We start from the raw sequence: 227,003 nt of genomic DNA, 5'->3' as shown, positions 1-227,003 counted from the left end.
CCGGCGAGCACCAGCATGGCCGCTGCCAGAACCGCGACACATACGGCCGGGCTCTTCCTCCGCATCACCGGTACTCCCGTCACTGATACTCCCGCAGTCGAGGCCAGAATCCGATGAAGATTCCGGCAACTCCGAGAACTGCCAATACAGACATGCCCGGTGCGGAGGCAGCCAACACCCGGGAGGCGTACGAGACGTCGGACCGAAGATTCGTGCGCGAATCCACGATTCCCTGCCAGAGTTCGTGATCGAGCTTTCCGTACTCCGCGGCCGAATCCTGTTCTCCGGCGCCGATGGTGATGGCTGCGGCGGACGTGAAGTCGCCGTTTCCGAGACGGTCGTACATGCGCGTGTGCGCAGCCACCCACTGCTGGCGCGAGTCGAGTGCGGCGGTCAGCACTTCGCTGTTCACTCGGGCGCGTTCGTCGCTTTGCAGGCCCTCGAGGATGTCCCGCAGAGCATCGACCTTGCGGGTGAACGTCACGTTGTCCTCGGCGGTCGAATCCCGCCTCGCCAGCGTGAGGGTTTCCACGGTGCGTGCTTGCTGCGCCATGATTCGTGCCTCGGTCAGTTCGTGCAGTGGCTCGGCCCCGGCGTCGAGCGCGCGCCCGGTGGCCAGTGCGGAGACCAGTCCGACCGTGAGCAGCCACAGCAGAGCTGCAGCGACCGCCAGCGAGGCAAGGATCAACCCGAGATTGAAGCGTCGGCGACTCTTGCGGGAGAAGTACATCTGTGTCGCCACCAGCGCGCACAGCACGAAGACGAACGCCACGATCGGCCACCACGGTGGAGTCTCGAAATCGCGCTGTACTTGTGAGACCAGCGTCTCCTGCGAGGCGTGCAGTTGCTGGGCCATCGGCAGCAGCGAGGTCTGCATCAACTGGGAGGCCTCGCTCAAATATGCTGCCCCGACCGGGTTTCCGACGCGATTGTTCGCCCGTGCAGTTTCGACCAGCCCGGTGTAGACGGAGAGGTCGGTCGAGATAGTGGTCAACGCGCTGTGACCGGCAAGATCAGTCGAGTCGAGACCGGCCGACGCCTGGACGATCTCCGCAGAGGCCTCACCGATCGACTGCGTGTATCGGTCGCGGACTTCGGCGGGTTCGAGGCCGCCGGAGATGAAGGCGGTGGCCGCGGCGGCGTCTGCCAAGGACAACGCACTGTAGAGATTCTGGGCCGAGTTGGCGAGAGGCTCGGTTTCGACGAGGAGGAGGTCGAGGTTCGCCTGGCGATTCTCGATCGCTGCGGTGGCGAGGAGTCCGGCGATCAAAGTGATCGCGATCAGGATCAGTCCGACGACGGTCAACCGGCCAGGCGTCGAGGACATGAAGGCCTGCAGTTCGCGCCGCAGAAGTGCCTGCTCGTCCTCCGCCGACACTGATGTGGCCTCGGAGGGCGGCAGCGACCGGGGTTCGATGGACGGGACGACACGGTCGACCATCGAGCACCTCACTTCGCTGTAGGCGGGCTACCGAGAAATGATGCCGCCGAGAAATGATTCAGGGCATCTTCGCGAGCATATAAGCATCACCTACACCTGGAGCAGTTTGAAACGGTTAGTGTGGGACAACGGCGAGAGCAGGCGGAGCGAGGTAGTCGATGCGTGGTGACGGTGACGGTTGGTCCATCGGATCGGACGGTACTCGGCATTGGGGTAAACACGGAGCTGCAGGACTGCTTCTTCGTGCCCCCGATTCGGACGGATCACCCATGGTCTTGCTGCAGCATCGTGCGGCGTGGAGCCATCAGGGCGGAACGTGGGCACTGCCCGGCGGTGCGCGGGACTCACACGAGAGCACGACGCACGCTGCCGTCCGGGAAGCACACGAAGAAGCAGGTATCGCCGAGGACGCCGTCCGTGTCCGCGGGGAAGTAGTGACGATGCGCGCCGAGAGCGGGTGGACTTACACCACCGTCGTGGCTGACGCGGCGCATCCACTGTCGACGGTTGCCAATGGTGAGAGCACCGAGTTGCGGTGGGTACGCGAAGCCGACGTCGACTCACTGCCGCTGCATCCGGGCTTCGGTTCCTCATGGCCCGACCTCCGGACCGAGCCTGTTGTGGCCGTGGACGGCGATCCGCACACCGTCGTGCTCGAGGACGGCGGATTCGGATGGTTGTCGGGTAGTTCCCACCAAGGCAGTGAGCAGTCAGGCAGTGACCAGAACCTGTCCGAGGCGTCGAGTACGCAGTCGTAGCACTCGAGTCTTCACAGTTCATACACAGCAGAAGGGCCGGACTCCGCGGGAGTCCGGCCCTTCGGTGTTTCGGTCGTCGACCGAAACGAGGCTCAGCTGAGCGAGTTCAGCGCCGTGATGAAGCTGACCGCGGTGATACCGAGCTTGAGCAGCTCGCTGATCTTGCCGAGGTTCAGGTCTTCGAGCGATTCGGTGCTGAGCGAGCCGGTGTCGAGGGATCCCATTTAGTGCTCCTAGGTTCAGTTAGTAACTGGAGGTAAACTACAACAAACCGAATGGGATGTGACACGCAATCGAAGCAACTGTGAGCAAGATCACTTAATCCGACTTTTCGGACATCCAATCGCACCTAGGAACTGGGAGTTTGTTGTCTGATCGGACAACTTCCGTTCATAATTCGAGTCAGGCGTGCTGACCCGTAACTGTGCGGAAATCGCCCGGCAAACACTTGACGAACGCCAGTTACCGGCTTTCAGCGCCCAGCGACGGCTGCGGCGAGGCGTTGCGCGGCCGCCTGGGGATCCGATGCTTGCGTGATTGCACGCACGACGACGATGCGCGTGGCGCCGGCGTCGAGCAGCTCTGGCAGACGTTCCTCGTCGATGCCGCCGATCGCGAACCAGGGCCGCGGCGGTGCGGCGTCGGCGGTCGATCGAACCAGTTCCAAACCGGACGCACTTCGATTCGGTTTGGTCGGTGTCGCCCAGACCGGCCCGGTACAGAAGTAGTCGACGCCCTCTTCGATGGCGGCCAGACTCGCCTGCGCGCGACTGCTCGTCGAACGGCCGATGACTACGTCTTCACCGACAACGGTTCGCGCGTAGGGGACGGGAATGTCGTTCTGGCCGAGGTGGAGGATGTCGGCGCCGGAAGCCATCGCGAGATCCGCGCGATCGTTGACGGCCAACAATGCGCCGTGGCGTCGCGCTGCGGTCGCGAGAATGCCCAGCGCCACCAGTTCGTCCTTGGCCTCGAGCGGGCCGAACTCGCGCTCACCGGCAGAGCCTTTGTCACGCAATTGGATGATGTCGACTCCGCCGGACAATGCTGCCTCGGCGAACTGCGCGAGGTCGCCTTTCTCGCGGCGCGCGTCGGTGCACAGGTACAGCCGTGCTGCTGCCAGGCGCTCGCGCCGGTCGATGTCGTTACTGGGATGTGTGGGGTGCACGGAGCAAACGGTAGCCTCTAGGGAGCAAGGTTCGACACGGGAGTCCTGAAACGTCGTCGTCACTTTTTGTCGTGACTGCGAGGTTCGTAGGGCTGAGAGGGGATCGCGACCAGATCCCGACCGTCAGACCTGACCCGGATCATGCCGGCGCAGGAAGTGGAGGTGGAGTTTCGTGAGTACACACGCTCGTACGGTGTCGGTTGTCGGCGGCGGTGTCATCGGTCTCGCTATCGCGTGGCGAGCAGCCCGCGACGGGTGGGCCGTTCGGTTGTACGACCCGTCCATTGGATCAGGTGCTTCGTGGGTGGCGGGCGGAATGCTTGCCCCGCTTTCCGAAGGCTGGCCGGGTGAAGAAACCGCGTTGACAATCGGTGCAGCGTCCCTGGAACGGTGGCCGACGTTCGGCGAGGAGCTCGGAAAATTCGGGCAATCGGTCTTCACCGCGGACAGCTCGCTGACGGTTGCACTCGACGCTGCCGACGCGCAGGACCTGCAGACCATCGCCGAGTGGGTGAGCTCGCAGGGGCACGAACTCGAAGTTCTCGGTCGCGCGCGCATCCGTGAACTCGAACCGATGCTGGGCCGGGGCATCCGGTCGGGGTTGATGGCTGTCGGTGAGTCCGCCGTCGACAACAGACTTCTGCTGGCGGCGTTGCAGAAGGCCTGTGCGGAATCCGGCGTCGAATTGATCGCGCGGGCCGTCGACGACCTCGCCGAACTCGATACCGATCAGACAGTGCTCACCGCCGGTATCGCGTCACCCAAGCTGTGGCCCGGGCTACCGGTACGCCCGGTCAAGGGCGAAATCCTTCGCTTGCGCAGTAGGCCTGGAGTCACCCCGGCGCCCAGCCGCACCATCCGCGGAAGCGTCCACGGGCGGCCCGCCTACCTCGTCCCGCGCGGTGACGGAATCGTCGTCGGCGCAACACAATACGAGTCTGGTGAGGACACACAGGTCACGATGGCCGGAGTACGGGACCTGATCAACGACGCCGAGGCACTGATGCCGGCGATCGGCGAATACGAACTGTACGAGTGCGCGGCAGGTCTGCGTCCCATGACGCCGGACAACCTGCCGTTGATCGGGCGCGTGTCCGATCGTGTTGTCGTCTCCACCGGGCACGGCCGCAACGGAGTCCTGCTGACGCCCGTCACCGCCGATGCGACGGTCGCGTTGCTGAACGGCACATCTTTGGTCGAGGTAAAAGGAACCGAACCCGAGCGGTTCGCAGTAGCTAAGGAAAATTCATGAGTGAGCAGGTCCCGATCGGGATCACCGTCAACGGCGAAGATCTCGAGTTCGATCGAGCAGTCACGGTGACCGAACTTCTGACGCACCTCGAGTTGCCGAGCAAAGGCATCGCCGTCGCCGTCGACGGTGCGCTCTTTCCTCGCGGGCGTTGGGACGAATCCGTCGGACGTGGTTGGGAAATCGAGATCCTCACGGCGGTGCAGGGTGGCTGAGCAGGACCTTCTCACTATCGCGGGCCGCAGTTTCGGTTCCCGGCTCATCACGGGGACAGGCGGCGCCGCCAACCTTGCGGTCCTCGAGGAAGCGCTTGTCGCCTCCGGTACCGAACTGACCACCGTCGCGATGCGGCGAGTCGACGCGGCCGGCGGCACCGGCGTTCTGGACCTGCTTCGTCGCCTCGGAATCGAACCGTTGCCGAACACCGCCGGGTGTCGGGGCGCCGCCGAAGCGGTCCTGACGGCGCAGTTGGCACGCGAAGCGCTCGAGACGAACTGGGTCAAACTCGAAGTCATCGCCGACGAGCGGACTCTGCTGCCCGACGCAATCGAACTCGTCTCCGCCGCAGAACAATTGGTGGACGACGGATTCACCGTCCTGCCGTACACGACGGACGATCCGGTGCTGGCGCTTCGCCTCGAAGAGGTCGGCTGCGCGGCAGTCATGCCGCTCGGTTCACCCATCGGGACAGGGCTGGGTATCGCGAATCCGCACAATATCGAGATGATCGTCGAGCGCGCCGGCGTGCCCGTCATCCTCGACGCCGGAATCGGAACGGCCAGCGACGCCACCCTTGCCATGGAGTTGGGCTGCGACGCCGTCCTACTTGCGACAGCGGTGACGCGGGCCAAGAATCCCGCGTTGATGGCGTCGGCGATGCGGCACGCAGTGGTAGCAGGTTTCGAAGCGCGTCACGCCGGCCGGATTCCCAAGCGGTTCTGGGCCCAAGCATCGTCCTGACGGACCATTTCCGGGTGTTTTCTCAGGGTTATGCCCAGATTGTCCGGCTTCGTGTCCTACCTGAGTACCACTCGGAACTAGACCTGTGGCCGATGTGCTGGTCATTGCCGGTAGGGCAAAGTTCTCCTCATGATTGAACTGAGGGGATTGACCAAGGTTTACGGACCGACGAAAGCGGTGGACGATTTGTCGTTCACGGTCAAGCCGGGCATCGTGACGGGCTTCCTGGGCCCGAACGGTGCAGGTAAGTCGACGACGATGCGGATGATCCTGGGTCTGGATCAGCCGACGTCGGGTGCGGCGTTGATCGAGGGCAAGCCGTACCGCGAGCTCAAGACGCCGTTGCGGACTGTCGGCGCGTTGCTGGATGCGAAGTGGGTGCACCCCAATCGCAGTGCGCGTGCACATCTGCAGTGGATGGCTGCTTCGAACGGGATCCCGAAGTCCCGCGTCGACGAGGTGCTCGGGTTGGTCGGGTTGTCCGAGGTGGCGGGCAAGAAGGCGGGCGGGTTCTCGCTCGGTATGTCGCAGCGTCTGGGGTTGGCGGGTGCGTTGTTGGGGGATCCGAAGGTGTTGTTGTTCGACGAGCCGGTCAACGGTCTCGATCCGGAGGGCATCGTCTGGATTCGTAAGTTCATGCAGCGGTTGGCGGCCGAGGGCCGCACGGTGTTGGTGTCGAGTCACCTTCTGTCGGAGATGGCGCTCACGGCGGAGCAGTTGGTGGTGATCGGTCGGGGTCGGTTGATTTCGGATTCGACGGTGGCGGAGTTCGTGGATCGTTCGTCGGAGTCGACGGTGCGGGTGCGTAGTCCTCAGCTCGATGCGTTGCGCAGTGTGTTGCTCTCGCAGGGGCTGACGGTGCGTGAGGACGGTTCCGGTGTTGCCCCGGCTTTGGTGGTGGTGGATTCGACCACTGATGTGATCGGTGGGTTGGCTGGTTCGCAGGGGATCGTGTTGTACGAGTTGGCTTCTCAGCAGGGGTCGCTCGAGGATGCGTTCATGAAGTTGACCGGGGACGATGTCCAGTACCACGCATCCGGTATCGATCCGGGTGTCGGTGCCCACCACGCAAATACACAGCAGGCTATGGGAGGTGCACTGTAATGGCTGTTCTCAGTGCTGAACGTATCAAGATCACCACGACCAAGTCGCCGCTGTGGTGCTCGGTCATCATCGTCGTGCTCGCGCTCGGCTTCGCGGCCATCATGGGCGCGGTTGCCAAGTCGGCTCTGACGTCCTCCGACGTCCAGGGAGCACCGGACCTCGACACCGCCGTTGCCACGGCCGGCATCTCGGGTTTCGGAATCATGGTTCTCATGATCATGGCGGCCCTCGCGGTCACCAGTGAGTACCGCTTCGGGACCATCCGCACCACCTTCCAGGCCGTTCCGAACCGTGCCTCGGTTCTGATCGCCAAAGCCGGCCTCATCGGTGCTTTCGGTGCTGTACTGACATTTGTTCTCGCCTTCGGCGCGTACGCCATGGCCAAGGCCATCGCCGGTACCGAGGCGAGTGCCGGATTGACCCTGTCGAGCGGCAGTGACTGGCGCGCGATCTACGGCATCCCGATCTACGCCTTCCTGTGCGTGATTCTCGCTGTCGGCGTCGGATCGATCATTCGCCAGTCGGCCGGCGCAATTGCGTTGCTCCTGCTCTGGCCGCTGCTCATCGAGAGCCTGTTCGGACTGTTCGGCAGCTTCGGCGAGAAGATCACCCCGTTCCTGCCGTTCGCGAATGCAAACCACTTCCTCAGTGCGAGCAGCGGTGGCGTCGACTTCCACTGGGGACCCTGGGGCAGCCTGATCTACTTCGCGGCCTTCGTTCTGGTGATTTTCGGAGCAAGTATCGTCATCGTGAATCGTCGCGACGCCTGATCTTGTCGCTCCCTCGGTAGGTGTTGTCGGGAGACCTACCGAGAACCAGGAGTGACAGCAGAGTAGGGACCCAGTACGAAAAACCATTCGTACTGGGTCCCTTTCCTGTGCTTCGGCCGATATCCTCCGAAGATGAGACTCTTCGGTGTGGTTGTGGTCGCAATGGCTGGAGCACTCGTGGTGAGTGGATGCTCGTCGGGAAGTGAAGCGGCCGTCCCGACAGACCCGGTTGCATTCTCCGAGACCGTCACGGTCGACGCCGTGACCGGGCATCTGGAGCAACTCGAGAAGATCGCCGCCAACAACGAGGGCAATCGATCGGCCGGTACCCCCGGCTACGACGCCAGTGTCGACTACGTGGCAAACCTGCTCGAAGACAAGGGTTTCGAGGTCAGCACCCCGGAATTCGACTTCAGCTCCTTCGATCCCGGCACCGAATCCCTGAAAGCCGCTGACGGCTCCGATGTTCCGGTGCGGGCGCTGACATATTCCACCTCCACGGGACCGACCGGAATCACGGCGCGTCTGGTGGCGATTCCCGCCGACGAGACCCCCGGTTGCGAGGCCACCGACTACGACGGCCGCGACGTGAACGGTGCAATCGTGCTGGTCACCCGCGGAGTGTGCCCGTTCGGCGACAAGCAGAAGATCGCCGCTGATCGCGGCGCGGCGGCGTTGCTGGTTGCCAACAACGAGGACGCAATGCTGGGCGGGGCTACCTTGGGTGAACCCGAAGACGCCCGCATTCCGACCGGCGGGGTGAGTAAGGCGTCGGGCGAGGCTCTTGCCGCAGCGCCCGGAGACCTCACGCTGATTCTCGACACGTCGACGGAAACGACGAAGTCGCGCAACGTGATTGCGCAGACCAAGACCGGCGCGACCGACAACGTGGTTGTCGTGGGCGCCCACCTGGACAGTGTGCCGGAAGGTCCCGGAATCAACGACAACGGAAGCGGTACCGCAGCCGTACTGGAAACCGCGCTGCAGATGGGAAGCTCACCGAGCATCGAGAATGCCGTGCGTTTCGCTTTCTGGGGAGCGGAAGAAGTGGGATTGGTCGGCTCCACCCGCTACGTCGAGGGTCTGAGCGATCAGGAACGGGCCGACATCGCCCTGTACCTGAATTTCGACATGCTCGGTTCGCCCAACGCCGGATACCTGGCTTACGACGGCGACAACTCGGATGCCGTCGGGGAGGGGCCCGGGCCCGAGGGGTCGGCGGGCATCGAGCGCACCTTCGTCGATTTTCTCGCCGGGCGAGGGATTGCGGCGGACGGAACGGACTTCGACGGGCGCTCCGACTACGGCCCGTTCATCGAGATCGGGATCCCGGCGGGCGGAGTGTTCAGCGGCGCGGACGAGCGCAAGACGCCGGCACAGGCCGAGAAGTGGGGCGGAGAGGCGGAGGAGACTTTCGACCCGAACTACCACAGTGCCCAGGACAACCTCGCGAACATCGATCGCGAAGCGCTCGCTGCCAACGCTTCTGCAGTAGCCTTCGGAGTTGCGACGTATGCCCAGGATTTGAGCGGACCGAACGGAGTTCCCGTCGGCGATGCCCGGACACAGGCCAGAACCGAATGATCGACTGACCGAATGATCGACTGACCGAATGATCGACTGTGCGAGCGACCAGGAGGCCACTGTGCGAGAACGGCGGCAGCACACTGTCTGTAACTCTGAGTTACGCTTGAGTTATGGCTGATCTGTCCCCGGAGAACACCGACACGGCAGGTGCTTCTTCCTCCTCGGTTCGAGGCGTCGTCGACGTCGTCTTGAACTCTGCGGCAGAACTGAACCGTCGGCAGCAGCTCATCGACGCGCTACGGCGGCTCAGGCGGGCACTACCCGGTGATCCCGGGTTTGGGGATCCACTCTCGCTTGCCGGCCCCGGCGGTGCGCGCGCCGTGGCGCGCGTCGCTGACAGATTGCTCGATCAGAAGCCGGCAGCCACTCGCGAAGTGAGCCTCGGAGCACTGCAGGTGTGGCAGGCAGCGCTGGAAAAGATGGGCCGCGGACGTGGCGATCAAGAACTGACCATCGTCTTCACCGATCTGGTGGGCTTCTCCACCTGGTCGCTCGCAGCCGGTGACGGCGCGACGCTGACCCTTCTGCGTGCGGTGGCGCAGGCCGTGGAAACTCCGATCACCGACAACGGCGGACACGTCGTCAAACGGATGGGCGACGGTCTGATGGCAGTGTTCATTCGCCCGGATGCGGCTTTGAAGGCGGTGTTCACCGCGCAGGACGCGCTCGCGGAAGTCGATCTCGACGGATACACCCCGCGCATGCGCGTCGGCCTACACACGGGTACCCCGCGTCAGATCGGTGACGACTGGCTCGGCGTCGACGTGACCATCGCCGCCCGGATGATGGGCTTGGGCGGCGACGGCAACGTCATGATGTCGGCGACAACTCTCGAGGAACTCGAAGCCGGCACCCTGGAGGATCTCGATCTCACGATCCGGCCATGGCGGCGAGGGTTTTTCGCGACCACGCCCAACGGAGTTCCGGTCGACCTGGGAATCTGGCGCGTGCGCCGGAACTAGCGCACTAAACCTGGAGCCGCCAGAGCGGGGACACCGGACCATGTCCCGCGCCGAGGTCGTACGACGCCTCGAGACACTTGGTCACCCACTCTTTGCCGAACGCCACCGCGTCCGGAACGGAATAGCCGTGTGCGAGAGCGCAAGTGATCGCAGCAGCCAGCGTGTCTCCGCCGCCGTGATCGTTGCCGGTGTCGATCCGGGCACTGCTGAATTCGAGGAAACGGTCGCCGTCGAACAACAGGTCGGTGGACAACTCCGAAGTACGAAGGTGGCCACCCTTGACGATGGACCATTGAGCGCCGAGCGCATGCAGCGCTTCTGCCGCTTGGCGGGCGCTCTTGTCGTCGACGACCTCGATACCGGTGATCAACCGAACCTCGTCGAGGTTCGGAGTGACCACCGTGGCTGCCGGAATCAAGGTGTTGCGGACCGCGTCGAGAGCTTCTTCGTGCAACAGCGGATCGCCGTGCATCGACGCGCACACCGGGTCGACCACGAGCGGAATCGGACGGTCGCGGCCGATCCCAACCTCGGCGGCAACCGCGGCCACCGCTTCAATGATTGTCGTCGACGCGAGCATTCCCGTCTTCGCCGCACCGACGCCGATGTCCGAGACCACGACGCGCACCTGGTCGGCGACGATCTCCGGCGGAATCTCGTGGAATCCGCTGACTCCCACCGAATTCTGGACCGTCACTGCGGCGACGGCCACGCAGGCGTGCACTCCGCACATCGCCATCGTGCGGGAATCGGCTTGAATGCCGGCTCCGCCACCGGAGTCGGTTCCGGCGATGGTCAATGCCCGAATCGGGGTCTGTCCGGCGGGGGTTAGGGGCAGCAGCTTCACGACGACGAGCCTACCGATCGGACCTGGGGAAACGGCAGCTCGGTCCCACCTCTCGCGGGAACGACGGCGCGAACTGCGATTGCGATCCGGTCGTTCCCGGTGCAAAAATTGGTCGAACCCGGGACAGCGTCGTCGGTAGCTGATTCTATGAGTGGCATGGATCACAGTTATGGAGAGCGTGCGAACGCAGCTGTCGCCGATCGCGCAGGTGCACATCGTGCCGTGGAGGTCGCCGCAATGAACGACATCGAAAATTCGAAAACCGGAACCTCACCGGAAGTCACGCTCGTGGACAATCCGTCGCACGAACGATTCGAACTGCTCTCCGACGACGAGTTGGTCGGCATCCTCGGATACCGCGACGAAGACGAGATTTCGGGGAGCGGAGCCGAAGCGGGCGACGTGGTTGCGTACATGCATACCGTTGTCAAAGAGGAGTACGGCGGGCAGGGACTGGCAGCCGTACTCGTGCAGTTCGCAATGGACTGCGCCCGTGAACGTGAATGGTCGGTACGGCCCGTGTGTACCTATGTTCAGCGGTACCTCGGCGAGCATCCCGAGTATCTGGAACTGCTCGTCGAGGACTAGAAGCCCGAGGGTGCAAACAGACGATCAGGCTCCGAGATTCACGATCACCCGAGATTCACGATCACCGGAGCGTGATCGCTGGCGCCCTTGCCTTTTCGCTCGTTTCGATCGATCTCGGCCGCCTCGACGCGAGCTGTGAATGCCGGTGAGCCGAGGATGAAGTCGATTCGCATGCCCTGCTTCTTCGGGAAGCGAAGCTGCGTGTAATCCCAGTACGTGTACACGCCGGGACCGGGTGTGTACGGGCGAACTACGTCCGCGAACCCGGACTCGGTGAAGGCGGTGAACGCAGCTCGTTCCGGCTCCGACGTGTGGGTCTTGCCCTCGAAGAAAGCGGGATCCCACACGTCGTCGTCCGTGGGAGCGACGTTCCAGTCGCCGACCAGGGCGATCTGCGCGTCGGGATCCTGCTTGAGCCAGCCCTCCGCGTCGTCGCGCAGCTTGGCCAGCCAATCCAGCTTGTAGGCGTAATGCGGGTCTTCCAGCTCACGGCCGTTGGGGACGTACAGGCTCCACACCCGCACACCGCCACAGGTGGCACCGATCGCACGTGCCTCGCGGACCGGGTCTGCCTCGGGATCCTTGTCGAACCCGGGCTGATCCTCGAATCCGATCTGCACGTCGTCCAAGCCGATGCGGGAAGCGATGGCGACACCGTTCCACTGGCTCAACCCGACGTGGGCGACCTCGTAGCCGATTTCCTTGAAGCGTTCGTACGGAAACTGCTCGTCCTTGCACTTGGTTTCCTGCATTGCCAGGACGTCGACGTCGGATCGACCGAGCCAGTCGATGATCCTGTCGGTACGGGCACGGACGGAGTTGACGTTCCAGGTAGCGATGCGCACGAGGGCAAGCCTAGCGTCAGCCGCCGACAGGATCGGTGGCGTATCGGTAGCGGTGGTGTTCGACGAATCCGAGCCGCTCGTACAGCGCGATCGCCGCGAAGTTGTCCGTCGAAACCTGGAGGTACGCGTGCGTCGCACCGTTCTCACGACCCCAGGAGAGTAGATCTCCGCAGATCAGCGACCCGATTCCGTGACGACGGTGTTCAGGGGCGACGTGAATGCCGGTCAGCCCTACCCAGCGTTTGTGGTCGGGTGCCTCGGTGAGCGCAGCGCGCCCGATGGCAAGCGTCGTGTCGGTGTTTCCGATCGCGCCGAAAGTTGCAGTGCCCACGACAGCCGTGAGGACCGCCTCGACGTACGCCGGATCGCCGTGGGCGTCGTACATCGACAGCCAGTTGTGGTCGGGGTGGTCGGCGAACGAGGTGACCGGAGGACCGAGCGGCAGCGTGACATTGCCCAGATCGGCGGCCATCACGATGGTTTCCTTCTTGCTGGTCCACCCGTCCGGAGCGGTGCCGAGTCGATCGGGGAGGAGCAGCAGGGTCGGCAGGCCGCGGTCACCGAACCACTGGCGTATCCGCTCGATGGTGCTCGCGTCGAAGCCGGCAACCGCCCCCGCACCACCGAGCGGCAAAGCCGAATTGGCGCGGCCGGTGACACCGTGACCGGCGCGCAGCAACCAACCGTCGATCCACGCCTGCTCGACACCCGGCCACGCCGCCGCAGCAGCCGTTTCGAGGTTTCGAATCTCGCCGATGCGAATCGGGCGGGCCGAGAGACTCTTGAGCGCGATCACCTGATCGGCGGAGACCTGGACCAGCCGACCGTCGCCGGCGCGGACGGCGATGGGATCGGCGCCCTCGAGGATGCCGATGACGTCGGTCATGGGATGCGAATAGCCGGGTGGGAGCTTGTATCGCAAAACCACCCGGCTACCGATCGAAATGTTGCCGTTCAGAGCAGAATTCTCAGTCTTCGTAATCGTCGTCGTCGTGACCGAACGGATCGTCGACGGTCCCCGGCGTCCAGGTCAGACCGGGCTTGCCCCAACCGGAACGCTTGATGATCTTCTTGGCAGCACGCGCGTTGCGGCCGATGAGTACGTCCGTGTAGAGGAAACCGTCGAGATGCCCGGTCTCGTGCTGGAGCATCCGTGCGAAGAATCCGGTGCCCTCGACCTCGATCGGGTTGCCGTCGGCGTCGGTGCCGGTGACCTTCGCCCAATCGGCGCGACCCGTCGGGAACTGCTCGCCGGGAACGGACAGGCAACCCTCGAAGTCTTCGTCCGGGTCGGGCATCGTCTGGGGGATTTCGGACGTCTCGAGTACCGGGTTCACGACGACGCCGCGTCGACGCTCGCTGCTGCGGTCGTCACCGGGGCAGTCGTAGACGAAGACTCGCAGTGGAACACCGACCTGATTGGCCGCCAGACCGACGCCGTTGGCAGCGTCCATCGTCTCGTACATGTCTGCGATCAGTTCGGCGATCTCGGCCGGGGACTGAGTGACCGGCTCTGTCGCCTTGTGCAGTACCGGGTCGCCGACGATTCGGATGGGGAGGATAGCCATGCGGACAAGGATAGTGCGGCGCGCCCGCGTAGTTATCACGGCCCGCACACTCGATCATGGTTCAATGGTTGCTGAAGAACAGCGATGTAATTCGTTGCTCGGTCGGAACGTGGGCCGCGGGGGAAATTGTGAGTTACCTTCGGGCCAGGGGACCGGGAAACTCACGGCCGCGAGAATTCGGTCGGAAAAAGAACACCGGGCATACGAGTCTCGCTGACGCCGAGCACAGCAGTCGAGGAGTGACATGGACGGCGCAACCGCGCGTAGTCGGAACCAGTCCGAAGGCACTGGCGCCGACGATTCGGTAGTAGATACAGCAGGCATGCACGAGGTCGGCGAAGACGGCCTCACCCGCCGGGAGCACGACATCCTCTCTTTCGAGCGTCAGTGGTGGAAGTACGCCGGTGCGAAGGAAGAAGCCATCAAGGAGTTGTTCGACATGTCGGCAACCCGCTACTACCAGGTTCTCAACGCCTTGGTCGATCGCCCCGAATCCTTGGCGGCTGATCCCATGCTGGTCAAGCGCCTGCGTCGTCTGCGTGCCAGCCGTCAGAAGGCCAGGGCCGCGCGTCGCCTCGGCTTCGAGGTCACCTGAATCACGCGTACATATGATCGGGCTGTCCACGCACTGGCGATAAGGTCGACATCGTGAGTACCCCGAAAGAGCAGCCGTCCGGACCTCCGCTTCGCGCAATCGCCATGGTGTTGATCGCGTTGGCGATCGTGTTCATCGGTCTCGGAGCAGCCTCACTGGGTGGATCGAGCGACGGTGGATCGGGCGACGAGAACACCGCAGCACAGCAGACCGAATCCTCGGCGTCTGCCACGACGAGCGCCCCCGCGCCTGCCACCACCAAGCCTGCAGCGACGACGCAACCCGCTTCGGGCGATACCACCACCACGTCGCGTCCCTCGGGAACTGCGACGACCACGACTTCCAGCTCCGCGAGCGGCGCCGACACGTCGAATGTCAGCGTTCGAGTTCTCAACAACAGCACCGTCTCCGGTCTGGCAGCAGGCACCGCCGAGGAATTGACGGCAGCAGGTTGGAACGTCGAGGAGACGGGTAACTACAGCGAGGGCACCGTCAGTACGACGACGGTGTATTACGGATCGTCCGCGGCGGAGAAGGCAGCGGCGCAGAAGATCGCGGCTGAACTCGGAGTCTCCGCAGAGCCTCGATTCGCCGGCATCGCGAACGCGTCACCTGGCGTGATCGTGATCGTGACCTCCAACTGACCGGTCGTGAAGGTGGAACTGACCCGTCGGTTCCAGCTACTACACGCGCCGTTATGATCAGAAGCACTTTCTCGCCACCTCAAAGGAGCGGTTCGATGGCCCCCAGCAGCACCCGGCGTATGTCCTGGCGCGTCGTTGCCCCTGTAGTCGCGATTGCCGCTTTCGGCTTGACCGCTTGCAGTAACAGCGAAGAGCCCAGCAGCGTCCCCGGCACGACTCCTCCGGTGTGGACCGGTGCAGCCGATCCCAGCGCGCACGAAAGCGCGGGCGGCCACGGTTCCGAGACGGCTCACGCCGGCGCTTCTGCCGAAACGGTCACCGCAACGCTGAACGGCACCGACGGCGCTAAGGTCGGAACGGTCACGTTCGCGCAGGAAGGTAGCGACGTCAAGGTCACCCTCGACGCCAAGGGCCTCACCCCCGGCTTCCACGGATTCCACGTCCACCAGGTCGCCAAGTGCGAGACCAATTCCGTTGCCCCCAGCGGCGGAGAGCCGGGTAACTTCCTCTCGGCAGGCGGACACTTCCAGGCCGAGGGTCACACGGGCCACCCGGCGAGCGGCGACCTCACTTCGGTTCAGGTCCTCGAAGACGGCACCGCCACGCTGGTCACCACGACCGATGCATTCACCGTCGACGAACTGGTCGCAAACGGTGGAACATCCGTCATGATCCACGCCGGAGCGGACAACTTCGGCAACATCCCGACGCGTTACGCGCCGGCACCGGACCAGCAGACTCTCGACACCGGTGACGCAGGCGGACGCGTTGCTTGCGGTGTCATCACCAAGAGCTGACAAACTCACCTGAGTTTTGCATCACTTCCGGCGACTACCACGCAGTAGCCAGCACGGTGTTTTTACCGACACTGTGATTGGATTCTCTGCGTGGTAGTTCCATTTCCAGGTTCGCCGCGCCCGACGCTGGGCGTGGAGTGGGAGATCGCGCTGGTCGATCGCAAGACCAGAGATCTCTCCAACACAGCAGCCGAGGTGTTTTCGGCGGTCGAAGAGCTTGCCGGCTCCGAAACCCCGCACATCACCAAGGAACTACTGCGAAATACCGTCGAACTCGTCACGGGTATTCACTCGACGGTCGGCGAGGCGATGAGTGATCTCGACAGGTCACTGGATCTGCTTCGCCGCGCTGCGAATCCGCTCGGCGTCGACCTCATCAGCGCGGGCACGCACCCGTTCGCGCAATGGTCGACGCAGCTGGTCACCCGGACACCCGACTACGACGAACTCATCGAACGCACACAGTGGTGGGGTCGGCAGATGCTGATCTGGGGCGTGCACGTTCATGTGGGTGTCTCGTCCGCGGATCGCGTTTTCCCGATCATCAACGCACTGCTGCAGCGCTATCCGCACCTGTTGGCGCTGTCGGCGTCCTCGCCGATGTGGGCCGGTGTGGACACCGGCTATGCGTCCAATCGCGCGTTGATGTTCCAGCAGCTCCCCACCGCGGGCCTTCCGTACCAGTTCGAGAACTGGGCCGAATACGAGTCGTTCATCGACGACCAGATGAAGACCGGTGTGATCACCAAGATCGGTGGCATGCACTGGGACATCCGTCCCGCGCCGAAGTGGGGAACCATCGAGGTCCGGGTGTTCGACGGCGTCTCGACACGCGCTGAACTGGGTGCTCTCGTTGCTCTGGTCCACTGCCTCATCGTCGATCTGGACCGCAGACTGAGTGCCGGTGAGACTCTGCCGAACATGCAGCCGTGGCACGTCAAGGAAAACAAGTGGCGCGCAGCGAGATACGGACTGGACGCCGAGATCATCCTCGACTCCGACGCAAACGAGTGCCTCGTCACTGACGATCTGGATCGCCTACTCGACGACTTGGCGCCGATCGCGGTCTCGCTCGGCTGCGCGGACGAGTTGGCGTCGGTGGCGGACATTCCCCGTCGCGGCGCGTCCTACCAGCGGCAACGTCGTGTCGCGGAAGCGACGGGCGGCGATCTGGTTGCGGTCGTCGACGCCTTGGTCGCAGAGTTGGGCACCTAGCAGGTTCACAGTGCGAAGGGCTGTTTCGCGGACTGGAAATCCGGGCATACCAACCGTTTGTCCAGTGGGTGTCCATATTCAGTTCACACGCCGTTTACTATTGTCCGGTGTTGATAGACAGTTGGTCCCAACGAGGGGGCGCACCCGGACAGTCGGACCGTTCGTGGTCGAGTTCTCACCGACTCCTTCTGATCGGCACAGCAGCATTGACCCTGCTGGTCCTGGGTGTGCAGGCGTTCGCGTCGTACAAGGGCTATCTCGGTCCGGTGGAAAGCCTGTTCGGTGACTACTTCCTCGTTCCCCGCTCCGCGACCATGCCTTGGGTGGGCCTCGCTCTCGCGCTCGTCGGACTGAACAACAAAGAACGCATCTACGCGGTATTCGCGGCCGTCGTGATCGACGTGGTCGTCGGCGCGATCCGCTGGTTCTCGGGTGGACCGCTGACGATGGGCACCGGCGGCACCTGGGTGCTGACGGCCATCGCGGTGTACGCGGTGTGGAAGTTGTCCGGCGAGCGTCGACTCAGCGTTCTGCACGGCGTCGCGCTGGGCGCGTTGCTCATCATCGCGGCCAAGGTTGCCGAGACGTGGCTGGAGATCACCATTCTCGTCGGCACCGACGTGTGGGACGAGTACGTGTTCCTCGCCGACCAGGCTCTCGGGAATCCGTCGTGGGTGATGGGCCAGATCGTCGACGCCACGGGCCCCGTCGGTGCAGCAGCCCTCGACTGGATCTACGTCGAACTGCCGGTCGCGGTGATCGTGGTTGCTCTCTATCAAGTACGTAAGGGATGGCCGTCGCATCACCTGCTGCGCACGTTCCTGCTCATCGGGCTGATCGGCCCGATCTTCTACGTCCTGTTCCCGGTGGTCGGCCCGGTGTTCGCCTTCGGTCCGCGTGGTTTCGGATTCCAGATCGGTGACTACTGGCCGAACATCGTGCCCAGTTTCGACTTCGCATCACCGTCGTCGCTGCCGTTCGACGACGCCGCGCCACGAAACTGCATGCCGAGCCTGCACACCGCGTGGGCAGTCGCGCTGTTCATCCACTCGCGCAGCGGACCGTGGTGGATTCGCAGCCTGGGATCGTTCTGGCTCGTTGCGACCCTGACCGCGACGCTCGGCTTCGGATTCCACTACGGCGTCGACCTCATTGCCGGTGCCGTCCTGTGCTTGACCCTCGATGCGGCGCTACGGGATCCGGAGCGCGGCTGGGGTTGGTTCCGAGTGCGTCTGTTGATCGGTGGCTCGGCACTACTCGCGGGATTGTTGCTCTCGTACCGGTTCGCTGCGGTGCAGATGGCCGAGTACCCGGCGATCTTCGGGCCGCTGCTGATGGCTGTCCTGGTTCTCATGTCGGTGGCGTACTTCGCCACCTTCTTCGCCCGCCCCGGCACTGCTCTTGCGGTGTGGGGCGAGCGCGACGGCGAGTGGGATGCCGTTACAGGAGAGAGTCCGGGTCTTCCAGCTCGTTGATCTTCATGAGGTCGTCCTCTTCGCGCTGTTCGCGGTAGGCGACTCGGCCGACGCTGTGCGCGATCACGGGCGCCGTCAGCAGCGTGAAGATGCCCACCAGGACCAACATCCAGATGTCGACGCTCCCACGAAGCAGGAACACGGCGCCCATCAGGACCAGGATCAGTCCGACCACCTGAGGTTTCGTGGCCGCGTGCATACGACGCAGAGTGTCGGGGAAGCGAACGATTCCCACCGCGGCGGTCAGCGCGAGCAGCGCGCCGAGGAAGATGGAGATGGCCCCGATCGTGTCGAGGATGTTGCCGATCACTGGTCACTCACCCGGAAGCGCGCGACGGACACCGAACCGATGAAGCCGACCAGCGCCAGCGCGACGATCGCGGGAACGATGGTCGTGTCTTTGCTGTACGCGGCCCAGACCGCGAGTCCACACATCGAGACCGCGATGATCGTGTCCAGGGCTACGAGGCGGTCGAGTGAGCTCGGACCGTCGAGCAATCGGAACGTGGTCAGTACGGCGGCGATCAGCAGAATCACTCCGGAAATGATCAAGATCGTGGTGATGAACCCGTTCATGGTTGGTCCTCCTGCCGGGGTGCATCGAATTCGTAGTCGCGCTGGTGCCATGGGCTGGGTTGCCAGTCCGAATCACGTTCGAACGACGCGATGAACAACCGCTCGAGGTCCTCCACCGAGCGGTAGAACGCGCTGACGGCTTTCTGCGAGCCGACGTCGAGCACGTGGACGTAGACGATGCGTCGGTTCTGGTCGATCTCGAGAACCATCGTGCCGGGGATCAGGTTGAGAACGTCGATGCACAGCGTGAGAACCAGGTCGGACTTGATCCCGAGTTGGTACCGCAGAACTCCGGTGACCGGGGGCGGCGACGGGCGGATCGCCAGCCACGCGACCTGGATACTCGACTGGATCGCGTAGTACACGATCATCCACAACAGACGCAGAATCGACAGCAGATGTACCCGACCCTCGACCGGTACGCGGGGGAGGGGAAGCAGGACCATGATGATCAGGCCGACGGCGAGTCCGCCGAAGATGTTGCCGAAACTGATGTTGCCCCACAACAGGATCCATACGACCATCAGCCACAGCAGGATCCCGACGCGGAGTACCTGTTCGCGTTTCATCGCGGAGCCTCCTCGGTATTCGGGACGTCGGTGTTCGGGGCCTCGGTATTCGGAACGGCTGCGGGGTCGTCTGCAGCGACGGGAGCTTCGTCGACCGGCACGGGCCGGTGGTTGCCGAGAACCGCGTCGATGTAGATGGACCGGTCCTGCAGATCCTTCGCCGCTCTGTCGCTGATGTCGATGATCCGGCCCGCGAACACCGTCAGTGCCAGACCGACGATGACAAGTCCGACCGTCGGAATCAGCATGAAGAGCGGAATCTTGCCGACATCCTCGCGGTCGACGAACGCGATGTCCTCTTCGGACTCGTCGATCAACGCTGACGGGCTGACGTCGGCGAGGTCACCTTCGGGCGCGTCGGCCCGGGCTCGCCAGAAAGCCTTGGTCCACACGCGGGCGACGGCGTAGAGCGTCAGCAAGCTGGTGATCGTGCCGCCGGCAACGAGGATCCAAGCCAACGCGCTGGCGTCGGCCGCACCGGCCTGAAGGAGCGCGACCTTGCCGATGAAGCCCGAGAACGGCGGGATACCACCGAGATTCAGCGCCGGGATCAGGAAGACGATCGCGAGGATCGGGCTGGCCGCCGCCAGACCGCCGAGACGGCGCAGCGACGACGACCCGGCTTGTCGTTCGATCAGGCCCACGACGAGGAAGAGCGTCGTCTGCACGATGATGTGGTGGGCGACGTAGTAGATCGCGCCGGACAGCCCGGACGTCGTGGACAGTGCGATACCGAAGATCATGTAACCGATATGGCTGACCAGTGTGAACGAGAGCAGACGTTTGATGTCGCTCTGCGCGATGGCACCCATGATGCCGACCACCATCGTGAGCAGGCCGCACACCATCAGTACGTTGTCGAGTTCCCCTTGCGGGAACAGCAGTGAATGCGCGCGGATGATCGCGTACACACCGACCTTGGTGAGCAACCCGGCGAAGACGGCGGTGATCGGTGCGGGCGCGGTCGGATACGAGTCCGGTAGCCACGCAGACAGCGGGAAGACCGCAGCCTTGATGCCGAACGCCACGAGCAGGACAGCGAAGATGGCGGTTCGTGTGCCCGGCGGAATGTTGTCGAAGCGCAGGGCCATGTCGGCCATGTTGAGGGTGCCGGTCGCCGCGTAGGCGAAAGCGATGCCCGCCAGGAAGATCAGCGAGGACACCATCGAGACCATCACGTACGAGACACCGGCCCGGACGCGGTCGGCGCTGGCACCGAGCGTCAGGAGCACGAAACTCGCGGCGAGCAGAACCTCGAATCCGACGTACAGGTTGAAGAGGTCACCGGCGAGGAACGCGTTGGAGATACCGGCGGTCAATGCGAGATAGGTCGGCAGGAAGATCGAGACCGGCTGGGCCTCGCTGCCGTCGCGAATACCCTGACCGATCGCGTAGATCATGACGGCGAGCAACACCACCGACGAGACCACGAGCATCATCGCCGAGAGACGGTCGACCACGAGTGTGATGCCGATGGGGGAGTCCCAGCCGCCGACCTGAACGGCCGTCGTACCGTCGCGGTCGGCGAGGTAGAGCAGCAAGCCCGACACCGCGACGACGCCGACGAGCGCGATCAGTGTGATCACGCGCTGAAAACGAGGACGTCGGCCGACGACCAGCGTCGCAGCTGCGGCCAGCATCGGGATCAAGACGGGCAGGGGCGCAAGGGCTCCCATCAGGTTGTCCGAGATGGTCATGCGCCTCCACCTCCCTCGATCTTGGTCTGGCGAGCGTCTTTGCGCCGCTTCTCGGATTCCTTCTTACGAGCAAGGTCGGTGGCCCAGTCGGGTACCGGTTCGTCCTCGAAGTCGCCGTCGTGGAGGTCGTCGTAGCATTCGATGTCCTCGAGGTTGACCAGTTGTTCGAGGGGAATAGGGTTGCCGTCCTTGTCGAATGCGTCGCCGCCGATGCTCGGGGCACCGGTGACCGGGTCGTCGGAGCGGTCGTGGTCGGGAGCGTCGGCAGGCAGGCGACGCTTGAGAACCTTGGTGTCCTCGGGATCGTCCTCGACGGCGTCGGCGGTGTTGATCTTGTAAGACCGGTACGCCAGTGCCAGAACGAAGCCGGCGATACCCATCGTGATCACGATCGCCGTCAGGATCATGCCCTGGGCGAGCGGATCCGCTATTTCCTCGTGGACCGAATCTCGGCCGACGATGGGCGGATTCCCATCCGATCCACCGACGGTCAGGATCAAGAGGTTGATGGCGTTGCCGAATAGAAGTAGACCGAGCAGCATCCGAGTGATGCTTCGTTCGATCAGCAGGTAGACACCGGCCGACGTGAGGACGCCGATCAGGATCAGCATTCCGATGTTTGCGCTCATGGTGCTTTCACCTCGATTTCTGCGTCGAGGCGGGCGCCGAGACTTCGGAGTACGTCCAGGACCAGGCCGACCACGATGAGGTAGACGCCCAGGTCGAAGAACAGTGCGGTGACCAGTTTGACGTGGCCGATGAGCGGGAGTGTGAACTCGAAGACGGCGGACGAGAGCGCCGGGGCGCCGAGGAACAGCGACACCAGGGCGGTGCCCGCGGCCAGCGCCAAACCGAGGCCGAGAATCTTGCCCGCGTCGATGGGTACGGCTTCACCGAGTTCGTAGCGTCCGCCGGCGAGGTACCGAAGTACCAGCGCCAGGCCCGCCGTCAGGCCTCCGGCGAAACCGCCACCGGGGGCATTGTGACCGGAGAAGAAGAAGTAGATCGACAACACCATGATGGTCGGGAAGATCAACCTCGTGGTGACCTCGAGAACCAGCGAACGGTGTCGAGGATCGATGAGGTCTCCGCCGCGCAACCACGTCGTGTCCGAGTTGGCAGCTGCCTTGTCGACGATGACGGAGGGGGCGTCCGCGACGCGCGGCGCGATACCGAACCGGCGGTTGCGGAAGACGAGGCTGGCGACGCCAGTTGCCGCGACCAGCAGCACCGAGATCTCACCGAGGGTGTCCCATGCGCGGATGTCGACGAGTAGGACATTGACGACGTTCTTGCCGTTGCCCAGGTCGTAGGCCGCGTCGGGAAGCAGTTCGTAGATCGGACGAGTGTTTCGGGCATTGGTCGCGAAGGCCGCGATGGTGGTGACGGTGATACCGACGGCGACGGCGAGTGCGGCACGCGGCCACTTGAAGCCGATCGCCTTGCTCTCGTCGACTTCGGCGGGGAACTTCCGGAGCACGAGCACGAAGATCACCAGTGTCAGTGTCTCGACGAGGAACTGGGTCAGCGCGAGGTCGGGTGCGCCGTGCAGCGCGAACAACACGCCGCAGCCGTAGCCGGTGAGTCCGACGAGGATGACGCTGGCGAGTCGGTTGCGCATCAGCGTCGCGGCGATGGCGGCCGAGATCATCATCAGCGCGATCGTGAACTGGATGGGTGAATCCCACATCCGAAGGTCGACTCCGCCGCCATCGGTGTCGATGATCAGCAGGAACAGTGGCACAACGACCAGCGTCGCGAGAATCGTCGACTGTGTGCGGGGGAGCGAACCACGCTGTGTGGCCCCGGTCAGGCGCATCGAGATGGTGTCCATGCCGCGCAGGGTCGCGTCGTAGATACGGTCGGCGTTGCCGAGCGGCGGGTGCTCGAAGTGCAGTCGGCTGATCTGACGCTGCGCGATGTAGAGCGCGATGCCGCCGGCGATGACGATGCAGGTGAGCAGCAGCGGAGTGTTGAATCCGTGCCACAGCGCGAGGTGGTAGTCGGCGTGCGGTCCGGGGGCCAGTGTGGTGGAGTACGGCGTCAGCAGCTTCTCGAGCTGGGGCGAGAGAATGCCGGCGGCCAGACCGAGAACAGCGAGCAGGCCGGGCGCGAACAGGAACAGCCAACCCGGCTTGTGCATCTTGCTCACGGCTGGGCTGGGCTTGCTCAGGGTCTTACGTCCGAAGGCGCCCCAGATGAAGCGGACGCTGTAGCCGACGGTGAGGATCGAGCCCAACACGATCACCGTGACGACGGCGATGGACGACCAGTGGCCGAGCGCGTTCGTTTCGAGCACCGATTCGAGTGCGGCTTCCTTGCCGACGAATCCGAGTAGCGGTGGCAGACCGGCCATGCTGGCGGCAGCGAGGCTCGCGATGATCGCGAGAGCGGGTGCCGCTTTACCCAGGTGAGCAAGTTTGCGCAGGTCACGGGTACCGGTCGTGTGATCGATGATGCCAACGACCATGAAGAGTGCGGCCTTGAACATCGCGTGCGCCACGACCATCGTCATGCCGGCCAGGGCGGCGTCACGCGTGCCGATGCCGACCAGGACCATCATGAAGCCGAGTTGGCTGACCGTTCCGAAGGCGAGGACGAGTTTGAGGTCGTACGCGCGCATGGCTCGCCAACCGGCGAGGATCATCGACAGCAGACCCAAACTGATGATGGTGATGCGCCACGGCGGCGAATCGGCGTACCCGGGAGCCAGGCGCGCGACGAGGTAGATACCGGCCTTGACCATTGCAGCAGCGTGAAGATAACCGCTGACAGGGGTTGGCGCGGCCATTGCACCGGGAAGCCAGAAGTGCAGGGGCACGATTGCCGATTTGGAGAGTGCACCGATCAGGATCAGGACGATCGCGACGGACGGGAGCCACCCCGTCGGCGGGTTCGCGACCAGTTCGGACAGGTTGTAGCTGCCGCCGACCTGGCCGAGGATGATCATGCCGACCAACATCGCCAGACCACCCGCGGTGGTGACCAGCAGTGCCTGGGTCGCGGCGCGGCGGCTGGTGGCGCGTTCGGCGTAGTGACCCACGAGTAGGAACGACAGGACCGTCGTCAGTTCCCAGAACACGTAGAGAAGCAGCATGTTGTCGCTGGTCACTAGTCCGAACATGGCACCCGCGAAGGCGACCATCTCGGCGGCGAAGATACCGAGTCGAGGTTCGTCGTCGGTGAAGTAGCGGGCGCAGTAGACCAGGATGAGCGTGCCGACACCCAGGACGAGCACGGCCATGATGGCCGAAAGCGCGTCGAACCTGAAGTCGATGTCCATCGACAGCCCTGGAACCCAGGTGATGTGCAGCGTCTCGACGGTGCCCCATTTGTCGATGACCCAGCCGAGGCCGGCGAGGGGGACTATCGCGAGGGGGAAGAAGCCGTTTCGCCCTAACCTGCGCACCACAAGCGGAGCCAAGAGGGCGGCAACGGCATGGGCAAGCAAGATAGCGAGCAAAAGGCACTCCGTCGTGTTGTCAGCGGGCGGCGGGGTGTCCGAACAAAATCGAACCTATCGGATTAACGAGACAATTCACCTTGTCGGAGAGGTTGTCTTTGCGTACATATTACCGGGCGTGGCAGTTTCGATGTGCAGCGAGTCGATTCGGACATCATCGGCACTCGCTGATACACGTAGGTTGGACGACGTGAATTCGTCGACACCCACCACGATCATCCGTACCGCTGCCCTTGCACACATTCGTGACCGCAAGCTGATCCAGACCCGCTCCGTGGGCAAGACGGCGTTCTACATGGCCGGCGGAAAGATCGACCCGGGGGAGACGCCCGAGCAGGCACTGCACCGCGAAATTCGGGAGGAACTCGACGTCGATCTGGTCGACGGGACGGTCACGTTCCTCGACGTCTTCGAGGCTCACGCTTTCGGACATTCCGCGGACACGGGCCTGCACATGAGTTGTTATCTGGCGGAGATGGCCGGAGACCCGCACCCGACCAGCGAGATCGCCGAGTTCCGCTACTTCACGCTCGCCGAGTACGCAGCGATGGACGAGGTGGCGCCCGGATCGCTCAAAGTGTTCCATCGCCTGGCGTCGATGGATCTGATCGACTGATCGGCGGAGGAACGGATCGATTGATCCGCCCCAATCGGAGACTCACGTAGGCGCAGACGGCCACGATGATCAGCGCCACGGCGTCGAGTATCAGAATGTCGGTCGAGATTTCGAACGGGCCGACCGTCGTGATGCCGTTGAAGGGCTTGTTCTCGTCGAGCGGCGTGTACGCCGTCCATCCGTAGTCGAACTGCGGATAGACGAGCAGGGCCAGCGCCGTCGGGCCGAAGATGACACCGAGTCCGACGAGTGCTCGCGACGCTCCGGTCCGCGGTGGCTCTCGGTACATCGCGCTGGCGATCGCGTATGTGACGACCGCAGCGGTGAAGGCGACAAGAAGATCGCTGATCGTGAGAACGTCACCGATCTTCGGCGACGGCGACGTGGCGTAGCTGACGATCCCGGCGACCGTGACCGTCAGGAGCAATCCGTAGCCGACGACTCGCGAGGGAGCGATCGCGCCGATCGCTGCCGCGGCGACGATGACGAGTCCGATCACGACGGCGGTGGAGGCGGGGGTTTTCGACCATTCCATAGCTTCGGTTGCGGGACGGTTCGCCGAGACCGCCGCCAGAGTTGCGACGGCAGCGGTACACATCAGCAGGATTCGACTGCCGTCGCCCAGCACCCGCGCGCAGATCACCGTGATCACCAGCGCGACGAGTAGTAGAGGCACCGCCGCCGTGACGGTGGTGATCTCGAACCACCAATTCGCAGCGACCCCGAAGAGAGTGAGCACCGCCGCGATAGTCACCGGTCGAACGGCCATCCGTTCCTTGGGGTGGTCCTTGTCGAAGTCGTGGAACCAGAACGCGGCGACGCAGGCGGCGGCCAATGCCAGCGCGAGCAGTGTTGCCCCCAACACTGGTGGTTGAAACTGGTTGGTGTTGTCGGCGATGTAGTCTGCGTACCGCCGAGGAATAGCGTCTTCGTCGAGGAGTGAATCCGAGACATGCACGGCAACAATCGTTCCCGCGACGGAAGCGGCTCGGACCCGGGGAGCGGCAGCAACCGTGACCGCGCCGACAGCGACTCCCGCACCGACGGGTGAGAGTGCCTCGAAGTTGTGATCGTAGAGCCCGGGCAGTTCGAGTAGGAGTCCACCGAAGACCGTCATGGCCGCGGTCCGCAACCGGCAGCGGGCCATCATCGCGGCTGTCCCGACCGCGACGACAGCCAGAACGCCGGCGCCGATGGTCGAGATGGACCAGAATCGGTCGCCCGTCGAAATCGACGTCGACTGGCTGTTCACGAACGGTGCCAAGGCGACGACGGTGACGACGAATGCCGTCACGCCACTCAGCGCGACGAGCAGCGTCCTGCGGGCGATGGGCACTGCTCCAAAATAGTCAATCCGGTACCAGTTGCACCGCAATAGCAGGTCTCAGTCCGGTGACGGTGTGTCAGTCGACTGGCTCCGGTTCGATCCGAGATTCCGTGGTGTCGACGGGTGGATGGGACCGTCGGAGGATCGCTGCACCGCAGAAGCCGATGATCAAGGCGAAGAGGATTGCAGTGCCGACGGTCTGAGGGGTGACGTAGTCGACGGTGATTCCGACGCCGCGTCCGAATAATCCTCCGTCGCGGTGGGGAGAGACCGCATCGATATCGAGCTGCCCTTGGATGTATATCGACGTCATCATCGGTGGGAAAGCGAGCTGATCGGTGAGAACAGCGATCGACGAGAAGGTCATTGCGGCAAAGGGAATGGCGAGTCCGAGTGTGGCGTCGACCAGGCTGCCGGGAGCCAGGGCACCGAACAGCAATCCGGCGGCGAGACCCAGCGAGGCGATCTTCAGTGCGATTGACCAGACACCGTGCGCGGAGTCGAAGGGCAGTAGTTCTGACAGCGGTACCGCAACGAGAACGGCGATGGGAACGAGGTTTGGCACGTGCTTGTGCAGTCGCAATCCGACGGCGACCGGCAGGGCTGCGAAAAGCACCAGTACCCAGGGGGACTTCAGGTCTCCCCAGTGGCCGGAACCCTTCGCGATGTCGACGAACAGCGGAGCCGACGCAGCGGCCAGAGCGGTTGCGGCCCAGAGGAACTTGCCACCAGCACCGGAGGTGTCGCCGAGACGGTAGGCGGCGATCCATGTCAACGCGAGCGCAGCGCCCGCTGCCAAGACCATGACGATCCAGGCAGTTGCCTCGGACGCGTACTGCTGGCGATCGATCACGGCGCCGAGCACTCGATGCCCGATCGCCAGCGCGGCGATCACCACGAGCGCTATGCGGATTTCGCCCGCGTCGGGCTTGCGGATCCGGAAGCCGGATTGCGCGGTCACTGCACAGGCGATTGCTGCTGCGGCCGTGGCGCCGATCAGCCACCACGACGGCTCACCTACCGAAGACGTACTCATCCGGCCCGTCCCGCCGGCGAACGTGCGAACCGCGAGGAAGGCGGCAAGCACGCCGAGGAGGGTGGCGTTCTTCGTGGCGGTGCGATCCCAACTGACGGCAACCACACAACCCAGAATCGCACCGGCTGCAACACTTTTGACGATGATCAAGGCGATCAGCAGGTCCAGTGACGCAACCTCGGGCACGACTGCCCGAATGATCGCGATGACGGCGACCCCGACGGTGATCGCGATCCAGGCTGCCCGACGGGAGCCGCGACGCTGTGAGAGTGCGCAGGCAAGCACGGCAACCACGGCGCCGAGCCCGACAGCGGTGGGTCCACTGCTGATCCAGCGATCTACTTCCGACGGAGAGGCCACGATGGCCCAGTCACGGAGAACCGGATTGGTCAGGGCCAGCGCCGCGAGTATCCCGGACAGGAGCGCAGCGACGGTGGTGAGGATCGCTCGAAGATCGAGTGGCATCGGGCCAACCTATCGCGGCGCCGCAACATCGGTCGTGGGCGGCGTGAGTGCCGGAAACCAGATGTCGGTGAGAACGTCTGCTGCGACGTCCGCACCCGCGGTGATCGCGCCCTGTTCCGCCCAGCGAATGAAGAAGCGCTCGACTTGTGTCAGCAGGAGCTCGACCCGGAGTTTCGCCTCGTCGTGTCGGCTCTGCGGCCAGCGTGCCAGGTACGACGGCATAGCGTTGGGCAGTGCTGAGATGCCTTCGCGGGCCAGTGTGCGGAACTCGGGTTCGAGGACCATGGCCTCGTCCCACGCCCGCATCATGTGGTGGTGATCGCGGCACCAGTCGAGAGCGCGGTTGATCCAGCCGGCGAATTCTTCGCGCGAACCGGAATCGAGTACGTGGTCGAGATCCTGGAATATGGCGAGGGTGCTGGATACGACGGTGTTCGAGCCGAGCGCCTTGAGGATGTCGATCTTTCCGGGAAAGTGCAGGTAGAAGGTGGCTCGGCTGCAACCGACCCGGCCGGCGATGTCCTCGACGGTGACAGCCGCGTATCCGCGTTCGGTGAAGAGCGCGCCGGCGGCATCCACGAGGTCTGCGCGGGTTCGCTGCTTCTGCTTCTCTCGCAGCGTCAGTCTGCCGGAGGTATCTGTCATTACCAGGATCCTAGTGCCGCGGGGGCTCTCACGGGTCAGTTGCACGAGACTCTCCGTCTTTCACTTGACAGTCCGTTAGTGAAAGCTACTCTGTGGTGTAGCGCACATTCGACCGATCAGAGGACGCCATGACCATCTCGGACACAACACGCACGCCTGACCTGCCGGCCGGATTCGACGTCACCGATCCTGCTGTCCTCGGGGAGCGGATCCCTTTCGAGGAATTCGCCGAACTGCGTCGCAACGCACCCGTGTGGTGGTGTGAGCAGCCGCCGACGGTCGGTGGATTCCAGGACGAGGGCTACTGGGTGGTCTCGCGTCACGCTGACGTCAAAGAGGTCAGCCAGCGCAGCGATGTGTTCTCGAGCTGGGAGAACACCGCGATCGCGCGTTTCGCCGACGACATGCCACGTGAGGCCGTCGAGATGCTCCGGCATCTTCTGCTCAACAAGGATGCACCGGAGCACACCAAGCTCCGCAAGCTGATTTCGAAGCTGTTCACGCCTCGCGCGATCAACGGCATGCGCGACGAATTGGACCGTCGTGCACGGAGCATCGTCGACACCGCTGTGAGCGAAGGCCCGGGCGACTTCGTGAAGCAGGTTGCCAGCGAGCTGCCGCTCCAAGCGATCGCGGATCTGATCGGTGTACCGCAGGACGATCGAGACAAGCTGTTCAAGTGGTCCAACGAGATGATGGGCTACGACGACCCGGAATACCAGGGTGATCCGGCAGTCGCGTCCACCGAGGTCCTCGGATACGCGTACCAAATGGCAGACGCACGTCGTACCTGCCCGGCAGACGACATCGTCACCACTCTGGTCCAGGCCGACATCGACGGCGACTCCTTGAGCCCGGAGGAGTTCGGGTTCTTCGTGCTCATCCTGGCGGTCGCAGGGAACGAGACCACTCGCAACGCCATCACGCACGGAATGATCGCGTTCCTGGACAACCCCGAGCAGTGGGAGCTGTACAAGAAGGAACGTCCCAAGACGACGGCCGACGAGATCGTCCGTTGGGCGACACCCGTCACCGCCTTCCAGCGCACCGCGCTCGAGGACACGGAATTGGCAGGAGTGTCGATCAAGAAGGGGCAGCGCGTGGTGATGCTGTACAGCTCCGCGAACTTCGACGAGGACGTGTTCGAGAACCCGATGACGTTCGACATCACTCGTAACCCCAATCCGCACTTGGGCTTCGGCGGAACGGGCGCGCACTTCTGCATCGGTGCCAACCTCGCTCGTATGGAGATCGACTTGATGTTCAACGCGATCGCCGACAACGTCCCGGACATCACCAAGATCGGTGATCCGCGCCGTCTGCGCTCGGGTTGGATCAACGGCATCAAGGAGTTCCAGGTCGATTACAAGAGCACAGGCTGCCCGGTCGCTCACTAGAGTCGGTAGGTGAGAGGTACACCCCACGATCTCGAGGAGCCACCGCATGACTTCGATCAACGACAAGGCAACTGCTCTACTGGCGTTGCACCAGCCAGGTAATCCGGTCATTCTCCCGACGGTGTGGGACGCGTGGTCGGCGAATCTTGCGGTGGCTGCCGGTTTTGCAGCCCTGACGGTAGGCAGTCATCCGGTTTCCGATTCCATCGGCAAGCCGGACAACGAGGGCATCACCTTCGACGAACTTCTGCACCGGATCAAGCAGATCACCGGTGCGGTCGACGCCCCGATCTCGGTGGACATCGAGGGTGGTTACGGGCTCGAGCCGGCAGTTCTCATCGACGGGTTGATCGATGCCGGCGCTGTCGGACTCAACATCGAGGACACCGTTCACAGTGAAGGCGGACGCTTGCGCGAGGCGCAGGAGCACGCCGACTTCGTGGGTGGGCTTCGTCAGGCCGCCGACGCAGCCGGAGTTCACGTTGTCGTCAACGCGCGCACCGACCTGTTCGTGAAGCAGGTCGGTGACGAGTCCGATCGCGTCGATCGCGCCATCGCACGCCTCAAGCTGGCGGCCGACGCCGGCGCCGACGTTCTCTACCCCGTCGGGCGCCATGACGACGCGACCCAGCGCCGCCTGACGTCCGAGCTCCCACTTCCGATCAATGCGATCGGAATCCCGGATCAGGACGACCCGGCAAGTTTCGGTCCGCTCGGAGTGGCACGTGTGAGCTTCGGTCCGTTCTTCCAGATGGCATTGGCCAACCGTGCGAACGAGATCTTGGGACGCTGGAAGTAAGAATGCAGACACTGATGTCGCCCGGCCCGCTTCTCGACGATCGCGGACATTTGGTCGAGACGGGTTGGGCCCCATCGGAGATTCGCAAGTATCGACGCTCTGCGATCACCGCTCCCAAGTTCCGGATCAAGGAGTGGGACTACTACTGCGTTCTCACTGCGGATTACGGCATTGCGTTGACCGTCGCCGACAACGGGTACATGGGCTTGCTCGGAGTCTCCTGGCTCGATTTCCGAACACCACACGAGATCACCGAAAACGTGATGCTGCCGTTCCCGATGGGAAGGCTCGGTCTGCCCGAAAGCGCGGACGACGGTGATGTGGTGGTGTCGAAAGGTAAAGCTCGCTTCGAGTTTCGCCATGTGGACGGTGGGCGCCACCTGATTGTCGACTACCCGGCTTTCGACGGTGGGCGAGGCCTTCATGCCGATTTGTTCCTGGCGAGTCCTGCCGATGACCGGATGGTGATCGCCACACCGTTTCCGAAGGCGTCCCGTTCGTTTTACTACAACCAGAAGATCAACTGCCTGCCCGCTGCCGGGACCGTGCGAATCGGGATCGACGACTTCACATTTCGCTCGGAAGACTCGTTCGGCGTTCTCGATTGGGGCAGGGGAGTCTGGACTTACGACAACACCTGGTACTGGGGTTCTGCATCCGGACTGGTGAACGGCGAGCGGTTCGGATTCAACATCGGTTACGGCTTCGGTGACACTACGGCGGCCAGCGAGAACATCGTGTTTGTCGGAGGGCGGGCCCACAAACTGGACAGGATCGACTTCGGCATCCCGCAGGGAACGTACGACGGCGCTCCGTGGAACTTCTCGAGCAACGATGGTCGCTTCGAGATGACTTTCGAGCCGATCATCGACCGTGCCGCGACTTTCGACGTCGGGGTGCTGCGTTCGATTCAGCATCAGGTGTTCGGAAAGTTCTCCGGCACAGTGATCCTCGACGACGGTACCTCCGTGGTGGTTCGAGATCTCCTCGGATTTGCCGAGGAGGTTCGGAACCGCTGGTAGGCCGTACGTCTCCGCGAAGATGACGGAACGCAGCATGAGCACCGGGGCATGATCGTGCCCCGGTGCTCGCGTCTCGAGTTGTTTCACTTCAGGCGGCTGTTGGTGGGCTGTTCCCGCCGATCGGCTGCTGATACGGATCGATCGACATCGGTGGATAGAACACCGATTTGCGATCCGGCCCGATCTCGACCCGCCATTCGGTGTGGTGCAGTGTCCGATGATGATGACCGCACAACAAGATCAGATTGTCGAGATCTGTTGGGCCACCATCGTTCCAGTGAACAATATGATGAGCATCGCACCACCCCGACGGCGTCCCGCACCCCGGAAACGCACACCCGCCATCCCGAACCGCCAACGCCCGCCGCTGCGGAACCGTCGCCGTTCTCGCTTCCTTACCGCAGTCGAGCGGAACACCATTCGCATCCAACAAAATCCGCGTCACGGTGCAGTCGCACGCCAACATCCGCGCAGTATCGATACTGATCGGGCCCACCCAATCCGCCCACGCGAACCCCAACTCCTCAGTGGACGGCAGGAGGTCTTTCAGAACTTTAAGGTCCGTCATATCTTTTGCCGACGCAGTCACCGTGATGTGCGGTTTCACCCCGCCCTCGATCGGACCCAACCCCGCCCGCTCGTACCGCCGCAACAATTCGCAAAACCCATCCGCCCGCCGCAGCGCCGGCGTACGGGTGTCCTTGACCCCGTCCTTCTCCGGCGTCGGAGCCGACAGGCTCGACAACAACGTGATCAGACGCGCCCCGTTCACAGCATCCAAGTCACCCTTCACCGACACGCGCCCGTACAAACCTTTCGACGCGTAGAACTCGTTACGCTCCGAATCTTCCCCGACCGGAACGCCGTCCTCACGGTTTCCGTACTGCTTCTCGATCCGCCGAATCGCCGCCCGCACCGCATCACAATCAGCAATGTTCTGCGACGCCAGGCCAAGCAGGATCCCGCGAGCCTTGTCCACATCCGCCAGGGTCATGTTCTTCGGCGGATGCTGACAGAACGACGCCACCTGACGGGCTTTCAACGCATCCACGTCACCACGATGAAACGCATCGCCCACCACGGGTTCGAGCATCAACAACCGCGCCAACCCGACCAGCAGACTGCACTCACCGATCTCCAGATTCGTCGAACCATGCAACCACTGTGCGATCGCCCGAAAACCCTTCCCGCCGAGAACGTCCCGGGAAAACATCTCCACGATCAGCAACACCATCCGCGACTGCAACTCGTGCCGGGCGCGCACCAGATCCAGAACCTCACTCTTGAGGCCCTCACCATCCAGCTGCCACGCTTCCCGACTGTCCATGCTCAAAGTCTAATCGAACAAAGTTTCGAACACAAGACTTGAATCTCGAAAACTGTTCCTATGCAATAATTTTCGACAATTCTGATTTCTGGGACTTTTCGGATCTTCATTCGATTTGCGGCAGGCAATCTCGACTGCCTCATTGCATGGACTCTGCTGACGCCGAGCACTCGGCATACATTCCGGCTTCATGTTGACGTGGACGAGGGCACTTGGACGCGTGGCCGCGCATGGGCTCTGTCGATTGCATTGGTTGCCTTGCCGTGCTACCGCGACACGAACGAGCAGATCACGGCCTGGGCGAAACATGCGATTGCTCAGGTCGTTGACGACATCCGCACTGAACCCTGAGACCACCTGCGCCGTCTCCGGTTTCGCAACGATCCTTGGAACTCGAGCAGGGAGGGCAACAGTCTTGTCCGCGGCGACCGATCAGCCGATCTCGCTCAGGTCTCCGTACACCGTCCGACCCTCCAGGATGGTGGCGAGCACCGTGATGTCGGCCAGCTCGGCCGGCTCGACGTCGAGGGGATTTGCCGACAGCACAACCAAATCCGCGTAGGCGCCGGGAAAGATGGACCCGATGTGATCTTCGCTGAACAGCTGCCAAGCGGCGTTGACCGTATGGGCGCGCACGGCGGCGTCCACGGGGATCCGTTCCTGGGGTGCGACGACGCGACCGCTGGGCGAAAGCCTGGTGACGGCGTCCTGCATGTTTCGTAGCGGATTGGCGGGGGTGACGGGACCGTCGTTGTGGAAGGTGAACCGTTGCCCGGCCGCGAGTGCAGATCCTGCTGCGGCCCAGACGGATCCGTATTCGGGGCCGAACAGGTCATCCACCAGAACGTCACCCCAGTAGTGCAGGTGGTCGATGAAGATGCTGACCGTGACGCCCAGTTCCGCCGCGCGGACGAACTGATCCGGACGCATCGCGCCGACGTGTTCGAGACGCAACCGGTGATCGGGCCGGGGGTGCTCCTTCAGAAGTTGCTCCCACGCATCGAGAACCATGGTGATCGCGTCGTCACCGTGGGCGTGGCACGCCATCTGCCACCCTTTGGCGAAGTAGGCGGAACTGATGTCGTGGATCTGTTCGCCGGTGTAGTTGGCGTGCCCGTGCGTGCAGGCGATCCCGAGCGCGCGGGTGGCTTCGGTATCGAGATACGGGAAGCTGGTGGCGATGTTACCGACCCACGGCGAACCGTCGGACCAGACCTTGATGCCGATCTGGCGCACCAGGTCGTTTCCGTCGCCCGGTGACGCCTCGGTAGTGCGCGCGTCGTTGGACATCTCGTAGAGCCGCAGGCGGGTGGTGAGGAGTCCGGCGTCGGCTATCGCTGCCAGGGCGGGCCGCATCTTGGGGTCGAACGACAATTCGGCGATGGTGGTGATTCCCGCGGCGTTCAGCCGGGCGCATTCGGCCGCCACCAGTGCGGGGAAGTCGTCACCGATGGTGACTGCGTGGCCCGCGACTGCGAACACCGCAGGCATTTCGTACGCGGCTCCGTCGAGTGCGCCCGTCGCGTCGTGGCCGTACGATCCGCCGATCGGATCGGGGGTATCGCGGGTGATGCCGGCCTGCACTGCTGCCGCCGTGTTGAAATACGCGACGTGTCCCGAGTTGTGCATGATCACGAGGGGGTACTCCGGCGCTATGGAGTCCAGCCAGTCGATGGTCGGATCGGGTAGGCCCTTCTGCAGCAACGGGTCCCAACCGTTCAGAGAAGCGCCGGCAGCACCTCGCGAACGAACAGTGTCGACGACGGCAGCAACTACGGCATCCGCCTCGGCGATCGTGACAGGCCGGATGTCGACGACGTCAGGCCCGAGAACGATGGCTTCTTCCAGGGGGTGACCGTGCGGTTCGATGAACCCCGGCAGAACAGCGGCACCTCCGACGTCGACGACGCGGGTATCCGGCCCCACCAGTTTCTCGACGTCCGTGCGCGCGCCGACGGCTGTGATCCGGCCGCCCGTCACGGCGAGCGCCTGGGCGCGTGGTGATTCCTCGTGCATGGTCACGATGTCGCCGTACAGAACCAGATCAGCAGCCATGGTCAGTCCTTATCGGTTGTCCGCGTACGCCTGTAGGTGTGCCACCTGCTCGGGATCGAGTGAGGGACGTACCTTCTCACGGGCGGTTGCCACGTCCGCGGCCGTCACGTCGGCCGCGTCCATGCTCCGACGCATGGCGGCGAGTGCAGCCTCACGCAGGAGAGCCGAGCAGTCTGCTGCCGAGTATCCCTCGAGATCGACGGCCAGAATGTCCAAATCGACATCTTCGGCGAGCGGTACCGACTTGCCGGAAGCACGCAGAATCGCTTTGCGGGCCTCCGCATCCGGCGGCGGTACGAATACGAGACGTTCGAGTCTGCCGGGGCGCAGAAGAGCCGGGTCGATCAGATCCGGTCGGTTGGTGGCGCCCAACACCACGACGTCGCGTAGCGGTTCGACGCCGTCGAGTTCGGTCAGCAACGCGGCTACGACGCGATCCGACACCCCGGAGTCGGAACTTTGACCACGACGCGGGGCAAGGGCGTCGATTTCGTCGAGGAAGATCAACGACGGCGCCGAATCGCGTGCGCGCTGGAACAACTCTCTTACGGCCTTTTCGGAGGCGCCGACCCACTTGTCCATCAGCTCTGCGCCTTTCACGGCATGAACGCTGAGGTGCCCCGAGCTGGCAAGGGCACGAACGAGATACGTCTTGCCGCAGCCAGGAGGGCCGTAGAGGAGCACGCCGCGGGGTGGGTCGACACCGAGGCGCGCGAAGGAGTCGGGGTGCTGCAGCGGCCACAACACCGCCTCGGTGAGCGCCTGTTTGGTTTCGACCATGTCGCCGACGTCGTCGAGGGTGACGCTGCCGATCGACAGTTCTTCGGTACTCGAACGAGACAGTGGCCGAATCACTTCGAGGGCACCGACAAGATCTTCCTGCGTGATCTCCGGAGAATCACCGGATTTGGAGGCCCGCGTCGCCGCTCGCAAGGCAGCTTCACGGCAGAGCGCCGCGAGGTCGGCGACCACGAATCCCGGTGCGCGCGAGGCGATGGCGTCGAGTTCGAGGGTTCCGGTGGGCACGCGGCGGAGCAGGAGTTCGAGCAACGCCTTGCGGGTTGCGCCGTCCGGCAGGGTAAGTGCGAGTTCTCGATCGCAGAGATCCTGGCCGCGAAGGCGCGCGTCGACGGTCTCCGGATGGGCGGAGGTCGCGACGAATGCCACGCCCGGGGTTGCGACGGCGCTGCGCAGTTGTTCGAGGATCAGTGCGGACACCGGTTCGGCGGTGGCCGGAAGCAGAGCGTCGATGTCACTGATCAGCAGTACACCACCGCCGCGCACGGCAGCAACGGCGTCGACGATTCGCTGCAGGCGGGTATTCGCCTCGGTGGCACCGACTCCCGGACCGTCGAGTTCGACCAGTTTGCGCGAGGACAGGACCGAGCGGGCCAACGTGGCTTTGCCCACGCCGGCGGGGCCCGTGATGAGGACGCCGAGGTGCGGGGAGGCGCCGAGCGTACGGAGCAGTTCTGGTTCGTCGAGTGCCAGGCCGAGCCACTCGGTCAGCTTGGCTGCCTGCGCTTGCGCGCCGACGAGGTGATCCAGCGGAACCGACGGTGCAGGCTCGATCGCGACGGCGGCCGGACTGGAAACAAGCGCACTCGGTGTCAGTGTGCCCGCCGAGCCGGAACCCCAGTTGACTGCCGAATTCGGCTGGACGCTGACCGGACCACCGGCAGGTTCGACGGCCGTGACGGTGAGCAGTTCGGATGTCCACGCGACGCCGAAGGTACGGGAAAGCGCTTGGGTGGCTTCGGAAGTGCTCGTACCCGGACCGAGATCGCGGGGGAGGAGCGAGACCGTGTCGCCGACGCTGACGACCTTGCCCAGAAGGGCTTGTCGCAGAACCGTCGAGCTGATCGAATTTGTCGCCATGGACGAGCCGGTGACGGAGACGGATCGCGCTCCGTACACCGTCACCGGACCGACCACGACGGAAGAGTTCTCGGTCAAGCCGACGTTCGACATGGTGACGTCGTCGAGAAGGATCGTGCCTGCCGGGGTTCCGGTGGGCGCACGGCCCGCGACGGTCGCGGTGCCGCGGGCTCCCATGAGTGCGATGGCATCCCATTCGCGGATGCCCAACGCCGCCAACGCTTCGGGGTGCAAGCGCACGACCCCGCGGCGTAGGTCGGCGGCAGAGGTGTTGAGTCGAACGGTGAGGGCGAGTTCCGGCGAAGTCACCTCTCGAGAGTACGTCGTGGACTAGCGGGGTCGCCGCAATCCGAGACGAGCGGCCGAGCGGCGGCCACCGACGTTGGGTTGGCGTCGGATCGCGCGGCGTTCGGAAGGCTTGATGTCCCAGGTTTCGGGACGTGCTGCCACCCACCGCTTCGAGTGCACGGCAAACGGGATGTGCACCAGGTAGATCGCGATGAGAACGATCAGCAGGATGTACGGGTAGGTGATGAGTGCGGCTGCAGCCAACGTCACCAGGACGAGCAGGCCGGCCGCCATGTGCGGCGGCACGGATACCGACTTCATCGCCAGCGTCGGGATGCGGCTGACGATCAGTGCAGCCGAGAAGAGCGTCCACACGATGACGACGAAGTGCGAAGACCACCAGCCGTCACCCCACTGAGCCGTCGCGGCCAGGGGAGTGAGGGCGATGAGTGCGCCGGCCGGAGCCGGAACGCCGACGAAGTACTCACGTGCATACGCGGGGACGTCGTCGTCGTCGAGCAGGGTGTTGAAACGTGCGAGTCGCAACACGATGCTGACCGCGTAGATCAACGCGATGATCCAGCCGATGCTGGTGCCGTCCAGCAAGGTCACGTACAGGACCAGGGCCGGGGCGACGCCGAAGGAGATGGAGTCGGCCAGTGAGTCGAGTTCGGCGCCGATCTTGCTGGTGGCGTCGAGCAGTCGCGCGATGCGGCCGTCGAGTGAATCGAGGACGGCAGCTGCGCCGATCATCGCGAGCGAGGTACCGGGTTGTCCGTCGAGAGCGAATTTGACGGCGGACAGCCCGGCGCACAGCGCCAGGATGGTGATGACGGACGGCAGCAACCGCACCGCCTGGGTGCGTTTGGGCATCTTCGCGCCGGGTTGGGCTGCTCCCGGCTTCTTCACGGCTGACTTCATCTTCGGCGTCTTCACGGCAGTTGCGCGATAACTGTTTCAGCACCGATCGTGCGTTGTCCCGGCTCGACCAGGAGTGTGGTTCCGGCGGGGAAATAGGTGTCGACGCGTGAGCCGAAACGGATCAGTCCGTACGTGTCGCCGATCGGCAGGACGTCACCGACACCGGCGTAGCAGACGATGCGGCGTGCAAGCAGTCCCGCGATCTGGACAACCGCAACGTCGTGACCATCGGCGGTTTCGATCAGCATGCTGTTGCGCTCGTTGACCTCGCTGGCGTCGGCGAGATCTGCGGAGAGGAACTTGCCTGCCTGGTGAACGACCTCTTTGACCGTTCCACCGACAGGGCTGCGCTGGACATGCACGTCGAGAACCGACAGGAAGATGCTGACGCGCGGGCGCGGCTCGCTTCCGAGATTGAGCTCGGCGGGCGGAACGGCGTTGTCGACCAACGCCACCTCGCCGTCGGCGGGTGCGACGACGACGCCGATGCGGTTGGGCGGCACCCGGTGCGGGTGACGGAAGAACGTGGCGCATGCGGCGGCGGTGGTCAGACCGGCTCGGCGCACCCACTTACGGTTGCGGCCCAGAGCTGCAACTCCCAGCGGGGCCAGCACGAACGGCAGGCCGGCGGGATGAAGTGGCGGAATCGCATGGCGAACCAGATCGACGATATGTCCGATCCCGGTGGGTTGCGGGGTTCCGGGGGGTGTGGGTCGGCGTGCCACAGGCTCCTCTAACTACTCGGTAGGTCTTCTGCTGGTCGCACTGACAGTACGGGGTGGTAGAGCATCCATAGATTACGTGAACGCCTTCTCTCCTACAGGCTGTAGTGGCATCAAGTACGAGTAGTACCCGACACAGTCGCCGGTGCGTATCGCCAGCGGGAGCGTCGCACCGCTTACTCGGATCACCAGTTGCCGCCCCGGTTGGGCTGCGGCGGCGTCGCGCAGTCGCTGCCGGTCGACCAGTACTCGGAACTTCTCACGGGGATCCGTTCCGCCCGGATCCACCCGGGCACCACCGTCTTCGCCGACGCTGACGACGGCACTGTCCTCGGTGCCGTTGAGCAGGGCGGCAAGGTGGTCGCCGCTCAGTTCGACGGCGTTGTGGTGCTCGCGCAGGATTCGGTGATCGGGGAACTCTCCGTCCTCGATCAGGGGGCTGGACACCTCACCTCCCGGATACGACGCAGTCACCGTGCGCGCGGAGAAAGTCAGCGTCACGACGCCGGCGACGTCGCGCAACAATCGCGCGAAGGTGACGGGAACGACAGCGGACACCGTCAGAGCGGAGTGAACTGTCACCTCGGCGACCGCGAGCCGGAACTGATCAGTGGTGACAAACGCAGCGACGCCGTCGTGAATGTCGAGGTGGACGCCGCGAAGTATCGGGAACTCCGATTCCTCGTTCACGGCGAACAGCACGGCGTCGAGTGCGCGTCGTAGATCCCACGAGTCGATGTCCACGCCGCCGGAGATAGGTAGCGCGTCGATCAGGCGGTGGATTCGTCCCAGTTCGGCCCGGGCGTCGGCGAGACCGTCCTCGAGGTTGCGCAGATGGGCGTCGAGGCACGAATGGGGTTCCGGTCCGGTCAGGACGGCCATCATGTCGCGGATCGGAACACCGACGCGCCGCATACCGGCGATCACGCGTGCGTCGCGGAGTTGGTCGTCGGTGTACCAGCGGTAACCGGTGTGCGGATCGACGGAATGCGGGACGAGCACGCCTTCCTTGTCATAGAACCGCAGCGCGCTGATCGGGAGCGCCGACGCCCTGGACATCTCGCCGATCGTCAAGAGGGCGGAACTAGTGGTCACGGATCAATTCTGCCCGCAGTCGCTCGATGGCGCCCCTGATCATCCGGCCGTAACCGTCGTCGGCGAGTGTGCCGACCGACGCCTCGGCCTTCGTCAGATGCTCGACGGCCTCGGTGTCGCGTCCGAGTTTGCGGTAGTCGGCAGCCAGGTTGAGGTGCAGCGATGGATAGAAACCGGCGACCTGCAGCGATGCGTGGTGTTCCTGGGCTCGCGCGTCGGTCAACGAATCGGCAGCGTCGAGGGCGCGCAGGTCCCAGCAGAGCTCTTGAGCCGGATCGTCTTGAACGTCGGCCATGTAGTGCGCGAGGGAGACGATGTGGAGCGCATCGGGGGCGGCGCTGATCTCTTCCCACACCTTCTCGAACGCAGAGCGAGCCCCGGCTCGATCGCCGGAGCTCGCCAATTCTTGTGCCTGCGCTATCTGTGTCATCACGGGATCCATGGAACGGATCCTGATGCCTCGACCAGGTCGAGGGTCAAGCAGAGGTGCGTGCAGCCGCCTCGGCCTCGCTCTTCACACGCTTCAATGTGGCATTCATGCCTTCGACGAGTTCGACCTCGAAGTCGGCGTTTCCGCCCAGGACGGTCTTGACGAGGAACTGCGAGACCTTCGACGTTCCGGTGGGAGCCTCGCGACGCTCGGTCACTTTGGTGCCGGTAGCGGTCGGCTCGAGTTCGTAGGACCAGATCGTGCGGTTCTCCGCGATGCGGAACGCCACCGACTTGTTGGGCTCGAAGCGAACGACCTTCGACGACGTCGGCCAGACCAGCAGGCCCTTGCGGTTGACGTTGATCGTCTTGGCACCCTCACGCACGGTCCCGCCGATCACCTTCATGACCTTGCACTGGGGGCTCCATTCGCCCATGCGCTGCAGGTCGGCGACGATTGCCCACACATCCTGCGGTGATGCGTCGATGTCGATGCTTGCTTCGAGGGTGTTGGACACAGTCTCTCCAGTCGAGTTGATGCTACGTAAAGTTACAAACACTTTTGTCGATCGTAAGCGATCCGTCAATGGACCATGTGTGTCAGGTCACTGTACGGCCGTCCAACAGGGTCGTGCGGGAACACGCGCGGTGGTAGCGGACAATGGTTCGCGCACGTATGACGATCCATCCGACTGGAGTACCGAGAAGTGAACAGCGACGCCGCGACGCAGGATGGCCTCAAGCGAGGGCTGACAGCGCGCCATATCCGCTTCATCGCCCTCGGATCAGCCATCGGAACCGGACTGTTCTACGGCAGCGCCGAGGCCATCAAACGAGCCGGCCCGTCGGTGCTCCTGGCCTACCTGATCGGCGGTATCGCGGTCTACCTGGTGTTGCGAGCGCTCGGCGAGATGGCGGTCCGTAACCCGGTTTCCGGTTCGTTCAGCGAGTACGCGAACAAGCACCTCGGACCACTCGCCGGTTTCATGACCGGGTGGACGTACACGTTCGAGATGGTGATCGTGTGCCTCGCCGACGTCACCGCCTTCGGCCTGTACATGCAGTTCTGGTTCCCGGACGTACCGAGATGGATCTGGGTTCTGGCTGTCGTCTTCTTCATCGGCGCGATAAACCTGTTGAGCGTCAAGGTGTTCGGCGAACTGGAATTCTGGTTCACGCTCGTGAAGATCACCGCCATCATCGCGATGATCGCCGGCGGCATCGCGATCATCGTGTTCGGATTCGGCGTTCACGACACCGATGCCGGAATCAGCCACCTCTGGTCGGACGGCGGGTTCTTCGCGACGGGCTTCGGCGGATTCGTCGCGTGCTTTGCGATCGTGATGTTCGCGTTCGGTGGCACCGAGATCATCGGTATCACCGCGGGCGAAGCCGAGGATCCGGCGCAGACCATCAGGAAAGCCGTCAACACTGTCCCGGTGCGCATCATTCTCTTCTACATCTGCACCCTGGCTGTCATCATGGCGATCATTCCGTGGCAGACCATCAACTCCGACAACAGCCCGTTCGTCCAGATCTTCGAGAATCTCGGATTGGGAACGGCCGCTTCGATCCTCAACATCGTCGTCATCACCGCGGCCCTGTCGGCCATCAACAGCGACGTCTTCGGTGCCGGTCGCATGATGTTCGGAATGTCGCATGCCGGTCAGGCCCCGCAGGTGATGAAGAGAGTCTCCGCCAACGGTGTTCCGTGGATGACCGTTGTCATCATGACCGGTGCCCTGTTGGTGGGAGTACTGCTCAACTACCTGATCCCGGACCAGGTGTTCCTCGTCATCGCCTCGCTGGCCACCTTCGCCACGATTTTCGTCTGGATCATGATCCTGCTCTCGCAGTTCCGTTCCCGCGCTCAGATGAGTGCAGACGAAACAGCGGCACTGAAGTTTCCAGTGCCGCTGTGGCCGTACGGTCAAATCTTCGCGATCGTGTTCCTGGCTTTTGTCATCGTGTTGCTCGGCGTCATCGCCGATACCCGAGTTGCGCTGCTCGTCGGTGCCGGATGGCTGGTTCTGCTGACGGGCGCGTACTACAAGTGGGTGAAACCGGCTGTCAGCGCAGCGGATCGAAGTGGCGCATGACGGTCGGCGTCTGAGCGCCGGTCATCGAGTCGGCCACCATCTTTCCGGTCAACGGACCCAGGGCGATTCCCCACATCCCGTGACCACCGGCGACGTGCACCCGCGGCGACTTCGTGGCTCCGATCAACGGCAAGCCGTCGGTAGTGCACGGTCGTGATCCCACCCACTCCTCTTCCCGCGCAGTCCAGTCGATGCCGCTGAGCATCGGCTTGGCCGCATCGATGATCGCCTGCACGCGGCGCGGATCCAGCGGCGCGTCAGGGCTGCGGAATTCCATCATTCCGGCCACTCGGAAGCGATCGTGCAACGGAGTGCATGCGACGCGCTGGGTGGGGAAATACACAGGGTTCTTGGGGAGGTGCTCGGGCTTGACACTGAAGCTGTATCCGCGTCCGGCCTGCACCAGTTTGCGCACACCGAACGGTGCTGCGAGCTTGTTCAAGCGGGCACCGCTCGAGATGACCACGGCGTCGCCGTCGCGTGAATCACCGTGTGCACTGCGAACAGTGACTCCGCCGACCCGATCGTCGATCTGCGTGACGTCGAAACCGCTGACGATTTCTCCACCGCGTTCACGAACCGCGTCCGCCAACGAGTTCACGAACAACGGGGGATCGATGAAACGCTGATTACGCAGACGCAAACCGGCTTTCACACCCTGGCCGAGTGAAGGCTCGAGCGAGTGAATCGCGTCGTAGTCGAGGAGGTCGAAGTCGACTTCTCCGCCGGCAGCTTCGACGTGATGGAACTCGTCCACCAAGGTCTGTCGGTCCTTCTCGGACGCAAACGCGGCGAGGAAAGGATCGGCCAGGCGGGTCAGCTCTTTGACGCCACCGTCGGCGAGTTCGTCGTACGCGCCCAAGGCTGTTCGGTTGACCTCGGTGTAGACCGACATCGCTTCCTGCCACTTCGACGGCGTGCAGTGGCGCGCGAACCCGACCAGGAACCGAATCAGCTTCAGATCGGTGGTGAGTGGCACGTACACCGGGGACGACGGGCTGAGCATCGCGCGCAAGCCGTATTGGAGCACTGCGGGTTCGGGCAGCGGAAGCGTCAATGCGGGGGCCAGCCAACCGGCGTTGCCCCAGCTCGCGTCGGCTGCGACGCCGTCGCGATCGACGACGGTGACCTCGACTCCACGTTCCTGCAAGAACCAGGCCGTCGACAATCCGACAACACCCGCACCGACCACGACCACACGATCGGGGCTTTGACGAGTTCCCATGACGCACTCCTTCTACAGACTCTGCTCGAACCGAGACGCCGGTCACATCCGGCTCTTCTCCCAAGCATGAATCGCGGGGGCGGCAAAAGGACTGGCCGTTCGGCCACAGCTTCGGGGAATGCGTTGTGCGAGTGCACAGCCCTCGCTTGGGAAGCGAATCACAGTGAGTCGGTTCGTAAATGCGCTGGAACTTTTGAATTAATACTAAAGTATTAACCATCTCTCGAATGAGCTGCGTTGTTAATACTTTAGTATTAATGTTTCGCTGAATGTTAGTTCCTTGGTATTAGTCGCGTGCAAATCCTGGATGTAAGTGGGGGCGCCATTTCAAGTTGTCGAGAGATTTCTTTCAAAAACTGTTACAAGTTCTAGTAATTGAGGTATGGTGACGGTCATCACATAAACGGCAAATCGTGAATGGCCTTCAATCGTCGATCAGCTGTTCCAACTTACCGCTCGGTGTGAGCATCCAGTGGAATGGGTGCTACCAAACCAGCTGATTGGAGGTGGTTTCTCACGGTCGGACGTCATCTTTTTCGGAATCGAGACATGATTCCCGGGTGATGTCGTATCGCTAATCTCCGTTGTCAAGATTTCGGTCGTGCATCGGTAGTGAACAAATCCTATCGTGCTGCGCACGGCCTCAAAGACTTCCCCTTCGCCGCGAAAATTCCGGTGATGCGGAGGCTGTCAATGCAGTAGTTCAACTTTACTCGAACTGCGTTTTGGCAGGAAGTGCTATCAACGCTAAAAACCGATCCCGAAAGGGAATGAGGAGTAGAAGATATGCATGTTTCAACGGCAAAACGTACGGGGGCCGCTCTAGCAGTAGCAACTGCTTCGGCGGGCATGGTATTCGCAGCAGTTGCACCGGCGTCGGCAACTGCAGGTACGACGGTGACGAGCTATAACCAGGCGTGCCGCGCTGTAAGTGTTGGGCAGACCGTGGATCAGGTAGTTCCAACCTCGGTCACGGCTAACCACGTCACTGTGAATGCCACGCCCGGGGTAAATTCATACACCCTTCAGCCCGGTTCAGCGACGACGCCCAGCAGTTCTGGCGTCTCGGGTGTCACATTCCTCGGCATTGATGACGTCAGGCTTGTCTACCGCTATGACCCAGCGACGTTCGTCGCAGGATCGGCCGCACTGGTGGCCGGTTCCGGTTCGGGCTACACAGGCACGGTCACTCTCACCGATACCGGATCGCAACTGATCGTGGACGGTGCGGATGTCGGCGTAGGCGTGACATACCAGCTTCCGAAGATTAGTTTCCAAACTCGGAACAGTGCGTTGGACGTGAAGTTCGACACTCAGGGCACCGCGGCCCAGATGTATAACTTCTCGGCGAATTACTTCCGTTTCACATCGAAGGCGTCAGTGCCTATCTTCGGGACAGTCAGTGCGCCGACCTCATGCATTCCCGCCAATGCGGTGGGTGCGACCGGTAGTTACCCGGCACTGAATTCGGGTGCGGGCGTTCTGCATCCATAGTCAATCCGGACCCCGGTGATTAGCAGCGCTGCCTGACACCCCACTCAGGCAGCGCTGTTTTGCGTAGTCTTGTGCGTGAGTGCCAGAAGTGTGTGCCGGGAGGCGCTTCCAGACCATGTGGATGCGAGTTACGTGCAGAATTACCCGCTCGACAAGAATCCCGACCTACCGCAGTGGTAGGCCGGGCTCGTAATGTCTTGGTGAATAAGGGATCAGGATGCGATGACGGTCGAGTTGCTCTCGAGCTCACGCGTCTTTGCGGCTTCCTTCAGTTCCTCGAAACTCGCGCGAAGCAACTCCAGGTAGTGGCCTAGATCTGGCATCGTTGCGGCGTCTGCAATCACGTTGAGCGTTAGGTTGCCGCCACTCGCAGCTACCATGAAGTGCCGCAGCCCGTCACCGTCGACCGGTGCTTGATTAGCGAGTACGGCAGTGCCAGATGCCCCGTTCAGGGTCAGTCCGTTGACCGAGAGCGGAATGTTACTCACCATCGTGTGCTGATACCGCGGCCCATCCGGCTTGTAGTCGTCATGGTGACGTGAATATGCCATCAACCGCGCTATCGGAGCGGGTAGGGTCTCCAACACTGTGCTCATCCGCCGGACCGCTGTGTGGGACGTACGGGCCTTCTCCGAGCGTGCAGACTCTGCGATGAGAGCGAGTCTCTTCAGCGGATCCGTGATCGTGGTGTGCATGTTCACGGACAGATTCACCAATTGGTTTGCGGACTCCCACTCCTCTTGCTTGCGCATGGACCGCGGAACCATCGCGAACAGAGAACCTCGAGGCGCTTCGCTCTTCTCGGTAAGGTATCGCGCCATCGCGCAACCGACCACAGCCAGAAGGACGTCGTTGACAGTCGCTCCGGGGACTGCGTTCTTCACATGCCGAACCTCGTTGCCTGCGAGGATGATCGGCTCCACCAATGCCGACCCGCTTACCTTGCAGTTGAAGCGGGTGCTAGTACTTTCGTAGATGCACTCGTCCCATTCTCCAGCACTCTTCGCCTCGACTACCGCACGGGCAGCAGCCCGATTGCCCGGAATGCTCTTGGCGAACTGGATAAGTTGGCCGGGGAAACTCAGCACTGATCGCGTGAAGAGACGTCCCCGTAGGAACCGTATTGCAGGTGCTGATTTCCTCGGCCGTTGCGCATCCGAAAATATGGCTTCACCCAGCATTCGGATCGCGATTCCGTCGGCCGCGCTGTGATGAGACTTGAGCACAACCGCCGTCAGCCTGCCGGGTAGAGCGTCAAGCCCCTCGATCCCCGTGAAAAAGTGCAGTTCCCACGGTGGGCGGCTGAGATCCATTCTCGAGGTCAGCAGGGCGCTGAGCATTTCTTGAAATGGTGCCCAACCCGGCTCGGAAATCGCGTTGACCCGCACGTGGTCGCCCACATCCAGGTTGGGGTCTGGAACCCAGTACGGATGGCCGAGTCCCAGTGGCGTGTGCTGGATTCGGTGGGTGAACATGCGATTGTGTCCGAGCCTGGCGGTGACCCAATCGACGGCTTGCGCCTGCGTGAATTCTGCGGCTGGGTGCTGAGATGTTTCGAAGAAGTACACGCCGACCAGATGCTTCAGGTGGCCGGCGGACTCGTTGTAGACGAAGTCCGCGTCTCGCGGATTCACCTGTGTGACAGCCGCATCCAGCAGGTTGGGCAGTCTCATGTCGAACTCCTCACGTGGCGGGTGCCGGATCAAAGTGTCCGTGCCCCGGAACTCTCGTGGCCCGGAACTCTCGTGCCTGGAAAACTCTCGTGCTTGGAACGCGAAATGACCCCCGAGGCGAATTGGAGCCTCGGGGATCATCGAAGTTCAGAGTAGAGAAGTTGCACCAGAGAATTTACTTCTGCAGAATGGTACTTCCCAGGCCGGTCAACTCTATGGTCCCAGTAGCCCAGGCGATCAAACTGGTGATATATCTTTGCAGCATTGTAAATCACCTTTCCTTAGAGCGGCGTCGGCGTGTACGCGGACAGGGTGTTGAGATACTTCGCGAACGTACCTACTAGGTCGATTGAGCCAAATCCCACCAGATCCGACAGATAGCTCATTGAAAGATCGAACATTATTGTCTCCTCTCCCGACTACGGGGCAACGGTCGAGCCGAGGGCGGTCTGAATGCTTCCACCAATACCTGCAGAACCGCTAGCCATTAGGTTGATGGCTGCGGAGATAGACTTGAAGATGCCGTCGACTATTGCCTGCACATAAACGAACGGGGGAAGCAATGATTGCGAATCAATGCTCGTGACTGCGTCGATGATACTTGCTGTATCCACTATGCTAACGCTCCTTGCGGTAGATTTTTATCACGGTAGGAAATTCTGTTGAAGTCAGCCGAGTGGGGGTTGCCAGTCGAAGTCGACTGACGCCATGGAGCCTCTGTATACGAGCAATGAAATGATCTGCAAAATTATCGGTTCCTTGAGGTAAGGCACCATCGATCCTAGATCCATCGTTTACTCCTGTCGTTGGGTGATGTTCTGAAATGGATCAGGGTTGCGATGAGCCGGTCTCGATTAATCCGGCTAGCGAGCCGGTGGCGCCCTCGATGCCGGGCACTAGGGATCCGCTCCATACATTGTCCAGTAATCCGGTGAACAACGCAGCCGTTGCTTGAAGGAACATTGCGATCATATGAAGTTCCATCCTTTCGATAGATCTGGAAGACTTTTTGTACATCGGCGCATGCTTGTTGCATTCCACAAAGAGCAGGTTCGACTAGTGCACGGACCCTTGCGATCGTTCTGCTAAGAGATCCGTGTGGCGTTCGGGGTCTTATGTGGCGTGACGAGAATGAGGTTAGCTCGAGCAAGTCCACTTTGACTAGGAATTTGTAGAACCAAACTGAAACGTGTTTCATTTATGCTGGTCAGGCAACCAAAATGGCCTATTTGGGCCGTGAGAGGAAGATCTTGCGGAACGCTAACCAGATTGCAAGATTGATGATTGCCGAATTGCTGGGTTTTGGGAATCGTGGCCGGTAATTATGACTTTTGGCGGACTGGTCGTTAATACTTTTGGGTGATATTTTGTCGAATACCTCCCAAAGTGGAGCGGCACGGGAGATGCTCCGATACCTTCTTCGCCGGCTCAGGAACTTCGTAGTTTGAACTGAAGCATCAGGATCAGTCGAGTGTCCGCGTCGCTCAGGTCAACCCCGCACATCTCCTTGCAGCGGCGTAATCGATTGCGGAGAGTGTTGGGGTGAACATGCAATGCTGCGGAAGAACTCGCGACATCACCGCCCTTGTCGAGGAAGGTGTGGGCCGTTGCGACGAGTTCGCTTCCATGTCGACGGTCGTACCCTTCCAGGGCGTGCATAGGTGTGGCGGTGCTCAGTCCGTCGAAGATGTCGGCAACATGTAAGGCCAGTACCGACGCCAAGGTGTCGTTCATACCCGCGACAATCCCGCCGGACCGGTTGTGTCGCAGCGCGCCCAGAACATGGTCGGCGTCGGCGCGTGACAAATGGCATTCGCTGGCTGATTTCACGGTGCGGCCCACCGCAACGGCAAGTTGTGCTCGTGTGCGGGCGCGGCTGAGGAAGTCCTCCAACAGTCGGCGGGCGTTCGCTTCGTCAGCGGCGACAACAAGGTACGTCGAGTCGATCAACTGTGCGATCACGGCGTCGACGGCCAGAGTGTCCAGGTACAAGCTCAAGGAGGCGACCAACCCCGCCGGCAGTGGTCCCGCGACGGTTCCGACGGCGACGACGGTGAGCGGGCCTGCCAACCGCAAGTCGTCTGCGGCGCGGAATGCGGGTTCGCCACCGCCGATCAATGCTTGGACGCGCTGGGATTGGCGACGGCGTGTGCTGTCGACCCGGTCACGCTCCGAGGCGATTCTCCCGGCCACGACAGATACCGCGGAACGAAGTATCGATTCCTGTGTGGGCGTCGGTGATCCGGCCAGTGCGACCCAGATCGAGCCGACGGGGTGATCGTTCTCGCGAACTGCGATAACCAGTCGCGGCGTGATCGAGGGGTCTTCGAGGTCGACGTAGATGGGATCGCTCTCTCGGTGAAGCCGATCGAATACTCCTGCATCGGAGAGTAATTGGCGGAATCGGCTGGGTACCTGCCGACCGAGGATCGTGCCGATGCGAGCTTCGTCCACGGCCTGCTCGCCGCCGGAGTACGCGAGAACCGTCGAGTTCTCGTCCTCGATCGTGACGGGAGCGCCGAGCAATTCGGCCAGAGAACCGGCGACGGAGAAGAGGTCGTCGTCGCGCAGGTCCATGGGTGGGAGCCTACTGAGCGATCGACGGATTTCGGGTTTCGACGCCTCGGCAGGACCTCGATGGCGAATATAGGCTGGTGCAATGGCCGACATCGAAGGTGTTCTGTTCGATATCGACGGAGTCCTGCTCACGTCCTGGCAGCCGATCGAGGGAGCAGGGGAAGCAGTACGCGAAGTTCGGCGGCGCGGATTGGCCTGTGGGTTTCTGACCAACACCACCTCGCGCAGTTCGACACTCATCGCGCAGGGGTTGTGCGACGCCGGTATCGAGGTGGAGGCGAGCCAGATAGTTACTGCCGCCAGGCTCACGGGGGAGTACGTGCGGGCGACGTACCCGGACGCGAGGGCGTGGGTACTCAATCACGGTGACGTGTCCGCCGATCTCGAGGGAATCGAATTCGACGACGCCGATCCCGAGGTCGTGATTCTCGGCGGCGCCGGCCCGGAGTTCACCCACGAGGCGCTGAGCAGAGTGCTCGAACTACTGCTCGCCGGAGTGCCCGTCGTCGCGATGCACCGCGGGATGATGTGGGAGACGTCAGGTGGCCTTCGAATCGACACCGGAACGTACTTGCCCGGCTTCGAGGAAGTGGCGGGTGTAAATATCGCCGCGGTGGGTAAACCGTCTCTCACGGGGTTCCTTACAGCCACGGAGCTGATGCATGTCGAACCTGAGGCGACGGTGATGGTCGGCGACGATCTGATCGGGGACGTCCTCTCCTCACAGCGGGTCGGCCTGACCGGAGTTCTGGTGCGCACAGGCAAGTTTCGGCAAACAGTGCTCGACCTCTCGGTTCAGAAGCCCGACCACGTCATCGATTCGGTCGCGGATCTTCCGGCCCTTCTCGGGGTCGTCCTCGAGGCTTGACCAGGCGGGGGTGACGGACTTCACTCGAGCGGGTACTCTCGCGCCCGAATCCAATGAACTTGTTCCACGAAGGAGTTTCTATGCCCTTGATCTCGTCAGTCTGGTTCCGCCGCTCATCCTCTCGAGTCAGCGGAATTTCCAGTAGTCGGTTGGGGGGCCGCCTGGCGAGAACAGGTGCTGTGATGACTGTAGGTATGGGGCTCGCCGCCGGGCTGGCGCTGACCGGTGCGGGAGCTGCTTCGGCAGCCCCCGTCACGTGTGTCTCGCCGCCGTCGGCCAATGACATCCAGGTCTCCGAGACCGCGAGCTGCGGCGCGCAGTCCGTCGGAGCCGGCCGTTCGCAGGCCGGTGCCGCCGAGAGCGGTACCGCTGTGAGCGTCGCCGCCGACAACGGCTACTCAAATTCATATGCCAACGGCTTCGGAACCGCGCTGGGGGCTTCTCGCGGTAACGGTCAGGCGCAGGCATTTGCACTCGGCGGCGGTATCGCGCGGGCCGGGGCGGCTGACGGAAATGTCACCTTCGCCATCGCTGGTTACGGAGCGGGCGCTACAGCCGATGCCAATGGCGTCGACTGCGTCGGAGTGCTCTCGTTTGCGGTCAATTTGAGTAACGGACAGTTCTGCATCGCGGGCTGAGGCTCAACCTTGCACTCGGCACGCTCGAGTGCTAAAAATGCAGTTGGCACTCGCGAACCGTGAGTGCCAGGTCGAGGCAGTGAGACCGGGAACCATAGACACCCCCGGTCGTCCGTCGCGGGCACTGACTAGACCACAGGCGTAGATGGGTGACCAGGCAAATCGGTCGCCCGTGTAATGAGGTGACCGGTCAAACGGTCGCCTTGTGCCGATGAGGTGACCCGACGAGCGGTCACCTTGTGTGTCACCCCCTATCCGGAGGATCACTTCGCAATGGCAAAGATCATCGCGTTCGACGAAGAGGCACGTCGTGGCCTCGAGCGAGGCCTCAACGCCCTCGCCGACGCTGTCAAGGTGACGTTGGGCCCCAAGGGTCGCAACGTCGTTCTCGAAAAGAAGTGGGGCGCCCCCACGATCACCAACGATGGTGTTTCCATCGCCAAGGAGATCGAACTCGACGACCCGTACGAGAAGATCGGCGCCGAGCTCGTCAAGGAGGTCGCCAAGAAGACTGACGACGTCGCTGGCGACGGCACCACCACCGCTACCGTTCTCGCACAGGCTCTGGTCCGTGAAGGTCTGCGCAACGTCGCAGCCGGCGCGAACCCGCTCGGCCTCAAGCGCGGCATCGAGAAGGCTGTCGAGGCTGTCACAGCTCGCCTGCTCGAGACCGCCAAGGAGATCGACACCAAGGAGCAGATCGCTGCTACCGCCGGTATTTCCGCCGGCGACCCGTCCATCGGTGAGCTCATCGCCGAGGCTATGGACAAGGTCGGCAAGGAAGGCGTCATCACGGTCGAGGAGTCCAACACCTTCGGCCTGCAGCTCGAGCTCACCGAGGGCATGCGCTTCGACAAGGGCTACATCTCGGCGTACTTCGCCACCGATGCAGAGCGTCAGGAAGCCGTCCTCGAAGACGCGTACATCCTGCTCGTCAGCTCCAAGATCTCCACGGTCAAGGATCTGCTGCCCCTGCTGGAGAAGGTCATCCAGTCCGGCAAGCCGCTCCTGATCATCGCCGAGGACGTCGAGGGCGAAGCTCTCTCCACCCTCGTGGTCAACAAGATCCGTGGCACCTTCAAGTCTGTTGCCGTCAAGGCTCCCGGCTTCGGTGACCGTCGTAAGGCTCAGCTCGCCGACATCGCCATCCTCACCGGTGGCGAGGTCATCAGCGAAGAGGTCGGACTCTCCTTGGAGACCGCAGGCCTCGAGCTCCTCGGCCAGGCACGCAAGGTCGTCATCACCAAGGACGAGACCACCATCGTCGAGGGTGCCGGCGACGCCGACGCAATCGCCGGTCGTGTCAGCCAGATCCGCGCCGAGATCGAGAACAGCGACTCGGATTACGACCGTGAGAAGCTGCAGGAACGTCTGGCCAAGCTGGCCGGCGGCGTTGCAGTCATCAAGGCCGGCGCTGCTACCGAGGTCGAGCTCAAGGAGCGCAAGCACCGCATCGAAGATGCAGTGCGTAACGCAAAGGCAGCCGTCGAAGAGGGCATCGTCGCCGGTGGTGGCGTTGCACTTCTCCAGGCAGCTCCCGCACTGGACGACCTCAAGCTCGAAGGTGACGAGGCAACCGGCGCGAACATCGTTCGCGTTGCACTGTCCGCTCCGCTCAAGCAGATCGCATTCAACGCAGGCCTCGAGCCCGGCGTTGTTGCGGACAAGGTCTCCAACCTGCCCGCAGGTCACGGCCTCAACGCTGCGACCAACGAGTACGGCGACCTGCTCGCTGCAGGCATCAACGACCCGGTCAAGGTCACCCGCTCGGCACTGCAGAACGCAGCGTCCATCGCGGCTCTGTTCCTGACGACCGAAGCCGTTGTCGCTGACAAGCCCGAGAAGGCCGGAGCGCCTGCAGGCGATCCGACCGGCGGCATGGGCGGCATGGACTTCTGAGTCCATCTCCACCTAGCTCCTAGAGCCCGGCCCACCATTCGGTGGGCCGGGCTTTTGCTCGTGCGGGGGAGGCAAGTTTCCATGACTTGGCAGCGGCAGCCGCGATGCAGATTGCGGATTCACCTAACCAAGAGGTTGCCTCCTGATCGCTCGGAATCACAGGCACCTTTTCCGATTGCTGGATCCGGTGATACCCAACGATTCCGAGCAGAACCCAGAGGATCGGCATGTCAGCTCGCTACAATTCGGACATTCGTTCAGCGTCGGAGTTGAGGGGCATGCATGATCTTTCGGAACTCGTTGCCAGCCGCGGTATCTCAGATGGGGCCGCGAGACGCGGAGTTCGTCTACAACGAGTCCGGCGGACATCTGAGCCACATGGTCTGCGCCTACTTCTTCGACACGACGGGCCATCCGCTCGCAGAGATGACGCACGACGACGCGGTTCGGTGGATCACCGAAAGATTCGGATACTGGCCACTGTTCACGAGTCGACTCCAGCGAGTTCCGCTGGATCTGGACTATCCCTATTGGGTCCCGGCCGATTTCGACGTCGATGATCACGTGCACGTCCATCGTGCCCCGGTTGCCGGGTGGGCGCCGATTCGTGAATTGCTCGGGCGCTCGCTCGGTGAGCCGATGGACTTGTCCCGGCCGCCCTGGGAGTTGCACGTCATGACCGGAGTGCACGGGATCGACGAGCTACCGGGCAATCTGACGCTGATCATGCTCAAGACCCACCACGGGGCCGGTGACGGTCTGGCGATCCGCGATCTGACCAACCTTCTGTTCTCCGGTCCGCCGAAGCCGGAGACGAAGCGTGCCGGTTCGGGGCTTTCGTCGCTGGATTTGATCGGGCGCACGGTCGTGGGTTTGCCCGGCCAGGCGATCCGTTTCGGCCGGGGTCTGTCCGTGACAAAGGTTGCGGCCGAGACGGTTCGGGAGGCGGAAGAGGCCGGAGAGCTGCCTACGTACTCGGCCGACCGCCTGCCGACCCGATTCAACGGCATGCTGGGCGGAGACATCACGATCGATTTCCTGACGCTGGACGGCGCAGACATCAAAGCGATCCGAGCGGCCATTTCGGACGTGACGGTCAACGACATCTTCCTGACCGTCGTCGCCGGCGCTCTCGACGCATACCTGTCGGAGAAGGGCGAGAAATCAGGCAGTGGGTTGGCGGCGATGGTTCCCCGATCGATGCGGCAGATCGCCGAATGGGAATCGGCCAACCAACTGGCGCTGTTGACGGTCGATCTGCACACGGACGTCGAAGATCCGGTCGAGCGGCTGACACGAATCAGGGATTCGGCGCTGATGGCAAAGGGGCGGAGTTTGCACCCAGCCGTCCGTCGATACGGCACACGCATCGAAACGTCGCCCGCGGCTCTGCTCAGACTCACCGGTCTCTCGCGTCGGATCAACAAGCTTGACCCTTCGCACAAGGTCATTCAGAACACGACGATCAGCAATGTCCCGGTATCGGTCGACGGCAATGTCTTCGAAGGTGCGCCGGCGGTGGCAGTTCTCGGCGGGCAGGCGCCGGTCGACGGAGACATTCTGCGCCACTTCCTCATTGCTGCGCGTGGAGGTTCTCTGACGCTCAATGTCATCGTCTCGCGAGAGACGATGCCGGATATCGAGCACTACATCGAATTATTGCGGGTGGGGTTCACGACGCTTCTGCAGGCAGTTTCCGACCAAAATCGTGAGTTGGTCGAACGATAATCTCTCGGCACCCCCGGCTTTACGCCGCCTGTCATTCCCTGAGTTTTCGGATTGGCGTCATTTCCTCGTCCCAAGCGAACCACTGAACATCTTGGTTGGGCAGCGTCAGTGGCCTGGCCGTCAAGGGTCTCGAGGCCCTCGCTGCGCTCAGCGGTGGAGAGTTGAAGGCCGCCAAGTGGATTGTTGATTTCGGGGCCTGCTCGTGTTGGCGCGTAGGCCCCGAAATACCTTTTGTCGGCGCGTAATTCTCGCCATGTGAATTGCCGGAATTCTCACCCTAATGGCATGAGCATCCAGGCGGCGAGATATACCAATGCCGCGGTTCCACCCGTGCAAATAGCGGCGATAACGGCGAGTAGACGGACAAGATTGACGTCGGCGCCGAAGTAATCTGCAATTCCGCCGCACACTCCGGCGAACATTTTCTTGTCGTTGGAACGGGTGAAGGGGCGAGGTGTGTTGCTTTCGAATGTCATGCTTCAATTCTGAAGCGAGATCGCATCAGGCACCATCGGGGACGACCCCCATCTGCACCCTGATCTTTTGAGCCCGTCGTGTCATACCCCGGTAGTTCATCCCAGCTTCACCGAACGGTTGCTGCGGGAGACTAACTTGTCGGCGGTGACCGATTTAGCAGAACGCCGACCGTTCCTCAGCGCCTTCGCGGACCTCTCGACCGCCGTCGATCTGGCCGACACCGCCGCCTTCACCGTCGACGACAATGACGACGACGATCCGGTGCTGCTGACGTCGCCGGACGGTTTCGAGGTCGACACCTGGCGGGAGGGATACCCGTACGACGCACGGATGCCTCGGGACGAGTACGAAATGTCCAAGCGTCTGCTGCAGATCGAACTCCTCAAGCTGCAGAACTGGTCGAAAGAAACCGGCGCACGGCACGCCATTGTGTTCGAAGGACGCGACGCTGCCGGCAAGGGCGGAACGATCAAACGATTCATGGAGCACCTCAATCCTCGTGGCGCTCGCGTCGTCGCGCTGGAGAAGCCGTCGGCTCGCGAGTCGACGCAGTGGTACTTCCAGCGCTACGTGCAGCACCTTCCCGCCGCCGGGGAACTGGTGATGTTCGATCGATCTTGGTACAACCGGGCCGGGGTCGAGCGGGTCATGGGTTTCTGCACCGACGAGGAGCACGAGCGATTTCTGCGCCAGGTGCCGTTGTTCGAGCAGATGCTCGTCGACGACGGCATCAGCTTGATCAAGTTCTGGTTCTCGGTTTCACCGCTGGAGCAGCGCACGCGGTTCGCGATCAGACAGGTCGATCCCGTGCGGCAGTGGAAGCTTTCGCCGATGGACATCGCTTCTCTGGACAAGTGGGATGCGTACACGGCGGCGAAGGAAGAGATGATCCGGTTCACCGATACCGCCACCGCTCCGTGGACCGTCATCAAGAGCAACGACAAGAAACGCGCGCGGATAAACGCGATGCGTCACGTGCTCAGTCAGTTCGATTACGACAACAAGGATTACGAGATCGTGGGTACTCCGGATCCGCTGATCGTGGGAAGCCTCGAATAGTCGGCGCGTGGGCTCTGCCCATCCGCGGCGTGGGTGGTTAGTGTGAGTTGAATGGAGACCGTACCGATCCAACTCCCCGACGGCACCGTGACCCCGATCCGTCTGTTTCCCGGACCGAACGACGACGCACCCGTGGTGGTGATGTTGCCAGGGCTCGGAGTTCCCGCCGGGTTCTACGATCCGGTGGCGCAGGCCCTGGTCGAAGCCGGCTTCAATGCGGCCATCGGTGAACTGCGCGGCCAAGGTGACAGCAAACCGCGCCCGAGCGCGTCGAGTGCTTTCGGATATCAGGAACTGGTCTCGATCGATTGTCCGGCGACGTTCGAGGTGGTGCGCGAGCGGTTTCCGGCCAGCACACCATTTCTGATGGGGCACAGCATGGGCGGCCAGATCGGGGTCATGTACGCGTCGAGGATTCGGGGCCGGCTCGGCGGACTGATCCTGGTTGCCTCCGGATCGCCGTATCACCGCGGATTCCCCGGAATCCGTGCGCCCGGACTCTATCTGGGTTCGTCCGCGATGTCGGTGACAGCCAACATTGCCGGCTTCTGGCCGGGAGACCGGGTCAACGTCGGCGGCTTCGGTCGACAGTCGAAAGTACTGATCACCGATTGGGCACGGTTCGCCAGGACCGGTCGCATGGAACCCATCGGTGCGGATATCGACTACGAGGAGCGGATCGCTCGCCTGACCTTGCCGGTTCTGTCGATCACGATCGAAGGGGACGATCTCGCTCCACGCCGGTCGGCAAAGAACCTGGTGGACAAGCTCTCCGGGGCCCAAGTGACGATGACGCACATCGACGAACCACTCGGTCACAACGGTTGGATACGCAATCCCACCGCTGTGAGCGAGCGCGTCGTCGCGTGGTTGCGCGACCGCTGAAAGATCAGGCGAGCTTCTGCCAGAGGAACTCGTAGGTCAGCGCGGTCTTGAATGCCAGCTGAGCATTGTCCGCGGCGCCGCCGTGGCCACCCTCGATGTTCTCGAAATACAGCACCTGCTTGCCCAGCTCTTCCAGCCGTGCGGCCATCTTGCGGGCATGCGCGGGGTGGACGCGGTCGTCGCGGGTGGATGTCGCGATCAGGATCGGTGGGTACGACGCGGCGGCGTCGATGTTCTGATACGGCGAATACTCCGAGATGAATGCCCACTCCTCCGGGACATCGGGGTCACCGTATTCGGCCATCCAGGACGCGCCGGCCAGCAGGAGATGGAATCGACGCATGTCCAGCAGCGGGACCTGGCAGACGATGGCGCCGAAGAGTTCGGGGTACTTGGTCAGCATGATGCCCATCAGCAGGCCGCCGTTGCTTCCGCCCTGAGCTGCCAGAAGATCCGGGGTCGTGATTCCGCGATCGACGAGGTCTCTCGCGACGGCAGCAAAGTCTTCGTGCACCTTGTGGCGCCCAGCCTTGAGAACCTGTGTGTGCCAACCGGGTCCGTACTCGCCGCCACCACGAATGTTCGCAACCACATAGGTTCCGCCCTGCGTCAACCAGGCACGGCCCAGAGAACCGCTGTACGACGGCGTCAGCGAGATCTCGAATCCGCCGTACCCGTAGAGCAGGGTGGGGCCGGGCTCGCTACGCGGATTGCGGACCACGAAATAGGGGATGAGGGTGCCGTCGGCGGAGGTGGCGAAGAACTGCTCCGTGGTGATGTCCTCGGCGTCGAAGAACGCGGGAGCCTGCTTGAGGGCAGTGGGTTCGGTTTCGCCGATCACGCCGTGCAAAAGAGTTGCAGGGGAGGTGTATCCACTCGAATTGACGAAGTACTCGTTGCTGACATCAGGGTCGGTGTCGAGAATTTCGATACTGGTCAGTTCTGGAAGCCCTTCGAAAGGTCGATCCTCCCAGCCGTTTTCGCCCGGCGTCAGGATTCGCAGCGTCGTGCGCACGTCGGTCAGGACCACCAGAATCAGATGATCGCGTGTCCAGGTGTAGTGCTCGAGCGAGGAATGTGCGTCGGGTTCGAAGATCGATGTCAGTGCTCGTGAGCCGGCAAGGAAATCGTCGTAACGGATGGCAAGCAGTGCGCCGGTCGGATATTCGGTGTCCTCGACGGCCCACACGGACTTGGTGCGGATCAACAACCACTCGTGGTGAATCGAGATCCCGGCGTCCTCGGGGACGTCCACGAGCACCAGTTCACCGTCGGGGCGAACTTCGAAATGCTGAGAGTTGTAGAAATCGACCGAGCGAGTGACGAAGTCCCGTTCGAACCCGGGCGTCGGATCGTGCGAAGCCGAGATGGCCACGTCCGTGGCCTGGCCCTCGTAGACGGTCTCGGCGCTGGAGAGGGGAGTGCCGCGCTTCCACCGCTGGGCCAGACGGGGATATCCGGAATCGGTGAGCGACCCCGGTCCGATATCCGTTCCGACGTAGACGGTATCGATGTCGATCCAGTCGATGTCGGTCTTGGCCTCGGGAAGGTAGAAGCCGGGATTCTCGCCCTCGGGAGCGAGGAACTCGCGCTTGTCGATGTCGAACTCGCGAACGACCGCCGCGTCTGCCCCGCCGCGGGAGAGGCTGATCAATGCACGGTTGCGGTGTGGCCGTAGAAGTTGCGTGCCCTTCCAGACCCAGTTCTCGCCCTCGGCCTCGGCCAGGGCGTCGAGGTCGACCAGGACGTCCCATTCCGGGTCGTCGGTGACGTACTGATCGAACGTCGTGCGTCGCCACAATCCGCGAACGTGGGTGCTGTCGCGCCAGAAGTTGTAGAGGAACTCACCTCGACGGCGGACGTAGGGGATTCGCGCGTCGGTATCGAGGATCTCGCGCACGTCGCTCTGTAGTCGATCGAAGCGCTCGTTGTCGGTGAGCTGCTCCTCGGTCACGGCATTGTGCTGACGGACCCAATCGAGTGCAGACTCACCGGTCACGTCTTCGAGCCAGAGGTAGGGGTCGTCGCCGGTGGTGGGCTGCTGATCGGAAGTCATACGTCCATTCTTACTGCTCGCTCCCGACAGCACTCGACCCCGCTCCCGAAACACTGGAGCGGGGTCGAGTGAGAACGAATCGGGTCAGACGCCCAGGGAGTGAGCGAGCATCGGCCAGGAGTTGTGGAGATCGTCCTGCCAGTAGCCCCACGAGTGGGTGCCGGTCGGCTTGAAGTCGAAGGTGGCCGGGATCTTCAGATCGCTCAGGCGGTAGGCGAGGTTGTGGGTGCAGTAGTTGACCGCTGCCTCGATGACGCCGCCGACGATCGCCTGGTTGGCGAGCGCACCGACCTGACCGTTGATCGCGGGATTGGCGAGAGTGTCGTGTGGGCCGGGGAGTCCGGAGCCGGTGGAGACGTAGAGTTCGGTGCCGCGGAGCTTCTCGGCGTTGAGGACCGGATCGTTGTCCTTCCAGCCCTGACCGTCGAGCGGGCCCCACATGTTGGTGATGTCAGCTCCGCCGCGGGTACCTGTGACAAGTTCGATCGCACTCTGACCGACGGGGGTGCTGGTCTCAGCGCATCCGCTGTACGCCCCGACGCCCTTGTAGAGGCCGGGAGCCGCGATGGCGAGGTTGAGGACCGAGGTCGCGGTCATGGAGATCGCGGAGATCGACTGGACCTTGTTGGTGTTGAACTCGGCGTCGATGACGGGCGGGAGTTCCTTGGTGAGGAACGTCTGCCACTTCTGGCGACCGAGAACCGGATCGTCGTTCACCCAGTCGGTGTAATAGCTGAACGCGCCTTCGAGTGGAGTGACGACGTTGACGTTCTTGTCCTGGAAGAAGTTCATGACGTCGGTCTTGCGTTGCCAGGTCGCCGAGTCTTCGCCGCCGCCTGCACCGTTGAGCAGGTAGAGCGTCGGGCGGGGTTCGCTGCCATCTGCGGGGAGGATGACCTCGAGCGGGATGTTGCGATCCATCGCCGGGGAGAAGACCGAGATGGTGACCTTGCGGTCGCCGGTCTTGGTGTTGCTCACGACGTGCGATCCGGACGTGTCACCGCCCGCAGAAGCTGTCGCCGGACTGATCAGCATCGGCAGCACCGTGGCCACTGCGAGAGCTGCGATCACACTGCCACGCTTGAAAATTCGAGCACGCATACGTTCGGATCCTCCACCTGAATGTCTTCGGATCCGGAACGGATCGAAGTGCCTGTGAGCCCTTACTGGAACAGGTTCACTTTTTGTTATGTGTCAGTAAAGCAGAGCGGGCGCAGAAAGTGACGCGATTCGATTGCCTGACAATTGAATTGGCCCCGGAATTAACCCCCGAACTAACCCCCGAATCGGCCCAGACAAGCACTCGACCCCGCTCCCGGAAGTGCAGGGAGCGGGGTCGAGTCGGAACGATTTCGGTCAGATGCCCATCGAACGAGCGAGCATCGGCCAGGAGTTGTGGAGATCGTCTTCCCAGTAGCCCCACGAGTGGGTGCCGGTCGGCTTGAAGTCGAAGGTGGCCGGGATCTTGAGATCGTTGAGGCGGTAGGCGAGGTTGTGGGTGCAGTAGTTGACTGCTGCCTCGATGACGCCGCCGACGATCACCTGGTTGGCGAGTGTGCCGACCTGTCCGTTGATCGCCTCGTTGTTCAGGGTGTCGTGCGGGCCGGGGAGTCCGGAGCCGGTGGAGATGAAGAGCTCGGTGCCGCGGAGCTTCTCGGCGTTGACGACGGGGTCGTTGTCGATCCAGCCCTGGCCGTCGAGGGGGCCCCACATGTTGGTCACGTCAGCGTCGCCGCGCATGCCCACAACCAGTTCGATGGAGGACTGGCCGACCGGTGTGCTGGTCTCGGCGCATCCGCTGTATGCACCGACGCCCTTGTAGAGGCCCGGAGCTGCGATGGCGAGGTTGAGGACCGAGGTCGCGGTCATCGAGATCGCGGAGATCGACTGGACGCCGTTGGTGTTGAACTCGGCGTCGATGACGGGCGGGAGTTCCTGGGTCAGGAACGTCTGCCACTTCTGACGGCCGAGGGACGGGTCGTCGTTCACCCAGTCGGTGTAGTAGCTGAATGCACCTTCGAGCGGGGTGACGACGTTGACGTTCTTGTCAGCGAAGAACTCGTTGACGTCGGTCTGACGCTGCCACGTCGCCCGGTCTTCGCCGCCGCCTGCACCGTTGAGCAGGTAGAGGGTCGGGCGGGGTTCGCTGCCGTCTGCCGGGAGGATGACCTCGAGCGGAATATCGCGTTCCATGGAAGGGGAGTACACCTTGATGGTGGCGATGCGCCCGTTGTCCGTGCGGCTCGAGAGCTTGGAACCCGTTGTGTTTGCCTTGGCAACAGTTGCCGTGGTGGTCGACGGATCTCCGCCTGCGGACGACACTGCAGGGCTGATCAGCATCGGCAGCACGGATACTGCGGCTACAGCGGCGACCAGACGGCCACGCTTGAAAGTGCGAGCACGCATACGTTCAGAAACCTCCACCTAAAATTCCTTCGAATCCGCCCAGGAGTGAACGGTCCTTTGTTGCTGTTCCCGTACGGGAATTCATGCTGGGTACATGCTCTGTCGATAGGTACAGGGCGTGTGAGTCTTGTAAGTTCTACCGCATCGGTGCGTTATCCGCCAGTGAACCAGAGATTTGCTGAACGTACGACCAGTTTCAGGTGAATTTCCCTGATCATCGACGGGATTAGTGAGTGAACCGGACATATCCACTATGGGAACAACATTGTTGCCTACCTCTGCAGTCGAACGCGTCTGTCGAAGATCTTCTCCGATATCAGCGCCCAGCGGGGAGTTACGTTTCGGTGAACGTCGGTTACTCGCCGCAGACTCGCGCGGACTCGACGGCAATCGCCAAGAGTTTCGCGTGGCAGGCGCGGGTCGAGTTCCCGGAGATCACCCCTGTCTTCAGCGTCGACGGCGTCGTGGAGATTCAGGAGTCCGGCGGAATCGCCCTGGCCTTCGACCTGGAAGACTCGAATCCGCTGGAGGGAGACCTGGCCAACGTCTCGTACTTCTGCGACCTCGGAGTCCGCTCGATGTTGCCGACGTACAACTACATGAATGCTGCCGGCTGTGGCTGCTTGGACCTGGCGGACACGGGGTTGAGTGGATACGGCCGTGACCTGGTTGCCGAGATGAATCGCGTCGGAATGACGGTCGACGGCTCACATTGTTCGGTACAGACGGGGTTGGACATCTCAGCTATCACCCAGCGAGCAATGATCTACAGCCACTCGAATCTCCGAAGGTTGTGGGAGCATCCGCGCAACATCACCGACGATCAGGCCAGGGCGTGTGCGGAGACCGGCGGCGTCATCGGGATCAACGGCGTCGGCATATTCCTCGGCGTCAACGGACCGGATGACGACCAGGCTCGGCTGTCCGCGATGGCCGACCACATCGAAGAGGCTGTGGGACTCGTCGGCATCGATCATGTCGGGATCGGCTCCGACTTCTCCTTCGACGCCGACGACTTCCGCGAAGAGATCGAGCAGAACCCGTCGTCGTTCTCCGAGGCGTACACCGCGTGGGGGCCACTGCAGTGGACTCCTCCGGAGGAGGTGCTGACACTTGATCAGGTATTGCGTGAGCGGGGCTTCGACGAGCCGTCGATCGAGGCCGTGTACGGCGGAAATTTCGCCCGAGTTGCCCGAGAAGTGTGGGCTACCGACGGGTAATACGACCATCTGGGGACAGCGAAACGATGCAGGACTACCCTGGTGAATCGTGACCTCACACTATGACGTCGTTGTCCTCGGAGCCGGCCCCGGTGGGTACGTCGCTGCTATCCGCGCGGCACAACTGGGCCTGAGCACCGCCATCATCGAGCAGAAGTACTGGGGCGGTGTATGCCTGAATGTCGGCTGCATTCCGTCCAAGGCGCTTCTCCGTAACGCCGAACTCGCGCACATCTTCACGAAAGAAGCGAAGACGTTCGGCATGTCCGGAGACGTGTCCTTCGATTTCGGCTCCGCTTTCGATCGCAGCCGCAAGGTCGCGGACGGGCGAGTCAAGGGCATTCACTTCTTGATGAAGAAGAACAAGATCCCGGAGTACGACGGCAAGGGCACGTTCGTCGACGCCAACACCATCAGCGTGGAGCTGAGCAAGGGTGGCACCGAGACGATCACGTTCGACAACGCCATCATCGCGACCGGTTCGTACACCAAGCTGCTGCCCGGCACCTCGCTGAGCGAGAACGTCGTGACCTACGAAGAGCAGATCCTCACCCGTGACCTTCCGGGTTCGATCCTCATCGTCGGTGCCGGCGCGATCGGCATGGAGTTCGGTTACGTCCTCAAGAACTACGGCGTCGACGTCACGATCGTCGAGTTCCTCGATCGGGCACTGCCCAACGAGGACGCCGACGTCTCGAAGGAAATCGCCAAGCAGTACAAGAAGCTCGGCGTCACCATCAAGACCGGTGCCGCTGTGCAGTCCATCAGCGACGACGGCAGCAAGGTCACCGTCTCGATCAAGGACAACAAGTCCGGCGAGATCGAGACCGTGGTCGTCGACAAGGTTCTGCAGTCCGTCGGCTTCGCACCGCGCGTGGAGGGCTTCGGTCTCGAGAACACCGGTGTCGCGTTGACCGATCGCGGCGCCATCGCGATCGACGACTACATGCGCACCAACGTCCCGCACATCTTCGCCATCGGTGACGTCACCGCCAAGCTGCAGCTCGCGCACGTCGCAGAAGCTCAGGCTGTCGTCGCTGCCGAGACCATCGGCGGCGCGGAGACGCAGACACTCGGTGACTACCGGATGATGCCGCGTGCGACGTTCTGCCAGCCGCAGGTCGCCTCGTTCGGTTTGACCGAGGAGCAGGCCAAGGCCGAGGGCTACGACGTCAAGGTCGCGAACTTCCCGTTCGCTGCCAACGGCAAGGCACACGGTCTCGGTGACCCGACCGGTTTCGTCAAGCTGATCGCCGACAAGAAGTACGGCGAACTGCTCGGCGGGCACCTCATCGGACCGGACGTTTCGGAACTGCTGCCCGAGCTGACCTTGGCCCAGAAGTGGGACCTCACGGTCAACGAGTTGGCACGCAACGTCCACACCCACCCCACGCTCAGTGAGGCACTGCAGGAAGCGATCCACGGCCTCGCCGGCCACATGATCAACTTCTGACGGCAGGGCCTTCGGCCCCGTGCGCCTTTTTGGTAGTTCGCTCTACCGGAAAGGCACACGGGGTTTTTCGTCTTTTGTGTCGAGTTGTGTTGCGAAACCGCCAACTGAGGCCTTCGAGTCGGGGTGTAGGCGCGCAACGCATTAGCGTCCCGAGTCGACCATCCGGCTTTCGAAGGACCACTCATGAAAACTCGTTCCGTACTGCTCGCGGCTTGCGTCGCGCTGACGCTCTCCGCCTGTGGAACCTCAGGTGACGCCGGATCGGACACCGAAGCTTCGGGTGCCGCCGAGGCGGGGGCGTTCCCCGTGACCGTCGACCACGCTTACGGCTCGACCACGATCGACGCGGAGCCTATGCGCATCGTGACCATCGGATGGAGTGGCCAGGATTCGGTGATTGCACTGAACAAGGTCCCGGTCGCCATGGAGAGCTTCTCCGGCGACGGCATCGAGAACAACATTCTGCCTTGGGACGCTTCGCGTCTGAACGGTGCGAAGCCCGTTCTCATGACGACCAATCCCGATATCCCGTTCGAGCAGATCCTCGGGCTCGATCCCGACGTGATCCTCGCCGTCTACTCCGGTATCGACGAGGGCGAGTACAAGCGCCTCAGTGACATCGCGCCGACCGTCGCCTTCCCCGACCAGCCGTGGGATACCGCGTGGGACAAGCAGATGAGCATGATCGGCGCGGCGCTCGGACAGCCGGCGCAGGCGCAGACGCTGATCGACGAGACCGGGGCGTACTTCGAGAAGCAGGCCGCTGATCACCCGCAGTTCCAGGGCAAAACCTCGACGTATGCGATGCGCACCGATGAGGGCTTGATCGTCTTCTGCGGCACCGACCCGCGGATCCGTCTTCTCGGCCAGCTCGGGGTGAAGACCTCGCCCGGTGTCGACGCAGTGTGCACTTCCGGCGACAGTTCGGTGTCCGTGGGCATGGAATCCATCGACACACTCGACGCCGACGTCTTCATTCTCGTCGACGCCGACGGCACCAACCTGGACAAGCTCATGTCCTTCGGTCCGTTCGCGAACATGACCTCGGTGTCGAACGGCCGTCTGGTTCGTCTGGTCGGAATGGACTACGCGATGGCTACGTCCGCTCCGACGGTGCTGAGCGTTCCCTACGCATTCGACGAGTTCATCGCTCAGCTCTCGGACAAGTTGAGCTGATTCCGGGCGTCGTACGACGCTTGTGACGCAACGATTTTCGGCACCTGCGATTCGAGTAGTTCGATCAGGGCCGTGATCTTTGCGGCGACGTCGGCGCCGAGTTCGGTCAGGCTGTATTCAACTTTGGGCGGGATGGTTTCGAGTACCTCACGGTGCACGAGGCCATCCCGCTCGAGTGTTTGCAGGGTCTGCGAGAGCATGCGCTCGCTGACTCCGTCGACGCGTCGGCGCAGGGCACTGAACCGGTACGGGCCCTCGTTCAATGCCGCCAGCGCGAGTGCGCCCCAGCGTCCGGTTGCATTCTGCAATGCCGCCCGAGAGTTGCACCCGCGAGCGAAGACGTCAGCCTCGAGTGTTGGGTCCACGACGTCGGCATTCGGATCAGGGGTCTGGGCAGCACGTGAAGGTGAGTCGGTGCTGGTCATGAACCCAGGCTACTACTGCACGATCCCATAGCGCTAACTCGACATGTTGCACTTACGAAAAATAAGTGCATGATGGTTGCAGAACGCATTTACGCTTCAACCTGGATCGGGAGTTCGCATGAGCATTGCAGTCACCGGCGCAACCGGAAACCTCGGACAACTGGTAGTCGAGTCGTTGATCGAGCGGGGAACCGCCGCGTCCGACATCGTCGCAGTGGTCCGCAATCCGCAGAAGGCGCAAAGCCTCGCCGCCCGCGGAGTAGTTGTACGTCGGGCGGACTACGCCGATGCCTCGGCGTTGGAAATCGCATTGGCGGGAGTCGACAAGCTGGTGCTGATCTCGGGAAGTGAAGTGGGGTCACGGCTCGCGCAACACACCAACATCATCGACGCGGCGAAGGCTGCCGGTGTCGGATTCATCGCGTACACGAGCATCTTGAATGCTCGAGACACTCCGATGAAGCTTGCTGCCGAGCACAAGGCGACCGAGGACGTGCTCACCCGAAGCGGTATTCCGTTCGCACTGTTGCGCAACGGTTGGTACTGGGAGAACTTCACCAACGACCTGGCCGGTGTGATCGAACGCGGCGCACTCGTCGGTGCGGGAGCGGACGGAAAGATCGCGGCTGCGGCGCGTGTGGACTACGCCGACGCCGCAGCAGTAGTCGCGACCACCGATGGTCACGAAGGTGCAGTGTACGAGTTGGGCGGTGACGAGAGGCTCACCTACGCCGAATTGGCCGAGAAGATCAGCGAATTCGCGGGCAAGCCGATCGCGTATCAGTTCGTGGATGAGCAGGCCTACGAAGGCATTCTCGAAAGTGTCGGACTGCCTGCACCGGTTGCGCAGATCCTCGCCGATTCCGATGCTGCAATTGCCAAGGGGGCGCTGGACACCGAGTCGGGTGACCTGCAGAAGTTGATCGGCCGCAGCAGCACTCCGGTGGCTGAGGTGTTGAGGAAGGCCTGACCTGCTGTGCGCCTTTATTAACCGCGGGCGGTGAAGAAAGGCGCACAGGGGGCTACCCCATGTGGACTGCACCCTCGGCGGGCAGATCACCCTTCTTGGCGCGGACCAGCACCAGCACTACCGGTGCGATGATCGCCAACAGGATTGCCGCCCAACCGAATGCGGCCGAGTATCCGGATACCTCGGCGCCGAAGAAGTAGTCCGTCATCGAGGCGACGAAGTCCTGCACCGGCTGGGGGAGTAGCGCCAATTGGTCACCAGTCGGGATGGTCGCGTTCGACATGTCGACAGGAATGCCTTCCGGCGGGATCGGCGCCGCGTTGTCGGCGGTGAAGGCCGACTTTGCCGAAGCGTAGATCGTGGTGAACAGTGCGGTTCCGAGTGCGCCGCCGATCTGCAGGGTGGCGTTGACCAGGGCACTGGCAGCGCCGGCGTCGTGGTCGGGGACACCGATCAGTGCGAGGTTCTGCATCGGCACCATCAGCAGACCGAGTCCGAAGCCGAAGATGGCGAGGCCGGGGAACACGTGCGTCCAGTAGGAGCTGTGTACCTCGATCTGGGTCAGCATGAGCAGTCCTACGGCTGCCACCAGCGGGCCGGCGACCATGAGCGGCTTGGGGCCGATCTTGGTGGACAACTGCGCTGCGATGGTCGACGCCAAGACGATGAAAAATGCCATCGGCAGCGATCCGACGCCGGCCATGACCGGGCTGAATCCGAGCACGATCTGCAGGTAGAACGTCAGGTACAACGTGCCGCCGAGCAGGGCGGCGCCCACCAGCATGGAGCCGATCAGAGCAGCGCCGCGATCACGATGCCACGGAACGCTCAGCGGTAGAAGCGGATTCTTGCTGCGGCTCTCGACGACCACGAAGATCGCGAGGAAGACCAGACCCAGTGCGATGAACAGCAAAGTGTCCGCCTGACCCCAGCCGTGCTCGGCGCGTGTGAATCCGTAGACCAGTGAGCCGAGCCCCAGGGCGATGAGGACAGCGCCGGGAAGGTCGTAGCTCGTGTCGCCGTGCGCTTTGGTTTCCTTGACGATCGGGACGGCTGCAGCGATGGCGATCAGCGCGATCGGGATGTTGACGAGCAGGCACCAACGCCAGTCGACGTACTGCGTCAGCACTCCACCGAGGAGCAGGCCGATGGCAGCGCCACCGCCGGAGATCGCGCCGTAGACGGCAAAAGCCTTGGCGCGCTCCTTCTCTCCGATGAAGGTGGTGGTGAGCATCGACAGCGCAGCGGGCGCGAGCAATGCTGCGAAGACGCCCTGGCCGGCGCGAGCGATGAACAGTTCGATACCGCTCTGCGCGATGCCGCCGATGCCGGAGGCAACCGCGAAGCCCGCCATGCCGACGATGAAGGATCGCTTTCGGCCCCAGTAGTCGGCGATACGTCCGCCGAGGAGCAGCAGCGCACCGAACGCCAAGGCGTACGACGTGACCACCCACGCGCGGTCAAGGTCGCTGATGCCCAGTTCCTCCTGGGCTGCCGGTAGGGCGATGGAGACGATGGTGCCGTCGAGCACCACCATGAGTTGAGCGAACGCGACGATGCAGAGCACCAGCCAGCGACGTTGATGATTCGGATTCTCGGAGACAGCCGGGATCGGTGGCAGAGTGCCGCCGTCGACGTGGGACGTGGTGGTCATTGGAAAAAGGTATTCCAGCCTTCTCGGGTGAGTCAAACGAAATAGTTCGTTCGGTTACCATCATCACTATGGCTCCCACTGACGTGACCGCGACGAAACAGCGAATCCTCGACGCTGCGCAAGAAGAATTCGGCACCTACGGGCTTGCCGGTGCGCGCATCGATCGGATTGCGAAGAACGGAAACGCCAGTAAGGAGCGCCTCTACGCCTATTTCGGTGACAAGGTCGCGTTGTTCCACGCGGTGCTCGACGTCGACTTCGAGCAGGCGATGGAATCCGTCGAGTTCACCGGTGAAGACATGCCCGCGCATGCTGTCGAACTGTTCGACGCAATGCTCGGCAAACCACAGATTCAACGGATGATGATCTGGGGTCAATTGCAGGGTGAGGCACCACGGATGAAGAAGTTGGCCGAGGAACATTCCAGCTGGGTTCCGCGAATGGCCACGATCCGCAAGGCTCAAGAAGACGGCCTCATCTCGAAGCACTGGGACCCCCAGGACCTGATCACGATGCTGTTCGGCCTCGTGTTCGGCTGGGTGGTGGCCCCCGGTGTGGCCGACAACCAGAACGTCGACGCCGACGAGATCGCGCGCCGCCGTGAAGTGGTGCGCGAGGCCGTCACTCGAATCTGCAAGCCGTGACTGTCAGCGAGAGAGGTACGCGGCCCAACCGCCGTAGTCGGTGATGTCAGCTGCGCCGTTTACGGCGTCATGAGTGCAGCTGAAACCGACTGTCGTTCTGCCGTCGGATAACTCGACGCTGGTGAGCGCCATCGGTGCAGGCAAGGCGGCGAGGAACGTTCCCAGCCCGGCCGGTGAGATTCGGAAGATCTCGCCGACGACCGGTGCGCCGAGTCCAGGGCCACGGCGTACCAGGCCGGGCTTCGGTGGCGTCGTGTCGAGAGCGAAGAGCCGGTAGGCATCCGAGGTCGTGACGGTTTCGACGTACCGCGCGCCGAGGTCGACCAACTGTGTGTTGAGGGGTTGCCCGCGCAGGTGAGCGCCGAATACTGCGAGGTCGATTCCGGTATCGACGAGGGTGGGTGAAGGCGCACCGCCGAGTCGCGCAGCGAGGTCGATGGCGATCTGGTCGTCGAAAGCGGGTACGACGAACATGACGCCGAACGGGTGATCTTCGGCAGTGCGGTGTCCGGGCGCCGCGACGGCCGCCATGTCGAGCAGGTTGCAGAAGTTGGTGAAAGTTCCCATCCGGCGGTTGATTCCGAACGGATCCTCGGTCACGGCGGCAATCGTCGGGTGTTCGGTGGTGGTGGGAAGCAGTAGGGCGTCGAACCCGGCGAGGAGTTCCCGGGCGGCAGCCTTGGCGCGGGTGAGAGCATCGAGATCGTCGACCAGCTGGTATCCGGTGGGGTGCTTCGCACCGAGCACGATGTCGGACACCGCGGGATCTGCTCCGGCAGGACGAGTTTCGAGGAACTCGCCGGCAGCGGCGTACCGCTGCGCCACCACGGCGCCGTCGTAGAGCAATCGGGCCGCGTCGAGCAGTCCGGATATGTCGACGGTCTCGGTCTCGGCGCCGCCGGCTACCAGAGCTGTCACAGTGTCCTGAAATGCTGCTGTATACGACGGGCTCAGTTGAGCGAGATCCTCGATTCGGGGGACGGCGACGCGGGGATTCGGCGCCGCCGCGAGACGAACGTCGGAAGGCCAGACGCGGCTGCGGGGATCCCGAGGTTCGTGGCCGATCATGATTGCCGCTGCCGCGGTTGCCGATTCGAGGTCGTCGGCAAATACCGTCAGAGCGTCGTAGTCGACGCAGGCGGGCACTACTCCGTGGGCGGGGATGACGCCGAGCGAGAGCTTGAGTCCGTAGATCCCGTGGAACGCTGCCGGCACCCGGCCCGAACCGGCAGTGTCGGTGCCGATTCCGATGTCTGCAATTCCCAGCGCGACAGCGACGGCGGATCCGGAGCTACTACCGCCCGAGATCAACTCTTCGTCCCAGGCGCAGCGAACGGCTCCGTACGGACTGCGCGTTCCGACCAGTCCGGTGGCGAACTGGTCCAGATTGGTCTTCCCCAGAACAACAGCCCCGTGCTCGATCAACCGCGCAACGGCACTGGCGGTTTCGTCCGGCGAATACGCGAATTCGGGGCACGCCGCTGTGGTCGGCAGACCGGCGACGTCGACGTTGTCCTTGACGGCGACCAGACGCCCAGCCAGAGGAAGATGCTCGCCCGTGGCGATTCTGGCTTCGACCGAAGCGGCATCGGCAAGCACATCTTCCTTGCGGCGCAACGTGATCCAGACTTCGGGGCGATCTACTTCCTCGATCCGCTGGAATGCCTGCTCGACCCGGGCTGTCGGGGTGAAAACTTCTGCTGCGATGGTCATGGTGTGTACTGCTCCGATCAGTCCGTGATGTTGGCGAGTGAGAGCGCGGTGATCGCGCGGGTCACCCGGTCGAGGACGACGTCGAGAGACTCGCCGATGTGCTGGTGCAAAAGCGTGCGGGCCTCGGGCAGATTGCCGGCACGTAGTTCTTCGAGGATTTGAATGTGCTCCGCGATCGAGGTGTCGATGCGGCCGTTGACCATGAAGTCGTACATCCGAACGTGCCGGATACGGGAATTCACCGACAGCAGCGACGCGACCAGTTCATTGTTTCCCGACGCCCTCAGTACGGCGACGTGGAATTCCTCGTCCAGTTCGACGAACCCCGGTTCCTGAGCGGGCGGATCGAGAGCCAGGGCACGCCACCGCACCAATTCGTCGTCGAGGATTGTTCGGTCGTGCCGGATCGTCGGATCTGCGATCGCCCGGGTAATTCCTTGTAGTTCCAGAGTGATTCGGAGTTCATACAGATCTCGGATCCGCGGGATACTCGGGCGCACGGCGGAGAACCCGTACTCTTCCCGGCGCAGGAGTCCATCGGCGCACAGCATCGTCAACGCTTCCCGTACTGGTGTGCGAGAAATGCCGAAACGCGTGGAGAGTTTCGGTTCCGTCAGGCGCTGATCGAACCCGATAGTCCCGTTGACCAGTTCGGTGCGTAGTTCCCGGTAGACCACCTCACGCAGTGGCTCCGGCGCCGTATTCATCCCTGTCGACATACCTGTATACGCTATTGATCAGGTGTTTCGTCCAGATGTCTTCGGGTTAGAGCTGAGTTACGGCCGCCGCGGAACTTCAGGAGAAGTCGCGCTGAACCCGCAAGGTTCCGATCGTGGTGGCCAGGCCGTCGTACTGAGTGACCAACAAGGTGAATTCGATCAACCGACGATCGTCGAGATGCTGCGAGAGCGTTCCCCACGTGTCGTCGGTGACGTCCTTGGTGGTGACCAACTCGTCGACCGCAGTCAAGATCGCACGGTGACGCGGACTCAACTCGGAAGCGCCAGGGCCCTCGATGATTCGGGCCAGTTCTTCTGCGTCGATTCCGGCTTTGCGGCCGAGCCTGATGTGGTGATCCATCTCGTAACCGCAGTCCCGCAGGTGCGCGACCCGCAGGATGATCAGTTCGGTGTCGTGGCGAGAGATCTTGCCGCCGGGCATGAGTGAGCCGGAGTAGTGCAGCCAACCGCGGAAGAGTCCACCCGTGCGCCCCAAGGTGCTGAACAGATGCGCATCGGGTGCTCCGGCAGCCTTCGACAGGACACGCCAGATTCCCCAGTTGATCGGACCGAGGTCCTTGAATCGGCCGGGGGGGATGCGGGGGTTCATGCGACTCCACGGATGTGAGAGGGACGGAGGTCTATAGCTCGTTGCGCGATGTGGCGAACCGCGGCGCTGCGGCGGGGCGCGTGTACGCGTGACTTCCGGCCGACGATACCGCGCTCGAACGCGTCGACGGCGTCAGCGACGGTCGTGGTGCCGGCGCTGGCGAGGGTTCCGCGTGCTCCGTCGAACGACAGTGCGGTGGTATCGGTGTCGATGTCGCCGATATACGCGACGCCCACCTTGGTGCCGAGGTGTTTCATTTCCAAGCGCAACGCGTCACCCAAGGCTTCGACGCCGGCGCGCGAAGCACCGAACGGTCCGCGAAACGGATGCTTGGCGGCGCCGTGAGCCGAGGCGACCACCAGGGCGTAACCGTTTTCGTGACTGATGTGCGGACCGGCTGCGCGCAGGGTGTAGTACGTGCCCATGAGGTTGACTTCGACGGCGCGGCGCATGTCCGCAGGGTCGCCGCCGAGGATCGACGAGTTCGCCTCGACCCCGGCATTGGCGACGACGACGTCGATGCCTCCCAGCTTCTCAGCGATGTAGTCGACGCCGCGAGATACCTGCTCGAGGTCGGCGACATCGCACAACTGCCAGGGCGCGCGGCCGCAGGAAGTAGCGACTTGCTCGAGAAGTTCCGGCTCGAGGCCGAGCAGTCCCACGGACGCACCACGGTCGTACAGGCGTCTGGCCAGCGAAGAACCGATATTGCGGGCAGCGCCGGTGATCAGGATGCGCCGACCCGTCAGGTCGTCCGCACTACTCTTGGCCGATTCGGCCTTGCCCGCCTCGCTCTTGCCCATTGCTGTGTCCCTACGCAGTGACCTTCTGGTCCTCCGACGCTAACACCGCCGGGTAGCTGCGACTGCAAGTACCGCCAACTCCGTCCGAACGGGTGTTCAGACCGATGCGGCTTCGAGACGCGGATGTGACGAGGAAGCCTGGGTCGACCGCAATCGACGGAATCGGACCACGGCAACGACGGCGGCAACAGCGGCGAGGATCACCAACGGCAGCGACGGACCCATCGTGGGTTCGATGACAACCAGTAGCACCGGCAGTCCGAATCCGAGATAGGTGCCGACGTAGAAGATCCCGGTCAGGGCGCCCCGCGAGGCGGGGGGAGCCAGCGACTCGAGGTCGAGCAGTCCCTCGCGTAGACACAGTCCGTAGGCCGTACCGAGGACGAGCGCGCAGACGATGAACAACCCGAGCGCGGGGTGCGCGCCGCCGACGGCGACCAGGCAGTATCCGAGCGCCGCCAGTGCGGCGCCGACCGTGCCGGCCTGAGGACCCCAATTGCGATGGCGCGCAGCGGTTTGAACCAGGATTCCAGCACCCAGAGTCAGCGCCGCCGCGAAACCCGGAAGGAGAGGACCTGAGTAGCGGTCCCCGAGCCTGGCCGTCATGGTCACGAAAGAGACTGTTGCGCTGGCGAACACCCACGGCGCCAACGGAAGTGCCCAGAGCAGCGCATTTGCGACGGAGCGCTCCGCGCCGTCTGGCGCATTTGCGACGGAGCGCTCCGCGCCGTCTGGCGCATTTGCGACGGAGCGCTCCGCGCCGTCTGGGACGGGTGTGATGGTCGCGGCTTCTACGGAAACAGGTGTACGACTCCACACAGCTGCCGCGGTAACCGAACCCACCGACAAGAAGGCCGAGACGACAAAGGGCGTAGCGAGTGGGAAGGCGACAAATTGTGCCAACAGACCCGAAAACAGTGGTCCCAGTGCGAAACCCGAGGTGAGTACTACGCCCGCCATCACGGTTCCGGACTTGCCGCGAAGGTCAGCCGCCCACGCGGTACCGGCGCCGATTGCCAGACCGGCACCGATACCGACAACGAGGCGCCCGACCATGAGCCCGGGCGCGTCGTGCCAGAGAAGAAGAATCAAGGTTCCGAGCGAGGCTATGAGCGCTCCGGGCAGGACGACTACAGCTCGGCCGACGCGATCCGACAGTGCTCCACCGGTCAACAGGCCGGGTAGAAGTCCGAGCGCGTAGATACCGAAAACACCGTCGAGCACGGTATGCGAAAGGCCCTCGTCCACCCGGAGAACCGGGATGAGCGCAGCAAAGTGGTTGGCGGCCCAACCCGTCGAAAGTAGAACTGCCAGTACCGAGATGAACCCGCGACGGGATGGATCGCCCATACCGGCAGCTTAGGCGGGTACCAGATCGCTCACGTCGGCGAGGAGTTCGAACGTGCGCAACCAAGCCTCGCGGTTGGTGCCGGTCGACACCGTGATCAGCTCGTCGGCCTGTGCATGCTCGGTGAACTCGTCGAGGTAGGCGCGGACCTCCGTGGGCGTGCCGATGGCGCTGTACTTGGTCATCTGCAGAACCTGCTGACCCGCGGGGGAGTCGAGCAGCATGTCCGCTTCGTCGTCCGTGAACTTGCGTCCGCGTCCGAGAAGAAGGCTGACGCGCGAACGCTTGGCCGCGAGGAAGTCCTGCTGAGCCTGCTCATGGGTGTCGGCGGCGATGACGTTGACGCCCGCGATGACGTACGGCTCCGCCAACTGCTCCGACGGCTTGAACTCGCGTCGATAGATCGCGACGGCGTCGCGCAGGGCGTTGGGGGCGAAGTGCGAGGCAAATGCATACGGCAGGCCGAGCATCGCGGCGAGCTTGGCTCCGAACAATGACGATCCGAGAATGTAGAGCGGAACGTGAGTGCCCTTACCGGGAACGGCATTGATTCCGGGGACGCGCGAAGTGTCGCCGAGGTAGCCCTGAAGCTCGAGTACGTCCTGCGGGAAGCTGTCCGAAGAACTCGGGTCGCGTCGCAAAGCCTGCATCGTCTTCTGATCACTACCGGGCGCGCGACCGAGACCGAGATCGATGCGACCCGGGTGCAGAGTCTCGAGGGTGCCGAACTGCTCGGCGATCGTCAGCGGCGCGTGGTTGGGCAGCATGATTCCACCGGCGCCGAGGCGGATTTTGCTGGTGTGCGCGGCGACGTGGCTGATCAGAACGCTGGTGGCCGAAGACGCGATGGAACCCATGTTGTGGTGCTCGGCATACCAGATTCGCTTGTAACCCCACTCCTCGGCACGCTGCGCCAAGGTCACGCTGGCGTCGAAGCTGTCTTTGGCGGTTTCGTTGTCGCCGATGTGGGCGAGATCGAGGATGGAAAGTGGGACGGCCATGAATGTGGTGCCTTTCTCAGCGAATAGAACGCAAACGTCGTTGGAAGGTGCAACCATCTGGCCGGCTTTCCTATTTCCGCCTGGTCAGCGCCCACGGATGGTGGCGAGGCGGACAAGGCGTGAAGTTCTTGTCTCGATTTCGGTCATTTCGGATATTTCGGATGAAATTGGGGGCTAGATTTCCCGAATCGGAGGTTCTTTCGCATTCCAAGTGAATCGAGACCAGCATGGCCACTGATCGGAAGGCTGTAAACAAGCGCAAAGTACGTGCATTACTTGCCGGAGGACTTGTCCTCGGTATCGGCGCCGCTGTCACCTTGGCGGCGTGGACAGACAACGTTTTCGGCGACGCGCAGTTCAAGACGGGAAGTTGGAATCTCCAGGGCAGCTTCGACGGACTGACGACCTGGGGTGAGTATCAAGTGGACGCTTCCGCCGGCCACTTCCAATTCAGCACGGGATTCGACGCACTCTCACCCGGAACGACGGTATACGCGCCGGTAGCGCTTCGGATCGGTCCCACGGCCAGCACTTCCGGCGCGACGGTACAACTACTCGGTGCAACGGGCGGTGATACCGACCTCAAACCCGCCCTGCGGTACTCGGTGTATCGAGGTGTCCCCTCCACGACCTGCACGGCAGCGGGAATTGGAGCAGGAACAGCATGGGTAGGCACGACAGCCAGTCCGGTGGCCTTGACGGCAGGTTCGGGTTCGGATGTCACCTTGCTAGGCACGGGCGTGCCGGTGGAACTGTGCTTCGCGGTCACGCTGCCTGCCGGAGTCGACCCTTCGATCGTGTCGGGCAAGAACACCGGGCGCTTGCTCTGGCAGTTCACCGGCCAGTCCACCCCCTGACGCCTGCGTGGTCACACGGCGAATGCGTCAGGTGTACGCACTGGCGGCCTCGGGACTCGTCCTGGGTATCGGTGCAACCACCGTGGCGGCCAGTTGGGTGGACAGCACGATGGGCGATGCATCGTTTCGCACCGGAACATTCGGAATCGAGTCGAACGTCGGCGGCGGATGGTCGTCGCATTCATCCAGTGCCCCTGGCGTTTTCACGTACACGCCCTCGGCGCTCCTGATTCGCCCCGGTGCGTTCTCGTACGGCCCGATATCTCTTCGAACAGTGCCGGTCTCGCCGGCAGCATCCGTCACTCTGCAGGCGGCCACGGTTGCCGGCGACTCCACTCTGGCGTCGGCGCTGCGGTATCGGGTGGTCAAGTCGACGACCTGTGATGCGTCGGCCTTCTCCACGGGAACACCACAATTCGTGGTGGGAAGTGCGACGGTGTTTCCGTCGCTCTCAACTGGTTCCGCAGTCGGGGCCATCGCGCTACCCACCGGTGGAGCGTCCCCGGGCGCCGCGGTGGCGCTGTGCTTCGAGATTTCGCTGCCCGCAACCTCGGCTAATTGGAGCAACTCGGCGCTGACCGGTAAAACGGCAACTCCCACTTGGCAGTTCAGTGCAACACCCTGAAGGAGCTGCAATGCCAACACATGCCCGGGCAACACATGCCCGGACGAAGAAGCGTTCGGTCCCCACGATCATCGGGGACTGCATCCTTCAGGTTCTTGCAGTCGGTGGGGTCATCTGTATCGCTTTGGTGATCTGTGCCTTCGTTTTCGACATCACACTGATCATGTTCAAGACCGGATCGATGTCGCCGACCATTCCGACCGGATCTCTGGCAGTTGTGCGGGAAGTACCGGCAGATTCCGTCGAGGTGGGCGACGTCGTCACCGTCGATCGGGGAGTGTCCGAACTGCCGGTGACCCACCGGGTCGTCTCCGCTCGTACCCAGGACAACGGCATCACGATTCTCGATCTCAAGGGTGATGCCAACGCTTCGGCTGATCCCGCGGTATACGAGGTCACCACGGTCCGAAAGGTGCTCTGGCACGTTCCGGGATTGGCGCGGGTGATCGTCTACTTCTCGAATCCTCTTGTTCTGGGGGCGATCACGCTGACCATGGCCGCTTTGGTGGTCGCGGTATTCTGGCCGCGCAATACCGATGACGACGATGATGCCGACTCGGCCGACCCGAAAACCGAACCCATTCAGGTTCTTCTACCGCCAGACGGCGGTAGACAATGAAGCGTCGCCACCTGTTTTCAGTCATCGTATTGGCAGTTGCGGTTGTTCTGGGCTCTGGTTTCTCGTCTCACCCACTCCTCGGAGAGACAGAAGCGGCGTGGACAGACTCCGAGTACGTTACCGGCCCGATTTCCACCGGTTCATGGACGACGAGTGGGTACGGCAGATCGACGTCGGGCATAGGAACAGCGACCGGCGGATTGATAACTCTCGGAGGAAATCTCGGCGGTTCGCTGGTTGAACATCCGACCGTGCAAACTCAGCTGGCACCGGGCAAGGCCACGGGGACGGTTTCGTTGGCGGACAATTCCGGTGTGCTGCTGGGGCTGCCCGCGCTCAGCCGCACGGGTAGTGCCGTTCAGTGCGCCGCGTATCTCGTAGGAGCATCGGCATCGTCCCCATGTGGGGCGGCTGGGTCGGATGCGGACGCGGAAACTACATCTACATTGGGTTTGCAATTGAATCTGGTTTCGGTACTGGGGATCACGTTGATACCGGCGGACGCCATCACGAGCACGAGCGTCAAGACAAACGCCCGCTGTGCGAGTACTTCTGCTGCTACAGATCAGCCGACGGGAACCGTGAAAGTCGGCGGCGCCACAGTTGCCATCCCGGCAGTGGGCGCAAACGGTTCGGCCACGTCGACGTCGCCGACTAGTGCAACATTCGTGATGGCGAATGTCCCACTGCTCGCGCGGGTAGAAGCGCGCTTCTCGAACATCAAGGTCACCAGTACCCGAGTGGCGTCCAGTTCTGCGCCTTTTGTCGCGTCCTCCACTGTTTCAGTGAGCTTCACAGTTGAGGCCGTAACCATCGCGTTGTCGGTCTTGGGCGAAGGGCTGGTCACAGTGATCCTGGGATCGACGAACATATCCGTCAATCTGTCGGCCGCTCAGTGCGGACTTGATTCTTCACCCCCGGCGACGCCGCTGAGTCTTGCCGCCGGCGGACAGTTGGCTCGAGCCGCGGGGCCGACACAGACAGCACCGGCAACACCGACAGCTGTTCCCGTGACGACCACGCCGACTACGGCAACGACGACTCCTGAACCTACGACTCCTGAACCTACGACTCCTGAACCTACGACGGGTGAACCCACCAAAACATCTGCCCCTGAGGCCACAACGACCAGCGCGGCTGTAACTACCAGTGTGGCTGCAATCACCCCGACAACGACAGCCACACCAATTACGAGCACACCGGCTCCGGCAGATCCAATCGGGACAGCGATCCACGGCCCTGCCGATTCGAGCATCTCCGCCTTCACCACGGATACCGGGCTCTCCTGCGAGGTTGCTCCTGACGCGGACTACACGAGCGAAGTTGCAGTCGAATGCTCGGACGGCACAACGGGTACGGTCCCCGGTTCTGAACTCGGCCCGAAGCCAACCGTACCGGGGGAGTACCTCAGGATCCCCCTGACGAGAGACCACGTCACCGAAGTCTTCACCCTGAAGTCAGCGACACGACGCTGATCAGTTACGCACGGCATTGGCCATGGCGGCCAACGAGAGGGCCTGACGAGCACGGTCGAGGACAACCGCACGAGAGATGTCGATGTGCGACACCAGTGCCTCGTGCGCTTGCGGAATCTTGCCGTCCAGAACCAGCTCGACGACGGCGATATGTTCCTCCACGGTGGCCTTCATACGGTCGGGAGTCAGGTAGTCGAACATCCGCACGGGGCGCAGCTTCGAGTTGACGGCCTGCAAGGCGTCGACCAACGCATGGTTTCCGGACGAGGCGAGGAGCGCGATGTGGAACTCCTCGTCGAGCGTCACGAAACCGGCGTCCGGTACCGGCATCTGTTTGAGAAATGCGTACCACTTGTCGAGTTCGGAACCGAGCGCGTCTCGATCATGAGCGGGGGCCTCACCGTCGAGTACCCGCCGAAGTCCGTGTACCTCGAGGAGTATGCGCAGCTCGTAGAGGCCACCCAACTCGTCGAGGTGCGGTCGGTACGGAAAGAGGCCGTGTTCGTCGCGCTCGACCAGCCCGTCGGATTCCAACTTCGCGAGCGCTTCGCGCACCGGTGTTCGCGAGACACCGTAGAGATGAGCCAACCGTTCTTCGCCGAGTCGTTCGGATGGCGCGATCTGACCCGACATCAGATCGTTTCGGATCGACCGGTAAACCTGTTCGCGCAGCGGCGGCCGCACACTCATGTCAGATTGCCATCGCTCGACGAACCGCCTCGGTGGACGTGGTGCCGCCCTCACCGGTCGAGGTCACATGTCCGGCCGCGAGAATGCTGTAATGCTGAGCAGATTGGAGCGCGAAACCGATGTGCTGCTCGACGAGGAGGACACCGAGATCGCCGCGTTCGGTGAGTTCCATGACTGTTCTTTCGATTTCGGCGACCACGTTGGGCTGAATGCCCTCGGTCGGTTCGTCGAGGATGAGGATCTTGGGCTCGGTGATCAGGGCGCGAGCGATGGCAAGCTGTTGTCGCTGCCCACCGGAGAGAAGTCCCGCGCGACGGTCGAGGAGCGTGGTGAGTGCGGGAAACAGATCCAATGCCTCTGCGATGAGTGCCTTTCCGCGTTTGCGCCCGTCGGCGACCACCCGAAGATTCTCGGCAGTTGTCAGTTGTCCGAACGACTGCTGGCCCTGGGGTACGTAGGCAAGTCCGCGAGCGACGCGGGCGCTCGGCCGTAGACCGGTGATGTCCTCACCGTTCAGAAGTACCTTTCCCCGTGTAGGTTTGATCAGACCGACGGCGGCGCGCAGCAAGGTGGTTTTACCCGCACCGTTGTGACCCATGACTGCCGCAACTCCGTCGCTGGGAACCAGCAGGGATACGCCGTGGATCACTTCGGTGCGTCCGTAGCCGGCGCGGATGTCGACGAGCTCGAGCATGATTCAGTCCTCCGGGGTCGGTTCGGTGTCGGCGCCGAGATCGGTTCCGGCAGCGGCTGTGCCGAGGTAGACCTCTTGCACCTTGGGGTCGGCTTGGACCTCCGCCACAGTTCCTTCGGCAAGCACTTTCCCAGCGGCGAGCACTGTGACGGACGTGGCGAAGGATCGCATGAAGTCCATGTCGTGCTCGACTACGACGACGGTTCGCGCACCGCCGATGCGCCGCAGAAGGTTCCCGGTCTCCTCGCGCTCCTCGAGGCTCATGCCTGCGACGGGCTCGTCGAGCAGGAGCACGGAACAGTTCTGTACCAACAACATTCCGATTTCGAGCCACTGCTTCTGTCCGTGCGCCAGAATGCCTGCGGCGGTGTCCCTGAGGTGCTCCAACCCGGTTGTCTCCAGCGCCTCTTCGATCTCGGGAAGCACACCTTTGCGTTTTCTGAGCAGGTTCCACGGTGATCGGCCGGCTCCGGCCGCGATGTCGAGATTCTGCAGCACCGAGAGCTCTTCGAAGACGCTTGCCGTCTGGAAGGTTCGCCCGACGCCGAGGCGGGCGATCTTGTGAACCTTCTTGCCGAGCAGTTGCTCGCCGGACTTCGTGATGGAACCCGTCGCGGGAACGAGTCCGGTGATGGCGTCGACCAACGTTGTCTTTCCAGCCCCGTTCGGGCCGATGAGAAACCTCAGGTCGCCCTGCATGAGGGTCAAGTCGACGCCGTCGACGGCCTTGAAACCGTCGAAGCTGACCGAAAGATTTCGTACTTCGAGGTACTCGGACGACATTCCGGCGTTGCCACCCAGTGCCGGTGTGGGTTCGCTGGTGGCGGTTGTGTTGGTCATGACGACACCTCCACTGGTTCGGGTTGGGAGACCTTGACCGGTGGGTCGGCCGGGGTCTCACGCTTCTTGCGGTGGCGCATCAGGGCGAACAATCCGGCCACACCTGCCGGGAAGAATCCGACCACGACGATGAACATCAGCCCTTGCGCGTAGATCCATCCCGAAGGGAGTTTCTCCGAGAATGTCGACTGTGCCCATGCGACGCCGATCGCACCGAGTACCGGACCGAGAAGCGTTGCGCGGCCGCCGATCGCGACCCCGATGAGGAAAGCGATGGACGGGACGATCCCGACGTCGGCGGGGGAAATGATGCCCACGATCGGAACGAACAGCGCGCCGGCGATACCGGCGAGGAACGCCGCGGTCACGTAGGCGACCAGTTTGATGTTCGCCGGATCGTATCCGAGGAAACGTACGCGCTCCTCTTGATCGCGGACGGCGACGAGGAGTTCGCCGTATCGGGAGTTCATCAGCTGGCGAATCAGAGCGACCGATGCGAGAAGAACTCCGGCGGCGATGAAGAACAACATCTGCTTGTTCGCCGGATCGTTGAGGTTGAAACCGAAGAACGTGCGAAAGCGGTTGAGGCCGTTGCTGCCACCGATCGACTGCTGGCCGATCAAGAGGATCGCGAAAGCCGCGGCGAGTGCTTGCGAGAGGATCGCGAAGTACGCGCCCTTGACTCTCCGCTTGAACACACCGAGTCCGAGGAGAAAGGCAACAGCGGCCGGCAGGAAAAGTATGGCGAAGATCGCCACGAATGGCGAGGCGAACGGTTGCCAGTATCCCGGCAGTTCGGTCTTGCCGGCGATGGACATGAAGTCCGGGACCGCGTCGCCCTTGAGTTCTGCATCGGCGATCTTGAGGTGCATCGCCATCACGTATGCGCCGATTCCGAAGAAGACGCCCTGGCCGAGCGTGAGCATTCCGCCTCTGCCCCAAGCCAAACCGATACCGACAGCGACTATGGCGAAGCACAGGAATTTGGCCAACAGTGACAGCCTGAAGTCCGAGAGCACAGCCGGAGCGACGGCGAACAGCACGATCGCGGCAAGTGCAAAACCGCCCCACACCCGAATTCGGGAATTGTTCAGGATGCTCATACGAGGCTCCTCGTCTTGACTGCGAACAGGCCCTGCGGCCGAACTTGAAGGAAGACGACGATGATGACGAACACGATCACCTTCGCGATCGACGCCGTCGTCGAGTACTCGATGAACGAGTTCAAGATGCCGAGGGCGAAGGCTGCGATCACGGCTCCCTTCATCTGACCGAGACCGCCGACGACAACAACCAGGAAGGCGTCGATCAGATAGGACTGGCCGATGGTCGGGCTGGTGGAACCGATGAGCGTCAACGCGACACCCGCGACGCCGGCGAGCCCGGAACCGAGGAAGAAGGTCGTGATGTCCGTACGACGAGAGGAGATTCCGCTCGTCTCGGCCAGATCGCGATTCTGGACGACGGCCCGGATGCGTCTACCCATCGACGACTGCTTCAGTGCGACCGAAAGTGCGATCACCGCTGCGATCGCCAACACCAGAATGAAGATGCGGGTTTTCGGCACCACGGCGCCGAAAATATCGACCCCGCCCGAAAGCCAGCTCGGCGCCGAAACATTGACTGCCGGCGCGCCGAAGATGTCGCGCGCCAACTGCTGAAGGATCAATCCGACGCCGAATGTCACCAACAGGGTGTCGAGGGGTCGGTGGTACATCCGCGATACCAGGACCACTTCGAGCACAACACCCATCAGTCCGCCGACGACGAAACCGACGAGCAGAGAAATGATCAACGATCCCGTTGCATTCGAGATCACTTGCTGCACTACGTATGCGGTGTACGAGCCGGCCATGATGAACTCGCCGTGTGCCATGTTGATGACACCCATCTGCCCGAACGTGAGAGACAACCCCAACGCTGCCAACAGGAGAATCGATCCGATACTCAAACCCGTGAACAACTGCCCGATCACAACATCCATGACAGACGCTCCACCTCTCTACTCGTCGATTCCGTCAATTCCGCCTTTTGTCGATCAGCTACCGAGCCCCTCAGCCCAGGGGTAGTTCTTCAGGTACGGATCCGGCTCGATCGGCTGTCCCGAATCCCAGACCGTGTAGATCAGTCCGTCGGAACGGATTTCGCCGATCCGGGCAGTCTTGGTGATGTGGTGGTTGTCGCCGTCGATGGTGACGAGTCCTTCGGGCGCCTGGAAGGTCACACCGTCGGCGTTGTCCTGAATATCCTTGACCGCAAACGAGTTGGCCTTCTCGACGGTGTTCTTCCAGAGGTAGACGGAGGTGTATGCCGCTTCCATCGGATCGGACGTGGGCTTGTCCTGGCCGAACTTCGCCTTGTACGCCGCGACGAACTTCTTGTTCTCGGGGGAGTCGATGGTCTGGTAGTAGTTCCACGCCGTCAGCTGGCCTTCGACGTTCTGGACTCCGATACCACCGACCTCTTCCTCCGCAATGGAGACGGAGACGACGGGCATGTCGGCGGGCTTCAGGCCGACATTCGAGTATTCACGGAAGAACGCAACGTTGGAATCGCCGTTGAGTGTGTTGAACACGGCATCGGCGTCGGCTGTGCGGACCTTGTTCACGATGGTGGAGAAGTCGGTCGAACCCAGAGGCGTGTAATCCTCGCCCTTGATCTCGATGCCGTTCGCTGCCGCGTACGCCTTGATGATGCGGTTGGCGGTCTGCGGGAACACGTAGTCGCTGCCGACCAGATACAGCGACTTGACGCCCTTCTCCTTCAGGTAATCCAGCGCCGGGATGATCTGCTGGTTGGTCGTTGCGCCCGTGTAGAAGATGTTCTTCGAATCTTCCAGTCCCTCGTACTGGACCGGGTAGTAGAGCAAAGAGTTGTTGTCCTCGAACACGGGCAGCATGGCCTTGCGGCTCGAGGAGGTCCAGCCACCGAAAACTGCTGCGACGCAATCGCTGCTGATCAGTTTCTCGGCCTTCTCGGCGAACACTGTCGGCTCCGACGCACCGTCCTCTGCGACGATCTGGATCTTCTTACCCAGTACACCGCCGGAATCGTTGATCTCCTGCACCGCCAACGAGATGGAGTCGCGGACCGTCACTTCACTGATGGCCATGGTGCCCGAGAGTGAATTCAGGGAACCGACCTTGATCGTGTCCCCCGAGGTGTCGACGCACGACGTAGCCGTCGAATCTCCCGATGCGGTGTCTGTTGCCTTGCTTCCGCAGCCGGTGAGAACCAAGCCCAGCGCGGCGAGAGCGGCCGGCGCGGCAAGGGTGCGCTTCGAGAAGGTTCGCATGTACGGGCCTTTCGTGTCGATGGCTCTGGCAGACAATGGCTCTGACAGATCTGTATCCGGAGTGCGTATACAACGCTGTATTCGTCGAGTGCACAGAGTAGGTGGAAGTTGTTGCGGTGGAATGACTGTCGGTGACAAGTGTGTGTCCGGTGTTTCGATTGGGTGTCCAGGACCTCACACCGCAGGTCAGCGAGGGTGCGGTGTTAGCATCGACGAGAAATTGATCAAGCACTCGCTTGACGATCGGAACGTCGGAAGGATCTTCTCGTGCGCTCGACCCGACGGGACGAAATACTCGCTCATGCGGCCAAGCTGTTCAGTGAGCGGGGAATCGCCGCGACGACGGTGCGAGACATCGCCGACGAAGTCGGGATCCTCTCCGGCAGCCTCTATCACTACTTCGACTCCAAGGATGCGATAGCCAACGAGATCGTCGTCCGGTTCCTCGAAGATCTCAACGTCCGGTACGAGGACTCGATCGAACCGGAAGGTTCGGCTCGAAATCGCCTGGCCACGATGGTGTCGGTCTCTTTTGCCTCGGCGGTGGATCACCCGTATGCCACGGAGGTCTATCAGGGAGAAGCCATACTTTCGTCGCAACCGGCGGACGCGCCCATCACCATCCTGGTTCAGAAGGCACACAGCTACTGGCGATCGGCTATCGCTCGCGGAATTGCCGACGCGGAGTTTCGGGAAGACATCGATCCCGAACAGTTTCACCGTCTCCTGCGTGAATCCGTCTGGTCCACCGTCGCGCAGTATCGCCCGCAGCTTTCCGAATTGGCCGAAGATCTGCAGCGCAATCTGATTTCGGTTTTCCTGGACGGCTTTGCCGCACGTTCCGTCGACGGCGAGCCGGTGGCACGCATTGCGCGGCGCACGGCGAAGAAGGAAGCGCAGACCGAATCTCCCGACTCGGACCTTGCCGAACTCCGCTCTGATGTCGACGAATTGAAGTCCGTCATTCGCGAACTCAGCTCGTCGATCCGGCAGCTGCAGAAGCCGTAACACCGCAGTTCCTGCGCGTGTAGTTCGGATTTTGACTATCAGTGTGACCCAGTGCATACTTCTGTCCACACTCGTAAATCAAGCGCTTGTTTGATTTACCAAGCACAGTTTGGACGGGAGTTCGATGTGAGACTCGGAAAGGCGATCGCCGTCTGCGCGGCAGTGGTCCTCGGGGCGAGCGCGTGCGCATCTGCCGGTGTCATTCCCGAAGACACCATCGTCATCGGTTTGGACGAGGACTCCACCGGGCCCGGTGCGTCGTACAGCACGATCGCCGGCAAGACGGTGCGGATGACCGTCGACCTGATCAACCAGGCGGGCGGAATCAACGGTAAGCAAGTCGAATTGGTTGTCGAGAACGACGAGAGCAGTCCCACCAAGACCCCGTCGATCATTCGGAAGTTGGTCGATCACGGGTCCAGTGCGGTCATCCTCGCCACGGGCAGCGGGTCGGTGCTGCAGGCCAAGTCGATTCTCCAGCAGTCGAAGATTCCTGCGATAGCTCCGGTCGTTCTCAGCGACGCCTTTGCCTCGGCGCCCGACAACGACTACTCGTTCATGATTCCGAACTCGTTGAAGCAGTACGCCCAGGTGTACTGCGGGGCTTTCGAGAAGATGGGGTACAAGTCCCTGGGAATTCTCGGTGACGCGAGTGCGTCCATCGACGGAATCATCAAGACCCTGCGGCCGGCGCTCGAGAAGTGCGCGAGAGTGACGGGCGTCGAAAAGGCGCCGGTCGATGCCGCGGACATCACCGCACAGGTCTCACGTCTCGCGGAAACCGAACCGGACGCGATTCTGGTCGCCAGTATCGGCGGGCACTTCGAAATCCTCGCGCACAACACCTTGTCGAAGGTCACCCCGCAGACGCAACGCTTCTCACTCGCTTCCATCGGAAACCAGCCCGCATCTTGGGCTTTGGCGGACCCGAAGGCGTTGAGCGGCATGGTGTACATGGGCTCGCTCAGTGAGAACAACCCGAGAACCGCCGAACTGCGTCGCAAGGTGCAGGCGGTGAAGGGGCCTGATTATCAACTGACCGCCTACGACGCACAGGCGTACGACGCCGTCATGATGTTGGCCGAGGCAATCGAAATTGCCGGCGACCACCGAGATCGGACGGCCGTTCGTGATGCTCTTCAACAGGTTTCGGCACTTCCCGCCAGCTTCGGCCAGGACGGATTGACACTGTCGTTCTCCTCGCAGGATCACCTGGCTCCGGACAGCCTCTGCGGACTGGTGCTCGTCGAATTCGGTGAGGACAACAAGCCGGCCCATCCGTGGGATTCCTACCAACCCCCGTGCGGATAACCGAGGAGCCTTGACATGACAGACGCACAACTGTGGCTCGCAGCCATCGAGATCGGTGCATTCTTCTCACTGATAGCCCTCGGAATGTATCTCGTGGTGGTCGGCGCCGATTTCTTCAACTTTGCGATGGGCCCGTACGCGATGGCTGCGGCCATGGCGTCGAGTTGGGTCGCGATCAATTACGGGCTCGCTCTCTGGATTGCCATGCCGCTGGGGATCGCGATGGCAGTAGCGTTATCGATTCTGACGGAAAAGCTTGTGGTCAAACAGGTTCAGAAGCGCTCGGGTCGTGGGGAACTACCGGCGTTGGTGGCGGTGACCGCAGTACTGTTCGGGATCCAGCAGCTCGCCGGCACGGTCTTCGGCCGAACACCACTTCCCGGACAGAAGATCTTCGACTTCGATCCGATATCGGTGCTCGGTGCCACCGTCGACAGTTCGACCGTTGTACTCGTCGTCGGAACTGCCGTGATCTTCGTCGGTATCGGACTGTGGCTGAACCGGTCCACCTCGGGCCGTCTGCTACGCGCCGTCGGCGACAGTCCGGATGCCGCCCGCGTCCTGGGCTTGCCGGTGGATCGGGTACGCCTCATCGCGTTCACCCTCGCGGGTGTGATTGCCGCCGTCGCCGGACTTCTGTTCGCTCCCAAGGCCGGTGTTCAGTTCACGAGCGGTCTGTCATCGACGCTGACGGCATTCATCGCACTCGTCATCGGTGGTACCGGCCGGAGTTGGGCTCCGCTGATCGGCGGAATGGTGTTGGGCGTCGTCCAGGTATTCGCCCCGTACTACTTCGGTGCGAGTGCTGCTCAAACCGCGATTCTGTTGATTGCCCTGGTGTTCTTCGCTTTCCGTCCGGAAGGCTTGCTCTCGAGGAAGGTTCGCGTCTGATGGCCTCGCTTTCTACCAGTCCGCTGACGTCAAATCCGCCCACTACATCCGGCCGTTCCCGGACGAGGATGCTCGCCCTGTCACGAGAAGCGCTGATCACCGTGGTCGTGGTTGCTGCCGTGCTGCTGTGGATGGGGCCGAGTCTGTACCGGCAGGATCTGGTGTTCCTCGCTGCGACGTATTCGCTGATCGCACTCGGCATGTACGTGCCATTCGTGCTCGCGGGATCACTGTCGATGGCGTACAGCGCGTATGCGGCGATCGGCGCGTATGCCGTTGCGCTGATCTCGGTTCGGACCGGGTTGTCGATGTGGTGGGGATGGATTCTCGGCGCCCTCGCCGCTGCAGCGGTTGCAGTACTCCTCAGCTTGGCAACACAGAAACTCTCCGGCTTCTACCTTGCCGCGGTGACCTTGTTGTTCGGTATCGCTTTCGAGCACTGGTTGATCGACGGGCCGAGTTTCACCGGCGGGTCGGCCGGGATCTCGGGCGTCGAGACTGTGACGATGTTCGGCTGGGAGCCACCGCGCTACGCATTGGTCGTGTTCGCGATCTTGTTCGTGTGTCTGATCGCGGTCACTGTCGATCGACTTCGGAAATCGGTGTGGGGGCTGATGTTGCAAGCTGCCCGCGACAATCGTAATGTCGCACGGTCTTCCGGCGTCAATCCTGCGCACCTGACCGTTGTGGCGCTGGCGATCGGTGCCGCGATCGCGTCGACCGGCGGATCGCTGTTCACCGTGTCGGTGCAAGCTGTCACTCCTGAAACCTTCACTCTCAGTATTGTTTTCCTTGCGATCTTCATGCCGATCATCGGCGGTCGCAGTTCGGCGTGGGGTGCTCCGCTCGGTGCATTGATCGTGGTGATCGTGACGCTGAACATGCCCGGGTACCAGGGAAGTGGCGAACTCCTGCTTGCCGGAGCCGTCCTGGTGATCCTCATCGTCGCGCCTGGTGGGGTGATCGGGTGGAGTCAGAACGTTCTGGGTCGAATGAACCGTCTGTACAAGGAGCGTGGCAATCGATGACTCGGCTACTCGAAGTGAGCGGGCTCCACAAGTCCTACGGCGGCGTCCGCGCTGTCGACGATGTCTCGTTCAGCGTCGGACCGGGAGAGGTGATCGGCCTTGTCGGCCCGAACGGGGCAGGCAAGACCACACTGGTGGACTGCATCTTCGGCACACAGCAAGCAGACTCCGGAACCGTCGCGCTCGCCGGTGCTCCCTTGACCGGGCCGTCGGAGCGCCTTGCACGGCAAGGGCTCTCGCGCACGTTTCAACATCCGCAGCTCGCGGCGGAACTCGACGCCGTCGACAACATCATCCCGGGACTGTACGGGCACAAGATCACCTCACCGCTGCACTCGCTGTGGTGGGCGATCAAAGGACCTTTCGAGAACTGGGACCGGACAGCACAGCGGGCCCGGGAGATTGCTGCGCGATACTCGGTCACCGACGTCGAGAGTGCTTGCGGGGATCTCAGTTTGGGCGCGCAGCGTCTGGTCGAGGTGGCGCGGGCGATGGCGACCGAACCCGAAGTCCTCCTGTTGGACGAACCGTTTGCCGGTGCGGATCACGACGGCATCGCTGCCATCTCCGGTGCCGTGCGATCGATTGCCGCGCAGGGCAAGGGAGTAGTCCTGGTCGATCACAACGTCGATCTCATCGCGGCGCTCGCCACCAAGATCGTGCTGCTCAATTTCGGATCAGTGGCGTTCTACGGACCACCGCAGGAGTGCTTGGCCAGCGACGCGATGCGAGAAGTCTATTTCGGTTCCGAATACGAGGAAGGCGCCTGACATGCTCGAACTCGACAGAGTCACAGTTCGATACGGATCCGCTGTCGCCGTCCGGGAAGTCTCCCTTGTCGCCCCCGCCGGTGAAGTGACAGCGATCGTCGGGCCGAACGGTGCGGGCAAGACCAGCTTGGCGGGATCCATCTACGGCTCGGTTCCCGCCACCGGGACAATCAAATTCGATGGTCGAGAGATCCAGAAATTATCGGCACTGGATCGTGTCCGCAGCGGATTTGCCTACGTTCCCCAAGGCAGGCAACTGTTCATGCGAATGTCCGTTCGCGAGAACCTACGCGTCGGCGCAGACCTGCTGGGATTGAAAGCCGAAGCCGTGGAAACAGCTTTCGAGAGGTTCCCGATCCTGCGTGAACGCTCGGAGAGTTATGCCGGGGTCCTCAGCGGTGGTGAGCAGCAGATGTTGGTTCTGGGGCGGGCCCTTCTGGAAACCCCGAAGGTGTTGCTCCTCGACGAGATGATGACAGGACTGGCACCGAAAATCGTCGCGGAGCTGCGAGCATTGGTCGGGGGTCTGGCCGCCGAGGGTGTGACCGTCATCGTGACGGAACCGGCACTTACTGCACTGAAATCGGTTGTCGACCGCGGATATGTCATGCAGCGCGGCGAACTCGTCCGCGAATGCGATTCCGCAGCGACACTGGACAACGCGTACAAACAATCGATGGGCGTCCTCAGCGCCGACGGGAGATGATCGACGATCATGCTTGAAACGAAGACACTCGACTTCACCGTCGGTGAATTCGCCACGAATCCGGACCGCTTCGCCGGCGTCAGCATCAGCGAAATGGTCAGGCATTGGTCTGAGACCATCCCGGACGAAACCGCCTTTGTCACTCCGGAATCGAGGGTGTCGTGGAAGCAGTACGACGCGGCTGCCGATGCGATCGCGTCGGCGCTGGATCTAGCTGGTGAGGGATACGGACATGTAGCCGTGTTGCTCCCCGACACCGCTGTATTTCATGCGGCTCTCTGCGCAGCATTTCGTACCGGCCGCGTCGCCGTCGGAATCGGTTCGCGCTCGGGCATTCGCGAGATCTCTCATCTGATCGCCCGCTCGGAAGCCTCCGTACTCGTCACCACTCGCACGCTGCGCGGCGTCGATACCGCCGAACTCGTGGCGAGTCTGCGGGCAGAGCATCCCGGACTGGACGTCGTCTTCGCCGACGAACGCGCCGACGTGAGTTTCGAACGCGTGAGCGCAAACGGCGAACTCACCTCGTTGCCGGTCGAGCTAAAGCAGTTCCCCGCAACCAGTCCGTGTTTTGTCACGTCAGCCGTTTCGATGCTGAACTCGACCTCCGGCACAACGGGCCTACCCAAACTGGTCACACAAACCGAGGATCGTTGGGTTGGTTTCTCCGAGATTGCCGCCGAGGCGGCGGCGATCGGTTCGGATGAGGTGTTCCTCGGCGCGGTTCCAGCACCTTTCGGATTCGGCCTCTGGACTTCGCATTTCCTGCCGGCACTACTCGGTGCTCGCAATGTCGTCATGGAACGCTTCGACGTTTCGGTGATGATCGAGTTGATCGAGCGCGAACGGGTGACTGCTTTGAATTGTGTGAGTACACAATTCAAGATGCTGTTGCGTTCGGAGGCCGCGGAATCGGCCGATCTCTCGTCACTTCGTTTCATGTTCACCGGTGGTGAAGCCGTGCCCTATTCGGAGGCGCTGGCATTCGAACAACGTACCGGAGCGGCTGTCCTGCAGTTCTACGGATCGAACGAAACCGGCGCCGTCTCGGTGACGACGGTTTCGGACGATTCCGACACCCGACTGAAGACGTGCGGCCACGTCATCGATCGCATGCAAGTTCGTGTATTCGACGATGCGGCAAAGGAAATGACCGGCTCCGTCCGCCGCGGTCAACCTGGGGTGAACGGACCGCTGATGTGTCAGGGCTATTGGGGGGACACCGATGCGAACGACGAGTTGTACACCGATGACGGTTGGATGCTTCTCGGCGACATCGTCGAGATCGACGAGACAGGACGGGTGCGTGTGGTCGGGCGCAAAGCCGACATCATCATTCGTGGCGGCAAGAACATCTCCGCGGTCGAAGTCGAGGAGTACGTGCGCGCGCACCCTTCGGTGGAGTTGGTCGCCGTGGTCGGGGTCGACGATCCGCTGTTCGGTGAGAAGGTCTGTGCGGTCGTCGTGTCCGCCGATGACGATCTGAGTTCGGAGGATCTGACCGCCTGGCTGCAGAGCCGAGGAGTGACCCGCGAGTACATACCCGAGTACGTGATGACGGTCGCCGAATTGCCGATGGCGGCAGGCGGCAAAGTAGCCAAGGGTGAAGTCAAGGCACTCGCGCAGAGGCGGATCGCTGAACTCGGCTGATCGCACTTGGCGGTACCGGCTTCGCGTTACGCTGATCCGGACATTGTGCCGAGAGTGAAGGAAACCCGATGACGAACCCTTCACCGCATCGGTGGCGCAGGCGCTTGCTGTGGGCTCTGGCAATTGTGTTCGTTCTGGTCGGAGCCGTGGTTCTGGCCTTCGTTCTGAGCCCGAGACCTGGCGCACTCACCGTGCGATGGGTCTTCGATCGTGATGCGGTGAAAGTCACCGAGGCGCTCGAGAAGCACGCGCCCGGAGGCGTCGACTCGATCAAGGACCAGCAGTACCGCGCCGATGACGACGACGCATACCTGGATGTCTACTTTCCCGCAGCGACGACGACCGCATTGCCTACGGTGATCTGGACTCATGGCGGTGCCTGGATCTCGGGAAGCAAGTCCAACTACGCGCCGTACTACGAGTTGCTGGCCTCGCGTGGCTACACAGTTGTGTCCCTGGACTACTCACTCGGACCTGAGCACCACTATCCGACGGCAGTGCGGCAGCTCAACGACGCTCACGCGTACGTCGTCGCGAATGCGGAACGGCTGCATGTTGATCCGACGACGGTCGTTCTGGCGGGTGATTCTGCGGGAGCGCAACTCTCGAGTCAGCTCGCCACTCTCATCACTGATCCCGCCTATGCGAACCGTGTGGGCGTGGTCCCGTCGCTGCGGCCGGATCAGTTACGTGGAGTAATCCTGAACTGTGGAATCTACGACGTCGGGAACATGGTCGGCGGACCCGGCATCATCGGTTGGGGAGTTGATCGGTCCCTCTGGGCGTATACCGGCGTGCGTGACTTCATGAGTACCGACGCAGCGGATCAGATGTCGACCTTGAACTACGTCACCGATCGATTTCCGCCTGCCTACATCAGCGGCGGCAACGCGGATCCTTTGACAGATTCTCAGTCGAAACCGATGGCTGACAAATTGACCGGGTTGAGAGTTGCGGTCGACACACTGTTCTATCCGGCCGATCACGTTCCGGCGCTCGGTCACGAGTATCAGTTCGATCTGGACAATGCCGACGGTCTCACTGCGCTCGATCGCACGGTTCAGTTTCTCGAGGCTCATACCGGCTAAATGTCGGATTGTGGTGAACCACTGCGAAAATGGTCATTTTGGACAAAGCTCCGCGGGTGCGTTGCCAGGGAATTCTCAACTAGTCCTTTTGGTCTAGCCTGGGTGAATCCGATCCGACCCCAGGAGTTGTTGTGCGCGCGTCTTCCCCCGACAGACGGCGAAGGCGCATTGTCGGAATCGCGGCGGTATTCGTCGTCATTCTGCTGTCCGGGGTAACCGCGGCACTCGTCAGTCCGTGGCCAGGAGTTCTCCTCGTACGGTGGATGTCAGCGGGTGGCTCCGAAGCGACTCACGCACAACTCGACAGGCATGCACCGTCAGGAATCGTCTCGATTCTCGATCAGTCGTACCGCGAAGGCGACGACGATGCACAACTGGACGCGTACTACCCGTCGGAGTCCACTTCGGCGCTACCCACGGTGGTCTGGGTGCACGGCGGTGGCTGGATATCAGGATCGAGAACTGATGCCGACGGTTACTACAAACTGTTGGCAAATCAAGGCTTCACTGTGATTTCGGTGGACTACTCACTGGGGCCGGATGCGTATTACCCCACCGCAGTGAATCAGCTGAACGACGCGTATCGATTTATCGTGAGCAATGCGGACAGGTTGCATGTCGATTCGACCAATCTCTTTCTTGCGGGAGATTCGGCAGGCGCGCAGTTGTCCAGTCAGTTGGCGACCGTCATGACCAGCCCTGACTACGCGTCGGAAATGGGTGTGGAGCCGGCATTACGTCCCGAGCAGACACGCGGAGTTGTCCTCGACTGTGGGGTCTTCGATCTGAAACCGCTGCTGTCACAGGGGAAGTACTTCGGTTGGGGCGTCGACAAGCAATCGCTGTGGGGGTACCTCGGAACGAGGGACTTCGACGGGTCGACTGCAGTGGGTCAGATGTCGACACTGGGTCATGTGACCTCGGACTTTCCAGCGACGTTCATCACCGGCGGAAATGTCGACCCACTGACCGCCAGCCAGTCGAAACCCATGGCAGAACGGCTCGCCGATCTGGGCGTCGAGGTCGATGCACTGTTCTACCCGGACGATCACGAGCCTGCACTCGACCACGAATATCAGTTCGACCTCGACACCGTGGACGGGATGGTCGCGTTCGATCGCACAGTCGCGTTCCTACGCGACCACGTGCTTTAGCGCGGTCAGCGAATCACGTACGGCGAAATCGAACTCCGGTGCTCGCTGATGTCGAGGTCTTTACCCAACGGAGGGAAGGCACGCTGCGGACAATTGAGGCGTTCGCAGACACGGCAGCCCGAGCCGATCGGCGTTCCCGGATTCGACTCGTCCAGATCCAGACCGTCGCTGTAGACGAGTCGGTGGGCGTGTCGAATCTCGCATCCCAATCCGATGGCGAAGATCTTTGCGGGCTGTCCGTATCGAGCCGCTCGACGTTCGACCGTGCGAGCAACCCAGAGGTATCGGCGGCCGTCGGGCATCTGTGCGATCTGAGGCATGATCTTGCCCGGATACGAGAACGTCTCGTAGACGTTCCACAGCGGACACGTACCGCCGCTGGTGGAGAAGTGGAATCCGGTGGCGGACTGACGCTTCGACATGTTTCCGGCACGATCGACACGCACGAACATGAACGGAACCCCGCGAAGTTTGGGGCGCTGCAGGGTCGAGAGGCGGTGGCAGATCGTCTCGTAGCTCGCGGAATAGAAGGCAGACATACGCTCGATGTCGTACCGGAAGTCCTCGGCAACCTCGTGAAACTGGCTGTAGGGCAGCACGGTGGCCGCGGCGAAATAGTTGGCCAAACCAAGCTTCGCCAGGGAAACCGACGCTTCGCTGGTGAAGTTGCCCTCGGCCACCAACGAGTCGAGCAGGTCGCCATGCTCGAGGTATGCGAGTTCTGTCGCGAACTTGAAGACCTGTTGCCCGCCGGAGAGTCGTGCGGAAATTTCCAGGACCCTGGTGTCCGGGTCGTAGCGATGAAGTATGTTCTCGCCCAAGTCGACTCGTCGAACGATCTGCACGTCATGGACGGACTCGAGGCGTCTGGCGATCTCGCCGGCGACGTCGCCACGGTGAAAGCGCATCCGGGCAGTGAGTTCTTCGGCCGCGGTGTCGAGATCGTGGATGTAGTTCTGTCGCTGATAGAAGTAGTCGCGCACTTCCTCGTGCGGCATGGTGATCGAACCGCTGCCGCTGCCGTCCGAGAAACGGTCCTCCGTGGCTGCGGCGAGCTGCGCCGTCGTGTTCCGGAAGCGGCGATGCATGTTCACCATCGCCTTGGCCAGGCCCGGGTGGGTGGAGACCATCTCCGCGATTTCGTGGGCGTCGGCGTCGATACCCATCTCTTGATCGAGGGCAACTTCACGCATTTCCGCGATCAGGCGTGTGTCGTCCTGCGGGGAGAAGAAGGTGGTGTCGACACCGAAGACTTCACTGATTCGCAGGAGCACCGGCACGGTGAGTGGCCGGACGTCGTGCTCGATCTGATTGAGATAGCTTGCCGAGATCTCGAGCGTCTTGGCCAGCGAAGCCTGACTCAACCCGCGCTCGGTCCGCAGTTGGCGGAGCCGGACACCGACAAAGGTTTTCGACATTTTCCCAGGATACGAGTGACAGTCCGGCTTCGCAAAGGTGGGTTCGCAGTCTTCGCACAGGGGCTCCGCCCCCGTGAGTGGTTGAGGAGCCTCGGCACTCCCTAACCACTCACGGGGCCGAAGGCCTAGACCCTGTTCTCCGAACGAGGGGCGCCGATTCCGGGATCGATCTGGAACGGCCCGCTCGACGAGGGTGCAAGGGGGAAGTCGAAGATCGCAGTCGGGAGATAGACCGTCGAACACGAGTTGGGGATATCCACGACACCCGACAGGCGGCCCTCGATCGGCGCCGCGCCGAGTAGCAGGTACGCCTGCTCTGGCGCGTACCCGAACTTGGTCAGATACTCGATCGCATGCAGGCACGCACGCTGGTAGGACAGATGTGAATCCAGGTACTTCTGTTCGCCGTCCAACGTGACGGAAGTGCCCGAGAACGCAAGCCACTCGGAATACTGCGGATCCGTGTTGCCCGGCATGAAGATGGCGTTCTCGGAAACACCGTAGGTATCCATTCCGCCCTTGATGATGTCCACACGAAGATCGATGAAGCCGCCCATCTCGATGGCACCGCAGAAAGTGATCTCTCCGTCGCCCTGGGAGAAGTGAAGATCGCCGACCGACAGATTCGCACCGTCCACGAATACCGGATAGAAGATTCGGCTGCCCTTGGTGAGGTTCTTGATGTCCTGGTTTCCACCGTTCTCGCGAGGGGGAGCGGTGCGCGCCGCCTCGCCGGCCACGCGTGTGTACTCGTCACCGGTCAAGGTTCCCAGTACTGCATCGCGGGGCTCGGGCGGAAGTGCAAGCGGGGGAACCCGATTGGGATCGGTGGCAATGAGGGCGCCCTCGCGGGCATTCCACTTGGCGAGCAAGGCTGCAGACGGAGCCGTGCCCATGAGTCCCGGGTGGACGATGCCCGTGAACGAGACGTGCGGAATGTGACGCGACGTCGCCGTTTGGCCGGAGAAATCCCAGACGGCTTTGTACGCATCGGGGAACTGTTCGGTGAGGAAGCCGCCGCCGTTGTTCCGAGGGAAGATGCCCGTGTACCCCCAGCCTTGGCCGGCCAACGGACCCGAATCTTCTTGGGGGATAGGCCCGATATCCAAGATGTCGACGATCAAGAGGTCGCCGGGCTTCGCGCCTTCGACGGCAAAGGGGCCGGACAGCGTGTGGACCGTGGTCAGTGGTGCATTGAGAATGTCGTCGGCTGAGTCGTCGTTGTGTATTGCGCCGTCGAACCATTCGCGGCAATGGACACGAAACGCATCACCGGGTTTCACTGTCACCGCCGCTGGGATGTCCGGGTGCCACCGATTGTGGCCGACGATTGCCTGGTCGGTGAATTTCTTGGCGGAATCGAGTGGAAACAGCAGTTCAGGCATATGCACTCCTCATTCTCGAAGAAACGGAAAACTCGTGGCGGCAGGACTTTCGTGTCGGATCGGGACTCACGGCGAGGGCGCGCGGTGAGGACGCTCAGGGGCGAGGTAGCTTGCGGTGCAACGGATTGGACGTCGTCGGGGCAGATTGCCGGCCGCGGCCGGGTAGCGACCCACTGACCACGGCAGGCTCGTGAGCCGATCGAGCAGTGCTGTCCAGTAGACCCATCGCGGCCGACGACGCGTGACTCAACCGGGGAGACGAGACCACCCGCTTGGACTCGAGACTGCACTGGGGGCAAGTAATCGACTGGGGCACTTCGGCCATCGCGAACGACCGCTCGAGCGGGCCGCAGCCGGTACAGCGAAACTCGTACAGAGGCATGCGGTCACGCTATCGGAGGATCCGTAAGTGCGACACTGGAACGACACGCACCGGGTTGCCGATGCCGCAATTGCGCCCGTCAGCGCAAGTACACAACCGCGTTGTCTCCGCCGGTACAGGTGACGATGCCGGAGGTCACCTTGCATGCCATCGTGTACTCCTTGCCGGTCACCGGACTACGTGCGGACACGGTGCTGGATGCACCGGTTGCACCGGAGTTCCCGTAGGCGATCCGAACCGCCTCGGCAAACTCACATGAAGTTTTGCCCCCACTTGTCGCGGACTCCTTGTAACTTCCGGCCGGCTGCCCGCCGGGGCAGGCGGACGCACCGGCCGGGAAGTTCGCGGCGCGTGTGGTCGTCGGGGATGTCGTGCTGGGAGCGGTTGTCGTGGTGCCGGGTGTGTTCGCGGCGCCGATGGTGGTGTGGGCGGCGCCACCGGCGGCCGAGTTGGGGACGTCCTTCGGCCAGAGGACCCAGGCAAGCCCGCCGAAGAGAGCCAACACAGTGATGACTCCGATTACGGATACCGGAATCACCCAGCCGGGCCGACGCGGCGGCGGATTTCCACGTGGCGGTGCAGGCGGGAATCCCTGGGGCGGGGGATACGACTGCGGCGCGGCTCGGTAGCCCAACTGCGGCGGCTGTGGACCGGATTGCGACCATGCCTGGTTGTTCGGTGGCCGCTGATAGTTGTCCGGCACCGCTTTATCGCCCGGTCGGGGGCGTCGAACGACAAGTCATGGTTCGACAGCATATGGCCGGCGAACGGGTTGTCTGTGGCTTTCTGGCGGGTAGATCCCTGGAATTGCCCGAGCGAAGCCTGTTGCCGGGGAGTGATTGCGGTCACTCGCAGGTAGCGAAGTTGGCTCCGAAGTAGCGGAAGGGCCTGTTCCGAGTTCCATGCGAACTGCCGGAATTCGCAAGCGGCGGAGTTGAGTGCATTTCGTTCACAGCCTGCGGTTTCTTTCCTACTCGCCAGTACGGAACCTGTCCGATTGGGTAGTACCAGTCGCGTAGGAATCTTCACAGACTTAGCAAAGTGTGTTGAAAAGGTAGCGAAGATTGGCATTAGCAACAGGTAGACGGCACTTTTTCGATGTGCCATCCTCGGTAAGTACACAAGAAGGGCCTGGCAAGTATGTGAAGTAGTACGCACGTACTGCTCACAACAGGCCGGACCAGCAGATCAAAGAGATGGAGTCTTGATGTCGACCACCGGCACCCCGAAGACCGCAGCTGAGCTCCAGCAGGATTGGGACACCAACCCTCGCTGGAAGGGCGTTACTCGTAACTACACGGCCGATCAGGTCGTCAAGCTCCAGGGCACCGTCGTCGAGGAGCAGACCCTCGCTCGTCGCGGATCCGAGATCCTGTGGGATCTCGTGAACAACGAGGACTACATCAACTCCCTCGGTGCACTTACCGGCAACATGGCTGTGCAGCAGGTTCGCGCCGGCCTGAAGGCCATCTACCTCTCCGGTTGGCAGGTTGCCGGCGATGCGAACCTCTCGGGCCACACGTACCCGGACCAGAGCCTCTACCCGGCCAACTCGGTTCCGACCGTCGTCCGTCGCATCAACAACGCACTGCTGCGCGCCGACGAGATCGCCAAGACCGAGGGTGACACCTCCGTCAGCAACTGGCTCGCTCCGATCGTTGCCGACGCCGAAGCCGGCTTCGGTGGCGCTCTCAACGCTTACGAGCTGCAGAAGGCCATGATCGGCGCCGGCGCTGCCGGTGTCCACTGGGAGGATCAGCTCGCTTCGGAGAAGAAGTGCGGCCACCTCGGCGGCAAGGTGCTCATCCCCACGCAGCAGCACATCCGCACCCTGACCTCGGCTCGCCTGGCTTCCGACGTCGCGGACGTTCCGTCCGTCATCATCGCCCGCACCGACGCTGAGGCCGCAACCCTCATCACCTCCGACGTAGACGAGCGTGACCGCCCGTTCCTCGACGGAACCCGCACGGCTGAAGGCTTCTACGGCGTCAAGAACGGCATCGAGCCCTGCATCGCTCGCGCCAAGGCTTACGCACCGTACGCAGACCTCATCTGGATGGAGACCGGCGTGCCGGATCTCGAGGTTGCAAAGAAGTTCGCCGAGTCCGTTCGCAGCGAATTCCCGGACCAGCTCCTGGCCTACAACTGCTCCCCTTCCTTCAACTGGAAGGCGCACCTGGACGACGCGACCATCGCGAAGTTCCAGAAGGAGCTCGGCGCAATGGGCTTCAAGTTCCAGTTCATCACGCTGGCCGGCTTCCACTCGCTCAACTACGGCATGTTCGACCTTGCCTACGGCTACGCCCGCGAAGGCATGACGGCATTCGTCGACCTGCAGGAGCGCGAGTTCAAGGCTGCCGAAGAGCGTGGCTTCACCGCCATCAAGCACCAGCGTGAGGTTGGCGCCGGCTACTTCGACACCATCGCCACCACCGTTGACCCCAACACCTCGACGGCAGCTCTCAAGGGCTCCACCGAAGAGGGACAGTTCCACTAAGAACTGACTTCGGGTGGGGGAGAGGCTCGGCTTCGGGTCTCTCCCCTGCTTGTATCACCGCACTACTTTCTCTCGTCTTCAAGGCAGTTCCGATTGCGTCGGCCACCAGCGTCGACGCAGTTCGAAGTGCTTGTTTTGCAACACCTTCACCAGACAAACTCCACGAGACAAACAAGGAGCTGACGTGACCAGCGAAAAAATTCAGCGCGTCGGCGTTATCGGCGCCGGAATCATGGGTGCCGGAATCGCCGAGGTGTGCGCCCGCGCACATGTCGATGTTCTGGTCTTCGAGCAGACTCGCGAGCTTGCAGCAGCCGGGCGTTCACGCATCCTGCGTTCGCTCGACCGCGGCGTGAGCAGCGGAAAGATCACAGAACGTGAGCGTGAGCAGGCCGCATGGCGTCTGCGTTTCACCTCCGATCTGGGAGATTTCGCGGACCGCCAGCTCGTCGTGGAGGCCGTCGTCGAAGACGAGAAGATCAAGAGCGAAATCTTCGCCGAGCTCGACGCGGTCGTGACGGACCCGGATGCGGTTCTCGCGTCCAACACGTCGTCGATCCCGATCATGAAGCTCGGCATCTCGACCAAGCGTCCCGAGCGAGTCATCGGCATGCACTTCTTCAACCCGGTTCCGGTTCTGCCGCTCGTCGAATTGGTGACGACGCTCAAGACCAGTGCCTCCGTCTCGCAGCGCGCCGAGGCTTTTGCCAGCGACATCCTCGGCAAGCAGGTCGTCCGCAGTGCCGACCGCTCCGGCTTCGTCGTCAACGCACTCCTGGTGCCGTACCTGCTCTCGGCGATCCGCATGGTCGAGTCGGGCTTCGCGACCAAGGAAGACATCGACAAGGCGACGGTTCTCGGCCTCGCGCACCCCATGGGTCCGCTGGCTCTGACGGACCTGGTCGGACTCGACACCGTCAAGTCCATCGCCGACTCCATGTACGAAGAGTTCAAGGAGCCGCTGTACTCCGCTCCGCCGCTGCTCCTGCGTATGGTCGAAGCCGGCTTGACCGGCAAGAAGTCCGGCGCGGGCTTCTACGAGTACGCCGACAACGGTCGCTCCACCAAGCAGGCAAGCTAAGGCCCAACGCCCCTGTGCGCCTTTCTGGTAGTTCCGGCTACCACAAAGGCGCACAGGGCGCTCGCGCCCCTCGGTTAGAAAGGTCGACCGCATGTCCAGCAGCACTGCAGCATTCGGCTCCAGCGTCCTGGGGTATCCGCGCATCGGGCCGCGCCGTGAGCTCAAGCGCGCCCTCGAGTCCTACTGGCACGGCACTTCGGACAAGGACGCACTTCTCGCGGTCGCCAAGGAACTCCAGGAATCGACCTGGAGCGAATTGGCTGCGACGGGATTGAGCCAGGTTCCCGGCAACACCTTCTCCTTCTACGATCACGTGCTCGACAATGCGCTGCTCTTCGGCGCAGTGCCGGAGCGGTTCAAGCCGCTCGAGGGCGCCCTCGAGCCGCTCGATTTCTACTTCACGATGGCCCGCGGCCGCCCGGACTTCCCGCCTCTCGAGCTGGTGCGCTTCTTCGGTACGAACTACTACTACCGTCAGCCCGAGATCGACGCGAACACAGTGTTCTCGCTCAACTCGGATGCACTTCTCGACGAGTTCGAACGTGCGAAGGCGCGCGGCATCGAATTGCGCCCCGTCATCATGGGGCCCGTCTCGCTGCTTCTGCTTTCGAAGGTCGGACCTGCCACCGAGAAGTCCGATCCGAACTTCACCCCGCTCGACCTGTTGGACGCGCTCCTGCCCGAGTACGAGAAGCTCTTCGAGCAGCTCGCCAAGGCCGGTGCGACCTGTGTTCAGTTGGACGAGCCTTCGGTCACCGAGGACCGCACCCCCGAGGAGCTAGCCGCTCTGGGACGTGCGTACGAGAAGCTTTCGACGGCCCCGCTGCGCCCGCGCCTGTTGGTGACGGGTCCGTACGGCAAGTTCGGCGAAGCCCTCAACATCTTGGCGCCCACCAAGATCGAAGCCTTCGGACTGGACCTGGTGCACGGCAAGATCACGGCCGAGGAACTGGCCGCGGTGCCGAACATCAAGCGCAAGCGCATCTACGCGGGCGTCGTCGACGGTCGCAACGTCTGGCGCGTCGACCGGTTCAACACCTTGACGTACCTGAACGAACTCAAAGACGTTGTGCCTGACCTCGTCGTCTCCACGTCGTCGTCGCTGCTGCACGTGCCGTACGACGTGCTCTCCGAGTACGACATTCCGGGAGACGTCGCAGACCGTCTGGCTTTTGCGAAGCAGAAGGTCGGCGAAGTCGTCTCACTGGCGAAGGCGCTCACCGAAGGTCCTTCGGACAAGTGGCGTAAGCGTCCGACGAAGGTGCACTTCAAGCTCAAGCACGCTGTCCGTGCTCGGGTGAACGCGATCAAGCCCGAAGATCGTGTGCGTGCACCGTACGAGGAGCGTCGTAAGGCTCAGCAGGAACGGTTGAATCTGCCCTTGGTGCCGGCCCAGACACTGGGTTCGTTCCCGCAGACCGACGCGATTCGCCAGGCTCGTTACGAACTCGGCCAGGGGCGTTTGGAGTGGGACGACTACTACAAGCGCATCCAGGAAGAGATCGAGCGCACAATCCGTCTGCAAGAGGACATCGGTCTCGATGTTTTCGTGCACGGCGAGCACGAGCGCAACGACATGGTCCAGTACTTCGCCGAACTGCTCGAGGGCTATGCCTTCACGCACAACGGTTGGGTTCAGGCCTACGGATCTCGTTGCACGCGTCCGCCGATCCTCTACGGCGACATCGCACGTCCGAAGCCGATGACGGTCGAGTGGATTGCGTACGCGCAGTCGCTGACCGACAAGCCGGTCAAGGGCATGCTGACGGGTCCGGTCACCATGATCGCCCGTTCGTTCGTTCGCCAGGATCAGCCGCTCTACGAAACGGCAGAGCAACTGGCACTTGTCATTCGAGACGAAATCGCGGATCTCGAAGCTGCCGGAATCGCCATCATCCAGGTGGACGAACCGGCAATTCGTGAACTGCTGCCACTGCGTGAGGACGGCCGGGAGGCCTACCTGGAGTGGGCCGTCGACGCGTTCCGTCTGGCAACAGGTGGAGCGAAGCCGGAAACACAGATCCACACACATCTGACGTACTCCGCTCGGTCGTCGGTGGTCGACGCCATCGAACGGTTGGACGCCGATGTGACGGCTATCGTCGCGACCCGCTCCATCACGTGGGTTCTCGAAGCACTCAAGGAAGGCGCGCTCACGCACGGCGTCGGTCCCGGTGTCTACGAATCTCGCTCGGCTCGGATTCCCGACATCGACGAACTCGACGAATTGCTCACTGAGGCAAGCGAATCGATCTCTCTCGATCGCTTGTGGGCAAACCCGGACGGCGGCCTCAAGACCCGCCATCCGTGGCAACTCGAGCCTTCGCTGCGCAATATGGTTGCGGCCGCGAGGCGCCTGCGTCGTCGGGCCGAGCAAGCCGAGCGCGACGCCGGGTAAGTCACGTAAAGAACAAGTCATGGAGGGGCCTGCGAGTTGCAGGTCCCTCCATGCACGGGTAGGCATGTGTGCATGGTTACTGCTGCTGCTTATGCCGCGACGTCCGCTGACGGTCTCCTCGAGAAGACCACTGTCGAACGCCGCGAGCTCGGTCCACTGGACATTCTCATCGACATCAAATTTGCCGGCATCTGCCATTCCGACATCCACACCGCTCGCAACGAGTGGGGCGGAGCCAAGTACCCGATCGTCCCCGGACACGAAATCGCCGGCGTCGTCGCCGCCGTGGGTTCCGATGTCACCAAGCACAAGGTCGGCGACCGAGTGGGCGTCGGCTGCTTCGTCGACTCGTGCGGGGAGTGCGACGCCTGCACCGCCGGTGAAGAGCAGTACTGCCGCAAGGGTGTGACGGGTACGTACAACGCCACCGGCCGCGACGGCGAGCGCACTCAGGGTGGCTACTCGACGCACATCGTCGTCACCGAGCACTTCGTGCTCTCGATCCCGGAGGGCATCGAACTCGACGTTGCAGCGCCGCTCCTGTGCGCGGGCATCACCTTGTACTCACCGCTGCGGCACTGGAACGCCGGCCCCGGCAAGAAGGTCGCCATCATCGGTTTCGGCGGCCTCGGGCACGTCGGCGTGAAGATCGCCAAGGCGCTCGGAGCGGAAGTCACCGTCCTGAGCCAGACGCTCGGCAAGAAAGACGACGGGCTTCGCCTCGGCGCCGATCACTACTACGCGACCAACGACCGTGAGACGTTCAAGGCTCTTCGCGGCGAGTTCGACCTGATCCTCAACACGGTCTCGGTCAACCTCGACATCGACGCCTACATGTCCTTGCTTGCCATCAACGGCACTCTCGTCGAACTCGGCCTGCCCGAGAAGCCGATCGAAGTTCGAGCATTCTCGCTCGCCGCAAACCGTCGTAGCCTCGCCGGTTCCATGGTCGGAGGTATCCCGCAGACACAGGAGATGCTCGACTTCTGCGCCGAGCACGGCATCGGCGCAGAAATCGAACTGATCCCGGCGAGCGACATCAACGACGCTTACGAGCGCGTGATCAAGAGCGACGTCCGATACCGATTCGTGATCGACACCGCAACGATCTGACCCGCCCGGTCCTGCTCAGTCGAATTGTTCGCGGAGCTCAGTCGAGTTGCTCGCGAAGATTACTCAATGTCTTCGCGAGCAACCTCGACACGTGCATCTGGGACACACCGACTTTCTCGGCGATCTGTGTCTGCGTCAGGTTTCCGAAGAATCTGAGCATCAACACCGTCCGCTCTCGCTCGGGAAGCTTGTCGAGAAGCGGACGCAACGCCTCGTGATTCTCGACGTTCTCGAGTGCTGCGTCGTAGTCACCGAGTGTTTCCACGAGCGGGAGATCGTCGGTGTGATTGGACGCGGCACCGTCGACCGAGACCGTCTGATACGCGTTGCCGGCGATCAAGGCCTGGGCAACTTCTTCGCGTTCGATCCCCAACGTCTCGGCCAACTCGTCGACGGTCGGCGCGTGCCCGAGCTGTTGTGACAGCTCGCTGATGGCCTGCCCGAGTTGGAAGTGCAACTCCTTCATCCGGCGGGGAACCCGCAATGCCCAACCGGTGTCGCGGAAGTGTCGTCGAACCTCGCCCATCACGGTGGGAACTGCGAAGGAGACGAAATCGGATCCGCGCGTGGAATCGAAACGGTCGACGGCGTTGACCAGACCGAGACGCGCCACCTGAACCAGATCGTCGTGTGCCTCGCCACGACCGTCGAATCGTCTGGCGATGTGCTCGGCCAACGGTAGGCATCTGGTGATGAGTGCAGTGCGCACTCGTTCGTACTCCGGGCTGTGGGGCTCGAGGGTCCGCAGTTCCTCGAAAACTGGTATTACGTCCCGATATTCGTCGGTGGACCGCCGACGCGGGCGTGACGGGCCGTCTGCGGAAGCGGTCACAGGCGCCCGCTGAGGGCCCTGGTGAACTTCATGGTGGTGATGTAGCCGACGCCGCCGAGGTTCTCTTCCTGGTCGAGCGAAATCGAATCGGTGAGTTCGGTGAGGATGTGCCACCCGAACGAACGCTGACTGCTGTCCTCGTACTCCGTGATCGTCGTGGACACGGACACGTGCAATTGCGGCGGCGTGAAGACGAACCGACACACCAGAACCGAATCAGGCGCAGCGCGAACGATCAGATGCGTACAGATTTCGTCCATGGCCAGTTTGATGTCGGCGATGGCGTCGAGGTCGAAGTTTTCCTGAATGGCAACGGTGGCGGCCAGTGCACGCAAAATCGACAGCTGATCGAGAGTCGCTTGAATCCTCAACTCCACAACTGGCTGAGTCTGATCCTGATCGGGCTCGAGTGCGCTGAGGTGTGCCATAAGTTCTCCGGATCGTCGTACCAGGGGTCGCGGTGAAGTCTGGTGCCGAGAACGATACCCATCCCGACCTTCACAGTGACCCCCGAACACGAAATTTGGTCGATGGTGGTGCCGGGGTAAACGACACGATTCTGCTCACGACCGTTGGCGATCGCAACATCGGATTACCTCGCGGAACCGCAGACCAAACCACATTTTTGTTCGGAACACCGAAACGAATGGTCGCAACGCACTTGTGACGTCCGTCATGCTGGCGTACTGTTTCAAACCGAGGTTGAGCACACAGCCGATGAGGGATTTATCCGTATTTCTGGAGACCCGTTCATCGTGCGTCTCCTTCGGAGGTCCCTTCTCTTTTGCAGAGTGTAAACCGTTGCGGGATGGGAGAACCATGACTGTTGTTCCAGGATCATCTATTTCAGGCTTTACGAACGCGGCGAAGGGATCGGTAGACTACGGACCTCCCGCGACCGGGACAGCGACCGCATCGTTTCACGCGCACCGCATCAGTGCACACACCGCTGTGATCAAAGTTCGTGGTGAGATCGATCTGATGAGCGCCAATGCTTTTCGTGACTTCTTGACGTACCACGTGGCCGCGGACCGGACGCTGGTCGTCGATCTATCCGAACTCGAATTCATGGGGACGTGCGGCTTGTCCGTACTGTCGGTCCTGTCGACGCGATCACGCGACGTGGGCGGCACACTCGCGCTCGTCTGCGCCCGCCCGGTGCAAAGGTTGCTCAAAGCAGCTGGTCAGGAGTCGATGTTTGCCTGCTACGAGTCGCTCGATCATGCAATCGGACTCGAAGAGACCCGACGTTTCCCCGCTTGATCACGCAGTTTCAGTCCACGCTACGTGAAATCACCTTCGTGAATTCAGTTTCGTAGAGCCCGTCAGCGTCAGTGCACTTCACTTCGGTGAGTGCCCTTGTGTTGGCGGGCTCTCGGCGGTGCTGTGACGCAGCGGCCGTAGGTGCGGACCACTTCGGTGGCGACGTGATCCCACGAATACGATTCGCACGCTCGGGCCCGGCTCTGCCGTGCAAACGCCGCGCCTTCGTCCTCGTCGTCGAGAAGATGGCGGACTGCGCGCGCGGTTTCCACCGGGTTGTTGACCGGGACCCGACGCCCGGTGAGTCCGTCGATCACCGTATCCCGCAGTCCGCCAACAGGAGTCGCGACTACGGGAACTCCGCACGCCATTGCTTCCAGTGCCGCGATTCCGAACGGTTCGTATCGAGGGGTGCACACGAGGGCGTCGGCCGATCGCATCAGTTTCGGTAGTTGGCGGTGCGGAACCCGTCCCAACAATTGGACGCGATCTGCGACGCCGAGGCGCTCGGCGAGCTTGACCAAGCGGATCGCCACTTCGTCGGTGCTCAGTTGCGCCACGGGTGGCCCGCCGATCACCACCAACTCCGTATCCGGCAGCGAAGCCAGCGCGGCGACGGCAACATCGAAGCCCTTCTGCTCCACCAGTCTTCCGACGCAGATCAATCGATGCGGTGCGGTTTTCTTCGCGGCGGGTCCCTCCGGGGTGAATGCTTCGGTGTCCACGCCCGAGGGCACCATCGTGGTCCGTGATCGCGGTGATCCCTGCCGGACCAGATCGAAGATTTCGTCCGAACTGGTCGCGATGACATGGGTTGCGCCCCTGGCGATCAACGGTTCCAGGTGAGTCCGCTCCGAGGGGCTGTCGTCGGCTGCTCCGAGGTGGCGGTGCGCCGCAGATCCCAGGGAATGGAATGTCTGAAGTACGGGGATGCCGAGCGATCGGGTCGCGAGTTCCGTTGCCACACCGGACATCCAGAAGTGCGAATGCACCACATCGGGTCGGTCGGTACTCCACTGAGCGCGCAGAATGCTGGCAAAGGTTCCCAGGTGAGGGAGGATGTCGGCATCCGGAAGAGCCTGCGTCGGGCCGGCCGCGAGATAGTCGACGGAGTACCCGGCGCGGGCGCGAACGCGGTCCGGCCCACCGACGTGGGCACGCCTGGTGAAGACGGTGACGTCGTGTCCGGCACGAACCAAGGCGGCAGACAGTTCGTCGACGTGCAGGTTCTGTGCACCGGCTGCCGAGCAGCCCACCGGTGCGAGTGGATCGGCGTTCACCGACACCATGGAGATCTTCAGCATTCGTCCGGGAGCCATAGCGGGCGAGTACTTCATCGGGTCCCCTCTCCACTTGATCGGTTCGTCTGGGGATACCCGGAGTCCGTGATCTGAACCGGGTTTCGACGCGGTCAGCGCTGGGCACATTCCAAACACGATGGCGAGGAGTGAGGTTCGATGACAGAACAAATGCTGGTCGACGCAACCGTCGGACTCGGGTTCGAGCGGTACGTACAACGGGTGGCGGTCGGTGTGGGGGCCGGCATCGAGCAGTGGTGTTGCAGGCGCGAGCACCCTCTGGAGGCTTACATCGCATTGGACCGAACTGTGCCGCGTTTCCCCGGGCGCGAGGTGGCATTGCTGTGGGAGGAGACGTGCGGTTGGGCCCTGGCCGTGGAGACCAGATCAGGGGAGGACCTCATCGTTCTCGGATATCTGGGCGAACACGCAGTGCCGACCCCGGACGCCGTCGCCGATTTTGCCGCGACACTGGGTACGCGCAGCCCACACTGGGTCATGAACAGACCATTGGCGGATTCGGACGAGACCGCGCGAGAACTGCGGAGCTACTCCGGAAGTGCTTACGCCTGAACAGTATCGAGGTCCGATCGGCTCAGTTGACTACATCCAGGATGGGATCGAGAACCGGAGTCGCTGCAGCCTCGACGGCCGGATCGTCCATGAGCTTGAAAACGATGTGACCACCGAGCGCGCCACCGACACCGACCGCGGTGAGCCCCAGCACCGACAGCACTCGCGCCAGTGCGAGTGAGTCCTTTCCGCGTAGCCTGTACGACGCCGCAAAAGACCAGATCCCCACTGCATTCGACGCCGCGTGCACCAGCCCCACTCGGCGTGCGACGTCGCCACGTTCGGACCAGTCCAGCCATCCCGTCAGCAAAGCCGGCGGAGTCGAAACCAATCCGAGCCCGATCAGCCGTCGTGCAGTCTGCGGATCGCCTAGAACATCGAAGACCAACGAAGCCGTCCACGCGCCCGCGGGAATGGTCACGAGGGCAGGATGGATGGGATGCCCGACGGCGGCGCCGCGCAGAAGTGCGGCGACAGTGCGCGATCGGTCCGATCGCTCCGTGATCTCGAGGATTCTGCGCCTGAGGCCAGTGGACGGACCGTCCAGTCCGCGAGCGGATTCGATTCCGCGATAAAGAGTTCCGATGTCCATGTAATTCGGCTACCCGGCGTAGACGTCGGGAAACCTCGAGGCGGCAGTGTCTTGTCGACCGTCATGCTCCGGCGTACGGTCGAAACGAAAGAGATCCGACCGGAGGAGCGAACGATGAAGCTCAATCTCTTTGCAGCGTGGGCGTCGTATTTCCTGGTGCTGGCCACAGTGGTCTGCCTCGGCAGTTTTCTGGTGGCGGCAGGTTCAGGCCAGGGTGGTTGGGCATTGATCGCCGGCCTCGCCGGCGTCGCGTGCATCGGCCTCGCGGTAGCCCTGTACGCCAGTACTGTGCGTCACGACCACAAAGTGCACCGCGAATCCCCACACCTGTTCTGATCGGGCCTGCTTCTGATCAAGACTGTGCGAGTCGTGCCTTCTCCGCCTCGATGTCGAAGTCGGCAGGGGGCCAGTCGAGATCGAGCTTTTCCAGAGCGTCGATCAGTAGCTCCGTGACCGCAATGCGGCTGTACCACTTCCGATCACACGGCACGACGTACCACGGCGCGTGCTCGGTCGACGTCTTGTCGAGCATTGCCTGATACGCCTGTTGATATGCAGGCCACAAACCGCGTTCGGTCACGTCGCCGGGGTTGTACTTCCAATACTTGTCCGGGCGGTCGAGACGTTCTTCGAGTCGCTTCTTCTGCTCGTCGAGCGAGACGAACATCGCGACTTTCACGATAGTGGTTCCGGCGTCGACGAGTTCCTTTTCGAACTGGTTGATCTCGTCGTAGCGCTTGCTCCAGACATCCTCCGGGACAAGATCGTGGACGCGCACTACCAGGACGTCCTCGTAGTGGGAGCGATCGAACACACCGAGATAGCCGCCGCGGGGGAGTTCCTTCTTGATCCGCCAAAGGTAGTGATGTTGCTTTTCCTCTTCGGTCGGGACGCCGAAGGCCGCGTGCTGAACTCCCGAAGGATCCACGTGACCGATCACGTGTCGGACCATGCCGCCCTTGCCTGCGGTGTCCATTCCTTGCAGAACCAGCAGGACTGAACGACTGTCCCCTGACCGGCCGTTGGCGTACAGCAACTCCTGCAGGTCGGACAGAACCGCGCCGCGCTCCTCGAGCAGACGTTCGCCGTCAGCTTTGTTTCCGGTGAATCCCGGAGTGCTGTTGCGATCGAGTTGATCGAGTTCGAACCCGGGCTCCGCCCGCAGGGTCTTGGCGGCCGGTGTTTCCCACAGCGAGTCTTGTGCCATGCCGAAAGAGTGCCACAGGATCGCGCCCGGCGGCTCGAAAGTTCGGTCTCGGGCGAGTCAGTCCTCGGCAGGCTTGACGAGGGGATGCGGAACCGACTTGAACTTGGCCGGTGATCCGTTGACCGCCGCTATGCCGGTGATGCCGCCCCACGTCATCATCGTGAGGTAGTCGATCAGCGATTCCGCGGACATCGACTTGTTGGAGATCCACCAGTGCGTCGCGAGCTGAATTCCGCCCACGATCCCGAACGCCCACGGCAGCGAACCGCCGGAATCCATCTCCATCTCGCGAAGACGATTGCCCAACACCGTGGAGAGCAATTCGGCGATCATGCGCTCGGAATCGGCAACGACGTCGCGGTTGGCGCCGGCGCCGTTGGCCATGACGTAGAGGTAGATGTCGGGGTCGGATGCCACCGTCTCGACGTATGCGGTGATGCTCGCCTGGGTGAGTTCGAAATCGTCGAGATCGCCACTGATCGCTTCGTAGATACGCGGCGACAGGATGGTCTCGACGTACCGCATCATCGTGGCGGTGGTGAGGTCGCTCTTGTCGGCGAAGTATCGGTAGAGCACGGTCTTGGAGACACCGATCTCGGACGCGATCTCGTCCATGCCGATCTCACGGCCGCGCGCGCGGATGGCGGCGATGGTGCCGTCGACGAGTTCCTCGCGGCGAGCGATCTTGTGCTCACGCCAACGACGCTTCCGACCGTCGGATTTCTCGGGCTTCGCATCAGCAACGACTGGGCCGTCTACCTGCTCGTTGTCCTGCACGGCATTCTTGGCCACGAGTCATCTCATATCTGTGGTGCGAGCCACGTCCGATCGGTCTACTTTCCGGTCCAGCTTAATGTCCGCGCCTTTATCTCGGGCACTCACATCCGCAGTTCGGGGGATTAGGTCCTGCAGAATCGGACTTCGTGTCGCTCGCGCTACGCCGCGTCACACCTTTCGGCACAATGGCGAGGGTGCAGCAACTGAGCCTCTCCGCCTTCGACGACGCCGCCAAGCGTCGGGACCTTCGCAAGATGAAGGTCTTCGCTACTGGCCTTCTGGGCTTCGCGACGGTGGTCTACATCTTCTGCCGGTGGCAGGAATCCCGCGGCGCCGGAGAGTGGGTCGGGTACGTCCGGGCCGCGTCCGAGGCAGGCATGGTCGGCGCGCTTGCCGACTGGTTTGCCGTCACCGCGCTCTTCCGTCATCCGATGGGCCTTCCCATCCCGCACACTGCCATCATCAAGCGTAAGAAAGACCAGCTCGGAGCCAGCCTGAGCTCATTCGTCGGTCAAAACTTCCTGGCTCCCGAGGTTGTGTCGGCCAAGGTGCAGCAGGCGCAGATTCCGCTGCGGCTCGGCACGTGGATGGCCGAACCTGCCAACGCCGCTCGCGTCGCCGCCGAGACGTCGACGGTCTTGCGCGGCATGGTCGAGGTTCTTCGCGACGAGGACATCGCCCAGATCATCGACAACACGATCGTGAAGCGTCTGGCCGAGCCCATGTGGGGACCGCCGATCGGCCGAGTGCTCGGTGAACTTCTCAAGGACAACAAGCAACTGCCGATCATCGAATTGCTTGCCGAGCGGGCACATCAGTGGGCTCTCGGCAGCCAGGAGACGATCGATCGTGTGATCGTTCGCGATTCGCCCGCGTGGTCGCCGAAGTTCGTCGACGCCATGCTGGGGGAGAAGATATACAAGGAACTCGTCGAGTTCACCTGGAAGGTCCGTTCCAACCCCGAACACGAGGTACGCCTCGCCGCCAACCGCTTCCTGATCGACTTCGCCGATGATCTGCAGAACGACCCGGAGACCATCAAAAAGGCCGAGGGGATCAAGGCCGAGATCATGGGTCGCGAGGAAGTGACGGGTCTGGCGTCGTCGACATGGCAGGTTGCCAAGCGGCTCATCATGGAGTCCGTCGACGATCCGAACAGCACCCTGCGGACCAAGGTCGCCGAGAACGTGGCCGGCTTCGGAGTCAGGCTGCGTGACGACGAGTCCATGCGTGAGAAGGTCGACGGCTGGCTGGTGCAGGGCACCAAGTACATCGCGGAGAACTACACCGACGAGATCACTGGAGTCATCAGTGACACCGTCGAGCGGTGGGACGCCGACGAGGCGAGCCAGAAGATCGAGTTGCAGGTCGGTCGAGATCTTCAGTTCATCCGTATCAACGGCACCGTTGTCGGCTCGATCGCCGGGCTGCTGATCTACACGATTTCGACGCTCATCTTCGGCTGAGCTGTCCGATATGTGACGTCCACCACGAGTGCTAGCAGTAGTGCTTGCAATAGTTAGCACCCTCTCCTATCCTGGGAAATGTCCACTGGAAAGGGAGGACGCAATGCCAGCGAAGTCGACGAACTCCGATGACGGAGATCGTGAATCATCCGGTGCCGCAGCCGGAGCAAGCGACTTGGCAGCTCGCGTCGTCAGCTCTGCGGCACACGACATCGGGGGGTTCATTCGTGCACAGCGGGAAGCCGCCCAAGTTTCGATGCGCCAACTCGCTCAACTCGCCGGCGTCAGCAATCCGTATCTGAGTCAGATCGAACGCGGATTGCGCAAACCGTCGGCGGACGTACTGGCGCAAATCGCCAAGGGCCTTCGAGTCTCATCAGAAGTGCTGTACGTCCAAGCGGGATATCTCGAGCAACGCCCGCACAGTCCCATCAGGGACGCGGTGTTGGCCGAGACGGCCATCAACGAACGGCAGAAGCAAGTACTGCTCGAAATCTACGACTCGTTCTGTCGCGAGAACGAGTCGTCAAGACCAGCCGCAGCGCCCGATTTCGCTGAATCGGCCGCAATTCCAGACACCGAGACTTCACTAGGAGAACAAGATGACTGACAAGAACGCCATCGACAGCGTCAAGACCTCGCTCTACGCCGCCGTCGGCGCAGGCGACCTGGTTGTCCAGGCCGTGGCCGATGTAGTTGCTCAGGTTCGTGAGCGCGCCGAGAACACCCAGGGCGATGTCAACGGCCGTGTCGACGGTGCTCGCGAGAAGCTCGCTTCCGTCCAGGGTGACGTTGCCGAGAGCGTCGATGCGCTGCGCGAGCGTCTCGCCGGCCTGCCGTCCGAGCTGCCCGAAGAGCTTGCCGAGCTGCGCGAGAAGTTCTCACCCGAGGAACTCCGCAAGGTCGCCGAGGCATACCTCAAGGTTGCCGGAGATCTGTACAACTCCCTCGCAGAACGTGGCGAAGACGCAGTCGAGCGCATCCGCAAGCAGCCCGCAGTCGAAGAAGGCATCGCTGCTGCAGAGTCGGCACTCGGCGACGCCGTCGAGCTGACCGAAGACGCACTCGGAACCGTTGCTCGTCAGACGCGCGCCGTGGGCGAGCAGGCTGCCAAGCTGGCCGGCCGCGCTGCCGGACGCATCTCCGACACCGCAGAAGAGGTCGGCGAGAAGATCTCTGACGCCGGTGAGAAGATCGCCGACGCAGGCGACGAGGCTGCACTGAAGGTCCTCGACCTCGGTGACCAGGCTGACGAGGCTTCCAAGGAAGCTGCCGCTCGCGTGACCGCTGCTGCTTCCGACGTCCAGGAGCGCGCGACCACCGCCGCGAAGAAGGCCGCTCCGGCCAAGGCTGCACCCGCCAAGGCTGCTCCGGCCAAGGCCACCGCACCGGCTCCGGCCAAGAAGGCTGCTCCGGCCAAGAAGGCCTGATTTGCCCAGCTCCACCTGACGAAGGCTCCCTCACTCAGCCGAGTGTGGGAGCCTTCGTGTTCGTCGGGAACCGGATGAGAACTTAGGATGTAGTTGTGACTCAAGTCGATGGGCTAGTCGGTCTGATCTTTCTCGCACTCAAAGTGCTCGCATTGGTGGGTGCTGTCTACGCGATCGTTCATGCCGTCAGGCAGCGTCCTGACGCTTTCACCGCGGTCAACAAATTGACCAAGCCGATCTGGCTGGGAATTCTGATCGTCGCGGCGTTGATCCTCTTGGCGACGTCCCCTGTCGGGCTCCTGGGCATCATCGCGGTCGTTGCAGTGTGCGTGTATCTCGTCGACGTTCGCCCGCGGGTGGACGACATTCAGCACGGCGGTTCTCGCTGGTAGTTTGCCGCACTCCCGCTCATTCCGAGCCGTGGTTCCCGGCTCATGGTGTGCTGCCCCACTCTTCTCTCCAACGCTGACAACGGGCGTTGTTCGAGTGATAGTGTCGGTTAACGGCAGTCACACATAGATTGCATCCGTCTGTCGTCAGCAGCAGTCAGGGGTAAATGCATGTCCAGTCGTTCGCGCACCACAGAGCTTCGAGTACTGGCAGGCGCCGTCGGAGTGGGAGCACTCGTCGCGGCCGTCGCTGGGATCCGTCATCGGCGATCCACGCGTGGGTTGACTCTGTCGAGCGACGTCGAGCCCAATGCACTCCTGAAGACTCCGACTCTCAAAGCTGACATCAGCGAACTGACCACCGACGACGGTGCGATCATCAATGTCCGGGCTTACGGTCCCGTCGACGGCGATCCGATCGTTCTCAGTCACGGCTGGACGTGCTCCACCGAATTCTGGTACCCGCAGGTCAATGCGCTTGCCGGCGAATATCGCGTCATCACCTACGATCAGCGCGGTCATGGCCGCAGCACCGTCGGCAATCTTCCGCTCGGCCCGGACGTCCTTGCCGACGATCTCTCTGCAGTGCTGGCGGCCACGGTTCGCGAGGACAAGAAGGCCGTCATCGTCGGTCACAGCATGGGCGGGATGAGTATCATCGCCTGGGCGGGTCGTCACCCCGACGAGGTCAAGAAGTACGCGTCGGCGGTCATGCTCGCGAGCACCGCGAGCGAAAGGTTGATCGCCGAGACCACGGTCATCCCACTGCCCAATCGTTTCCCTCGCGTGCCGGTCCCCGTGGGCCGCGCCATCCTCAGTTCGCCCGTTCCGTTCGTCTCCTCGGGCGCCATGACGAAGGCGATCCAGTACGTCTCGATGTCACCGAACGCGACCAAGGCCGAGATTCAGTTCTGCGAGAACATCGTTCGTGAGTGCAAGCCCCGCATCCGTGGAGGTTGGGGAGCAGCGCTGAGCACCCTCGACATTCACGAGGGACTCGACAATCTCGAAGTGCCGACCACCGTGCTCGTCGGTTCGCTCGATCGGCTCACTCCGCCGGTCCATGCGCGCAAGCTTGCGCAAGTCCTCGACGACGCCGGCAACCTCGAACGGTTGATCGTGTTGCCGGGCGTCGGTCACATGTCGTCGATCGAGAACATCGACGAGTTCGACAAGGAAATCGTGCGACTGCGCAATCTCTAGCGCAACGCAGCTCTAGCTGAAGACGACCGTCTTGCGCCCGTGGACCAGCACACGATCCTCGAGGTGCCAGCGCAGTCCGCGGGAGAGTACGAGCTTTTCGATGTCTCGACCCTGACGGACCATGTCGGCGACATCGTCGGCGTGGTCCACACGGATCACGTCCTGCTCGATGATCGGACCGGCATCGAGTTCGGCGGTCACGTAGTGGCAGGTGGCGCCGATCAACTTCACGCCGCGGGCGAACGCCTGGTGATAGGGGCGGGCACCGATGAACGACGGCAAGAAGCTGTGGTGGATGTTGATCGCGCGCCCGGCCCAGTGCTCGCACAGTGATTCGGGCAGCACCTGCATGAATCGGGCAAGCACCACGGCGTCGGGATTGTGAGCGTCGACCAGGGCGCGGACCTTCTCGAAGGACGGTCCCCGTTCTGCCGGGTCCTTGGCGAACGGAACATGGTGGAAGTCGATCCCGTGGCGCTCGGTGACACTGCGCAGATCTTCGTGGTTTCCGATGACGGCGCTGATTTCTGCCGGGAGTTCCCCGCCCGCGGCTCGGCCAAGGAGGTCATGCAAGCAGTGACCTTCCTTGCTCACGAGCAACACGATCTTCTTGGGTGCGCCGGAGTCGTGAAGAGTCCACTCGGTTTCCGGACCGATCTCGGCCGCAACAGCTTTGAACCGTTCACGAAGCTCGTCGATGCTCATGCTCACCGACGATGCACGGACCGCCTGACGCGTGAAGAACCATCCGGTGTCGGCATCGGCGTGGTATGCAGCCTCCACGATCCATCCACCGACGTCGGTGAGAAAGGTCGAGATGCGTGCGACGATGCCCGTGGTGTCGGGGCAGCCGAGGGACAGAACATAGCGACGATCATCGATCGATGGTGCAGCGGTCATGCGGCCTAGTCTCTCAGGTGCGGCTGCAGCGACGGTCGCGTGGTGGTGTGCCAAGCTTTCCAACATGTCTGAAGCTGCACTCACTCGTTCCCAGGTTGCCGCGATGGTGGACCACACTCTCCTCAAACCCGAAGCCACCGCGGCCGATGTGACCGCCCTGATCGACGAAGCACGCAGCCTCGGTGTGCTGGCTGTCTGTGTCTCGCCGTCGATGTTGCCGATTCGCGCCGAGGGACTTGTGACGGCGGCCGTCGTCGGATTCCCGTCGGGGAAGCATCATTCGCTGGTCAAGGGTGCTGAAGCGCGACTGGCCGTCGATCAAGGCGCAGCCGAGATCGACATGGTCATCGACGTAGGAGCGGCGGTCGCCGGCGACTACAGCGCGGTGTTGGCCGATATCCTCACCGTCCGCGAGGCGATGGGGGAGAGTGCGATCCTCAAAGTGATCCTCGAAACCGCAGCGCTGTCCGACGAGGCCATCGTCGAATGTTGCCGCGCAGCTGTGCGTGCCGGAGCGAACTTCGTCAAGACCTCCACCGGCTTCCACCCCGCGGGTGGAGCGACGGTCGAGGCCGTCGCACTGATGGCGCAGACGGTCGGCCCGGGCGTGGGAGTCAAGGCCAGTGGCGGAATACGTACGACGCAGGCAGCGCTCGACATGATCGCGGCCGGCGCCACCCGCCTCGGACTATCCGGAAGTCGAGCAGTATTGGACGGTCTGGCCGACTAGGTCAGCAGGCCGCAGCTGTCCGGAACCGCCGAGGTGTTCTGGTTGTTCGCGTCGGCGACGGGCATGGCGTAAGCGCCGCCCTCCAACGAGATCTGGATAGCGTCGTCGGTGACGGTCAGCTTCGTGGGCTTCATGTCCAGCGGGTAGGTCTGCAGGCTGTCGGTGAGTGTCTGGACGATGCCGTCGACCAGATCGGTCGGCAGACCCAATCCGAGAATCTCGGCGCCGACGGTCTGGACGTCGACCACACCGTTGGTGACGGTGGGCTTGACCGTGAGCTTCGCGAGCCCGACCGGACCGACGTCGAACGCGAGTGTTCCGGCGCTCGAGTCGGCGGTGACGCCGGAGACGAGCCCGCCGAAGGTCTGTTCCTGCAAGGTGGCGAGAATGCCTGCGGTAGACCAGGTGACGTCGGCGCTGGAGCTGCCGATGGTGCCGCTGTTGCCCGCCGAGGGCTGCAAGTTGATGTCGTTCACCTTCGCGTGAACCTGCATTCCCGTTGCGGGGCCGAACGAAGAGTCGTCACTGTCGATGCTGATGTACGGCACCTTCTTGTCGACTGCCTGCAGGAGTACGGGCTTCCAGCTCAACCCGACGTCGACCTGGGATCCCAGTTCGCTCTGGAACTGATCGGCCATGCAGGTCTTCACCTGGTTGCGTACGTACAGTTCTCCACCGACGAGCGCCGCGACGAGCACGGCGATCACCACGAGAAGGATGATGAGCACTCGGTTGCGCGGACGAGGGTTGTTCGCTGCGACAGTCATTCGCCAGATTCTTCCCGACGAGTCTGAACGAACTCTGTGAATACGCACTTCCTCATTCCTGTGATGCGCGACACACTCGCCCGTAGTCTGTTCGAAACGGCGTTTTCGACGGTCACCGGAGGTGGTCATGGCTTCGGACTACGAATCACTCGAGTTGCTGGCGCTGCGACAGTGCGGATTTGTCACGGCTCTCCAGGCATCCGAACTGGGTTTCGGTCTGGCGTTGATGGAAGAAATGACGGAATCCGGAACATGGACATGTGAGTGCCGCGGGCTTTTTCGCCTCGAACGCGTCAGACATACCGCCTTGGACGAGTTCGCGAAGTGGTGCACGTGGTTCGCCGGTAGCGCCACCGTCTCGCACTACAGTGCCGCAGATCTGCATGGCCTCGGGCACCTGCAACCTCGCTTCATTCACCTCTCCGTTGCGCACCCTCTCGCGGCGCCGACCCGCCAGGTAGCGCTGCACCGACTGCCGCTCGCGGACGACGAGTGTGAACAGATCGGGCCCATCCGCATCACCACGCCTTTGCGTACCGTGCACGACCTCGCTTCCGGTGGAATTTCTCAAGTCCTGCTCAACGAAGTAGTCGCCGATGCGGTCGCGATAGGCCGACTGGACGCGCACGAGCTGTATCTCTCGTGTGAGAACGCGAGCGTCGACGTTGCTGTTCGGGTCGAGTTGGCTCTGGCCGCAAGCCTGTAGCCGAGAGAGATCTTCGAGGCTCCTGCGACCTTCTGGCATCACTCCCGAAATCGAATATGACGCCGATATCAGAGATTTGTAAATCGCTATTTTCGGGCGACTGTTTTGTCTTTAGCGCAGGTAAGAACGCATCCAGATGTGCGGTGCGGGACGTACAGCCCACTGTTACTGCAGTTCGGCGATGTCGCCGATGAACTAAATCTGCGAAAAGCGTAGTTACTTTACAGTCAATGGGATAACGTCACGGCATCGAAAGCAGACGGACGCTTGTCCTGGACGCCTGTCTGCCCGTTGTCGAGAGGGATCTGGATGTCCGTGAGTGGTGTTCGTCGTTTTGTCGGTGGGTTGAGTGTTTTTGCTGTTTCTGCGGGCTTCGCGGTGGTTGCGGGTGTCGGGGTTGCTGGTGCGGCTCCGGTGACGGCGGAGTTCAATTCCGACGGGTACAAGGTGACTCGGACGATCAGTAACGGGACGCCGTCCGAGGGTGATGTGATCACGTCGAAGACGGTGTTCAAGCGAACTGCCGCGGTTCACAATCTGTATGCGGTGCGCGATTTTCATCCGGCGTGTATGACGTATGTCGATGGTTCGGCGACGGTGAACGGTAGTGCGTTCCGTGTCAACGAGGTGGCTACTGATTCTGTTCGTTTGAGTGCGGGTGCTACGGAATGGCCGATGTGGGGTGGTGACGTCAAGACGTTCGAATTCCAGTATCGCGTCGGTGCGGATTGTGCTCGTGGTACTGATTTGTCGACGACGGTGCATTTCGACGGGACGGTGTTCGTTGACGACACGACGAATGGTCGTGGTCCGTCGATCAACGTTCAGAAGAACGTGTCGACGACCACCGTGTCACCGGTCAGTGGCGCTCAGGTGGGGCAGCCGGTGACGTTGAGTGCGACGGTGACCGGTGGTGCCGACGGTGATTCGGTGGAGTTCTTCGACGCCGGTTCCAAGATCGGTGCGGGCGCGCTCGCCAATGGTGTTGCAACACTTGCCTGGACACCGACCACCCGTGGAGACCACTCGATCACAGCGAAGTTCGCCGACACGGCGCGTGCCGTCGGTTCCCCTTCGGCAGCGCTGATCGTGAACGTTTCGCAGGCCGATGCTCAGTCCAGTACGACGCTGGCGCCGATCTCGGGCGCGCAGGTCGGCAAGTCGACCAATCTCAAAGCGACTGTGTCCGCGTCGGGCACCGGTGGAACGGTCACGTTCAAGGTCGGCGGAACGGTGCTCGCTTCGGTACCGGTGGCAGGCAACGGTGAAGCGACCTATGCCTGGGTTCCGACGGTCGCCGGTGCACAGACGGTGGAAGCCGTATTCGCCGGTCGATCCGGTGTCACCGGGTCGAGTACCACCGCGAATGTGACAGTCGCCGAACAGCCCGCCGGAACAACAAGCTCCACAACAGATCTCAGCGTAGTAGCGGGCCAGGTCGGCGTTGCCCAGACGATCTCCGCTCAAATCAGCCCCGCCAATGCGGGTGGCACAGTCACCTTCAAGGACGGCGAGACCGTCATCGGCACGGCTACGGTCGATTCATCCGGAAAGGCCAGCCTTTCGTGGAAGCCCGCAACTCAAGGGCAGCGAGTTGTCGCGGCGGAGTACTCGGGCGCCGGCACGGTGACGGCATCGTCCGATCAGGTCTCCGTCCAGATCGCCGCACCCGTCGACGGTGAAGAACCAGGCAACGGCACCGGTTCGCTCGGCAGCCTCGGCAACATCTTCGGCTCCTAGCCGCCGACACCTGGTGATGCCCCGCCCGCGTTCGGCGGTGGGGCATCACCCATTTCGCTCACTTCTCGAGAAGGAAAAGCTATGTCTGTAGGTTCTGCACGCCGTGCAGTTGCAGGTTTGAGTGTGTTTGCTGTTGCTGCGGGTTTCGCGGTGGTTGCGGGTGTCGGGGTTGCTGGTGCGGCCCCGGTGACGGCGGAGTTCAATTCCGACGGGTACAAGGTGACTCGGACGATCAGTAACGGGACGCCGTCCGAGGGTGATGTGATCACGTCGAAGACGGTGTTCAAGCGAACTGCCGCGGTTCACAATCTGTATGCGGTGCGCGATTTTCATCCGGCGTGTATGACGTATGTCGATGGTTCGGCGACGGTGAACGGTAGTGCGTTCCGTGTCAACGAGGTGGCTACTGATTCTGTTCGTTTGAGTGCGGGTGCTACGGAATGGCCGATGTGGGGTGGTGACGTCAAGACGTTCGAATTCCAGTATCGCGTCGGTGCGGATTGTGCTCGTGGTACTGATTTGTCGACGACGGTGCATTTCGACGGGACGGTGTTCGTTGACGACACGACGAATGGTCGTGGTCCGTCGATCAACGTTCAGAAGAACGTGTCGACGACGACGCTGTCACCGACCAGTGGCGTGAAGTTGGGACAACTTGTTCCGCTGAGCGCGACGGTGACCGGTGGTGCCGACGGTGATTCGGTGGAGTTCTTCGACGGTGCCACCAAGATCGGTGCGGGCGCGCTCGCCAATGGTGTTGCAACGCTTGCCTGGACACCGGCTGACGTCCGAACCCACAGCGTGACGGCCAAGTATCTCGGTAATGCAAAGGTGGCGTCTTCCACGTCGTCAGCTGTCGACGTCGTAGTGTCCGAAGCGGACAAGAGCACTGCAACCGCGATCACCGGTCCCGCAAGTGCAGTTGCAGGTGAGTCCGTGACCGTCGAGGCTACGGTGTCGCCCACTCCGGCGGGTGGCACGGTGCAGTTCAAAGACGGTGCAACCGACCTCGGCGGCGCCGTTCCCGTCGATGCCAACGGCAAGGCTTCGCTGACGAATTCCTATGTAGTCGGAGCGCATTCGATCGTGGCGGTGTACTCCGGTTCCGGTGTCTACCAGACTTCGACGTCGGCGCCACATGCGCTGACAGTCGCTCCGGTGGTGGTCGAGGAGAACACAACGACTACCCTCGTCGGCCCGTCGACAGGTTCGACAGGGGAGGCCTTGTCGTTCACTGCCTCCGTCTCGACCGGTGCTGCAGGCGGAACCGTGCAGTTCAAGGAAGGTGGCAGGGATCTGGGATCCCCGGTTCCCGTGGATGCCTCAGGTAAGGCAACAACCACGCCGACCTTCAACGTGGCGGGCGAGTACAGCATCACCGCAGTGTTCTCGGGCTCGGGCAACTACTTGGGTTCGACATCGAACGCCCAGACCGTGAACGTCAAGGCGCCGGCTCCCACCGACCAGCAGACCCAGACGGTCTTGACCGTTCCGGCGGATGCAAAAACCGGTACGGCAGTTGGTCTGTCCGTAACCGTCACGCCGACGCCGGTGGGCGGCACAGTGCAGTTCAAGGACGGCTCGGGCAATCTCGGCTCGCCGGTGCCGGTCGTCGAGGGCAAGGCGTCGATCATGCACGAGTTCGCGAGCGTCGGTACGCACGACATCACGGCCGTCTACTCGGGTGCAACAGGATTCCTCACCTCTACCTCGGCCGCTCAGTCGGTTTCGGTCACGGCTCCGGCCGCGGAGGATCAGGAAACGTCCATCACCGTGAGCGCTCCGGCGTCAGCGGTCAAGGGCGCGAAGGTTGATCTCGTTGCGGCAGTGGTACCTACGCTCAGCGCAGGAACGGTTCAGTTCATGGACGGAACCACCCCGATCGGTGGACCAGTTGCGGTGGTGAACGGTAAGGCCACGCTCTCGCACACCTTCACCGAACTCGGAGATCGCCGAATCACCGCGGTGTTCAGCGGAACTGACGGCTATCTCGGTTCCGAGACCCAGGCCGCAGTCACCGTCAAGGTAACGGCAGCGTCCGACGGCGGCGATCCCGGCAACGGCGGCAGTTCGACCGGTTCACTGGGAAGCCTGGAAAACATCTTCGGGTCCTAGCCCGACGCCTGCACACAGACGCCTCGCCGCGGAGAACACCTCCGCGGCGGGGCGTTTCCCGTCTATGAGTTCAGGGATTCGGCGCTACGACGTGCCAGGGCACGGTCAGGATGCAGTCACGAAGACGTCGCCGCGCGGGCTGCACGGGAATTCCTTGCGCCCGAAGAATTTCCAATGCGGCAGCCCAACGATGGCGAGGTCCGAACGAGGCGTGCGGCGCGGCGGTGGCCCAGGCTCGATCGGCCGCGCTGAGCAACGCGTGGATCGGCTCACCGGGAACGTTGCGGTGGATGAGAGCCTTCGGGAGACGTTCCGCGATGTCGGAAGGGCGCTCGATGTCGAAGGGATCCCAGGCCAGTGTCAGGGTCAATGGACGATCAGCGTCGAGAAGCACCCAGGCGCAACGTCTCCCGAGTTCGTCGCAGGTTCCGTCGAGTAGCAGCCCGCCCGGTGCGAGACCGGACTGAATGTGTGCCCACGCAGAGTCCACAGCCTCCTCCGGATACTGCCGGAGCACGTTGAAGGCGCGTACGAAGACGGGTGTGAGACCGGCAAGTTCGAATCCACCACGGGCGAAGCTGACACCGTCACGACTCTCGACCACGCGGGCGGGGTCGATCTCGAGCCCGATGACGCGTCGATCCCGCCGGACAGCGGTGAGGCGGCTTGCCATCTCGAAGGTGGTGTCCGGCCTCGCCCCGTACCCGAGGTCGACGATCAACGGATCGGTCGCGTTGTTCAGGGCGTGCGCGATAGTGCGGTTGTGCACGATCCACCGGTCACTACGTCGCAGTCTGTTGATTCCCGTCGTGCCACGGGTGATGACCCCCTCGATCTTCGGGGGTGGAGCTTTCTTCACGCCGGGTTCAGCGTGCGGCGAGCCAGGTCGCGGTGACCTGGGCTTCGGTGCGGAACAGATCTACGAGGTTGATGAGCATCAGTTGCTCCAACTTCGCGCCGATGAACGGTATGAAGACCTTGGCCTCGGACGTGGTTCGCAGCGTGGACCCGGTATCGGTCGCGAACAACTCCATGGTGCCGGACAAACTCCCCGGCCCGGCCGGGATGGACGCTTCGTACGTTCCGGTCACGGTGTCACCGAAGGCGCCGTACGACTCCTTACGAGTGATGACAAGATCCTTCTTCATCACCGTCTGAGCGATGTCAGGCAAATCCGTGCGCGGAAGAATGTGGTGGAGCACGAGATCGATTCCGGAATCGGTGACCTCGAAATGTTCCACATGGTTCTCGGAATGCTTGCGCATCTCCTCGACACGGGCCTCCCAGTACGAGCGGTCCGCCAGCGCCGCATAGACCTGCTCGGGGGAGTGCTGATAGCGGGCGGAGTAGTCGATGCGGCGAGCCATGATCGTAAAGAATACCGGTTACACGCTGTGACAAGCCAAATCGGCTGTATCCACAACTGCCGCCGCTCGCAGGGTTTTACTTCGTGATCCACTCCCGGGTGAAGTCCTGTTCGGCCTGGATGAGCCGGACAACCTCGTCGACAATCGCACTTTCGATCTTTCCGCCGAGGAACGGGATCTTGACCTCGACCTCACCGTCGATCTCGAGAGTGGCGGAGTTCTCGTCACCTGTCAGCACCTGCGTGCCCTCGACACGGGCGGGAACGCCGTCGACGTGGGCGGAAAAGGTGCCGGTGGCCTTGCCGTCCTTGAAAGGCGCCATCGTTTCACTGCGCTTGATGACGATGTCGCCGTTGACGACTTTCGACACCATGCTGGGGAGATGCTCTGCGGCAATGATCTGCGACATCGTGACCGCGACGGTCTCGTCGCGAACGGTCAGCTCTTCGATCGTTGCGCCGGGACCACCGACAGCGACGATTCGGTCGCGCCAGTACTGCTCGGAGGTCACCGCCTCATGGACCTTCTCGGCGGGGACTGTGTACTTCGACGAATGCTCGATGCGACGGCTCACGATTGTGGAGGCTACCGTTTATCGATGTGTGGGACGTAACCATTGGCAGACGCGTCGTGGAATCAGGCGCTTTCGTGTCCGAGAACGTTGACTTGTCGGGATTGACGACGCTCCGAATCGGGGGACCGGCGCGGCTGCTCGCCGAATGTCCGACGACGCAGTCGTTGATCGACGTCGTGACGCTGCTCGATCGCGAGCAGATCCCGACGCTGATTCTCGCCGGCGGATCCAATCTCGTGATCTCCGACTCGGGATTCGACGGAGTTGTCGTTCGTGTGGCCAACACCACCGTGAGCCTCGACACGGGCCGCGTCGTCGCCGAAGCGGGCGCGGTGTGGGACGAAGTAGTCGGTCAATCCGTCGCCGCGGAGTTGGGTGGCCTCGAGTGTCTCTCCGGGATTCCGGGCTCCACTGGTGCGACGCCGGTGCAGAACGTCGGCGCGTACGGCGTCGAGGTGGGCTCGCGGCTCCGGCGGGTTCAATTGCTCGACCGACGCAGTGGCGAAGTGTCGTGGGTCGAACCGTCGAAACTCGAATTGGGTTACCGTTCGAGCGTTCTCAAGCATTCCGATGCAGCAGTGGTTCTCGCCGTCGAATTCGATGCGTCGACCGACGGACTGAGTGCCCCGCTCGCGTACCGCGAACTGTTCACCGCGCTGGGGGCAGAAGAAGGCGCGCGGTTGCCTGCGTCGCAGGTCCGTGAGGCAGTTCTGGGACTTCGGACAGGCAAGGCGATGGTCCTCGATCCGTACGATCACGACACCTGGAGCGCGGGTTCCTTCTTCACCAACCCCGTGGTGCCCGACGACAAGCTGCCTGCCGTGCTCGAAGCAATCGCCGAACAGCTCGGCGACGTCACCGTGCCGCAGTTCCCCGGCAGTGGTGGAACCAAGCTCTCGGCCGGATGGTTGATCGAACGGGCCGGATTCTCGAAGGGTTATCCCGGCGAAGATGCACCGGCCAGGCTGTCGACCAAACACACCTTGGCGTTGACCAACAGAGGGTCGGCAACGAGCGCGGATGTGGTCTCGCTCGCGCGGACAGTGCGCGACGGCGTCGAAGCCGCGTTCGGTGTCCACCTGGAACCGGAACCGGTAACTGTGGGCTGCACCGTCTGATTCTTGACAGAGCCCGCAGGTAGCCTGTTGAAGTGCATGAGCTGGGTGGTAGGAGAAGTCGTTCGCGTCTTGTTGCGTTGGTAGCTGTATTGCTCGCTGTGATGGTGGCCGTCGTCGGCTGCACGATCGGCGGCAAGGACGGACAGGGCGGCGCGGCGGCCGCCGAACCAGCACCGGTGGCGACTGTGGTGTCGACGCCGGCGCCCGGCACCAAAGATGTCAGCCCGGTCGCTCCCGTCTCGGTGGCGGTGACCCAGGGAACGCTGTCCGACGTCAGCCTCAGCAACGCAGCCGGTAAAGCCGTTGCAGGACAATTGTCGCCTGACAAGACATCGTTCACCGTCAGTGAGGCACTCGGCTACGGCACCACGTATTCGTGGTCGGGCTCGGCAACCGGGACCGACGGTAAATCCGTGCCAGTCCAAGGGAGCTTTACGACGGTTGCCCCGGAGTCGACCACCGGCGCCACCCTCAACATCGCCGACGGCCAAGAAGTTGGTATCGCGGCACCGATCACGTTGCAGTTCGACAACTCCGTCGTCGACAAGGCGGCCGTCGAGAAGGCGCTTGTCGTGACCACCGTGCCGCCCACCGCCGGATCGTGGGCTTGGCTGGCCGACGACAACGGCGGATCGCGGGCCCATTGGCGTCCGGCCGATTACTGGGTGCCGGGCACGACTGTCCATCTGGACGCCAAGCTCTACGGCTTGAACTACGGCGGTGGCGCCTTCGGCGACCAGGATCTCACGCTCGACTTCACGATCGGTCGTAGCCAGATCGTGAAGGCGAATGCGCCCAGCCACCGCATGCAGGTGGTGCGCGACGGTCAGACGATCATGGACATTCCCGTCAGCTACGGCGAGGGAAACGAACCTCGCAACGTCACGCGCAGCGGCATTCACATGGTGACGGAGAAGTACGAAGACTTCATGATGTCCAATCCGCCGTTCTACGAGAACGTGCGTGAGCGTTGGGCGGTGCGCATCTCCAACAACGGCGAATTCATCCACGCCAATCCTGAGACCACCGGGGTGCAGGGCTCGTCGAACGTCACGAACGGTTGCATCAACCTGTCGACATCCGACGCGCAGGAATACTTCGGAACCGCCCTCTACGGTGACCCCGTAGAGGTGACCGGCACGTCGATCGACCTGTCTCCTGCGGACGGCGACATCTACGACTGGGCAATCGATCTGCCGACCTGGAAGTCGATGTCGGCACTGCCGTAACTCTGTACTGCGGTAAATCCGTGGATGAGGGAACCGTCCGGGCTCTGCTTGCGTCTGTACAGGTAAGTGCTGTCGGCTCGGGGGAGTCCGACGGGGGTTTTCGACTTCAGGGGGACAGCGGTGGGCATTCCATTTCTGGAAGACGTGCTGGGAAGAATCTCCGAAGCGACGCAGGCCGTGCCTCCTGGCGTGGCGGCATTGCCAGTTGTCGGCACTCCCATCGCGAGCGCAATCGCTACATCTGCTCTGGTGCAATCCATAACCGACGACCGCGGCGCGTTCGACGACGAGATGGCTGCTGCGACCGTCGACGCCGATGTGGAGCGCGCACGAGCCTGGGGTGAGCGCGATGCCCTCACCGCCCAGACGTCGTCGCTCGAGTACAGCGAACACGCAATCGTGGACGACGATCCGTTCGATGCGATGTCGCACTCCGAAATCTTCGACCACGTCAACGAGATGAATCCGGCAACCCTGAGTGCGATCGGTGAGGCTTGGAAGGCCATTGCAGGCCGGGTCGAAGCCGGCATCGGGAAGTTCCAGAACGACGTGAACGGTGCGATCACCGAAGGCTGGCAGGGGCGCGGCGGCTCGGCTGCGCTGGAAGCAGTGCTGGCCTACTCGGCTGATGCGGGTGAGCTGAAGGTGCGGGTCGATCTGATCTCGAACAAGATCGAGGAGGCGAAGATCGCACTCGACGAGGCCAAACGCTCGATTCCGGCCCCCGACGGCGCCTCGACGGTCGAGAGGTTTCTCAGCATGGTTCCCGGGGCTACATGGAAGCAGGCCCAATACGAAGCGGAAGAAGCCGAACGTCAAGCGCGCCAGGTGATGAAGGACGTGTATCTGCCGTCCATGAAGCGTGCGGACGATCAGGTGCCGATCCTCCCGGCCGCATTCAATCCGGTCACCGGCGGTGGAGGGGCTGGAAGTGGCGGGGCTGGAAGTGGCGGCGCATTCGGTGGTGGTGGTGCCGACGGCGGGAACTTTTCGGGTCCAGGAAACGGGCTCGGCACGCCATCTACATCGGGTGGCGGAATTGGCGGGGGAGCGGACGGTGGAAACTCCGGCGGGGCAAACCCGCCCGGACACGGTTCCGGTCAGAATCCATCCGGCACCGATTCCGGAAATGGTGACAACCGTAGCGGCGTTGATGCCCAAGGGAATCCGAACGTCGATGCAGTTCGATCCGGAACCGATTCCGACCCGGCCGGGACCACGGCGGCACATGCCGGTCCACTGTCCGCCGGTGCAGCGCCAGATGGCCTAGCTCGTGCAACTCCGAATGGTGCTCAGCTCGGTTCCGGAGTGCCTTCAGGCCTCATGGGTAGCGGTTCGGGTGGTGGTTCCGCAGGTGGAATCGGTACCGGAGGCTTCGGGCCAGGTGGAACCGGAGGTGGCGCTCTCGGCCCTGGCGGCGTGGGCGGCCTCGCCAATGGCGGGCGTGGGGGCGTCAACGGAACTGGCGGTACCTCGGCGACGGGCGCGCAGAGCGGTCGGGGCGCGATGGGTGGCGTCGGCGGCATGGCACCGGGACGAGGGCAAGGGCAAGACGAAGACAACGTTCACGACACCCCCGGCTACCTCGTCACAGTCGAGAACGGCAATGCCCTGGTCGGCGACCTACCGATGGTCTCCCCGGCGGTGCTGGGCGAATGACCACCATGCAGTGGCAGTTCACCGGCCTCGAATTCCAGATTCTCTGGGAAGCGGTCGGACGTGACCGACTCCCGTACCCGCTGCGGTTTCGTCCGACGGCCGAAACCATGAACGAGCTGACAGAAGAGCGACGTCGAGCGGGAGCACACCTGGCTTGGTTGCTCGACGATCGGCTGCATCACGTTCTCGGTGCTCTTGCGAATCCTGATGCTCGCGTTGAGGTTTCCGGTTTTCACGGGCAGAACATGAGTACGGTGACGCGATTGCACGGCGTTGTTGCCGGCGACCTGGGGGTGCTCCTGACTCAACTGCCCGGCAGGACTGTCGACTGTGGCTCCGACGTGGTTTTCACCGTGGTACGCCCATCGGCAATTCCACGGATGCTCGTCGATCACCTGCCGACCTGCCCCGCTGGATCGGAGCGTGGTGTGAGCATCGAAAGGCCGAAAACTTCCGGTAGAGCGAGCTTTCTGAGCAGTGCTGCCGGTGCGCGCGGGAGCGAGGAAGTGAGCAGATTCTTCGGCCGAGAGCGGACCTCGATAGGTGAAGTCACCACATACCCGGGAGGAGCGCTGGACAGCAGACCGACAGACGACGGAATAACGTTCCACTGGTACGACTATGCCGGAGATGGTCGGTACATCGTCACCGCTGGTGAAACCGTAAGTGCCCGTAGCGCTTCCACGGAAATGACGGAGGCCGAGATTGCACGCAATCTCGGCCTCGTCCTGCACCGGGTGATTCGCACTGGTTAGTCAGAACGATTCGAACTAGCTGGTGGTGCGGTGGAACCGACCGGGGCTTGCCTGATCCCTCGGCTTGACGATGATCTGATCGAGGTTCACATGTGACGGCCGCGACGCGACAAAACCGATGATCTCGGCGATGTCCTGCGCCACCAACGGTGTGATTCCCTCGTACACCTTGTCGGCCTTGTCCTGATCGCCCTCGAACCGGACGAGTGAGAACTCCGTCTCGACGGCTCCCGGCGCGATTTCGGTCAGTCGAACGGGCTTGCCCAACAGTTCACCACGCAATGTCCGATGAAGGACGGCTTGAGCGTGCTTGGCGGTGGTGTAGCCCGAGCCGTTGTCGTATGCCTCCAGCGCGGCCACCGAGGTGATGGTCACGACCAGACCGTCACCCGAATCGATCAGCTTGGGCAGCAGTGCCTTCGTCACACGCAACGTGCCCAGAACATTGGTCTCCCACATCCACCGCCAGTCGTCCAGATCCGCGTCCAGGACTGTTGCCAGACCCTTTGCACCACCCGCGTTGTTGACCAACACGTCGACACGTGGGACCACGGCCGCAAACGCGTCGACGGAATCCTCGTCGGTGACGTCGAGTTCGAGAGCGGTACCACCGATTTCCTCGGCGATCTTCTCGAGACGATCGACGCGGCGAGCACCGATCACGACGTGGAATCCCTGAGCTGCCAGGGTGCGGGCGGTGGCCTCACCGATTCCGGAGCTGGCTCCGGTGACTACGGCGATGCGGGCATCGGAAGAAATGGTCATGATGCAATCGTAGGGCTAGTCGGCGGCATACTCTGCTTCCCGTTCGATGGATTCGATGTGACGACGCGGTACTTGTATCCGGCCGGGTGTGTAGGTGACGGCGCGCAGCGCGCCGCTGTACCGGAAGGGACCATGGCGTCGTCGTACCTCCCACGACACAGGTCCCCTGGCGTCGACACCGACCGAGATACCGGTCCACGGCGCCATTCCCACCAGTTGTACTTGCCCGAGCAGCTGGCCCGCGTGAATGCCGTCGACGCTGACGTGGAGATCCCAACGCAACCGCGGTACCACCGTCACCGACAGCTCGATGCGTTCGGTGCCGAGCGCCAGCGGTCCGGCGTCGACAACGGAGTAGGAACCGAACGCGTTGTACCCGAGATGCAGGTGCCCGTCCTCGACGTAGAGAAGGTACCCACCCTGCGGATCGCCATGGGCGACAAGGACACCGGCGTCACCTTCGCGGTAACCGTCGAGTTCGACCGTGATGTCGAAGTCGCGGAACCCGATCAGCTTGGATGAGCGGTAGCGCTCCAGCGGGGGCGTTCCGGCAAGTAGTCGCACCGGGCGTGAGAGTGCTCCTTCCTCCGGACGGCGAACCGCGCCGACGGTATTGCCGAGTAGAGGAAACACGGTGTTCGCCCACGCCGAGTGGTCCCAGGCCTCGGCGAGTTCGCGAACCTTGTCGGGAAACCGTGATGCCAGGTCGTCGAGCTCGGTCGGGTCGGTGCGGACGTCGAACAACTGCCAGTGCGGTTTGTCGATGTCCGCCGGGGTGAGAGCCAGCAGTTTCCAGCCGTCCTTGTAGTAGCCACGGTTGCCGGTCATCTCGGTGTACTGCTCGGTGTGAGTGCTCGGAGCGGCAGACGAACGCAGAACGGACGCGGAAGACACCCCGTCGAACTCTTTCACCGGGAGCCCGTTTCGCACACTGGGTGCGTCGATTCCGGCCAGTTCGAGCAGCGTAGGGGTCAGGTCGGTGACGTACGCGAACTGGTCGCGAATCCCGTTGTCGTCTGCTCCGGGTTTCAATCCAGCGGGCCAGGACAGGAGAAAAGGAACACGGATCCCGCCGGCAAAGGATTGCCCTTTGTAGAACCGGAACGGGGTGTTGGACGTCTGTCCCCATCCACGTGGATAGTGGACGCCCAATTCAGGTCCGCCGATGAGGGATTCGTCGTGGGGGACATCGCCCACCCAGTCCGGATCCTGAATATGCGCGAACTGTGCGAAGTAGCTTCGGGTCCCGTCCGAACCGCCCTCGGCGGTGCCGCCGTTGTCGGAGGTGAAGACGATGATCGTGTTGTCGAGCTCGCCGAGTTCGTCCAGGGTGTCGACGATGCGTCCGACGCTCTGATCGATCGAGTCGACCATCGCCGCGTACACCTCCATGTAGCGGGCGAACCTGGACTGCACTTCCGGCGTGAGTGATTCCCATTCGGGGACGTCGAAGCCGGGTTCGGAGTTTCGCGGTGCTTGTTGCGTACCTTCCGGAAAGAGGCCTTGCACGAGCTGAGAGGCGAACCGCGACTCGCGGATTCGATCCCACCCTTCGTCGTAGCGGCCGCGGTACTTTTCCTGGTCGGCAGGCTTGGCCTGCAACGGTCCGTGCATGGCGACGTGTGCGAAGTAGAGGAAGAACGGCTTGTCCTGATCGTGGGCGCGGAGGTCCTTGATGTACCCGACCGCTTTGTCGGTCAGATCGTCGGTGAGGTAGTACCCCTCGGGGTACTCGTCCACGTCGACCACAGAATTGTCGGAGATCAGTTGATTGGGATAGTAGAAGGAGTTGAGGCCTTCGAGTGAGCCGTAGTAGCGATCGAAACCGCGCTGCGTCGGCCAGGAGTCACGACTTCGTCCCGGGGCTAGGTTGGCGTCGCGTACGAGGTGCCACTTGCCGACGGCATAGGTCGCATAGCCCGCGCCGCGGAGGATTTCGGGGAGTGTCTGGACGTCGTCGGCCAATTCCAGACGCAGTCCGGGGTAGCCCGGATCGGCGTTGGCGACAAAACCGTACCCGGCGCGGTGCGGATTCAGGCCGGTGAGAAGAGCTGCGCGCGACGGCGAGCAGAGGGGCGTCGTGTGATAGTTGGTCATCCGAATGCCCTGCGCGGCAAGGCGGTCGAGGGTGGGAGTCTCGATCTCGGAGCCGAACGGCCCGATGTCGCTGTACCCCATGTCGTCGATCAGAACCAAGACGATGTTGGGTGATCCGGGAATCGGGGTCGTGGAGGTGGGCCACGACGGGGTCGAATCGGCTGCGGTGCGGCCGATTCGACCCTCGAAGCCTTCGTATCCGCGGGCGTGCGGAGGAGGGGCGGAATCCGATGAAGTCATGGGAGAGTCGAGGCGCCTTCGATGATCGAGTATTCGGAAGCGTCGCCGGCGATGCTGCGGCTTCGTTCCCCGTGGATGTTGACCGGGATGTCGCCGGCAAGGGTGATGCGCTCCAGCCGCCGGTACTGATCGTCGTAGTCGGCGATCGCGTAGTGCTGGGTGGCGCGGTTGTCCCAGATCGCGACGTCACCCGCTTCCCAGTTCCACCGCGTCGTGTACTCGAGCTTGATGGCGTGATCCTGCAAGAGCTTGAATACACCGTTCGACTGTTCGGTGCTCAACCCGACGAAGTTCTTGACAAAATGTCCGAGGACGAGCGTGCGTTCTCCGGTTTCGGGGTGGACCCGCACCACCGGGTGTTCCGTCTCGAAGTACGTGGACTGGAACTCCTCGCGGTAGGCGGCCGTGCGATCTTCGGTGAGCCGCTCGGCGCTGGTTGCCGCATAGTCGTAGACGTTCGTGTGGCGAGCCCAGAGGTTCTCCGCGAGCGCCTTGAGCGGATCCGGCAGTCCGTTGTAGGCGGCTACCCCTGACGCCCACGTCGTGGAACCGCCGTATTCGGGTAGCTGCACCGCGCGCAGGATCGAAGCCTTGGGGATGCGGTCGACGAAGGTGACGTCGGTGTGCCAGCTGTTGGCCTTGCCCAGGTCCGAGTCGATGGGCAGAACTTTTGCGCCGTGCGACTTCACGGTGGGGTGGGCAGTGGTCGGGGTACCCAGCAGTTGGGCGAACTCGTACTGCGAATCGTTGTCGAGGTGGTCTTGCCCGCGAAAGAAGATCACCTTGTGTTCGAGAAGTGCTTGCCGGATGAGGGAAATCGTCGCCGGGTCGAGATGCCCGCCGAGAGTGATTCCGTCGATTCGGGCGCCGATATGCGCGCCGAGGGTGGTGACAGTGCCGCGAGCGGCGTCAACGGCCGCTCCGTTCGTTGATGCCGAATTCGTGAGGGTCGGCTTGGCGAAAGCTGTAGACATGGTGCACCTTTCGTGGGGAGTGTGCCCACCCAAACACGCGAGATTTCGCCCCGACAGGGTTGCGTTCAGTGTGATCGTTACCGCACCTGATTTGTGAATCTCGGTGAAGCTGCTACTTTTGGAGCCATGTCGACCGACCAGCCTGCCGCTTTGCGGGTCACCTATGTGACCGCTGCGCTTGGTTCGCGTCTGCCTCTGGCGCGAGAGCTGTGTTGTCGCCGCCGTTCTTTCTGCAGCTAATTTCTGCGCCTTTTCTGTCTATTTCTTCGTGTGAACAGTGGAAACGCTGATTTCTCGGTCGACAGAGATATGCGCCTTCTCCTCCTTCTGCAAGGGACAGCCATGTCGACACCCACAATCTCCGCCATTCCGAACATCCGATCGCGAACCGCGCTCTCGGGAACCCGGACCCGTACCCAGATAGTTGCGCCCGAACTACGCATCGCCGACGGTCCGTCCGCGACTGTGTTGCGCATTGCTCGATCCCGTGGGCCGCTCTCACGTGACACTGCGGCAAAGGCATCAGGGCTGAGCATCGCCACCGTGAACCGGCAGGTCACGAGCCTGCTGGACCTCGGGATCCTGCGCGAACGCGCGGACCTGACGGCCTCCGGAGCAATCGGGCGTCCGCGAGTTCCGTTCGAGGTCAACCACGAGCCTTATCTGACAGTCGGCATCCACATCGGTGCCGTCGTCACCAGCATCATTGCCAGCGACATTCGAGGAAAGGTGCTCGGCGCCGTCGAGATTCCGACGCCTGCCACCAATTCTGCTGTCGCGCTTGCCACGATTGCGCGCTCGGCCAAATCCTTTGCCTCGCGGTGGCACAAGCGTCGTCCGCTCGCCGTCGGCGTGGCCATCGGCGGTCGCGTCGATTCAGCGACCGGAGTCGTCGATCACCCGCGTCTGGGATGGAAGGGCGCCAAGGTCGGGTCCATCATCGGAGCCGGCTTGGATCTCCCTGTATCGGTAGCCGCCCACGTCGAGGCGATGGCTGCGTCGGAACTTCTGCTCAGCACCGATCGTGCCGAAGCCCCGACGCCGGGCACTACCGGCTTGTACTTCTACGCTCGTGAAACTGCCGGCATCGCAATCACTTTCGAAGGGCGAGTACACACGCCGTCCAGCGGACCCGGTTCGATCGCGCACCTCCCCACCGGTTCGTCCGCACGGTGCACCTGCGGAGCCGTGGGTTGCCTTGAAGCGACGATCAGTGACCGCGCCGTAGTCGCGCAGGCTTTGTCTTCGGGCGCCGTGATCCAGGGCAGCGAGCGTGTCACGATCGCGGACGTCTACCGGGCAGCGTCGTCGGGTTCCATTCCGGCACACGAGCTTCTGGTTGATCGAGCACGCGTCCTCGGCCGGACAGTGGCGATGCTGCGTGACCTGTTCAACCCGGATCGGGTGATTCTGGGTGGTCAGGCATTCACCGACTATCCGGCCGGGGTGCCCCATGTCGCCGAGGCCTTCTCGACGGCATCCTCCTTGGAGCGTAAGGACATTCGAATTACCGGTTTCGGCAATCGGGTTCAGGAATACGCTTCCACGGTCGTGTCACTGAGCTCGCTGTTCGCCGATCCGGCGGCGGCCATGCGGCGTGCGTCGGCCGTCTGACTGCGAAGAGGGCAGTCAGAGTTCTGGTCGATCGAGCACCCGCAACCACGAACCGTCGGGCTGGCGGCGCGCCACCTGTGTGCGTCCGCCGGTTCCGTCGGAAGGTTTGGTCGAGGTCATGGCGAGGTCGTCGCTGATCACCGTTGGTAGGGCTTCCTCGACGGTGAATCTCGGTGCAGCTGCCAGCATCTGAGAGATCACCTCGCGGATGGCTTGGCGGCCCACGGTGAGTGATCCGGGCGGGAAGGCCATCACCGCATCCTCCTCGTAGAGTGCGGCGACGGCGTCTGCGTCACCAGCGTTGGCGAACTGCACAAAAAGCTTCGCGATGTCTTCCGGGGTTCCGGCCTTCTGAACGTCATCTGTTGTTGTCATGCTTCCATCGTTCTACCGCACAGGTGATAAGTCCAAGATCTAGTTTGTCTCGCAGCTAGAATCAACAGTTATGGAACTTCGGCAGCTCGAATATTTTGTCACGGTAGTGGAGGAAGCCAACTTCACTCGCGCCGCCGAGCGGCTTCACGTAGCCCAACCGGGTGTGAGTGCGCAGGTCAAACGGCTGGAACGTGAGTTGGGGCAGGAATTGCTCGATCGTAGTGGTCGAACCGTTTGTCTGACCGACGCCGGGCGAGCTGTCCTCCCGCACGCCTACGCTGCACTCGCTTCCGTTCAGAGCACCCGCGACGCTGTCGATGCCTTGAACGGACTGGTTCGGGGTTCCGTTTCGGTCGGGATGGTTACCGCCTGCGCTTCCGCCGACCTCACAGATCTGCTCAGTCGGTTGCACAACAAACACCCCGGACTGGACATTTCGCTGGCCGAGGACGATTCGCGCAGTTTGCTTGCCGGAGTGTCGGACGGAACCTTCGACATAGCCGTCATCGGGGTGGCGGGCAAGCTGCCGGAAGGGCTCGAATCGAGGGTGATCACCGACGAACGACTGGTGGCCGGAGTGGCGGCGGATCATCCGCTGGCCGAGGTGTCGTCTCTGCCGTTTGCCGAACTCGCGACGCAATCGGTCATCTGTCTGCCGGAGGGAACCGGCATCAGAACGTGTCTGGACTTCGCGTGCGCCGCAGCCGGCACCAAGCCGACGGTTGCGCTCGAGGCAAGCAACCTCGGCATCATCGTTTCATTGGCAGCGCAGGGGCTGGGAATGGCCGTGCTTCCGGAGTCGACAGTGGGGGAGTTGCATCGGATCGATCTCGAACCGGAAGCACGATCTCGGCTGGAATTGGTCTGGCGTTCGTCGGGCGGCAAGAATCCGGCGGCCTCTGCTCTCATCGATCTTGCGAGAGCTGTTCCCGCCGAGTGAGTTCGGCCTGCGCCCGATCCAATCCGCCGTGCTCGAGAGCGGCCAACCGTGACCTGTCCTTCCAGACTATGGTGCCGCGCCGGCGGACGATGACCGACATGGTTCCACCGAGATGCTCGAGCGCTCCTGGCACGTTTCGACGCTCGGCAGGTATCGGAACAGGAAGAATATGTGCGTCGGCGATGGGCGCGGTCCCGTCGATGTCGACGCTCCACTTCCGGCTGTAGCCGCGAAGAGTCCAGCGATCGTCGGACACCGTCGTCTCCACCTGTGACGTCAGCGGATTACCCAGCCGCAATACCGTTCCGTCCGGTAGCGCGGCAACGACGGCGGTGACTTCGGTGCGCAGAGGTCCGGCGCTGACCTGGCCGCCGGCAAACGCCACGCAGGCTCGAGGATCGGTGAACCCCTGTGCCTGTCCCCACCACCAGGATTCCGGGAATCCTCCCTTTCCCCAGTTCTTCTCGCCGTACACCTGTGCCCCGGTGAGATCCCAGCTCTGTCCGTCGATGACGGCGCTTCCCTCGACCCGGCCGCCGAGCAGCCACGGATGCCAGTATTGATTGAGTGCGGGAACTGATTGGAAGTAACTCGACCCCCCGAAGCGGCGGTGCGGCCAGAATCGCTGATTGCTGATCCGCACGTCGAGATGGCTGTCGCCGAAATCGACCTGCAGTCGATCGGCATTGCCGCGGAAAGCGTTGTCGGCGTAGGCCCCCAGGATGCGGGGATCGGCCGATCCGCTCGGGTGCTCAGCAGTACGGAGGAATCCGCCTGGATGTGCCGCGAGACCGAGCGTCGACCAGTTGCCGCCGTCGGACTTGTTGATTCCGGCGAGCGCAATCACCACCCGCCCGCTCTCTGGCATCGTGAATCGCCAGAAGTAACCCTCCATCGCAACGTCATGGGAGGCAAGCAGATTGCCGTACGGCAGGGTGCCACCCGAGGCGCGGTACGCGGGACGCTTCACGGTCCCAATACTGCCTGTGATGCGGTGACCTGAGCGACGAGGCGGCCCTCGTCGTCACGAATCTCGGTCACGACCGCGATGGTGCTGCGTCCCGCGTGCAATGGACGGGCAGTTGCGGTGACCGTGCCCTTGCGCACGCCGCGAGTGAAGACGGTCGACGAACTGGTGGTGGACGTACTTGCGCCGGGCGGCAGATTGAGGAATGCACAGACGGCGCCGACGCTGTCTGCCAGCGTCATCAAGGCGCCGCCGTGCATTCCGTTGCCGGCGGTGGTGCGGTGGCTGTCCCAATCCAGATGGCCGACAACCTGTTCGGGTGCCGCGCTGTCCAACTGAATTCCGGTGTGAACTGCAAAAGGCATGCTCGCGACAAGTTGTTCGAGGTCCATGCCTACCGATGTTAACGAGCCGCCGAAACCTCCGTCGGGACTTCGGTTTATCGAGGGCGGTGACTCACAGGGGCAGGGCGGTTTCCGACAGCCCTTCCGGCGCGTTGCGACGACGGAACCACTCGGTGCCGAATGCCGCGGCGAGCTGCTCCGTCGGCATTTCGAGGAACGGGCCGAAATCGCCGACCTGCGTTGCGTGCGCGTACATGGCCGCGCGCTTGGACGAGATCACCGAACTGACGTCGACCGCGGTGGTGAGTTGGTCAGCCGGAAGCCCGAACGATTCGATGTCCGGCGGCTGCGCCTCCTCGGTCCACTCGGGGTTGGCCTGCATCAGCATCTTCATGTGATCGCGGTTGGTGGACGCCTCGTAGACGAACGGCGTGCCCGCGAGTTCTGCAGCACGAACGCCGACGTGGTGGACCTGGATGTGATCCGGGTGGCCGTATCCGCCGTTGGGGTCGTAGATGGTCAGGACATCGGCGTTCTCTTCACGAAGAACCTCGGCCAGACGCTCGGCGGCCTTCTCGACGTCGACGTTGCAGAACGCTTCCGGATTCTCGTTCTCGGGCGTACCCACCATCCCCGAATCCGGGTAGTGCAGGGACACGACGCGACTGGCACCCAACGCGTCGGTGGACGCCTCGAGCTCACGGCTGCGGCGCTGAGCCAACGTCTCGTATTCGTCCAACAGTCCGTCGGGGAATTCACCGAGAGCACCGTCGGTAGCGGTGACGACTACGACGCGGTGACCTGCGTCGGCGGCCATTCTCATCACGCCGCCCGTAGTGAAAACTTCGTCATCGGGATGGGCGTGGAAACACACCAGGACACTCATTCGCGCAATCGTAAGGCAAGTTACCGACAGGTCAACCCGAGCGCACAGTGAAAACGATTTGTCGAGTCGGCCTCGGCTCTGTGAACCTTGTTCAGTGCACGAGAAGCTGACATGAGCGAATCCACCAACAAAGGCCTGCTGAGCGCCTACCGCGAGATCTTTGCCGCCCCCGGATCGGTCGCCTTCTCGGCCGCCGGATTTGTCGCAAGGCTGCCGATCGCCATGATCGGTATCGGAATCGTGACGATGATCTCGCAACTTCGTGGTGACTACGCGCTCGCCGGCGCGCTCGCCGCGGTTTTTGCGCTCTCGTCGGCGATCATCGCGCCCGCGGTCTCGCGTGCGGTCGACCGCTTCGGACAGCGAGCGGTCCTGCCGATTGCCGCAGCCGTGAGCGTCACCGCGATCGGGGCGCTCCTGCTCGCAGTCCGGATGGAAGCTCCCGACTGGCTGCTGTTCGTTCTGGTCGTCCCCGGCGGCGCCACTCCGACGATCGGCGCGATGATTCGCGCCAGGTGGGTGGCGATCTATGTCGGAAAACCTCAGCTGCGCACCGCCTTCGCCTTCGAATCGGTGGTGGACGAGCTCTGCTTCGTGGCGGGCCCGGTCATATCGGTAGGTCTGAGCATCGGGCTCTTCCCCGAGGCTGGACCACTGGCAGGGTTGATCCTGCTGGTCACCGGAACCCTGCTGCTGGTCATACAGCGCGGAACCGAACCGAAGGTGCATCCGCGTCGACCCGGCCGCGGACGATCGGTTCTCGGTAACCACGTGATGTGGATCGTCATCGTGATCATGGTGATGCTCGGAACGATCTTCGGCGTCATCGACGTCGGCGCCATCGCGTTCACCAAGGAACAGAATTCGCCGGGGTCGGCGACGCTGGTCCTCGCGCTGTTCGCCGGCGGTTCGGGAATCGCGGGACTGATCTTCGGGTCGATGCACCCGGCGCGATCGCTGCGCGGGCAGTTGATGATCGCGTCCTCGGCGGTCGCCGTTCTCAGCGTCCCGCTTCTGTTGGTCGGAAACGTGGCCGCACTTGCGGGTGCCTACGTGCTGGCGGGCGCGACCATCGCACCGACGCTCATCATCGCGACAGCCCTGGTCGAACAGATCGTCCCACCGGAAAAGCTCACCGAGGGAATGACCCTGACGGTTACCGGCCTCGGCGTCGGCGTGGCGCTCGGGTCTGCGCTGGCCGGACAGCTGATCGATCGCTACGGCGTCCCGTCGGCCTACATGCTCGCCGTCGGCGCCGCAGTCGCAGCCTCTATCGTGACGGCATGTCTATTCGTGAAGCCGTCAGCGTCGACGGCACGTCCATCGTCTATCGAGTAACCGGAAATTCGGCGGGGACCCCGCTGGTGTTGCTGCACGGCTGGGCTCAGTCCTCGCAGTGCTGGGGCGAGCAGGTCCTCGCGGACCTGGCCGCGGACTATCGGCTGATCGCCGTCGATCTGCGCGGCCACGGTTACTCCGATGCGCCCGAATCCGGATACGACGATTCCGCGAACTGGGCCGGCGACGTCGCGGCTGTTCTTGCGGCCGAAGGCGTCACCGAGAACGCGATCCTGCTCGGCTGGTCGTACGGCGGTCTGGTGATCTGCGATTACCTGGCAGCGCACGGCACCGGCGCGGTGGCGGGTGCGGTTCTGGTCGGGGCGATCACCAGCATCGGGCGCGGCGAAAAAGGTGGCAAGGTCGGCTCCGCGATGCGTAGCGCAGTTCCCGGCGCGATGTCCGAAGATCCCCGCGAGGCGATCCGTGCACTCGGCGCCTTCGGCAATGCTCTCACCGGCCCACCCGAGGGCAAGGGTGCAGCCTCGCAGGCCTTGTTCGGGTACAGCCTCTCGACGCGTCCGCGGGTGCGCGCAGCACTGTTCAACCGTGCTGTCGGTCACGACGAGTTGCTTCGCAACCTGGATATCCCCGTTCTCGTTCTGCACGGAACCGACGACTCCGTCGTCGACGTGAGCGCAGGTAAGCACGCCGAGGAACTGATTCCCAAGTCCCAGGCGTCGTACTGGGAAGGCTGCAATCACGGCCCGTTCGTGGAGGATCCGACACGATTCGTGTCCGAAGTGCGAACGTTCATCTCGAGCCTCGGTTAGAGTTCGCGCCCGGTGAGGGGGCAGTATGGAGTCGTGACGCCCATGCACATTTCGCGCCCTCGCCGGGTGGCCGTTCTCTCGGTCCACACCTCGCCATTGGCGCAACCCGGCACCGGTGACGCGGGTGGGATGAACGTCTACGTTCTGCAATCCGCCATTCAGCTCGCCAAACGTGGCGTCGAGGTGGAGATATTCACCCGCGCGACGTCCTCGGCCGACGCACCCGTGGTGGACGCCGCTCCCGGAGTGCGGGTTCGGAACATTGCTGCTGGTCCCTTCGAAGGGCTGGACAAGGCGGATCTGCCGACTCAACTGTGTGCCTTCGTCGCAGGAGTTCTGCGGGAGGAAGCGCGCCACGAGCCCGGGTACTACAGCCTGATTCACTCGCACTACTGGTTGTCCGGTCAGGTCGGCTGGCTGGCCCGCGACCGCTGGGGCGTGCCCCTCGTACACACCGCCCACACCCTGGCGGCGGTGAAGAATCTTTCGCTTGCCGAGGGAGACACCCCGGAGCCGGCAGCACGTCAGATCGGCGAGCAGCAAGTAGTCGCCGAGTCCGATCGCCTGGTCGCCAACACCACCGACGAAGCCAAGGCGCTGCACGAGTTGTACGGCGCAGACCCCACGCGTATCGACGTCGTGGCTCCCGGCGCCGATCTCACCCGCTACCGACCGGGCGATCGCGATTCCGCCCGCGCGTCGTTGGGGTTGGACCCGGGCGAGGTCGTCGTGACTTTCGTCGGCCGCATCCAACCTCTGAAAGCACCCGACGTTCTGCTGCGTGCTGCCGCCGAAGTGATCAGCCGTCGCCCCGAGTTGCCGTTGCGCATCCTCGTCGTCGGCGGGCCGTCCGGAACTGGCCTCGCGCGGCCGGACGTGCTGATCGAACTTGCACGCTCACTCGGCATCACCGCGCAGGTGACGTTCTTGCCGCCGCAGGCTCCTGAGCGTCTCGCCGATGTCTACCGTGCCTCGGATCTGGTTGCGGTGCCGAGCTATTCGGAGTCCTTCGGATTGGTCGCCATCGAAGCTCAAGCCTGCGGAACTCCCGTGATCGCCGCCGACGTCGGCGGACTGGGAGTAGCCGTACGCAACGGGGAGACAGGCCTGCTGGTTCAAGGACACCGCACCGAAGACTGGGCCGGCGCCCTCGAATCCTTGGTGACAGCACCGACGCGCTTGGCCGAACTCGCCGCGCAGGCACCGCGTCACGCCGAGAATTTCTCGTGGGAACACACCGCGGACGGTTTGCTCGAGAGCTATCGCAAAGCCGCAGTCAACTACAACAACGGAACCGGTCCCAGCGACTTCTCGCCCCGCCGTGCGCGGGGTCTGTGGCGTCTGCGCCGGACCGGGGGAGTGCGTACATGAGCAGCATTTCGGACACCATCGAGCAGGCTCTCACCGAGCGCGAACTCGACTTCACCAGAAAAGACGACGCGCATTTCATCGTCGAACTTCCCGGTGAACACAAACTCAAGACGTCGACACTGCTCACCGTCGGCAATCACGGTGTGCGGGTCGAGGCCTTCGTGTGCCGCAAGGTGGACGAGAACTTCGAAGGCGTCTACAAGTTCCTGCTCAAGCGCAACCGTCGTCTGTACGGGGTGGCGTACACACTCGACAAGGTCGGGGACATCTACCTCGTCGGCAAGATCGCGGGGCATGCGGTGACCGGCGATGAACTCGACCGAGTGCTCGGTCAGGTTCTCGAAGCCGCCGACGGCGATTTCAACGTCATCCTCGAACTCGGCTTCTCCTCGTCCATCAAGCGTGAGTGGGCGTGGCGGGTGTCGCGAGGCGAGTCGCTGGCGAATCTCGAACCGTTCAAGCACCTCATCGAGGAGGAGCCCGCGCAGAGCTGATCGAGCGGGGTGAGACACATCGCGGATGTGTCACGTAAAGTGACCTTTACTTGTGACTGTCGTCACGGAATAATACTGTTCCCGTGAGTCACAGTAAGTTGGTCACACCACCCCGCCGCGCAACTTTTCGAGGAGCACAGTGAGCTTCAAGAGTCCGTTCCCCGACGTTGAAATCCCCAACCTCAGCGTCTACGACTTCCTGTTCGGAAACACCGACCCCGCAGACCTCGACAAGACGGCATTCGTCGAGGGCAGTTCGGGCGCAGTCACCACATACGCTTCGCTGATCGCACAGATCAACGGCGTTGCAGGCGCTCTCGCAGCGCGCGGACTCAGCGTCGGCGACGTGGTCGGGCTGCATTCGCCCAACGTCCCGGCCTTCGGTTCCGTCTTCCACGGCATCCTTCGTGCCGGTGGCGTCGCGACCACGATCAACGCGCTCTACACCGCCGAGGACATCGCCAAGCAGCTCACCGATTCCAAGGCCAAGTTCCTCTTCACCGTCTCGCCGCTCCTGCCGCAGGCAAAGGCCGCTGCTGACCTGGTCGGTATCCCGGCTGAGAACGTCTTCGTGCTCGACGGGGCCGAAGGCCACCTCTCGCTGCGTGATCTGCTCGGCGAGGGCGCAGCGGCGCCCGAGGTCTCCTTCGATCCGGCCACCCAGCTCGCGGTGCTGCCGTACTCCTCGGGTACCACCGGCCGACCCAAGGGGGTCATGCTCACCCATCGGAACCTCGTGGCCAACGTCTGCCAGATCATTCCGCGGATGGGCATCGAGACCGACGACAAGATTCTCGCGGTCCTGCCGTTCTTCCACATCTACGGCATGACTGTCCTGCTCAACGCTGCGCTCTATCGCCGCGCGAGCCTCATCACGATGCCGAAGTTCGATCTCGTCGAGTTTCTGCGGATCGTCGCCGAGCAGAAGTCGACGTACATCTTCGTCGCACCGCCCGTTGCCGTCGCGCTGGCCAAGCACCCGCTCGTCGATCAGTACGACCTCTCGAGCGTGCACACCATCTTCTCCGGTGCGGCCCCGCTCGACGCGGCGCTCGGCAAGGCCGTCGCCGACCGGTTGAACTGCCACGTCCGCCAGGGCTACGGCATGTCCGAGATGAGCCCGGTCTCGCACGCGATCCCTTTCGATCGTGACGACATCGCCCTCGACACGTGCGGTCCGACCATCGCCAACATGGAATGCAAGCTCGTCGACCCCGGAACGGGCGAAGAGGTCGCGTACCCGGCTCTCGGCTCGGACGGCGTCAGCGAGCCCGGCGAACTGTGGTGCAAGGGCCCGAACATCATGCTCGGCTACCTCGGCAACGACCAGGCCACCAAGGACACCCTCGACGACGACGGTTACCTGCACACCGGTGACATCGCGACCGTCGACGGCGACGGCGTCGTCAAGATCGTCGACCGCCTCAAGGAACTGATCAAGTACAAGGGCTACCAGGTTCCCCCGGCGGAACTCGAGGCCTTGCTGCTGACCCACCCGCAGATCGCCGACGCCGCAGTGATCGGCGTGCTCGACGCCGAGGGCGAAGAGGTTCCGAAGGCATTCGTCGTGCTCCAGGACGGCGCCGAGTTGACCGAAGACGACGTGATCTCGTTCGTCGCCGAGCGCGTCTCGCCGCACAAGAAGGTTCGCCAGGTTTCGTTCATCAGCACCGTGCCGAAATCCGCGGCCGGAAAGATCCTCCGCAAGGATCTGCGAACTGCGGAAGTAGCCCCGAGCTGATTTCCGGACAGGGTTGATCAAGAAGGGTTCCGGTACTCGTGCCAGGATGAACGCCATGAGTATCGGAACCCTGGTCCTGCTCCGCCACGGCGAGAGCGAATGGAATGCACTCAATCTGTTCACCGGCTGGGTGGACGTACACCTGACAGACAAGGGCATGGCCGAGGGCAAGCGCGCCGGCGAACTGCTCGCCGAGCACAACCTGTTGCCCGACGTTCTCTACACGTCTCTGCTGCGCCGCGCGATCAGCACCGCAAACCTCGCGCTCGATGCCGCCGATCGCCACTGGATCCCCGTGGTCCGCGACTGGCGCCTCAACGAGCGTCACTACGGCGCTCTGCAGGGCAAGAACAAGGCGCAGACCAAGGAGGAGTACGGAAACGAGCAGTTCATGCTCTGGCGTCGTAGCTACGACACCCCGCCGCCCGCCATCGAAGCCGGCAGCGAGTACAGCCAGGACACCGATCCCCGGTACGCGAACCTCGACGAGGTTCCCTTGACCGAGTGCCTGCTCGACGTCGTCAAGCGTCTGATCCCGTACTGGGAGGACACCATCTCCCAGGAGCTGCTCGCCGGTCGGAACGTGCTGGTCACCGCGCACGGCAACTCGCTGCGTGCGTTGGTCAAGCACCTCGACGGCATCTCGGACGAGGACATCGCGGGCCTGAACATCCCGACCGGAATCCCGCTGCGTTACGACCTCGACGAGAACCTGAAGCCGCTCAATCCCGGCGGCACCTACCTGGATCCGGAGGCCGCAGCTGCCGGCGCCGCCGCGGTGGCGAATCAGGGCGGAAAGTAGCAACCCGATGATGTGCGTCGAGGCCCCCCGAACAGTGATTTCGGGGGGCCTCGGCCAACAGCAGATGAACGACGAACCAACGCCGTCCACCTGGCGGATTACACGGGTGGGAACGTCCGAACCCGCCGTAACCGACTCTTCGCGCGAACGTACGATTGCGCCGTGAGTGTCGTGATTGCAGTGCTGCTGGTCGTGGTCGCCGGCTTGGTCGGCTACCTCGTCGGCGGGGTGCTGGTACCCAGGCTGTCGTCGCGCCAGAGTCAGCGCTCGGACGAACAGACCGGGCTCACGATGTCCCAGGTTCTCGACCTCATCGTGTTGGCTTCGGAAAGCGGTATCGCCGTCGTCGACGGTTTTCACGACGTCGTGCTCTTCAATCCTCGCGCCGAGGAACTCGGTCTCGTCAAGAATCGTCTGGTCGACGAGCGAGCTTGGCGGGCTGCTCAGGAAGTTCTGCGGACGGGTCAACCTGTCGAGGTCGATCTGACGGCGCAGACCGCTCAGCGGGGCCGCGACAAGATCGCGGTACGTGGCACGGCCCGGTTGCTCAGCAAGGACGATCGCAACTTCGTGGTCCTGTTCGCCGACGACGATTCCGAGCAGGTCCGCATGGAGGCGACCCGACGCGATTTCGTCGCGAACGTCAGCCACGAACTCAAGACGCCGGTCGGTGCGATGAGTTTGCTTGCCGAGGCACTGCTCGAGTCCGCTGACGACCCGGAATCGGTGCGCCACTTCGGCGAACGGGTGCTCGGTGAGTCGATTCGTCTGGGCAAGATGGTCACCGAGTTGATCGCACTCTCGCGTCTGCAAGGTGCCGAGAAGCTGCCGGATCTCGACGTGGTCGACGTCGACACCGTGGTGTCCGAAGCACTGTCGAGGTCGAATCTGTCGGCCGAGGCCGCCGGGATCACGGTCACCACCGACCATCCGAGTGGGCTGGAAGTACTCGGGGATCAGACTCTCCTCGTCACGGCATTGTCCAACCTCATCGAGAACGCTATTGCGTACTCGCCCAAGGGTTCTCCGGTTTCCGTCAGTCGGTCGGTACGCGGCGACAATGTCGCGATCGCAGTCACCGACCGAGGAGAAGGCATCGCGAAAGCGGACCAGGAGCGAGTGTTCGAGAGATTCTTCCGCGTGGACAAGGCGCGGTCACGGCAGACCGGTGGAACCGGTCTGGGGCTGGCGATCGTCAAACACGTCGCGGCCAATCACAACGGCTCCATCGAACTGTGGAGCAAACCGGGTACAGGGTCTACCTTCACGTTGCAGATACCGGCACACGTGGAGTCGGACGACGACATCGACTCTGACGACGCGGGAACCGCCGGTTCCACGCGGATCGGCAGACGAGAACAAGGCAGTAGAGAAAACGGCATGGAGGCCAAACGATGACGAGTGTGCTGATCGTGGAGGACGAGGAGTCCTTGGCGGACCCGCTGGCGTTCCTGCTCCGCAAGGAAGGCTTCGAGACCACCATCGTCAACGACGGACCGTCGGCGTTGGCGGAATTCGATCGCTCCGGAGCGGACATCGTCCTGCTCGACCTCATGCTGCCCGGCATGAGTGGCACGGACGTCTGCAAGGCGCTGCGGTCGCGCTCCGGCGTCCCCGTCATCATGGTGACGGCGCGTGACAGTGAGGTCGACAAGGTCGTCGGACTGGAACTCGGTGCGGACGACTATGTGACCAAACCGTATTCGGCGCGTGAGCTGATCGCTCGCATCCGTGCGGTGCTGCGCCGCGGGGTGGAGAACGAGGCGGACCTCGCCTCCGACAACGGGGTGCTCGAGGCCGGACCGGTACGGATGGACGTCGAGCGCCACGTCGTGCAGGTCGCGGGTAACCCGGTGACGTTGCCGCTCAAGGAGTTCGATCTCCTCGAGTACCTGCTCCGCAACTCCGGTCGGGTGCTGACCCGCGGACAGTTGATCGACCGCGTCTGGGGCGCCGACTACGTCGGTGACACCAAAACCCTTGACGTACACGTGAAGCGGTTGCGTTCGAAGATCGAATCGGATCCGGCCAAGCCGGAACATCTGGTCACGGTCCGTGGATTGGGTTACAAGCTCGAAGCGTGATCGAACCTCGTCGAGAAGAAATGTCGAGAAGAAATGTCGAGAAGAATTCAGCCGCTCACACGATCGTGTGAGCGGCTGAATTCTTTTTGTTCAGGCGGAGTCAGCCCTGAGCTTTGTTCTGAGCGATCGTGGTCGCCGGATGGACTGCGATGAGGCCGAGGCCCGCGCGACGCCTGCAGAGGCGAGCCAGCTCGTCGTACGCGCGCTTTCCGAGAAGTTCCGTCAACTCGGGCCCGTAGGACTGCCAGACCTGCCGCTCCCCGACATGAGCGTCGGGGGAGCCGGAGCAGTACCAGGCGAGGTCGTCGCCGCCCTCACCCCAGCCGCGGCGGTCGTACTCGGTGATCGTGGTCTTGAGGATCTGGACGCCGTCCGGCCGGTCGACCCAGTCCTGGGTGCGGCGGATCGGTAGCTGCCAGCACACGTCCGGTTTCACCTCGAGCGGCTCGATGCCTTTCTTGAGCGCCATGGAATGCAGAGCGCAGCCCTCGCCTCCGGCAAAACCCGGCCGGTTGAGGAAGATGCACGCTCCTTTGTAGCGGCGGGTGCGCAGCGCGGGCTCGTCCTCGAGGTCGTCTTCTTCGACGTAGCCCTTCTTGCCGAGACCCTTTTCCATGAACTGCCAGTCTTCGGCTGTGAGCATTTTCACTGACGCATCGAGCTTGTCCTGATCTTCCTGATCGGAGAGGAAAGCGCCGTGCGAGCAGCAACCGTCGTCCGGGCGGTCTCCGATGATGCCCTGACACGCCGGCGTGCCGAACACGCAGGTCCAATGCGAGAGCAACCACGTCATATCAGCGGAAATGAGGTGTTCGGAGTTATCCGGATCGACAAATTCGACCCATTCGCGCGGGAAATCGAGATCGACCTCGGGGCTCGGAGTCATCTTGTGGGACCGGTCTGGGTTACCTGCTGTCACAAGGGCCGACCGTAGACCCAGTAACGTGGCGATGTGCGACTAGGGGTACTCGACGTCGGAAGCAATACCGTCCATCTATTGGTTGTGGACGCCCATCGGGGCGGCCACCCAACACCTATGAGCTCGACCAAGTCCACGTTGAGGCTGGCAGAAAACACTGACGACCGCGGCGATATCACCACGTCAGGAGCCGATCGGTTGGTGTCGACGGTTTCCGAATTCGCCGGTATCGCCAAGACGTCCGGGTGCGAGGAAATGATGGCTTTTGCCACTTCCGCGGTCCGTGACGCCAACAATTCCGAAGCCGTACTCGCCCGCGTCCGCGCCGAGACCGGAGTCAACCTCGAGGTTCTGTCCGGGGTCGACGAAGCCCGCTTGACCTTTCTGGCCGTGCGCCGCTGGTACGGCTGGAGCGCCGGACGCATCCTGAACCTGGACATCGGCGGCGGCTCGCTCGAACTCACAGCAGGTGGTGACGAGGATCCGGACGTCGCCTTCTCACTGCAACTCGGTGCCGGACGGTTGACGCGCGACTGGCTACAGGCCGATCCGCCGGGCAAGCGCCGGGTCGCTGTGTTGCGCGACTGGCTGGACGCGGAGTTGGTCGGACCAGCCAAGGAACTGCGCGCCGCCGGCGACTGGGACCGCACGGTCGGGACTTCGAAGACCTTCCGATCGTTGGCTCGGCTCACCGGCGCGGCCCCTTCTGCCGCAGGCCCCCGGGCAAAACGGACCCTGACTTCCAGCGGACTCAGGCAACTCATAGCCTTCATATCCAGGATGACGGCGGCGGACCGTGCAGAATTGGAAGGAGTGAGCTCGGATCGGTCACAGCAGATTGTGGCCGGCGCGCTCATCGCAGAGGCAACCATGCGGGCGCTCGGAGTGGACGAACTGGAAATTTGTCCCTGGGCACTGCGTGAGGGTCTGATTCTGCGAAAGCTCGACACAGAAATGGGCGGTGAATTGGTGGTGAGTGCTTGATGACCGAGGACAGTCAGCAGATTTCCGTAGCGGAACTGCTCAAGCGGAACGGTCAGAGCGTCGAATCCCGAGGTGGACGACGCCGGCGCGGCGTAGCCGGTGGCATCTCCGTCGCCGAACTGACGGGTGAGATCCCGATCGTTCGCCAGTCGGGATCGCGCGCGGCCGCCGAGCCCGAGTCCGACGAACCAGCAGCCCAGCCCGAAGCCGCTGCGCCGGAAAACTCTGCACCTTCAGCGCCGGCCGAGGCTGTCGCGGAAACCGCCAAGTCAGTCGAACCGGCACCGAAGGTTCCCGCCGATCGCACCGCAGCCTTCGCCGTCTCGTTCGACGACGACGATGACGATGACGAGCCGCAGGCACCCAAGGGCGAGTCGAAGCCGGTTGCTGCGCCGCCGGTCACCACTCCGAAGCCGACTTCCACACCTTCGCCGGGACAGACCTCGAAGTCCTCGCCCGGGCAGTGGGTGAGCCGGGCACCGCTCAACTCCTCGTCACCGACGCAGGTAACGCAGGAACCAGCCCTGCTGTCGGGTCAGACCCTGGCGGGCGACCTGATGCGTCAGGAGCGCGCCGCAACGCAGTCGCCGTCGTTGCGTCCGCCGATCCTGCCGCCGCGTGTCCCCACTCCCGTCGCCAAGGCACCTGCACAGACCGCTCCCGCTCCGGCCGCGCCGGAAGAGAGCACCGAACTGATCGACAAGATCGCAGACGCGGATGTCGGCGAGGCCGAATCCACCGCTGTTGTCGATCTGGTCAAGGCACCGGCAGTCGATGACGGTGCAAAAAAGTCCAGTGCCGTCGCGGAGTCCGATGTCGAAGCCGAATCGGCAGCGGAAGAGACAGGCGAGCGTAACTCGATCCGTGAATGGGCAGTGCTTGCCGGTCAGGTGGTTGTTGCACTGATCGTCGGCGGCGCGATGTTCAAGGGCTTCGAGAAGCTGTGGGACATGCTGCCGTGGGTGGCGTTGGTGCTCGCGCTGATCGTGATCGTCGGCCTGGTTGCTGTCGTGCGGGTTCTGCGGAAGACGGACGACATCACGAGTTTCGTGATCGCGGTGGTCGTCGGCATGATCGTGACGCTCGGTCCACTGGCGTTCTTGTTGACCTCGGGTTGATCGGACGATGATCGGGGGATCGCAGCGCATGGTTCGTCGGCCGATAGCCGTCGGCCTGTCGACGGCTTCGGTATATCCGGAGAACACGGAAGCAGCATTTCGCTACGCCGCTGATCTCGGATACGACGGTGTCGAACTGATGGTGTGGGCCGAATCCGTGAGTCAGGACATCGGTGCTGTTGCCGCCCTCGTTCGCAAGTACGCCATTCCGGTGCAGGCGGTGCATGCGCCGTGTCTGCTGATTTCGCAGCGCGTGTGGGGTTCCGATCCGGTCGAGAAGCTCGAGCGTTCGGTGCGCACCGCCGAAACCTTGGGAGCGACGACGGTGGTCGTCCACCCGCCGTTCCGGTGGCAGCGCAAGTACGCCGAAGGCTTCGCGGAACAGGTTGTCGAACTCGAATCGAAGAGCAGCGTCGTTGTGGCGGTGGAGAACATGTTCCCCATGCGCGCCGACAGCTTCTTCGGCGGCAAGGACAAGTCCGCGGAGCGTCTGCGTAAACGTGGCGGTCCAGGGGCAGCGTTGTCCGCGTTCAGTCCGTCGTACGACCCGACCGATTCCGATCACGCTCACTACACACTCGACCTGTCGCACACCGCGACGGCGGGCATGGATGCCCTGGAGTTGGCCTCCCGTATGGGCAAGGGGCTCGAGCACCTGCACCTGGCCGACGGTCGCGGGGCGTCGATGGACGAGCACCTGATTCCGGGGCATGGCTCACAGCCGTGCGCGGAGTTGTGTCAGCAATTGGCTGCGAGCGAATTCAGCGGCCAGGCAGTCATCGAGATCAACACGCAGAACGCGCGCACCCGGCGGGAGCGGTCGTCGATGCTGGCGCAGGCGCTCGCGTTTGCACGCGAGCACCTGGCACGCTCAGCGGTGGCCGGCAAGTAGCGCAGCTTCGAACTGCGCGCGCACCTTCTCGACGTGTGCGTCGAGGTCTTTGGTCTCCCAGCCTTCGGTCGAGATGGGATCGAGCACCGAGACATAGACCGGGCCTGGATGGGCGACAAGCGAATTGCGCCACATCCGTTCACCCGCGTTGTGAATCACCACGGGCACGATCGGCACACCGGCTTGGATCGCCAAGTGGAATCCACCCTTCTTGAAGGGGCCCAGACGTGGCGTCGGAGAACGGGTGCCCTCCGGAGCTATGACTATCGAGACACCATTCTTCAGCTTGTCGACTGCCGGTTGCAGTGCAGCCTTCGCCTTCGTGGTGTCGGTGCGGTCGATGTAGGCGACGTCGAGCAGTGCACCGACGGGCATGAACCGCGGATCGCTTGCCGCTTCCTTCTTCGCGACGCCGGTCACGTCACGCTTGATCACGGTGCCCAGGACCAACATGTCCAGGGAACTCTGATGGTTGAACATGAACACCGCCGGGCGGTGATCCCACACGTTGTGCTCGCCGTCGATCTCGACGTCGATGCCCAGCAGTGAGAGCGAGATGTCGGGGCCGTACGTGCCGACCAGGTTCGCACCCAGTTGACGGTTCCCGGTGACAATGCCTGCCGACGCACCGAGGGCGGCGGTGGCAGCAAGCGCGCCCATGGCCGTCGCCGTTCGGATCGTGGAGATCGGTGTTGCGCCTCGTTGCGGTTTACGCAGGCTGACCGAAGGCCAGTGATTGCGCAACGCGATCTTGGCCAGACCACGATCGGGATTCAACGCGACAGGTCGCCCGACGGCCTCGAGCATGAAGACGTCTTCGACACCGTTGGAGTACGCAAACGCGTTCTTCAGATCGGCGCCCATCTTCTCGGCATAGCCTGCAAGGGCATTGGCCTTGGCCGGCCCCCACAGTGCGGGCGAAGACAGTTCGCCGGTGAGCATGCCGTCGACGACTTCGGGTTCGGTGCACAGCACGTCTTCGATGTCGAGATCTTCGGCGACGTACTTGGCCTGGAACGGAGTCGCCGACGTAGCCATCACGATCGTGTGGCCGGCTCGCCGGTGTGCTGCCAGTAGCCCGCGGGCTTCCGGGTAGATCATCGCGGCGATTTCCTGCTTGAACAGCCGTCGGCCCCAGTCGTTCAGTTCCTCGACGGTACGGCCGCCCAAGGCTCGAACGCCGATGTCCATGAGTGCTCCGACGTCAGCACCGCGGAATTGGGTGTCGATCGCGGCACCGGTGGTGCGCAAGAGTTCGCCGACGCTGATATCCAAGCGTCGCAGGCGGTCTCGGTACACAACGCTGGCCGAGTACCCGCTGATCAAGGTGCCGTCGAGGTCGAAGGCGGCGATCGTTCCGGGCCCGGGCGGGGCGGCTTCGATGGCGGAGTGCAGACGCTCGAGTCCGGTCACAGTCCTACTTCCTCGTTCGCGGCGGGCGCTCGGTTTGCTTCTGGAATGGTCACTACCGCGGCGGCGTCCGGTACCGGCATCGCCACCTGATCGAGTCGTGCATGCGCGAGTGCGCGAAGGTGACGCAGGCGCTCGACCTGAACCTTGATCTCGGCAGCGAATGCCAGGCGCCTGGCCCGGACTCCGTCGTCGTCGACTTCGATCAAGTTACGGTTGCGCGCCAAATTCAGTGCGGTGGCGAATAATTCGCCGGAGACGGATTCGTTGCTGGCGATCTGCTGCCGCAGTCGACGCTGATGTGCGACGTCGATGCAGTTGCTGATGAACGACTTTTCGTCGAACGATGTCGAAATCGGCGCGAGCACAAGCTGATCGGCGACAACCTGGTACGCCTCGAGGAACGGTTGGAGCACGCGGTGCGCGAGGTACGGGCGAACCGTCTCGATCATGTGCTCGGTTCGTTTGTCGTCGGCCATGACGGTTTCCCACTCGGGGTCGATCAGCGTCAGCTCGGTCCGCATCTCCTGCTCGAACGTGTCCCGGTCACTGAAGAAGAACTCGAATTTCAACAAATCTCGGATGCGCTTGGCCTCTGCCCACCCGTCCCCGATGGGGTCCTCGAACCGCTCTTCGACGGCTGCCTGAAGTACGAGTTCGGTGATGGCACGCACGACAAGAAAGTGAATCGTGTTGTTGCGGTAGAAGGCAGCGACAAGATGCTGGTCCTTGCCGAGGTAGAAGACCTGCTCGCCGCCCCGATCGAAGCGCTCGAGCACCCCGGAATCGACGTGTGTCTGCAATGCCTTCTCGATGACACGCGGATCGGACAGTTCGACGTCTCCGGCGATCGGAAGATTTCGCGCGGTGATGTAGCCGAACAGCGGCGTGAGAATCGCGGTGAGTTCACGAACTGTCAACGCCCGGTCTTCGATTCCGAGGAACGCCAACATAGCCAGTGAAGACACGGTCACCGGGGTGACCTCGTTGATGCGGTGACACACCTCGATGCCGGCCTTCTGAATGGCGAGGCGCTGATCGGTTTCCTGGCTGAGTGCGTCCGCGAGTGAGAGCGGCCGGCCGATGGTCACGTGCGCGACGCCGTTGCGTTTTCCCTGGGCGCGTACGTAACCCACCATCCAGCGCAGGCCTTCCGGTGTCTTCTCGGCGCCGAGTGCCTCGGCAGCCATTGCCCCGACCTCGTAGAGCTGGTCGTAGCTCAGCGCGACGGGGACGAGGTACACGTCGGATGCGCCGCTGACCTGAAAGGCCTTGGTCAGGTAGGTCAGGAGACCGAAGCGCGGTGGGCGTAGTTTCCCGGTACGCCCGCGTCCACCTTCGATGTACCACTCCAGATTGAAGCGTTTGGTGAGCAGGTAGCGCATGTACTCGTGCATCGACCACTTGTAGACCTCGTCGTTGCCGATGCTTCGACGAATGAAGACGGTGCCGCTGCGCTTGAGGATCGAGCCCATGGGCCAGAAGCTGATGTTGAGGCCGCCCATGACGTGATTGAGCGGCAAGCCGTTCGCGATCAACGCCGGACGCAGGACGAGGGGATCGAGGTACGAACGGTGACTCGGGAGGAAGACCAGTGAGTGTTCCTTGTTCAGCTCACGGAGTTCCTCGAAGCGGCTCGTGTCCACGTCCAGCTTGTAGGCGCGAGCGAAGTAGCGGCCCAGGCGATCCCACACCGCGATGGCTTGGCGACTCTGGGTGGCAACCATTTCTTCGAGAGCTTCACGTGCGCGGCGATCGACTTCGGCGACGGCGATGTTCAACCGGTCGGCCAAAGCCATGACCTCGGTGGCGAATCGGCGGGTGTCGGTGATCTCGTCGACGACGAACCGTGACACCTTGTACTGGCCACCCAGAAGGCCCAATTCGGCGCGTTCGAGTGCCAGAGCGGCCTGCCGTCGGATGAACTCCGGTAGCGAACCGCCACCGCTCTTTTCGAGGCGACGCTCGAGATCGCTCAGTGGTGCGGGTTCACCTTCGATGACCTGGCACCGTGAGGGGTCGGTGCGCAGGGTTCTGCGTTGTGCACCGCGTCCGGGGTGGAGAGGATCGCGTGGTGCCAGCGCATCACGTAGTCGCACCGCGACGTTGTGCTTGGTGTGGGTGTCCGGAATCCACACCACGCGAAGCGGTGCGAGCATCGGGTCGTCGGTCCGTGCCGCCAGTTCTGCCAGGGTCTTGTCGGTGATGTTGACGGTGACCGGCCGAGTTTCGGATGAGCTTGCCTTGTCGGCAAGCCACTTTCGCAGCACGCCGGCTTCGGCCTCTGTCATGGTTTCGGTGAGGTACACGCGCGGGTTGGTCGTGTTCTCGCTCATGACTCACGCACCTTCCGTTGTGACTCCGAGAGCGACGATCTCGTCCAGGCTCTCCTGCAAGCACTGCATCAGCAGCGCGGGTTTTGTGATCGCAGCGGTGTCGAGATTGATTCCGATACAGCACACCCCGACGTGGGAGACCAGTGTCGCCATTGCCGCGCAACCGGGCGCCGGGCCGAACGGGAACATCCGCTCGATCTTCGCTCCGGCGAGATAGACCGGTACCGGTACGCCGGCGACGTTGCTCGCCTGCAGGTCCAGTCCTGTCGACTGGGACAGATACCAGTTCGCGAGTAGATAGTTCGGCAGGCGAGCGAGGATCGGGGCGGCGACGTCGATAGCGTCCAACGCCGGTTCCTCACGCAGACTCAGAACGATCTCTCGCACCTGCCTGATGCGTTTGGCCGGATCCGTTTCGGAGACCGGGCCGTTGAAGCGAACGGCTGCAAACCGGTTGCCGCCGTTGGCGTCTGCGCCCGTACGCATGCTGATCGGCATACCCATCGGAATGCTGTCGACGGACTGTCCGAAGGCTTCGTGGTAGCGATGGAAGCCGCCGAGCAAGGCAGCGACGTACGCGTCGTTGAGTGAGCCGCCGGCAGCTTTTGCTCCGGCCTTGAGCTCGGGAACACTTACTTCGAGAGTTCCGAACCACCGTCCGAGACCACGATCGTGGAGCAGAGGGGAACCGGAACGAGCTGGGGGAGTGACGATCTTGCGGAGTGAATTGGCGTAACCGAGGACCTCGGAAGCTGTCGTGATCGGACTCGAGATCGCCGTGGTCGCAACATTGGTGGCACCGCGGACCAGCTTGGCGATACGCGAGGGCGCACGCCGGATCTCGCTGACGACCTCCTCGCCGAAGGCGCCCACCGATGACAGATGCTCAGGAGCAGGCGGTGTGCGGTCGGGCTTGTTCGGAGTGGGGTCCGGGCGTCTGCTGTGCAGGAGCGTCATCATCTGGATGCCGCCCATGCCGTCGGTGATGGAGTGGTGAGTCTTGACCACGAACACGGCGCGACCGTCGTCGAGACCTTCGATGAGCAGCGCGCTCCACGGCGGTCGAGCCTTGTCGAAAGGTTCCGTCGCAAGGTGACGACACATGCGCAGTGCGTGATCGAAGTCCGCCGGTGCAGGTAAGCGGACGCGTCGTAGGTGGTAGCCGATGTCGAACTCGGGATCGACGGACCACACCGGATTGCCCAGCTGCATTGCCGGTTCCACTGCTCGCATACGAATACGCGGAACCACGTGCGATGCCCACTCGACTGCGTCGAGAAGTCGATCCCAGTCCGGGGCACGATCGAGTACCTCTACCGCAACGATCGGTGAGCGCAGTTGCGGCTGCGCCTCTTCCATCCGCCACATTCCAGTCTCGAAGTCGGACATCGTGCGGTTCGCCCCCCAGGCGACCGAGGAAAGGTCGACGTCGACCGCGCTAGGAGGAACAAATGGATTGCTGTTGGCCATACGTCAAGAACTCCCTCGGTCTGCGGATCCACCCCGCGCATCTCTGCTTCTAAGTGTGGACCCGCGACCGTGGGCGCGTCCCGGTTTCGGTGTCAGCCGACAGGTGTGACGTTCGTCAGTTAAGGGCTAATCGGACATGCCGGGAAGTTCAGTGCTCAAGAAGTGACGCCGACGGCTTTCAGGGCTATCTCGCGGTAGAGAACACTGACTTCGCGCGGAGTCTGCGGTCCGTCGATTCGATACCAGAGGACGACGGACTGACACATTCCCAGTAGTGCACGGCCCGTTCCGGTGATGTCCGGGACCGTGAACTCACCGCTCTCGACGCCTGCCGTCAGTACGTCGACGAGTAGGTTCTCGAGCTTCTTTCGCTTGGCGGCGTAGCTCTTTCGTTCCGCGTCCTCGAGGTACCGCAGTTCGGAATCGAGGAAGGCTATGTCGGAGCGACTGGTCATGTGCAGAACACACGCCTCGACGAGATTGCCGAACTGTGCCGTCGGCGACGGTCCGGCAGCGTCGACCGCAGCGCTCGCGCGTGCGGTGACGTTCTCGATGCCCGGTTCCATCAGCGCGACGAGGATGCCCTGTTTGTTGCCGTGGTGGTAATACAGCGTCGGCACGGTGACACCGGCACGTTTTGCGATGTCACGAACCGACGCTCCGTGGTAACCGAGTTCGTGGAACACCTCGAGTGCGGCGGTGAGCAGGGGAGTCAGCGTCAGTGGTTCCACGATGCGCCACTGTTCGTCGGGCTGAGCCTCCGACTGCAAATCCGTCATTCCGCCTGTTCGCTCCGTTCGGAAATTTCTGGTGATGTGCGCAAAGAAGGTTCAACCCTAGCGCAAGGCGTGTCCTCCTTACCGATGCTCGGCCATCATTGGATAGCATCACTATCCAGTAATGGGTCGAGCGAGTTGGACGGAGGAGCGGTGAAGGTTTCCGAACTGGCCGCACAGTCCGGCGTTGCACTGGCCACTATCAAGTACTACCTCCGTGAAGGTCTGCTGATGCCTGGTGAGCCGACCAGCGCAACGGGAGCGAGGTACGGCGAACAGCACGTCCGGCGACTCGCGTTGATCAGGGCCCTGGCCGGGGCGGGACTCGCGATTCCACGGATTCGCGCGGTGCTCGAACTGGTGGACAGTGACGAGCGATCCGAATTCGAGACTTTCGGCCGCGCAATCGCGCAACTACCCCCGTACGTCGAACCTGAACCGGATCCAGAGTTCCCCAGAGCTCGCAAGGTTCTGGAGTTTCTCGGTCAGGTCTTCGAGCCGAGGTACGTGGCGGTCGCGCACCTCGAGCGGGCACTGATCGGCCTCGAGGATGCAGGACTGAGTCTCTCGGACGAGCGCCTGCGCGCCTACGGCGACCACATCCGAGGGATTGCCGAAGTGGAAATCGAGCTGATGCCTACCAGTTCGACCGAGGACGGCATTCGCTATGCGGTCCTCGGAACCGCCATGTACGAACCCGTCCTGACAGCTTTGCGACGCCTGGCGCACCAAGACTTGGCCGCACGACATTTCCCGCAACACCGAGAAAGCACCGAACAGGAAAATCGATGAGCACCAGTCCCTTTCAAGATCTCAATCGCCTCACCTCGCTCGGCGACGGGCGATACACCGCAACGATCGATTCGATCTGGACCATCGGGCCGAAAGTGCACGGCGGTTCCATGATGGCTGTGTGCGCCGCTGCCGCGCGTCGATGTCTGCGAGACGGCGCAGGTGAGAACGACTCGCTTCTGAAGATGCAGCCACTCGCGGTGAGCGCCAACTATCTGTCGGCCCCAGATCCGGGTGAAGTCGAACTGGAGGTGATCGTCCGAAAGCAGGGACGCCAGGTCGCGTTGTTCGACGTCGAGTTGAGCCAGGCGGGCCGCAGCGCTGTTCGCGCGGCGGTCACGCTCGGATTCCCCGATGACGGCGACCCCACCTTCGTCACGGCCTCGTCGATCGACGACATGTCACCGGAACCGCCGGAGAGTGCGGTGGCAGTCATCGGCGATCACCCGATGGCGCAGGTCGTGCATGTCGGTCAGGGTTGCGACATGCGAATCGACACCACCTCGGCGCACTTCCTGACCGGCAGCCAAGGCGAGGCCGAGGTCAGGATGTGGGTCCGTCCTCGACCCGAGGACGAAAACGACCTCGACACCGCCGTGCTGTTCGCGATCATGGCGGGTGACATCAGCGCGCCGGTGACGATGAACCGCGGCCTGTTCGGGTGGGCGCCGACCGTGCAGTTGACGACGTACCTGCGCCGACTGCCGACGCCGGGATGGCTTCGCGTGCGGGCGAGCTCGGATGTTCTGGGCAGCACGTGGTTCGAAGAGGATCATGCTGTTCTCGATTCGACGGGCGCAGTCGTCGTCCAGAGTCGTCAATTGGCGATGATGCCCCGCTAGGGTCGATCGCTGCGGTCGTGGCAGGCTGTTCGCCATGACAAGAATTGCGATTATCGGTGGCGGCAAGATCGGCGAGGCGCTGATCTCCGGGCTGTTGCAGGCCGGCCACGCCATCAAGGATCTGGTCGTCGCCGAGCAATATCAGCCTCGCGCAGACGAATTGATCGCCGAATACTCCATCCGCGTCAGCACGGTCGCCGATGCCGCCGAGGGTGCGGACGTCATCGTCATCGCGGTGAAGCCGAACGACGTCGAGTCAGCGCTCACGGCGTTGACGAAGGTCGATCTGGACGGCGACCTCGAACAATTGATCGTTTCCCTTGCGGCGGGAATCCCCACGGGATTCTTCGAAACGCGTCTGCCCGCAGGGTTCCCGGTCATCCGCGTCATGCCGAACACCCCCATGTTGGTCGGGGAGGGCGTGAGCGTGCTCTCGCCCGGACGGCACGTCAAGGCCGAGCATCTCGAGCTCGTACGCGGCATCCTCGGCAGCGTCGGCAAGGTGGTCACGGTTCCCGAATCGCAGATCGACGCGGTCACTGCTGTCTCCGGTTCCGGCCCGGCCTACTTCTTTCTGGTCGCCGAAGCGATGATCGACGCGGGAGTCGGTCTCGGCCTGACGCGCCCGGTCGCTACCGAATTGGTGGTGCAGACGATGGTCGGTTCCGCAGCGATGCTCGATCGCACCGGCGACAGCGCGACGGATCTTCGCGCCGCGGTGACGTCACCGGGCGGAACGACGGCTGCGGCACTGCGTCAGCTCGAAGCGGGCGGCCTGCGGACGGCGTTCTTCGATGCCTTGGATGCCGCCAAGTCGCGCTCGGCCGCGATGGGTGCAGCTGCGGATTAGTCGTCCGTTTAGCCACACCCGTCGCTTTAACCCCACCAGTACAGCTAAGCTCGACTTAGTACGTACGTGTCTGTTCCGCCGGAGGGGAAGCCGGCGGCGCGAGTCGTGCTGGAGGTATGTGGATTAATGGTGTCTGCAAACAAGCCGTCCATGGGTTCGTCCCACGACGGAAAGCCGGCAGTGGCCGGCACGCAATTCCTCACTGTTGCTGAGGTAGCAACTTTGATGAGGGTGTCGAAAATGACTGTGTACCGGTTGGTACACAGTGGCGAATTGCCCGCTGTACGAGTGGGCCGTTCGTTCCGTGTACATGCGAAGGCAGTACACGATTACCTCGAAACCTCGTACTTCGATGCCGGCTGACCAGCCGGTTCGAAGAGGATGACCTCGGCGTGAGCCGAGTCGCGGGCACAGCGGTTGCTGTGCCGGAGGCTCGGTTTATGCCGAGTGACTCCACACCGGTACGATGAGTCACTGTCGTACCAGCAAGCTGGTGTCGTAAGGCGCTGAGCTAGTTAAAACGAGGGCCAGGCGCCAATTGCTTGGCGCAGGCGTACGTGACCGGCGTGCGCAGGAACGCTAGAGAAGAACGTGAGGGACACCCGCTATGGGTTCAGTGATCAAGAAGCGTCGCAAGCGCATGTCGAAGAAGAAGCACCGCAAGCTGCTTCGTCGTACCCGAGTACAGCGCAGGAAACTCGGTAAATAGGCAGTACCTGTTGATGCCCGCCACCCCTTCCGGGGTGGCGGGCATCAGCATATTCGGGGGGAAGCGATGTGTGCCACGTCTCATTGGCTGGGCGGTTTGTCTTGAATGGCCAAAATTTGGGTAGTCAGCGCGGGACCCCCTCTGCCCGTAAAGTGGGGGAAAATCGCGGGAGGGACGCTTCGGCAGAGCGCGTTTCTACTGGATATGGGGGTACTTGGTGGTTGAAGGTGACAACACTTCAGGGGGCACGACGCCTCGCGTCGTACTGGTGACCGGGGCGAGCAGATTTCTCGGCGGCTACCTGGTGACCAGGCTTGCGCAGAATCCGTCGATCGAGCGTGTCATCGCCGTCGACGCCGTCAGTCCGAGCAAGGACATGATGCGCAGAATGGGCCGCGCGGAATTCGTGCGAGCAGACATCCGCAATCCGCTGATCGGCAAAGTGATCCGAAACGCCGAGGTCGACACCGTCGTGCACGCGTCGACGCTTCAGAAAGCCCCCAAAGCCGGCAGCCGCGCCGCGATGAAGGACATGAACGTCATCGGCGCCATGCAACTCTTCGCGGTCTGTCAGAAAGCTCCGACGGTTCGCAAGGTGGTCCTGCGCTCGGCTTCGGTCGTCTACGGGTGCAGTGCCAAGGATCCCGCTCAGTTCACCGAAGAAATGAGTGCGCGCCGCCGGCCGCCGGGCGGATATGCCCGCGACAGCCTCGAGATCGAGGGATACCTCCGCGGGATGGGGCGTCGGCGCCCGGACATCTCGGTCGGGATTCTGCGGTTGGCGCCGTTGATCGGACCTCAGCTGACTGCAACCGTCGGGCACTACGTCACCGCCCCACTCGTGCCCACCATCGTCGGGCGCAACGCGCGCCTGCAATTGCTCCACGTCGAGGATGCCCTCGCGGCGCTGGAGAAGGCGACCATCGGACACGCTTCGGGTACGTACAACATCGCCGGCGACGGAGTGGTCATGATGTCGCAGGCGATCCGCCGGGCAGGCAGGGTGGAAGTTCCGATGCCGCTCGCTCTGTTCCGCAGCGTCGGGAGCGCGTTGGTGGGGTCGTCCATGAGGCTGTACACCGACGAGCAACTCGAGTACTTCCGGTTCGGCTGCGGACTCGACACCACTCGCATGCGCAGCGAGCTGGGGTTCGAGCCGCGATGGACCACCATGCAAGCACTCGACGATTTCATGCGTGCGATGCAGACGCGCCGGATCATCAAGTCCGAGTGGATCGATCGGGCGGAGAATGCGTTGACCACCATTCTCGGCGGTGATACCGCCGCGGCGGCAACAAGTGCAGATGTGATGCACATGCCGCTGTCGGGACGAAGTGCGGTGAAGGGGTGACTGACGTGGCGAAGGTAATTCCCCTGCGGCCCAGCGCAACTCACACCGGAAAGTCGGCAACTTCCCGTTCGCGTGAGTCCGTCACCGGTGCAGAGCGTGACATCCGTGAACAAAGTGAGCGCCGGCATCCGTCCGGAGTGTCCTCGGCGGCCGACCACGGCGGTGAGAGCACGTTCGTCGATTCGGCCAGGTCGGCGATCGTCGATCAGATCGCCTCGGCAGCAGAATTCCTCCGACGTCGGGTGTCCGGCGACTACGAGGTCGACGAGTTCGGGTTCGACCCGCATTTCGCGGACAACGTCGTCATGCCGATGTTGCGCCCGTTGTTCGAGAAGTGGTTTCGCGTCGAGGTCAGTGGGATCGAGAACATTCCCCTCACCGGGGGAGCGCTTGTGGTCGCCAACCACGCCGGTGTGATCCCGATCGACGGACTGATGACGTCGGTTGCCGTGCACGATCACCATCCAGCGCATCGTCCACTGCGAATGTTGGCTGCGGACATGGCATTCGAGATGCCGGTGGTGGGTGGACTGGCGCGCAAAGCCGGTCATACGTTGGCCTGCAACCCCGACGCCGAGCGTCTGCTCAACGACGGTGAAGTCGCGGCCGTGTTCCCGGAGGGATTCAAGGGCATCGGGAAACCGTTCAGTGAGCGGTACAAGTTGCAGCGGTTCGGGCGCGGTGGCTTCGTGTCGGCCGCAATGCGAACCGGTGTTCCGATCATTCCGTGCTCGATCGTGGGTTCGGAGGAGATCTATCCCAAAATCGGTGATCTCACCACACTCGCACGCGTTCTCGGTCTTCCGTATTTCCCGGTGACACCGCTGTTTCCGCACTTCGGGCCGCTCGGCCTGGTTCCGTTGCCGTCGAAGTGGTACATCGAGTTCGGAAAGCCCATCGTCACCGATACCTTCGAGAGCGGTGCCGCCGACGATCCGATGGTCCTGTTCGAGGTCACGGACCATGTCCGGGAAACGATTCAGCAGACGCTGTATCGACTGTTGGCCAAGCGTCGCAACGTCTTTCTCGGCTGAGTTCGGTCCGGATCGCTGCTCGATCCGGACCGAACCCGCTCAGGCGTTCTGTTCTTTGCGCCTGGCGAGAATTGCCGCGAGCGCCCCGCCGACCGCTCCGAGCACCAGCGCCGTCGGTACGCCGATCTTGGCGGCCTTTCGTCCGGTGCGGAAATCGCGAACTTCCCACCCGCGGTTCTTCGCGAGTTCACGAAGATCTGCGTCGGGATTGATCGCCACCGGTGTCCCCACCAACGAGAGCATCGGAACGTCGTTGTGGCTGTCGGAGTAGGCGGAACAGCGCTTGAGATTGAGTCCTTCACGCACCGCCAACGTCCGTACGGCGTGCGCCTTGCCCATGCCGTGCAGGATGTCGCCGACGAGTCGGCCGGTGAAGACGCCGTCCTCACTCTCGGCGACAGTGCCCAAGGCGCCGGTCAATCCCAGTTTCTCGGCGATGACCTGAGCCAGTTCGACCGGAGTTGCCGTCACCAACCACACCTGTTGTCCGGCGTCGAGGTGCATCTGGGCCAACGCCCTCGTGCCTGGCCAGATCTTGTCGGCGATGACCTCGTCGTAGATCTCCTCGCCGAGGCGGGCGAGTTCGGCGGTGGATCGACCGGCCACGAAGGACAGTGCTTTCTCGCGGCCTTCGGCGACGTCGTCGCTACTTTCTCGGCCGGTGACTCGGAACTTGATCTGCTTCCACGCGAAATCCACCAGATCCGAGGTCTTGAGATACTTTCGTGCAGCGAGACCACGGGCGAAGTGGATGATCGACGCACCCTGCACCATGGTGTTGTCGACGTCGAAGAATGCGGCGGCCGTGAGGTCGCGCGGAACGGCCGGGGGCTCTTCGCCGGTTTCCGGTTCTGTGGGGTTGGCAGCTTCGTGCAATGCCAGAGCTGCGTCAGCGCTCGCCTCGCCGGCGAGATTGGCTCGAACTTCCGACTCACTCGGGCCCAGCGGATTCTTCACATGGCGACGTCCGGGGAGAATGACCCCGGCAAGCCCTGATCCGAATCCGGAGCCGTTCGGTAGTGATCGCGCAGGCACCCGCACCTCCCGTGTTGCATTCTCGAGCAGAGAACTCTTCGAGTCAGCCTATCCTCCGCGATGAGGCCCGATGGGTTGGATGGTGACCTTCCCTGTGGTGTGTGACGTTCCTCTCCGCCGATTTGGTACCGAGTGGGGCTCCGGAGGCACACTCGACCGATCAAGTAGATGGCGTCCCCGTAGAAGAAAGGTATGCGTCGATGACTGCAGCTACGCATGAAGTGACCCTGTTGACACGCGCAGGATGCGCGTCCTGCGTCGGCGCGGCGGGGGTCCTGCGACGGGTCTGTTCCGAGTTCGAGCTGGAATTGACGTGCATCGACGTGGACGAAGCTGCCGCGACAGATCCAGAGCTGAGAGCGGAGTACGGAGACAGATTGCCCGTCATTCTTCTCGACGGACGCGAGCACGGTTACTGGGAAGTCGACGAGGAGCGCCTTCGTGACGATTTACGCAAGTAAGGCAACCCTCAAAGTTGTCCGCGGAGCCGCTTTGCAGGTGAACGGCACATCGAACCCGTCTCGAGCAACTTTGTGCATGGGTTCACAAGCGGTTACCGTGGTGTGAACATTCCCCCGGAGCATCGTGGAGGTCGACAGTCGTGTCGACCGGACGAGGAGCCAGCGACGTGACCGAACCGCACCAGACGCATGAGCCTGTGGCTCAGCGCGTCACCGGCGCTGCGGGCTCTTCCGTCACCGACGCTTCCAGCGCCTCGGTTACCGACCCGATCGCTCAGGATCGCGTCATCCCCCAGGCTACGGTGACGCGCTTGGCCGCATACCTGCGGGTCCTCGGAGTGATGTCCGACCGGGGTACCTCCATCGTCTCGAGCGAGGAACTCGCGCAGGCGTCAGGTGTCGGATCAGCGAAGTTGCGTAAGGATCTGTCGTTCCTCGGACCCAACGGTGTCCGCGGCGTCGGGTACGACGTCAACAGGCTCCGCATCCGCATCGAGCGTGCACTCGGACTCGATCGTGGGCACAAGGTCGTTCTCGTCGGAGTCGGAAACCTCGGCAAGGCGCTGGTCGGCTACGGCGGATTCAGCCGCCGCGGTTTCGAGATGGTCGGACTCTTCGACAGTGATGCAGATCGAATCGGAAGCAGAGTCGGGGATCTCGTCGTGCGCAGCACCGAGGAACTGACCGTCGCCTGCCGTGAACTGAATGCGACCATCGGCGTCATCTCCACACCGGACGAGGCAGCTCAGGGCGTGTGCGACCAGTTCGTCAGCGCCGGGCTGCGCTGCATCATGAGTTTTTCGCCGATCGCCCTCGACGTTCCCGATCACGTGGAACTGCGACGTGTAGATCTAGCCGTCGAGATGCAGGTTCTCTCCTTCAACAGTGCGCGCAATGCCGATCAGGCATCCAGCGCGCCGCGAGTACGAGTGGCTCACGCCGCATCCGCTTCGTCAGTCCCATCCACCAGTTCACCCGCTCCGGTCGGAGCAGGTTCGACAAGAAACGGATCAGTGATCGCGCCGTGAGTGTTCTGCTTGTCGGGGTCTCGCATCGAACCGCGCCCGTCCCGGTGCTCGAGCGAGTAGCTGTCACCGACACCGATCGTCCGAAGCTGATCGACAAGCTTCTGGCGTCTTCGCACATCTCCGAAGCGATGATCGTCTCCACCTGTAACCGGGTGGAGGTCTACGCGGTGGTGGACGCGTTCCACGGTGCACTCACCGAGGTCGGTGAAATCCTGGCCGACCATTCGGGTCTCGACCTGACAGCGCTGCACGCTCACGCGTACGTCCGCTACAGCGAAGCAGCCGTCGAGCACCTCTTCGCGGTGGCCAGCGGCCTCGATTCCATGGTGATCGGCGAACAGCAGATCCTCGGCCAGATCCGTTCGGCCTACGCATCTTCGGATGCGCAGCAGGCCGCCGGACGCGTCGTCCACGAACTGGCTCAGCAGGCACTGCGCGTCGGCAAGCGAGTGCATTCCGAAACCGGAATCGACTCCGCCGGAGCATCAGTCGTGTCGGTGGCTCTCGATCGTGCAGCGGGCATCATCGGTGAGGGCGGCCTGGTCGGCCGCACTGCCGTGGTTGTCGGTGCAGGCTCGATGGGCGGTCTGTCGGTTGCGCATCTCACCCGCGCCGGAATCGCACGCATCGTCGTCGTCAACCGGACACAGGAACGCGCCGAGCACCTGGCAGAGACGGCACGCTCCAACGGCGTCGACGCCGACGGTGTTGCCTTCGATCAGCTTTCGGCCGCGATGGCGCAGGCAGATGTCATGGTCACCTGTACCGGCGCGGTCGGGGCAGTGGTCACCCTGGCGGATGTGCACCGCGCACTCGCCGAGCCCGATCGCGACAACACCAAGCACCTCGTCATCTGCGACCTCGGGCTGCCGCGCGACATCGATCCCGCCGTCGCCGGCCTGCCGGGTGTGACCGTTCTCGACATGGAGACGCTGCAGCGTGATCCAGCGGCAGGCGCCGCCGCCTCTGACGCAGATGCCGCACGCACCATCGTCGCCGGCGAGCTTGCGACCTACCTTGCCGGACAGCGCCTCGCGGAGGTCACTCCGACCGTGACGGCTTTGCGTCAGCGCGCCGCCGACGTCGTCGAAGCCGAACTGATGCGACTCGATTCGCGTCTGCCCGGCCTGGACGATCCGCAGCGCGACGAGGTTGCACGCACCGTGCGACGCGTCGTGGACAAGCTGCTCCACGCCCCGACCGTGCGCGTCAAGCAACTGGCGTCGGCCCCCGGCGGCGACTCCTACGCAGCAGCGCTGCGCGAACTCTTCGAACTCAGCCCCGGATCTCCCGCGGCCGTGGCCACACCCACCGATCTGGTGGACGGCGACCGCACTGGAAGGGACCTGCAGGCATGAGCGTCACCACCCCTCGATCGGGGAGCCCGCTGCGGATCGGCACTCGCGGAAGTCTTCTCGCGACCACGCAAGCCGGTACCGTGCGCGATGCCCTCATTGCGGCCGGACATCCCGCCGAGTTGGTCATCATCAAGACCAAGGGCGACCAGTCCACCGATCCCGTCCAGAAGATCGGCGTCGGAGTGTTCACGGCAGAGCTTCGAGAAGCCTTGCTGGACAACCGCGTCGACGTTGCGGTGCATTCCTACAAGGACTTACCGACCGCGCAGGACCCGCGTTTCGTCATCGCGGCGATTCCGCCACGCGAAGATCCGCGTGACGCGCTGGTCGCCCGTGACGGTCTGGTCCTCGGGGAGCTTCCGGCCGGTTCCAAGGTGGGAACCTCGGCGCCGCGCCGTGTTTCGCAGCTGAAGGCACTCGGTCTCGGCCTCGACATCGTGCCGTTGCGGGGCAACCTGCAGCGCCGTCTCGGCAAGGTCGAATCCGGTGAACTCGACGCCGTGATCCTCGCTCGCGCCGGCCTGTCTCGTATCGGTCTGCTCGATCTCATCACCGAGAACATCGAGCCCGTGCAGATGCTCCCCGCTCCGGCGCAGGGTGCTCTGGCCGTCGAATGCCTTTCTGCCAATGTGGAATTGGCGGCGATCCTCGCCGAGCACGACGACGCGGGTACCCGGGCGGCAGTTACTGCCGAGCGCGCCCTGCTCGCCGAGTTGGAAGCCGGCTGCACCGCTCCGGTGGGAGCGATCGCGGAGATCGTCGAATCCCTCGACGACGACGGCAGAATCTTCGACGAACTGTCGGTACGCGGCTGCGCAGCCGCCATCGACGGTTCGGACGTCATCCGTACCGGCGCCGTGGGTGCGCCGGACAATGCCGAGGAACTCGGCCGAGCGGTAGCGCGCGAGTTACTCGAACTCGGCGCCCGAGAGTTGATGAACGTGACTACAGGCGAGGCAGCCGATGTTTGACGCCCCACTTTGCACTTGCACCAAGTTCCCATTTCGATACAGCGCACTGGAGAATCACCGATGACCCGAGTCCGAAAGAACACTCCCGGACGGATCCTGTTCGTGGGATCGGGACCGGGCGACCCCGCCCTGCTCACCGTTCGCGCACGTGACGTCCTCACCGGCGCCGCAATGGCATTCACCGATCCGGATGTCGACAAGGGCGTCGTCGCACTCGTCGGCATCGACATGGGCCGCGACGAGGAGACCGGCGAGCTGATCGCGGACGTGCGTCCGGCACTCGGCGAGCCTGCCGAGGTTGCAAAGACATTGGTGCACGAGGCCAAGAACGGCCACGACGTCGTGCGTCTGGTCTCCGGCGACCCGCTGACCACGGATTCCGTGATCGCAGAGGTCACCGCAGTCGCCCGTACGCAGGTTCAGTTCGAGGTTCTCCCGGGTCTGCCTTCCGGTTCGGCTGTGCCGAGCTACGCCGGCATGGCGCTCGGCTCGGGTCACACCGAGGCCGACGTTCGCGGTGAAGTCGACTGGGCTGCTCTGGCCGCTGCACCGGGACCGCTTGTCCTGCACGCGACGTCCGGACATCTCGCCGAGACCGCCAGCGCGCTGGTCGAGAACGGCTTGGCCCCGCAGACGCCTGCTGCGATCACCGTCCGCGGTACCACTCGTCAGCAGCGAACCGTCGAGGCAACTCTCGCGACGCTCAACGAAGCCGGATCCGAACTGGTGGGCTCGCTCATCGTCACCGTCGGCAAGGTTGTCGCGCAGCGCAACAAGATGTCGTGGTGGGAATCGCGCGCTCTGTACGGCTGGACCGTCCTCGTGCCGCGCACCAAGGATCAGGCCGGCGAGATGAGCGACCGTCTGGTCACTCACGGAGCGATCCCGATCGAGGTTCCGACCATCGCCGTCGAGCCGCCTCGCAGCCCGGCTCAGATGGAGCGTTCGGTCAAGGGACTCGTCGACGGTCGCTACCAGTGGGTCGTCTTCACTTCCACCAATGCTGTTCGCGCAGTGTGGGAGAAGTTCGAAGAGTTCGGCCTCGACGCTCGCGCCTTCTCCGGTGTGAAGATCGCCTGCATCGGTGAAGCAACCGCAGCCAAGGTGCGCTCGTTCGGCATCAACCCCGAGCTGATCCCGACCGGTGAGCAGTCCAGCGAAGGCCTGTTGGCCGAATTCGCCCCGTACGACGACGTTTTCGATCCGGTCAACCGGGTTCTGTTGCCGCGGGCGGACATTGCGACCGAAACCCTCGCAGAGGGCCTGCGCGAACGCGGTTGGGAGATCGACGACGTCACCGCCTACCGCACCGTCCGGGCAGCGCCGCCGCCGGCCGAGACCCGCGAGATGATCAAGACCGGTGGATTCGACGCCGTCTGCTTCACCTCGTCCTCGACCGTGCGCAACCTCGTCGGCATCGCCGGCAAGCCGCACGCCCGCACGTTGGTCGCGTGCATCGGCCCGAAGACGGCCGAAACCGCTATCGAGTTCGGTCTGCGCGTCGACGTGCAGCCCGAGACCTCGCAGGTGGGACCGCTGGTGGAGGCTCTCGCCGAGCATGCTGCTCGTCTGCGCGCCGAAGGTGCTTTGCCGCCCCCGCGCAAGAAGTCTCGAAGGCGCTAGCGCACCCGTGAGTGGTTGAGGAGTCTGTGGACTCCTCAACCACTCACAGGTTCCGACGAAGGAGGGCTACTTCTCGTGTTTCCCACTCATCGCCCTCGCCGGCTCCGGCGCACTCCTGCGCTCCGGCGACTCGTGGCAGAGACCTCGCTCGAACCCCGGCACCTCGTTTTGCCGATGTTCGTCGCCGACGGCATCGACGCACCGCGTGAGATCAGTTCCATGCCAGGCGTTTTCCAGCACACTCTCGATTCGCTGCGGTCCGCAGCGGTGGAAGCGGTGGAAGCCGGCGTCGGTGGCCTGATGCTGTTCGGTGTCCCGAAGGCGGAGGACAAGGATCCCCAGGGGTCCGGTGCCTCCGATCCCGACGGCATCCTCAACGTCGGATTGCGCGCTCTGGCAGACGAACTCGGCGATTCGACGGTCATCATGGCCGATACCTGCCTCGACGAGTTCACCGATCACGGCCACTGCGGCGTGTTGACTGCCGGCGGCGCTGTCGACAACGACGCGACCTTGATCCGATACGTAGAAATGGCTCTCGCGCAAGCTGAATCGGGTGCGCACCTGCTCGGCCCCAGCGGCATGATGGACGGTCAGGTGGCTGCGATCCGTGGTGCACTCGATGCTTCGGGGTATGTCGATGTCGGCCAGCTCGCCTATGCCGCGAAATATGCGTCAGCGTTCTACGGGCCGTTCCGTGAAGCCGTCGGATCCTCACTGCAAGGCGACCGTCGTACGTATCAGCAGGACGGCGCCAATCGCCGCGAGTCGATGCGCGAGGTAGACCTCGACGTCGCCGAGGGCGCCGACATGGTGATGGTCAAGCCTGCAATGTCCTACCTGGACATTCTGCGTGAGACCGCCGACCGGTCCCCGGTTCCGGTCGCTGCGTACCAGATCTCGGGGGAGTACTCGATGATCACTGCGGCCGCGCAGAACGGGTGGATCGATCGGGACGCGGCGATTCTCGAATCGCTCATCAGCATTCGCCGCGCCGGTGCCGACGTGGTCCTCACGTACTGGGCGTCGGAAGTTGCCGGATGGCTGTGACGGAGTCACGCATGGTGGCTGCGCCGGTATCGACCGATACGCTGGTGTCATGACCGAGCAGTGGCCGCCGTCGCGCCAGGAACCGCCCCGCCGGGAACCTCCCTACGAGAACCAGCCGTTCGAGAATCAGCCGTACCGCGAACTCGGACCGATGCCGACGGGTCAGATCCCGGGATACGGCCCCGGTTACAACGGATACCCGGGACCTGCGCCGAAACCCGAGCCGCCGACGGACGTCGTGACTGCGATTCAGTTGTGGTGGGCTGTGACGGCGCTGGGGTTGGTCCAGGGCGGCGCGATGATCTGGATGCTGCTCGGGCAGAAGTCGATGTTCGTCGACGAGATGCTCAGAAATCAGGCAGCTGTCGACGCCGGTCTGACGCGTTCCGACGTGGAGGGCATGTTCCCACTGGTCATCGTGTTCTCTGCGGTTTTGGTCGTGATCGTCACCGCGGTGTTCCTTCTGTTCGTGCGCGCGATGAGTCGCGGCAGGAACTGGGCTCGAATGTTGCTGACGTTCTGTGGCGTCTTCATGCTGGTCTCCGCGATCCCGGTGATCTTCGGGCTCGGCGGAGACGGCGGCGCGGCCACTCTGCTGTTCGGCGGAGCGGAAATCCTGCAGGCAGTTGCTGCTGTCGGGGCGATCGTGATGATGCACCGAAAAGAGTCCAATCCGTACTTTCTTCGTTTCCCCCCGGCGGGGAACCGGTAGGTAGCTCGGGGTACTGTGAAACGGGTCACTGAAGTAGTAGGGGAGAGGTCGGACGCGATGAGTTCTCAGGAAGCCCTGCGTACGGAAAGCACCCACGACGCGCCACTGCGCCAACGTGGTTCACGCACCGAAGTGATCTTGTTCGCGATCCTCGGAGCCTCTGTTCTGGTGACACTCCTGATGCTCATGATTCCGGGCATCGTCAGCGGATAGCGCACACTTGAACCCGTGAGTATCTCTACGAAGGTCAGGCGCCCGACGGCTGTCGAGGCAGCATTCTGGCTGTGGATCGCCAGCGCGTTCCTGCTCATACTCTTCGGCCTGATCAATGTCACCAGCGCTTCGTATTCGTTGCGTGAGCAGTTCACCGATCAAGGCGTTTCGGCCGGAAACATCGACATCTACGTCACCTTCGTGCGGGTGTCCGGGCTGGTTCTGCTGTTGACCGGCCTCGCGATCGGCGGCCTCGCCGGTCCCACTCGCGCCGGACGGGCGTTGTGCCGACGGATCCTGGTGATCGTGTCCGGAGTGTTCGCGGTGCTGCAGATCGCGCTGGTCGTCGCCGGGATCAGTACCGTGCTCGCGCTGGTTGTTCCCGTCATGCTGATCTGTGCCTGCGTCGCGATCTACCGCGACACCACCCGAAGTTGGTTTGCCCGTGGCTGATCGCGCGCCGGAAATCGGCCCGGACGTTCTGTACTACGAACCGGGTTCTCGGTGGTGGGCCATCGCGTTCGGTCCGATCTTCTGCCTGATCGCCTTGGTCATCGAACTGTTCACGGGCCCGGTGGTGCATTGGTTCGGTCTGGCGATGTTCGCCGTGATCCTCACCGGATTGGTCTACGTGCAGGTGATCGCAGCACGGCGGCACGCGAGCGTACTTCTGACCGCGACCACGTTGCGTCAGGGAACCGAAGAGGTGCCGATCACCGAGATCGCCGAGGTGTTCCCGGAGTCCGACGACGCTGCCTACGAGGACGAAATGGAACCGTGGGAAACGGCACGCGCGCTCGGTGAGCTGTCCGGAGTGCCCAGGCGTCGGCACGGTATCGGCTTACGTTTGACCACCGGGGGATTGGTGCGGGCGTGGGCAAAGGACGATCAGGCACTGCGCGAGGCGTTGAGTCAGGTCGTTGTGGTTGGTGTCGAACCGGACGGGTCTGCCGATGACTGAGCCACAGCCATCCCCGCGTGTCGACGTGAAGACGTGGATCGGTGTACTCGGTATCGTCGCCGCAACGATTCTGGCGGTCGTGTGCTGGCGAGCGGGTACGACGACGTCCGACTTCGGACCGATACTGGAGGGCGCTCCACCGTTCGAGAGCACGCACTACGACGGTCTCTGGATCTCGGGCGCCGGGTTGTCGATTCTGGTTGCGGGGCTGATGGCCATCGATGTCGTGCGCCGCGTCCGGGTGGGCTTCGTCGCATCGCAGTAGCCCTCATACGGGTAGGGGGTATAGTTGCGGTATGAGTAGTTACAGCCCCGAGCAGGACGATCTGCTCAAGCGCCTTCGTCGTATCGAAGGTCAGGTAGCCGGAATTTCACGCATGGTCGCAGACGACCGGTACTGCATCGACGTGCTCACCCAGGTATCCGCCGCGACGAGCGCGTTGCAGTCCGTGTCCCTGAAGCTTCTCGACGCCCACCTTGCGGGTTGCGTCGTTGAAGCTGCCAAGCAGGGTGGTCCGGAAGCGGACGTCAAGATCAAGGAAGCTCAGGCGGCCATCGCTCGCCTCGTTCGTTCGTAAGGTGTCGGTCCGTCACTCCGTGATGGACCGCGCGAGCGCCCGGGCGGAGAAGCTCACGAAGTACTCGGGTGTGACTTCTTTGGCGATGTTGATGACGATGGTGTCCGACAGGCCTTTGAGTCCGGAGAGCACGAGATGGATCAACGCGGGGTCGTCGATCAACCGGCTCCCTTCGGCTGCAGCAGATTCGGTGAGCGCGCGAATCAATGCCGAGTTGTAGACCGCTACGGATGCGTGAAGTTCCCGCATGCTTTCTCGGTCGGACCCGGCCATGCCTTCGATGTCGCGCCAAGTGGTGGTGAGTCGACCCACCCGTGCCCAGTGCCGAGCAAACTCGGAAATCATGGACTCGAGTAAGGCGCTCAGTCCCTGCTCGCGGGGGAGCGAGTTCACGAAGTCCGCCATTTCCAGCTGACTTTCGCTGAGGAGGGCGGCGAAGATGTCCTGCTTGTCGACGAAGTACTGGTAGATCAGGCCAGTACTGGTGCCGGCTCGTTTGGCGACAGCGCGGATCGTGAGCGCGGAGTAGCCTCCTTCGTCCAGAAGCGAGATCGCCGCGTCGAGAGTTCGGCGTCGACGCACTTCGGCGTCGCCGTAGATCGACTTGCTGCTGGTACTGCTCATTTGATCACCGTAGTCGCGGTGGTCGGCATCCTCAATTCACATCGAACACTGTTCGTTGTCGAACGCCGCCCAGAATTCGATGTGACTCAGATCATAGAATGAACATTGTTCGAAATAGAATGAACATCGTTCATTCTGGTGTTACGGTATGGCGCAGACCACATCGAGGCCAGTGCAAAGCGCTGGACACTCTGCGGTCTGCCTGACCTTTCTTCCCGTATCGATCGGGAGGTCTACACAGTTGTGGAGTACCTATGACACGCACTAACGATGAACGCGCGGCGATCGACATCGCCGCTGCGGCTGGAGAACTTCTGCTCGACCATCGGAAATCCCTCGGCGAAAACGACGGTGATGTCGCGACTTTCAAGAACGCGGCCGATCGGCTCAGTCATGAATTCATCGTCGCCGAACTTGCCCGACGCTTTCCTGCGGATGCAGTGCTGTCGGAGGAAGGGGCTGACGAACTCGCGAGGCTGGCTGCGGATCGGGTGTGGATCGTCGACCCTCTCGACGGCACCCGTGAGTACGGCGAGGCCGGACGATCGGACTGGGCCGTTCATGTTGCGCTGACCGAAAACGGTGTCCTCACAACCGGTGCGGTCGCAATGCCTGCCCTTGGCGTCACCTATTCGAGCAGCGATGATCGGACCGAACGGGATGCCGCAACGCCGGTTCGAGTCGTCGTATCGCGGACGCGTCGTCCGGAACCGGTCATGCGCATGGCCGACTCGATGGGCGCGGAGTTGATCGAAATGGGATCCGCCGGAGCCAAAGCAATGGCGGTCGTCTCGGGTGAGGCAGACATCTACGCACATGCGGGCGGACAGTACGAATGGGATTCGGCGGCGCCCGCTGCTGTCGCACGTGCTGCGGGACTGCATGTTTCGCGTATCGATGGCAGCGAACTGCGCTACAACCAGGAAAACCCGTGGTTGCCGGATCTGCTGATCTGCCGACCCGAACTCGCCCCGAAAGCACTGGAGGAACTGGGCCGATGACCGCGACACTGACGCACCTCGAACGACTCGAAGCCGAGAGCATTCACATCATGCGTGAAGCTGTTGCCCAGAGCGAGAACCCGGTGATGTTGTACTCGGTGGGCAAGGACTCCGCCGTGATGCTGCATCTGGCGCGCAAGGCCTTCTATCCGTCGAAGCTGCCGTTTCCGCTTCTGCACGTCGATACCACGTGGAAGTTCCGTGAAATGTACAAACTTCGTGACAGTACCGCTGCTGCAGGCGATCTCGATCTGATCGTCCACACCAACCCGGACTGCGTGAAGCAGGGGATCAACCCGTTCACTCACGGCAGCGCTGTCCATACCGACATGTGGAAAACCGAAGGCCTCAAACAAGCCCTCGATCACTACAAGTTCGACGCTGCATTCGGCGGCGCCCGCCGTGACGAAGAAAAATCCCGCGCCAAGGAACGCATCTTCTCGATCCGATCAGCTGCGCACCGTTGGGATCCCAAGCAGCAGCGACCGGAACTGTGGCGGATGTACAACGTCCGCAAAGCGCCGGGCGAGAGCCTGCGCGTCTTCCCTCTCTCGAACTGGACCGAGCTGGATGTGTGGGAATACATACGCCAGGAGGAGATTCCGATCGTTCCGCTGTATTTTGCCGACAAGCGGCCCGTCGTCGAGCGGGACGGTGCGCTGATCATGGTCGACGACGACCGGATGCCGTTACTGCCGGGAGAGACCCCGGAACTCAAGAGCGTTCGTTTCCGCACCCTCGGCTGCTACCCGCTGACCGGAGCCGTCGAATCGACCGCAACGAGCCTGACCGAGATCATCTCGGAAATGTTGCTCACCACCACTTCCGAACGCCAGGGACGGGTCATCGACCACGACTCCAGCGCGTCGATGGAAAAGAAGAAGCAAGAGGGGTACTTCTGATGACTGTTTCCTCGGATCTGATCGCTGACGACATCGAGGCGTACCTCGAACGTCATGCGAACAAGAGCATGCTGCGATTCATCACGTGCGGCAGCGTCGACGACGGCAAGAGCACCTTGATCGGCCGTCTGCTCTACGAATCGAAACTCGTCTTCGACGACCAGTTGACGGCGCTCGAAGCCGATTCGCGCAAGAGCGGAACCCAGGGGGAGGGGCTCGATTTCGCGCTCCTGGTCGACGGTCTCGCCGCCGAACGTGAGCAGGGCATCACGATCGACGTCGCCTATCGCTACTTCACGACCGAGCGACGCAAGTTCGTCGTCGCCGATACTCCGGGGCACGAGCAGTACACCCGAAACATGGTGACGGGCGCGTCGACCGCCGATCTTGCTGTGATCCTTGTCGATTCCCGCAAGGGGATACTGACCCAGACCCGCCGGCACTCGTATCTGGTGTCGTTGCTGGGGATCAAGCACGTGGTGCTTGCCGTGAACAAACTCGACCTCGTCGACTACTCGCAAGAGGTCTTCGATGCCATTACCGCGGATTATGCAGAGTTCGCTCACGAGATCGGTCTGGACGGGTTCGTCGCCATCCCGATGTCGGCATACATGGGTGACAATCTCACCGAGCGCAGTGCGAATACCCCGTGGTACTCCGGACCAAGCCTGATCGAGCATCTCGAAAGCGTGGACATCGACGATGCTGCCGCCGCGGCTCCGTTCCGGATGCCGGTGCAGTGGGTCAACCGGCCGGACCTCGACTTCCGCGGATTCTCCGGCCAGATCGTTTCCGGCACCGTATCTCCCGGAGATCCCATCCGCGTGCTCCCCAGTGGAAAGACGTCCACAGTCGAGCGCATCGTGACCATGGGTGGCGACCTCGACGTTGCCGGTGCGGGCCGCTCGGTCACCATCACGCTCGCCGACGAGATCGACATCAGTCGCGGTGATGTGCTGTCCATCGGCGACAATCCGCCGGCCGTAGCCGATCAGTTCGAGGCCTGCATCGTCTGGATGGGTGAGGCTCCCATGCTGCCCGAACGGCCGTTCCTGTGCCAGATCGGTACCGTCACAGTCACTGCGCGCATCACCAAACCGAAACACAAGATCAACGTCAACACTCTCGAGAAGACCGCAACGACTACTCTCGCGCTCAACGAAATCGGTGTCTGCAACCTCAGTTTCGATCGACCGGTCCCGTTCGACCCGTACGTCGGCAACCGTGACACCGGTAGCTTCATCCTCATCGACCGCCTTACCAACGGCACTGTCGGTGCGGGCATGATCACGCACTCGCTGCGTCGATCGGACAACATTCACTGGCAATCCGTCGACGTCGACGAGGCCGCGCACACCAGGCTCAAGGGACACCAACCCGCAGTTCTGTGGTTCACCGGTCTCTCCGGTTCGGGAAAGTCGACCATCGCGAACGATGTCGAGCGTCAACTGCACGCACTCGGCGCGCACACCTACCTCGTCGACGGAGACAACGTCCGTCACGGGCTGAATCGAGACCTCGGATTCACCGAAGCCGACCGCGTCGAGAACATCCGTCGCGTCACCGAGGTCACCCGACTGATGGCGGACGCCGGTCTGATCGTGCTCGCGTCCTTTATTTCACCGTTCGAGGCCGAGCGTCATGCCGCCCGTGAATTGATCGGCGACGAACAGTTCGTCGAAATCTTCGTCGACACCGCTCTTGCCGTCGCAGAGGAGCGAGATCCCAAGGGTCTGTACAAGAAGGCTCGACGGGGCGAGTTGGTGAACTTCACCGGAATCGATTCGCCGTACGAACCGCCGCAGAACCCTGACATTCACATCGACACCAGTGTCACGACGACCGAGGACGCTGCGATCGCGATCGTCGACCATCTCCGCGCTCGCGGAACCATTTCTTGATCCGCCTGAACACGAGGAGCATCCATGCCTGACAGGGCTGAAATAGTTTCTGCCGTAGAAGATTACGTCAAGTATCTCGGAAGTCACGACGTCGACGGACTGGTTGCGCTGTTTGCGCCCGACGCAGTTCAACACGAACCGCTGGGGGTCCAGACCTACCGCGGCATCGACGAGATTCGCGAATTCGATACCGCGAACGCGCAGGTCGATTTCACAGTCAGCCTGCTCGGTCCGATTTCGGTGACGGGAAAGTACGCAGCGATGCAGCTTCGGGTGCAGCGCGCCGGTATCCCTGACTTCGCTGCCACCGACGTGTTCGAGTTCGACGAGAACGGCAAGATCATCTCCCTGAGTGTTGTTCTCGATCCGCAGGCGCTGTGCTGACCCATCAGGGCCTGCTGGCAGGCAAGGTTGTCGTCGTCTCGGGAGTGGGCCCGGCGCTGGGTCGTTCGATTGCGCTGCAGAGTGCGGCGGCCGGAGCGAAGGTTGTTCTGGCTGCCCGCACACCCGAGCGCTTGGAATCGGTGGCAAGGGAGATTCGAGACCGCGGCGGAATCGCGTTGGCCGTACCGACGAACCTCACCGACGTCGATTCGATCGCTTCGTTGGCGGAGACAACTGTCGCTGAGTTCGGTGCGGCGCATTGCTTGGTGAACAACGCATTTGTTCAACCCGCGCAGGTCCCGCTCCTGGACGCCGACGTGGCGTCCATCCAGTCGGGCATCGACATCAACTTGCTCGCGGCGTTGAACGTCACCAGAGAATTTGCTCCGGCATTGATCGAGTCGCACGGGTCCGTCGTGATGGTCACGTCCATGGTGTTGCGCAACCAGCTTCCCGGGTTCGGGGCCTACCGCATCATGAAATCCGGGCTCCTGGCAATGGCACGCAGTTTGTCGATCGATCTCGGTCCCAAGGGCGTTCGAGTCAATTCGGTTGCTCCCGGCTATATCTGGGCGGACTCGGTCAAGAACATGTTCGAGAAGAAGGCGGCGGAGGCAGGAGTCGACCCCAAGGTGATCTACGACGAGATCGCAGCGGGCGCCGATCTGCGCCGATTGCCGGAGCCAGATGACATCGCAAACGCTGTCGTCTTCCTCCTGTCCGATTCAGCCAGGGCCATCACAGGGCAATGTCTCGACGTCAACTGCGGTCACACGCACCACTGATCAACTCATACAAGGACTAGCCATGACACAGGATTACGACGGCATCGGTTCCATCGATCACCTGCACCAGGCTGCGTGCGAGGCGGCCGGGTACGAAAACTTCGGCAGCGAAGGCTATCTCGAAGGACTTCGAGTTCTCCTCGAGTCGTTCCAGAACGAGGCCGACCTCACTCCTCACGGCAAGGTGATCGCTCGCAAGATGATCGTCGGAGCGCTCGCGGGTCGCCTGACCAGTGAGGCCGGATTCGCGAAATATCCAGAGCACGTAGATGTTCCGATCGAACGCCCGATCTTCGTGGTCGGGTTGACCCGCACCGGCAGCACCGCGCTGCACCGCTTGCTCGGTGCCGACCCAGCGCATCAGGGCGCCGAGATGTGGCTCGCCGAGACGCCGCAGCCGCGCCCCGAGCGCGACACGTGGTCGGAGAACGAAGATTACGTTCGCTCCGACGCCTTCTACCGTGCTCGCCAGCGTAACGAGGCAGACCTGATGAAGGTTCATTTCATGGGGGCGGAGGAGGTCGAGGAATGCTGGCGGCTGCTGCAGCAGACGATGCTCTCGACCGCGTTCGAGACGGTGGCGTACGTGCCGAGTTACACCCGGTGGCTGGCGGAGCAGGACTGGACCGAAACATATGCGCGGCACAAGAAGAACCTGCAGTTGATCGGGCTGCACGACCAGGACAGACGGTGGGTGCTCAAAAGCCCGAGCCATGTCTTCGCGATCGACGAGATCATGTCGGTCTATCCGGATGCACTGTTCGTTCGGACCTTCCGGGACCCGTTGACATCGATGGCGTCCACCTTCAGCCTCGTCGAGCAGGGCGGACACGACATGTCGAGGGCCTTCGATCGTCCGGCCATCGGGCGCACGCAACTGGAGTTGTGGGCGCGAGGGAATGCGAACTTCAACAATGCCCGTAGCCGTTACAACCCCGATCAGTTCATCGACGTCGACTACAAGGACTTCATCGCCGATGCGGTCGGCACCGTCGAGAAGATCTATGCACAGTTCGCCCTGCCCTTCACAGACGACGCCCGCGCCGCGGTGGAGGCGTCGCATCAGGCCAGCCTTGCCGAGCACCGTCGTCCGTCGCATCGCTATTCGCTCGAGGATTTCGGCGTGAGCGCTGCCGACGTCGAAGCGAAGTTCGCCACCACATCCTGAAGGCCTCCGGCCCTGTGCGCCTTTTTGGTAGTGCCGACTACCAAAAAGGCGCACAGGGCGAAGCCCCAACCGAAACAAGGAGATTCACATGAATGCTGTTTGGGAAAAGTTCTGCGCAGATCTGCTCGAGGTCGGAAAGGTCCTAGAAGACGAGATCGTCCCTCAGGATCCGCTGACTCAAGCCGAGGGCGTCCGCTACCTGAGTCGGTTGCTGCGGTACGGCACGATCAACTGTGTCGAGTACACCGATCCGCGGTGGCCGCAGTTCTCGTCGGCTCCGAACCCGAACATGATGACGAAGATCGGTGCCGACAACCCGGACAACGTCTACATGCGCGCCAACATTTCCGGTAAGTACAACTACCGGATCATCGGCACCCGAGGCACCGTCCCGCTGATCACCTTCGGCTCGCGCGTAAATCGGTACCACATCGACGGCACCATGCTGCAGACCGGCGATCTGCATATCCACGACCTCGAGGTCGACGAGAACGGCCGTTTCGAGTTCATCGCGAGCGTCGACAAGCCCGATGAGGGCGCTTGGCTGCCTTTGGCGCCCGACAGCAACCTCATCTCCGTTCGGCAAACTCACCAGGATCGACGCAACGAGGTTGTCGGTGATCTGACCATCGAATGCCTGAACCCGGACGGGGAGTTCGTCCCGTTGACTCCGGAAGAGATCGGCGAGCGCCTCACCAAGTCCGTCGGGATCGTGAAGGGGATGGCGGAGACCTTCCTGGAATGGTCGCGCAAATTCCAGCCGCACACCAACGAGATCTTCGACTGGGGACAGGACTACTTCCAGGATGCCGGCGGCGATCCGACGATCTTCTACTTCCACGGTTACTGGAAGCTCGCCGAGGACGAGGCGTGGGTCATCGAGACCGAGGTTCCGAACTGCGAGTACTTCAACTTCGTGCTGCAGAACTTCTGGGTCGAGTCCCTCGACTACAACCGCACGAACATCTACATCAACAATCACACCGCGAAGCTCAACGACGACGGCACCATGACAATCGTCGTGGCGGCGAAGGATCCGGGTTATGGCAACTGGATCGACACCGATTCGCATGCCGAGGGGACATGGGCGCTGCGCTGGATCAAGGCGGACTCGCACCCGATCCCGACGTCGAAGGTAGTCAAGATCTGACACGCTGACGGAGATTGGGAACGTATGTACACCAGGAAGATTAGGTTCGGCCCTCGCTTTGTCGCGCTCGGGCTTGCCGGTGCATTGATGTTGGCCGGCTGCGCGTCGAGCAGTGGGGACAACTCGGGATCGGCTTCACCGAGCAGTAGTGGCGCAGCTGGTTTTGTGGGCGCCCCAGATGTGGGGGAGCGGATCGACGGCGGTGTTCTCACCTTCGGGTCCTATTCGTTCCCTTCCTCGTTGGACCCCACGAGAACGCAAGCCGCCGGTTCGACCGGCGGAACCGAAATGGCCGCGATTTACGACACGCTGGTACGCAGCGACTCCACAAACGGGAGCTTCGTGCCACAACTCGCGAAGACACTGTCGAACAACAGCGACTTCACTTCGTACACCGTCACTTTGGCTGATGGCCTCACCTTCAGCGACGGAAGTCCGCTCGACGCGGAAGCGGTGAAGTGGAGTATCGATCGATTCGTGGCAGGCAAGGGTGATGTATCGCAGACCTGGCTCAACATCGTGGATCGGATCGAGACGCCCGACGCCACCACAGTCGAATTCGTGCTCGAGCGGCCCTGGCGTCAATTCCCGGCGCTGTTGTCGCTCGGGCCCGGAATGATCGTTGCGCGAAGTTCAGGGGGAGAGGCAGGGTCGGTTTCAGGAACCGGGGAGAGAGCGTTCACACCGATCGGGGCGGGTCCGTTCACCTTGGCCAAGTTCGCCCCGCACGAAGAACTGGTACTCGCCGCACGCACGGATTATCAGGGCGGTAAACCTCCACTGGACACAGTGCGGTTTGTTCCCACGTCGGGTGCGCAGTCTCAGTACGAATCGTTGAAGAGCGGCCAGATCGACATGACGTACATCCTCCGCGACGAGGCCGTGATCGAACAAGCTCTCGACGACGGATACTCGGGTTACCTCAGTCCGACCGGACAGAACGGGATTGGCACGATCAACAACCGTGAGGGCAAGCCCGGGGCCGATGTTCGCGTCCGTCAGGCGATCGCCTACGGGGTGGATCCGGCGGCGGTCAATACCCGGGCGAACAACGGATTGGGCACCGCCAGTTCCGAACTGGTCCCGCAGACGTCACGTTGGTACAACAACACAGCAGGCATTCCGTTCGATCAGGTGAAGGCAAAGGCGCTGCTCGATCAAGCGAAGTCCGACGGGTACGACGGGAAACTCCGCTACCTCACCACCTCGGAGCCGAGCCAACAGGCGACGGCACTGACGGTTCAGGCTTCGCTGAACGCGATCGGTTTCGACGTCACCATCGACTACGCGACCGATGTGACCGATCTGGTTCGACGGGTATACAAGGACCACGATTTCGACATGACCAGAGGTGGCGCTCCGGTCGGAGAAGAAGCGCCGTACCTCAATTTGTACAACAGTATGGCCAGTGATTCGAAGAACAACCCGTCCGGCTTCGCGGACCCGGAGATGGACGCGATGATCACAGCTGTGCAGACGGCATCGACGGACGATGCTGTCCGTGAGGCGATCAGCAAGGTGCAGGAGTACGCCAACGCGACTGTGCCTTACGTGATCTGGGGGCCGGCGTCGGTGTTGACCGCATGGGACGGCAACGTCCACGGCGTCGTACGCAACATCACCGACATCATGTTCTTGGGCGGCGCTTGGATCTCGCCCAACGGCGAAACGGTGGAACGATGAAGTGGTCCTTGGCGGGTGCGATGATCGACGCCCTGGAACTGTGCGAGTTGGCGCAGGTCGCCGAAGAGGTGGGGTTCGACGGAATCGCGATGCCGGATTCCGTGTTCTATCCGGAGCAGGTGTCGGCGCCGTACCCGTACACTGCTGACGGGAAGCGGATGTGGGCGCCCGAGACGCCGATGCCTGATCCGTTCATTGCCATGACGGCGATGGCGGCCGTCACATCGCGAATTCAGTTCTACACCAACGTGTTCAAACTTCCACTGCGCGATCCGCTGTTGACGGCCAAGCAGGTCGCGACCATGGCCGTGATGTCGAGGAACCGCGTCGCTCTCGGCGTCGGTTTGTCCTGGATTCCCGAGGAATTCACCTTCACCGGTACCGAGATGCGCACCCGCGGTGCGCGTACCGACGAAGCCATCGAGATCATCAAGGCGGTGTGTGCGGGACGTGGGCCGGAATGGGTCGAATACCACGGCAAGCACTACGATTTCGACGCTCTGATGATCAGTCCTGCTCCGGAGATTCCGGTTCCGATCTACATCGGTGGGCACAGCGAACCGGGGTTGCGTCGTGCAGCCAGGCTGGCTGACGGTTGGATGTCGGTGAACACGACCAAAGCCGAATTAGCCTGCGCCATCGATCGTCTCACGGAATTGCGGGTCGAGTACGGTCGTGCCGATGTTCCTTTCGGCGTCAACGTCTCGCCGACGGATGTTCGTGATCTGGACGGATATCGCGAACTCGAGACTCTCGGAGTCACGGAAATCAGAGTGTTGCCCTGGTATCACTACGGAGTTGACTCCGGTGATCGTCAGGGACGACTCGACTCCATTCGGCGGTTTGCCGAGGAGGTCATCGCTCAGTACTGATCGATCAGCGTCTGCATCGCCCGGCCGTAGAGTTTTGCCAACTCGTCGCGATCTGCGGACTGGGGGATACTCTCGTCGCTGAGGACGCTCAACAGCCCGGACACCTGGGCGGAGACCAGGAGTGCGCGGGTGTACGCGTCTTCGCCGTCTAGACGAGCGGCGAGATTGGTGGCAAATACTCCGGTCATGTCTCGGAGTCGCTCCCGGATGCGTGGACTGTCCGACGCTCGCATGAGCGCTGTGTACACCGACAGCATCCGGGCGTCGGCCTTGCCCAGGACGAAGGCGGCGATTCGCTCACCGAGGGTGTCGAGTGGGCCGTCGAACTGGCCTTCGAAGTAGTCCGCAACCGGCGTGGTTTCCAGGAACAGTGCTTCTTTGGACCCGAAATGCCGGATGACCAGGGCCGGATCGATTCCGGCAACTTTGGCGATGGCGCGAACTGACGTGCCGCCGAACCCGTGCTCGCCGAACAGTTGGAACGCCGCCGCGCGAATCGCCTCGGATGTCGAGGGGTGCTCCTGCTCTGGCGTGTGCCTCGTGGGTGTCACGACATCGACCTCTGTGCTCGCTCGCCGACCGCGTTGTCAACGGCGTTGACTATAACGTGTCAACGGTGTTGACTGTTGAGTCTGTCAACGGTGTTGACAGCTAGATGCGGTTAGTGAAGAGAGCGTGGAATATGACAGATACCGACGTCCGAGTACCCAGCGAAGAAGTTGTCGATCCGCCGACCAATTGGAAGATGGTGGGCAGTGGACTCGCATTTCCGTTGTTCTTCGTCATCATGTTCTGCTTGTGCTACGTCAGCGCCTTCCATTCGCCGACGCCGAATCAGGCACCGATCGTGGTGGTCGGGTCGCCGTCCGTCACGGCCCCGCTGATCGACGGAATCCAGGCTTCGTCGGGTGACAAGTTCGACATCGTTGCCACAGCCAACGCCGCCGACGCACTCTCTCGGATCGACAACCGCGATGCGATCGGCGCCATCGAGATCGGTGACGCCGTGACCGCACATATCGCCACCGGCGCGGGCGCCTCGACGGTTTCCGTGGTGAGCAGCTTGGCGCATTCGGTTGCGGAGCAGACGGGGCAGCAGGTCACGGTGATCGACTCGGCGCCTGTCACGGCGCGCGACTCCTCGACTGTCGGACTCTTCTACTTCCTGATCGTCTGCACCCTCGGTGGCTACCTGACCATCACGGTGCTCAGTCAGGTTGCGCCGAGAATGCGGTTGCGAGAGCAGTATTCGATGCTGGCCGGTGCGGCGATACTCACCCCGCTCATAGCCTTCGGCATCACCAGCATCTTCATGCACGCCTTCGGGGCGTCATTCGGCCAGATCCTGCAACTGCTGGGAATCTCGATGGTTTACACGTTCACCGTCGGTGCGGTGAGCATTCTGCTCAATCGACTGCTCGGCCAAGCCGCGATCTTCGCGGTGCTGACGGTGCTCGTTTTCATCAACTTCCCGAGTTCGGGTGGTGCCATTCCGGTGTCGTTCCTGCCGGGATTTTGGCAGCACATCCATTCGTTCTGGCTCGGATCGGCAGCCATGGAGCCCATCCGCTCCGTCATCTACTTCAGTGGCAACGGCGCCGGACCGCACCTGCTCGTTCTGGGGATCTGGCTGGTCGCGGCACTCGGCCTGACCGGACTGCTCGCCTCTCGCCAGTCGAAAAAGGCAGCAGCGCACTGAGTGTGGTGGGGCCGGCGATTGCCGACCCCACCCTAACCCTTTACTTCAGCCGTACCGCGTCGGTGCCCGGTCCGTCGAGCATCGCGGACCCCAGCAGGATGTCCGGAATGCCGAACCCGTCGATCAGTGTCTCGACGTGGGGGCGCAGGGTGCGGCAACGCTCGTTGATTCCGCGCGTCACGGCCTTCGAACGCTCCACCGACAGATGCCGGTGCTCCATGAACCAGGCCTTGTCCTCTTCGATCACGGACAGTGCGTAGAGATCGCACACCTCGCCGAAGAGTTCCTTTGCGGTCTCGTCCTCACACGAGTCGATGCCGGCGACGAATGCTTCCAGGATGACGCGCTCGATGTGCGCCTGAGCGGCTTTGAGCACGTGGTCCTGCACGAAGTTGAACGCGTCGAACGGGTTCTCCTCGCGCTTCTGCGCTGCCTGCAATCGCCTTGCCGCAGTGGCGAGTAGGTACTCTTCGCGGTCTTCGAACATCTTCATCTGGGTGCCGCGATTGAAGAGGCTGCCGTCCTCTTCGTTGTCCTGGCGAGTGTCGACGATCGTCTGCAGGATCTGCTGCGCTGCCGTGCGTTTCTTGACCACGTCGGAGACCGTCGTAGCGGCGAAGCGCATCCAGTCGACCGGGCTCATGCCGCGGACTTCGTCGGCGTAGGAGGTGAGGAGTTCTTTTGCGACCAACTGCGTCAGAACGTGGTTGTCACCCTCGAACGTGGTGAAGACGTCGGTGTCCGCCTTGAGTGCGGTGAGGCGGTTCTCGGCGAGATAGCCTGCGCCGCCGCAGGCTTCGCGTGCCTCCTGGATGGCCCGAGTGGCATGCCAGGTGTTGGCGGCCTTGAGTCCGGCGGCGCGACCTTCGAGTTCGCGCTGCTCCTGCGGATCCGGGTCGTCGCTGCTCTGGATGTCGTGCATCGCGGCTACGAGTTCGTTCTGTGCGAACTGCAGAGCGTACGAGCGGGCGATCAACGGCAGCAGACGCTTCTGGTGGACGAGGTAGTCCATGATCAGGACTTCGTCGTCACTCTTCGGAGCACTGAACTGCCTGCGCTGCAGGGCGTATCGACCGGCGATGGCCAATCCGACGCGGGCGGCCGCTGCCGCGGAACCACCGACGGTGACACGTCCACGAACCAGTGTGCCGACCATCGTGAAGAAACGACGGTTCGGGTTCTCGATCGCCGAGCTGTACGTGCCGTCCTCGGCGACGTCGGCGTAACGGTTGAGTAGATTCTCGCGCGGGATGCGGACCTGGTCGAAGACGATGCGGCCGTTGTCGACTCCGGGCAGTCCACCCTTGAGCCCGCAGTCGGACGTCGTGACGCCGGGGAGGTCGTTGCCGGCGTCGTCACGAATCGGCACGACAAAGCAGTGGACGCCCTGACTTTCGCCTCCGGTGATCAGCTGTGCGAACACCGCTGCGACGGTGGCGTGCTGGGCAGCGCCGCCGATGTAGTCCTTGCGAGAGGACGGAGTGGGGGAGTTGACGACGAACTCGCCCGTCTCGACGTCGTAGGTCGCCGTGGTTTCGAGTTCCTGGACGTCGCTGCCGTGACCGGTCTCGGTCATCGCAAAGCAACCGAGCAGGTCCAGATCGATCAGCGGCTTGACGTACGCCTGGTGGTGACGCTCGGTGCCGAGGTTTTCGATGGCGCCGCCGAACAGACCCCACTGGACGCCGGCCTTGACCATCAGTGAGAGGTCGGACATCGCGAGCATCTCGATGCTGGTGACGGCGCCACCCGCGTCGCCCGTTCCGCCGTGAGAGACCGCGAAACCGTTTGCGGCGTACCCGAGATCGGCGAGGACCCGCATCTGTTCGAGAGCCTTGGAGCGCGCAATGGCGGTGTTGGGTGTGTAGTGCGGAGCAAAACGTTCGTCGTTCAATTCGCCGCGAACGCGCTCACGCACCTCCCGCCAGCGTCCGTCGAGTGTTGTCCTGAGGTGGTCCGCTGTGGTGGCCATGGAACCGACGATAGCGCGTAGCGCACCGCGGGCAACCCGGTTCGATCCCAACCTCACATTCAGCAGGAGCCTGTGGCACCCGCTTCGATTCCTTGGCGGAAGAGTTCCTTCTCGCTCTCGGACATAGCCTGGTACGAAGGGTCGTTCTCGACGATCTTCAGGAAGTCGGCGCCTGCCGTCTGGGTCGACGTGTCGCCGCTCTGAACACGCTGCTGAACGTAGACGGACACCGCCGAACACCCGCCGAGAAACGCGGGGTCGGTGCTCGTCGCCGCGGTGGTTCGAGCCGAGTCGGTGGCGCTCGGCGGCGACGAAACTGTCGCCTTGTCGTCGTTCGAAGCGTCCGAACCACACGATGTGAGAAGAATCGCAGCCGAGACCATCAGCGTCGTCAACAGTCGCTTCATGTCCGGAATCGTCTCACGCGGGGCCCGGTTCGACCGGAAAACTCGCCTCGAGCACCGAAGTCCTACACCCTGTCGTTGTCAGATTCGACAGAACTGGGACACTGGAAGCCGTGACTGTGTCTTCCGGTGATCCCGACGTGCATGCAACGAACTCCGCTCGGCTCTTCGAACGTGCCGGCAACGTGATTCCGGGTGGCGTCAACTCGCCCGTCCGCGCGTTCGGTTCGGTCGGCGGAACACCGCGATTCATTCGCGAAGCATCCGGCTACACCCTCACCGACGTCGACGGAAACAATTACGTCGACCTGGTGTCGTCCTGGGGTCCGATGATTCTCGGGCACGCTCACCCGGCAGTCGTCGAAGCCGTTCGCGAAGCAGCCCTCGGAGGTCTCTCCTTCGGTGCGCCGACCGAAGGCGAAGTTGCCCTCGCCGAGGAAATCGTCGCCCGCGTCGCGCCCGTGGAAAAGGTTCGCCTGGTCAACTCCGGAACCGAAGCCACGATGAGCGCAGTCCGCCTCGCCCGCGGATTCACCGGACGCACCAAGATCGTCAAGTTCTCCGGTTGCTATCACGGCCACGTCGACGCCCTTCTCGCCGACGCCGGATCCGGCCTCGCGACGTTCGGGCTGCCGACCTCTCCCGGCGTGACCGGCGCTCAAGCAGAAGACACCATCGTCGTGCGCTACAACGATCTCGACGCGGTGGCCGCGGCCTTCGCGGCCAATCCCGGCGCCATCGCGTGCGTCATCACCGAAGCTGCCGCCGGAAACATGGGCGCCGTCGCACCGCTTCCCGGTTTCAACGAGGGTCTGCGTCGTCTCACCCGTGAGCACGGCGCACTCCTGATCATGGACGAGGTGATGACCGGATTCCGCGTCAGTGCCTCGGGTTGGTACGGCATCGACAACGTCGCAGGCGACCTCTACACCTTCGGCAAGGTCATGAGCGGCGGACTGCCCGCCGCAGCATTCGGCGGCCGCGCCGACATCATGGGCCACCTCGCACCGGACGGTCCCGTCTACCAGGCAGGCACCCTCTCGGGTAACCCCGTAGCCGTCGCCGCCGGACTCGCGAGCCTGCGCGCCGCCGACGCCGAGGTGTACGCCAAGCTCGGCCGGAACGCGACCGCCCTCGGCGACCTCATGACCCAAGCACTCACCGCCGAAGGCGTCGAACACCGAGTGCAGTACGCAGGCACCTTGGTGAGCGTGTTCTTCACCGAGAACACGGTGACCAACTACGACGAAGCCAAAGCCGCGCAGACCTGGCGATTCCCCGCCTTCTTCCACGCACTGCTCTCCCGCGGCGTGTACCCGCCGCCGAGCGCGTTCGAAGCGTGGTTCGTCTCCGCAGCCCTCGACGATCGAGCCTTCTCGATCATCGCCGACGCCATGCCTCACGCAGCCAAGGCCGCAGCTGCTGCCGTCAAGCCCTGACCAGTTCCCATTCCAGAACACCCGCACGCTTCCGACATCCATCATCTTCAGCGAGGACCCTCGACTGTGACCGACGCCGATCACCCCGACCACACGTCCACCCGCACCATCGTCCACGTCCTGCGCCACGGCGAAGTACACAACCCGCGCGGGATCCTCTACGGACGGCTCCCGGGCTTCCGGTTGTCGGTGGCGGGCGAAGCTCAGGCTCGTGCGGTCGCGTCGGTGCTCGCCGATCACGACATCACCCACGTGGTCGCGTCGCCGCTGCAGCGGGCGCAAGAGACCGCGACTCCGATCGCCGAGGCACACAAGCTCGACATCGTCACGGACGAAAACCTGATCGAGGCAGGCAACGAGTTCGAGGGTCTCAAGGTTGCCGTCGGGGACGGTGCGCTCTCGCGTCCGCGTCACTGGTGGAAACTGCGTGACCCGTTCACCCCGTCCTGGGGCGAGCCCTACCTGCAGATCGCGCATCGCATGCTCGCAGCCGTCAATGCCGCACGCGTCGCGGCAGTCGGACACGAAGCCGTCGTCGTCAGCCATCAGCTTCCGGTCTGGACTCTGCGTCGATTCCTGCAGGGTGAGCGTCTGTGGCACGATCCCCGTCACCGTCAGTGTGGACTGGCGTCGTTGACGTCACTGGTCTACGAAGGCGACACCCTGGTCGACATCGTCTACTCCGAACCTGCCGGCGCCTCCGACCCGAGAGTGACAGGAGCATGATTTCGCGCCGCATCGCCGCAGCATTCGCAGCCGCTGCGTCGGCGATGCTTCTTCTCTCGTCCTGCGCGACCGGCGACGACGCCGTCGCACAGGGCGGAACTTTCGACTTCGTCTCACCGGGCGGACAAACCAAGATCTTCTACGATCCGCCGTCCGACCGAGGCACCATCGGCAAGCTCTCCGGGCCCGATCTGATGAACGAAGGTCAGAAGGTCGGTGTCGAGGACTTCGAGGGCAAGGTCGTCGTTCTCAACGTCTGGGGTCAGTGGTGCGGACCGTGCCGCGCCGAAGCCGACGACCTGGAACAGGTCTACGAGCAGACCAAGGATTCGGGCGTGCAGTTCCTCGGCATCAACGTCCGCGACGACACCAAGAACAAAGCGCAGGACTTCGTGGTCGACAACAAGGTCTCGTACCCGTCGATCTACGACCCGTCGATGCGTTCGCTGATCGCCCTCGGTGACGGCTACCCCACGTCGGTCATTCCGACGACGATCGTCCTGGACCGCCAGCATCGCGTCGCCGCGGTGTTCCTCCAAGAACTTCTCGCCGAGGATTTGCTGCCCGTCGTCCAGCGAGTAGCTCAGGAAGACGCGCAGTAAAGATGACAACCACGACCACTACGCTGCTGGCCGGCAGCGACACATTGAGTGCCGGTGTGGGCGAAGCGTTTCAGAACGCGGCGTCGTCCGGTCCGCTTCTGCTCGCCCTCGGCGCCTGTGTGCTCGCCGGTCTGGTGTCGTTCGCTTCACCGTGCGTCGTGCCGCTCGTTCCCGGCTACCTGTCCTACCTGGCCGGCGTCGTCGGTGCCGACGCTCCCGCGATCACCGCCGAAGAGGCGAAGACGCGGACGATCACCCGGAGCAGTCGACTGAGGGTGGCCGGTGCGGCCGGACTGTTCGTCGCGGGCTTCACCGTTGTGTTCGTCCTCGCGACCGCGTCGGTATTCGGCGTGATCTCCACGCTGCTCGTCAACCGCGAGGTCCTGATGCGAGTGGGCGGTGTCGTCACCATCGCAATGGGTCTCGTCTTCATCGGGCTGATTCCGGCGCTGCAGAAGGACGTTCGTTTCGAACCGCGTCGCGTGTCGTCACTGGTGGGTGCGCCGCTGCTCGGGGGAGTGTTCGCTCTGGGCTGGACGCCGTGCCTCGGTCCGACATTGGCAGGCGTGATGTCCGTAGCGGCGGGAACCGACGGGATGACCGCCGCGCGTGGTGTCACGTTGATCGTCGCGTACTGCATCGGACTCGGCCTGCCGTTCATCATCTTGGCGCTGGGATCGGCGCGCGCGCTGACCGGCGTCGGCTGGTTGCGTCGTAATGCACGCACCATTCAAATTTTCGGCGGAATCATGTTGGTGGCAGTGGGAATCGCCCTCGTCACCGGCGCGTGGGACCAGTTCGTCGGCTGGGTTCGCGACGCATTTATCTCGGAGGTGACGCTGCCGATATGACAGCTGACGACAATAACGACCACCCGAAACCCGTGCTGCCGAAGCAGTCGGTGATCGGTCGAGTCGTTGCACTCGGGCGCAACACCTGGCGCGGGCTCACCTCGATGCGGACCGCGCTGGTACTGCTGTTCCTCCTCGCGCTCGCTGCGATCCCCGGCGCCCTGCTGCCACAGCGAACCCTCAACGAGGGCAAGGTCACCGACTACATCGCCGCGCGTCCGACGCTCGGTCCGTGGATGGACCGCCTCGAATTGTTCGACGTGTTCAGCAGTTTCTGGTTCACCGCGATCTACGCATTGCTCTTCATCTCGCTGGTCGGCTGCATCCTGCCGCGTTGCGTGGAGCACGCGAAGGCGCTGCGCACCCGTCCGGTGAATGCGCCGCGCAATCTTGCTCGCCTGCCGCACCACACCACGAGCGTCGTGGACGGCGAGACTCCTGACGAACTTGCTGCCCGGGTGTCGAAAGAACTGCGCGGGTGGCGCGTCGAAACGCGTCGCGGCGATTCGAAATCACGACGCGAAGGCGAAATCACCATCTCGGCGGAGAAGGGATACCTCCGCGAGTTCGGCAACCTCGTGTTCCACCTCTCGCTGGTCGGATTGTTGATCGCGATCGCCGCGGGCAAGTTGTTCGGCTACGAGGGCAATCGCATCGTCATCGCCAACGACGGCCCCGGGTTCTGCACGACCTCGCCGGCAGTGTTCGACTCCTTCGTCGCCGGTCTGAGCCTCGACGGCACCGGCATGACCCCGCTGTGTGTACGTGTGAAGAATTTCCAGGCCGACTACCTCGAGACCGGTCAGGCCGAGATGTTCACCTCGGACATCTCGTACCAGGCAGGCGACGACCTCGAGTCCGATACCTGGCGGGACACGACCATCCAGGTGAACCACCCACTGCGGATCGCCGGCGATCGTGTGTACCTGCAGGGACACGGATACGCGCCGACATTTACCGTCACGTTCCCGAACGGTGAGACCCGCACCGAGACGCTCCAGTGGCGTCCGGACGACGCCACGACGTTCCTGAGCAGTGGCGCGATGCGCTTCGACCCGCCGGGCGGCATGTATCCCGATGCGGACGAGCGTCGGAAGAATCAGATTGCCATCGAAGGATTGTTCGCGCCCACCGCGCTGTTCCACGGCAACCTGCTGTCGTCGAGTTACCCGGCGATGAACGATCCGGCAGTCGCCATCGACATCTACAAGGGCGACACCGGACTCGATACCGGTAACCCGCAATCGCTGTTCGAACTCAACACCGAACTGATCAATCAGGGCCGACTGGTCAAGCAGGATCGAGTCAATCTGTTTCCGGGGGAGAGCGCGACGCTTGCCGACGGAACCCAGGTGCGATTCGATGGTGCCGTCGACTTCGTGAACCTGCAGGTCTCCCACGATCCCGCTCAGGTGTGGGTGTTGGTTTCGGCGTTGACCATGATGGCGGGCCTACTCGTCTCGCTCGTGATCAAGCGTCGCCGCGTCTGGGCACGTATCTATCCAGATGACGAACGACGTACTGTAGTAGAACTTGGTGGGCTTGCCCGCACCGACCACGCAGGCTGGGGCGACGAGTTCGACCGCCTCGCCGACCGCTTGCTGAAAAGCAATCCGACCACCGCGGTGAACCAACCGCACGCGCAGGAGAACGCCCGATGACAACGAACGAGACACTCGCGCAGTACAGCGACTGGGCCTTCAAGTCCGCCTTCACCGTGCTCGTGCTGGCGTTTGTGCTGCTCATCGTGCAGTACGCGTCGGCCAGAGCAAAGGCGGTTCAGGACAAGGAACTGGTCTCCGCCGGCGGTGTCGACGCATCCGTGCCTGGCAGGGTCGCGGAGACTCCGAGCAAGTCGCTCTCGGAACGATTCGGCGGAATGGGCCGAGCTGTCCTGGTCGTCGGAACGGTGCTGATCATCGCGTCGATCGTGCTGCGCGGATTTGCGACGGAACGATTCCCGCTCGGCAACATGTACGAATTCGTGGCGATGGCGTGTGCGGCGTCGTTGCTGGTCGGGCACGTCCTGTTGATCAAGCCGGCGTACCGTCCGATGTGGGTCTTCTTGCTGGTGCCGGTTCTGATCTTGATGTTCCTCGCCGGCACGGTCCTTTACGCCGACGCGGCTCCCGTGGTTCCGGCGCTGCGCTCGTACTGGCTTCCGATTCACGTGACGATCGTCAGCGTCGGTTCCGGAATCTTCATGATCGGCGGTATCGCGAGCCTTCTGTTCCTGCTGCGACTGAAGTTCCCGCCCGGTGACGAAGGCACGAGTATCGGTGGCCGGATCGCAGAGCGACTGCCGGATGCCCAGACTCTCGACCGCTTGGCGTACAAGAGCACGATCATCGCGTTTCCGCTGTTCGGCGCCGGCGTCATCCTCGGTGCCATCTGGGCGGAAGCTGCGTGGGGACGCTTCTGGGGTTGGGATCCGAAGGAGACGATGTCCTTCATCGCCTGGGTGATCTACGCGGCCTACCTGCATGCGAGGGCAACGTCCGGGTGGCGGGAGACGAAGGCCGCCTGGATCAACATCGCCGGTTTTGTTGCGATGCTGTTCAATCTCTTCATCATCAACATGGTCGTCTCCGGCTTGCACTCCTACGCGGGACTCACCTGATCCTCTCGAGGTACCGTGGGTGGCTGCCGACCGGTCTGTAGGTATTACCGGTAGGTACGTCAGGGGCGGGCAACAGTTACGATGCAGCTTGGCGAATTACTAGCTGTCTGGTAGCTGTGGGATCGACGAGGGGGAGCGGCGAGATGGCCGACAAGATTGAAGACGCCGGAGCAGGATTGTGGGAGCCGGTGCGCCCTGCCGAGCCGACGCGGCGCGAGCCGCGCGCATCCGCGCCCGAGCCGTCATCGGACTCGGTTCCCAGCGACGTTCGTAGTCTCTTCGTGGCCCCGGTCGACTCCGGGCCGCTCCAGCAAGTCGCCGGCCAGGCGCCCGGTGCACCCGCCGCTCCGCCGCCGACGACGACCCCAGCGGCTCCGGTACCAGGTCCCAAGACTCCGGTCATCCAGTATCCGGCAGCGCAGCCAGGCCCGATCAACGGCCAGTTCTCGACCTCGCCTGCGATGCCGATGCAGACCTACGAACCTACGAATCGTGGAGGGTCGCTTCCGGATTCACGAACTGGCGTTCCGCAGCCTGTTCAGAACCTGCATCCTGTTCAGAATTCGCAGCCCGGCCCGACGGCGCATTCATCCGCGAGACCGCTCCAGCAACCGCAGGCACCTTTTTCGCCCGGCGTCCATCCGCCCAATCCCGCGATTCGGCAGTTCGGTCATCCCGGCGCTGCGCCGGTGCAGAACGGCCACACCCTCCAGAATGGTCAGGCCGTGCCGATGGCCCCGCCGACGGCGCCACCTACTCGCGCTCCGATGCCGCAGACCGGACTCACTTCGGCTCCGGACAGTCGCTTCGAGTCCGCTCTCCCGATGACTGCGCAAGATCTCTCGGCTGCGCTCCTCGTCAAGCGGCCTGTCCGGCCTGCCCCGGTGGGTGGCTGGCGCAAGGCGCTGTACACGTTGTCCGGCCGATCGGTGAACCTCGGAAACGGTGCAAAAGAGCAGCACCTCGTCGAGTTGACGCGCCAGATCAACCAGCCGCTGCAGGGCTGCTACAAGGTTGCGGTGCTCAGTCTCAAAGGCGGCGTCGGAAAGACCACGACCACAGCGACACTGGGGTCGATGTTCGGCTCGATCCGCGGCGATCGCGTCGTCGCTGTCGATGCAAACCCCGACCGGGGAACGCTGAGCCAGAAGATCCCGCTCGAAACTCCGGCAACAGTGCGAAACCTGCTGCGCGACGAGAACAGCATCGAGAAGTACAGCGACGTCCGTGGCTACACATCGCAAAATCGACACCGGCTCGAAGTGCTTGCCTCCGACAGCGATCCAGCAGTTTCAGAGGCCTTCAGCGGTGGGGACTACACGCGCACGGTCGACATGCTCGAGAAGTTCTACAGCATAGTTCTGACCGATTGCGGCACCGGATTGATGCACTCGGCGATGCAGGCCATTCTCGAAGGTGCAGATTCGTTGATCGTCGTCAGTTCCGGTTCCGTCGACGGTGCACGTAGCGCCTCCGCAACACTTGACTGGCTCGACGCTCACGGTTACAGCAGGCTGGTCGCCACGTCCGTAGCTGTCATCAACGCGGTACGGCCTCGCTCGGGCAAGGTTGATCTGCCGCGGGTCGTCGAGCACTTCGAGCAGCGCTGTCGAGCGGTGAAACTGATTCCGTTCGATCCGCATTTGGAAGAGGGCGCCGAAATCGATCTGGACCGGCTGCGTCCAGGTACTCGGGAAGCGGTGCTGGAGTTGGCTGCGGTGGTTGCGCAGGACTTTCCGGCCTCCCCGTTCGCGTTGACGGGGCGGTAATCGGATAGCCGGGCGAGCCCGGACGCTACGTCGACGCGTCAGTCGGCGGTACGTCCGGGCCTTCCGTGCGCTTGCGTCGTGTTTGCTGGTTCACATTCCACAGGAATTCGGGATCGTCATCCGGCCCGCGTACACCGCTCACCGGGGTGCGCGTCGACGGATCGGGCCCGAATGCCTTCCACATCAGAACGATCAATGTCACCAAACCCACCAACGCCAACAGATACAACACGGCGCACCTCCTCAGGGAACTGAAGTCGAGCCTACTCAGTCTCCGCCCCGCTTCACCAGAAGTGGTGCGGACAAGCGTTTCGGCTCAGTGCGCTAGTGCTGTATCTGTCGGGTACTGCAAGATCTGTCGGGTACCGCAAAGTGCTTCGAAGTGAGCTGAAGTTGCTCAGTTGTTGTCTGCTTCGGTGGTCAGCGAGCGCAGAAGCTGCATGACCTCGGTCTCACGGAATCGACGATGTCCTCCTGGCGTGCGAAGCGAGCCCAGTCGTCCTGCGTGTGCCCAGCGGGTCACGGTTTTGGGATCGACATGAAACAATGCCGCTACCTGTCCGGGCGTCATGAGTGCGTCTGCGGCGGTATTGAAGGTTGGTGCGCTCATTGTGAGGTCCTCCATGTTGATGTCGAACGTTTGACGAACAGTGATTCCGAACCGAGCAGTGATTCCGAACTTTGGTTCCGAACCGGTGTGTCGACCAGTTGCCAAAAACCTGCGTCGAGTTTGTTTCGAAGTCCTTCGCTCACATTCGACCGTTTTCTGAGTGGTAGCGCAATGTTTGCACAGATATAGCCGGGTAGTCGATCTTTCAAGAAAAAGTAATGTTTAAGTAAAGGACAAAATGGATATAGCGGGCTCGGTCCCACCCGTATTCGGAATGGGTAACCTGAGAGGGTGAGTCAGTTGTCTGAAAACCCCGAAAATGTTCCTTCTGAGCCGGTCAAGGCCAGTAAACCTTCCGCAAACTCTGGGCAAGCAAAGTCAGCTTCCGGGCCGGTGACCAAGGGTCAACTAGCCCGCGACGTGGTGCTGTACTCGGTCGCTCGGCTGCTGCTTGTCGTCGTGATCGGTGCCGTCATCATCGGTGGCGGAAAGCTCGCCGGCACGGACGTTCCCTTGATCGTCGCGGCGCTGTTCGCAGTTCTGATCGCGCTGCCGCTGTCGTTGCTGCTCTTCGCGAAACTGCGCAAGCGTGTCAATGCGGGCATTGCGGCGGTCGACGCCCAGCGTCGGTCCGATCGTGACGATCTTCGCTCCAAGCTGCGCGGAGACGGGCGGTGACCACGGGGTCGCTCGACGTCGACCGTCGGACCTCACGCCAGTGGGTCGACAACGCGGTGCGGTTGATCGAAGCCGACGCGCAACGCAGCGCGGACACTCACCTGCTGCGCTATCCGCTGCCGAGTAACTGGACCGTCCAGCTTTATCTGAAGGACGAGTCGACCCACATCACGGGGAGTCTCAAGCATCGACTCGCACGGTCGCTTTTCCTCTACGCGATCTGCAACGGCTGGGTTACCGAAGAGACCACTGTCATCGAAGCGTCGTCCGGATCGACGGCTGTCAGCGAGGCGTATTTCGCGAAGTTGCTGGGCCTGGATTTTGTCGCGGTGATGCCCGCGAGCACGAGTCCCGCCAAGATCGCGTTGATCGAGGCGCAGGGGGGACGTTGTCATTTCGTGAGCGATCCGTCGTCGATCTACTCGGAATCGCATCGGCTCGCGAGTGAGTTGAACGGTCACTACATGGACCAGTTCACCCACGCCGAGCGCGCGACGGATTGGCGCGGAAACAACAACATCGCCGAATCGATCTTCACTCAGCTCGAACACGAGGAACATCCGATTCCCGATTGGGTGGTCGTCGGAGCCGGGACGGGCGGAACCGGTGCCACGATCGGCCGCTTTCTTCGTTACCGGAAATTCGACACGGGGCTGTGCGTGGTGGACCCGGAGCACTCCGTGTTTTTCGACGCGTGGCGAGCGAGCGATCCGTCGATCGTCGGTACTCGAGGTTCCCGGATCGAGGGCATCGGCCGTCCGCGCGTCGAACCGTCTTTTGTCGGTCAGGTGGTCGACCGAATGATCAAGGTGCCGGACGCAGGCTCGATCGCGGCTGCCCGGCATGCCAGCGCAGCCCTGGGGCGCAAAGTGGGCGGCTCGACGGGGACGAACCTGTGGGGAGCTTTCGCGTTGATTGCCGAAATGATGGCGGCCGGGCGCAGCGGCAGCGTCGTCACCCTCCTGTGCGACGGCGGAGAGCGTTACTCAGGCACGTATTACAACGACGAATGGGTGGCTTCGGAAGGGATCGACCTGCTCGGCCCGACGACAGTGCTGGACGAGTTCGTCCGTTCGGGTGCGTGGACGGCCAGTTCCTGAATCGCCGGCGCTGGACCGTGTGACGGGCGGCTCATCGTCACGCGCGGCCAGGCGTCCAACCCGGACGACTGCTCGTCCGTTCTGATGCGTATCAGGCCGGGGGAGAGCGTGTTCTCGGCCAGGCGCACGAACCCGAGGCGCTCGTAGTACGGCGCGTTCCACGGAACATCGACGAACGTCGTCAGAGTCACGAGATCGTGGTGATGGTCCGCCGCCCATTCGGTGACGGCGTCGATCAGCTGGGCTCCGAGGCCTTTCCGGGCATGATCGGGGTGAACGGAGACCTGTTCGATATGCGCGCCGCCGTCCACGATCTCGACGAGTGCGTACGCAACGGGCACGTCGTTCGCGTCGGTCTGAACCCAGATGTGCTCGGCTGCGAGAAAATCGTTCAACTCGTCGAGCGTCGGCGGTGGATCGTCTGCGATGGCGTCCATCCCGATGTCTCGGAACGGTTCGCCCGCGGCGATCTCGATCTGTTGCAGTGCGGGTAGGTCGGTGGATATGGCCGAGCGGATCACAGAAACCGTTTTACCTCGAGAAGTGCGTTTCTCCCAGCGCTACGTCATGTGAAACACAAACCTACGCAACCGTAGGTTGTGTATCGTTTGTCCAAGGGGCACTTCTCCAGCGAGGGCGGATCATGGGCAATCCTGAAGTTTCACTCGACAACTACGAGGCTGTGTACGAGTACTACCGCAGTCATCAGCAGAACCGATTCGTGGCGAAGCTCGCCTATGCCGCGTTGGCACTGAAGTACCGCCCGCGGGTGAGGTACGCGCCGGGTGCGGAAGCTGCGCTGAAGACTCTGCTGGAACGTAAGACGCAGTTGGTCGTGGCAGTCAATCATCTGACCGAGAGCGACCAGTTCACGCTCGCCGCGACCGCGTGGCGTACTCCGTTGCGTCGAGTGATCGGACGGACCCGGGTCCTCGCCAAAGACGAACTCTTCGTTGATCCTTCACAGCGCAAGAAGGTCGACATGATGGGCAGCATCCCGGTTTTTCGCAGCAAGAACTACGGCCTCCGTGCAGTTTCGGATGCCGGCCGAGTGATGATGGACGTCGCGGCCGAGCGGCTGGGCAACGGGGACTGTCTGGCGATTTTCCCGGAAGGGACGTGCAACACCGAAGATCCGACGCGGCTGCAGCACGTCAACAGCGGAATCGGCCACATCGTCGCGCGCGCCGAGAAGTTGGGATGCTCACCGGCTCTGGTGTCGATCGGCATCAATTACGGTCCGGTGGCCGGCGACGTCAAGGCTGCGAGTGTCTTTGTCGGAATGCCGGTGACCGAACTTCCGGACAAGCCGATGGATATCGCCCGAACTGTGCAGGCCGATTTGCAGGTGGCAGTGAACGGGGCCGTCGCCGGATACTAGGCGCGCCTGTCAATTTTGGTTGACAGATTCCGGTTGTCAACCTAAATTGACATCATGACCGAAGCAACCTCTCTCGCTGCTGCCGCCGGTAGCCCGGATCCCACCGAGGGATTGCGTGCTGTTCGAGCGCTGCGTCGTCTACTCGAAAAACTCGAGGCCATTCAGGTCGCCAATGCGCGCCGTCACGGATGGTCCTGGCAGGCGATCGCGGAAGCTCTCGAGGTCAGCCGTCAAGCCGTCCACAAGAAATACGCGTCCGCGCAGTCGGAATCGATGCTGCGTTCACTGCGCGAGAAGGGCAGGTAATTGCCATGTTCGAAAGGTTCTCCGCACAGGCTCGAGGCGTCGTTGTCGATGCTGTCGCCGGCTCCGGTCCTGTCACGCCGATGGAACTTCTGACCGCGCTGCTCACCTCTGATCGGGGCATCGCCACCGAGGTGCTCACCGAGTCTGGTGTCACGCTCGACGTGATCCGCCACGCCGGCGCCGGATCGAACGAAGGTAGCTCCAACAATTTCGACGACGCCGAGATACTCAAGTCGATCGGCATCGATCTCGATGCGGTTCGGGAGAGTCTCGAGCAGTCCTTCGGCGAAGGTGTGCTGGACGAGACTCCTGTGCCGGACGGCGTCGACACTTCTCGCAAGAGCCGATTCAGGTTCCCTCGTTCACGATTCGAGAAGGACTCCAAGAAGGTGTTGGAACTCTCGCTCCGTGAAGCGCTCGCGCACAAGGACAATCGCATCGGCGCCGAACACATCCTGCTCGGCATCCTGCGTGTCGCCGACGGGCCTACCCGTCAGGCCCTCGAAACGCAGGTCACGATGTCGGTGATCCGTGAGCGCTTGGAAGCGAAGATGAATCGCGCCGCCTAGATTCGGCACGGCTCCGCATGCACGGGGCGGGATGTGCCAGCATTCAGACATGACATTTCTGGCACGTCTCATCATCAACGGCATAGCCATCTGGCTGGCGTCGGCGTGGGTCACCGGCATCACGATCGCCAACCACGACAACGGCACCTGGGGCACGGTTCTCGTGATCGCGGTGATCGCTTTGATCTTCACGGTGGTCAACGCGTTCATCAAGCCGGTAGTGCAGCTTCTCTCGCTACCGCTGCTCATCCTGACTCTCGGATTGTTCACGCTCGTGATCAACGCCCTCATGCTGATGCTGACGGCGTGGATCTCGTCCGGAACGTCCTACGGCTTGACGGTCGACGGCTTCTGGACGGCAGTCTGGGGCGCGCTGATCATCTCGATCGTGAACTTCCTGCTCAGCGCGTTCGTCCCGGACAACCGTTGACTCCGTCGACTTTCAGGCGAGACTGAGCGCAACTGCGGTCGCGGCACCCCAGACGAGCATGGCGAGTCCGGTGTCGCGCAACGCGGGGATCAGGGCCATACCCTGCCCGCCCGAACGCAGTGGGGCGTTGGCTCGGATTGCCAGTGGCAACGCCAGCAATCCGAGCAATGCCCACGGAGTACGCAGGATCAGCAGCAGGGTCGCGACGAACGGGACGGCCAGCAGGATCACGTGCAGCGTGCGGGTCTTCGCGTCGCCGAGCCGGACTGCGAGAGTGATCTTTCCGGACTCGGTGTCGGTCGGGATGTCTCGAAGATTGTTGGCAACGAGCACCGCACTCGAGAACGAACCGATGGCGATCGCGCCGGCCAGCCCGGCCAGATCCACCCGCTCGGCCTGTACGAACTGAGTTCCCAGCACTGCAATCAGTCCGAAGAAGATGAACACGGCGATCTCGCCGAACCCGCTGTATCCGTACGGCTTCTTGCCGCCGGTGTAGAACCAGGCACCGATGATGCAGAACACGCCGACCGCAACCAGCCACCAGGCTGTGGTCGCCGCCAGAACGAACCCGGCTACCGCGGCAACGGTGAAGCAGCTGATCGCCGCGGCCTTCACGGCTCCGGGACTGACCAACTTCGATCCGACCAAGCGCAGTGGCCCGACGCGGTCGTCGTCCGTTCCGCGGATTCCGTCGGAGTAGTCGTTCGCGAAATTCACCCCGACGATCAAGGCCAAGGAGACGATCAGTGCCAGGAGCGCCTTCCACCACACTGCGAGGTCCAGAGACGCCGCGGCTCCGGTGCCGACCAGCACGGGCGCAATCGCGTTCGGGAGTGTGCGCGGCCTCGCGCCTTCGATCCATTGAGCAGCTGTTGCCATACAACGATCTTTGCACTGTGCAATACGATCGAACGCGGTGGATCAGCACATGACTCGAGACGTGAGTGAGCGCGCCAGGTACGCGCAGTCGGGCGAAGACCTGGCAGACATTGCCTTGCTCGGACCCGTTTCGACCAAAGTGGGCGATCGTCTGGTTCCGTTGCCGGGTCCGCGAGCTCGAACTCTGCTGGTTGCGCTGGCTCGCAATCCGGGTGAGCCACGTACCGCGCAGAGCCTGATCGACGACGTCTGGGGGCTGGAGCCGCCGCGCTCACCGATGAACGCCCTCCACACTCAGGTCTCGCGCCTGCGATCTGCACTCCCGGACGGGGCCCTCGAAGTCACGGCGGCCGGATACCGGCTCACTCTCGCTCGGGAGCGTGTCGACCTGGCCAGGGCAGCGGACGCCGCCCGTGGTCTGCGCACCGTCGGCGCCGACGCGTCCGAAGCGCTCGCAGTCACGACCGCGTCATTGCGCCTGTGGCGCGGTACCCCCGGGAGTGACGTCGTCGGCGACGTTGCAGATCGTCTGGCGCTCGACGCAGGCCGGGTGTACGACGAACTGGAGACGGCGCAGATCGACGCGTTGCTCACATTGGGGGAGTACGCGGCAGCCATTCCCCTGGTGCGCGGACGCCATCTGGCGAGCCCATTCGACGACACAGCGGCCGAGGCGTTGATGCGTGCGCTCGCCGGAGCAGGCCGAGTCAACGAGGCACTCGAAGTGTTCGCGGAGTTCCGCAACCACCTCGCCAATCGCCTGGGCGCTGATCCGTCACCCGCACTGGTGACTCTCAATGCGGAACTTCTCGGGGCACCTGCGGCTACACCGCGGGCCGCGCGTGCGATCGGTCTCCGCGCTGCCCCCAACACCTTGCTCGGTCGCGACAACGACATCGACCAGATCGAATCCTTGCTCGCCCGCTCGCGCGTCGTCACCATTCTCGGACCTGGTGGCGCCGGAAAGACCCGTCTCGCACACGAATTGGGCCTGCGCGGATCCGTGAACCAGCCGGGCGTCTCGGTGGTCCTCGTGGAGTTGGCGTCGTTGCGCAGCAGCGAAGATGTCATCGCGGCCATCGGAGGCACCCTCGGAATCAGCGAATCCGATCTGGCGCCAGGCAAATTGACCGTCGGCCGAACGCATTCGGCGAGAGAGCGACTCAAAGAGGCGCTGTCTGCCGGTCCGATGTTGCTCATCCTCGACAATTGTGAGCACGTGATCGGCGCGTGTTCGGAGATCGTGGCCGAGATGATCGCGGCCGGTCGTCAGCTGACGGTTCTGACCACCAGTCGTTCTCCGCTCATGATCAGTGCCGAGGCGGTGTACCCGTTGCCGCCGTTGGCGATCGACGACGGAAGCGGCTCGGCAGTCGAACTCTTCTCGGCGAGAGCCCGTGCGGTGCGGCCGTCTGTTCATCTGGACGTCGACGCGGTAGTCAAGCTGTGTACGACGCTCGACGGACTCCCGCTGGCGATCGAGCTCGCTGCCGCGCGGGTCCGCACCATGAGCGTCGACGAAATCGGTTCGAGACTGCGAGACAGGTTCGCGTTGTTGCGCTCCGATGATCCGACGTCTCCGGATCGGCATCGCACCCTGCACGCGGTGATCGACTGGAGCTGGAATCTGTTGGGCAGCGGGGATCAGATTGCGCTGCGTCGATTGTGCCGATTCCCGGCCGGCTTCACCCTTTCTTCGGCGCAGGCCGTTGCCGGGTGGGGCGAGTTGACCGATGTGGCAAGCGCCGTCGAAGCGCTGGTGAATCAGTCACTTCTATCCGTCAGCGACGGGCAGGGAGATCTTCGGTACTACATGCTCGAGACTGTCCGTGAATACGGCGAGGAGCAACTCGCCGCGTCCGGGGAGGGACCGGAAGTGATTCGGCGCCTCGACGACTGGGCGATTGCGATCGCCGAGGATGCCGTCGTGCGTGCACGGACGGATCAGCTCCGTCTGATTGCCGACCTCGATGCCGAGCACGACAACCTTCTGGCTGTACTTCGCTGGGCCGTGGAACGCGGCGACGCGGTGACCGTAGCCAACGTCTTCCCCGTCCTTGCGATTCTGTGGGCCGTACGAGGATCGAACTCGGAAATCTCGAACTGGGCGTCGAAGATCGTCGGGGCGACCGCGGACAACGATCTGCGCGACGTGAATGCAGAACTGGTGGGCGCTACGTTCATCCTGGTGGCGATGCATCTCTTCTTCGGAGAGGCCGATCGAAACCATGCCCGTGCGCGGATCCGACTTCGAAAGCTGTTGCGTGAGCGCGATGATCTCGGTCCGTTGTTCGCATTTCTGATCAAGCTGACCACGAGTGGGATCGCCAACCACAAACTTGCGCGGTTGGTGGCCGAAGGCGTTCGCAGTTCCGATCCCGAGACCCGCATGGCGGCGTTGTCCGCGCGTTCGAACATGCGGGAGAACATCGGAGATCTGCGCGGTGCATTGCTGGACGGGGAGACTCTGTTCGACTACGCCACCAGCATCGGTGACGAGTGGGGTCTGGCGATGGCGGCCCAACATGTCGGGTCGGTTCACAGCCAATCCGCCCGCTATGGCGAGGCCATCGAGTTCTACGCGATCGCGGCGGCGTCGATGGAACGCCTCGGTGCGCGTGACGAGGCGATGCAGCTCATCTGCTTTCAAGCCGGAGCAATGATCGCGGCCGGTGACACCGCTGGTGGTCGGGTGCTTCTCGATCGTGCACGTCCGGCATTGGCGCATTCGGGTGGGACCGGGGCCATCGAAACCGATCAACGGCGTGCGGCGCTCATAGCGAGTATCGCCGAGGCGGATCTCGCGGACGGCCGTATCGACGAGGGCTTGACTCGGTATCGAGAAGCGCTGGAGCTGTTGGGTTCTGCGATCGAGAACATCTTCGGTGATCCCTTCGTCGTTCTGCTCGGTGCCGCGGCTGTGTGCGCTCACGCAGTTCACGGCAGGCACGAACTGGTGGCGGGCCGCGTTCTGCAGATGAAGGAGTCGAGTGCTCTCAAGCTCGATCCCAACGGTTACGCGGACCTGCCACTCGCCGGTTCGTTGGCGTCGGCGATCGGGTCGTTCGATCTTGTCACGGGCAACATCGAACGCGGAGTCGAACTGATGGCGTTGTCGTTGAAAATGCCGGGGAGACAAGACTTCGTCTCGCTCCATCACGCGCGCCTCTCCGACTTCGCGGTTGGTCTGGTCGGAGCCGACAGGTGGTCTGTGGAAACCGAGAAGGTATCGGGTTACTCACGCAGAGCGGTCCGCGAAGCAGTGTTGGCTGCGCTTCGCGGACCGGTGCTGGACTAGGTCTGGACGATGGTGCGGGACTTATGTCTTGCGCATGTACATCCGCACGGTCAAAGGTGCCATGACGGCAACGATCACCGCGGCGCCCACCAGCGACCACACGACGTGGATACCGAAGTGGCCGTCGTTGGCCAGCTCGCGAACCGCGGTCACCAGGTGTGAGACCGGATTGACGTTCACGAACTTCTGAAGCCAACTCGGCATGGTGGCAGGATCGACGAACGCATTCGACAGGAACGTCAGCGGGAACAGCACGAGCATCGAAACACCCTGCACCGTGGACGCTTTGTTCATCAGCACGCCCATGAGAGCGAAGATCCAGCTGATGGAGAACGCGCACACCATGACCAGGATCGCGGCAGACAGAATGCCGACCACGCCGCCTGCGGGGCGGTAACCCATCGCGAAACCGACGATGAACGTGATGGTCGTGGCGATGCCGTAGCGCACGACGTCGGCGAGCAATGCACCGGACAGCGGGGCGATACGAGCGATGGGAAGGGACTTGAAGCGGTCGAACACGCCCTTGTCCATGTCCTCACGAAGCTGCGTGCCCGTGACGATGGAACCGGTGATGACGGTCTGGACGAGGATGCCGGGGATGATCGTCGGCAGATATGCCGTCACGTCACCGGCGATCGCGCCGCCGAAGATGTAGGTGAACATCAACGTGAAGATGATCGGCTGGATGACGACGTCGAACAGTTGCTCGGGGTTGTGCTTGATCTTGAGAATTCCGCGGTACGCCATCGTGAACGTGTTCGCGAAGCTCTGCTGCAGGCTGATGCGGCGGGGTGCGGCATCCGGCTGGGCTATCGGCGACCGGGGTTTGGTGAGGGTGGTTGTCATGCGACGCTCCGATCGGAGTCGTTGTCGGACTGGGCGTCGTTGCGTCCACCGTCTTCGGGCTGGTGCCCGGTGATGGTCAGGAACACTTCGTCCAGGCTGGGTTTCTGTACGTTGATTTCGTCGACGGCGATACCTTGCTCACGCAGACGGATCAACAGGTCCGCCGTGATCGACGGGTCGCTCAGTGGTGCGGTGATCCGCCCGACCTCGGGAGTGACTCCCACCTCGACGCTCAGCGCAGCGGCGATGAGCGAGCGAGCCTCCTCGGTGCGATCACGATCGACCAGCTTGAGTTGGAGCGAGGAGATCCCAACCGAAGCCTTGAGTTCGTCGGCGGTGCCGTTGGCGATCACGCGGCCGCGGTCGATCACCGCGATGCGATCGGCCAGTTGATCGGCTTCGTCGAGGTACTGCGTGGTGAGCAACACCGTCGAACCCTCGGCGACGAGTCGCCGGATGGTCACCCACATCTGGGCGCGGGTGCGCGGATCGAGGCCGGTGGTGGGCTCGTCGAGAAACAGCAGCGGCGGGCGCGCGATCAGGCTTGCCGCCAGATCCAGGCGACGACGCATGCCACCGGAGAAGTTCTTCAGCGGTTTGGTCGCGGCCTCGACCAGATCGAACTCCTCGAGGAGTTCGAGGGACTTGGTGCGCGCATCGCGGCGGCTCAGGCCGAGCAGCCGCGAGAAGATCACGAGGTTCTCGGTCGCCGTCAGATCCTCGTCGACGGAGGCGTACTGACCGGTGACGCCGATCAGGGATCGGACCGCGGTGGGTTCACGGCTGACGTCGTGGCCGAAGATGCGCGCCTCACCGCCGTCGGGGCGAAGGAGAGTGGCGAGCATGCGGACGGTGGTGGTCTTGCCGGCGCCGTTCGGCCCGAGGACGCCGAACACCGAGCCGGTGGGGACGGTGAGGCTGACGCCGTCGACCGCGCGGTGCTCGCCGAACTTCTTGACGAGTCCGTCGGCCTCGATGGCAAGAGGCGAAGCTGTGTGGTTCATGGGATGAAGCTTGGCAGACCGATCTTGCATGGACCTTGCGTGGAACTTGCGGTTACTTGCACAGCGCGCGAGGTCGGTGCTGCGGATGCTAGCTGAACCGAGCCACCAGGGCGGCGCGGTCGAGCTTTCCCGGTCCACGCAGGGGGAGCGCGTCCACGACGAAGAGTTCCCGCGGCGCCGCGGTGACGTCGAGTGTCCGCTGAGCATGTGCGCGCAGTTCGTCGAGCGTCGGAGCTTCGCCCTCGGGTACGACCACGGCCACCACCCGCTGCCCCAGCCGCGGGTCCTCGATGCCGATCACCGCGCACTCGCGAACGGCGGGGTGATCGGCCAGCGCGGCCTCGACCACCTGCGGTACGACGGTCAGCCCACCGGTGGAGATTGCCTCGTCCAACCGGCCGCTGATGCGCAGGACCCCGTCGACAAAAGCTCCGGCGTCGTCGGTCCGGAACCATCCGGGTTCGGCGAAGGCAGGGTGGTCGGGAAGCCCGCGGTACCCGGACGCGAGCATCGGACCGCCCAGCAGTACTCGCCCGTCGTCGATACGAATCTGTGCTCCGGACAACGGGATTCCGTCGTAGACGCAACCGCCGGACGTTTCGCTCATCCCGTAGGTGCGGACGACGGTGATGCCCGCTTCGGTGGCCTGCGCGAGTACCGGTGCGGGAGTAGCAGCGCCGCCGAGCAGAACCGCGTCGAGCGAAGCCAGGGCCTCGACCGCGGCGCGATCACCGAGTGCCTTGACCAACTGCGTCGGCACCAACGAGGTGTAGCGGCGCGGTCCGCTCATCGCGGCGACAGCGCCCGGCAATGCTGCAGGGTCGAAACCCGCACTGACGTCGACGATCACCGGTTGTGTTCCGGCGAGGACACTGCGCAACAGAACTTGCATCCCGGCGATGTGGTGCGGGGGGAGAACCAGCAACCAGGATCCGGTGCCGCCGAGGCGTTCATGGGTCGCGTCGCCGCTGGCTCGCAGTGCGCTCGCGGCGAGCATCGCGCCCTTCGGGGTTCCGGTGGTCCCCGACGTGGCGACCACCAGCGAGATGCCGTCGTCGATGGGCTGATCGGGGTGCAGAGCGTCGCTCAGTCGGGCCGTCTCGCGTGCGTCGGCCGCAGGGACGGGAAGCACGGCGTCGTGCACGCCGTCCAGGATCTGCGCGATGGCAGGCAGTACCTCGAAGACCGCCTCACCCTGTGGAACGGCCAGTGTGCGAAGAACGTTCACCGGACGTCCGGCCCGGCCAGCGGCCAACCACCGGCAGCCAGATGGCTTCGTACTCGGTCGACGTCGGTTTCGAGTGGCATCTCGTTGGTGATCTTCGTGATGAGGACCTGGATGTCGGTCTTCTCGATGGGCAGATCGCCGTCCTCGATCAACGCGTCGGCGACGGCGTCGACCTCGGTTTCGGAGAGTCTGCGAGTGAGGAGCGCGAAAAGTGGGATGTAGTCCTGCTCGGGGACGCCATTGGGATAGCCGGCCCGCAACCAGCCGACTATCGACGTGAGGAAGGGCGGAAGGGCCATGACGTCAGCTCACGTCTCGAACTTCGTTGTCGGTGTCCACGTCTTCGATGACCGGCCACCCACCTGCGCGCAGCCTTTCGGTGACACGATCGACGTCGTCCTCGGACGGCTCCTCGTTGAGGATTCCCTCGATGATGGCGCGGATGGTGTCGTAGTCGACGTGGCGGTCCGGCACTTCGTGTGCCGACTCGATGGACATCGAAACGACCTGCTCGATCTCCTCGTCGGTCAGACGACGACGGAGAACGGCGAGCAGCGCAAAATGATCCTTGTCCGGGATGCCCTCGGGATACCCGGCACGCAGCCAGTCGAGCACGCTGCGCAATGAATACTTGCTCAAATCCTCGGCCTCATTTTCGTTTCGGTGGTTTCAGTGGTGCGCCGCGACGACCACTCAGAAGACGTGGATTCCGAACGTGCTGGCCAAGAAGTTCTTCATCAACAACAGAATTCCGGCGAAGATCGTGACGAGCACGACCGCAAAACAGAGGTACGCACCCATTTTACCCAGGGTGGACGGTCCTTCGGTGCCGTCGGCGTTCGGCAGACTCAGCGACTTGAGGCCGAAGGCGAAGATCGCCGGCAGTCCGGCTCCGAAGAGCAGTCCGACTGCCACTACCTGCCAGAGCGAATCGAGGGTATCGGTGAGTAGATGCATTCTCTTGCGCCCCTTTCAGGAGTTGCGAGTGGGTTCGGTGGACGGAGTGGGATCAGCAGTCGGAATCTCGCGAGCCGTCGCATCCGGATTCTCGTCCCATTCGGCGGTCACGTTGGCGGCGTCTACGGGTTCCTTACGCGAACGCAGGTACATGAAGATCGCGAACGCGATGAGGGCAGCGAAGACGACGAGCACGCCGGCCAGGCCGCCGATCAGATGCGCGAGTGCCCAGCAGATGGCGCCGACCACTGCAGCCGACGGCAAGGTGATCAACCAGGCGGCGGCCATCCGGCCTGCGACGCCCCAGCGGACCTCGGCGCCCTTGCGCCCGATGCCGGTACCGAGGATCGATCCGGTGGCGACGTGGGTGGTCGAGAGGGGGAGTCCGAGGTGGCTCGACGTGAGAATGATGGCGGCGGACGACGCTTCGGCTGCCAGACCCTGCGGCGCGGCGATCTCGACAAGGCCCTTGCCCAGGGTGCGGATGATGCGCCAACCGCCCAGGTAGGTGCCGAGAGCGATCGCGACGGCACAGGTGAACTTCACCCAGAACGGCATCTCGGTCTCGGCGGTGATGGTGCCGTGAGCGACCAGGGCCAAAAAGATGACGCCCATAGTCTTCTGGGCGTCATTGGTGCCGTGCGCAAGTGAGATCAGCGAGGCGGTGCCGATCTGGCCGAAACGGAAACCGCGCTCACGCTCGTCTTCCTTGACGGATGCGGTGATTCGGTACACGAGCTTGGTACCGACGCCTGCGACCAGGGCCGCGACGACCGGCGCGAGGATCGCGGGGACGACGACCTTGGTCAGAACTCCACCCCACTCGACGCCGCCCATACCGATGGAGGCGATTGCGGCGCCGATCAATCCGCCGAACAGTGCGTGTGAGGAGCTCGACGGCAATCCGAGCAGCCAGGTCGCCAGATTCCAGATGATTCCGCCGACGAGACCGGCGAAGACGATCAGCAGCAGATCCTGCCCACTGACCGCGCCGAGGTTGACGACGCCTTTGGCCACGGTCGCAGCGACCTCGACGGACAGGAACGCACCGACCAGGTTCAGGATCGCGGAAAGTGTGACCGCAACTTTGGGCTTGAGTGCTCCGGTCGCGATGGAGGTGGCCATTGCGTTACCGGTGTCGTGAAAACCATTCGTGAAATCGAACGCGAGGGCGGTGACAACTACCACCAGGAGGATTACGAGCTCTGCGGTCACAACGTGAATTGTGCGTATCGAACGCGTAAAAGTACAGCGAACGGGATGCGAACAGGGGCTCCGCGGAGTACGTCCCCGCGCGTGGGCTGCGGCGCTGCCGTTCGCGATGTGTTCAGCGCCACGAAATCGGAACCCTGTGTGGGACCTCACTTTTTGGTCTCACTCACCGGGAAGGCACATTCGGACCGTTTTAAACGCTGATTACCTACGGGCACCGAGCGCACCGGAACAGGGGTTTCACCCCTGTTTCTCGGTGTCTGTCAGTGAGAAGGAGAGCTCCGACCGTGAAGCCCAACAAGTCCACGAAGCTGATCGTGGCACTCGCCGCGACCGCCGTTCTGGCGTCAGCCTGCGCATCGAATCGTGGTGACGATCCCTACGCCGTCGCTGTCGGCGGACCCGGCGTCAGCGCCGACCTTGCGTCGAGCACATCCGACGCGAAGTTCGGCACCCTCGATTCGCCCTGCGGTGAAGGCGATGCCACCGGCGCAACCGATCAAGGCGTCAGCGACACCGAGATCAAGATCGGGTTCGGTGACGACCGCGGTTATGTGAAGTCTCCTGGGCTGAACAAGGAAATGAGCGATGCGGTGAACGCGCTCATCTCTTGGTGCAACGATCAGGGCGGCATCAACGGCCGCAAGGTCGTCGGAACCGACTACGACGCCGCGATGACGCAGGCCAACTCGGTCATGCAGGAAGCGTGCGCGAGCCAGTTCATGATGGTCGGCTACGGCTTCGCGATGGATCAGACCGCCGAGCAGACGCGTGTCGCGTGCAACCTGGTGTCCGTGCCAGGCTTCACCGTGTCACCCGACGCAGCCAACGGACCGATGACATTCCAGGGTGTCCCGTTCCCGGTCGACTACGCGAACGGTTCGCAGTGGTTCCAGATGGCCGAGATGCACCCCGATCTGGTGAACGACTTCGACGTCGTCAACAGCACGATGCCCACGATCATCAGCTCCACCACGAAGATTCGCTCGATCGCCGAGGCTGCGGGTTTCAAGCTCAAGGATTGCGGCGTCACCCTCAACTACGAGGGGGAATCGAGCTATGTGCCGTTCGCCGAGAAGTACAAGGAGTGCGGCGCGAAGGGGATCTGGACGTCACGATCGGCAAGCCCGTCGGAGCTGAACTTCGTGAAGGCCCTCGACCAGGTCGGGATCGATCCCATCTTCTTCGGTGAAGCCACCTGGTACGGCGCGACCGTCTCCGATTGGAACAAGGACACCGGACTGCTCGACAACCTCAACGCGGGCATGACCTTCCAGATGCTCGAGAACGCGGACAAGGTGCCCGCAGTGAAGAAGTACGTGGATCTGGTCTCCGAGCAGGGTGGCAAGACCGCGCTCCTCGGTATGCAGGCGGCGTCGTCGTTCCTGCTGTGGGCGGCCGCCGCGGACGAGTGCGGTAGCGATCTGACGCGTCAGTGCATGGTGAACGAACTCTCGAACATTCACGAGTGGGACGGCGGCGGATTGCATGCCGTCACCGATCCCGGCAAGAACATGCCGGCCACCTGCGGACTCATGACCTCGCTGAAGGGCAGTACCTACGCGCAGGCATTCCCGTCCACCGCGGGCGAATTCAAGTGCGACCCCAAGTACCTCGTCGCGACCGACAAGAGCACCTGGGGAACCGAACTCGGGGCTGACCGCGTGTCGACGAAGTACCAGAACGCCAACGTCATCAAGCCGCAGTCCTGATTCTTCCGACTCGGGCGGCGAGCGCCAACCGCCGCCCGAGTCCCTAACGAGGGTTCAGCCATGAACACTTTTGTCACTTTCACGATCCTGGGCCTGGTCCTGGGGTCGGTGTACGCGATCGCCGCCTCCGGGCTGGTACTCACGTACAACACGTCAGGCATCTTCAACTTCGCGCACGGTGCACAGGCAATGCTCGGTGCGTTCATCTACTGGCAGTTGCGCTACGGCTGGGAACTTCCCACCGTCGTCGCCTTGCTGATTTCACTCGTCCTGGTCGGGCCACTGATGGGCCTCGGCCTCTACGTCCTGATCATGAAGGGTCTGCGCGATACCGCCGAGGTCACCAAAATCGTTGTGACGGTCTCGATCCTGCTCGGAATGCTCTCGATCTCGCACTGGTTCTGGCACCCCGAGACCGCTCGGACGATGCAGATGTTCTTCGGCGACCAGTCCAAGATCACGGTGTTCGGCGCGAGCATCCGCTACCACGAGTTGATCTGCATCCTCGTTGCGATCGCCATCGCCGTCGGCCTGCGCATCCTGTTCACGCGCACCCGCGCCGGTGTCGCGATGCGCGGCGTCGTCGACGATCCGGAACTGTTGCGCCTCAACGGCCACAATCCGGAGCGTCTTGCGGCCCTGTCCTGGGCGATGGGTTCGACGCTCGCAGTCCTGGCCGGCATCCTGATCACCCCGATCAGTGGCGGCACACTCGAGGCGAACATGTTGACACTCTTGGTGATCGACGCGTTTGCCGCGGCCATGTTCGGCCGGTTGCGCAGCATTCCGCGCACGTTCGTCGGCGCCGTGGTCCTCGGGCTTGCCGGTACGTACGTATTGGCGTACTTCCCGACGAGTTGGAGTTGGACGTCGAATTTCCGTGTCTCCCTGCCGATGATCGCGCTGTTCGTGGTGCTGATCGTGCTCCCACAGGACCGGTTGCGTGGAGCGGTCACCCGTACTCGCGAGCGTTACCACGTGCCGAGCGTGCGCAAGGCCGTCGTCTGGGGCTTGGCACTGATCGTCATCGTCTACCTGATCCGTCTGCTGATGGTGACGTCCGCCGTCACCACACTGACCATCGGAATGACTTTCGCGATCATCGCGCTCTCGCTCACACTCCTCACCGGTTACGCGGGTGAATTGAACTTGGCGCCGGTGTCTTTCGGCGCTATCGCTACCATCGTGGCCTTCCACTTCGGGATCTCCGGTTCCGGGTTGGCTGCGCACCTCAACCTGTGGGGCATCGTCGTCGGAGTCCTCGTCACCGCCGTGATCGGTGGCCTCGTCGCCCTACCGGCGCTGCGGCTGAGAGGGCTGTATCTCGCGCTGGCAACCATGGCCTTCGGAGTGTTCCTCTCCAACATGGTTCTTCGTGACACCACCGAACACGAGATGTTCGGCATGAAGTACTCGCTGTTCAAGGACGGGAACATCGCCCTCCCTCCGCTGAAGATCGGTCCGCTCGATCTGAGCAACGAGACGGTGTTCCTGATGACCGTGACCGCGCTGTTCTCGATACTCGGCGTCGGCGTCATCGCGTTGCGTAACAGCGGCTACGGGCGCCGACTCGCAGCGATGAAGGACAGCCCGGCCGGTTCGGCCATGCTCGGACAGAGCCTGGTTCGGCTCAAGCTCAGCGTCTTCATGATCTCTTCGGGGATCGCCGGTCTCGGCGGCATTCTGATGTCGAGCGCCATGGGGTCCGTCTCGGGCGAGAGCTTTGCCATCATGGTCAGCCTCTCGCTGCTCATGCTGACCGTCGTCGCGGGTATCGGATACGTCACCGGCGCCCTGTTCGGTGGACTGATGGCTGGAATCGGGTTTGCGGTCATCATGGTCTCGTTCACCAATCTGGCTTCGGCGCAACCGGAGTTGGAGGGAATGTGGCTGCTCTTCGGCAACATCGCGGCAGTCAGCCCGGCACTGATCGGCATCGGCGTCGGCGCGAACCCCAGCGGAACGGTCCACAGCGTGATCGAGGGCTACCGACGGCTCGCCGGTGCCAAGCCTGTTCTGATCGGCGGCGCCGCAGTCGTTCTGCTGACCTACGTCCTCGCTCTGACCGGTGTACTCGGCAACTGGTGGTTCGCGTCCATCACGATCGCGGTGGTGTTCATGCTGCCGGTGATCGGTGAGATGGTCATGCCCAGCGCGGTTCTCACTCCGGAGGAACTGGCCGCCAAAGCGACAGTCGTTCCCGAGGACATCGGGATCGATGTCCCTTACAGCCCCGAGATCCGTGACGAGATCGACCGCGAACTGGGGATTCCTCAGTACCAGGGTGGCTCGCCGAAGGAGTTGACCGTCCATGTCTGATACACCACTTCTCGAAACGCGCGGTGTGAGCGTTCGTTTCGGTGGACACGTCGCGGTCAAGGACGTTTCGCTCACCGTGCAACCCGGAACGGTGACAGGACTCATCGGACCGAACGGTGCCGGCAAGACGACGCTCTTCAACACCATCACCGGGCTGCAGAAACCCACCTCCGGTCAGGTGTTCCTCGGTGGCGTCGACGTGACGAAGCTGCCGCCGCACAAGCGGGCGGGGCGCGGGCTGGCACGTACCTTCCAGCGGCTCGAACTGTTCGTCTCGCTGTCGGTGCGAGACAACCTGCGCGTCGCGGGAGACATCCACAAGGCGAACGGCCGCAACAAGATCGACGTGGACGGCGAGACCGATCGCCTGCTGGAGCTGACCGGGCTCACGGATGTCGCGGACAAGGACGTCGCGGACATCCCCACCGGACGGGCTCGCGTCGTCGAAGTTGCACGAGCCCTCATGACCGACCCGCGAGTGCTTCTGCTCGACGAACCGGCCTCGGGTCAGACCGAGCAGGAAACCGAGGTCTTTGCCGAGATGCTCACCGAACTTGCTGCGGGTGGACTCGGAATCTGTCTGGTGGAGCACGACATTCCGCTGGTGATGAAAGTGTGCTCGACCATCCACGTGCTCGACTACGGCGCAGTCCTCGCCTCGGGTGATCCGGAGAAGATCCGGACGGATCCGGAAGTGATCGCGGCCTACATCGGGACCGAGGAGGAGGCGGTATGACTTCAGCGAAAATCGGCGAGGCGAAAATCGACGAGGGTATACGCAGCCCCGACCGCGCCGAACCGTTGCTCGAACTGTCCGGTGTCCGCGCCGGTTACGGATCCATCGAAGTTCTGCACGGGGTGGACCTGATTCTGGAACCGGGCGCCGTGGTGGCGCTGCTCGGACCCAACGGCGGCGGCAAGACGTCGACGCTCAAGATCTGCTCGGGCGTCCTTCCGGTCACCCGCGGCGAGTTCCGGCTCGCGGGCCAGGTCGTGAACGGAGTCGAGCCTTCGGAGTTGGCTCGGCTGGGGGTCTGCTCCATCCCCGAAGGACGCGGGATCTTCGCCAACCTCACTGTGCGGGAAAACCTGTGGATCGCCACCGGAACGGGCGTCGGGCTGGCCGAACTCGAAGAGGTTGCGTACGGCAGGTTCCCGATCCTGGGGGAGCGGCGCGGACAGTTGGCCGGATCGATGTCCGGTGGTGAGCAGCAGATGCTGGCGCTGTCACGGGCACTCGGCACTCACCCGACGGTGCTCCTGCTCGACGAGCTGTCGATGGGTCTCGCACCTCGAATCGTCTCGCAGATGTACGACGTCGTCGGCTCGCTTGCAGCCGAAGGCATTTCCATTCTCGTCGCCGAGCAGTTCGCGCGAGCGGTGCTGCCCATCGCGACCTCGGCCGCACTGATGTTGCAGGGACGCGTCGTCAAGACCGGCGATCCACACGACATCGAAAACGAACTTTCTACCAGTTATCTAGGAGGATGACGATGACTACTCTCGCCGAAGATCGCCGTGAGGAATTCAAGAAGAACATCGCAGAGTTGAAGCTGGACAAGAAGCAGGCAGGCGGCGACGCGGCGACGCGCATCGCGGGCCTGGTGCTCATGGTCGTCGGAGTGGTCGGCGCCTTCGTCGTCTACATCTCTTCGCTGACGCTCTCGGACCTGCGGGATCTGGTGTCGTACCAGATCCTCACCGTGGTTTTCCTCGCCCTGACAGTGGTCGGTGCCGCTCTCTTCCTGGCCGCATCGGTGGCAAAGGTGCTGCGGCTGTGGCTGGTTCGCCAACTGCTCGAGGGCCAGGCCCAGACAGATCAGATCTCGCAGGCGTTGAGCACGCGCAACTGATCTTTGTGAAGAACCGAACGATGCCCGCCACGAAAGTCGTGGCGGGCATCTGTCATTGCTCGGCTACAGCGGTGTCTCGGCTACAGCGGTGTCTCGACTACGCGGACGGTGGCCGGGAATCGCGTCGGATGGGATGGTCCTCCGGGATCTGCACCATCACGATCGGTGTCCCGTCCGGGTCGGCGATCCACATCTCGTGTAGACCCCACGGTTCCTGTCTTGCCTCGCGCGCGATCTTGACCCCGGCGAGAACCAGTTCGGTCTGAACGGCAGTGAGGTCCCGGACCTGCAGCCAGATCGCGCCGCGAAAGCCGCCCTCGCCGGTGCCGCCGTGCGCAGCGACTTCGATCAGACCTTGGCCGGCGAAGAAGACTGTGCCGCCGGGATATTCACGAGCGATCGCCAGACCGAGGGTGTCTCGGTAGAAGCTCAGCGTTCGTTCGTACTCGCTCGGGCGCAATATCGTCCGACTGCTCAGAATCTCCACGTCCGACCTCCCTCTCGCACCTACTGTGTCAGAAATACCAGGGATATGGTGACCAGTCGGGATCACGCTTTTCGAGGAACGAGTCACGACCCTCGACGGCCTCGTCGGTCATGTACGCCAAACGTGTTGCCTCACCGGCGAACAGCTGCTGGCCGACCAACCCGTCGTCCTGCAGGTTGAACGCGTACTTGAGCATCCGCTGTGCCTGCGGCGACTTGCCGTTGATCTTGCCGGCCCAGTCGATCGCGACGTTTTCGAGTTCAGCGTGGTCGACAACCTTGTTGACCGCGCCCATCTGATGCATTTCCTCGGCGGTGTACGTCTCACCCAGGAAGAAGATCTCGCGAGCGAACTTCTGGCCCACCATCTTTGCCAGATAGGCGCTGCCGTAGCCGCCGTCGAAGCTTCCGACGTCGGCGTCGGTCTGCTTGAACCGTGCGTGCTCGCGGCTGGCGAGCGTCAGGTCGCACACCACGTGCAGGCTGTGGCCGCCGCCCGCAGCCCAGCCGTTGACCAGGCAGATCACGACCTTCGGCATGAAGCGGATCAAGCGCTGGACCTCGAGGATGTGCAGGCGCCCGGCGCGTGCTTTGTCGACGGTGTCCGCCGTTTCACCTTCGGCGTACTGGTAGCCGCTGCGGCCACGGATGCGCTGGTCTCCGCCCGAGCAGAACGCCCAACCGCCGTCCTTCTCGCTCGGTCCGTTGCCGGTCAGGAGCACCGCTCCCACGTCGGAGGTCATCCGGGCGTGATCGAGTGCGCGGTACAACTCGTCGACGGTGTGCGGGCGGAACGCATTACGTACTTCCGGTCGGTCGAAGGCGACGCGAACGGTGCCTTGGCTGACATGCCGGTGGTAGGTGATGTCGGTGAGGTTCTCGAATCCGGGGACAGGGCGCCAGAGCTGCGGGTTGAAGGTCACCTGAGCCACGATAGAGGCACGGCTCGCGCGTCTAACGGATACCTGAGGTAGAACACGTTCCCGGGCGCGCTAACGTGCAGGTCATGAGCGAACAAACCGCAGACGGCACGGAGATCGTCACAGACGGTGAGAAGCGGGGCGGATTTCCACGGTTCCGGCACACTCCCGCAGGTCCGGACTTCGGCCGCTTCGTCGAAGCGATGCGCAGGTTGCAGGACCTTGCCGTCTCGACCAATGTTCCCGACGACGTACTCGCAGACATCGCTACGCAAGCCGAAGAGCTTGCCGATCGGTTGACTCCGTACGAGGTCCCGGAAGGCAAGTCGCCCGCGGGCTCGAACATCCAATTGCCCGGACGCGGCAGCCTCCTCATGCTCCCGTGGATGGTCGAGAAGTTCGACACCGAAGGAGTCCGCAGTACCGGCGTCTTCCGCCGCTACCACCTGGGCGGTAACGGCGCCGCTCACGGCGGTGTCCTGCCCTTGCTGTTCGACGACGTCTTCGGGATGACGGTCCACGCGGGTGGCCGTCCGATCTCCCGCACCGGCTACCTCCACATCAATTACCGCGCGATCACTCCGCTCAATCAACAACTGGTGATCGAGGGGCAGGTGGATCGGGTCGAGGGTCGCAAGACTTTTGTCAGCGCGCGCCTGACCGATCTCGACGGCAAGCTCCTCGCCGACGGTGAGGCGCTCATGATCGAACTGCTTCCGGGACAGCCCTGACATGTTCCCCTCGTTCGACGATCTGATCGCGGACGCCGTGGTGCTCGCACTACCGATGCGAGTTCGCTTTCGCGGCATCACGACTCGTGAGGCCCTGCTCGTTCGCGGCCCGGCCGGGTGGGGAGAATTCGCACCCTTCGTCGAGTACGACGACGACGAGGCGTCGCAGTGGCTGCTCGCGGGTATCGAAGCGGCGTGGCTGGGTCCGCCGCCTGCGCTTCGTGACGCAGTTCCCGTCAACGCGACCGTGCCGGCGATCGACGCGTCTGCCGTTCCGGAATTGCTGGAGCGCTTCCCCGGCGCCCGGACAGCCAAGGTCAAGGTCGCCGAGAAGGGACAGTCGCTGGCGCAGGACGTCGCCCGGGTGAACGAGGTGCGTCGGCACATCCCGAACGTGCGCGTCGACGCCAACGGCGGGTGGAGCGTGGACGAGGCGATCACGGCCTTGCGAGCGATCACCGATGACGGTGAACTCGAATACGCCGAGCAGCCGTGTGCAAGCGTCGAGGAACTGGTCAGGGTCCGCGCCGCGGGGACCGGTGTGCGGATCGCTGCCGACGAGAGCATTCGCCGTGCCGAGGACCCGCTGCGCGTCGTACGAGCGGGGGGAGCGGACGTGGCCGTCGTGAAGGTGCCGCCGCTGGGCGGAATGCGTGCTGTGGTGGCGCTGTCGGCGCAGCTGGCGGACTACGGGGTGCCGGTGGTGGTCTCGAGCGCTCTGGACACGGCTGTGGGGATGTCCGCGGGACTGGCGGCCGCGGCAGCCTTGCCCGCCCTTCCGTTTGCCTGCGGACTCGGTACCGGCGGCCTGTTCGTCCGGGATGTCGCGGTCACCGGGGCAGCTGTCGACGGTGCTTTGTCGGTGGGTGCAGTCGAGCCTGATCCGGTTCTGCTCGAGACGCTGGCCGCGCCCGCGGACCGGCGCGACTGGTGGTTGGAGAGGGCTCGGCGCTGCCATCGGATACTCGGCAGTAGGGACCAGCCGAATTTCGTATAGTCTCGGGCGCGACCTGATGAACATCAGTGAAGAATGAAGGGATCGAAAGTGGTTGCAGCTCTGAACGAAACCCTGCTCGAGGAATCACGGGTTCCCGCGGTCGTCGCGGACGTGCAGACCTTGATCGACGCAGAGGTTTCGGATAAGTCGGGGGCCTCAGGGCTGGCTCTCAAGGGTGGCTACGGCGCGGTCAAGAAGGTGAGCCCGTCCATCGTGCCGGACGCCGTCACCGCGCTTCTGCCGGCTTTCGTGGCAAAGCTCGAGCCGTACTGGCAGGAATTCTCGGCTTCCGGTGAAGGTAGCTTCGCCGATTTCATCAGCGCCCGCGGCGACGCGGTTGCCGATTCCCTCCTCGAGGTGACGGACGAGCGTATCGAAGGTAGCGACAAGGCCGTCGTCAAGTCGATGTACTCGAAGCTGCGCGGTTCGGCGAAGAAGCATGTGACTGCAGCTCTGCCGCGTCTGGGCGATGTGATCCAGAAGCACGCTGCATAAGCGAACGTAAAACGACGAGTGGCCCGGGAGTTTCTCTCGGGCCACTCGTCGTTTTCGGTGCGTTTGTCAGTGAGCCGAATGTCCGTGGCGCCAGAAGCCGGTGAAGGTGATGTCGGTTTTGGCGAACTTCCGGTCGTTCACGAGGTGCCGACGCAGCCCGGTGGTGAGTGCCTGTTCGCCGGCGACAAAGGTGTACGACGGCCCCTCGGGCAGTTCGGCGGCGCGGACGGTCTCGAGGGTCAGAACACCCGGCGTCGCGTGTTCGTCCTCGCGAACGAGCCAATGCACGTTGACGTTCGCCAACTCCGGAATGTCTTGCTTGTCTTCGATGTTCGGAATCTCGACGAAGACCTCGGCACGCAGGTCTGCGGGCGCGGATTCCAGAATGCCGATGATCGCGGGAAGTGCACTCTCGTCGCCGACGAGCAGTTGCCACTTGGCCTCGGGTGTGGGGTTGTAGATGCAGCCTTCGTCCAAGAGGGCGACCTCGTCGCCGGCCGACGCGGTGTCCGCCCACGCGGATGCCGGGCCGATGTCGCCGTGATAAGCGAAGTCGATGTCGATCTCCGTGGTCTCGCCGAAGAGACCGGATCCGGCAGCACGGTAGGCGCGAATCGTGTAGTTGCGCACGACGGGTCGCGTGTCCTTGGACATCAACAGGTACTGCGCATACCAGAGATTGCTGGCCGCGCTCGGCAACCGGAGTTCACTCTGGCCGACCTGCGGGATGAACATGCGGAACCACTGATCGGCACCCATCGGAGCGATGGTGGACAGCTCTTCGCCGGCAATGGTCACCCGGATGAAGCTGGGGCTGATTCGTTTGTTCGCCACGACCTGCGCCGACACGATGCTGCGTGAGGCCGGTTTCACGAACTTGGCGCGCTTGGCCATGACTGGTTGCTCCCTGATTATCTGTTACTCGTACCTAATCAGGTAACCCTAACCTGATTTACGGTCGCTGTGGAGTGGTGGGTCTGTCCTTTTCGACGACTTCGGGAGGAAGACCCCACTGCGCTCGGCCAAGTCGGCTCATCGGTGCGATTGCCGCGAAGTCCGGTAGGCCGTCGTCGGCGACAGCCTCGGGACGTACTGCGACCGCGACCACATTTCCCATCACGACAAATGAATTGCCGACCTCGATGACCTGGTGGAGCGTGCATTCGATGGCGATCGGGGAGTCGGCGACCCGTACGGGGCGAACCCGCTCGCTCGGCTCGCTACGGATGTTCAACTCGAGAAACTCGTCGGCCTCGGCGTCGTAGAAGGCGGAACTCTGGTTCACCACGTCGGCAAGCCTGGCAGTCGCCAGGTTGATCACGAATTCGCCGGTCGCTTCGATGTTGCGCAGACTGTCCTTGCGTCCGACCGACGTGAACTGCACGATCGGCGGCGCCGAACTTGCCACGGTGAAAAAGCTGTACGGAGCCAGATTGCCGACGCCGTCCGCCGACAGGGTGGACACCCAGGCAATCGGCCGGGGGACCACCGAAGCGGTGAGTAACTGATAGAACCGGCGGGGTTCGAGCTCGGCTGGATCGAAGAGTGTGCGCACCCACACATAATGCCGCTGTCCCCGCCCCTGGGCATGCTTGCGCCCGAACATCTGACACTCTTGAAGGCGTGAATCCGTCCACTGCACAAGCCACAGCCGTCGTCGACGAACTGGTTCGTGGTGGCGTGCGTGAAGTCGTGCTGTGTCCAGGCTCTCGCAACGCGCCCCTCGCATTCGCCCTCCAGGCCGCCGACCTCGACGGCCGGTTGCGTCTGCACATGCGGATCGACGAGCGGACAGCAGGCTTTCTGGCACTCGGACTGGCAATCGCCGGGAAACGACCGGTCCCCATCGTGATGACTTCCGGGACCGCCGTCGCGAATCTCGGACCCGCTGTCCTCGAGGCCAACTACGCGCGAGTGCCGCTGGTGGTCCTGAGCGCCAACCGGCCGTACGAGATGCTCGGCACCGGCGCCAACCAGACCGTCGAGCAACTCGGGCTCTTCGGCAGTCAAGTCCGCGCAACCATCAGCCTGGGCCTGGCGGAGGACGATTCGACGCAGAACAGCCAGTGGCGCTCGGCGGTATGCCGGGTCCTCGCCGCTGCCCGCGGAACCCGATCCGGAAATGCGGGTCCGGTGCATTTCGACATTCCACTTCGTGAGCCGCTGGTGCCGGACGTGCACGTGCAGGGACCGGTCCCGGAGGGCCGTCCCGGCGGTGCGGCCTGGACCACCACCCAGAATGCGACGCTCGACGTTCCCGTCGATCTGGATCTCACCGCAGATACGGTGGTCATTTCCGGACACGGCAGCGCACTTCGGCCTGAGCTGGCCGGCCTGCCGACGGTGGCCGAACCGACGGCTCCGATGCACGGGATAGCACTGCATCCACTCGCGCTCTCGCAACTCAAGCCCAAGCAGGCGATCATCACCGGCCGCCCGACGTTGCATCGTCAGGTCTCGAAGGTGCTGGCCGACCCGGGCGTCGACGTCTACGCGCTGACTACCGGGCCGCGCTGGCCGGACGTATCCGGCAACGTACTCGCCACCGGAACCAGAGCAGTGGTCACCGGGACTCCCGATCCCGCCTGGATCGCTCGATGCGCCGCGCTGACCGAACACGCCGAAACTGCCGTCCGCAAGCAACTCGACGCCCACCCCAAGGCCACCGGCCTGCACGTGGCAGCTGCTGTGATGGATGCTCTCGCGGACGGCGACCAGCTTCTGCTCGGCGCATCCAACCCTGTTCGCGACGCGGCCCTCGTGAGCTATCCCAAGCCCGCCGTGCGGGTGCTGTCGAATCGCGGCGTCGCAGGTATCGACGGCACCGTCTCGGCGGCGGTGGGCGCCGCGTTGGCGTACGAGGGCGGCCGGACCGTCGCTCTCATGGGCGACCTGACCTTCCTGCACGACGCGTCCGGGCTGCTGATCGGGACCGGTGAGCCGAGGCCGAGCGACCTCACCATCGTCGTCGCCAACGACGACGGCGGCGGTATCTTCGAGCTCCTCGAACAAGGCGACCCGCAGTACGCCGGAGTCTTCGAGCGAGTCTTCGGAACTCCGCACGGCATGGACCTGGCCGCGCTCTGTGCGGCCTACCGCGTGCCGCACGCAGCGGTCACCGTCGACGCCCTGGCAACGACGCTGGCGCAACCGGCCAACGGCATTCGTGTGCTCGAGGTCGCGACGGATCGCAGTGGGCTGCGCGAACTCCACGCTTCCGTGCGGGCACAGCTGTGACGCAAACGGTTCTGCGTCGCCTCCGCATCGGTGTGCTGGTGGTTGCGGTCGGCATTTCCGTGCTCGCGGTGATTCTGGTTCTCGGTGCCTGGCGCAACGATCGGACCATCGAATCGAACATGGGGACCGCAACCGCCGAGGTGCTCTCGGCGGGCTCGCTACGTTCGGCGATCAGCTTCGTGACACCGGACGGCGCGAATCACAACCCTGAACTCGGCGTGCTCTACCCCACCAATCTGACTGTGGGACAGCGCATCGAGGTGGAGTACTACAGGACCGAGCCCGATTTGGTTCGGGTAGCAGGACGTAACGCGACGGTGGCACTGATCCCGGCCGGATCGGTGATCGTCGTGACATGGCTCCTGGCTGGACCGTCGATCTGGTACCTGCGCAAGCGGGAAGCGCAGGCGGCAAGTTCGGCGCCGGTCGCCTCGAGTTAGTTCGCGCTTCGCCCGAACTTCACACGAACATGACGTGGACTTTTCCTGGCCCTGTCACCGTTCTCGGTGTGAGAGTAGCCATCGTTGCGGAGTCATTCCTGCCCAACATGAACGGCGTCACCAACTCGGTACTACGCGTGCTCGAACACCTCGATCGCACTGGCCACGACGCCATGGTCATTGCGCCGGACACTGTCGGATCCGACACCTCTGCCGCCACCGAACACGAAGGCGTTCAGGTGGTTCGGGTGCCAGCCGTCATGGTGCCCAAAGTCAGTTCACTTCCCGTCGGCCTGCCGCAACCACGATTGACCACGGCCGTGCGGACCTTCGCGCCCGACGTCGTCCATCTGGCGTCACCGTTCCTGCTCGGCGCCGGGGGAGTGGCCGTCGCCAAGCGGCTCGGGATCCCCACCGTCGCGGTCTACCAGACCGACGTCGCCGGATTTGCCGAAAGCTACGGTCTCGGCGTCACCAGTCGCGCCGCATGGGCGTGGACCCGTCGAATCCACAAGAGCTGCAACAGGACCCTTGCGCCCTCCACGTCGGCAGTCGACGCCCTCGAAGAGCACGGCATTCCGCGCGTGCACCGATGGGCCCGCGGCGTCGACGCACAACGATTCGCGCCTTCGCGTCGTAGCTCGGTGTTGCGGCAGTCCTGGATCGGCGACAGCGACCGGTTGGTGGTCGGCTTCGTCGGTCGCCTCGCGCCCGAAAAGCACGTCGAACGATTGGCGGCCCTGGCCGGCGATCCCAGTGTGCAGATCGTCGTCGTCGGAGACGGCCCGGACCGCGAGAACCTACGACGACTGATGCCGGACGCGATCTTCACCGGACAACTCGGCGGTACCGCGCTGGCCGACGCCTATGCGAGCCTGGACGTATTCGTTCACCCCGGCGAGCACGAGACCTTCTGCCAGGCGGTTCAGGAAGCCCTCGCGAGTGGTGTGCCTGTCGTCGGACCGGACGCCGGCGGACCGCGTGACCTGATCTCGCATTGCCGCAACGGCTACCTCCTGCCGACGGACCGGTTCACCGAACTCCTGCCAAGCGCCGTCGACGCACTTCGTCAGCGTGATCTGCGGGTGCAGTTCGGCTCCGCGGCGAGGCGCTCGGTGCTGCACCGGACCTGGCCGGCAATCTGCGAAGAGTTGCTCCGTCACTACGAGGACGTGCAGGGCCTCGGGCGGCGAACGGGTGCCAGAGCAGCCTGAACGCCCTCGCTGCCCGAGGGTTGGTAGCGTTTCGGGTGTGGCCACTACACACGGAACCCGAGCAACTCTCGAGAAGCAACCGCACGAAGTCGCGTCGATGTTCGACGACGTCGCGGAGCGATACGACCTCACCAACACCGTGCTGTCCTTCGGCCAGGACAAGGGTTGGCGCAAGGCCACCCGCGAAGCCCTCGACCTCAAGCCGGGCGAGAAGGTACTCGACCTCGCCGCCGGAACCGGAGTTTCGACCGTCGAACTGGGGCGCTCCGGTGCCTGGTGCGTCGCCACCGACTTCTCCAAGGGCATGCTCAAGGCCGGAATCTCGCGCAAAGTTCCGATGGTCGCCGGTGACGCGATGTACCTGCCCTATGCCGACAACGTGTTCGACGCCGCGACGATTTCCTTCGGCCTGCGCAACGTCTCCGACTTCGAAGCCGGACTGCGTGAGATCGCCCGCGTCACCAAGCCGGGCGGACGTCTCGTCGTCAGCGAGTTCTCGACGCCCGTCTTCGGGCCCTTCCGCACGGTCTACATGGAGTACCTGATGAAGGCGCTCCCGCAGGTCGCACGCACCGTCAGCAGCAACCCCGACGCCTACGTGTACCTCGCCGAATCGATCCGCGCCTGGCCGACCCAGGAAGAGTTGGCCCGCAAGATCGAGGCTGCCGGCTGGAAGAACGTCAAGTGGCGCAACCTCACCGGCGGCATCGTGGCGCTGCATTACGCCACTGCCTGAACTGCTGTGCGCCTTTATCAACCCCCGGCGGTTAATAAAGGCGCACAGCACTTGCTCAACCGAACAGCGGTCGGGAGTCGATCTTTCTCGACGCGGCCCCCGACGCCCGCCAGGCCTTTGCCGTCAGATCGGCGTCGGCGTCGGTGACGAGGTTCCCCATCACCCGAACGGCGACCGTCATCAGTGCCCGTGAGCGCATCGCGATCGGACCCGACGCGGGCAGGAACTGCGGAACCGTCAGCAGGCCTGCGAGCCGGCGCGCGACCGAGAACGCCTGCCCGTAATGCTCCCGAAGCACGGTCGGCCACAGCTCCGTCAGATCGTCGGTGCCGAGCTGTTCGACCACCAGACGTCCGCCTTCGAGGCCGTAGTCGATGCCCTCACCGTTGAGCGGGTTCACGCACGCTGCGGCGTCGCCGATCACGGCCCAGTTGCGTCCGGCGATGTTGGAAACTGCTCCACCCATGGGTAGCAAAGCCGAAGCGACGGAATGTATTTCGCTGCTCCACTGCCACTCGCTTCGGCGCTGATCGGTGTAGAGGTCGAGCAAGGGTCGCAGGGCACCTGGAGCCGGGCGCTTGGACGTCGCCAGTGTCCCGACGCCGATGTTCACCTCGCCGGTGCCGAGCGGGAAGATCCAGCCGTACCCCGCCTGCAACGTGCCCTCGGTGTCCCGCAGTTCCAGATGCGAGGTGATCCACGGGTCGGCGCTGCGCGGCGTCGCGATGTACGCGCGTGCCGCGACGCCGTACGCGGTGTCCCGGTGCCACTGCCGTCCCAGCTTCTTGCCGAGCGTCGAGCGAACGCCGTCGGCGATGATCAGCGTCCGGCAACGAAGAGTGCTTCGTCCCGAGGGGCCGGCGAGTACGACGGCGGCTACTCGATCACCGTCGAGTTCGACGTCGACGGCCTTGGTGCCCTCGACCATGACCGCGCCCGATTCGACGGCGCACCGGCGAATGGCGTCGTCGAGTTCGGTCCGGGGGATCGCACTGCCGATCGGCGGGAACGACGTCCCTGGCCACTCGAGTTCGAGTTCTTGTCCGAAGCCGGACAACCGTAGTCCCTTGTTCGTCGTATGTGACCGAACCCACTCGCCGAGGCCGAGGAGATCCAGTTCGGCTACGGCGCGCGGAGTGAGTCCATCACCACAAGTCTTGTCTCGCGGGAACACGGCAGCGTCCACCAGCACGACGTCTCGGCCGCTGCGGGCGGCCCATGCCGCGGCCGAAGAACCTGCGGGACCTGCGCCGATGACCACAATGTCGGTTTCGGTCGGAAGCGAATCGACGACGGGGGACTGCTCTTCTACGGACACACTCACATCTTCCCAGGCTCGCGATCGCCACCGTGGCGAGGCCGTCCCGAGTGCGAACCGCTAGGTTCACTACCGTGGGAACCGAGCCGTCACTGACGACAGGAATGGGTACTGACATCGTGAGCACCGAAAAGACTGCTGCCGACGCAACCGCATCGAGCACCGTCGTTGCAGGCATCGACCTGGGCGACGAACAGCTCGCCGCAGTAGTGCGTGGTGGACTCTCCGATGTCGAAGAGTTGTTGGTCAGCGAGCTGTCCGACGGAGAAGACTTCCTCACCGAGGCCGCGCTGCATCTCGCGCGAGCTGGTGGAAAGCGCTTCCGTCCGTTGTTCACGATTCTGACCGCGCAACTCGGACCGGTGCCGAACGATCCGTCGATCATCACCGCAGCGACCGTCACCGAACTCGTTCACCTGGCGACGCTCTATCACGACGACGTCATGGACGAGGCGTCCATGCGGCGCGGAGCACCCAGCGCCAACGCCCGCTGGGGAAACAGTGTGGCGATCCTGGCCGGCGACTATCTGTTCGCGCACGCATCACGACTGGTGTCGACGCTCGGACCCGAGGCCGTTCGGATCATCGCCGAAACATTCGCCGAACTGGTCACCGGCCAGATGCGCGAGACGATCGGCGTCAAGAAGGAGCAGGATCCGGTCGAGCACTACCTCAAGGTCGTGTGGGAGAAGACCGGTTCGCTGATCGCTGCTTCGGGACGCTTCGGCGGCACCTTCTCCGGCGCCGACGCAGCTCACATCGAGCGCCTCGAGCGCCTGGGTGACGCCGTCGGCACCGCGTTCCAGATCTCCGACGACATCATCGA

General features: G+C 63.0%; 228 protein-coding genes and 1 riboswitch (2 of these 229 running past the window's edge). Of the genes, 133 read left to right on the top strand and 95 right to left on the bottom strand.

Annotated features, from left to right (window positions below; genetic code table 11):
* Both AC1Q6C_RS18225 and AC1Q6C_RS18220 read right to left on the bottom strand, forming a co-directional pair.
* A protein-coding gene (locus AC1Q6C_RS18225; RefSeq protein WP_003944406.1) for a glutamate ABC transporter substrate-binding protein crosses the window boundary here: on the bottom strand, nt 1-65 show its 5' end (the start). It extends 922 nt beyond the left edge of the window; only the first 65 of its 987 coding nucleotides appear in the window; the start codon lies at nt 63-65; its stop codon lies beyond the left edge, outside the window.
* Between the two features lie 14 nt (nt 66-79).
* Nucleotides 80-1,441 (bottom strand): GlnX family signal transduction membrane protein, encoded by a 1,362-nt coding sequence (locus AC1Q6C_RS18220; protein WP_042452116.1) that lies wholly within the window; start codon nt 1,439-1,441, stop codon nt 80-82.
* A gap of 158 nt (nt 1,442-1,599) precedes the next feature.
* On the opposite strand from AC1Q6C_RS18220, the gene AC1Q6C_RS18215 reads away from it, so the two are divergent.
* On the top strand, nt 1,600-2,199 hold the full coding sequence (locus AC1Q6C_RS18215) for an NUDIX hydrolase (protein WP_042925897.1): 600 nt from the start codon (nt 1,600-1,602) through the stop codon (nt 2,197-2,199).
* A gap of 92 nt (nt 2,200-2,291) precedes the next feature.
* Here AC1Q6C_RS18215 and AC1Q6C_RS18210 read toward each other — a convergent pair whose 3' ends face one another.
* Complete coding sequence (locus AC1Q6C_RS18210; protein WP_003944354.1) at nt 2,292-2,423, bottom strand: hypothetical protein; 132 nt, start codon at nt 2,421-2,423, stop codon at nt 2,292-2,294.
* A 248-nt stretch (nt 2,424-2,671) separates the two neighbouring features.
* A complete protein-coding gene (gene thiE, locus AC1Q6C_RS18205) occupies nt 2,672-3,367 on the bottom strand; it encodes a thiamine phosphate synthase (protein WP_003944422.1) in 696 nt (231 codons plus the stop codon).
* 26 nt (nt 3,368-3,393) lie between these two features.
* Nucleotides 3,394-3,540: riboswitch (TPP riboswitch) on the top strand.
* Between thiE and thiO the strand changes: the two genes are divergently transcribed.
* The 7 genes from thiO (at nt 3,540) to AC1Q6C_RS18170 (ending at nt 9,999) form a co-directional block, all read left to right on the top strand.
* Nucleotides 3,540-4,619 (top strand): glycine oxidase ThiO, encoded by a 1,080-nt coding sequence (gene thiO / locus AC1Q6C_RS18200; RefSeq protein WP_193595517.1) that lies wholly within the window; start codon nt 3,540-3,542, stop codon nt 4,617-4,619. (Overlaps the previous riboswitch by 1 nt.)
* The gene (gene thiS / locus AC1Q6C_RS18195) at nt 4,616-4,831 is read left to right on the top strand and encodes a sulfur carrier protein ThiS (protein WP_003944402.1); all 216 of its coding nucleotides are present in this window, start codon (nt 4,616-4,618) and stop codon (nt 4,829-4,831) included. Before thiO ends, thiS begins: the two co-directional genes overlap by 4 nt.
* A complete protein-coding gene (locus AC1Q6C_RS18190; RefSeq protein ID WP_007726857.1) occupies nt 4,824-5,576 on the top strand; it encodes a thiazole synthase in 753 nt (250 codons plus the stop codon). The genes thiS and AC1Q6C_RS18190 overlap by 8 nt, the downstream gene beginning before the upstream one ends.
* Nucleotides 5,577-5,705: 129 nt before the next feature.
* On the top strand, nt 5,706-6,680 hold the full coding sequence (locus AC1Q6C_RS18185; RefSeq protein ID WP_193595516.1) for an ABC transporter ATP-binding protein: 975 nt from the start codon (nt 5,706-5,708) through the stop codon (nt 6,678-6,680).
* Nucleotides 6,680-7,450 carry an ABC transporter permease gene (locus AC1Q6C_RS18180; protein WP_047268852.1) on the top strand — a complete coding sequence of 257 codons (771 nt, stop codon included), beginning with the start codon at nt 6,680-6,682 and terminating at the stop codon, nt 7,448-7,450. Before AC1Q6C_RS18185 ends, AC1Q6C_RS18180 begins: the two co-directional genes overlap by 1 nt.
* 132 nt (nt 7,451-7,582) lie before the next feature.
* Nucleotides 7,583-9,034 carry a M20/M25/M40 family metallo-hydrolase gene (locus AC1Q6C_RS18175; RefSeq protein WP_187781773.1) on the top strand — a complete coding sequence of 484 codons (1,452 nt, stop codon included), beginning with the start codon at nt 7,583-7,585 and terminating at the stop codon, nt 9,032-9,034.
* Nucleotides 9,035-9,147: 113 nt separating this feature from the next.
* The gene (locus tag AC1Q6C_RS18170) at nt 9,148-9,999 is read left to right on the top strand and encodes an adenylate/guanylate cyclase domain-containing protein (RefSeq protein ID WP_007730127.1); all 852 of its coding nucleotides are present in this window, start codon (nt 9,148-9,150) and stop codon (nt 9,997-9,999) included.
* Between the two features lie 4 nt (nt 10,000-10,003).
* Here AC1Q6C_RS18170 and thiD read toward each other — a convergent pair whose 3' ends face one another.
* Nucleotides 10,004-10,846, bottom strand: coding sequence for a bifunctional hydroxymethylpyrimidine kinase/phosphomethylpyrimidine kinase (gene thiD, locus AC1Q6C_RS18165; protein ID WP_003945044.1), 843 nt, complete (start codon nt 10,844-10,846; stop codon nt 10,004-10,006).
* Nucleotides 10,847-11,002: 156 nt separating this feature from the next.
* Between thiD and AC1Q6C_RS18160 the strand changes: the two genes are divergently transcribed.
* The gene (locus AC1Q6C_RS18160; protein WP_007730124.1) at nt 11,003-11,434 is read left to right on the top strand and encodes a GNAT family N-acetyltransferase; all 432 of its coding nucleotides are present in this window, start codon (nt 11,003-11,005) and stop codon (nt 11,432-11,434) included.
* A 44-nt stretch (nt 11,435-11,478) separates the two neighbouring features.
* On the opposite strand, the gene AC1Q6C_RS18155 is transcribed toward AC1Q6C_RS18160, so the two are convergent.
* From AC1Q6C_RS18155 to AC1Q6C_RS18145, 3 genes are read right to left on the bottom strand one after another with little or no spacing between them, the layout of a single operon-like run.
* Entirely contained in the window at nt 11,479-12,279 is an 801-nt protein-coding gene (locus tag AC1Q6C_RS18155) for an exodeoxyribonuclease III (protein WP_054827815.1), read from the bottom strand.
* Between the two features lie 16 nt (nt 12,280-12,295).
* A complete protein-coding gene (locus AC1Q6C_RS18150) occupies nt 12,296-13,237 on the bottom strand; it encodes an N-acetylglutamate synthase, CG3035 family (RefSeq protein ID WP_492666737.1) in 942 nt (313 codons plus the stop codon).
* Between the two features lie 10 nt (nt 13,238-13,247).
* Nucleotides 13,248-13,847 (bottom strand): peptide deformylase, encoded by a 600-nt coding sequence (locus tag AC1Q6C_RS18145; RefSeq protein ID WP_003945053.1) that lies wholly within the window; start codon nt 13,845-13,847, stop codon nt 13,248-13,250.
* 244 nt (nt 13,848-14,091) lie between these two features.
* Between AC1Q6C_RS18145 and napA the strand changes: the two genes are divergently transcribed.
* From napA to AC1Q6C_RS18120, 5 genes are all read left to right on the top strand, one after another.
* Complete coding sequence (gene napA / locus AC1Q6C_RS18140; RefSeq protein WP_007730120.1) at nt 14,092-14,442, top strand: nucleoid-associated protein NapA; 351 nt, start codon at nt 14,092-14,094, stop codon at nt 14,440-14,442.
* Nucleotides 14,443-14,495: 53 nt separating this feature from the next.
* Nucleotides 14,496-15,086, top strand: coding sequence for a LytR C-terminal domain-containing protein (locus tag AC1Q6C_RS18135; protein WP_054827817.1), 591 nt, complete (start codon nt 14,496-14,498; stop codon nt 15,084-15,086).
* A gap of 95 nt (nt 15,087-15,181) precedes the next feature.
* Entirely contained in the window at nt 15,182-15,883 is a 702-nt protein-coding gene (gene sodC, locus AC1Q6C_RS18130; protein WP_007730117.1) for a superoxide dismutase[Cu-Zn], read from the top strand.
* Nucleotides 15,884-15,973: 90 nt separating this feature from the next.
* Nucleotides 15,974-17,098, top strand: a complete 1,125-nt coding sequence (locus tag AC1Q6C_RS18125) for a glutamate--cysteine ligase (protein WP_003945034.1) — start codon at nt 15,974-15,976, stop codon at nt 17,096-17,098.
* A gap of 107 nt (nt 17,099-17,205) precedes the next feature.
* Nucleotides 17,206-18,573 (top strand): phosphatase PAP2 family protein, encoded by a 1,368-nt coding sequence (locus tag AC1Q6C_RS18120; RefSeq protein WP_230359607.1) that lies wholly within the window; start codon nt 17,206-17,208, stop codon nt 18,571-18,573.
* Here AC1Q6C_RS18120 and mnhG read toward each other — a convergent pair.
* From mnhG to AC1Q6C_RS18090, 6 genes are read right to left on the bottom strand one after another with little or no spacing between them, the layout of a single operon-like run.
* Complete coding sequence (mnhG, locus tag AC1Q6C_RS18115) at nt 18,539-18,883, bottom strand: monovalent cation/H(+) antiporter subunit G (protein ID WP_003945045.1); 345 nt, start codon at nt 18,881-18,883, stop codon at nt 18,539-18,541. The two genes, AC1Q6C_RS18120 and mnhG, sit on opposite strands and share 35 nt — an antisense overlap.
* Nucleotides 18,880-19,149 carry a monovalent cation/H+ antiporter complex subunit F gene (locus tag AC1Q6C_RS18110; RefSeq protein WP_003945061.1) on the bottom strand — a complete coding sequence of 90 codons (270 nt, stop codon included), beginning with the start codon at nt 19,147-19,149 and terminating at the stop codon, nt 18,880-18,882. The genes mnhG and AC1Q6C_RS18110 overlap by 4 nt, the downstream gene beginning before the upstream one ends.
* Nucleotides 19,146-19,718, bottom strand: a complete 573-nt coding sequence (locus AC1Q6C_RS18105) for a Na+/H+ antiporter subunit E (RefSeq protein ID WP_003945063.1) — start codon at nt 19,716-19,718, stop codon at nt 19,146-19,148. The genes AC1Q6C_RS18110 and AC1Q6C_RS18105 overlap by 4 nt, the downstream gene beginning before the upstream one ends.
* Complete coding sequence (locus tag AC1Q6C_RS18100) at nt 19,715-21,415, bottom strand: Na+/H+ antiporter subunit D (protein WP_003945059.1); 1,701 nt, start codon at nt 21,413-21,415, stop codon at nt 19,715-19,717. Before AC1Q6C_RS18100 ends, AC1Q6C_RS18105 begins: the two co-directional genes overlap by 4 nt.
* Complete coding sequence (locus AC1Q6C_RS18095) at nt 21,412-22,044, bottom strand: Na(+)/H(+) antiporter subunit C (protein ID WP_003945054.1); 633 nt, start codon at nt 22,042-22,044, stop codon at nt 21,412-21,414. The genes AC1Q6C_RS18100 and AC1Q6C_RS18095 overlap by 4 nt, the downstream gene beginning before the upstream one ends.
* Nucleotides 22,041-24,878 carry a Na+/H+ antiporter subunit A gene (locus AC1Q6C_RS18090; protein WP_007730104.1) on the bottom strand — a complete coding sequence of 946 codons (2,838 nt, stop codon included), beginning with the start codon at nt 24,876-24,878 and terminating at the stop codon, nt 22,041-22,043. The genes AC1Q6C_RS18095 and AC1Q6C_RS18090 overlap by 4 nt, the downstream gene beginning before the upstream one ends.
* A 190-nt stretch (nt 24,879-25,068) precedes the next feature.
* Between AC1Q6C_RS18090 and AC1Q6C_RS18085 the strand changes: the two genes are divergently transcribed.
* The gene (locus tag AC1Q6C_RS18085) at nt 25,069-25,494 is read left to right on the top strand and encodes an NUDIX hydrolase (protein WP_007730102.1); all 426 of its coding nucleotides are present in this window, start codon (nt 25,069-25,071) and stop codon (nt 25,492-25,494) included.
* Here AC1Q6C_RS18085 and AC1Q6C_RS18080 read toward each other — a convergent pair.
* The 3 genes from AC1Q6C_RS18080 to AC1Q6C_RS18070 form a co-directional block, all read right to left on the bottom strand.
* A complete protein-coding gene (locus tag AC1Q6C_RS18080; RefSeq protein ID WP_223304380.1) occupies nt 25,451-26,830 on the bottom strand; it encodes a hypothetical protein in 1,380 nt (459 codons plus the stop codon). The genes AC1Q6C_RS18085 and AC1Q6C_RS18080 overlap by 44 nt on opposite strands.
* A 67-nt stretch (nt 26,831-26,897) precedes the next feature.
* Nucleotides 26,898-28,322: a hypothetical protein gene (locus tag AC1Q6C_RS18075; protein ID WP_230359609.1), complete on the bottom strand. Its 1,425-nt coding sequence runs from the start codon at nt 28,320-28,322 to the stop codon at nt 26,898-26,900.
* 9 nt (nt 28,323-28,331) lie between these two features.
* Entirely contained in the window at nt 28,332-28,967 is a 636-nt protein-coding gene (locus tag AC1Q6C_RS18070) for a TetR/AcrR family transcriptional regulator (RefSeq protein WP_042926208.1), read from the bottom strand.
* A 128-nt stretch (nt 28,968-29,095) separates the two neighbouring features.
* On the opposite strand from AC1Q6C_RS18070, the gene AC1Q6C_RS18065 reads away from it, so the two are divergent.
* Genes AC1Q6C_RS18065 through AC1Q6C_RS18055 form a run of 3 tightly spaced genes read left to right on the top strand, consistent with a single transcriptional unit; the run spans nt 29,096 to nt 32,185 of the window.
* A complete protein-coding gene (locus tag AC1Q6C_RS18065; protein WP_003945041.1) occupies nt 29,096-30,364 on the top strand; it encodes a cytochrome P450 in 1,269 nt (422 codons plus the stop codon).
* Nucleotides 30,365-30,410: 46 nt separating this feature from the next.
* Nucleotides 30,411-31,163 carry an isocitrate lyase/PEP mutase family protein gene (locus AC1Q6C_RS18060; protein WP_007730096.1) on the top strand — a complete coding sequence of 251 codons (753 nt, stop codon included), beginning with the start codon at nt 30,411-30,413 and terminating at the stop codon, nt 31,161-31,163.
* Between the two features lie 2 nt (nt 31,164-31,165).
* Nucleotides 31,166-32,185 carry a DUF2804 domain-containing protein gene (locus AC1Q6C_RS18055; protein WP_042926211.1) on the top strand — a complete coding sequence of 340 codons (1,020 nt, stop codon included), beginning with the start codon at nt 31,166-31,168 and terminating at the stop codon, nt 32,183-32,185.
* A gap of 88 nt (nt 32,186-32,273) precedes the next feature.
* On the opposite strand, the gene AC1Q6C_RS18050 is transcribed toward AC1Q6C_RS18055, so the two are convergent.
* The gene (locus AC1Q6C_RS18050; protein ID WP_230359611.1) at nt 32,274-33,512 is read right to left on the bottom strand and encodes an HNH endonuclease signature motif containing protein; all 1,239 of its coding nucleotides are present in this window, start codon (nt 33,510-33,512) and stop codon (nt 32,274-32,276) included.
* Nucleotides 33,513-33,710: 198 nt separating this feature from the next.
* Between AC1Q6C_RS18050 and AC1Q6C_RS18045 the strand changes: the two genes are divergently transcribed.
* A complete protein-coding gene (locus tag AC1Q6C_RS18045; protein WP_073512160.1) occupies nt 33,711-33,863 on the top strand; it encodes an aminoglycoside phosphotransferase in 153 nt (50 codons plus the stop codon).
* A gap of 81 nt (nt 33,864-33,944) precedes the next feature.
* On the opposite strand, the gene AC1Q6C_RS18040 is transcribed toward AC1Q6C_RS18045, so the two are convergent.
* The 7 genes from AC1Q6C_RS18040 to AC1Q6C_RS18010 form a co-directional block, all read right to left on the bottom strand.
* Nucleotides 33,945-35,567 (bottom strand): amidohydrolase, encoded by a 1,623-nt coding sequence (locus AC1Q6C_RS18040; protein WP_212633919.1) that lies wholly within the window; start codon nt 35,565-35,567, stop codon nt 33,945-33,947.
* Nucleotides 35,568-35,576: 9 nt separating this feature from the next.
* The gene (locus AC1Q6C_RS18035) at nt 35,577-37,754 is read right to left on the bottom strand and encodes an AAA family ATPase (RefSeq protein WP_003941536.1); all 2,178 of its coding nucleotides are present in this window, start codon (nt 37,752-37,754) and stop codon (nt 35,577-35,579) included.
* Nucleotides 37,755-37,775: 21 nt separating this feature from the next.
* Nucleotides 37,776-38,606, bottom strand: coding sequence for a CDP-alcohol phosphatidyltransferase family protein (locus tag AC1Q6C_RS18030; protein ID WP_029254795.1), 831 nt, complete (start codon nt 38,604-38,606; stop codon nt 37,776-37,778).
* Between the two features lie 59 nt (nt 38,607-38,665).
* Complete coding sequence (locus AC1Q6C_RS18025; protein ID WP_003941540.1) at nt 38,666-39,379, bottom strand: phosphatidylserine decarboxylase; 714 nt, start codon at nt 39,377-39,379, stop codon at nt 38,666-38,668.
* A gap of 72 nt (nt 39,380-39,451) precedes the next feature.
* The gene (locus AC1Q6C_RS18020; RefSeq protein WP_042450437.1) at nt 39,452-40,471 is read right to left on the bottom strand and encodes a DNA polymerase III subunit beta family protein; all 1,020 of its coding nucleotides are present in this window, start codon (nt 40,469-40,471) and stop codon (nt 39,452-39,454) included.
* Entirely contained in the window at nt 40,461-40,913 is a 453-nt protein-coding gene (locus tag AC1Q6C_RS18015; RefSeq protein WP_003941524.1) for a hypothetical protein, read from the bottom strand. The genes AC1Q6C_RS18020 and AC1Q6C_RS18015 overlap by 11 nt, the downstream gene beginning before the upstream one ends.
* Before the next feature lie 34 nt (nt 40,914-40,947).
* The gene (locus AC1Q6C_RS18010; RefSeq protein ID WP_003941500.1) at nt 40,948-41,418 is read right to left on the bottom strand and encodes an SRPBCC family protein; all 471 of its coding nucleotides are present in this window, start codon (nt 41,416-41,418) and stop codon (nt 40,948-40,950) included.
* Nucleotides 41,419-41,607: 189 nt separating this feature from the next.
* Between AC1Q6C_RS18010 and AC1Q6C_RS18005 the strand changes: the two genes are divergently transcribed.
* Complete coding sequence (locus AC1Q6C_RS18005; RefSeq protein WP_019744479.1) at nt 41,608-42,999, top strand: amino acid permease; 1,392 nt, start codon at nt 41,608-41,610, stop codon at nt 42,997-42,999.
* On the opposite strand, the gene AC1Q6C_RS18000 is transcribed toward AC1Q6C_RS18005, so the two are convergent.
* Complete coding sequence (locus AC1Q6C_RS18000) at nt 42,971-44,224, bottom strand: NAD(P)/FAD-dependent oxidoreductase (RefSeq protein WP_007733715.1); 1,254 nt, start codon at nt 44,222-44,224, stop codon at nt 42,971-42,973. The two genes, AC1Q6C_RS18005 and AC1Q6C_RS18000, sit on opposite strands and share 29 nt — an antisense overlap.
* 990 nt (nt 44,225-45,214) lie before the next feature.
* Between AC1Q6C_RS18000 and AC1Q6C_RS17995 the strand changes: the two genes are divergently transcribed.
* Nucleotides 45,215-45,718 (top strand): hypothetical protein, encoded by a 504-nt coding sequence (locus tag AC1Q6C_RS17995; protein ID WP_042450431.1) that lies wholly within the window; start codon nt 45,215-45,217, stop codon nt 45,716-45,718.
* 212 nt (nt 45,719-45,930) lie between these two features.
* On the opposite strand, the gene AC1Q6C_RS17990 is transcribed toward AC1Q6C_RS17995, so the two are convergent.
* Both AC1Q6C_RS17990 and AC1Q6C_RS17985 read right to left on the bottom strand, forming a co-directional pair.
* On the bottom strand, nt 45,931-47,391 hold the full coding sequence (locus tag AC1Q6C_RS17990) for a wax ester/triacylglycerol synthase domain-containing protein (RefSeq protein WP_007733717.1): 1,461 nt from the start codon (nt 47,389-47,391) through the stop codon (nt 45,931-45,933).
* A 1,428-nt stretch (nt 47,392-48,819) separates the two neighbouring features.
* The gene (locus AC1Q6C_RS17985; RefSeq protein WP_064443504.1) at nt 48,820-49,968 is read right to left on the bottom strand and encodes a PucR family transcriptional regulator; all 1,149 of its coding nucleotides are present in this window, start codon (nt 49,966-49,968) and stop codon (nt 48,820-48,822) included.
* Between the two features lie 82 nt (nt 49,969-50,050).
* On the opposite strand from AC1Q6C_RS17985, the gene AC1Q6C_RS17980 reads away from it, so the two are divergent.
* The 4 genes from AC1Q6C_RS17980 to AC1Q6C_RS17965 all read left to right on the top strand — a co-directional run bounded on the left by AC1Q6C_RS17980 (nt 50,051) and on the right by AC1Q6C_RS17965 (nt 55,101).
* Entirely contained in the window at nt 50,051-50,836 is a 786-nt protein-coding gene (locus tag AC1Q6C_RS17980; protein ID WP_064443292.1) for an HAD-IIA family hydrolase, read from the top strand.
* Between the two features lie 80 nt (nt 50,837-50,916).
* On the top strand, nt 50,917-51,474 hold the full coding sequence (locus tag AC1Q6C_RS17975) for a DUF6764 family protein (RefSeq protein WP_019744475.1): 558 nt from the start codon (nt 50,917-50,919) through the stop codon (nt 51,472-51,474).
* 273 nt (nt 51,475-51,747) lie between these two features.
* A complete protein-coding gene (gene groL / locus AC1Q6C_RS17970) occupies nt 51,748-53,373 on the top strand; it encodes a chaperonin GroEL (RefSeq protein WP_003941476.1) in 1,626 nt (541 codons plus the stop codon).
* A gap of 282 nt (nt 53,374-53,655) precedes the next feature.
* Nucleotides 53,656-55,101, top strand: a complete 1,446-nt coding sequence (locus tag AC1Q6C_RS17965) for a wax ester/triacylglycerol synthase domain-containing protein (RefSeq protein WP_073512156.1) — start codon at nt 53,656-53,658, stop codon at nt 55,099-55,101.
* 272 nt (nt 55,102-55,373) lie between these two features.
* Here AC1Q6C_RS17965 and AC1Q6C_RS17960 read toward each other — a convergent pair whose 3' ends face one another.
* On the bottom strand, nt 55,374-55,577 hold the full coding sequence (locus AC1Q6C_RS17960) for a PspC domain-containing protein (RefSeq protein ID WP_003941534.1): 204 nt from the start codon (nt 55,575-55,577) through the stop codon (nt 55,374-55,376).
* 145 nt (nt 55,578-55,722) lie between these two features.
* On the opposite strand from AC1Q6C_RS17960, the gene ppk2 reads away from it, so the two are divergent.
* Nucleotides 55,723-56,637: a polyphosphate kinase 2 gene (ppk2, locus tag AC1Q6C_RS17955; protein ID WP_007733731.1), complete on the top strand. Its 915-nt coding sequence runs from the start codon at nt 55,723-55,725 to the stop codon at nt 56,635-56,637.
* Between the two features lie 51 nt (nt 56,638-56,688).
* On the top strand, nt 56,689-57,522 hold the full coding sequence (locus tag AC1Q6C_RS17950) for an alpha/beta hydrolase family protein (protein ID WP_054827775.1): 834 nt from the start codon (nt 56,689-56,691) through the stop codon (nt 57,520-57,522).
* A gap of 4 nt (nt 57,523-57,526) precedes the next feature.
* On the opposite strand, the gene AC1Q6C_RS17945 is transcribed toward AC1Q6C_RS17950, so the two are convergent.
* From AC1Q6C_RS17945 to AC1Q6C_RS17935, 3 genes are all read right to left on the bottom strand, one after another.
* A complete protein-coding gene (locus AC1Q6C_RS17945; protein ID WP_081557544.1) occupies nt 57,527-59,578 on the bottom strand; it encodes a prolyl oligopeptidase family serine peptidase in 2,052 nt (683 codons plus the stop codon).
* 84 nt (nt 59,579-59,662) lie between these two features.
* A complete protein-coding gene (locus tag AC1Q6C_RS17940) occupies nt 59,663-60,679 on the bottom strand; it encodes an alpha/beta hydrolase (RefSeq protein ID WP_003941485.1) in 1,017 nt (338 codons plus the stop codon).
* Nucleotides 60,680-60,934: 255 nt separating this feature from the next.
* Nucleotides 60,935-61,984, bottom strand: coding sequence for an alpha/beta hydrolase (locus tag AC1Q6C_RS17935; RefSeq protein ID WP_007733735.1), 1,050 nt, complete (start codon nt 61,982-61,984; stop codon nt 60,935-60,937).
* A 344-nt stretch (nt 61,985-62,328) separates the two neighbouring features.
* Here AC1Q6C_RS17935 and AC1Q6C_RS17930 point away from each other — a divergent pair, with 344 nt between their 5' ends.
* From AC1Q6C_RS17930 to AC1Q6C_RS17920, 3 genes are all read left to right on the top strand, one after another.
* Nucleotides 62,329-63,204: a dipeptidase gene (locus AC1Q6C_RS17930; protein ID WP_007733736.1), complete on the top strand. Its 876-nt coding sequence runs from the start codon at nt 62,329-62,331 to the stop codon at nt 63,202-63,204.
* A 49-nt stretch (nt 63,205-63,253) separates the two neighbouring features.
* Nucleotides 63,254-64,657 (top strand): dihydrolipoyl dehydrogenase, encoded by a 1,404-nt coding sequence (gene lpdA, locus AC1Q6C_RS17925; protein ID WP_003941477.1) that lies wholly within the window; start codon nt 63,254-63,256, stop codon nt 64,655-64,657.
* A gap of 183 nt (nt 64,658-64,840) precedes the next feature.
* Entirely contained in the window at nt 64,841-65,833 is a 993-nt protein-coding gene (locus AC1Q6C_RS17920; RefSeq protein ID WP_073512154.1) for an iron-siderophore ABC transporter substrate-binding protein, read from the top strand.
* Here AC1Q6C_RS17920 and AC1Q6C_RS17915 read toward each other — a convergent pair.
* On the bottom strand, nt 65,809-66,258 hold the full coding sequence (locus AC1Q6C_RS17915) for a winged helix-turn-helix transcriptional regulator (RefSeq protein ID WP_007735410.1): 450 nt from the start codon (nt 66,256-66,258) through the stop codon (nt 65,809-65,811). The genes AC1Q6C_RS17920 and AC1Q6C_RS17915 overlap by 25 nt on opposite strands.
* A gap of 118 nt (nt 66,259-66,376) precedes the next feature.
* On the opposite strand from AC1Q6C_RS17915, the gene AC1Q6C_RS17910 reads away from it, so the two are divergent.
* Entirely contained in the window at nt 66,377-67,228 is an 852-nt protein-coding gene (locus tag AC1Q6C_RS17910; protein WP_230359613.1) for an SDR family oxidoreductase, read from the top strand.
* 52 nt (nt 67,229-67,280) lie between these two features.
* Here the strand turns inward: AC1Q6C_RS17910 and AC1Q6C_RS17905 are convergent, their stop codons facing one another.
* Nucleotides 67,281-68,882, bottom strand: a complete 1,602-nt coding sequence (locus tag AC1Q6C_RS17905; protein WP_003941517.1) for an MFS transporter — start codon at nt 68,880-68,882, stop codon at nt 67,281-67,283.
* A 68-nt stretch (nt 68,883-68,950) separates the two neighbouring features.
* Here AC1Q6C_RS17905 and AC1Q6C_RS17900 point away from each other — a divergent pair, with 68 nt between their 5' ends.
* Nucleotides 68,951-69,526, top strand: a complete 576-nt coding sequence (locus AC1Q6C_RS17900) for a TetR family transcriptional regulator (protein ID WP_003941498.1) — start codon at nt 68,951-68,953, stop codon at nt 69,524-69,526.
* A 3-nt stretch (nt 69,527-69,529) separates the two neighbouring features.
* On the opposite strand, the gene atzF is transcribed toward AC1Q6C_RS17900, so the two are convergent.
* From atzF to AC1Q6C_RS17870, 6 genes are all read right to left on the bottom strand, one after another.
* The gene (gene atzF, locus AC1Q6C_RS17895) at nt 69,530-71,239 is read right to left on the bottom strand and encodes an allophanate hydrolase (protein ID WP_230359614.1); all 1,710 of its coding nucleotides are present in this window, start codon (nt 71,237-71,239) and stop codon (nt 69,530-69,532) included.
* A 17-nt stretch (nt 71,240-71,256) separates the two neighbouring features.
* Complete coding sequence (locus AC1Q6C_RS17890) at nt 71,257-71,958, bottom strand: GntR family transcriptional regulator (protein WP_051649638.1); 702 nt, start codon at nt 71,956-71,958, stop codon at nt 71,257-71,259.
* A gap of 76 nt (nt 71,959-72,034) precedes the next feature.
* A complete protein-coding gene (locus AC1Q6C_RS17885; protein ID WP_003941526.1) occupies nt 72,035-72,568 on the bottom strand; it encodes a carboxymuconolactone decarboxylase family protein in 534 nt (177 codons plus the stop codon).
* On the bottom strand, nt 72,565-73,371 hold the full coding sequence (locus AC1Q6C_RS17880; RefSeq protein WP_042923321.1) for an SDR family NAD(P)-dependent oxidoreductase: 807 nt from the start codon (nt 73,369-73,371) through the stop codon (nt 72,565-72,567). Before AC1Q6C_RS17880 ends, AC1Q6C_RS17885 begins: the two co-directional genes overlap by 4 nt.
* A gap of 96 nt (nt 73,372-73,467) precedes the next feature.
* Nucleotides 73,468-74,721: an MFS transporter gene (locus AC1Q6C_RS17875; protein WP_492666724.1), complete on the bottom strand. Its 1,254-nt coding sequence runs from the start codon at nt 74,719-74,721 to the stop codon at nt 73,468-73,470.
* Between the two features lie 9 nt (nt 74,722-74,730).
* Nucleotides 74,731-75,720 carry an LLM class flavin-dependent oxidoreductase gene (locus AC1Q6C_RS17870; protein WP_039973481.1) on the bottom strand — a complete coding sequence of 330 codons (990 nt, stop codon included), beginning with the start codon at nt 75,718-75,720 and terminating at the stop codon, nt 74,731-74,733.
* Between the two features lie 227 nt (nt 75,721-75,947).
* Here AC1Q6C_RS17870 and AC1Q6C_RS17865 point away from each other — a divergent pair, with 227 nt between their 5' ends.
* From AC1Q6C_RS17865 to AC1Q6C_RS17855, 3 genes are read left to right on the top strand one after another with little or no spacing between them, the layout of a single operon-like run.
* Nucleotides 75,948-76,577 carry a SipW-dependent-type signal peptide-containing protein gene (locus tag AC1Q6C_RS17865; RefSeq protein WP_007735401.1) on the top strand — a complete coding sequence of 210 codons (630 nt, stop codon included), beginning with the start codon at nt 75,948-75,950 and terminating at the stop codon, nt 76,575-76,577.
* A gap of 7 nt (nt 76,578-76,584) precedes the next feature.
* Nucleotides 76,585-77,202, top strand: coding sequence for a hypothetical protein (locus tag AC1Q6C_RS17860; RefSeq protein WP_230359616.1), 618 nt, complete (start codon nt 76,585-76,587; stop codon nt 77,200-77,202).
* Nucleotides 77,203-77,212: 10 nt separating this feature from the next.
* Entirely contained in the window at nt 77,213-77,821 is a 609-nt protein-coding gene (locus AC1Q6C_RS17855) for a signal peptidase I (protein WP_054827776.1), read from the top strand.
* A 565-nt stretch (nt 77,822-78,386) separates the two neighbouring features.
* Here the strand turns inward: AC1Q6C_RS17855 and AC1Q6C_RS17850 are convergent.
* The 7 genes from AC1Q6C_RS17850 to urtA all read right to left on the bottom strand — a co-directional run bounded on the left by AC1Q6C_RS17850 (nt 78,387) and on the right by urtA (nt 84,815).
* Nucleotides 78,387-78,668 carry a hypothetical protein gene (locus tag AC1Q6C_RS17850; protein WP_143173038.1) on the bottom strand — a complete coding sequence of 94 codons (282 nt, stop codon included), beginning with the start codon at nt 78,666-78,668 and terminating at the stop codon, nt 78,387-78,389.
* Nucleotides 78,669-79,296: 628 nt separating this feature from the next.
* Nucleotides 79,297-79,986: a GntR family transcriptional regulator gene (locus AC1Q6C_RS17845; protein ID WP_042923309.1), complete on the bottom strand. Its 690-nt coding sequence runs from the start codon at nt 79,984-79,986 to the stop codon at nt 79,297-79,299.
* Nucleotide 79,987: 1 nt separating this feature from the next.
* Entirely contained in the window at nt 79,988-80,680 is a 693-nt protein-coding gene (gene urtE / locus AC1Q6C_RS17840) for an urea ABC transporter ATP-binding subunit UrtE (protein ID WP_003941544.1), read from the bottom strand.
* Between the two features lie 3 nt (nt 80,681-80,683).
* Entirely contained in the window at nt 80,684-81,520 is an 837-nt protein-coding gene (gene urtD, locus AC1Q6C_RS17835) for an urea ABC transporter ATP-binding protein UrtD (protein ID WP_003941545.1), read from the bottom strand.
* A complete protein-coding gene (urtC, locus tag AC1Q6C_RS17830) occupies nt 81,517-82,623 on the bottom strand; it encodes an urea ABC transporter permease subunit UrtC (protein ID WP_007735392.1) in 1,107 nt (368 codons plus the stop codon). Before urtC ends, urtD begins: the two co-directional genes overlap by 4 nt.
* Nucleotides 82,620-83,504, bottom strand: coding sequence for an urea ABC transporter permease subunit UrtB (gene urtB, locus AC1Q6C_RS17825; RefSeq protein ID WP_003941514.1), 885 nt, complete (start codon nt 83,502-83,504; stop codon nt 82,620-82,622). The genes urtC and urtB overlap by 4 nt, the downstream gene beginning before the upstream one ends.
* Nucleotides 83,505-83,558: 54 nt before the next feature.
* Nucleotides 83,559-84,815: an urea ABC transporter substrate-binding protein gene (urtA, locus tag AC1Q6C_RS17820; protein WP_007735391.1), complete on the bottom strand. Its 1,257-nt coding sequence runs from the start codon at nt 84,813-84,815 to the stop codon at nt 83,559-83,561.
* Nucleotides 84,816-85,082: 267 nt separating this feature from the next.
* Here urtA and AC1Q6C_RS17815 point away from each other — a divergent pair, with 267 nt between their 5' ends.
* The 9 genes from AC1Q6C_RS17815 to AC1Q6C_RS17775 all read left to right on the top strand — a co-directional run bounded on the left by AC1Q6C_RS17815 (nt 85,083) and on the right by AC1Q6C_RS17775 (nt 94,421).
* Nucleotides 85,083-85,823, top strand: a complete 741-nt coding sequence (locus AC1Q6C_RS17815) for a TetR/AcrR family transcriptional regulator (protein ID WP_003941474.1) — start codon at nt 85,083-85,085, stop codon at nt 85,821-85,823.
* 126 nt (nt 85,824-85,949) lie between these two features.
* Entirely contained in the window at nt 85,950-87,134 is a 1,185-nt protein-coding gene (locus tag AC1Q6C_RS17810; RefSeq protein ID WP_230359617.1) for an ABC transporter substrate-binding protein, read from the top strand.
* A 15-nt stretch (nt 87,135-87,149) separates the two neighbouring features.
* Nucleotides 87,150-88,025, top strand: a complete 876-nt coding sequence (locus AC1Q6C_RS17805; RefSeq protein WP_492666723.1) for a branched-chain amino acid ABC transporter permease — start codon at nt 87,150-87,152, stop codon at nt 88,023-88,025.
* Nucleotides 88,025-89,053, top strand: coding sequence for a branched-chain amino acid ABC transporter permease (locus AC1Q6C_RS17800; RefSeq protein WP_492666722.1), 1,029 nt, complete (start codon nt 88,025-88,027; stop codon nt 89,051-89,053). The genes AC1Q6C_RS17805 and AC1Q6C_RS17800 overlap by 1 nt, the downstream gene beginning before the upstream one ends.
* Nucleotides 89,050-89,823 carry an ABC transporter ATP-binding protein gene (locus AC1Q6C_RS17795; protein WP_230359620.1) on the top strand — a complete coding sequence of 258 codons (774 nt, stop codon included), beginning with the start codon at nt 89,050-89,052 and terminating at the stop codon, nt 89,821-89,823. The genes AC1Q6C_RS17800 and AC1Q6C_RS17795 overlap by 4 nt, the downstream gene beginning before the upstream one ends.
* Nucleotide 89,824: 1 nt before the next feature.
* Complete coding sequence (locus tag AC1Q6C_RS17790; RefSeq protein ID WP_020906733.1) at nt 89,825-90,529, top strand: ABC transporter ATP-binding protein; 705 nt, start codon at nt 89,825-89,827, stop codon at nt 90,527-90,529.
* A 9-nt stretch (nt 90,530-90,538) separates the two neighbouring features.
* Nucleotides 90,539-92,179: a class I adenylate-forming enzyme family protein gene (locus tag AC1Q6C_RS17785; protein WP_047268871.1), complete on the top strand. Its 1,641-nt coding sequence runs from the start codon at nt 90,539-90,541 to the stop codon at nt 92,177-92,179.
* A gap of 68 nt (nt 92,180-92,247) precedes the next feature.
* Nucleotides 92,248-93,267, top strand: a complete 1,020-nt coding sequence (locus AC1Q6C_RS17780) for an alpha/beta hydrolase (RefSeq protein WP_230359621.1) — start codon at nt 92,248-92,250, stop codon at nt 93,265-93,267.
* A 131-nt stretch (nt 93,268-93,398) separates the two neighbouring features.
* Complete coding sequence (locus AC1Q6C_RS17775; RefSeq protein WP_230359622.1) at nt 93,399-94,421, top strand: alpha/beta hydrolase; 1,023 nt, start codon at nt 93,399-93,401, stop codon at nt 94,419-94,421.
* 5 nt (nt 94,422-94,426) lie between these two features.
* Here the strand turns inward: AC1Q6C_RS17775 and ramB are convergent, their stop codons facing one another.
* The 4 genes from ramB to AC1Q6C_RS17755 form a co-directional block, all read right to left on the bottom strand.
* Entirely contained in the window at nt 94,427-95,839 is a 1,413-nt protein-coding gene (gene ramB / locus AC1Q6C_RS17770; protein WP_003941547.1) for an acetate metabolism transcriptional regulator RamB, read from the bottom strand.
* A gap of 125 nt (nt 95,840-95,964) precedes the next feature.
* Nucleotides 95,965-97,224 (bottom strand): formamidase, encoded by a 1,260-nt coding sequence (gene fmdA, locus AC1Q6C_RS17765; RefSeq protein WP_042923284.1) that lies wholly within the window; start codon nt 97,222-97,224, stop codon nt 95,965-95,967.
* A 94-nt stretch (nt 97,225-97,318) separates the two neighbouring features.
* Nucleotides 97,319-97,606 carry an FmdB family zinc ribbon protein gene (locus AC1Q6C_RS17760; RefSeq protein ID WP_037129638.1) on the bottom strand — a complete coding sequence of 96 codons (288 nt, stop codon included), beginning with the start codon at nt 97,604-97,606 and terminating at the stop codon, nt 97,319-97,321.
* A 79-nt stretch (nt 97,607-97,685) separates the two neighbouring features.
* The gene (locus tag AC1Q6C_RS17755) at nt 97,686-98,309 is read right to left on the bottom strand and encodes a serine/threonine protein kinase (RefSeq protein WP_233405668.1); all 624 of its coding nucleotides are present in this window, start codon (nt 98,307-98,309) and stop codon (nt 97,686-97,688) included.
* Nucleotides 98,310-98,813: 504 nt separating this feature from the next.
* Here AC1Q6C_RS17755 and aceA point away from each other — a divergent pair.
* The 4 genes from aceA (at nt 98,814) to AC1Q6C_RS17735 (ending at nt 104,695) form a co-directional block, all read left to right on the top strand.
* The gene (aceA, locus tag AC1Q6C_RS17750) at nt 98,814-100,103 is read left to right on the top strand and encodes an isocitrate lyase (protein WP_003941533.1); all 1,290 of its coding nucleotides are present in this window, start codon (nt 98,814-98,816) and stop codon (nt 100,101-100,103) included.
* Nucleotides 100,104-100,287: 184 nt separating this feature from the next.
* The gene (locus AC1Q6C_RS17745; RefSeq protein WP_003941541.1) at nt 100,288-101,184 is read left to right on the top strand and encodes a 3-hydroxybutyryl-CoA dehydrogenase; all 897 of its coding nucleotides are present in this window, start codon (nt 100,288-100,290) and stop codon (nt 101,182-101,184) included.
* Nucleotides 101,185-101,275: 91 nt separating this feature from the next.
* Complete coding sequence (gene metE / locus AC1Q6C_RS17740) at nt 101,276-103,582, top strand: 5-methyltetrahydropteroyltriglutamate--homocysteine S-methyltransferase (RefSeq protein ID WP_003941510.1); 2,307 nt, start codon at nt 101,276-101,278, stop codon at nt 103,580-103,582.
* A gap of 72 nt (nt 103,583-103,654) precedes the next feature.
* Nucleotides 103,655-104,695, top strand: coding sequence for an NAD(P)-dependent alcohol dehydrogenase (locus tag AC1Q6C_RS17735; RefSeq protein ID WP_492666721.1), 1,041 nt, complete (start codon nt 103,655-103,657; stop codon nt 104,693-104,695).
* A gap of 37 nt (nt 104,696-104,732) precedes the next feature.
* Here AC1Q6C_RS17735 and AC1Q6C_RS17730 read toward each other — a convergent pair whose 3' ends face one another.
* Both AC1Q6C_RS17730 and AC1Q6C_RS17725 read right to left on the bottom strand, forming a co-directional pair.
* Complete coding sequence (locus tag AC1Q6C_RS17730; RefSeq protein WP_003941515.1) at nt 104,733-105,527, bottom strand: RNA polymerase sigma factor SigF; 795 nt, start codon at nt 105,525-105,527, stop codon at nt 104,733-104,735.
* Nucleotides 105,524-105,955: an ATP-binding protein gene (locus AC1Q6C_RS17725; protein ID WP_492666720.1), complete on the bottom strand. Its 432-nt coding sequence runs from the start codon at nt 105,953-105,955 to the stop codon at nt 105,524-105,526. The genes AC1Q6C_RS17730 and AC1Q6C_RS17725 overlap by 4 nt, the downstream gene beginning before the upstream one ends.
* A gap of 247 nt (nt 105,956-106,202) precedes the next feature.
* Here AC1Q6C_RS17725 and AC1Q6C_RS17720 point away from each other — a divergent pair, with 247 nt between their 5' ends.
* On the top strand, nt 106,203-106,790 hold the full coding sequence (locus AC1Q6C_RS17720; RefSeq protein WP_308216553.1) for an STAS domain-containing protein: 588 nt from the start codon (nt 106,203-106,205) through the stop codon (nt 106,788-106,790).
* Between the two features lie 68 nt (nt 106,791-106,858).
* Here the strand turns inward: AC1Q6C_RS17720 and AC1Q6C_RS17715 are convergent, their stop codons facing one another.
* Nucleotides 106,859-108,127: a glycosyltransferase gene (locus tag AC1Q6C_RS17715; protein WP_230359624.1), complete on the bottom strand. Its 1,269-nt coding sequence runs from the start codon at nt 108,125-108,127 to the stop codon at nt 106,859-106,861.
* Nucleotides 108,128-108,247: 120 nt separating this feature from the next.
* On the opposite strand from AC1Q6C_RS17715, the gene AC1Q6C_RS17710 reads away from it, so the two are divergent.
* Entirely contained in the window at nt 108,248-108,661 is a 414-nt protein-coding gene (locus AC1Q6C_RS17710) for a DUF6292 family protein (RefSeq protein WP_003941464.1), read from the top strand.
* Between the two features lie 22 nt (nt 108,662-108,683).
* On the opposite strand, the gene AC1Q6C_RS17705 is transcribed toward AC1Q6C_RS17710, so the two are convergent.
* Nucleotides 108,684-109,253: a DUF2231 domain-containing protein gene (locus AC1Q6C_RS17705; RefSeq protein WP_003941554.1), complete on the bottom strand. Its 570-nt coding sequence runs from the start codon at nt 109,251-109,253 to the stop codon at nt 108,684-108,686.
* Nucleotides 109,254-109,367: 114 nt separating this feature from the next.
* On the opposite strand from AC1Q6C_RS17705, the gene AC1Q6C_RS17700 reads away from it, so the two are divergent.
* The gene (locus AC1Q6C_RS17700) at nt 109,368-109,589 is read left to right on the top strand and encodes a hypothetical protein (RefSeq protein WP_039973486.1); all 222 of its coding nucleotides are present in this window, start codon (nt 109,368-109,370) and stop codon (nt 109,587-109,589) included.
* Between the two features lie 16 nt (nt 109,590-109,605).
* Here the strand turns inward: AC1Q6C_RS17700 and AC1Q6C_RS17695 are convergent, their stop codons facing one another.
* A complete protein-coding gene (locus AC1Q6C_RS17695) occupies nt 109,606-110,460 on the bottom strand; it encodes a polyphosphate kinase 2 family protein (protein WP_054827968.1) in 855 nt (284 codons plus the stop codon).
* Between the two features lie 57 nt (nt 110,461-110,517).
* On the bottom strand, nt 110,518-111,252 hold the full coding sequence (locus AC1Q6C_RS17690) for a TetR/AcrR family transcriptional regulator (RefSeq protein WP_003941527.1): 735 nt from the start codon (nt 111,250-111,252) through the stop codon (nt 110,518-110,520).
* Nucleotides 111,253-111,422: 170 nt separating this feature from the next.
* On the opposite strand from AC1Q6C_RS17690, the gene AC1Q6C_RS17685 reads away from it, so the two are divergent.
* The 5 genes from AC1Q6C_RS17685 (at nt 111,423) to AC1Q6C_RS17665 (ending at nt 115,725) form a co-directional block, all read left to right on the top strand.
* A complete protein-coding gene (locus tag AC1Q6C_RS17685) occupies nt 111,423-112,703 on the top strand; it encodes a DUF445 domain-containing protein (RefSeq protein ID WP_020968906.1) in 1,281 nt (426 codons plus the stop codon).
* A gap of 103 nt (nt 112,704-112,806) precedes the next feature.
* A complete protein-coding gene (locus AC1Q6C_RS17680) occupies nt 112,807-113,313 on the top strand; it encodes a helix-turn-helix domain-containing protein (protein WP_003941483.1) in 507 nt (168 codons plus the stop codon).
* On the top strand, nt 113,306-114,133 hold the full coding sequence (locus AC1Q6C_RS17675) for a heparin-binding hemagglutinin (RefSeq protein ID WP_003941552.1): 828 nt from the start codon (nt 113,306-113,308) through the stop codon (nt 114,131-114,133). The genes AC1Q6C_RS17680 and AC1Q6C_RS17675 overlap by 8 nt, the downstream gene beginning before the upstream one ends.
* A 95-nt stretch (nt 114,134-114,228) precedes the next feature.
* Nucleotides 114,229-114,525, top strand: a complete 297-nt coding sequence (locus AC1Q6C_RS17670; protein WP_003941505.1) for a DUF2516 family protein — start codon at nt 114,229-114,231, stop codon at nt 114,523-114,525.
* Between the two features lie 168 nt (nt 114,526-114,693).
* Nucleotides 114,694-115,725: an alpha/beta fold hydrolase gene (locus AC1Q6C_RS17665; protein ID WP_021333908.1), complete on the top strand. Its 1,032-nt coding sequence runs from the start codon at nt 114,694-114,696 to the stop codon at nt 115,723-115,725.
* A 12-nt stretch (nt 115,726-115,737) separates the two neighbouring features.
* Here the strand turns inward: AC1Q6C_RS17665 and purU are convergent, their stop codons facing one another.
* Nucleotides 115,738-116,625, bottom strand: a complete 888-nt coding sequence (gene purU / locus AC1Q6C_RS17660) for a formyltetrahydrofolate deformylase (protein WP_003941509.1) — start codon at nt 116,623-116,625, stop codon at nt 115,738-115,740.
* 64 nt (nt 116,626-116,689) lie between these two features.
* On the opposite strand from purU, the gene deoC reads away from it, so the two are divergent.
* Nucleotides 116,690-117,355, top strand: a complete 666-nt coding sequence (gene deoC, locus AC1Q6C_RS17655) for a deoxyribose-phosphate aldolase (RefSeq protein ID WP_047268935.1) — start codon at nt 116,690-116,692, stop codon at nt 117,353-117,355.
* Here the strand turns inward: deoC and AC1Q6C_RS17650 are convergent.
* Nucleotides 117,352-118,122, bottom strand: coding sequence for an LmeA family phospholipid-binding protein (locus AC1Q6C_RS17650; RefSeq protein WP_007735358.1), 771 nt, complete (start codon nt 118,120-118,122; stop codon nt 117,352-117,354). The two genes, deoC and AC1Q6C_RS17650, sit on opposite strands and share 4 nt — an antisense overlap.
* 127 nt (nt 118,123-118,249) lie before the next feature.
* Between AC1Q6C_RS17650 and AC1Q6C_RS17645 the strand changes: the two genes are divergently transcribed.
* The 3 genes from AC1Q6C_RS17645 to AC1Q6C_RS17635 all read left to right on the top strand — a co-directional run bounded on the left by AC1Q6C_RS17645 (nt 118,250) and on the right by AC1Q6C_RS17635 (nt 122,683).
* Nucleotides 118,250-118,828 carry a type IV toxin-antitoxin system AbiEi family antitoxin domain-containing protein gene (locus AC1Q6C_RS17645; RefSeq protein WP_003941523.1) on the top strand — a complete coding sequence of 193 codons (579 nt, stop codon included), beginning with the start codon at nt 118,250-118,252 and terminating at the stop codon, nt 118,826-118,828.
* Between the two features lie 309 nt (nt 118,829-119,137).
* Nucleotides 119,138-120,568, top strand: a complete 1,431-nt coding sequence (locus tag AC1Q6C_RS17640) for an Ig-like domain-containing protein (RefSeq protein WP_492666719.1) — start codon at nt 119,138-119,140, stop codon at nt 120,566-120,568.
* Between the two features lie 81 nt (nt 120,569-120,649).
* Complete coding sequence (locus AC1Q6C_RS17635) at nt 120,650-122,683, top strand: Ig-like domain-containing protein (RefSeq protein ID WP_125050471.1); 2,034 nt, start codon at nt 120,650-120,652, stop codon at nt 122,681-122,683.
* Nucleotides 122,684-122,753: 70 nt separating this feature from the next.
* Here the strand turns inward: AC1Q6C_RS17635 and AC1Q6C_RS17630 are convergent, their stop codons facing one another.
* The 3 genes from AC1Q6C_RS17630 to AC1Q6C_RS17620 form a co-directional block, all read right to left on the bottom strand.
* Complete coding sequence (locus AC1Q6C_RS17630; protein ID WP_007735354.1) at nt 122,754-123,542, bottom strand: hypothetical protein; 789 nt, start codon at nt 123,540-123,542, stop codon at nt 122,754-122,756.
* 7 nt (nt 123,543-123,549) lie between these two features.
* Nucleotides 123,550-124,050, bottom strand: coding sequence for a DUF2505 domain-containing protein (locus AC1Q6C_RS17625; RefSeq protein WP_007735352.1), 501 nt, complete (start codon nt 124,048-124,050; stop codon nt 123,550-123,552).
* A gap of 76 nt (nt 124,051-124,126) precedes the next feature.
* Entirely contained in the window at nt 124,127-124,624 is a 498-nt protein-coding gene (locus tag AC1Q6C_RS17620; protein WP_042452956.1) for a DUF2505 domain-containing protein, read from the bottom strand.
* 74 nt (nt 124,625-124,698) lie between these two features.
* On the opposite strand from AC1Q6C_RS17620, the gene AC1Q6C_RS17615 reads away from it, so the two are divergent.
* From AC1Q6C_RS17615 to AC1Q6C_RS17600, 4 genes are all read left to right on the top strand, one after another.
* Nucleotides 124,699-125,742, top strand: coding sequence for a UDP-N-acetylmuramate dehydrogenase (locus AC1Q6C_RS17615; RefSeq protein WP_208689755.1), 1,044 nt, complete (start codon nt 124,699-124,701; stop codon nt 125,740-125,742).
* Nucleotides 125,743-125,774: 32 nt separating this feature from the next.
* The gene (locus tag AC1Q6C_RS17610) at nt 125,775-126,971 is read left to right on the top strand and encodes a L,D-transpeptidase (RefSeq protein WP_042452959.1); all 1,197 of its coding nucleotides are present in this window, start codon (nt 125,775-125,777) and stop codon (nt 126,969-126,971) included.
* 120 nt (nt 126,972-127,091) lie between these two features.
* A complete protein-coding gene (locus AC1Q6C_RS17605) occupies nt 127,092-128,630 on the top strand; it encodes a hypothetical protein (RefSeq protein ID WP_081557550.1) in 1,539 nt (512 codons plus the stop codon).
* Nucleotides 128,627-129,385, top strand: coding sequence for an ESX secretion-associated protein EspG (locus tag AC1Q6C_RS17600; protein WP_003941991.1), 759 nt, complete (start codon nt 128,627-128,629; stop codon nt 129,383-129,385). Before AC1Q6C_RS17605 ends, AC1Q6C_RS17600 begins: the two co-directional genes overlap by 4 nt.
* A 15-nt stretch (nt 129,386-129,400) precedes the next feature.
* On the opposite strand, the gene AC1Q6C_RS17595 is transcribed toward AC1Q6C_RS17600, so the two are convergent.
* From AC1Q6C_RS17595 to AC1Q6C_RS17585, 3 genes are read right to left on the bottom strand one after another with little or no spacing between them, the layout of a single operon-like run.
* Nucleotides 129,401-130,150 carry an SDR family NAD(P)-dependent oxidoreductase gene (locus tag AC1Q6C_RS17595; protein ID WP_003942076.1) on the bottom strand — a complete coding sequence of 250 codons (750 nt, stop codon included), beginning with the start codon at nt 130,148-130,150 and terminating at the stop codon, nt 129,401-129,403.
* 15 nt (nt 130,151-130,165) lie between these two features.
* Entirely contained in the window at nt 130,166-132,487 is a 2,322-nt protein-coding gene (locus tag AC1Q6C_RS17590) for an arylsulfatase (protein ID WP_492666718.1), read from the bottom strand.
* Nucleotides 132,484-133,461, bottom strand: a complete 978-nt coding sequence (locus AC1Q6C_RS17585; RefSeq protein WP_042452972.1) for a TauD/TfdA dioxygenase family protein — start codon at nt 133,459-133,461, stop codon at nt 132,484-132,486. The genes AC1Q6C_RS17590 and AC1Q6C_RS17585 overlap by 4 nt, the downstream gene beginning before the upstream one ends.
* Nucleotides 133,462-133,803: 342 nt before the next feature.
* Here AC1Q6C_RS17585 and AC1Q6C_RS17580 point away from each other — a divergent pair, with 342 nt between their 5' ends.
* Entirely contained in the window at nt 133,804-135,075 is a 1,272-nt protein-coding gene (locus AC1Q6C_RS17580; RefSeq protein ID WP_074447122.1) for an ROK family transcriptional regulator, read from the top strand.
* Between the two features lie 15 nt (nt 135,076-135,090).
* On the opposite strand, the gene AC1Q6C_RS17575 is transcribed toward AC1Q6C_RS17580, so the two are convergent.
* Nucleotides 135,091-135,450: a YybH family protein gene (locus tag AC1Q6C_RS17575; protein WP_054782316.1), complete on the bottom strand. Its 360-nt coding sequence runs from the start codon at nt 135,448-135,450 to the stop codon at nt 135,091-135,093.
* Nucleotides 135,451-135,520: 70 nt separating this feature from the next.
* Between AC1Q6C_RS17575 and AC1Q6C_RS17570 the strand changes: the two genes are divergently transcribed.
* The gene (locus tag AC1Q6C_RS17570) at nt 135,521-136,390 is read left to right on the top strand and encodes a LysR family transcriptional regulator (RefSeq protein WP_065352117.1); all 870 of its coding nucleotides are present in this window, start codon (nt 135,521-135,523) and stop codon (nt 136,388-136,390) included.
* On the opposite strand, the gene AC1Q6C_RS17565 is transcribed toward AC1Q6C_RS17570, so the two are convergent.
* From AC1Q6C_RS17565 to AC1Q6C_RS17555, 3 genes are all read right to left on the bottom strand, one after another.
* Nucleotides 136,356-137,360 (bottom strand): tocopherol cyclase family protein, encoded by a 1,005-nt coding sequence (locus AC1Q6C_RS17565; protein ID WP_042452981.1) that lies wholly within the window; start codon nt 137,358-137,360, stop codon nt 136,356-136,358. The genes AC1Q6C_RS17570 and AC1Q6C_RS17565 overlap by 35 nt on opposite strands.
* Entirely contained in the window at nt 137,357-137,749 is a 393-nt protein-coding gene (locus AC1Q6C_RS17560; protein WP_042452984.1) for a PaaI family thioesterase, read from the bottom strand. The genes AC1Q6C_RS17565 and AC1Q6C_RS17560 overlap by 4 nt, the downstream gene beginning before the upstream one ends.
* Before the next feature lie 64 nt (nt 137,750-137,813).
* Nucleotides 137,814-138,587, bottom strand: a complete 774-nt coding sequence (locus AC1Q6C_RS17555) for a PIG-L family deacetylase (protein ID WP_003942001.1) — start codon at nt 138,585-138,587, stop codon at nt 137,814-137,816.
* Nucleotides 138,588-138,698: 111 nt separating this feature from the next.
* Here AC1Q6C_RS17555 and AC1Q6C_RS17550 point away from each other — a divergent pair, with 111 nt between their 5' ends.
* From AC1Q6C_RS17550 to AC1Q6C_RS17515, 8 genes are all read left to right on the top strand, one after another.
* Nucleotides 138,699-139,925, top strand: coding sequence for an MFS transporter (locus AC1Q6C_RS17550; RefSeq protein WP_003942019.1), 1,227 nt, complete (start codon nt 138,699-138,701; stop codon nt 139,923-139,925).
* Complete coding sequence (locus AC1Q6C_RS17545; protein WP_042452989.1) at nt 139,871-140,698, top strand: alpha/beta fold hydrolase; 828 nt, start codon at nt 139,871-139,873, stop codon at nt 140,696-140,698. Before AC1Q6C_RS17550 ends, AC1Q6C_RS17545 begins: the two co-directional genes overlap by 55 nt.
* Before the next feature lie 42 nt (nt 140,699-140,740).
* On the top strand, nt 140,741-142,069 hold the full coding sequence (gene mshA / locus AC1Q6C_RS17540; RefSeq protein WP_003941843.1) for a D-inositol-3-phosphate glycosyltransferase: 1,329 nt from the start codon (nt 140,741-140,743) through the stop codon (nt 142,067-142,069).
* On the top strand, nt 142,066-142,563 hold the full coding sequence (locus AC1Q6C_RS17535; protein WP_230359628.1) for a type III secretion system chaperone family protein: 498 nt from the start codon (nt 142,066-142,068) through the stop codon (nt 142,561-142,563). The genes mshA and AC1Q6C_RS17535 overlap by 4 nt, the downstream gene beginning before the upstream one ends.
* A gap of 139 nt (nt 142,564-142,702) precedes the next feature.
* Nucleotides 142,703-144,304: an AMP-binding protein gene (locus tag AC1Q6C_RS17530; protein ID WP_230359629.1), complete on the top strand. Its 1,602-nt coding sequence runs from the start codon at nt 142,703-142,705 to the stop codon at nt 144,302-144,304.
* Between the two features lie 46 nt (nt 144,305-144,350).
* Nucleotides 144,351-145,106: a phosphoglyceromutase gene (locus AC1Q6C_RS17525; protein ID WP_003941992.1), complete on the top strand. Its 756-nt coding sequence runs from the start codon at nt 144,351-144,353 to the stop codon at nt 145,104-145,106.
* A 162-nt stretch (nt 145,107-145,268) separates the two neighbouring features.
* Nucleotides 145,269-146,504, top strand: a complete 1,236-nt coding sequence (locus tag AC1Q6C_RS17520) for a sensor histidine kinase (RefSeq protein ID WP_003941938.1) — start codon at nt 145,269-145,271, stop codon at nt 146,502-146,504.
* Nucleotides 146,501-147,190: a winged helix-turn-helix domain-containing protein gene (locus AC1Q6C_RS17515; protein WP_492666717.1), complete on the top strand. Its 690-nt coding sequence runs from the start codon at nt 146,501-146,503 to the stop codon at nt 147,188-147,190. The genes AC1Q6C_RS17520 and AC1Q6C_RS17515 overlap by 4 nt, the downstream gene beginning before the upstream one ends.
* Nucleotides 147,191-147,290: 100 nt before the next feature.
* Here AC1Q6C_RS17515 and AC1Q6C_RS17510 read toward each other — a convergent pair whose 3' ends face one another.
* Nucleotides 147,291-148,076 (bottom strand): DUF3109 family protein, encoded by a 786-nt coding sequence (locus AC1Q6C_RS17510; RefSeq protein WP_003941928.1) that lies wholly within the window; start codon nt 148,074-148,076, stop codon nt 147,291-147,293.
* Nucleotides 148,077-148,142: 66 nt separating this feature from the next.
* Here AC1Q6C_RS17510 and AC1Q6C_RS17505 point away from each other — a divergent pair, with 66 nt between their 5' ends.
* Genes AC1Q6C_RS17505 through AC1Q6C_RS17495 form a run of 3 tightly spaced genes read left to right on the top strand, consistent with a single transcriptional unit; the run spans nt 148,143 to nt 151,103 of the window.
* Nucleotides 148,143-149,093: a Ppx/GppA family phosphatase gene (locus AC1Q6C_RS17505; RefSeq protein ID WP_003941975.1), complete on the top strand. Its 951-nt coding sequence runs from the start codon at nt 148,143-148,145 to the stop codon at nt 149,091-149,093.
* Nucleotides 149,093-150,211: an Rv0497 family membrane protein gene (locus AC1Q6C_RS17500; RefSeq protein WP_204856308.1), complete on the top strand. Its 1,119-nt coding sequence runs from the start codon at nt 149,093-149,095 to the stop codon at nt 150,209-150,211. The genes AC1Q6C_RS17505 and AC1Q6C_RS17500 overlap by 1 nt, the downstream gene beginning before the upstream one ends.
* 7 nt (nt 150,212-150,218) lie before the next feature.
* Nucleotides 150,219-151,103: a sugar phosphate isomerase/epimerase family protein gene (locus AC1Q6C_RS17495; protein ID WP_042923251.1), complete on the top strand. Its 885-nt coding sequence runs from the start codon at nt 150,219-150,221 to the stop codon at nt 151,101-151,103.
* On the opposite strand, the gene AC1Q6C_RS17490 is transcribed toward AC1Q6C_RS17495, so the two are convergent.
* The 4 genes from AC1Q6C_RS17490 to AC1Q6C_RS17475 all read right to left on the bottom strand — a co-directional run bounded on the left by AC1Q6C_RS17490 (nt 151,083) and on the right by AC1Q6C_RS17475 (nt 157,098).
* Nucleotides 151,083-152,516 (bottom strand): HAD-IB family hydrolase, encoded by a 1,434-nt coding sequence (locus tag AC1Q6C_RS17490; protein ID WP_003941905.1) that lies wholly within the window; start codon nt 152,514-152,516, stop codon nt 151,083-151,085. The two genes, AC1Q6C_RS17495 and AC1Q6C_RS17490, sit on opposite strands and share 21 nt — an antisense overlap.
* A complete protein-coding gene (locus AC1Q6C_RS17485; protein ID WP_007735324.1) occupies nt 152,513-154,849 on the bottom strand; it encodes a glycerol-3-phosphate 1-O-acyltransferase in 2,337 nt (778 codons plus the stop codon). Before AC1Q6C_RS17485 ends, AC1Q6C_RS17490 begins: the two co-directional genes overlap by 4 nt.
* Before the next feature lie 3 nt (nt 154,850-154,852).
* On the bottom strand, nt 154,853-156,319 hold the full coding sequence (locus AC1Q6C_RS17480; protein ID WP_492666716.1) for a wax ester/triacylglycerol synthase domain-containing protein: 1,467 nt from the start codon (nt 156,317-156,319) through the stop codon (nt 154,853-154,855).
* A gap of 155 nt (nt 156,320-156,474) precedes the next feature.
* On the bottom strand, nt 156,475-157,098 hold the full coding sequence (locus AC1Q6C_RS17475) for a TetR/AcrR family transcriptional regulator (RefSeq protein ID WP_058227476.1): 624 nt from the start codon (nt 157,096-157,098) through the stop codon (nt 156,475-156,477).
* A gap of 150 nt (nt 157,099-157,248) precedes the next feature.
* On the opposite strand from AC1Q6C_RS17475, the gene AC1Q6C_RS17470 reads away from it, so the two are divergent.
* The 7 genes from AC1Q6C_RS17470 to AC1Q6C_RS17440 all read left to right on the top strand — a co-directional run bounded on the left by AC1Q6C_RS17470 (nt 157,249) and on the right by AC1Q6C_RS17440 (nt 162,673).
* The gene (locus AC1Q6C_RS17470; RefSeq protein WP_058038152.1) at nt 157,249-157,887 is read left to right on the top strand and encodes a MerR family transcriptional regulator; all 639 of its coding nucleotides are present in this window, start codon (nt 157,249-157,251) and stop codon (nt 157,885-157,887) included.
* Nucleotides 157,884-158,729, top strand: a complete 846-nt coding sequence (locus AC1Q6C_RS17465; protein WP_042923249.1) for a thioesterase family protein — start codon at nt 157,884-157,886, stop codon at nt 158,727-158,729. The genes AC1Q6C_RS17470 and AC1Q6C_RS17465 overlap by 4 nt, the downstream gene beginning before the upstream one ends.
* 34 nt (nt 158,730-158,763) lie before the next feature.
* Nucleotides 158,764-159,579, top strand: a complete 816-nt coding sequence (proC, locus tag AC1Q6C_RS17460; RefSeq protein WP_003941923.1) for a pyrroline-5-carboxylate reductase — start codon at nt 158,764-158,766, stop codon at nt 159,577-159,579.
* Between the two features lie 126 nt (nt 159,580-159,705).
* Complete coding sequence (locus tag AC1Q6C_RS17455; RefSeq protein WP_003941845.1) at nt 159,706-159,942, top strand: helix-turn-helix domain-containing protein; 237 nt, start codon at nt 159,706-159,708, stop codon at nt 159,940-159,942.
* 244 nt (nt 159,943-160,186) lie between these two features.
* On the top strand, nt 160,187-160,288 hold the full coding sequence (locus tag AC1Q6C_RS17450; RefSeq protein ID WP_003402602.1) for a 30S ribosomal protein bS22: 102 nt from the start codon (nt 160,187-160,189) through the stop codon (nt 160,286-160,288).
* A gap of 217 nt (nt 160,289-160,505) precedes the next feature.
* On the top strand, nt 160,506-161,639 hold the full coding sequence (locus AC1Q6C_RS17445) for an NAD-dependent epimerase/dehydratase family protein (protein WP_003941967.1): 1,134 nt from the start codon (nt 160,506-160,508) through the stop codon (nt 161,637-161,639).
* A complete protein-coding gene (locus tag AC1Q6C_RS17440; RefSeq protein ID WP_007735315.1) occupies nt 161,636-162,673 on the top strand; it encodes a lysophospholipid acyltransferase family protein in 1,038 nt (345 codons plus the stop codon). The genes AC1Q6C_RS17445 and AC1Q6C_RS17440 overlap by 4 nt, the downstream gene beginning before the upstream one ends.
* 39 nt (nt 162,674-162,712) lie before the next feature.
* Here the strand turns inward: AC1Q6C_RS17440 and AC1Q6C_RS17435 are convergent, their stop codons facing one another.
* Nucleotides 162,713-163,708: an HAD family hydrolase gene (locus tag AC1Q6C_RS17435; RefSeq protein WP_020968932.1), complete on the bottom strand. Its 996-nt coding sequence runs from the start codon at nt 163,706-163,708 to the stop codon at nt 162,713-162,715.
* Between the two features lie 200 nt (nt 163,709-163,908).
* On the opposite strand from AC1Q6C_RS17435, the gene AC1Q6C_RS17430 reads away from it, so the two are divergent.
* The 12 genes from AC1Q6C_RS17430 (at nt 163,909) to AC1Q6C_RS17375 (ending at nt 172,663) form a co-directional block, all read left to right on the top strand.
* Complete coding sequence (locus AC1Q6C_RS17430; RefSeq protein WP_230359632.1) at nt 163,909-164,169, top strand: glutaredoxin family protein; 261 nt, start codon at nt 163,909-163,911, stop codon at nt 164,167-164,169.
* A gap of 140 nt (nt 164,170-164,309) precedes the next feature.
* Complete coding sequence (locus AC1Q6C_RS17425; RefSeq protein WP_007735314.1) at nt 164,310-165,197, top strand: redox-sensing transcriptional repressor Rex; 888 nt, start codon at nt 164,310-164,312, stop codon at nt 165,195-165,197.
* Nucleotides 165,194-166,555: a glutamyl-tRNA reductase gene (locus AC1Q6C_RS17420; RefSeq protein WP_003941867.1), complete on the top strand. Its 1,362-nt coding sequence runs from the start codon at nt 165,194-165,196 to the stop codon at nt 166,553-166,555. The genes AC1Q6C_RS17425 and AC1Q6C_RS17420 overlap by 4 nt, the downstream gene beginning before the upstream one ends.
* Nucleotides 166,552-167,526: a hydroxymethylbilane synthase gene (gene hemC / locus AC1Q6C_RS17415; RefSeq protein ID WP_230359633.1), complete on the top strand. Its 975-nt coding sequence runs from the start codon at nt 166,552-166,554 to the stop codon at nt 167,524-167,526. Before AC1Q6C_RS17420 ends, hemC begins: the two co-directional genes overlap by 4 nt.
* Nucleotides 167,527-167,586: 60 nt before the next feature.
* Nucleotides 167,587-169,149, top strand: coding sequence for a bifunctional uroporphyrinogen-III C-methyltransferase/uroporphyrinogen-III synthase (locus tag AC1Q6C_RS17410; RefSeq protein ID WP_003941969.1), 1,563 nt, complete (start codon nt 167,587-167,589; stop codon nt 169,147-169,149).
* A gap of 75 nt (nt 169,150-169,224) precedes the next feature.
* The gene (gene hemB / locus AC1Q6C_RS17405; protein ID WP_007735309.1) at nt 169,225-170,199 is read left to right on the top strand and encodes a porphobilinogen synthase; all 975 of its coding nucleotides are present in this window, start codon (nt 169,225-169,227) and stop codon (nt 170,197-170,199) included.
* A 49-nt stretch (nt 170,200-170,248) separates the two neighbouring features.
* Complete coding sequence (locus AC1Q6C_RS17400; RefSeq protein ID WP_007735307.1) at nt 170,249-170,911, top strand: hypothetical protein; 663 nt, start codon at nt 170,249-170,251, stop codon at nt 170,909-170,911.
* Between the two features lie 57 nt (nt 170,912-170,968).
* The gene (locus tag AC1Q6C_RS17395) at nt 170,969-171,124 is read left to right on the top strand and encodes a hypothetical protein (RefSeq protein WP_003941930.1); all 156 of its coding nucleotides are present in this window, start codon (nt 170,969-170,971) and stop codon (nt 171,122-171,124) included.
* Between the two features lie 15 nt (nt 171,125-171,139).
* Nucleotides 171,140-171,577, top strand: coding sequence for a hypothetical protein (locus AC1Q6C_RS17390; protein WP_003942066.1), 438 nt, complete (start codon nt 171,140-171,142; stop codon nt 171,575-171,577).
* Nucleotides 171,570-172,085 (top strand): transport-regulating membrane protein Mce1N, encoded by a 516-nt coding sequence (gene mce1N / locus AC1Q6C_RS17385; protein WP_003941872.1) that lies wholly within the window; start codon nt 171,570-171,572, stop codon nt 172,083-172,085. The genes AC1Q6C_RS17390 and mce1N overlap by 8 nt, the downstream gene beginning before the upstream one ends.
* Entirely contained in the window at nt 172,078-172,350 is a 273-nt protein-coding gene (locus AC1Q6C_RS17380; RefSeq protein ID WP_007735305.1) for a hypothetical protein, read from the top strand. Before mce1N ends, AC1Q6C_RS17380 begins: the two co-directional genes overlap by 8 nt.
* A gap of 31 nt (nt 172,351-172,381) precedes the next feature.
* Nucleotides 172,382-172,663 carry a metal-sensitive transcriptional regulator gene (locus AC1Q6C_RS17375; protein WP_003942012.1) on the top strand — a complete coding sequence of 94 codons (282 nt, stop codon included), beginning with the start codon at nt 172,382-172,384 and terminating at the stop codon, nt 172,661-172,663.
* A gap of 12 nt (nt 172,664-172,675) precedes the next feature.
* On the opposite strand, the gene AC1Q6C_RS17370 is transcribed toward AC1Q6C_RS17375, so the two are convergent.
* Entirely contained in the window at nt 172,676-173,287 is a 612-nt protein-coding gene (locus AC1Q6C_RS17370) for a TetR/AcrR family transcriptional regulator (protein ID WP_003942004.1), read from the bottom strand.
* 254 nt (nt 173,288-173,541) lie between these two features.
* Between AC1Q6C_RS17370 and AC1Q6C_RS17365 the strand changes: the two genes are divergently transcribed.
* The 9 genes from AC1Q6C_RS17365 to AC1Q6C_RS17325 all read left to right on the top strand — a co-directional run bounded on the left by AC1Q6C_RS17365 (nt 173,542) and on the right by AC1Q6C_RS17325 (nt 183,133).
* Complete coding sequence (locus AC1Q6C_RS17365) at nt 173,542-174,288, top strand: 3'(2'),5'-bisphosphate nucleotidase CysQ (RefSeq protein ID WP_116057026.1); 747 nt, start codon at nt 173,542-173,544, stop codon at nt 174,286-174,288.
* Entirely contained in the window at nt 174,285-175,190 is a 906-nt protein-coding gene (gene cysD / locus AC1Q6C_RS17360; protein WP_019744365.1) for a sulfate adenylyltransferase subunit CysD, read from the top strand. Before AC1Q6C_RS17365 ends, cysD begins: the two co-directional genes overlap by 4 nt.
* Nucleotides 175,190-177,091, top strand: a complete 1,902-nt coding sequence (gene cysN, locus AC1Q6C_RS17355; RefSeq protein WP_230359634.1) for a sulfate adenylyltransferase subunit CysN — start codon at nt 175,190-175,192, stop codon at nt 177,089-177,091. Before cysD ends, cysN begins: the two co-directional genes overlap by 1 nt.
* A 24-nt stretch (nt 177,092-177,115) precedes the next feature.
* On the top strand, nt 177,116-177,475 hold the full coding sequence (locus tag AC1Q6C_RS17350; RefSeq protein ID WP_192712104.1) for a nuclear transport factor 2 family protein: 360 nt from the start codon (nt 177,116-177,118) through the stop codon (nt 177,473-177,475).
* The gene (locus AC1Q6C_RS17345; RefSeq protein WP_064113990.1) at nt 177,469-178,260 is read left to right on the top strand and encodes an SDR family oxidoreductase; all 792 of its coding nucleotides are present in this window, start codon (nt 177,469-177,471) and stop codon (nt 178,258-178,260) included. Before AC1Q6C_RS17350 ends, AC1Q6C_RS17345 begins: the two co-directional genes overlap by 7 nt.
* A 22-nt stretch (nt 178,261-178,282) precedes the next feature.
* Nucleotides 178,283-179,428 carry a sulfotransferase family protein gene (locus tag AC1Q6C_RS17340; RefSeq protein ID WP_192712105.1) on the top strand — a complete coding sequence of 382 codons (1,146 nt, stop codon included), beginning with the start codon at nt 178,283-178,285 and terminating at the stop codon, nt 179,426-179,428.
* Between the two features lie 88 nt (nt 179,429-179,516).
* Nucleotides 179,517-180,578, top strand: coding sequence for a DUF1214 domain-containing protein (locus AC1Q6C_RS17335; RefSeq protein ID WP_007735293.1), 1,062 nt, complete (start codon nt 179,517-179,519; stop codon nt 180,576-180,578).
* Between the two features lie 24 nt (nt 180,579-180,602).
* Complete coding sequence (locus AC1Q6C_RS17330) at nt 180,603-182,261, top strand: ABC transporter substrate-binding protein (RefSeq protein WP_064074194.1); 1,659 nt, start codon at nt 180,603-180,605, stop codon at nt 182,259-182,261.
* Complete coding sequence (locus tag AC1Q6C_RS17325) at nt 182,258-183,133, top strand: TIGR03619 family F420-dependent LLM class oxidoreductase (RefSeq protein ID WP_492666715.1); 876 nt, start codon at nt 182,258-182,260, stop codon at nt 183,131-183,133. The genes AC1Q6C_RS17330 and AC1Q6C_RS17325 overlap by 4 nt, the downstream gene beginning before the upstream one ends.
* Here AC1Q6C_RS17325 and AC1Q6C_RS17320 read toward each other — a convergent pair.
* A complete protein-coding gene (locus AC1Q6C_RS17320; RefSeq protein WP_007735287.1) occupies nt 183,124-183,684 on the bottom strand; it encodes a TetR/AcrR family transcriptional regulator in 561 nt (186 codons plus the stop codon). The genes AC1Q6C_RS17325 and AC1Q6C_RS17320 overlap by 10 nt on opposite strands.
* A 131-nt stretch (nt 183,685-183,815) precedes the next feature.
* Here AC1Q6C_RS17320 and AC1Q6C_RS17315 point away from each other — a divergent pair, with 131 nt between their 5' ends.
* Complete coding sequence (locus tag AC1Q6C_RS17315; protein WP_230359636.1) at nt 183,816-184,832, top strand: ABC transporter permease; 1,017 nt, start codon at nt 183,816-183,818, stop codon at nt 184,830-184,832.
* A gap of 40 nt (nt 184,833-184,872) precedes the next feature.
* On the opposite strand, the gene AC1Q6C_RS17310 is transcribed toward AC1Q6C_RS17315, so the two are convergent.
* Both AC1Q6C_RS17310 and AC1Q6C_RS17305 read right to left on the bottom strand, forming a co-directional pair.
* Nucleotides 184,873-186,804, bottom strand: coding sequence for an acyl-CoA dehydrogenase family protein (locus AC1Q6C_RS17310; RefSeq protein WP_024487810.1), 1,932 nt, complete (start codon nt 186,802-186,804; stop codon nt 184,873-184,875).
* 59 nt (nt 186,805-186,863) lie between these two features.
* The gene (locus tag AC1Q6C_RS17305) at nt 186,864-187,211 is read right to left on the bottom strand and encodes a hypothetical protein (protein ID WP_064443320.1); all 348 of its coding nucleotides are present in this window, start codon (nt 187,209-187,211) and stop codon (nt 186,864-186,866) included.
* Between the two features lie 110 nt (nt 187,212-187,321).
* Between AC1Q6C_RS17305 and hemL the strand changes: the two genes are divergently transcribed.
* The 7 genes from hemL to AC1Q6C_RS17270 all read left to right on the top strand — a co-directional run bounded on the left by hemL (nt 187,322) and on the right by AC1Q6C_RS17270 (nt 195,215).
* The gene (hemL, locus tag AC1Q6C_RS17300; RefSeq protein ID WP_037129903.1) at nt 187,322-188,647 is read left to right on the top strand and encodes a glutamate-1-semialdehyde 2,1-aminomutase; all 1,326 of its coding nucleotides are present in this window, start codon (nt 187,322-187,324) and stop codon (nt 188,645-188,647) included.
* Between the two features lie 66 nt (nt 188,648-188,713).
* On the top strand, nt 188,714-189,373 hold the full coding sequence (locus AC1Q6C_RS17295) for a histidine phosphatase family protein (protein ID WP_003941868.1): 660 nt from the start codon (nt 188,714-188,716) through the stop codon (nt 189,371-189,373).
* Nucleotides 189,370-189,975, top strand: coding sequence for a TlpA disulfide reductase family protein (locus tag AC1Q6C_RS17290; RefSeq protein ID WP_007735280.1), 606 nt, complete (start codon nt 189,370-189,372; stop codon nt 189,973-189,975). The genes AC1Q6C_RS17295 and AC1Q6C_RS17290 overlap by 4 nt, the downstream gene beginning before the upstream one ends.
* A gap of 2 nt (nt 189,976-189,977) precedes the next feature.
* Nucleotides 189,978-190,826, top strand: coding sequence for a cytochrome c biogenesis CcdA family protein (locus AC1Q6C_RS17285; protein ID WP_007735278.1), 849 nt, complete (start codon nt 189,978-189,980; stop codon nt 190,824-190,826).
* Complete coding sequence (gene resB / locus AC1Q6C_RS17280) at nt 190,823-192,487, top strand: cytochrome c biogenesis protein ResB (RefSeq protein WP_042453041.1); 1,665 nt, start codon at nt 190,823-190,825, stop codon at nt 192,485-192,487. The genes AC1Q6C_RS17285 and resB overlap by 4 nt, the downstream gene beginning before the upstream one ends.
* Nucleotides 192,484-193,446 (top strand): c-type cytochrome biogenesis protein CcsB, encoded by a 963-nt coding sequence (gene ccsB, locus AC1Q6C_RS17275; RefSeq protein ID WP_003941951.1) that lies wholly within the window; start codon nt 192,484-192,486, stop codon nt 193,444-193,446. Before resB ends, ccsB begins: the two co-directional genes overlap by 4 nt.
* A gap of 461 nt (nt 193,447-193,907) precedes the next feature.
* Nucleotides 193,908-195,215 carry a MinD/ParA family ATP-binding protein gene (locus AC1Q6C_RS17270; RefSeq protein WP_370852756.1) on the top strand — a complete coding sequence of 436 codons (1,308 nt, stop codon included), beginning with the start codon at nt 193,908-193,910 and terminating at the stop codon, nt 195,213-195,215.
* Nucleotides 195,216-195,240: 25 nt separating this feature from the next.
* On the opposite strand, the gene AC1Q6C_RS17265 is transcribed toward AC1Q6C_RS17270, so the two are convergent.
* Both AC1Q6C_RS17265 and AC1Q6C_RS17260 read right to left on the bottom strand, forming a co-directional pair.
* Entirely contained in the window at nt 195,241-195,447 is a 207-nt protein-coding gene (locus AC1Q6C_RS17265; RefSeq protein WP_003941996.1) for a hypothetical protein, read from the bottom strand.
* A gap of 165 nt (nt 195,448-195,612) precedes the next feature.
* Nucleotides 195,613-195,825: a BldC family transcriptional regulator gene (locus AC1Q6C_RS17260; RefSeq protein WP_003942029.1), complete on the bottom strand. Its 213-nt coding sequence runs from the start codon at nt 195,823-195,825 to the stop codon at nt 195,613-195,615.
* A gap of 291 nt (nt 195,826-196,116) precedes the next feature.
* Here AC1Q6C_RS17260 and AC1Q6C_RS17255 point away from each other — a divergent pair, with 291 nt between their 5' ends.
* Nucleotides 196,117-196,503: a DUF4229 domain-containing protein gene (locus AC1Q6C_RS17255; protein WP_030535490.1), complete on the top strand. Its 387-nt coding sequence runs from the start codon at nt 196,117-196,119 to the stop codon at nt 196,501-196,503.
* Nucleotides 196,500-197,603, top strand: coding sequence for an L-cysteine desulfhydrase Cds1 (gene cds1, locus AC1Q6C_RS17250; RefSeq protein WP_003941980.1), 1,104 nt, complete (start codon nt 196,500-196,502; stop codon nt 197,601-197,603). The genes AC1Q6C_RS17255 and cds1 overlap by 4 nt, the downstream gene beginning before the upstream one ends.
* Here cds1 and AC1Q6C_RS17245 read toward each other — a convergent pair.
* Nucleotides 197,501-198,124, bottom strand: a complete 624-nt coding sequence (locus AC1Q6C_RS17245) for a GNAT family N-acetyltransferase (RefSeq protein WP_054187825.1) — start codon at nt 198,122-198,124, stop codon at nt 197,501-197,503. The two genes, cds1 and AC1Q6C_RS17245, sit on opposite strands and share 103 nt — an antisense overlap.
* Nucleotides 198,125-198,246: 122 nt before the next feature.
* Here AC1Q6C_RS17245 and AC1Q6C_RS17240 point away from each other — a divergent pair, with 122 nt between their 5' ends.
* The 4 genes from AC1Q6C_RS17240 to AC1Q6C_RS17225 are packed head-to-tail and all read left to right on the top strand — an operon-like array spanning nt 198,247 to nt 200,289.
* On the top strand, nt 198,247-198,984 hold the full coding sequence (locus tag AC1Q6C_RS17240) for a lysophospholipid acyltransferase family protein (protein WP_003941959.1): 738 nt from the start codon (nt 198,247-198,249) through the stop codon (nt 198,982-198,984).
* 54 nt (nt 198,985-199,038) lie between these two features.
* Complete coding sequence (locus AC1Q6C_RS17235) at nt 199,039-199,290, top strand: helix-turn-helix domain-containing protein (protein ID WP_003941869.1); 252 nt, start codon at nt 199,039-199,041, stop codon at nt 199,288-199,290.
* A 5-nt stretch (nt 199,291-199,295) separates the two neighbouring features.
* Nucleotides 199,296-199,859: a Clp protease N-terminal domain-containing protein gene (locus AC1Q6C_RS17230; RefSeq protein ID WP_007728500.1), complete on the top strand. Its 564-nt coding sequence runs from the start codon at nt 199,296-199,298 to the stop codon at nt 199,857-199,859.
* Between the two features lie 49 nt (nt 199,860-199,908).
* Nucleotides 199,909-200,289 (top strand): phage holin family protein, encoded by a 381-nt coding sequence (locus AC1Q6C_RS17225; RefSeq protein ID WP_003941998.1) that lies wholly within the window; start codon nt 199,909-199,911, stop codon nt 200,287-200,289.
* Between the two features lie 12 nt (nt 200,290-200,301).
* Here AC1Q6C_RS17225 and AC1Q6C_RS17220 read toward each other — a convergent pair whose 3' ends face one another.
* Nucleotides 200,302-201,171 (bottom strand): 1,4-dihydroxy-2-naphthoate polyprenyltransferase, encoded by an 870-nt coding sequence (locus tag AC1Q6C_RS17220; protein ID WP_019744341.1) that lies wholly within the window; start codon nt 201,169-201,171, stop codon nt 200,302-200,304.
* Between the two features lie 49 nt (nt 201,172-201,220).
* On the opposite strand from AC1Q6C_RS17220, the gene AC1Q6C_RS17215 reads away from it, so the two are divergent.
* Complete coding sequence (locus AC1Q6C_RS17215) at nt 201,221-204,469, top strand: AfsR/SARP family transcriptional regulator (protein WP_064074190.1); 3,249 nt, start codon at nt 201,221-201,223, stop codon at nt 204,467-204,469.
* A 21-nt stretch (nt 204,470-204,490) separates the two neighbouring features.
* Here AC1Q6C_RS17215 and AC1Q6C_RS17210 read toward each other — a convergent pair whose 3' ends face one another.
* The 7 genes from AC1Q6C_RS17210 to AC1Q6C_RS17180 form a co-directional block, all read right to left on the bottom strand.
* Nucleotides 204,491-205,318: an ABC transporter permease gene (locus AC1Q6C_RS17210; RefSeq protein WP_003941848.1), complete on the bottom strand. Its 828-nt coding sequence runs from the start codon at nt 205,316-205,318 to the stop codon at nt 204,491-204,493.
* Nucleotides 205,315-206,322, bottom strand: a complete 1,008-nt coding sequence (locus tag AC1Q6C_RS17205; protein ID WP_003941960.1) for a daunorubicin resistance protein DrrA family ABC transporter ATP-binding protein — start codon at nt 206,320-206,322, stop codon at nt 205,315-205,317. Before AC1Q6C_RS17205 ends, AC1Q6C_RS17210 begins: the two co-directional genes overlap by 4 nt.
* 88 nt (nt 206,323-206,410) lie before the next feature.
* Nucleotides 206,411-207,550 (bottom strand): o-succinylbenzoate--CoA ligase, encoded by a 1,140-nt coding sequence (gene menE, locus AC1Q6C_RS17200; protein ID WP_230359637.1) that lies wholly within the window; start codon nt 207,548-207,550, stop codon nt 206,411-206,413.
* Entirely contained in the window at nt 207,547-207,849 is a 303-nt protein-coding gene (locus tag AC1Q6C_RS17195) for a DUF3349 domain-containing protein (protein ID WP_003941976.1), read from the bottom strand. Before AC1Q6C_RS17195 ends, menE begins: the two co-directional genes overlap by 4 nt.
* A 4-nt stretch (nt 207,850-207,853) precedes the next feature.
* Nucleotides 207,854-208,189, bottom strand: a complete 336-nt coding sequence (locus AC1Q6C_RS17190; protein ID WP_003941853.1) for a DUF3349 domain-containing protein — start codon at nt 208,187-208,189, stop codon at nt 207,854-207,856.
* A 54-nt stretch (nt 208,190-208,243) separates the two neighbouring features.
* Nucleotides 208,244-208,507 (bottom strand): hypothetical protein, encoded by a 264-nt coding sequence (locus AC1Q6C_RS17185; protein ID WP_003942079.1) that lies wholly within the window; start codon nt 208,505-208,507, stop codon nt 208,244-208,246.
* A 15-nt stretch (nt 208,508-208,522) separates the two neighbouring features.
* A complete protein-coding gene (locus AC1Q6C_RS17180) occupies nt 208,523-209,722 on the bottom strand; it encodes an inorganic phosphate transporter (protein ID WP_007728486.1) in 1,200 nt (399 codons plus the stop codon).
* Nucleotides 209,723-210,006: 284 nt separating this feature from the next.
* On the opposite strand from AC1Q6C_RS17180, the gene AC1Q6C_RS17175 reads away from it, so the two are divergent.
* From AC1Q6C_RS17175 to AC1Q6C_RS17155, 5 genes are read left to right on the top strand one after another with little or no spacing between them, the layout of a single operon-like run.
* Nucleotides 210,007-211,431: an ABC transporter substrate-binding protein gene (locus AC1Q6C_RS17175; protein WP_003942040.1), complete on the top strand. Its 1,425-nt coding sequence runs from the start codon at nt 210,007-210,009 to the stop codon at nt 211,429-211,431.
* Nucleotides 211,432-211,491: 60 nt separating this feature from the next.
* Nucleotides 211,492-213,750 (top strand): ABC transporter permease, encoded by a 2,259-nt coding sequence (locus tag AC1Q6C_RS17170; RefSeq protein WP_042925622.1) that lies wholly within the window; start codon nt 211,492-211,494, stop codon nt 213,748-213,750.
* Nucleotides 213,743-214,486 carry an ABC transporter ATP-binding protein gene (locus tag AC1Q6C_RS17165; protein ID WP_003942056.1) on the top strand — a complete coding sequence of 248 codons (744 nt, stop codon included), beginning with the start codon at nt 213,743-213,745 and terminating at the stop codon, nt 214,484-214,486. Before AC1Q6C_RS17170 ends, AC1Q6C_RS17165 begins: the two co-directional genes overlap by 8 nt.
* Entirely contained in the window at nt 214,483-215,241 is a 759-nt protein-coding gene (locus AC1Q6C_RS17160) for an ABC transporter ATP-binding protein (protein ID WP_003941866.1), read from the top strand. Before AC1Q6C_RS17165 ends, AC1Q6C_RS17160 begins: the two co-directional genes overlap by 4 nt.
* Before the next feature lie 2 nt (nt 215,242-215,243).
* Complete coding sequence (locus tag AC1Q6C_RS17155; RefSeq protein WP_003942018.1) at nt 215,244-215,603, top strand: hypothetical protein; 360 nt, start codon at nt 215,244-215,246, stop codon at nt 215,601-215,603.
* A 97-nt stretch (nt 215,604-215,700) separates the two neighbouring features.
* Here AC1Q6C_RS17155 and AC1Q6C_RS17150 read toward each other — a convergent pair whose 3' ends face one another.
* Together AC1Q6C_RS17150 and AC1Q6C_RS17145 are read right to left on the bottom strand one after the other, a co-directional pair.
* Complete coding sequence (locus tag AC1Q6C_RS17150) at nt 215,701-216,090, bottom strand: VOC family protein (protein WP_003941917.1); 390 nt, start codon at nt 216,088-216,090, stop codon at nt 215,701-215,703.
* A gap of 28 nt (nt 216,091-216,118) precedes the next feature.
* A complete protein-coding gene (locus AC1Q6C_RS17145) occupies nt 216,119-217,012 on the bottom strand; it encodes a 1,4-dihydroxy-2-naphthoyl-CoA synthase (RefSeq protein ID WP_024487301.1) in 894 nt (297 codons plus the stop codon).
* A gap of 83 nt (nt 217,013-217,095) precedes the next feature.
* Between AC1Q6C_RS17145 and AC1Q6C_RS17140 the strand changes: the two genes are divergently transcribed.
* Genes AC1Q6C_RS17140 through AC1Q6C_RS17130 form a run of 3 tightly spaced genes read left to right on the top strand, consistent with a single transcriptional unit; the run spans nt 217,096 to nt 219,232 of the window.
* Nucleotides 217,096-217,740 carry a PaaI family thioesterase gene (locus AC1Q6C_RS17140; protein ID WP_037129937.1) on the top strand — a complete coding sequence of 215 codons (645 nt, stop codon included), beginning with the start codon at nt 217,096-217,098 and terminating at the stop codon, nt 217,738-217,740.
* 1 nt (nt 217,741) lies between these two features.
* Nucleotides 217,742-218,737 carry an o-succinylbenzoate synthase gene (locus AC1Q6C_RS17135; RefSeq protein WP_007728475.1) on the top strand — a complete coding sequence of 332 codons (996 nt, stop codon included), beginning with the start codon at nt 217,742-217,744 and terminating at the stop codon, nt 218,735-218,737.
* A 48-nt stretch (nt 218,738-218,785) separates the two neighbouring features.
* Nucleotides 218,786-219,232 carry a DUF6918 family protein gene (locus AC1Q6C_RS17130; RefSeq protein WP_003941973.1) on the top strand — a complete coding sequence of 149 codons (447 nt, stop codon included), beginning with the start codon at nt 218,786-218,788 and terminating at the stop codon, nt 219,230-219,232.
* 66 nt (nt 219,233-219,298) lie between these two features.
* Here AC1Q6C_RS17130 and AC1Q6C_RS17125 read toward each other — a convergent pair whose 3' ends face one another.
* The gene (locus AC1Q6C_RS17125) at nt 219,299-220,126 is read right to left on the bottom strand and encodes a siderophore-interacting protein (RefSeq protein WP_042453072.1); all 828 of its coding nucleotides are present in this window, start codon (nt 220,124-220,126) and stop codon (nt 219,299-219,301) included.
* Between the two features lie 58 nt (nt 220,127-220,184).
* A complete protein-coding gene (locus AC1Q6C_RS17120) occupies nt 220,185-220,787 on the bottom strand; it encodes a flavin reductase family protein (protein ID WP_039972961.1) in 603 nt (200 codons plus the stop codon).
* A 68-nt stretch (nt 220,788-220,855) separates the two neighbouring features.
* Here AC1Q6C_RS17120 and menD point away from each other — a divergent pair, with 68 nt between their 5' ends.
* The 4 genes from menD to AC1Q6C_RS17100 all read left to right on the top strand — a co-directional run bounded on the left by menD (nt 220,856) and on the right by AC1Q6C_RS17100 (nt 224,859).
* Nucleotides 220,856-222,469, top strand: coding sequence for a 2-succinyl-5-enolpyruvyl-6-hydroxy-3-cyclohexene-1-carboxylic-acid synthase (gene menD / locus AC1Q6C_RS17115; RefSeq protein WP_003942063.1), 1,614 nt, complete (start codon nt 220,856-220,858; stop codon nt 222,467-222,469).
* Complete coding sequence (locus AC1Q6C_RS17110) at nt 222,466-222,909, top strand: DUF3592 domain-containing protein (protein WP_003941990.1); 444 nt, start codon at nt 222,466-222,468, stop codon at nt 222,907-222,909. The genes menD and AC1Q6C_RS17110 overlap by 4 nt, the downstream gene beginning before the upstream one ends.
* Nucleotides 222,910-222,977: 68 nt before the next feature.
* Nucleotides 222,978-224,123 (top strand): glycosyltransferase family 4 protein, encoded by a 1,146-nt coding sequence (locus AC1Q6C_RS17105; RefSeq protein WP_197523597.1) that lies wholly within the window; start codon nt 222,978-222,980, stop codon nt 224,121-224,123.
* A gap of 37 nt (nt 224,124-224,160) precedes the next feature.
* Nucleotides 224,161-224,859 (top strand): demethylmenaquinone methyltransferase, encoded by a 699-nt coding sequence (locus AC1Q6C_RS17100; protein WP_003941879.1) that lies wholly within the window; start codon nt 224,161-224,163, stop codon nt 224,857-224,859.
* A 55-nt stretch (nt 224,860-224,914) separates the two neighbouring features.
* Here AC1Q6C_RS17100 and AC1Q6C_RS17095 read toward each other — a convergent pair whose 3' ends face one another.
* Nucleotides 224,915-226,177 (bottom strand): geranylgeranyl reductase family protein, encoded by a 1,263-nt coding sequence (locus tag AC1Q6C_RS17095; protein WP_412770931.1) that lies wholly within the window; start codon nt 226,175-226,177, stop codon nt 224,915-224,917.
* Between the two features lie 104 nt (nt 226,178-226,281).
* On the opposite strand from AC1Q6C_RS17095, the gene AC1Q6C_RS17090 reads away from it, so the two are divergent.
* Nucleotides 226,282-227,003: the 5' portion of a polyprenyl synthetase family protein gene (locus AC1Q6C_RS17090; RefSeq protein WP_037129929.1), read on the top strand. Its footprint extends 328 nt past the window's final position; the window shows 722 of its 1,050 coding nt (coding positions 1-722); it begins with the start codon at nt 226,282-226,284; its stop codon lies off the right edge, out of view.

This window comes from Rhodococcus sp. MT28, assembly GCF_058792695.1.
The sequence above is the reverse complement of the archived record's forward strand: the minus strand, read 5'-3'. Positions and strand labels throughout refer to the sequence as shown.

Coding starts and splice junctions, on each gene's coding strand:
- AC1Q6C_RS18220 (WP_042452116.1), bottom strand. CDS start 1,441: ATGGTCGACCGTGTCGTCCCGTCCATCGAACCCCGGTCGCTGCCGCCC.
- AC1Q6C_RS17680 (WP_003941483.1), top strand. CDS start 112,807: ATGCCAGCGAAGTCGACGAACTCCGATGACGGAGATCGTGAATCATCC.
- AC1Q6C_RS17235 (WP_003941869.1), top strand. CDS start 199,039: ATGACCGAAGCAACCTCTCTCGCTGCTGCCGCCGGTAGCCCGGATCCC.
- ccsB (WP_003941951.1), top strand. CDS start 192,484: ATGACAACGAACGAGACACTCGCGCAGTACAGCGACTGGGCCTTCAAG.
- AC1Q6C_RS17135 (WP_007728475.1), top strand. CDS start 217,742: ATGTTCCCCTCGTTCGACGATCTGATCGCGGACGCCGTGGTGCTCGCA.
- aceA (WP_003941533.1), top strand. CDS start 98,814: ATGTCGACCACCGGCACCCCGAAGACCGCAGCTGAGCTCCAGCAGGAT.
- AC1Q6C_RS17980 (WP_064443292.1), top strand. CDS start 50,051: ATGGCCGACATCGAAGGTGTTCTGTTCGATATCGACGGAGTCCTGCTC.
- AC1Q6C_RS17340 (WP_192712105.1), top strand. CDS start 178,283: ATGACACAGGATTACGACGGCATCGGTTCCATCGATCACCTGCACCAG.
- AC1Q6C_RS17215 (WP_064074190.1), top strand. CDS start 201,221: ATGACTCGAGACGTGAGTGAGCGCGCCAGGTACGCGCAGTCGGGCGAA.
- AC1Q6C_RS17675 (WP_003941552.1), top strand. CDS start 113,306: ATGACTGACAAGAACGCCATCGACAGCGTCAAGACCTCGCTCTACGCC.
- fmdA (WP_042923284.1), bottom strand. CDS start 97,224: ATGCCTGAACTGCTGTTTCCACTCGATTCCGCCAAGAAATTCACCGAC.
- AC1Q6C_RS17375 (WP_003942012.1), top strand. CDS start 172,382: ATGAGTAGTTACAGCCCCGAGCAGGACGATCTGCTCAAGCGCCTTCGT.
- AC1Q6C_RS17270 (WP_370852756.1), top strand. CDS start 193,908: ATGCCGATGCAGACCTACGAACCTACGAATCGTGGAGGGTCGCTTCCG.
- AC1Q6C_RS17380 (WP_007735305.1), top strand. CDS start 172,078: ATGACTGAGCCACAGCCATCCCCGCGTGTCGACGTGAAGACGTGGATC.
- AC1Q6C_RS17220 (WP_019744341.1), bottom strand. CDS start 201,171: ATGGCAACAGCTGCTCAATGGATCGAAGGCGCGAGGCCGCGCACACTC.
- AC1Q6C_RS17665 (WP_021333908.1), top strand. CDS start 114,694: ATGTCCAGTCGTTCGCGCACCACAGAGCTTCGAGTACTGGCAGGCGCC.
- AC1Q6C_RS17570 (WP_065352117.1), top strand. CDS start 135,521: ATGGAACTTCGGCAGCTCGAATATTTTGTCACGGTAGTGGAGGAAGCC.
- AC1Q6C_RS17975 (WP_019744475.1), top strand. CDS start 50,917: ATGCCCTTGATCTCGTCAGTCTGGTTCCGCCGCTCATCCTCTCGAGTC.
- AC1Q6C_RS17845 (WP_042923309.1), bottom strand. CDS start 79,986: ATGAGTGTGCGGCCGCCGCTGCGCGAACAGGTTTACCGGTCGATCCGA.
- urtE (WP_003941544.1), bottom strand. CDS start 80,680: ATGCTCGAGCTCGTCGACATCCGCGCCGGCTACGGACGCACCGAAGTG.
- AC1Q6C_RS17335 (WP_007735293.1), top strand. CDS start 179,517: ATGAATGCTGTTTGGGAAAAGTTCTGCGCAGATCTGCTCGAGGTCGGA.
- AC1Q6C_RS17585 (WP_042452972.1), bottom strand. CDS start 133,461: ATGTCTACAGCTTTCGCCAAGCCGACCCTCACGAATTCGGCATCAACG.
- AC1Q6C_RS18095 (WP_003945054.1), bottom strand. CDS start 22,044: ATGAGCGCAAACATCGGAATGCTGATCCTGATCGGCGTCCTCACGTCG.
- urtC (WP_007735392.1), bottom strand. CDS start 82,623: ATGAGCATCCTGAACAATTCCCGAATTCGGGTGTGGGGCGGTTTTGCA.
- AC1Q6C_RS17950 (WP_054827775.1), top strand. CDS start 56,689: ATGGAGACCGTACCGATCCAACTCCCCGACGGCACCGTGACCCCGATC.
- AC1Q6C_RS17160 (WP_003941866.1), top strand. CDS start 214,483: ATGACTTCAGCGAAAATCGGCGAGGCGAAAATCGACGAGGGTATACGC.
- AC1Q6C_RS17400 (WP_007735307.1), top strand. CDS start 170,249: ATGACCGAGCAGTGGCCGCCGTCGCGCCAGGAACCGCCCCGCCGGGAA.
- AC1Q6C_RS17495 (WP_042923251.1), top strand. CDS start 150,219: ATGATCGGGGGATCGCAGCGCATGGTTCGTCGGCCGATAGCCGTCGGC.
- AC1Q6C_RS17905 (WP_003941517.1), bottom strand. CDS start 68,882: ATGACCACCACGTCCCACGTCGACGGCGGCACTCTGCCACCGATCCCG.
- AC1Q6C_RS17880 (WP_042923321.1), bottom strand. CDS start 73,371: ATGGGCAAGAGCGAGGCGGGCAAGGCCGAATCGGCCAAGAGTAGTGCG.
- purU (WP_003941509.1), bottom strand. CDS start 116,625: ATGACCGCTGCACCATCGATCGATGATCGTCGCTATGTTCTGTCCCTC.
- AC1Q6C_RS17240 (WP_003941959.1), top strand. CDS start 198,247: ATGGGCAATCCTGAAGTTTCACTCGACAACTACGAGGCTGTGTACGAG.
- AC1Q6C_RS17965 (WP_073512156.1), top strand. CDS start 53,656: ATGATCTTTCGGAACTCGTTGCCAGCCGCGGTATCTCAGATGGGGCCG.
- AC1Q6C_RS17535 (WP_230359628.1), top strand. CDS start 142,066: ATGAGCAGCATTTCGGACACCATCGAGCAGGCTCTCACCGAGCGCGAA.
- sodC (WP_007730117.1), top strand. CDS start 15,182: ATGGCCCCCAGCAGCACCCGGCGTATGTCCTGGCGCGTCGTTGCCCCT.
- AC1Q6C_RS17700 (WP_039973486.1), top strand. CDS start 109,368: ATGAAGCTCAATCTCTTTGCAGCGTGGGCGTCGTATTTCCTGGTGCTG.
- AC1Q6C_RS17310 (WP_024487810.1), bottom strand. CDS start 186,804: ATGGCCACCACAGCGGACCACCTCAGGACAACACTCGACGGACGCTGG.
- AC1Q6C_RS17635 (WP_125050471.1), top strand. CDS start 120,650: ATGTCTGTAGGTTCTGCACGCCGTGCAGTTGCAGGTTTGAGTGTGTTT.
- AC1Q6C_RS17940 (WP_003941485.1), bottom strand. CDS start 60,679: ATGCGTGCTCGAATTTTCAAGCGTGGCAGTGTGATCGCAGCTCTCGCA.
- AC1Q6C_RS17575 (WP_054782316.1), bottom strand. CDS start 135,450: ATGACAACAACAGATGACGTTCAGAAGGCCGGAACCCCGGAAGACATC.
- AC1Q6C_RS18040 (WP_212633919.1), bottom strand. CDS start 35,567: ATGGCTGCTGATCTGGTTCTGTACGGCGACATCGTGACCATGCACGAG.
- AC1Q6C_RS17450 (WP_003402602.1), top strand. CDS start 160,187: ATGGGTTCAGTGATCAAGAAGCGTCGCAAGCGCATGTCGAAGAAGAAG.
- AC1Q6C_RS18175 (WP_187781773.1), top strand. CDS start 7,583: ATGAGACTCTTCGGTGTGGTTGTGGTCGCAATGGCTGGAGCACTCGTG.
- AC1Q6C_RS17330 (WP_064074194.1), top strand. CDS start 180,603: ATGTACACCAGGAAGATTAGGTTCGGCCCTCGCTTTGTCGCGCTCGGG.
- AC1Q6C_RS17545 (WP_042452989.1), top strand. CDS start 139,871: ATGTCTATTCGTGAAGCCGTCAGCGTCGACGGCACGTCCATCGTCTAT.
- AC1Q6C_RS17325 (WP_492666715.1), top strand. CDS start 182,258: ATGAAGTGGTCCTTGGCGGGTGCGATGATCGACGCCCTGGAACTGTGC.
- AC1Q6C_RS17695 (WP_054827968.1), bottom strand. CDS start 110,460: ATGGCACAAGACTCGCTGTGGGAAACACCGGCCGCCAAGACCCTGCGG.
- AC1Q6C_RS18065 (WP_003945041.1), top strand. CDS start 29,096: ATGACCATCTCGGACACAACACGCACGCCTGACCTGCCGGCCGGATTC.
- AC1Q6C_RS17315 (WP_230359636.1), top strand. CDS start 183,816: ATGACAGATACCGACGTCCGAGTACCCAGCGAAGAAGTTGTCGATCCG.
- AC1Q6C_RS17945 (WP_081557544.1), bottom strand. CDS start 59,578: ATGACTTCCGATCAGCAGCCCACCACCGGCGACGACCCCTACCTCTGG.
- AC1Q6C_RS18185 (WP_193595516.1), top strand. CDS start 5,706: ATGATTGAACTGAGGGGATTGACCAAGGTTTACGGACCGACGAAAGCG.
- AC1Q6C_RS17725 (WP_492666720.1), bottom strand. CDS start 105,955: ATGGCACACCTCAGCGCACTCGAGCCCGATCAGGATCAGACTCAGCCA.
- AC1Q6C_RS17910 (WP_230359613.1), top strand. CDS start 66,377: ATGAGCATTGCAGTCACCGGCGCAACCGGAAACCTCGGACAACTGGTA.
- AC1Q6C_RS18100 (WP_003945059.1), bottom strand. CDS start 21,415: ATGACCATCTCGGACAACCTGATGGGAGCCCTTGCGCCCCTGCCCGTC.
- AC1Q6C_RS17900 (WP_003941498.1), top strand. CDS start 68,951: ATGGCTCCCACTGACGTGACCGCGACGAAACAGCGAATCCTCGACGCT.
- AC1Q6C_RS18070 (WP_042926208.1), bottom strand. CDS start 28,967: ATGACAGATACCTCCGGCAGACTGACGCTGCGAGAGAAGCAGAAGCAG.
- AC1Q6C_RS17645 (WP_003941523.1), top strand. CDS start 118,250: ATGGCTTCGGACTACGAATCACTCGAGTTGCTGGCGCTGCGACAGTGC.
- AC1Q6C_RS18075 (WP_230359609.1), bottom strand. CDS start 28,322: ATGCCACTCGATCTTCGAGCGATCCTCACCACCGTCGCTGCGCTCCTG.
- AC1Q6C_RS17710 (WP_003941464.1), top strand. CDS start 108,248: ATGACAGAACAAATGCTGGTCGACGCAACCGTCGGACTCGGGTTCGAG.
- AC1Q6C_RS17595 (WP_003942076.1), bottom strand. CDS start 130,150: ATGACCATTTCTTCCGATGCCCGCATCGCCGTAGTCACCGGAGCCAGC.
- hemC (WP_230359633.1), top strand. CDS start 166,552: ATGAGCGTCACCACCCCTCGATCGGGGAGCCCGCTGCGGATCGGCACT.
- resB (WP_042453041.1), top strand. CDS start 190,823: ATGACAGCTGACGACAATAACGACCACCCGAAACCCGTGCTGCCGAAG.
- AC1Q6C_RS18050 (WP_230359611.1), bottom strand. CDS start 33,512: ATGGACAGTCGGGAAGCGTGGCAGCTGGATGGTGAGGGCCTCAAGAGT.
- AC1Q6C_RS17720 (WP_308216553.1), top strand. CDS start 106,203: ATGCTGGCGTACTGTTTCAAACCGAGGTTGAGCACACAGCCGATGAGG.
- mshA (WP_003941843.1), top strand. CDS start 140,741: ATGCACATTTCGCGCCCTCGCCGGGTGGCCGTTCTCTCGGTCCACACC.
- AC1Q6C_RS17650 (WP_007735358.1), bottom strand. CDS start 118,122: ATGACTGTCGCAGCGAACAACCCTCGTCCGCGCAACCGAGTGCTCATC.
- metE (WP_003941510.1), top strand. CDS start 101,276: ATGTCCAGCAGCACTGCAGCATTCGGCTCCAGCGTCCTGGGGTATCCG.
- AC1Q6C_RS17715 (WP_230359624.1), bottom strand. CDS start 108,127: ATGAAGTACTCGCCCGCTATGGCTCCCGGACGAATGCTGAAGATCTCC.
- AC1Q6C_RS17800 (WP_492666722.1), top strand. CDS start 88,025: ATGGCCTCGCTTTCTACCAGTCCGCTGACGTCAAATCCGCCCACTACA.
- AC1Q6C_RS17500 (WP_204856308.1), top strand. CDS start 149,093: ATGACCGAGGACAGTCAGCAGATTTCCGTAGCGGAACTGCTCAAGCGG.
- AC1Q6C_RS17760 (WP_037129638.1), bottom strand. CDS start 97,606: ATGCCTCTGTACGAGTTTCGCTGTACCGGCTGCGGCCCGCTCGAGCGG.
- AC1Q6C_RS18215 (WP_042925897.1), top strand. CDS start 1,600: ATGCGTGGTGACGGTGACGGTTGGTCCATCGGATCGGACGGTACTCGG.
- AC1Q6C_RS17485 (WP_007735324.1), bottom strand. CDS start 154,849: ATGAGCGAGAACACGACCAACCCGCGCGTGTACCTCACCGAAACCATG.
- AC1Q6C_RS17890 (WP_051649638.1), bottom strand. CDS start 71,958: ATGTCGACAGGGATGAATACGGCGCCGGAGCCACTGCGTGAGGTGGTC.
- AC1Q6C_RS17580 (WP_074447122.1), top strand. CDS start 133,804: ATGTCGACACCCACAATCTCCGCCATTCCGAACATCCGATCGCGAACC.
- AC1Q6C_RS17590 (WP_492666718.1), bottom strand. CDS start 132,487: ATGACTTCATCGGATTCCGCCCCTCCTCCGCACGCCCGCGGATACGAA.
- urtA (WP_007735391.1), bottom strand. CDS start 84,815: ATGCGAACCTTCTCGAAGCGCACCCTTGCCGCGCCGGCCGCTCTCGCC.
- AC1Q6C_RS18015 (WP_003941524.1), bottom strand. CDS start 40,913: ATGGATCCCGTGATGACACAGATAGCGCAGGCACAAGAATTGGCGAGC.
- cysD (WP_019744365.1), top strand. CDS start 174,285: ATGACCGCGACACTGACGCACCTCGAACGACTCGAAGCCGAGAGCATT.
- AC1Q6C_RS17430 (WP_230359632.1), top strand. CDS start 163,909: ATGACTGCAGCTACGCATGAAGTGACCCTGTTGACACGCGCAGGATGC.
- AC1Q6C_RS17525 (WP_003941992.1), top strand. CDS start 144,351: ATGAACGCCATGAGTATCGGAACCCTGGTCCTGCTCCGCCACGGCGAG.
- AC1Q6C_RS18030 (WP_029254795.1), bottom strand. CDS start 38,606: ATGCCCAAACGCACCCAGGCGGTGCGGTTGCTGCCGTCCGTCATCACC.
- AC1Q6C_RS17165 (WP_003942056.1), top strand. CDS start 213,743: ATGTCTGATACACCACTTCTCGAAACGCGCGGTGTGAGCGTTCGTTTC.
- AC1Q6C_RS17225 (WP_003941998.1), top strand. CDS start 199,909: ATGACATTTCTGGCACGTCTCATCATCAACGGCATAGCCATCTGGCTG.
- ramB (WP_003941547.1), bottom strand. CDS start 95,839: ATGTCGAAAACCTTTGTCGGTGTCCGGCTCCGCCAACTGCGGACCGAG.
- AC1Q6C_RS17305 (WP_064443320.1), bottom strand. CDS start 187,211: ATGAAGCGACTGTTGACGACGCTGATGGTCTCGGCTGCGATTCTTCTC.
- AC1Q6C_RS17685 (WP_020968906.1), top strand. CDS start 111,423: ATGGCGAGGGTGCAGCAACTGAGCCTCTCCGCCTTCGACGACGCCGCC.
- AC1Q6C_RS17290 (WP_007735280.1), top strand. CDS start 189,370: ATGATTTCGCGCCGCATCGCCGCAGCATTCGCAGCCGCTGCGTCGGCG.
- atzF (WP_230359614.1), bottom strand. CDS start 71,239: ATGACCATCGCAGCAGAAGTTTTCACCCCGACAGCCCGGGTCGAGCAG.
- urtD (WP_003941545.1), bottom strand. CDS start 81,520: ATGACCAACACAACCGCCACCAGCGAACCCACACCGGCACTGGGTGGC.
- AC1Q6C_RS17510 (WP_003941928.1), bottom strand. CDS start 148,076: ATGACTCCGAGCCCCGAGGTCGATCTCGATTTCCCGCGCGAATGGGTC.
- AC1Q6C_RS18060 (WP_007730096.1), top strand. CDS start 30,411: ATGACTTCGATCAACGACAAGGCAACTGCTCTACTGGCGTTGCACCAG.
- AC1Q6C_RS17555 (WP_003942001.1), bottom strand. CDS start 138,587: ATGAGTGTCCTGGTGTGTTTCCACGCCCATCCCGATGACGAAGTTTTC.
- AC1Q6C_RS17185 (WP_003942079.1), bottom strand. CDS start 208,507: ATGCATCTACTCACCGATACCCTCGATTCGCTCTGGCAGGTAGTGGCA.
- proC (WP_003941923.1), top strand. CDS start 158,764: ATGACAAGAATTGCGATTATCGGTGGCGGCAAGATCGGCGAGGCGCTG.
- AC1Q6C_RS17915 (WP_007735410.1), bottom strand. CDS start 66,258: ATGACCAGCACCGACTCACCTTCACGTGCTGCCCAGACCCCTGATCCG.
- AC1Q6C_RS18055 (WP_042926211.1), top strand. CDS start 31,166: ATGCAGACACTGATGTCGCCCGGCCCGCTTCTCGACGATCGCGGACAT.
- AC1Q6C_RS17625 (WP_007735352.1), bottom strand. CDS start 124,050: ATGGCTCGCCGCATCGACTACTCCGCCCGCTATCAGCACTCCCCCGAG.
- AC1Q6C_RS17365 (WP_116057026.1), top strand. CDS start 173,542: ATGACACGCACTAACGATGAACGCGCGGCGATCGACATCGCCGCTGCG.
- AC1Q6C_RS17125 (WP_042453072.1), bottom strand. CDS start 220,126: ATGGCCAAGCGCGCCAAGTTCGTGAAACCGGCCTCACGCAGCATCGTG.
- AC1Q6C_RS17985 (WP_064443504.1), bottom strand. CDS start 49,968: ATGGACCTGCGCGACGACGACCTCTTCTCCGTCGCCGGTTCTCTGGCC.
- AC1Q6C_RS17855 (WP_054827776.1), top strand. CDS start 77,213: ATGCCAACACATGCCCGGGCAACACATGCCCGGACGAAGAAGCGTTCG.
- deoC (WP_047268935.1), top strand. CDS start 116,690: ATGTCTGAAGCTGCACTCACTCGTTCCCAGGTTGCCGCGATGGTGGAC.
- AC1Q6C_RS17870 (WP_039973481.1), bottom strand. CDS start 75,720: ATGGCCGTCCCACTTTCCATCCTCGATCTCGCCCACATCGGCGACAAC.
- AC1Q6C_RS17260 (WP_003942029.1), bottom strand. CDS start 195,825: ATGAGCGCACCAACCTTCAATACCGCCGCAGACGCACTCATGACGCCC.
- AC1Q6C_RS17230 (WP_007728500.1), top strand. CDS start 199,296: ATGTTCGAAAGGTTCTCCGCACAGGCTCGAGGCGTCGTTGTCGATGCT.
- AC1Q6C_RS17960 (WP_003941534.1), bottom strand. CDS start 55,577: ATGACATTCGAAAGCAACACACCTCGCCCCTTCACCCGTTCCAACGAC.
- AC1Q6C_RS17560 (WP_042452984.1), bottom strand. CDS start 137,749: ATGGACCTCGAACAACTTGTCGCGAGCATGCCTTTTGCAGTTCACACC.
- AC1Q6C_RS17395 (WP_003941930.1), top strand. CDS start 170,969: ATGAGTTCTCAGGAAGCCCTGCGTACGGAAAGCACCCACGACGCGCCA.
- AC1Q6C_RS17370 (WP_003942004.1), bottom strand. CDS start 173,287: ATGAGCAGTACCAGCAGCAAGTCGATCTACGGCGACGCCGAAGTGCGT.
- AC1Q6C_RS17195 (WP_003941976.1), bottom strand. CDS start 207,849: ATGGCCCTTCCGCCCTTCCTCACGTCGATAGTCGGCTGGTTGCGGGCC.
- urtB (WP_003941514.1), bottom strand. CDS start 83,504: ATGGATGTTGTGATCGGGCAGTTGTTCACGGGTTTGAGTATCGGATCG.
- AC1Q6C_RS18105 (WP_003945063.1), bottom strand. CDS start 19,718: ATGAAACGCGAACAGGTACTCCGCGTCGGGATCCTGCTGTGGCTGATG.
- AC1Q6C_RS18180 (WP_047268852.1), top strand. CDS start 6,680: ATGGCTGTTCTCAGTGCTGAACGTATCAAGATCACCACGACCAAGTCG.
- AC1Q6C_RS17705 (WP_003941554.1), bottom strand. CDS start 109,253: ATGGACATCGGAACTCTTTATCGCGGAATCGAATCCGCTCGCGGACTG.
- AC1Q6C_RS18170 (WP_007730127.1), top strand. CDS start 9,148: ATGGCTGATCTGTCCCCGGAGAACACCGACACGGCAGGTGCTTCTTCC.
- AC1Q6C_RS17640 (WP_492666719.1), top strand. CDS start 119,138: ATGTCCGTGAGTGGTGTTCGTCGTTTTGTCGGTGGGTTGAGTGTTTTT.
- thiS (WP_003944402.1), top strand. CDS start 4,616: ATGAGTGAGCAGGTCCCGATCGGGATCACCGTCAACGGCGAAGATCTC.
- AC1Q6C_RS17935 (WP_007733735.1), bottom strand. CDS start 61,984: ATGCGTGCTCGCACTTTCAAGCGTGGCCGTCTGGTCGCCGCTGTAGCC.
- cysN (WP_230359634.1), top strand. CDS start 175,190: ATGACTGTTTCCTCGGATCTGATCGCTGACGACATCGAGGCGTACCTC.
- AC1Q6C_RS17865 (WP_007735401.1), top strand. CDS start 75,948: ATGGCCACTGATCGGAAGGCTGTAAACAAGCGCAAAGTACGTGCATTA.
- AC1Q6C_RS17795 (WP_230359620.1), top strand. CDS start 89,050: ATGACTCGGCTACTCGAAGTGAGCGGGCTCCACAAGTCCTACGGCGGC.
- AC1Q6C_RS17455 (WP_003941845.1), top strand. CDS start 159,706: ATGGTGTCTGCAAACAAGCCGTCCATGGGTTCGTCCCACGACGGAAAG.
- AC1Q6C_RS17780 (WP_230359621.1), top strand. CDS start 92,248: ATGACGAACCCTTCACCGCATCGGTGGCGCAGGCGCTTGCTGTGGGCT.
- AC1Q6C_RS17465 (WP_042923249.1), top strand. CDS start 157,884: ATGAGCACCAGTCCCTTTCAAGATCTCAATCGCCTCACCTCGCTCGGC.
- AC1Q6C_RS17785 (WP_047268871.1), top strand. CDS start 90,539: ATGCTTGAAACGAAGACACTCGACTTCACCGTCGGTGAATTCGCCACG.
- AC1Q6C_RS18110 (WP_003945061.1), bottom strand. CDS start 19,149: ATGAACGGGTTCATCACCACGATCTTGATCATTTCCGGAGTGATTCTG.
- AC1Q6C_RS17920 (WP_073512154.1), top strand. CDS start 64,841: ATGAAAACTCGTTCCGTACTGCTCGCGGCTTGCGTCGCGCTGACGCTC.
- AC1Q6C_RS17140 (WP_037129937.1), top strand. CDS start 217,096: ATGAGCGAACAAACCGCAGACGGCACGGAGATCGTCACAGACGGTGAG.
- AC1Q6C_RS17350 (WP_192712104.1), top strand. CDS start 177,116: ATGCCTGACAGGGCTGAAATAGTTTCTGCCGTAGAAGATTACGTCAAG.
- AC1Q6C_RS18160 (WP_007730124.1), top strand. CDS start 11,003: ATGGATCACAGTTATGGAGAGCGTGCGAACGCAGCTGTCGCCGATCGC.
- groL (WP_003941476.1), top strand. CDS start 51,748: ATGGCAAAGATCATCGCGTTCGACGAAGAGGCACGTCGTGGCCTCGAG.
- AC1Q6C_RS17155 (WP_003942018.1), top strand. CDS start 215,244: ATGACTACTCTCGCCGAAGATCGCCGTGAGGAATTCAAGAAGAACATC.
- AC1Q6C_RS17515 (WP_492666717.1), top strand. CDS start 146,501: ATGACGAGTGTGCTGATCGTGGAGGACGAGGAGTCCTTGGCGGACCCG.
- AC1Q6C_RS17205 (WP_003941960.1), bottom strand. CDS start 206,322: ATGAACCACACAGCTTCGCCTCTTGCCATCGAGGCCGACGGACTCGTC.
- AC1Q6C_RS18000 (WP_007733715.1), bottom strand. CDS start 44,224: ATGGGAACTCGTCAAAGCCCCGATCGTGTGGTCGTGGTCGGTGCGGGT.
- AC1Q6C_RS17475 (WP_058227476.1), bottom strand. CDS start 157,098: ATGACGGATTTGCAGTCGGAGGCTCAGCCCGACGAACAGTGGCGCATC.
- AC1Q6C_RS17885 (WP_003941526.1), bottom strand. CDS start 72,568: ATGAACCCCCGCATCCCCCCCGGCCGATTCAAGGACCTCGGTCCGATC.
- AC1Q6C_RS17410 (WP_003941969.1), top strand. CDS start 167,587: ATGACCCGAGTCCGAAAGAACACTCCCGGACGGATCCTGTTCGTGGGA.
- AC1Q6C_RS17210 (WP_003941848.1), bottom strand. CDS start 205,318: ATGACAACCACCCTCACCAAACCCCGGTCGCCGATAGCCCAGCCGGAT.
- AC1Q6C_RS17600 (WP_003941991.1), top strand. CDS start 128,627: ATGACCACCATGCAGTGGCAGTTCACCGGCCTCGAATTCCAGATTCTC.
- AC1Q6C_RS17990 (WP_007733717.1), bottom strand. CDS start 47,391: ATGAGACTGCCCAACCTGCTGGATGCGGCTGTCACACAGGTGAATCCG.
- AC1Q6C_RS18145 (WP_003945053.1), bottom strand. CDS start 13,847: ATGGCTATCCTCCCCATCCGAATCGTCGGCGACCCGGTACTGCACAAG.
- AC1Q6C_RS18210 (WP_003944354.1), bottom strand. CDS start 2,423: ATGGGATCCCTCGACACCGGCTCGCTCAGCACCGAATCGCTCGAAGAC.
- AC1Q6C_RS17735 (WP_492666721.1), top strand. CDS start 103,655: ATGGTTACTGCTGCTGCTTATGCCGCGACGTCCGCTGACGGTCTCCTC.
- AC1Q6C_RS17170 (WP_042925622.1), top strand. CDS start 211,492: ATGAACACTTTTGTCACTTTCACGATCCTGGGCCTGGTCCTGGGGTCG.
- napA (WP_007730120.1), top strand. CDS start 14,092: ATGGACGGCGCAACCGCGCGTAGTCGGAACCAGTCCGAAGGCACTGGC.
- AC1Q6C_RS17550 (WP_003942019.1), top strand. CDS start 138,699: ATGAGCGAATCCACCAACAAAGGCCTGCTGAGCGCCTACCGCGAGATC.
- AC1Q6C_RS17790 (WP_020906733.1), top strand. CDS start 89,825: ATGCTCGAACTCGACAGAGTCACAGTTCGATACGGATCCGCTGTCGCC.
- AC1Q6C_RS17875 (WP_492666724.1), bottom strand. CDS start 74,721: ATGGGCGATCCATCCCGTCGCGGGTTCATCTCGGTACTGGCAGTTCTA.
- AC1Q6C_RS17480 (WP_492666716.1), bottom strand. CDS start 156,319: ATGGCCAACAGCAATCCATTTGTTCCTCCTAGCGCGGTCGACGTCGAC.
- AC1Q6C_RS17805 (WP_492666723.1), top strand. CDS start 87,150: ATGACAGACGCACAACTGTGGCTCGCAGCCATCGAGATCGGTGCATTC.
- AC1Q6C_RS17285 (WP_007735278.1), top strand. CDS start 189,978: ATGACAACCACGACCACTACGCTGCTGGCCGGCAGCGACACATTGAGT.